Annotated in this window: 225 protein-coding genes (2 of these 225 only partly in view); 155 read left to right on the top strand and 70 right to left on the bottom strand. The window is 71.9% G+C overall.

Translation table 11 applies throughout. The features are described from left to right. From EDF21_RS11375 to EDF21_RS11365, 3 genes are all read left to right on the top strand, one after another. Positions 1-152, top strand: partial view of a zinc-binding dehydrogenase gene (locus EDF21_RS11375; protein WP_199736347.1) — the final stretch only. The gene continues 1,030 nt to the left of window position 1, outside the view; 152 of the gene's 1,182 nt are visible here — the last part of the coding sequence; the start codon falls outside the window, past its left edge; the stop codon is at positions 150-152. Continuing rightward, positions 149-1,117 carry a hypothetical protein gene (locus EDF21_RS11370; RefSeq protein WP_123571402.1) on the top strand — a complete coding sequence of 323 codons (969 nt, stop codon included), beginning with the start codon at positions 149-151 and terminating at the stop codon, positions 1,115-1,117. The genes EDF21_RS11375 and EDF21_RS11370 overlap by 4 nt, the downstream gene beginning before the upstream one ends. Before the next feature lie 288 nt (positions 1,118-1,405). After that, positions 1,406-2,329, top strand: a complete 924-nt coding sequence (locus EDF21_RS11365) for an EamA family transporter (RefSeq protein ID WP_056043961.1) — start codon at positions 1,406-1,408, stop codon at positions 2,327-2,329. A 35-nt stretch (positions 2,330-2,364) separates the two neighbouring features. Here the strand turns inward: EDF21_RS11365 and EDF21_RS11360 are convergent, their stop codons facing one another. Beyond that, positions 2,365-2,703: a hypothetical protein gene (locus tag EDF21_RS11360; protein WP_123571401.1), complete on the bottom strand. Its 339-nt coding sequence runs from the start codon at positions 2,701-2,703 to the stop codon at positions 2,365-2,367. A 226-nt stretch (positions 2,704-2,929) separates the two neighbouring features. On the opposite strand from EDF21_RS11360, the gene EDF21_RS11355 reads away from it, so the two are divergent. The 6 genes from EDF21_RS11355 to EDF21_RS11330 all read left to right on the top strand — a co-directional run bounded on the left by EDF21_RS11355 (position 2,930) and on the right by EDF21_RS11330 (position 9,799). Beyond that, positions 2,930-3,856 carry a phosphate/phosphite/phosphonate ABC transporter substrate-binding protein gene (locus EDF21_RS11355; RefSeq protein ID WP_123571400.1) on the top strand — a complete coding sequence of 309 codons (927 nt, stop codon included), beginning with the start codon at positions 2,930-2,932 and terminating at the stop codon, positions 3,854-3,856. A 109-nt stretch (positions 3,857-3,965) separates the two neighbouring features. Beyond that, positions 3,966-4,790 (top strand): phosphonate ABC transporter ATP-binding protein, encoded by an 825-nt coding sequence (gene phnC, locus EDF21_RS11350; RefSeq protein WP_123571399.1) that lies wholly within the window; start codon positions 3,966-3,968, stop codon positions 4,788-4,790. Beyond that, a complete protein-coding gene (phnE, locus tag EDF21_RS11345; protein ID WP_123571398.1) occupies positions 4,787-6,517 on the top strand; it encodes a phosphonate ABC transporter, permease protein PhnE in 1,731 nt (576 codons plus the stop codon). Before phnC ends, phnE begins: the two co-directional genes overlap by 4 nt. Further along, a complete protein-coding gene (locus EDF21_RS11340) occupies positions 6,514-7,839 on the top strand; it encodes a TIGR03364 family FAD-dependent oxidoreductase (RefSeq protein WP_123571397.1) in 1,326 nt (441 codons plus the stop codon). Before phnE ends, EDF21_RS11340 begins: the two co-directional genes overlap by 4 nt. Continuing rightward, positions 7,836-8,603, top strand: a complete 768-nt coding sequence (locus EDF21_RS11335; protein ID WP_123571396.1) for an HAD family hydrolase — start codon at positions 7,836-7,838, stop codon at positions 8,601-8,603. The genes EDF21_RS11340 and EDF21_RS11335 overlap by 4 nt, the downstream gene beginning before the upstream one ends. Beyond that, the gene (locus tag EDF21_RS11330) at positions 8,600-9,799 is read left to right on the top strand and encodes an alcohol dehydrogenase catalytic domain-containing protein (RefSeq protein ID WP_233568469.1); all 1,200 of its coding nucleotides are present in this window, start codon (positions 8,600-8,602) and stop codon (positions 9,797-9,799) included. Before EDF21_RS11335 ends, EDF21_RS11330 begins: the two co-directional genes overlap by 4 nt. Before the next feature lie 94 nt (positions 9,800-9,893). Here EDF21_RS11330 and EDF21_RS11325 read toward each other — a convergent pair whose 3' ends face one another. Further along, positions 9,894-10,643: a GntR family transcriptional regulator gene (locus EDF21_RS11325; RefSeq protein WP_123571395.1), complete on the bottom strand. Its 750-nt coding sequence runs from the start codon at positions 10,641-10,643 to the stop codon at positions 9,894-9,896. 191 nt (positions 10,644-10,834) lie between these two features. Between EDF21_RS11325 and EDF21_RS11320 the strand changes: the two genes are divergently transcribed. From EDF21_RS11320 to EDF21_RS11310, 3 genes are read left to right on the top strand one after another with little or no spacing between them, the layout of a single operon-like run. Then, positions 10,835-11,764 carry a helix-turn-helix transcriptional regulator gene (locus EDF21_RS11320; RefSeq protein WP_082460081.1) on the top strand — a complete coding sequence of 310 codons (930 nt, stop codon included), beginning with the start codon at positions 10,835-10,837 and terminating at the stop codon, positions 11,762-11,764. Further along, positions 11,761-11,991, top strand: coding sequence for a hypothetical protein (locus EDF21_RS11315; RefSeq protein ID WP_123571394.1), 231 nt, complete (start codon positions 11,761-11,763; stop codon positions 11,989-11,991). The genes EDF21_RS11320 and EDF21_RS11315 overlap by 4 nt, the downstream gene beginning before the upstream one ends. Then, complete coding sequence (locus EDF21_RS11310) at positions 11,988-12,956, top strand: aldo/keto reductase (RefSeq protein ID WP_123571393.1); 969 nt, start codon at positions 11,988-11,990, stop codon at positions 12,954-12,956. Before EDF21_RS11315 ends, EDF21_RS11310 begins: the two co-directional genes overlap by 4 nt. A 10-nt stretch (positions 12,957-12,966) precedes the next feature. Here the strand turns inward: EDF21_RS11310 and EDF21_RS11305 are convergent, their stop codons facing one another. From EDF21_RS11305 to EDF21_RS16755, 4 genes are read right to left on the bottom strand one after another with little or no spacing between them, the layout of a single operon-like run. Beyond that, positions 12,967-14,160, bottom strand: a complete 1,194-nt coding sequence (locus tag EDF21_RS11305; RefSeq protein ID WP_123571392.1) for an ABC transporter permease — start codon at positions 14,158-14,160, stop codon at positions 12,967-12,969. Beyond that, positions 14,157-14,852: an ABC transporter ATP-binding protein gene (locus EDF21_RS11300; RefSeq protein ID WP_123571391.1), complete on the bottom strand. Its 696-nt coding sequence runs from the start codon at positions 14,850-14,852 to the stop codon at positions 14,157-14,159. The genes EDF21_RS11305 and EDF21_RS11300 overlap by 4 nt, the downstream gene beginning before the upstream one ends. Next, entirely contained in the window at positions 14,849-15,913 is a 1,065-nt protein-coding gene (locus tag EDF21_RS16760) for a peptidoglycan-binding domain-containing protein (protein ID WP_158612911.1), read from the bottom strand. The genes EDF21_RS11300 and EDF21_RS16760 overlap by 4 nt, the downstream gene beginning before the upstream one ends. Continuing rightward, positions 15,910-16,419 (bottom strand): hypothetical protein, encoded by a 510-nt coding sequence (locus EDF21_RS16755; RefSeq protein WP_158612910.1) that lies wholly within the window; start codon positions 16,417-16,419, stop codon positions 15,910-15,912. The genes EDF21_RS16760 and EDF21_RS16755 overlap by 4 nt, the downstream gene beginning before the upstream one ends. Positions 16,420-16,619: 200 nt before the next feature. On the opposite strand from EDF21_RS16755, the gene EDF21_RS11290 reads away from it, so the two are divergent. The 3 genes from EDF21_RS11290 (at position 16,620) to EDF21_RS11280 (ending at position 19,650) form a co-directional block, all read left to right on the top strand. Continuing rightward, a complete protein-coding gene (locus EDF21_RS11290) occupies positions 16,620-17,333 on the top strand; it encodes a response regulator transcription factor (RefSeq protein WP_123571389.1) in 714 nt (237 codons plus the stop codon). Then, entirely contained in the window at positions 17,330-18,589 is a 1,260-nt protein-coding gene (locus EDF21_RS11285) for a HAMP domain-containing sensor histidine kinase (RefSeq protein WP_123571388.1), read from the top strand. Before EDF21_RS11290 ends, EDF21_RS11285 begins: the two co-directional genes overlap by 4 nt. Before the next feature lie 167 nt (positions 18,590-18,756). After that, positions 18,757-19,650 carry a LuxR C-terminal-related transcriptional regulator gene (locus tag EDF21_RS11280; RefSeq protein WP_123571387.1) on the top strand — a complete coding sequence of 298 codons (894 nt, stop codon included), beginning with the start codon at positions 18,757-18,759 and terminating at the stop codon, positions 19,648-19,650. Positions 19,651-19,718: 68 nt separating this feature from the next. On the opposite strand, the gene EDF21_RS11275 is transcribed toward EDF21_RS11280, so the two are convergent. From EDF21_RS11275 to EDF21_RS11265, 3 genes are all read right to left on the bottom strand, one after another. Then, entirely contained in the window at positions 19,719-20,222 is a 504-nt protein-coding gene (locus tag EDF21_RS11275; RefSeq protein ID WP_056043909.1) for a hypothetical protein, read from the bottom strand. 327 nt (positions 20,223-20,549) lie between these two features. Beyond that, positions 20,550-21,140 (bottom strand): TetR/AcrR family transcriptional regulator, encoded by a 591-nt coding sequence (locus EDF21_RS11270; RefSeq protein WP_123571386.1) that lies wholly within the window; start codon positions 21,138-21,140, stop codon positions 20,550-20,552. A gap of 40 nt (positions 21,141-21,180) precedes the next feature. Continuing rightward, positions 21,181-22,206, bottom strand: a complete 1,026-nt coding sequence (locus tag EDF21_RS11265) for an SDR family NAD(P)-dependent oxidoreductase (protein WP_123571385.1) — start codon at positions 22,204-22,206, stop codon at positions 21,181-21,183. 174 nt (positions 22,207-22,380) lie between these two features. On the opposite strand from EDF21_RS11265, the gene EDF21_RS11260 reads away from it, so the two are divergent. The 8 genes from EDF21_RS11260 to nhaA all read left to right on the top strand — a co-directional run bounded on the left by EDF21_RS11260 (position 22,381) and on the right by nhaA (position 30,945). After that, a complete protein-coding gene (locus EDF21_RS11260) occupies positions 22,381-23,256 on the top strand; it encodes an SDR family NAD(P)-dependent oxidoreductase (RefSeq protein ID WP_123571384.1) in 876 nt (291 codons plus the stop codon). A gap of 183 nt (positions 23,257-23,439) precedes the next feature. After that, positions 23,440-23,895: a chemotaxis protein CheY gene (locus tag EDF21_RS11255; protein WP_123571383.1), complete on the top strand. Its 456-nt coding sequence runs from the start codon at positions 23,440-23,442 to the stop codon at positions 23,893-23,895. Further along, positions 23,892-24,194, top strand: a complete 303-nt coding sequence (locus tag EDF21_RS11250; protein ID WP_056043893.1) for a transcriptional regulator — start codon at positions 23,892-23,894, stop codon at positions 24,192-24,194. The genes EDF21_RS11255 and EDF21_RS11250 overlap by 4 nt, the downstream gene beginning before the upstream one ends. Before the next feature lie 178 nt (positions 24,195-24,372). Further along, positions 24,373-25,125, top strand: a complete 753-nt coding sequence (locus EDF21_RS11245; protein ID WP_123571382.1) for a TetR/AcrR family transcriptional regulator — start codon at positions 24,373-24,375, stop codon at positions 25,123-25,125. Between the two features lie 111 nt (positions 25,126-25,236). Continuing rightward, entirely contained in the window at positions 25,237-27,876 is a 2,640-nt protein-coding gene (locus tag EDF21_RS11240) for an MMPL family transporter (protein WP_123571381.1), read from the top strand. A 533-nt stretch (positions 27,877-28,409) separates the two neighbouring features. Beyond that, positions 28,410-28,922 (top strand): FBP domain-containing protein, encoded by a 513-nt coding sequence (locus EDF21_RS11235; RefSeq protein WP_123571500.1) that lies wholly within the window; start codon positions 28,410-28,412, stop codon positions 28,920-28,922. A gap of 396 nt (positions 28,923-29,318) precedes the next feature. Further along, on the top strand, positions 29,319-29,492 hold the full coding sequence (locus EDF21_RS16750) for a hypothetical protein (RefSeq protein WP_157485188.1): 174 nt from the start codon (positions 29,319-29,321) through the stop codon (positions 29,490-29,492). 73 nt (positions 29,493-29,565) lie between these two features. Beyond that, entirely contained in the window at positions 29,566-30,945 is a 1,380-nt protein-coding gene (gene nhaA, locus EDF21_RS11230; protein ID WP_123571380.1) for a Na+/H+ antiporter NhaA, read from the top strand. Between the two features lie 65 nt (positions 30,946-31,010). On the opposite strand, the gene EDF21_RS16910 is transcribed toward nhaA, so the two are convergent. Then, the gene (locus tag EDF21_RS16910; protein ID WP_199736345.1) at positions 31,011-32,264 is read right to left on the bottom strand and encodes a hypothetical protein; all 1,254 of its coding nucleotides are present in this window, start codon (positions 32,262-32,264) and stop codon (positions 31,011-31,013) included. Further along, complete coding sequence (locus EDF21_RS11220) at positions 32,254-32,796, bottom strand: RNA polymerase sigma factor (RefSeq protein ID WP_123571379.1); 543 nt, start codon at positions 32,794-32,796, stop codon at positions 32,254-32,256. The genes EDF21_RS16910 and EDF21_RS11220 overlap by 11 nt, the downstream gene beginning before the upstream one ends. A 126-nt stretch (positions 32,797-32,922) precedes the next feature. Here EDF21_RS11220 and EDF21_RS11215 point away from each other — a divergent pair, with 126 nt between their 5' ends. After that, entirely contained in the window at positions 32,923-33,330 is a 408-nt protein-coding gene (locus tag EDF21_RS11215; RefSeq protein ID WP_123571378.1) for a low molecular weight phosphatase family protein, read from the top strand. Between the two features lie 135 nt (positions 33,331-33,465). Here EDF21_RS11215 and EDF21_RS11210 read toward each other — a convergent pair whose 3' ends face one another. The 6 genes from EDF21_RS11210 to EDF21_RS11185 all read right to left on the bottom strand — a co-directional run bounded on the left by EDF21_RS11210 (position 33,466) and on the right by EDF21_RS11185 (position 41,052). Then, on the bottom strand, positions 33,466-34,431 hold the full coding sequence (locus EDF21_RS11210) for a carbohydrate ABC transporter permease (protein ID WP_082460077.1): 966 nt from the start codon (positions 34,429-34,431) through the stop codon (positions 33,466-33,468). Next, complete coding sequence (locus EDF21_RS11205; RefSeq protein WP_056043881.1) at positions 34,428-35,387, bottom strand: carbohydrate ABC transporter permease; 960 nt, start codon at positions 35,385-35,387, stop codon at positions 34,428-34,430. The genes EDF21_RS11210 and EDF21_RS11205 overlap by 4 nt, the downstream gene beginning before the upstream one ends. Positions 35,388-35,445: 58 nt before the next feature. Further along, a complete protein-coding gene (locus tag EDF21_RS11200; RefSeq protein ID WP_056043877.1) occupies positions 35,446-36,801 on the bottom strand; it encodes an ABC transporter substrate-binding protein in 1,356 nt (451 codons plus the stop codon). A 157-nt stretch (positions 36,802-36,958) separates the two neighbouring features. Further along, the gene (locus tag EDF21_RS11195) at positions 36,959-39,163 is read right to left on the bottom strand and encodes a beta-galactosidase (protein WP_123571377.1); all 2,205 of its coding nucleotides are present in this window, start codon (positions 39,161-39,163) and stop codon (positions 36,959-36,961) included. Positions 39,164-39,469: 306 nt separating this feature from the next. Beyond that, the gene (locus tag EDF21_RS11190) at positions 39,470-40,468 is read right to left on the bottom strand and encodes a LacI family DNA-binding transcriptional regulator (RefSeq protein ID WP_056043874.1); all 999 of its coding nucleotides are present in this window, start codon (positions 40,466-40,468) and stop codon (positions 39,470-39,472) included. 104 nt (positions 40,469-40,572) lie between these two features. After that, the gene (locus tag EDF21_RS11185) at positions 40,573-41,052 is read right to left on the bottom strand and encodes an SRPBCC family protein (RefSeq protein ID WP_056043870.1); all 480 of its coding nucleotides are present in this window, start codon (positions 41,050-41,052) and stop codon (positions 40,573-40,575) included. 130 nt (positions 41,053-41,182) lie between these two features. Between EDF21_RS11185 and EDF21_RS11180 the strand changes: the two genes are divergently transcribed. From EDF21_RS11180 to EDF21_RS11165, 4 genes are all read left to right on the top strand, one after another. Continuing rightward, positions 41,183-42,112 (top strand): aldo/keto reductase family oxidoreductase, encoded by a 930-nt coding sequence (locus EDF21_RS11180; protein WP_123571376.1) that lies wholly within the window; start codon positions 41,183-41,185, stop codon positions 42,110-42,112. Between the two features lie 368 nt (positions 42,113-42,480). After that, positions 42,481-42,933, top strand: coding sequence for an S-ribosylhomocysteine lyase (locus EDF21_RS11175; protein ID WP_043597358.1), 453 nt, complete (start codon positions 42,481-42,483; stop codon positions 42,931-42,933). After that, on the top strand, positions 42,930-43,769 hold the full coding sequence (locus EDF21_RS11170; protein WP_123571375.1) for a 5'-methylthioadenosine/S-adenosylhomocysteine nucleosidase: 840 nt from the start codon (positions 42,930-42,932) through the stop codon (positions 43,767-43,769). The genes EDF21_RS11175 and EDF21_RS11170 overlap by 4 nt, the downstream gene beginning before the upstream one ends. A 307-nt stretch (positions 43,770-44,076) precedes the next feature. Next, on the top strand, positions 44,077-45,531 hold the full coding sequence (locus EDF21_RS11165) for a nucleobase:cation symporter-2 family protein (protein ID WP_123571374.1): 1,455 nt from the start codon (positions 44,077-44,079) through the stop codon (positions 45,529-45,531). Between the two features lie 148 nt (positions 45,532-45,679). On the opposite strand, the gene EDF21_RS11160 is transcribed toward EDF21_RS11165, so the two are convergent. Both EDF21_RS11160 and EDF21_RS11155 read right to left on the bottom strand, forming a co-directional pair. After that, positions 45,680-48,451, bottom strand: coding sequence for a molybdopterin-dependent oxidoreductase (locus EDF21_RS11160; RefSeq protein WP_123571373.1), 2,772 nt, complete (start codon positions 48,449-48,451; stop codon positions 45,680-45,682). Then, on the bottom strand, positions 48,448-49,380 hold the full coding sequence (locus tag EDF21_RS11155; RefSeq protein ID WP_123571372.1) for an FAD binding domain-containing protein: 933 nt from the start codon (positions 49,378-49,380) through the stop codon (positions 48,448-48,450). The genes EDF21_RS11160 and EDF21_RS11155 overlap by 4 nt, the downstream gene beginning before the upstream one ends. A 390-nt stretch (positions 49,381-49,770) precedes the next feature. Between EDF21_RS11155 and uraD the strand changes: the two genes are divergently transcribed. Together uraD and uraH are read left to right on the top strand one after the other, a co-directional pair. After that, positions 49,771-50,424: a 2-oxo-4-hydroxy-4-carboxy-5-ureidoimidazoline decarboxylase gene (uraD, locus tag EDF21_RS11150; protein WP_123571371.1), complete on the top strand. Its 654-nt coding sequence runs from the start codon at positions 49,771-49,773 to the stop codon at positions 50,422-50,424. Then, complete coding sequence (gene uraH, locus EDF21_RS11145; RefSeq protein ID WP_123571370.1) at positions 50,421-50,747, top strand: hydroxyisourate hydrolase; 327 nt, start codon at positions 50,421-50,423, stop codon at positions 50,745-50,747. The genes uraD and uraH overlap by 4 nt, the downstream gene beginning before the upstream one ends. 18 nt (positions 50,748-50,765) lie before the next feature. Here the strand turns inward: uraH and EDF21_RS11140 are convergent, their stop codons facing one another. Both EDF21_RS11140 and pucL read right to left on the bottom strand, forming a co-directional pair. Continuing rightward, positions 50,766-51,242: a nucleoside deaminase gene (locus EDF21_RS11140; RefSeq protein WP_233568468.1), complete on the bottom strand. Its 477-nt coding sequence runs from the start codon at positions 51,240-51,242 to the stop codon at positions 50,766-50,768. A 50-nt stretch (positions 51,243-51,292) separates the two neighbouring features. Next, positions 51,293-52,186, bottom strand: a complete 894-nt coding sequence (gene pucL / locus EDF21_RS11135) for a factor-independent urate hydroxylase (protein WP_123571369.1) — start codon at positions 52,184-52,186, stop codon at positions 51,293-51,295. Between the two features lie 113 nt (positions 52,187-52,299). Here pucL and EDF21_RS11130 point away from each other — a divergent pair, with 113 nt between their 5' ends. The 6 genes from EDF21_RS11130 (at position 52,300) to EDF21_RS11105 (ending at position 60,019) form a co-directional block, all read left to right on the top strand. Next, positions 52,300-53,445 carry an acetamidase/formamidase family protein gene (locus tag EDF21_RS11130; protein WP_123571368.1) on the top strand — a complete coding sequence of 382 codons (1,146 nt, stop codon included), beginning with the start codon at positions 52,300-52,302 and terminating at the stop codon, positions 53,443-53,445. Further along, positions 53,438-55,096 carry an AtzH-like domain-containing protein gene (locus tag EDF21_RS11125; RefSeq protein WP_233568467.1) on the top strand — a complete coding sequence of 553 codons (1,659 nt, stop codon included), beginning with the start codon at positions 53,438-53,440 and terminating at the stop codon, positions 55,094-55,096. The genes EDF21_RS11130 and EDF21_RS11125 overlap by 8 nt, the downstream gene beginning before the upstream one ends. 109 nt (positions 55,097-55,205) lie before the next feature. Next, a complete protein-coding gene (locus EDF21_RS11120) occupies positions 55,206-56,408 on the top strand; it encodes an alanine--glyoxylate aminotransferase family protein (protein ID WP_123571496.1) in 1,203 nt (400 codons plus the stop codon). After that, entirely contained in the window at positions 56,405-57,661 is a 1,257-nt protein-coding gene (locus EDF21_RS11115; protein WP_123571367.1) for an allantoate amidohydrolase, read from the top strand. The genes EDF21_RS11120 and EDF21_RS11115 overlap by 4 nt, the downstream gene beginning before the upstream one ends. Beyond that, positions 57,658-58,608 carry a MurR/RpiR family transcriptional regulator gene (locus tag EDF21_RS11110; protein WP_233568466.1) on the top strand — a complete coding sequence of 317 codons (951 nt, stop codon included), beginning with the start codon at positions 57,658-57,660 and terminating at the stop codon, positions 58,606-58,608. The genes EDF21_RS11115 and EDF21_RS11110 overlap by 4 nt, the downstream gene beginning before the upstream one ends. A 196-nt stretch (positions 58,609-58,804) precedes the next feature. Continuing rightward, positions 58,805-60,019, top strand: a complete 1,215-nt coding sequence (locus tag EDF21_RS11105) for a cell wall-binding repeat-containing protein (protein ID WP_148053693.1) — start codon at positions 58,805-58,807, stop codon at positions 60,017-60,019. Positions 60,020-60,089: 70 nt separating this feature from the next. Here the strand turns inward: EDF21_RS11105 and EDF21_RS11100 are convergent, their stop codons facing one another. From EDF21_RS11100 to EDF21_RS11085, 4 genes are all read right to left on the bottom strand, one after another. Next, positions 60,090-60,821: an MBL fold metallo-hydrolase gene (locus tag EDF21_RS11100; protein WP_123571365.1), complete on the bottom strand. Its 732-nt coding sequence runs from the start codon at positions 60,819-60,821 to the stop codon at positions 60,090-60,092. Between the two features lie 34 nt (positions 60,822-60,855). Next, positions 60,856-62,256, bottom strand: a complete 1,401-nt coding sequence (allB, locus tag EDF21_RS11095; protein ID WP_233568465.1) for an allantoinase AllB — start codon at positions 62,254-62,256, stop codon at positions 60,856-60,858. After that, positions 62,249-62,986: a DUF1275 family protein gene (locus tag EDF21_RS11090; RefSeq protein WP_233568464.1), complete on the bottom strand. Its 738-nt coding sequence runs from the start codon at positions 62,984-62,986 to the stop codon at positions 62,249-62,251. The genes allB and EDF21_RS11090 overlap by 8 nt, the downstream gene beginning before the upstream one ends. A gap of 237 nt (positions 62,987-63,223) precedes the next feature. Next, a complete protein-coding gene (locus EDF21_RS11085) occupies positions 63,224-64,630 on the bottom strand; it encodes a carboxylesterase family protein (protein ID WP_123571364.1) in 1,407 nt (468 codons plus the stop codon). Positions 64,631-64,670: 40 nt separating this feature from the next. Between EDF21_RS11085 and EDF21_RS11080 the strand changes: the two genes are divergently transcribed. The 3 genes from EDF21_RS11080 to EDF21_RS16905 all read left to right on the top strand — a co-directional run bounded on the left by EDF21_RS11080 (position 64,671) and on the right by EDF21_RS16905 (position 67,506). Continuing rightward, entirely contained in the window at positions 64,671-64,892 is a 222-nt protein-coding gene (locus tag EDF21_RS11080; protein ID WP_123571363.1) for a DUF1653 domain-containing protein, read from the top strand. 119 nt (positions 64,893-65,011) lie between these two features. Continuing rightward, positions 65,012-66,235: an AI-2E family transporter gene (locus EDF21_RS11075; RefSeq protein ID WP_233568463.1), complete on the top strand. Its 1,224-nt coding sequence runs from the start codon at positions 65,012-65,014 to the stop codon at positions 66,233-66,235. Between the two features lie 374 nt (positions 66,236-66,609). Then, positions 66,610-67,506: a phospholipase gene (locus tag EDF21_RS16905; protein ID WP_199736343.1), complete on the top strand. Its 897-nt coding sequence runs from the start codon at positions 66,610-66,612 to the stop codon at positions 67,504-67,506. Positions 67,507-67,649: 143 nt separating this feature from the next. On the opposite strand, the gene EDF21_RS11065 is transcribed toward EDF21_RS16905, so the two are convergent. Together EDF21_RS11065 and EDF21_RS11060 are read right to left on the bottom strand one after the other, a co-directional pair. Further along, on the bottom strand, positions 67,650-67,949 hold the full coding sequence (locus tag EDF21_RS11065; protein WP_123571362.1) for a hypothetical protein: 300 nt from the start codon (positions 67,947-67,949) through the stop codon (positions 67,650-67,652). A gap of 62 nt (positions 67,950-68,011) precedes the next feature. Continuing rightward, positions 68,012-68,308, bottom strand: a complete 297-nt coding sequence (locus EDF21_RS11060; RefSeq protein WP_123571361.1) for a hypothetical protein — start codon at positions 68,306-68,308, stop codon at positions 68,012-68,014. Between the two features lie 113 nt (positions 68,309-68,421). Here EDF21_RS11060 and EDF21_RS11055 point away from each other — a divergent pair, with 113 nt between their 5' ends. Beyond that, positions 68,422-69,252 carry a transglutaminase family protein gene (locus EDF21_RS11055; RefSeq protein WP_056043838.1) on the top strand — a complete coding sequence of 277 codons (831 nt, stop codon included), beginning with the start codon at positions 68,422-68,424 and terminating at the stop codon, positions 69,250-69,252. A 167-nt stretch (positions 69,253-69,419) separates the two neighbouring features. Here EDF21_RS11055 and EDF21_RS11050 read toward each other — a convergent pair whose 3' ends face one another. Next, complete coding sequence (locus tag EDF21_RS11050; RefSeq protein ID WP_123571360.1) at positions 69,420-70,868, bottom strand: glucose-6-phosphate dehydrogenase; 1,449 nt, start codon at positions 70,866-70,868, stop codon at positions 69,420-69,422. An 87-nt stretch (positions 70,869-70,955) separates the two neighbouring features. Between EDF21_RS11050 and EDF21_RS11045 the strand changes: the two genes are divergently transcribed. After that, positions 70,956-71,168 carry a hypothetical protein gene (locus EDF21_RS11045; protein WP_123571359.1) on the top strand — a complete coding sequence of 71 codons (213 nt, stop codon included), beginning with the start codon at positions 70,956-70,958 and terminating at the stop codon, positions 71,166-71,168. A gap of 212 nt (positions 71,169-71,380) precedes the next feature. On the opposite strand, the gene EDF21_RS11040 is transcribed toward EDF21_RS11045, so the two are convergent. Further along, positions 71,381-72,055: an SDR family oxidoreductase gene (locus tag EDF21_RS11040; RefSeq protein WP_123571358.1), complete on the bottom strand. Its 675-nt coding sequence runs from the start codon at positions 72,053-72,055 to the stop codon at positions 71,381-71,383. A gap of 57 nt (positions 72,056-72,112) precedes the next feature. Then, entirely contained in the window at positions 72,113-72,442 is a 330-nt protein-coding gene (locus EDF21_RS11035) for a DUF3140 domain-containing protein (RefSeq protein ID WP_056043833.1), read from the bottom strand. A 74-nt stretch (positions 72,443-72,516) separates the two neighbouring features. Here EDF21_RS11035 and EDF21_RS11030 point away from each other — a divergent pair, with 74 nt between their 5' ends. Continuing rightward, positions 72,517-73,557 (top strand): glycosyl hydrolase family 18 protein, encoded by a 1,041-nt coding sequence (locus EDF21_RS11030; RefSeq protein ID WP_123571357.1) that lies wholly within the window; start codon positions 72,517-72,519, stop codon positions 73,555-73,557. A 69-nt stretch (positions 73,558-73,626) separates the two neighbouring features. Here the strand turns inward: EDF21_RS11030 and EDF21_RS11025 are convergent, their stop codons facing one another. Then, complete coding sequence (locus tag EDF21_RS11025; RefSeq protein WP_043596785.1) at positions 73,627-74,070, bottom strand: hypothetical protein; 444 nt, start codon at positions 74,068-74,070, stop codon at positions 73,627-73,629. A 178-nt stretch (positions 74,071-74,248) separates the two neighbouring features. On the opposite strand from EDF21_RS11025, the gene EDF21_RS11020 reads away from it, so the two are divergent. From EDF21_RS11020 to EDF21_RS11000, 5 genes are all read left to right on the top strand, one after another. Beyond that, the gene (locus EDF21_RS11020; RefSeq protein WP_123571356.1) at positions 74,249-74,914 is read left to right on the top strand and encodes a hypothetical protein; all 666 of its coding nucleotides are present in this window, start codon (positions 74,249-74,251) and stop codon (positions 74,912-74,914) included. Positions 74,915-74,939: 25 nt separating this feature from the next. Further along, a complete protein-coding gene (locus tag EDF21_RS11015; RefSeq protein ID WP_123571355.1) occupies positions 74,940-75,830 on the top strand; it encodes a hypothetical protein in 891 nt (296 codons plus the stop codon). Between the two features lie 538 nt (positions 75,831-76,368). Then, positions 76,369-78,444: a glycosyltransferase gene (locus EDF21_RS11010; RefSeq protein ID WP_233568462.1), complete on the top strand. Its 2,076-nt coding sequence runs from the start codon at positions 76,369-76,371 to the stop codon at positions 78,442-78,444. Next, positions 78,441-79,172: an efflux RND transporter periplasmic adaptor subunit gene (locus tag EDF21_RS11005; RefSeq protein ID WP_123571354.1), complete on the top strand. Its 732-nt coding sequence runs from the start codon at positions 78,441-78,443 to the stop codon at positions 79,170-79,172. The genes EDF21_RS11010 and EDF21_RS11005 overlap by 4 nt, the downstream gene beginning before the upstream one ends. Positions 79,173-79,351: 179 nt before the next feature. Next, on the top strand, positions 79,352-81,373 hold the full coding sequence (locus EDF21_RS11000; protein ID WP_123571353.1) for a glycosyl hydrolase: 2,022 nt from the start codon (positions 79,352-79,354) through the stop codon (positions 81,371-81,373). Between the two features lie 64 nt (positions 81,374-81,437). Here the strand turns inward: EDF21_RS11000 and EDF21_RS10995 are convergent, their stop codons facing one another. Continuing rightward, entirely contained in the window at positions 81,438-83,096 is a 1,659-nt protein-coding gene (locus EDF21_RS10995) for a PQQ-binding-like beta-propeller repeat protein (protein WP_123571352.1), read from the bottom strand. Between the two features lie 230 nt (positions 83,097-83,326). Between EDF21_RS10995 and EDF21_RS16745 the strand changes: the two genes are divergently transcribed. Together EDF21_RS16745 and EDF21_RS10990 are read left to right on the top strand one after the other, a co-directional pair. Beyond that, a complete protein-coding gene (locus EDF21_RS16745; protein WP_156155614.1) occupies positions 83,327-83,482 on the top strand; it encodes a hypothetical protein in 156 nt (51 codons plus the stop codon). 52 nt (positions 83,483-83,534) lie between these two features. Beyond that, positions 83,535-84,071 (top strand): GNAT family N-acetyltransferase, encoded by a 537-nt coding sequence (locus EDF21_RS10990; RefSeq protein WP_148053692.1) that lies wholly within the window; start codon positions 83,535-83,537, stop codon positions 84,069-84,071. A gap of 30 nt (positions 84,072-84,101) precedes the next feature. Here the strand turns inward: EDF21_RS10990 and EDF21_RS10985 are convergent, their stop codons facing one another. Further along, positions 84,102-85,907 (bottom strand): PQQ-binding-like beta-propeller repeat protein, encoded by a 1,806-nt coding sequence (locus tag EDF21_RS10985; RefSeq protein WP_148053691.1) that lies wholly within the window; start codon positions 85,905-85,907, stop codon positions 84,102-84,104. A gap of 110 nt (positions 85,908-86,017) precedes the next feature. Here EDF21_RS10985 and EDF21_RS10980 point away from each other — a divergent pair, with 110 nt between their 5' ends. Next, a complete protein-coding gene (locus tag EDF21_RS10980) occupies positions 86,018-87,565 on the top strand; it encodes an APC family permease (RefSeq protein WP_056043796.1) in 1,548 nt (515 codons plus the stop codon). A gap of 228 nt (positions 87,566-87,793) precedes the next feature. On the opposite strand, the gene EDF21_RS10975 is transcribed toward EDF21_RS10980, so the two are convergent. Then, complete coding sequence (locus EDF21_RS10975) at positions 87,794-88,486, bottom strand: peroxiredoxin-like family protein (RefSeq protein WP_123571349.1); 693 nt, start codon at positions 88,484-88,486, stop codon at positions 87,794-87,796. Positions 88,487-88,660: 174 nt separating this feature from the next. Between EDF21_RS10975 and EDF21_RS10970 the strand changes: the two genes are divergently transcribed. Continuing rightward, a complete protein-coding gene (locus EDF21_RS10970) occupies positions 88,661-89,125 on the top strand; it encodes an MSMEG_6728 family protein (protein WP_123571491.1) in 465 nt (154 codons plus the stop codon). Positions 89,126-89,227: 102 nt separating this feature from the next. Here EDF21_RS10970 and EDF21_RS10965 read toward each other — a convergent pair whose 3' ends face one another. The 4 genes from EDF21_RS10965 to EDF21_RS10950 all read right to left on the bottom strand — a co-directional run bounded on the left by EDF21_RS10965 (position 89,228) and on the right by EDF21_RS10950 (position 97,216). Further along, complete coding sequence (locus tag EDF21_RS10965) at positions 89,228-89,944, bottom strand: peroxiredoxin-like family protein (RefSeq protein ID WP_123571348.1); 717 nt, start codon at positions 89,942-89,944, stop codon at positions 89,228-89,230. Positions 89,945-90,261: 317 nt separating this feature from the next. Further along, a complete protein-coding gene (locus EDF21_RS10960; protein WP_123571347.1) occupies positions 90,262-91,038 on the bottom strand; it encodes an Fpg/Nei family DNA glycosylase in 777 nt (258 codons plus the stop codon). 3 nt (positions 91,039-91,041) lie between these two features. Further along, a complete protein-coding gene (locus EDF21_RS10955; RefSeq protein WP_056043783.1) occupies positions 91,042-95,973 on the bottom strand; it encodes a DEAD/DEAH box helicase in 4,932 nt (1,643 codons plus the stop codon). Positions 95,974-96,016: 43 nt separating this feature from the next. Next, positions 96,017-97,216, bottom strand: coding sequence for a Fic family protein (locus EDF21_RS10950; protein WP_123571346.1), 1,200 nt, complete (start codon positions 97,214-97,216; stop codon positions 96,017-96,019). A 141-nt stretch (positions 97,217-97,357) separates the two neighbouring features. Here EDF21_RS10950 and EDF21_RS10945 point away from each other — a divergent pair, with 141 nt between their 5' ends. The 3 genes from EDF21_RS10945 to EDF21_RS10935 are packed head-to-tail and all read left to right on the top strand — an operon-like array spanning position 97,358 to position 99,278. Further along, complete coding sequence (locus tag EDF21_RS10945) at positions 97,358-98,002, top strand: FMN-dependent NADH-azoreductase (protein ID WP_123571490.1); 645 nt, start codon at positions 97,358-97,360, stop codon at positions 98,000-98,002. A 50-nt stretch (positions 98,003-98,052) separates the two neighbouring features. Next, on the top strand, positions 98,053-98,229 hold the full coding sequence (locus EDF21_RS16740; protein WP_157485182.1) for a hypothetical protein: 177 nt from the start codon (positions 98,053-98,055) through the stop codon (positions 98,227-98,229). Between the two features lie 50 nt (positions 98,230-98,279). Beyond that, entirely contained in the window at positions 98,280-99,278 is a 999-nt protein-coding gene (locus tag EDF21_RS10935) for an aldo/keto reductase (protein WP_056043777.1), read from the top strand. 27 nt (positions 99,279-99,305) lie between these two features. Here EDF21_RS10935 and EDF21_RS10930 read toward each other — a convergent pair whose 3' ends face one another. Then, positions 99,306-99,878, bottom strand: a complete 573-nt coding sequence (locus tag EDF21_RS10930; protein WP_056043774.1) for a phosphatase PAP2 family protein — start codon at positions 99,876-99,878, stop codon at positions 99,306-99,308. 134 nt (positions 99,879-100,012) lie between these two features. On the opposite strand from EDF21_RS10930, the gene EDF21_RS10925 reads away from it, so the two are divergent. Beyond that, positions 100,013-100,906, top strand: a complete 894-nt coding sequence (locus EDF21_RS10925) for an SDR family oxidoreductase (RefSeq protein WP_123571344.1) — start codon at positions 100,013-100,015, stop codon at positions 100,904-100,906. Between the two features lie 253 nt (positions 100,907-101,159). Here EDF21_RS10925 and EDF21_RS10920 read toward each other — a convergent pair whose 3' ends face one another. From EDF21_RS10920 to EDF21_RS10910, 3 genes are all read right to left on the bottom strand, one after another. After that, positions 101,160-102,017 carry an NAD-dependent epimerase/dehydratase family protein gene (locus EDF21_RS10920; RefSeq protein ID WP_123571343.1) on the bottom strand — a complete coding sequence of 286 codons (858 nt, stop codon included), beginning with the start codon at positions 102,015-102,017 and terminating at the stop codon, positions 101,160-101,162. After that, positions 102,014-103,009 carry a prolyl aminopeptidase gene (gene pip / locus EDF21_RS10915; RefSeq protein WP_123571342.1) on the bottom strand — a complete coding sequence of 332 codons (996 nt, stop codon included), beginning with the start codon at positions 103,007-103,009 and terminating at the stop codon, positions 102,014-102,016. Before pip ends, EDF21_RS10920 begins: the two co-directional genes overlap by 4 nt. Before the next feature lie 118 nt (positions 103,010-103,127). Next, positions 103,128-103,553: a DUF1810 domain-containing protein gene (locus EDF21_RS10910; protein ID WP_056043763.1), complete on the bottom strand. Its 426-nt coding sequence runs from the start codon at positions 103,551-103,553 to the stop codon at positions 103,128-103,130. Positions 103,554-103,679: 126 nt separating this feature from the next. On the opposite strand from EDF21_RS10910, the gene EDF21_RS10905 reads away from it, so the two are divergent. Continuing rightward, positions 103,680-104,837, top strand: a complete 1,158-nt coding sequence (locus EDF21_RS10905) for a GNAT family N-acetyltransferase (protein WP_158612909.1) — start codon at positions 103,680-103,682, stop codon at positions 104,835-104,837. 42 nt (positions 104,838-104,879) lie between these two features. On the opposite strand, the gene EDF21_RS10900 is transcribed toward EDF21_RS10905, so the two are convergent. Both EDF21_RS10900 and EDF21_RS10895 read right to left on the bottom strand, forming a co-directional pair. Next, on the bottom strand, positions 104,880-105,557 hold the full coding sequence (locus EDF21_RS10900) for an SIMPL domain-containing protein (protein WP_123571340.1): 678 nt from the start codon (positions 105,555-105,557) through the stop codon (positions 104,880-104,882). 52 nt (positions 105,558-105,609) lie between these two features. Further along, positions 105,610-106,323 (bottom strand): alpha/beta hydrolase, encoded by a 714-nt coding sequence (locus EDF21_RS10895; RefSeq protein ID WP_082460069.1) that lies wholly within the window; start codon positions 106,321-106,323, stop codon positions 105,610-105,612. A gap of 98 nt (positions 106,324-106,421) precedes the next feature. Here EDF21_RS10895 and EDF21_RS10890 point away from each other — a divergent pair, with 98 nt between their 5' ends. After that, positions 106,422-106,970, top strand: coding sequence for an NUDIX hydrolase family protein (locus EDF21_RS10890; RefSeq protein WP_056043756.1), 549 nt, complete (start codon positions 106,422-106,424; stop codon positions 106,968-106,970). 141 nt (positions 106,971-107,111) lie between these two features. Continuing rightward, positions 107,112-108,035 carry a hypothetical protein gene (locus tag EDF21_RS16735; RefSeq protein ID WP_123571339.1) on the top strand — a complete coding sequence of 308 codons (924 nt, stop codon included), beginning with the start codon at positions 107,112-107,114 and terminating at the stop codon, positions 108,033-108,035. A 90-nt stretch (positions 108,036-108,125) separates the two neighbouring features. Here the strand turns inward: EDF21_RS16735 and EDF21_RS10880 are convergent, their stop codons facing one another. Next, positions 108,126-110,006 (bottom strand): DEAD/DEAH box helicase, encoded by a 1,881-nt coding sequence (locus EDF21_RS10880; protein WP_199736341.1) that lies wholly within the window; start codon positions 110,004-110,006, stop codon positions 108,126-108,128. Between the two features lie 444 nt (positions 110,007-110,450). Then, complete coding sequence (locus EDF21_RS10875; RefSeq protein WP_123571337.1) at positions 110,451-110,846, bottom strand: hypothetical protein; 396 nt, start codon at positions 110,844-110,846, stop codon at positions 110,451-110,453. A gap of 146 nt (positions 110,847-110,992) precedes the next feature. Here EDF21_RS10875 and EDF21_RS10870 point away from each other — a divergent pair, with 146 nt between their 5' ends. Further along, a complete protein-coding gene (locus tag EDF21_RS10870) occupies positions 110,993-111,325 on the top strand; it encodes a hypothetical protein (protein ID WP_148053689.1) in 333 nt (110 codons plus the stop codon). Between the two features lie 85 nt (positions 111,326-111,410). On the opposite strand, the gene EDF21_RS10865 is transcribed toward EDF21_RS10870, so the two are convergent. Continuing rightward, positions 111,411-112,010, bottom strand: a complete 600-nt coding sequence (locus EDF21_RS10865) for a DUF1684 domain-containing protein (protein ID WP_370274462.1) — start codon at positions 112,008-112,010, stop codon at positions 111,411-111,413. A gap of 242 nt (positions 112,011-112,252) precedes the next feature. Here EDF21_RS10865 and EDF21_RS10860 point away from each other — a divergent pair, with 242 nt between their 5' ends. Further along, complete coding sequence (locus EDF21_RS10860; protein WP_123571334.1) at positions 112,253-112,756, top strand: nucleoside deaminase; 504 nt, start codon at positions 112,253-112,255, stop codon at positions 112,754-112,756. 109 nt (positions 112,757-112,865) lie between these two features. Here the strand turns inward: EDF21_RS10860 and EDF21_RS10855 are convergent, their stop codons facing one another. Continuing rightward, on the bottom strand, positions 112,866-113,354 hold the full coding sequence (locus EDF21_RS10855; protein ID WP_123571333.1) for a hypothetical protein: 489 nt from the start codon (positions 113,352-113,354) through the stop codon (positions 112,866-112,868). Between the two features lie 87 nt (positions 113,355-113,441). Here EDF21_RS10855 and EDF21_RS10850 point away from each other — a divergent pair, with 87 nt between their 5' ends. Next, positions 113,442-114,038 (top strand): hypothetical protein, encoded by a 597-nt coding sequence (locus EDF21_RS10850; protein ID WP_123571332.1) that lies wholly within the window; start codon positions 113,442-113,444, stop codon positions 114,036-114,038. A gap of 48 nt (positions 114,039-114,086) precedes the next feature. Further along, the gene (locus EDF21_RS10845; RefSeq protein ID WP_123571331.1) at positions 114,087-114,392 is read left to right on the top strand and encodes a DUF427 domain-containing protein; all 306 of its coding nucleotides are present in this window, start codon (positions 114,087-114,089) and stop codon (positions 114,390-114,392) included. A gap of 227 nt (positions 114,393-114,619) precedes the next feature. Here EDF21_RS10845 and EDF21_RS10840 read toward each other — a convergent pair whose 3' ends face one another. The 8 genes from EDF21_RS10840 to EDF21_RS10805 form a co-directional block, all read right to left on the bottom strand. Beyond that, a complete protein-coding gene (locus tag EDF21_RS10840; protein WP_123571330.1) occupies positions 114,620-115,264 on the bottom strand; it encodes a CGNR zinc finger domain-containing protein in 645 nt (214 codons plus the stop codon). Between the two features lie 73 nt (positions 115,265-115,337). Next, positions 115,338-115,793, bottom strand: a complete 456-nt coding sequence (locus EDF21_RS10835; protein WP_123571329.1) for a SprT-like domain-containing protein — start codon at positions 115,791-115,793, stop codon at positions 115,338-115,340. A gap of 21 nt (positions 115,794-115,814) precedes the next feature. Next, the gene (locus EDF21_RS10830; protein ID WP_123571328.1) at positions 115,815-117,065 is read right to left on the bottom strand and encodes a hypothetical protein; all 1,251 of its coding nucleotides are present in this window, start codon (positions 117,063-117,065) and stop codon (positions 115,815-115,817) included. A gap of 152 nt (positions 117,066-117,217) precedes the next feature. Continuing rightward, a complete protein-coding gene (locus tag EDF21_RS10825) occupies positions 117,218-118,426 on the bottom strand; it encodes a sorbosone dehydrogenase family protein (protein WP_123571327.1) in 1,209 nt (402 codons plus the stop codon). A gap of 198 nt (positions 118,427-118,624) precedes the next feature. Further along, positions 118,625-119,029 (bottom strand): flagellar assembly protein FliW, encoded by a 405-nt coding sequence (locus EDF21_RS10820; protein ID WP_123571326.1) that lies wholly within the window; start codon positions 119,027-119,029, stop codon positions 118,625-118,627. Further along, entirely contained in the window at positions 119,026-119,910 is an 885-nt protein-coding gene (gene flgL, locus EDF21_RS10815) for a flagellar hook-associated protein FlgL (protein ID WP_056043718.1), read from the bottom strand. The genes EDF21_RS10820 and flgL overlap by 4 nt, the downstream gene beginning before the upstream one ends. Before the next feature lie 3 nt (positions 119,911-119,913). Next, positions 119,914-121,338 (bottom strand): flagellar hook-associated protein FlgK, encoded by a 1,425-nt coding sequence (flgK, locus tag EDF21_RS10810; RefSeq protein ID WP_370274461.1) that lies wholly within the window; start codon positions 121,336-121,338, stop codon positions 119,914-119,916. A 1-nt stretch (position 121,339) separates the two neighbouring features. Then, positions 121,340-121,843, bottom strand: a complete 504-nt coding sequence (locus EDF21_RS10805; protein WP_056043714.1) for a flagellar protein FlgN — start codon at positions 121,841-121,843, stop codon at positions 121,340-121,342. A gap of 468 nt (positions 121,844-122,311) precedes the next feature. On the opposite strand from EDF21_RS10805, the gene EDF21_RS10800 reads away from it, so the two are divergent. The 5 genes from EDF21_RS10800 (at position 122,312) to EDF21_RS10780 (ending at position 126,454) form a co-directional block, all read left to right on the top strand. After that, positions 122,312-123,133: a sigma-70 family RNA polymerase sigma factor gene (locus EDF21_RS10800; RefSeq protein WP_123571325.1), complete on the top strand. Its 822-nt coding sequence runs from the start codon at positions 122,312-122,314 to the stop codon at positions 123,131-123,133. Between the two features lie 116 nt (positions 123,134-123,249). After that, positions 123,250-124,074, top strand: a complete 825-nt coding sequence (locus EDF21_RS10795; RefSeq protein WP_274598573.1) for a flagellin — start codon at positions 123,250-123,252, stop codon at positions 124,072-124,074. Positions 124,075-124,264: 190 nt separating this feature from the next. Beyond that, on the top strand, positions 124,265-125,653 hold the full coding sequence (gene fliD, locus EDF21_RS10790; protein ID WP_123571323.1) for a flagellar filament capping protein FliD: 1,389 nt from the start codon (positions 124,265-124,267) through the stop codon (positions 125,651-125,653). Continuing rightward, positions 125,653-126,129, top strand: coding sequence for a flagellar export chaperone FliS (fliS, locus tag EDF21_RS10785; RefSeq protein ID WP_123571322.1), 477 nt, complete (start codon positions 125,653-125,655; stop codon positions 126,127-126,129). Before fliD ends, fliS begins: the two co-directional genes overlap by 1 nt. After that, on the top strand, positions 126,119-126,454 hold the full coding sequence (locus EDF21_RS10780) for a hypothetical protein (RefSeq protein ID WP_148053688.1): 336 nt from the start codon (positions 126,119-126,121) through the stop codon (positions 126,452-126,454). The genes fliS and EDF21_RS10780 overlap by 11 nt, the downstream gene beginning before the upstream one ends. Positions 126,455-126,498: 44 nt before the next feature. Here EDF21_RS10780 and EDF21_RS10775 read toward each other — a convergent pair whose 3' ends face one another. Then, positions 126,499-128,028, bottom strand: a complete 1,530-nt coding sequence (locus EDF21_RS10775) for a CitMHS family transporter (RefSeq protein ID WP_123571320.1) — start codon at positions 128,026-128,028, stop codon at positions 126,499-126,501. A gap of 295 nt (positions 128,029-128,323) precedes the next feature. Between EDF21_RS10775 and EDF21_RS10770 the strand changes: the two genes are divergently transcribed. Both EDF21_RS10770 and EDF21_RS10765 read left to right on the top strand, forming a co-directional pair. After that, positions 128,324-130,315 (top strand): sensor histidine kinase, encoded by a 1,992-nt coding sequence (locus EDF21_RS10770; protein WP_233568461.1) that lies wholly within the window; start codon positions 128,324-128,326, stop codon positions 130,313-130,315. After that, positions 130,312-131,031 (top strand): response regulator, encoded by a 720-nt coding sequence (locus EDF21_RS10765; protein WP_123571319.1) that lies wholly within the window; start codon positions 130,312-130,314, stop codon positions 131,029-131,031. The genes EDF21_RS10770 and EDF21_RS10765 overlap by 4 nt, the downstream gene beginning before the upstream one ends. 169 nt (positions 131,032-131,200) lie before the next feature. On the opposite strand, the gene EDF21_RS10760 is transcribed toward EDF21_RS10765, so the two are convergent. After that, positions 131,201-132,166 (bottom strand): hypothetical protein, encoded by a 966-nt coding sequence (locus EDF21_RS10760; protein WP_123571318.1) that lies wholly within the window; start codon positions 132,164-132,166, stop codon positions 131,201-131,203. After that, on the bottom strand, positions 132,159-132,443 hold the full coding sequence (locus EDF21_RS10755; protein ID WP_123571317.1) for a hypothetical protein: 285 nt from the start codon (positions 132,441-132,443) through the stop codon (positions 132,159-132,161). Before EDF21_RS10755 ends, EDF21_RS10760 begins: the two co-directional genes overlap by 8 nt. 192 nt (positions 132,444-132,635) lie before the next feature. On the opposite strand from EDF21_RS10755, the gene EDF21_RS10750 reads away from it, so the two are divergent. The 12 genes from EDF21_RS10750 (at position 132,636) to EDF21_RS10695 (ending at position 143,587) form a co-directional block, all read left to right on the top strand. Next, positions 132,636-132,983, top strand: coding sequence for a flagellar basal body protein (locus EDF21_RS10750; RefSeq protein WP_055975153.1), 348 nt, complete (start codon positions 132,636-132,638; stop codon positions 132,981-132,983). Then, a complete protein-coding gene (locus EDF21_RS10745) occupies positions 132,980-133,375 on the top strand; it encodes a flagellar basal body rod protein FlgC (protein WP_043596823.1) in 396 nt (131 codons plus the stop codon). The genes EDF21_RS10750 and EDF21_RS10745 overlap by 4 nt, the downstream gene beginning before the upstream one ends. Then, the gene (gene fliE / locus EDF21_RS10740) at positions 133,375-133,731 is read left to right on the top strand and encodes a flagellar hook-basal body complex protein FliE (RefSeq protein ID WP_123571316.1); all 357 of its coding nucleotides are present in this window, start codon (positions 133,375-133,377) and stop codon (positions 133,729-133,731) included. Before EDF21_RS10745 ends, fliE begins: the two co-directional genes overlap by 1 nt. Beyond that, positions 133,731-135,422 (top strand): flagellar basal-body MS-ring/collar protein FliF, encoded by a 1,692-nt coding sequence (gene fliF, locus EDF21_RS10735; protein WP_123571315.1) that lies wholly within the window; start codon positions 133,731-133,733, stop codon positions 135,420-135,422. Before fliE ends, fliF begins: the two co-directional genes overlap by 1 nt. Further along, positions 135,419-136,474 carry a flagellar motor switch protein FliG gene (gene fliG, locus EDF21_RS10730; protein WP_123571314.1) on the top strand — a complete coding sequence of 352 codons (1,056 nt, stop codon included), beginning with the start codon at positions 135,419-135,421 and terminating at the stop codon, positions 136,472-136,474. Before fliF ends, fliG begins: the two co-directional genes overlap by 4 nt. A gap of 143 nt (positions 136,475-136,617) precedes the next feature. Continuing rightward, positions 136,618-137,352, top strand: a complete 735-nt coding sequence (locus EDF21_RS10725; protein WP_350224686.1) for a FliH/SctL family protein — start codon at positions 136,618-136,620, stop codon at positions 137,350-137,352. Between the two features lie 62 nt (positions 137,353-137,414). Then, entirely contained in the window at positions 137,415-138,773 is a 1,359-nt protein-coding gene (locus EDF21_RS10720) for a FliI/YscN family ATPase (protein ID WP_123571488.1), read from the top strand. Continuing rightward, positions 138,773-139,231, top strand: a complete 459-nt coding sequence (locus EDF21_RS10715; RefSeq protein WP_192122984.1) for a hypothetical protein — start codon at positions 138,773-138,775, stop codon at positions 139,229-139,231. The genes EDF21_RS10720 and EDF21_RS10715 overlap by 1 nt, the downstream gene beginning before the upstream one ends. Beyond that, positions 139,228-140,007, top strand: coding sequence for a C40 family peptidase (locus EDF21_RS10710; RefSeq protein ID WP_233568460.1), 780 nt, complete (start codon positions 139,228-139,230; stop codon positions 140,005-140,007). Before EDF21_RS10715 ends, EDF21_RS10710 begins: the two co-directional genes overlap by 4 nt. Then, on the top strand, positions 140,004-141,809 hold the full coding sequence (locus EDF21_RS10705; protein WP_123571311.1) for a flagellar hook-length control protein FliK: 1,806 nt from the start codon (positions 140,004-140,006) through the stop codon (positions 141,807-141,809). The genes EDF21_RS10710 and EDF21_RS10705 overlap by 4 nt, the downstream gene beginning before the upstream one ends. Positions 141,810-141,821: 12 nt before the next feature. After that, complete coding sequence (locus EDF21_RS10700; RefSeq protein WP_052505459.1) at positions 141,822-142,268, top strand: flagellar hook assembly protein FlgD; 447 nt, start codon at positions 141,822-141,824, stop codon at positions 142,266-142,268. Positions 142,269-142,417: 149 nt separating this feature from the next. Then, a complete protein-coding gene (locus tag EDF21_RS10695) occupies positions 142,418-143,587 on the top strand; it encodes a flagellar hook protein FlgE (protein ID WP_056043669.1) in 1,170 nt (389 codons plus the stop codon). Positions 143,588-143,741: 154 nt separating this feature from the next. Here EDF21_RS10695 and EDF21_RS10690 read toward each other — a convergent pair whose 3' ends face one another. The 8 genes from EDF21_RS10690 to EDF21_RS10650 all read right to left on the bottom strand — a co-directional run bounded on the left by EDF21_RS10690 (position 143,742) and on the right by EDF21_RS10650 (position 150,989). After that, the gene (locus EDF21_RS10690) at positions 143,742-145,112 is read right to left on the bottom strand and encodes a reverse transcriptase family protein (protein WP_199736339.1); all 1,371 of its coding nucleotides are present in this window, start codon (positions 145,110-145,112) and stop codon (positions 143,742-143,744) included. A 479-nt stretch (positions 145,113-145,591) separates the two neighbouring features. Then, a complete protein-coding gene (locus tag EDF21_RS10685; protein WP_043596065.1) occupies positions 145,592-145,861 on the bottom strand; it encodes a DUF4190 domain-containing protein in 270 nt (89 codons plus the stop codon). A gap of 113 nt (positions 145,862-145,974) precedes the next feature. Next, complete coding sequence (locus tag EDF21_RS10680) at positions 145,975-146,739, bottom strand: YitT family protein (RefSeq protein ID WP_199736357.1); 765 nt, start codon at positions 146,737-146,739, stop codon at positions 145,975-145,977. A gap of 238 nt (positions 146,740-146,977) precedes the next feature. Then, on the bottom strand, positions 146,978-147,568 hold the full coding sequence (locus EDF21_RS10675) for a hypothetical protein (protein ID WP_123571310.1): 591 nt from the start codon (positions 147,566-147,568) through the stop codon (positions 146,978-146,980). A gap of 559 nt (positions 147,569-148,127) precedes the next feature. Next, on the bottom strand, positions 148,128-148,724 hold the full coding sequence (locus EDF21_RS10665) for a hypothetical protein (protein ID WP_148053687.1): 597 nt from the start codon (positions 148,722-148,724) through the stop codon (positions 148,128-148,130). Positions 148,725-148,732: 8 nt separating this feature from the next. Further along, entirely contained in the window at positions 148,733-149,455 is a 723-nt protein-coding gene (locus EDF21_RS10660) for a hypothetical protein (RefSeq protein WP_123571308.1), read from the bottom strand. Continuing rightward, positions 149,452-150,705 (bottom strand): putative T7SS-secreted protein, encoded by a 1,254-nt coding sequence (locus EDF21_RS10655; protein WP_123571307.1) that lies wholly within the window; start codon positions 150,703-150,705, stop codon positions 149,452-149,454. Before EDF21_RS10655 ends, EDF21_RS10660 begins: the two co-directional genes overlap by 4 nt. Beyond that, the gene (locus EDF21_RS10650) at positions 150,702-150,989 is read right to left on the bottom strand and encodes a hypothetical protein (protein ID WP_056043642.1); all 288 of its coding nucleotides are present in this window, start codon (positions 150,987-150,989) and stop codon (positions 150,702-150,704) included. The genes EDF21_RS10655 and EDF21_RS10650 overlap by 4 nt, the downstream gene beginning before the upstream one ends. 241 nt (positions 150,990-151,230) lie before the next feature. Between EDF21_RS10650 and EDF21_RS17240 the strand changes: the two genes are divergently transcribed. The 13 genes from EDF21_RS17240 (at position 151,231) to csrA (ending at position 162,903) form a co-directional block, all read left to right on the top strand. Next, complete coding sequence (locus EDF21_RS17240) at positions 151,231-151,638, top strand: flagellar FlbD family protein (RefSeq protein ID WP_123571306.1); 408 nt, start codon at positions 151,231-151,233, stop codon at positions 151,636-151,638. Between the two features lie 2 nt (positions 151,639-151,640). Beyond that, positions 151,641-152,477: a motility protein A gene (locus EDF21_RS10640; protein ID WP_123571305.1), complete on the top strand. Its 837-nt coding sequence runs from the start codon at positions 151,641-151,643 to the stop codon at positions 152,475-152,477. Next, complete coding sequence (locus tag EDF21_RS10635) at positions 152,474-153,517, top strand: flagellar motor protein MotB (RefSeq protein ID WP_123571304.1); 1,044 nt, start codon at positions 152,474-152,476, stop codon at positions 153,515-153,517. The genes EDF21_RS10640 and EDF21_RS10635 overlap by 4 nt, the downstream gene beginning before the upstream one ends. A 126-nt stretch (positions 153,518-153,643) precedes the next feature. Next, positions 153,644-154,591 (top strand): flagellar motor switch protein FliM, encoded by a 948-nt coding sequence (locus tag EDF21_RS10630; RefSeq protein ID WP_056043639.1) that lies wholly within the window; start codon positions 153,644-153,646, stop codon positions 154,589-154,591. Continuing rightward, positions 154,588-155,313, top strand: coding sequence for a flagellar motor switch protein FliN (fliN, locus tag EDF21_RS10625; RefSeq protein ID WP_056043636.1), 726 nt, complete (start codon positions 154,588-154,590; stop codon positions 155,311-155,313). The genes EDF21_RS10630 and fliN overlap by 4 nt, the downstream gene beginning before the upstream one ends. 2 nt (positions 155,314-155,315) lie before the next feature. After that, positions 155,316-155,912 carry a flagellar biosynthetic protein FliO gene (locus EDF21_RS10620; RefSeq protein ID WP_158612907.1) on the top strand — a complete coding sequence of 199 codons (597 nt, stop codon included), beginning with the start codon at positions 155,316-155,318 and terminating at the stop codon, positions 155,910-155,912. Beyond that, positions 155,909-156,946 (top strand): flagellar type III secretion system pore protein FliP, encoded by a 1,038-nt coding sequence (gene fliP / locus EDF21_RS10615; RefSeq protein WP_370274460.1) that lies wholly within the window; start codon positions 155,909-155,911, stop codon positions 156,944-156,946. Before EDF21_RS10620 ends, fliP begins: the two co-directional genes overlap by 4 nt. Continuing rightward, positions 156,946-157,221: a flagellar biosynthesis protein FliQ gene (gene fliQ, locus EDF21_RS10610; protein WP_043596053.1), complete on the top strand. Its 276-nt coding sequence runs from the start codon at positions 156,946-156,948 to the stop codon at positions 157,219-157,221. Before fliP ends, fliQ begins: the two co-directional genes overlap by 1 nt. Before the next feature lie 9 nt (positions 157,222-157,230). Next, positions 157,231-157,983 (top strand): flagellar biosynthetic protein FliR, encoded by a 753-nt coding sequence (locus EDF21_RS10605; protein WP_255416442.1) that lies wholly within the window; start codon positions 157,231-157,233, stop codon positions 157,981-157,983. A gap of 1 nt (position 157,984) precedes the next feature. Next, positions 157,985-159,268: a flagellar biosynthesis protein FlhB gene (locus EDF21_RS10600; protein ID WP_123571302.1), complete on the top strand. Its 1,284-nt coding sequence runs from the start codon at positions 157,985-157,987 to the stop codon at positions 159,266-159,268. Further along, positions 159,265-161,316 (top strand): flagellar biosynthesis protein FlhA, encoded by a 2,052-nt coding sequence (locus EDF21_RS10595; protein ID WP_056043626.1) that lies wholly within the window; start codon positions 159,265-159,267, stop codon positions 161,314-161,316. Before EDF21_RS10600 ends, EDF21_RS10595 begins: the two co-directional genes overlap by 4 nt. 1 nt (position 161,317) lies before the next feature. Next, positions 161,318-162,526, top strand: coding sequence for a hypothetical protein (locus EDF21_RS10590; RefSeq protein ID WP_123571301.1), 1,209 nt, complete (start codon positions 161,318-161,320; stop codon positions 162,524-162,526). A 128-nt stretch (positions 162,527-162,654) separates the two neighbouring features. Then, positions 162,655-162,903, top strand: coding sequence for a carbon storage regulator CsrA (gene csrA / locus EDF21_RS10585; RefSeq protein WP_056043620.1), 249 nt, complete (start codon positions 162,655-162,657; stop codon positions 162,901-162,903). Positions 162,904-163,196: 293 nt separating this feature from the next. Here csrA and EDF21_RS10580 read toward each other — a convergent pair whose 3' ends face one another. Then, positions 163,197-164,054: a spermidine synthase gene (locus tag EDF21_RS10580; RefSeq protein ID WP_123571300.1), complete on the bottom strand. Its 858-nt coding sequence runs from the start codon at positions 164,052-164,054 to the stop codon at positions 163,197-163,199. 320 nt (positions 164,055-164,374) lie between these two features. Here EDF21_RS10580 and rpoB point away from each other — a divergent pair, with 320 nt between their 5' ends. From rpoB to map, 45 genes are all read left to right on the top strand, one after another. Next, complete coding sequence (gene rpoB / locus EDF21_RS10575) at positions 164,375-167,866, top strand: DNA-directed RNA polymerase subunit beta (RefSeq protein WP_056043614.1); 3,492 nt, start codon at positions 164,375-164,377, stop codon at positions 167,864-167,866. Positions 167,867-167,915: 49 nt separating this feature from the next. Then, a complete protein-coding gene (locus EDF21_RS10570; protein ID WP_056043611.1) occupies positions 167,916-171,797 on the top strand; it encodes a DNA-directed RNA polymerase subunit beta' in 3,882 nt (1,293 codons plus the stop codon). A gap of 196 nt (positions 171,798-171,993) precedes the next feature. Continuing rightward, positions 171,994-173,196: an N-acetyltransferase gene (locus tag EDF21_RS10565; RefSeq protein ID WP_123571299.1), complete on the top strand. Its 1,203-nt coding sequence runs from the start codon at positions 171,994-171,996 to the stop codon at positions 173,194-173,196. Positions 173,197-173,361: 165 nt separating this feature from the next. Then, entirely contained in the window at positions 173,362-175,023 is a 1,662-nt protein-coding gene (locus EDF21_RS10560; RefSeq protein ID WP_056043605.1) for a GspE/PulE family protein, read from the top strand. A 46-nt stretch (positions 175,024-175,069) separates the two neighbouring features. Beyond that, positions 175,070-177,094 carry a type IV pilus twitching motility protein PilT gene (locus tag EDF21_RS17190; RefSeq protein ID WP_304984896.1) on the top strand — a complete coding sequence of 675 codons (2,025 nt, stop codon included), beginning with the start codon at positions 175,070-175,072 and terminating at the stop codon, positions 177,092-177,094. Next, the gene (locus EDF21_RS10550; RefSeq protein WP_056043602.1) at positions 177,094-178,326 is read left to right on the top strand and encodes a type II secretion system F family protein; all 1,233 of its coding nucleotides are present in this window, start codon (positions 177,094-177,096) and stop codon (positions 178,324-178,326) included. Before EDF21_RS17190 ends, EDF21_RS10550 begins: the two co-directional genes overlap by 1 nt. 295 nt (positions 178,327-178,621) lie before the next feature. Further along, a complete protein-coding gene (locus EDF21_RS17235; RefSeq protein ID WP_123571298.1) occupies positions 178,622-179,053 on the top strand; it encodes a type II secretion system protein in 432 nt (143 codons plus the stop codon). Positions 179,054-179,156: 103 nt separating this feature from the next. Beyond that, the gene (locus EDF21_RS10540) at positions 179,157-180,542 is read left to right on the top strand and encodes a prepilin-type N-terminal cleavage/methylation domain-containing protein (RefSeq protein ID WP_148053686.1); all 1,386 of its coding nucleotides are present in this window, start codon (positions 179,157-179,159) and stop codon (positions 180,540-180,542) included. Next, complete coding sequence (locus tag EDF21_RS10535; RefSeq protein ID WP_123571296.1) at positions 180,542-181,222, top strand: type II secretion system protein J; 681 nt, start codon at positions 180,542-180,544, stop codon at positions 181,220-181,222. Before EDF21_RS10540 ends, EDF21_RS10535 begins: the two co-directional genes overlap by 1 nt. 8 nt (positions 181,223-181,230) lie before the next feature. Further along, on the top strand, positions 181,231-183,081 hold the full coding sequence (locus EDF21_RS10530) for a hypothetical protein (protein WP_123571295.1): 1,851 nt from the start codon (positions 181,231-181,233) through the stop codon (positions 183,079-183,081). Continuing rightward, positions 183,078-183,911, top strand: a complete 834-nt coding sequence (locus EDF21_RS10525; RefSeq protein ID WP_123571294.1) for an A24 family peptidase — start codon at positions 183,078-183,080, stop codon at positions 183,909-183,911. The genes EDF21_RS10530 and EDF21_RS10525 overlap by 4 nt, the downstream gene beginning before the upstream one ends. 28 nt (positions 183,912-183,939) lie before the next feature. Continuing rightward, positions 183,940-184,989 (top strand): type IV pilus assembly protein PilM, encoded by a 1,050-nt coding sequence (gene pilM, locus EDF21_RS10520; RefSeq protein ID WP_123571293.1) that lies wholly within the window; start codon positions 183,940-183,942, stop codon positions 184,987-184,989. Next, positions 184,986-185,648 carry a hypothetical protein gene (locus EDF21_RS10515; RefSeq protein ID WP_123571292.1) on the top strand — a complete coding sequence of 221 codons (663 nt, stop codon included), beginning with the start codon at positions 184,986-184,988 and terminating at the stop codon, positions 185,646-185,648. The genes pilM and EDF21_RS10515 overlap by 4 nt, the downstream gene beginning before the upstream one ends. A gap of 2 nt (positions 185,649-185,650) precedes the next feature. After that, positions 185,651-186,430, top strand: a complete 780-nt coding sequence (gene pilO, locus EDF21_RS10510; RefSeq protein ID WP_158612906.1) for a type 4a pilus biogenesis protein PilO — start codon at positions 185,651-185,653, stop codon at positions 186,428-186,430. A gap of 59 nt (positions 186,431-186,489) precedes the next feature. Continuing rightward, entirely contained in the window at positions 186,490-187,065 is a 576-nt protein-coding gene (locus tag EDF21_RS10505; protein ID WP_123571290.1) for a DUF6121 family protein, read from the top strand. 209 nt (positions 187,066-187,274) lie between these two features. Next, on the top strand, positions 187,275-187,649 hold the full coding sequence (gene rpsL, locus EDF21_RS10500) for a 30S ribosomal protein S12 (RefSeq protein ID WP_056043579.1): 375 nt from the start codon (positions 187,275-187,277) through the stop codon (positions 187,647-187,649). Further along, positions 187,649-188,119, top strand: coding sequence for a 30S ribosomal protein S7 (rpsG, locus tag EDF21_RS10495; RefSeq protein ID WP_043593378.1), 471 nt, complete (start codon positions 187,649-187,651; stop codon positions 188,117-188,119). Before rpsL ends, rpsG begins: the two co-directional genes overlap by 1 nt. An 87-nt stretch (positions 188,120-188,206) precedes the next feature. Further along, positions 188,207-190,321: an elongation factor G gene (gene fusA / locus EDF21_RS10490; RefSeq protein ID WP_056043577.1), complete on the top strand. Its 2,115-nt coding sequence runs from the start codon at positions 188,207-188,209 to the stop codon at positions 190,319-190,321. Positions 190,322-190,450: 129 nt separating this feature from the next. Then, positions 190,451-191,641, top strand: coding sequence for an elongation factor Tu (gene tuf, locus EDF21_RS10485; RefSeq protein ID WP_043593375.1), 1,191 nt, complete (start codon positions 190,451-190,453; stop codon positions 191,639-191,641). 125 nt (positions 191,642-191,766) lie between these two features. Then, complete coding sequence (locus EDF21_RS10480) at positions 191,767-191,979, top strand: Rv0909 family putative TA system antitoxin (RefSeq protein ID WP_056043574.1); 213 nt, start codon at positions 191,767-191,769, stop codon at positions 191,977-191,979. Positions 191,980-192,065: 86 nt separating this feature from the next. Beyond that, positions 192,066-193,058 carry a DNA topoisomerase IB gene (locus tag EDF21_RS10475; RefSeq protein WP_123571289.1) on the top strand — a complete coding sequence of 331 codons (993 nt, stop codon included), beginning with the start codon at positions 192,066-192,068 and terminating at the stop codon, positions 193,056-193,058. Positions 193,059-193,161: 103 nt separating this feature from the next. Then, positions 193,162-194,001: a DarT ssDNA thymidine ADP-ribosyltransferase family protein gene (locus EDF21_RS10470; protein ID WP_148053685.1), complete on the top strand. Its 840-nt coding sequence runs from the start codon at positions 193,162-193,164 to the stop codon at positions 193,999-194,001. A 397-nt stretch (positions 194,002-194,398) separates the two neighbouring features. Continuing rightward, positions 194,399-194,707 carry a 30S ribosomal protein S10 gene (gene rpsJ / locus EDF21_RS10465; protein WP_043593369.1) on the top strand — a complete coding sequence of 103 codons (309 nt, stop codon included), beginning with the start codon at positions 194,399-194,401 and terminating at the stop codon, positions 194,705-194,707. A gap of 16 nt (positions 194,708-194,723) precedes the next feature. Then, complete coding sequence (rplC, locus tag EDF21_RS10460; protein WP_173154863.1) at positions 194,724-195,374, top strand: 50S ribosomal protein L3; 651 nt, start codon at positions 194,724-194,726, stop codon at positions 195,372-195,374. Between the two features lie 3 nt (positions 195,375-195,377). Then, a complete protein-coding gene (rplD, locus tag EDF21_RS10455; protein ID WP_043593365.1) occupies positions 195,378-196,040 on the top strand; it encodes a 50S ribosomal protein L4 in 663 nt (220 codons plus the stop codon). Continuing rightward, positions 196,037-196,336: a 50S ribosomal protein L23 gene (rplW, locus tag EDF21_RS10450; protein ID WP_043593363.1), complete on the top strand. Its 300-nt coding sequence runs from the start codon at positions 196,037-196,039 to the stop codon at positions 196,334-196,336. The genes rplD and rplW overlap by 4 nt, the downstream gene beginning before the upstream one ends. Before the next feature lie 18 nt (positions 196,337-196,354). Next, complete coding sequence (gene rplB, locus EDF21_RS10445) at positions 196,355-197,194, top strand: 50S ribosomal protein L2 (protein ID WP_056043560.1); 840 nt, start codon at positions 196,355-196,357, stop codon at positions 197,192-197,194. Between the two features lie 12 nt (positions 197,195-197,206). Beyond that, complete coding sequence (gene rpsS, locus EDF21_RS10440; protein ID WP_043593360.1) at positions 197,207-197,488, top strand: 30S ribosomal protein S19; 282 nt, start codon at positions 197,207-197,209, stop codon at positions 197,486-197,488. Positions 197,489-197,513: 25 nt separating this feature from the next. Then, on the top strand, positions 197,514-197,906 hold the full coding sequence (gene rplV, locus EDF21_RS10435; protein ID WP_043593358.1) for a 50S ribosomal protein L22: 393 nt from the start codon (positions 197,514-197,516) through the stop codon (positions 197,904-197,906). Continuing rightward, positions 197,906-198,685 (top strand): 30S ribosomal protein S3, encoded by a 780-nt coding sequence (gene rpsC / locus EDF21_RS10430; RefSeq protein ID WP_043593357.1) that lies wholly within the window; start codon positions 197,906-197,908, stop codon positions 198,683-198,685. Before rplV ends, rpsC begins: the two co-directional genes overlap by 1 nt. Positions 198,686-198,687: 2 nt before the next feature. Continuing rightward, positions 198,688-199,107 carry a 50S ribosomal protein L16 gene (gene rplP / locus EDF21_RS10425; RefSeq protein ID WP_043593355.1) on the top strand — a complete coding sequence of 140 codons (420 nt, stop codon included), beginning with the start codon at positions 198,688-198,690 and terminating at the stop codon, positions 199,105-199,107. Then, a complete protein-coding gene (gene rpmC, locus EDF21_RS10420) occupies positions 199,107-199,430 on the top strand; it encodes a 50S ribosomal protein L29 (protein ID WP_054145424.1) in 324 nt (107 codons plus the stop codon). Before rplP ends, rpmC begins: the two co-directional genes overlap by 1 nt. Then, positions 199,430-199,726 (top strand): 30S ribosomal protein S17, encoded by a 297-nt coding sequence (rpsQ, locus tag EDF21_RS10415; RefSeq protein ID WP_056043557.1) that lies wholly within the window; start codon positions 199,430-199,432, stop codon positions 199,724-199,726. The genes rpmC and rpsQ overlap by 1 nt, the downstream gene beginning before the upstream one ends. A 34-nt stretch (positions 199,727-199,760) precedes the next feature. Next, positions 199,761-200,129 carry a 50S ribosomal protein L14 gene (gene rplN / locus EDF21_RS10410; RefSeq protein WP_043593350.1) on the top strand — a complete coding sequence of 123 codons (369 nt, stop codon included), beginning with the start codon at positions 199,761-199,763 and terminating at the stop codon, positions 200,127-200,129. Positions 200,130-200,132: 3 nt separating this feature from the next. Then, positions 200,133-200,492 carry a 50S ribosomal protein L24 gene (gene rplX / locus EDF21_RS10405; protein ID WP_043593348.1) on the top strand — a complete coding sequence of 120 codons (360 nt, stop codon included), beginning with the start codon at positions 200,133-200,135 and terminating at the stop codon, positions 200,490-200,492. Then, a complete protein-coding gene (gene rplE / locus EDF21_RS10400; protein WP_043593346.1) occupies positions 200,492-201,079 on the top strand; it encodes a 50S ribosomal protein L5 in 588 nt (195 codons plus the stop codon). The genes rplX and rplE overlap by 1 nt, the downstream gene beginning before the upstream one ends. Positions 201,080-201,220: 141 nt before the next feature. Next, positions 201,221-201,619: a 30S ribosomal protein S8 gene (gene rpsH, locus EDF21_RS10395; protein ID WP_043593344.1), complete on the top strand. Its 399-nt coding sequence runs from the start codon at positions 201,221-201,223 to the stop codon at positions 201,617-201,619. A gap of 6 nt (positions 201,620-201,625) precedes the next feature. Next, entirely contained in the window at positions 201,626-202,162 is a 537-nt protein-coding gene (rplF, locus tag EDF21_RS10390) for a 50S ribosomal protein L6 (RefSeq protein WP_043593343.1), read from the top strand. Between the two features lie 2 nt (positions 202,163-202,164). After that, a complete protein-coding gene (rplR, locus tag EDF21_RS10385) occupies positions 202,165-202,536 on the top strand; it encodes a 50S ribosomal protein L18 (protein ID WP_043593341.1) in 372 nt (123 codons plus the stop codon). Further along, positions 202,533-203,273 carry a 30S ribosomal protein S5 gene (rpsE, locus tag EDF21_RS10380; RefSeq protein WP_043593339.1) on the top strand — a complete coding sequence of 247 codons (741 nt, stop codon included), beginning with the start codon at positions 202,533-202,535 and terminating at the stop codon, positions 203,271-203,273. The genes rplR and rpsE overlap by 4 nt, the downstream gene beginning before the upstream one ends. Beyond that, positions 203,273-203,458 carry a 50S ribosomal protein L30 gene (gene rpmD, locus EDF21_RS10375; RefSeq protein ID WP_043593338.1) on the top strand — a complete coding sequence of 62 codons (186 nt, stop codon included), beginning with the start codon at positions 203,273-203,275 and terminating at the stop codon, positions 203,456-203,458. The genes rpsE and rpmD overlap by 1 nt, the downstream gene beginning before the upstream one ends. Then, positions 203,458-204,093 carry a 50S ribosomal protein L15 gene (gene rplO, locus EDF21_RS10370; protein ID WP_082460060.1) on the top strand — a complete coding sequence of 212 codons (636 nt, stop codon included), beginning with the start codon at positions 203,458-203,460 and terminating at the stop codon, positions 204,091-204,093. The genes rpmD and rplO overlap by 1 nt, the downstream gene beginning before the upstream one ends. Positions 204,094-204,165: 72 nt before the next feature. After that, positions 204,166-205,488, top strand: a complete 1,323-nt coding sequence (gene secY / locus EDF21_RS10365; RefSeq protein ID WP_043593336.1) for a preprotein translocase subunit SecY — start codon at positions 204,166-204,168, stop codon at positions 205,486-205,488. Further along, positions 205,485-206,105 (top strand): adenylate kinase, encoded by a 621-nt coding sequence (locus tag EDF21_RS10360; protein WP_123571287.1) that lies wholly within the window; start codon positions 205,485-205,487, stop codon positions 206,103-206,105. Before secY ends, EDF21_RS10360 begins: the two co-directional genes overlap by 4 nt. A 4-nt stretch (positions 206,106-206,109) precedes the next feature. After that, a complete protein-coding gene (map, locus tag EDF21_RS10355) occupies positions 206,110-206,943 on the top strand; it encodes a type I methionyl aminopeptidase (RefSeq protein ID WP_123571286.1) in 834 nt (277 codons plus the stop codon). Positions 206,944-206,992: 49 nt separating this feature from the next. Here the strand turns inward: map and EDF21_RS10350 are convergent, their stop codons facing one another. After that, a complete protein-coding gene (locus EDF21_RS10350) occupies positions 206,993-208,270 on the bottom strand; it encodes an LCP family protein (RefSeq protein ID WP_082460059.1) in 1,278 nt (425 codons plus the stop codon). Between the two features lie 218 nt (positions 208,271-208,488). On the opposite strand from EDF21_RS10350, the gene infA reads away from it, so the two are divergent. From infA to glmM, 11 genes are all read left to right on the top strand, one after another. Further along, positions 208,489-208,710 (top strand): translation initiation factor IF-1, encoded by a 222-nt coding sequence (gene infA / locus EDF21_RS10345; protein ID WP_043593329.1) that lies wholly within the window; start codon positions 208,489-208,491, stop codon positions 208,708-208,710. Positions 208,711-208,778: 68 nt separating this feature from the next. Then, positions 208,779-208,895: a 50S ribosomal protein L36 gene (gene rpmJ / locus EDF21_RS10340; RefSeq protein ID WP_043593327.1), complete on the top strand. Its 117-nt coding sequence runs from the start codon at positions 208,779-208,781 to the stop codon at positions 208,893-208,895. 190 nt (positions 208,896-209,085) lie between these two features. Continuing rightward, positions 209,086-209,460, top strand: a complete 375-nt coding sequence (gene rpsM, locus EDF21_RS10335; RefSeq protein ID WP_043593325.1) for a 30S ribosomal protein S13 — start codon at positions 209,086-209,088, stop codon at positions 209,458-209,460. 45 nt (positions 209,461-209,505) lie between these two features. Continuing rightward, positions 209,506-209,904 (top strand): 30S ribosomal protein S11, encoded by a 399-nt coding sequence (gene rpsK, locus EDF21_RS10330; RefSeq protein WP_043593323.1) that lies wholly within the window; start codon positions 209,506-209,508, stop codon positions 209,902-209,904. Between the two features lie 190 nt (positions 209,905-210,094). Continuing rightward, the gene (locus tag EDF21_RS10325) at positions 210,095-211,090 is read left to right on the top strand and encodes a DNA-directed RNA polymerase subunit alpha (RefSeq protein ID WP_043593322.1); all 996 of its coding nucleotides are present in this window, start codon (positions 210,095-210,097) and stop codon (positions 211,088-211,090) included. A 48-nt stretch (positions 211,091-211,138) separates the two neighbouring features. Next, the gene (gene rplQ, locus EDF21_RS10320; RefSeq protein ID WP_043593320.1) at positions 211,139-211,705 is read left to right on the top strand and encodes a 50S ribosomal protein L17; all 567 of its coding nucleotides are present in this window, start codon (positions 211,139-211,141) and stop codon (positions 211,703-211,705) included. 198 nt (positions 211,706-211,903) lie between these two features. Beyond that, the gene (locus EDF21_RS10315; RefSeq protein ID WP_233568459.1) at positions 211,904-214,663 is read left to right on the top strand and encodes an ExeM/NucH family extracellular endonuclease; all 2,760 of its coding nucleotides are present in this window, start codon (positions 211,904-211,906) and stop codon (positions 214,661-214,663) included. A 112-nt stretch (positions 214,664-214,775) separates the two neighbouring features. Beyond that, positions 214,776-215,675 (top strand): tRNA pseudouridine(38-40) synthase TruA, encoded by a 900-nt coding sequence (locus EDF21_RS10310; protein ID WP_233568458.1) that lies wholly within the window; start codon positions 214,776-214,778, stop codon positions 215,673-215,675. 195 nt (positions 215,676-215,870) lie between these two features. Next, complete coding sequence (gene rplM, locus EDF21_RS10305) at positions 215,871-216,317, top strand: 50S ribosomal protein L13 (RefSeq protein WP_043593314.1); 447 nt, start codon at positions 215,871-215,873, stop codon at positions 216,315-216,317. Positions 216,318-216,349: 32 nt separating this feature from the next. Beyond that, complete coding sequence (rpsI, locus tag EDF21_RS10300) at positions 216,350-216,835, top strand: 30S ribosomal protein S9 (RefSeq protein WP_082059799.1); 486 nt, start codon at positions 216,350-216,352, stop codon at positions 216,833-216,835. Between the two features lie 27 nt (positions 216,836-216,862). Further along, a complete protein-coding gene (glmM, locus tag EDF21_RS10295; RefSeq protein ID WP_123571285.1) occupies positions 216,863-218,224 on the top strand; it encodes a phosphoglucosamine mutase in 1,362 nt (453 codons plus the stop codon). Between the two features lie 109 nt (positions 218,225-218,333). On the opposite strand, the gene coaA is transcribed toward glmM, so the two are convergent. After that, entirely contained in the window at positions 218,334-219,290 is a 957-nt protein-coding gene (gene coaA / locus EDF21_RS10290; RefSeq protein ID WP_123571284.1) for a type I pantothenate kinase, read from the bottom strand. 83 nt (positions 219,291-219,373) lie between these two features. On the opposite strand from coaA, the gene glmS reads away from it, so the two are divergent. The 5 genes in view from glmS to tsaE are tightly spaced (at most 47 nt apart) and all read left to right on the top strand, a layout consistent with a single transcriptional unit that may run on beyond the window. Continuing rightward, the gene (gene glmS / locus EDF21_RS10285) at positions 219,374-221,227 is read left to right on the top strand and encodes a glutamine--fructose-6-phosphate transaminase (isomerizing) (RefSeq protein WP_123571283.1); all 1,854 of its coding nucleotides are present in this window, start codon (positions 219,374-219,376) and stop codon (positions 221,225-221,227) included. Positions 221,228-221,268: 41 nt separating this feature from the next. Continuing rightward, complete coding sequence (locus EDF21_RS10280; RefSeq protein WP_056043525.1) at positions 221,269-221,688, top strand: holo-ACP synthase; 420 nt, start codon at positions 221,269-221,271, stop codon at positions 221,686-221,688. Continuing rightward, a complete protein-coding gene (gene alr, locus EDF21_RS10275) occupies positions 221,685-222,776 on the top strand; it encodes an alanine racemase (RefSeq protein ID WP_123571282.1) in 1,092 nt (363 codons plus the stop codon). The genes EDF21_RS10280 and alr (EDF21_RS10275) overlap by 4 nt, the downstream gene beginning before the upstream one ends. Then, entirely contained in the window at positions 222,773-223,909 is a 1,137-nt protein-coding gene (gene alr / locus EDF21_RS10270; protein ID WP_056043518.1) for an alanine racemase, read from the top strand. The genes alr (EDF21_RS10275) and alr (EDF21_RS10270) overlap by 4 nt, the downstream gene beginning before the upstream one ends. Positions 223,910-223,956: 47 nt before the next feature. After that, positions 223,957-224,321: the 5' portion of a tRNA (adenosine(37)-N6)-threonylcarbamoyltransferase complex ATPase subunit type 1 TsaE gene (gene tsaE, locus EDF21_RS10265; RefSeq protein ID WP_123571480.1), read on the top strand. The gene runs 148 nt beyond the window's last position; the window shows 365 of its 513 coding nt (coding positions 1-365); the start codon lies at positions 223,957-223,959; the stop codon falls past the right edge of the window.

The raw sequence follows: 224,321 nt of genomic DNA, 5'->3' as shown, positions 1-224,321 counted from the left end.
AGATCGTCGTCTCGCACCGGCTCCCGCTGACCGACGCCGACGAGGCGTACCGGATCGCCGCGGCCGGGGCCACGGGCAAGGTCGTGCTGATCCCGGCGGGTGCGCCCGTGCGCGAGGAGGCCGGCGCGCGCGAACCGGCTCCGCGCGCGTGACGTCCCGACCGGTCGTCGTCGAGGCGGGCACGCCCGAGCTGCCGCTGCTGCGGGTGACGACGCCCGACCTCGAGCTCGTCTTCGCACCCACCCGTGGCGGTCGGTTGCTGTCGCTGGTCGCCCACGGCCGCGAGCGGCTCTGGCGCGACCCGGATCTGGTCGACGCCGACCTCGCACCGGTCGTCCCCGTGGCCGCGTGGCCGGCGGGCGACGGCGACATGTCGACCTGGGCCAACGTCGGCGGCTCGAAGACCTGGCCGGCGCCGCAGGGCTGGTCGGGCCCCGACGAGTGGGCCGGCCCGCCCGACCCCGTGCTCGACTCGGGGCCGTGGGCGGTCGGGTGGCAGCTCGACGACGGGACCGTGACCGTGGTGCTGACCAGCGCCGACGACGCCCGCTCGGGTCTCCGCGTCGAGCGCCGCTTCACGGTGCCCGCCATGGGTGCCGGGTTCCGCCAGACGGCGACCTTCACCAACGTCTCGGCCGTCCCGCGCACCTGGTCGATCTGGGAGGTCTGCCAGGTCGACACTCGAGGAGGCGCGGGTCGCCCCCTCGAGGACGCCGCGGTCGTCGTCGCCCACGCCGCGCCTCCCGTCGAGCTCGACCTCGGCGGCTGGGAGGGCGACGTCACGTCGTCGCGCCACGAGGACGACGTGCTGCTGCCGGTCGGGACCGGCGTGGCCAAGCGCGGCTACCCCGAGGCGTCGGGCTCCGCGGCCTACCGCGACCCCGACGGCACCACGCTCACGCTCGCCACCGAGCCAGCGGCCGGGGGCACCTGGCCCGACGGCGGCTCGAAGGTCGAGATCTGGCTGCAGCGCCCCACGGCGTCGCCGATAGGCGAGCTGGGCGACCTGCACCCCTCGGCGCACCTCGTCGAGCTCGAGGTGCTGGGGCCGCTCGTCACCCTCGCGCCGGGCGAGGCCACGAGCCTCGACGTCGCGTGGTCGGTGCAGCAAGGCTGAGCCGCTACCGATCCCGTTCCGGCCATCGCCCTCGCACCCGGTTCCGAACCATGCACCCCGAAGCTTCCGGGTGCGTCGTTCGAAACCGGGTGCAGCGCGGCACGGTTCACCTCCCGGACACCCGCCGCCCCTACGCTGACCGCGACAGCGCCTAGGGTTCCGGGGTCCCACGATCCGACTGGTCCGAGCGGCGCCACGGTCGGGCGCCATCGCCGGGCCGTCATCTGAACGGACAAAAGCCTGGAGGACCCGTTCGGCGCGCCCCGCGCCGAGCCGATGGGTCCTCGCATGTCCACCACCGCCCTCCTGCTCGTCCTCGCCGCCGCCGTCTGCCACGCCGGCTGGAACGTCGTCGCCCACGGGGTGAGCCGCCTCGGCACCCCCTTCCTCTGGTGGGGAGCCGTCGCCAGCACCGTGCTCTGGCTGCCGGTCGTCCCCTTCACGGGCGGTCTCGGGGCGAGCGTCGGCGGCCTCGCGGTCGGGGCGGGCGTCTCGGCCGTGCTGCACGTCGTCTACATGACGGTGCTGCAGCGCGGCTACGCGGTCGGCACCCTGTCGACCGTCTACGCGACGGCTCGCGGCAGCGGACCCGCCGTCAGCGCCGGCCTCGCCGTCCTGCTGCTCGGCGAGCAGCTCTCGGCGACGGCCGTGGTGGGCATCGCCGTGGTGGTCGCGGGGGTGGTGGCGACCGGACTGATCGACCGGCGGCCGACCGGCTCTCCGGCGCCGCGCCTCCTGCACGGGCCGTCGACCGCGTCGACGCCGGCCGCCCCCGGCCCGGCGCGCCGTCGCCTCGACCCGGGCATCGCCTGGGGCCTGCTCACCGGCCTCGCCATCGCGAGCTACACGATCTGGGACGCCCACGCCCTGCGCACCTGGGGCCTCTCGCCCGTGTCGTTCATGGTCGGCGTGACGCTCGCCGAGGTCGTCTTCTACAGCGCGTCGCTCGGCCGGCGTCGGGGCGAGCTCGTCGCCGTCGCCCGCGCCCACTGGCCGCGGGTGCTGGCCTTCGGCGTGCTGTCGCCGCTGTCGTACATCCTCGTGCTGACGGCGATCCGGACGGCTCCGGTCGCCCTCGTCGCCCCGGCCCGCGAGACGAGCGTGGTGATGGTGGCCGTGTTCGGGGCGCTCGTGCTGCGTGAGGGCTCGCTCGTGAAGCGGCTCGCGGCCTCGGGCGTCGTGCTCGGGGGCATCGCCCTGCTCGCCCTCTGACGGGCGTCGCGCAGGCCGAGGAGGCGCGGGTCGGCCTACAGGAACCCGGTCACCGCGACGGCGACCGCGGCCAGCAGTGCGACGGCGGCGAGCACCTTCGACGACCCCATGACGAGTCGGCGCCTCGGCCCACCGTCGTACGGCTCGTCGTCGGCGTCGCGCAGTTCGGGCGGGAGCTCGGCCTCACGGCGGCGGCGCTCCTGCTCGAGGCGGGCGGCCCGTTCGACCCGGGCGACGCGCTCGGCCTCGTGCCGCCGAGCCTGCTCGGCCTCGCGGTCACGGGCGACGAGCAGCTCGAGTTCGCGGTGGGCCTCGTCCGACCAGGTCGCGAGGTCGTCGCCGGGGGAGTCGGGGGTGCCGTCGTCGTGTCGCATGCGGAGGCCTTCGTCGCGGGAGCAGGGCGGGGTGGTGGTCCGAGGGTAGACCGCCGCACTTGGACCCGCCATGGCCGGGACGGCACCCCGTCCCGCCCCGCGGTCGGTTCGCCCAGGTTAGGCAGACAAGAGGTGAACTCTCGTTGAACGGGCCTAAAGATAGGTTCCTATGTCGGTCGGGCGCGTGCCACCATCGTCACGTCCTGCTCCCACCCGAAAGGCCGTCATGACCCTCCGCCGTCCCCGCGCCGCGACCGCCCTCGTCGGCGCCGCCCTGCTCGCCGTCACGCTGTCCGCCTGCTCGACCCCCGCCTCCTCGGCCACCGGCTCGTCCGACGCGGCCGGTGGCTACGCGGTCGACGACAGCACCCTCGTCTTCGGCGTCGTGCCCGACTCGGTCGACACCGAGACGAACTACCAGCCGCTGATGGACTACATCGCGAAGGAGACCGGCAAGACGGTCGAGTACCACGAGTCGACGGACTACGCGGCCCTGATCGAGGCGAGCATCGCCGGCCAGATCGACGTCGCCTCGTTCTCGGGCTTCACCTACGTCACCGCCACGAACAACGGCGCCGAGCTCACCCCGATCTCGTCGATCACCACGGCCGAGGGCCAGGAGCCCGGCTACTACTCGCAGGCCATCGTGCCGAAGGGCAGCGACATCACGTCGATCGCCGACATGAAGGGCAAGAAGATCTGCTTCGTCGACCCGTCGTCGACGTCGGGCTACCTCTTCCCGAGCTACGCGCTGCTCGAGGCCGGCATCGACCCCGAGAAGGACATCACCCCGGTCTTCGCGGGCAAGCACGACGTCAGCGTGCAGAAGGTCGGCGAGGGCACCGAGTGCGACGCCGGCTTCGCCGAGGACAGCGAGGTCGCCAAGAGCGACGCCGTCGAGATGATCGACGAGCAGATGGTGCCCGGTGCGCCCATCGTCGAGTCGGACTCTCTGCCCGACGACGTCAAGGCCCAGCTGAAGGACATCCTCTCGAACGTCACCGCCGACGACATGGTCGCCGCGGGCATCGAGGGCGCCGACAGCGAGGGCTTCCGTGCCGTGTTCTTCCAGACCACCCCGGTCGACGACGCGTACTACGACCAGATCCGCGACATCTGCGAGAAGACGAACGCATCGCAGTGCAAGGCCTGACCCGCACGACGTAGCACCTCCCCACCCCGGGAACCCGCCGGGACCCTCGCGCACGCGTGGGGGTCCCGGCGACGTCCCGGGGTCCGAGCACGACGAACCGGAGACGAACATGAACCCGCACACCGCCCCCGCCGAGACCGTCGTCCGGCTCGAGGGCATCACCAAGCGCTTCGGTGAGACCCTCGCGCTCGACGACGCCTCGGTCAGCGTCCGACGCGGCGAGGTCGTCGTGCTGCTGGGCCTCTCCGGCTCGGGCAAGTCCACCCTGCTGCGTCACGTCGACGGCCTCGAACGGCCGACCGACGGCCGCGTCACGGTGCTCGGCCGCGAGGTCACCGAGCTCACCGGGCGGGCCCTGCGGCGGCTGCGCAGCGAGGTGGGGTTCATCTTCCAGCAGTTCGAACTCGTGCCGTCGCTGACCGTGCTCGAGAACGTCCTGACCGGCTCGCTCGCCGCCGTGCGCGGGCCCCGGCTCGGGCTCTGGTCGTACGGCCGGACCGCGAAGGCCGAGGCGCTCGCCCGGCTCGAGCGCGTCGGCCTGCTCGACCGGGCCTACCAGCGCGCCGACACCCTCTCGGGCGGCCAGCAGCAGCGCGTCGCCATCGCCCGGGCCCTCATGCAGCGCCCCCAGGTGCTGCTCGCGGACGAGCCCGTCGCCTCGCTCGACCCCGAGTCGAGCGACCAGGTGATGGCGCTGATCCGCGAGATCGCGGCCGACGAGGGCCTCACCGTCATCTGCAGCCTGCACCAGGTCGACCTCGCCCTCTCGTGGGCCGACCGCATCGTCGGGCTGCGCCACGGTCGGGTCGTGCTCGACACCGGGACCGAGGGCCTGTCGAAGGCCCAGGTGATGGAGATCTACGGCCGCGTCGCCACGAGCACCGACCAGATGGCAGCCATCGAGCTCGAGCTCGCCGGGGACGCCGTCCGATGACCGCCGTCACCGAGCGCCCGCGCACGACCGGGGCGGCCCCCGCTCCCGTCACCGCGCCTCCTCGTCGCCGGGTCTCGCCCGAGCGCGTCGCGGCGGGCCTCACCCTCGTCGCCCTGCTGGTCGCGAGCCTCGTGGCCCTGCGCAGCGTCGACATCGACCCCGCGCGGATGCTGCAGAGCTGGGCCAACGCCGAGCGGTTCTTCGGCCGCGTCGGGGCGATCGAGTTCCCCCCGCTCGGTGAGCTGCTGCAGCTCACCGCCCTCACGCTCGGCCTCGTGATCTGCGGCACCCTGCTCGCCGCCGTCCTCTCGGTGCCGGTCGCCGTGCTCGCGGCCTCGAACACCACCCCCGGCCCCGCGTGGCGTGCGGCCGCCCGCTTCGTGACGGTGCTCGCCCGGGCCGTGCCCGACGTCGTGCTCGCCATGGTGTTCGTGCTGCTCTTCTCCCTCGGCACGCTGCCCGGCATCCTGGCCATCGGCCTGCACTCGGTCGGCATGATCTCGAAGCTCTTCGCCGACGCGATCGAGCAGATCGACGAGGGTCCGCGCACCGCCGTCCGTGCCGCCGGGGGCAGCCGCCTCCAGCAGTTCACCGCCGGCGTGCTGCCCCAGGTGCTGCCGTCGTGGGTGGCGACCGTGCTGCACCGCAACGACATCAACCTCCGCGGCAGCGTGATCCTCGGCTACGTCGGGGTCGTCGGCCTCGGCATGGAGATGTCGTTCGCCTTCAAGTCGCTCGACTACGGCCTCGGCCTCGGCTACGCCCTCGTCATCTTCGTTCTCTGCGTCGTGATGGAGATCGTCTCGAGCAGCGTCCGCGCCATCATGCTCGGCATCGCGCCGACCGGCCGCGGTCTCGGCGACCGCGTCGTCCGACGGGCCACCAGGAGGCGCGGCGCCGGTCACCCCTCCCCGTCGCGTCCCGTGCCCGCCACCGTCGAGTCCGCCCTCCGCCGACCGTGGGACCGCGCCCGTCGACGCACCGTCTCGTGGGGGTGGCTCGCGGTCGCCGTGGTCGTCGCGAGCGTCGCCGTCTGCGACATCGCCTGGTCCGACCTCGTCACCGTCTGGGCGAAGGTGCCCGCCGTCGCGACGCAGTTCTGGCCGCCGTCGTTCGGCAGCTACGAGGCGTCGACGATGGTCGCTGCCATGGGCGAGACGATCGCCATCGCGCTGGCCGCGACCGTGCTGACCCTCGTCGCCTCGATCGTGGTCGGGTCGCTCGCGGCCCGCAACGTCGCCCCGAGCCGAGGGGTGCGCAGCGGCATGCGCCTGCTGCTCGTCGGCATCCGCGGGGTGCCCGAGGTGATCCTCGCCATCGTGCTGATCGTCGTCACCGGGCTCGGCACGCAGGCCGGCACCCTCGCCCTGGCGCTCGGCGGCGTCGGGCTGCTCGGCAAGCTGCTCGCCGACTCGTTCGAGGAGGTCTCGCCCGGCCCCGAACGCGCCCTCTCGGCCACCGGGGCGAGTCGCGTGCAGGTCTACGCCGGGGCGACCCTGCCGCAGGGCACCCGCGCCCTGATCGGGCACACCTTCTACATGCTCGACACCAACCTGCGGGCCGCGACGCTGCTCGGCATCGTCGGTGCCGGGGGAGTCGGCTACTACCTGCTCAACGCCAGCCAGGGCTCGAACTACGGGACGGTCACGGCGATCGTGCTGATGATCCTCGTCACGGTCCTGGCCGTCGAGGGGCTCGCCATCTGGATGCGGAGGGTCTTCCGATGACCGCGACACACGACACGGCCCACGGGGCGGCCCGTCACTCCGCGGCCCCGACCGCGGCCTCGACCGCGGCGGCAGGGCACGCGGCGGCACCGCACGACGTGGTCGTCGTCGGCTCGGGCATCGTCGGCCTCGGTGCCGCCCTCGCCGCCGTCGATCGGGGGCTCTCGGTGCTGGTCGTCGACCGCTCCCCGGTAATCGGCGGCTCGACCGTGCGCAACTTCGGCCACCTCTGCCTCACCCCGCAGAGCGGCGAGGCCCGCCGACATGCCCTCGCCGCCCGCGAGCTCTGGCTGCGGCTGGCCCGCGACGCCGGCTTCTGGCTGTCCCGGCGCGGCACGCTCGTCGCCGCCCGACACGTCGACGAGCTCGACCTGCTCGACGAGCTGGCCCTCGCCCGCACCGACCGCGTGCTGGGCGACCGGCCCGAGATCGAGCGGCTCGACGCGGCCGAGCTGTCGTCCCTGGCCCCGGTTGCTCCCGGTGCGGTCGTCGGCGGCGCCCTGCTCCCGTACGACCTGCAGGTCGACCCGAGGGAGGCGGCCGACGCGATCCGCCGGCACCTCGAGTCGCGAGGGGTGCGCTTCCTGACCCGCACCTCCGTGGGGTCGGTCTCGTCGGGACGCGTCGAGACGAGCCGCGGGCCGATCGACGCCGGGACGGTCGTCGTCGCGACCAACCACGACCTCGACCAGCTGCTGCCCGACCTCGCCGACCGACACGCCCTCGAGCGCTGCGGCCTCGACATGCTGCGGGTGCGGGCCGACCTCGTCCGGCCGCTCGTCGCCCCGCTGCTGACCGGCTGGTCGCTGATCCGCTACAGCGCGTTCGCCGGCACCGGGGCGGCCGACGCGGTGCGGTCCCGACTGCACGCCGAGCGCCCGGACCTGGCCGCGATGGACCTCAACCAGATGTACACGCAGCTGCCCGACGGGTCGGTGATCGTCGGGGACAGCCACCGGAAGGGCGCCGCGATCGCGCCGTTCCAGGACGAACGGATCGCCGACGCCTTCCTCGACGAGTTCCGCGTGCTGTTCGGCGCCGAGCCGGTGGTCACCGAGCGGTGGCAGGGCGTCTACGCCTCGGGTCGCGAGGAGTTCGTCGTCGACGAGGTCGCCCCGGGCGTGCTCGTCACGGTCGTCTCGACCGGCATCGGCATGACCACCGGGCTCGGTCTCGCCGAGCACGTCGTCGGGGCGCACCTCGACGGCGGGCGCGACCGGGCGCTCGACACCCTCGCCCCGACCTCGACCGTCCACTCGCCTGTCACCTCGCCCGTCCCCTCGGCCGTCCCCTCGCCCCTCACAGAGAGCCTCACCGCATGAGCACCACGACCGCCACCACCCCCGCCTCGTCCGGCACCCCCGCCGCCGAGGCCGCGACCCCGATCGAGCTCGTCGTGCTCGACATGGCCGGCACGACCGTCGTCGACGACGGCGTGGTCGAGCAGGCCTTCGCCCGCGTCGCCGACCGGGTCGACCTCGGCCCGACGCTGAGCCGCGACGAGGCCCTGCAGTACGTCCGCGACACGATGGGCCGCTCGAAGATCGAGGTCTTCCGGCACCTCACCGGGGGCGACGAGGCGCTCGCGCAGCGCGCGAACGACGAGTTCGAGGTGGCCTACGGCGAGCTCGTCGACGAGTCGGGAGTCGAGCCGATCGAGGGCGCGGGCGACCTCGTCGACGCATTCCGCGCCTCCGGGGTCTCGGTCGTCCTGACCACGGGCTTCTCGCCCGTCACGCGCGACCGCCTGCTCGACGCGCTCGGCTGGACGGTCGACGCCGCCCTCTCGCCCGTCGACGCCGGCCGCGGCCGCCCCGCACCCGACCTCGTGCTGACCGCGCTGCTGCGCACCCGTGCCTCGTCGGTCGCCGCCGTCGCGGTCGTCGGCGACACCGTCAGCGACGTCCTCTCGGGGCGCTCCGCCGGTGCGGGCCTCGTCGTCGGCGTGACGACCGGCGCGCACACCCGCGAGCAGCTGCTCGCCGCGGGGGCCGACGTCGTGCTCGAGAGCGTCCGCGACCTCGTCGGGCTGCCGGCCTTCGCCGGGGTCGCGGCCGCCGGCGCGTCGACGACCGCGGTCGCGTGACCACCGCCCTGCCGCGGACGGGGGTGCCGCCGCGGACGACGGACCAGGAGGCGCGGGTCGCTTCCCCGGCGGACCCCGCCTCCCCGGCCGCGCTGCCCCTCGACCCGGCCCCGACCGCCATGGTGTGGCTCGAACCCGGCCGTCCGCACGAGGCCGTCGCGGTGCCCTCGGTCGTCCTCGAGCCCGGCGACGCCCTCGTCGAGGTCGAGCTGGCGACGATCTGCGGCTCGGACGTGCACACCACCCGGGGTGACCGGAGCGCGCCCGCCCCGCTCGTCCTCGGACACGAGCAGGTCGGTCGCGTGGTCGCCCTCGGGCTGGGGGCGGCCGCCGTGGACGGGACGCCGCTCGCCGTCGGGCAACGCGTCGTCTGGTCGCTGACCGTCTCGTGCGGTCGGTGCGCCACCTGCCGACGCGACCTGCCGCAGAAGTGCGAGTCGGTGCGGAAGTACGGGCACGAGCGACTCCTCACGGGCTGGGAACTGAGCGGCGGCTTCGCCACGCACGTGCACGTGCGGTCGGGCACGGCGATCGTCCCGGTCGAGGCCGACCTGCCCGCCGAGCTGCTGGCCCCCGTGTCGTGCGGCACGGCGACGGCCGTGGCGGCCCTCGACGCCGCCTCGGCGATCGTGCCCCTGGACGGTGCCGTGGTGCTCGTCACGGGGGCCGGGCTGATCGGCCTCACGGCGACCGCGCTGGCCACCGACGCCGGGGCCCGGGTGGTCGTCGTCGACCCCGAGCCCGCCCGCCGTCGACTCGCCGTCCGCTTCGGCGCGGTCGCGACGGCCGACCCGTCGGCTGCCCCCGACGCGGACGACGGCCTCAGCACCGCGTTCTCGGTCGCGGGTGGTGCCACTCTCGTCGCCGTGGAGGCCTCCGGGTCGCCGCACGCCGTGGCCTCGGCGCTCGCCGCGCTGGGCGTCGGCGGCGTGGCCGTGCTCGTCGGCAGCGTCTTCCCCGCTCCGGCCGTACCGCTCGACGCCGAGAGCGTCGTCCGACGTCTCGTGACCCTCCGCGGCGTGCACAACTACGCCCCGCGGCACCTCGTCGAGGCCGTCCGCTTCGTCGAACGGAGGCACGCGGCCTGGCCGCTCGACGCCCTCGTGGGCGAGGTCGTCGCCCTGCGCGACCTCGACGCCGGGATCGCGGCGGCCGCCGCCGGCGGGTCGGTGCGGGTGGGCGTCCGACCGGAGTGACCGGGGGCTGTGGCGGCCTGCGGGGGCTGCCCCGCGCCTCCTGCGTCCCGCCTCCTGCGTCCGCGGACGCGGGAGGGGGGCGGGCCGGCGCCGCTCAGGGGCCGATCGCGCGGATGAAGTGGTCGCCCTCGCGGGCCCGGCCCGACGCCGAGACGGTGAAGCGGACGATGTCGCTGCGGTACCGGTCGTCCGAGGCCTCGAAGGTGCGGCCGTCGGGGCCGCGCGTGATGCGGTGCAGCCGCAGGATCGGCGTGCCGGGCTCGACCCCGAGCAGCTCGGCGTCGAGCTCGTCGGCGGCGACCGCGTCGATCTCGTGGTCGATGTCGGCGTAGCCGAAGCCCCGCGAGTCGAGGTACTCGGTGATCGACACCGTGTCGAGGTCGACGTCGAACAGCACGCGGCCGACCTCCTCGATGAAGGTCAGGCGCTCGAGCATGGTCGGGCGGCCGTCGACGAGTCGCAGCCGGACGACGTCGACCACGAGGGCGCCCGGCTCGATGCCGAGCGACCGGGCCTTGTCGTCGTCGGCGCGGCGCAGCGACACCTCCTGCGTGCGGGCGCCGGGCTCGCCGCCGACGTCGCGCACCCACTTGGTGAAGGGGATCGACACGTCGACCGGATGGTGCGCCTTGCGCGCGACGACCCGTGCCGGGCGGCCGCGCCGGGTCTCGACCAGCCCCTCGGAGCGCAGGGCGGCGAGGGCGTTGCGGATCGGCCCGCGGGAGGTGCGCCACTGCTCGGCCAGCTCGCCCTCGCTCGGCACGTCGTCGCCGACCGAGAGGTCGCCGCTCAGGATGCGCCGCCGCAGGTCGTCGGCGATCTGCTCGTAGAGGGTCGAAGGCACGTGCGGATCTTACCGAGCGGTGCGGTCGGGCTCGTCATGGGCCCCGGTCGCGACGACGAACCCCGTTCGCGAAGACGAACCCCGTTTCATCGGGGTTCTCCTTCGCGAACGGGGTTCATCCCGTCGTCGCGCCGAGGGGGTCACCACCAGGGCTTCCCACCGCGACCCGCCCCTGTCGTAGCGTCGAGGGCATGGACACCGAGAGCGAGATCCGCGACTTCCTGACCAGCCGACGGGCGCGGGTGCGGCCCGAGCAGGTCGAGCTGCCGGGCGGCCCCGGACGCCGCGTGCCCGGACTGCGGCGGAGCGAGGTGGCGCTGCTCGCGGGCGTCAGCGTCGAGTACTACACGCGGCTCGAACGCGGGCGCCTCGGCGGGGTGTCCGAGGTCGTGCTCGACTCGCTCGCGACCGCCCTGCTGCTCGACGACGCCGAACGCGAGCACCTGGCCGACCTCGCCCGCGCCGCGAACGAGTCGCCCGTGCGCGCCCGGCGTCGACGCCGTCCGCCCGAGACCGTCTCGCGCAGCATGCAGCTCGTGCTCGACGCCGTGACGGCCGGGCCCGCGTTCGTCCGCAACGGCCGCATGGACGTCCTCGCCGAGAACGCGCTCTTCCGTGCGCTCTACTCCGACCTCTACGCCCTCGACGAGCGGCCGGTCAACCTCGCCCGCTTCGTCTTCCTGCACCGCGAGCAGGCCGAGGCCTTCTACCCGTCGTGGTCGGTGGCCGCCGACATCAACGTCGCGATCCTGCGCACCGAGGCCGGCCGCGACCCCCACGACCGCGCCCTGCACGACCTGATCGGCGAACTGTCCACCCGCAGCGACGAGTTCCGCGTGCGCTGGGGCGCCCACGAGGTGCGCCACCACACGTCCGGCCAGAAACGCTTCCACCACCCGGTCGTCGGTCAGCTCGACATGGTCTACGAGGCCATGGAGCCGATGGGCCGCCCGGGCCTGAACTTCCTCGTCTACAGCGCCGAGCCCGGCTCGCCGACCGAGGAGCGCCTCCGCCTCCTCGCCAGCTGGGCGGCGCCGCAGGCCGACCCGGCGGTCGTCCGCGCCGACGCCCCGGACCGACCCGACGTCGCGAGCGGACCGCGCGAGGCGGCCGGATCGTGAGCCGCCTCGCGATGTGGTGGCGCGCCTCCTGCGAGATCTCCGACCTCACGCGCGACCGAGAGCAGGAGGCGCGGGTGCTGGACGAGATGGCGGTGCGTCTCCAGCCGGGCCCCTGGGCGATCGCCGCGCTCTTCCACCGCCGCGCGCCCGGCGCGACCGACGCCGCAGAGGCCTCCGCCACCATGGAGAACCAACCACCCCCGAACGCCGAGGAGGCACGACCGTGAAGTACACCCGTCTGGGCACCACAGGGCTGAAGGTCAGCCGCATCGGCCTCGGCTGCATGAGCTACGGCGACCCCACCCGGGGCCTGCACTCGTGGACGCTCGACGAGGCGGCCTCGGCACCGTTCTTCCGCCAGGCCGTCGAGCTCGGGGTCACCTTCTGGGACACCGCGAACGTCTACCAGCAGGGCACCGGCGAGGAGTTCGTCGGCCGCGCGATGCGCGAGTACTCCCGCCGCGAGGACGTCGTGCTGGCGACGAAGGTCAGCGGTCGCATGCACGACGGTCCGGGGGGAGCGGGGCTGTCACGCGGGGCGATCCTCGAGCAGGTCGACGCGTCGCTCACGCGACTCGGCACCGACCACGTCGACCTGTACCAGATCCACCGCTTCGACCCCGAGACCCCGGTGGAGGAGACGATGGAGGCGCTCCACGACCTGGTCCGGGCAGGCAAGGTCCGGTACACGGGCGCCTCGAGCATGTTCGCCTGGCAGTTCGCGAAGATGCAGACCGCCGCCGTGGTCAACGGCTGGACGCCGTTCTCGACCATGCAGGACCAGTACAACCTGCTGAAGCGCGAGGAGGAACGCGAGATGATCCCGCTCTGCGCCGACCTCGGCGTCGGGCTCGTGCCCTACTCGCCGCAGGGCAAGGGGCGGCTGACGCGACCGCGTGGTGCGACCACCGAGCGGTCCGCCGTCGACGAGGTCGCGAAGGCCTTCGACGCCGACGAGGACGGCCCGATCATCGACGCCGTCGAGCAGGTCGCCGCCGAGCACGGGGTGTCGATGGCCCAGGTCGCCGTGGCGTGGGTGTTGCGGAACCCCGTCGTCTCGGCCCCGATCGTCGGCGCGACGAAGCCGCACCACCTCGCCGACGCCGTCGCCGCCCTGGACGTCGAGCTGACCGACGACGACGTCCGCCGCCTCGAGGAGCCCTACCGGCCGCAGTCACCGTTCTGGTGGTGAGGCGCCCCCCTCACGACTGCAGCGCCTCCGTCGGCGGGATGCGCGCCGCCCGCACGGCCGGCCAGAGCCCGGCCAGAGCCCCGATCACGAGCGTCGCGACGAGCCCGGCGACCAGCACCACGGGCGGTATCGCCGTCGGCCACCCCCGCAGCGCGGCGAACGCCGCGGTCACCGCCGCCCCGAGCAGCACCCCGGCGACCCCGCCGAGCAGCGACAGGACGAGCGCCTCGGCTAGGAACTGCCGACGGATGTGCGACCTCGTCGCCCCGAGCGCCCGCCGCAGCCCGATCTCGCGTCGACGTTCGAGCACCGAGATCACCATCGTGTTCGCCACCCCGATGCCGCCGACCAGCAACGCGACCCCGCCGAGGCCGACCAGCAACCCGGTGAACGCCTGGTCCGCGGCCTGCTGTGCGGCCAGCGCGTCGGACGGCCGCGTCACCTCGACGTCGGACGGGCTCCGCGGCTGGATGGACCGGGCGAGCAGGTCGCGCACCTCCTGCACGTGGGCGGGGTCGGCCCGGACGTGGACCGCCGTCGGGTGGACGGGCGCACCGGCCAGCGCCTCCGCGGCCCGTTCACCGATGAGCGCCGACGAGTCGATCTCGGCCGCCAACGGCACGGGTTCGAGGATGCCCGCCACCACGTACTCGGTGCTGCCGACGATCACGTGGCGCCCCGGCACGGTGATGCCCAACCGGGCCGCCGCCTCGGCCCCGAGCACGACCACGGGGTACCGCGCCATGCCGTCGGTGAGCCAGACGCCCGACGCCACGCGGGCCTCGAGCACCTCCAGCAGCGTCGGCGACGCCGACCGCACCGTGATGCCGTTCGTGTTGCCCGCGGGCACCGCGCTGCTGCGGTAGACGCCGACGTCGGCCACCGTGCCGGTCGTGGCGGCCGACCGGACCCCCTGGGTGTGCCCGGCCGACGCCCCCGCGGTGAGTGGCAGGTCGACCGCCTCGCCGAAGAAGTCCTTCCCCTGGGATGCCGAGAGAAGGTTGGTGCCGAGCTCGTCCAGGGTCGCCGCGAGCTTCGCCTGGCTCGACGTCGAGATGCCGACCACCGCGATCATGGCCGCGATGCCGATGGCGATGCCGAGCGCCGACAGCACGGCCCTGGTGGGTCGCGACGCCAGCCCGGACACCCCCAGTCGCACGACGTCCGACCCGAGGAGGCGCGAGGGCGTCTCCGAGGCGTTCATGCGGTCACCCCCGCCCGCGTCGCGCTGTCGTCCACGAGGTGCCCGTCGCGGATCGTCACCCGCCGCGGCAGCCGCCGGGCGAGCTCGACGTCGTGGGTGATGACGACGATCGAGGTGCCCTCGGAGTGCAGCTCGCCGAGGAGCGACACGATGCCCTCGCCGGCCTTCGTGTCGAGGTTGCCGGTGGGCTCGTCGGCGAGCAGCAGCGGCGGGCGGTGCACGACCGCCCGGGCGATGGCGACCCGCTGCCGTTCGCCACCCGAGAGCTGGTTCGGCCGGTGCGTCAGTCGGTGGCCCAGCCCGACGCGCTCGAGCGCCTCGCGCGCCCGCGCCCGTCGCTGCCGGATCGGCACCCCCGCGTAGAGCAGGCCGTTCGCGACGTTGTCGGTCGCGCTCACGCCCTCGCTGAGGTGGAACTGCTGGAAGACGAAGCCGATGCGGTGCGCCCGCAGGGCCGACAGCTCGCGGTCGTTCTGGTCCGCCACGTCGACGCCGTCGACGAGCACGGTGCCCGAGGTGGGCCGGTCGAGCGTGCCGAGGACGTTCAACAGCGTCGACTTGCCCGATCCCGACGGGCCGACGATCGCGACGAACTCGCCGCGCTCGACCCGGAGCGACACCGACGACAACGCGGTCGTCGGGGGTCGGCCGTACTCGCGCGTCACGTCACGCAGCTCGATCACGGCGTTCATGCGGGCACCACGACCTCGTCGCCGGCCTCGAGGGCTCCGGACACCTCGACCCGGTCGCCGGCGAACAGGCCGGCCTCCACCGGCACGGCCGTGGTCGTGCCGTCCGGCTGCAGCACCTCGACGACGAACCCGTCGCCGACGGCCGCACCCAGGGCGAGCACCGGCACGTGCAGCACGTCCTCCTCCACCTCGGAGACGAAGTCGACCTGCACGGACGCCTCGGTCAGGTCGCCGGCCGCCGCCGGGTCGTCGAGCGACACCGTGACGGGGGCCGTCGTCGTGCCCGTGGTCTCGTCGGCCACGGCCGCGCCCACGTCGGACACGCGCCCGGGAACGCTGCCGTGGCCGGGCAGGTCGACCGACACGACCCCGTCGACGGCGGCGAGCGGCGACCCGACCGGCAGGTCGACCGACACGACCGCGTCGTCGCGCGCCGTGCCGTAGAGGTCGCCTCCCGAGGCGTCGCCGACGGCCGCCGTCAGGGTGCGGACCGTGAACGACCCCGTCACGAACTGCAGGGCGCCCTGGTCGATCGACCCGGTGCGCTCCTGCCCGGTGTCCTTCTGCCAGGCCGAGACGGCGGTCGCGGTGCGCCGGTCGAACCGGTCGTCCGGCGTGCCCGTGAAGTACCCCCAGGCTCTGAGGTTCTCCTCGACCTGCCGGACGTCCGGGCCCTCGGCCATGCCCTGTCCGAAGGCCCGCCACTGCGGCAGGGCGCCCTCGAACGCGGTGACCGGTTCGTCGTCGACGCGGAAGAGCTCGCTGCGTGCCGCGAGGACGTCGCCGACCTCCGGCAGCGACGTGATCGTGCCGGGTGCGGACCCCGTGATCGTCGGGCCGTCGAGGCGGCTGAGCGTGCCCGCCCTGGTCGTCGTGCCGGTCAGCGTGCCCTGCTCGACGACGGCCGTGGTCGGCCTCGGCGTCGTGCCCCCCGCGGCCTCCGCGTCGTCGTCACCAGACGCTCCGGGGGGCCCGACCATCAACACGGCGGTGACGGCCGTCCCGACGACGGCCACGCCGGCGACGGACCACCAGGCGACGGCTCGGCGCGACGGCCTCACCGGGTCACCGTCGTGGGCATGCTGCCGAAGGCGCCGCACTCCTCGAGAACGCCCGCGGGGACGTCGTCCATCGTGGCCGTGCCGCCGGCGCCGTCGAGCTGGTCGGTCACGTCGTATCCCGCCTCGCGCACGCATTCGGCCGACTCGCGCAGCCTCGCGTCGAACTCGTCCTGGCTCTTCTTCTCGGACGCGGTCACGGGGCGCTCGCCGAGTTCGTCGGTCGTCGCCTCCGTGCACCGCTCCGACGCGGCGAGCAGGGCGTCCATGTCCACGGCGTCGCCGCGGGAGATCGACACGCCGCCGCCGTCGCCCGAGGGGTCGCCGATGTCGACGCCCTCCTCGCGGAGGCAGTTCGCGTTCGCGAGGTCCCACGCCTGGGCGTCGGCGGCGATCTGCGACTCGGACTTCGTCTCGGCGGCGGCGTCGTCGGCGGCGGTCGAGCAGCCGGCGAGGGCGCCGACGAGCAGGGGGAGGGCGGCGAAGAGGGTGCCACGGGTTCTGGGCATGAGGGGACTCCTGGTCTTCCACGGTCACGGGCCGCGACCGGCGGTCGCGGCGTCGCCCTCGTCGGGCGACGGGGTCCAGACCACCGCACGGCTCGTTGCCGGCCCGTAAACGGCGGGCTTTACGTTTCGGTGACATCCGACATGTCAACCTGGAGGAGGGCGTCCGCGTCCCGTCCGTCCCGACCCGAACAGGAGCCACCATGCGCGTACTCGTCGCCGAGGACGAGGTCTACCTCGCCGAGGCCGTCCAGAGCGTCCTCGAACGTCACGCGATGGCCGTCGACGTCGTGCACGACGGCGACGCCGCCCTCGAGGCGATCGCGCTGAACGACTACGACGTCGTGTTGCTCGACCGCGACCTGCCGGGCACGCACGGCGACGACGTCTGCGCCGCGGTGGCGGCGGCCGGCGACGGTCCGGGCATCGTGATGCTCACCGCTGCCGGGCGCACCCGTGACAAGGTCGACGGCTTCGAGCTCGGTGCCGACGACTACCTCGCCAAGCCGTTCGAGTTCCCCGAGCTGATCGCCCGGATGCGCTCGCTCGCCCGGCGCCCGCGTCGGTCGCGCCCGCCGGTCACGGTCCGCGGCGACCTGCGGTACGACGCGTTCCGCCGCGAGGTCTACCGTGACGGCCGGTACGTGAAGCTCACCCGGAAGGAGTTCGCGGTGCTCGGCGTGCTGCTCGAGGCCGACGGGGGCGTGGTCAGTGCCGAGCGCCTGCTCGAGAAGGCCTGGGACGAGAACGCCGACCCGTTCACCAACTCGGTGCGGGTCACGATCTCGAACCTCCGGCGGCGCCTCGGCGAGCCCTGGGTGATCCACACCGTCCCCGGCAGCGGCTACCGCATCGCCGCCGAGGACGCCGAGGACGCCGAGCACGCCGAGGACGCCGCCGACGGGGTCGACCGGTGACCGTCGAGACCCGGTCCTCGGCCGCACAGCCCAGGAGGCGCGGGCTGCGCCACCGGGGCAGCGCCCGTCTCCGGCTCACCGCCACCGTCAGCGCGGTGCTGACGGTCGTGGGCCTGTCGATCGTGGCGTCCGTGTTCCTGGTGATGCGCTTCGTCCCGGACTACCGGATCACCGCCCTGCACGCGCCGGGCCCCGGCGCGGGCGACTCCGCGTCGCCGACGGCGACGTGGGCGCCGGCGGGCGACGGCGGCGTCGCCACCGCCGGGCCGTCGCCCGTCGCCGAGACCGCCGAGCTGCGCGCGGCGGTCACGATCTCGGGCGAGAACGACCTCCTGCGCGTGCTGCTCACGACCTCGTCGATCGTGTTCGTCGTCGCGCTGGTCGTCGGCGTCTGGTTGAGCTGGGTCGTCGCCGGGCGCCTCCTCCGCCCGGTCGAGCACCTCGCGAGCGCGGCGCGCGAGGCCGAGCACGGCGCCGCGGGGTCGTTCCGACAGCGGCTCGCCGCGCTCGCACCCGGGCGCCCCGACGACGAGTTCGGCCGTCTCGCGACGACGTTCGACGACATGCTCGACCGGCTCGACCGCTCGTACGAGGCCCAACGTCGCTTCGCCGCCAACGCCTCGCACGAGCTCCGCACGCCCCTCGCGACGACCCAGGCGATGCTCGACGCGGCCCTCGCGGCGGGCTCGCCGCCGTCCGTGACGATCCGACGCCTGCGCGAGATGAACACCCGCAGCATCGAGACGGTCGAGGCCCTGCTGACGCTGTCCGACGCCCAGTCCGGTGACGGCGTCGCCGCCGCCGCGGTCGACCTCGTCGCCGTGGTCGACGAGGTGGTGGCCGCCTCGTCGTCCGCCGCCGCCCGGGCGCGGGTCGAGGTGCGCTGCGTCGCCCGCCCCGCGCAGGTCACGGGCGACCGTGCCCTGCTCTCGGTGCTCGTCGGCAACCTCGTCCGCAACGGCATCGGCCACAACGAACTCGGCGGCCGGCTCGACGTGACGGTCGGCACCGACGGCTCGGGGGCGCCGACCCTGATCGTGTCCAACGGCGGGGCCGTGCTCGACCCGGCCGAGGTCGGGCGACTGACCGAGCCGTTCCACCGGCCGGCGGGCCGGGTCGCCGGCTCCCACGGCCTCGGCCTGGCCCTGGTCGCGGCCGTCGCCGAGACGCACGGGGCGACGCTGACCCTCGACGCGCCTCCTTCGGGCGGTCTGGTCGTGCGCGTGGTGTTCGCCGCGCCCGCGACCGACCGGTGAACCGGCCCGACGGGCACGCCGTCGCGTCGGTCCGGCCCCTGCGGGGGACACCGCGGTCGGCCAGCCAGCCGACTGTGCGACCGGCCCGTCGCTCCTAGGCTCGGAACGTGCCCGCGAGGCGGGCCGACCGGCCAGGGGCGCCGGCGCCGCGACCGGGGGGTGGGACGTTGACCGAGCAGGGTGGCGTCCCCGCGGACCGCCCGACGACGGGCGGCGCCGTGACGGGCCGCCCGACGACGATCATGCGTCCGGGTCAGCCCCTCGGGCTGCGGCTCGACGCCCGGCACGACGAGTTCAGCGACCTGCTGCTCGACTGCTCGCTCGAGGACGTCGGGGCGACCGGCCGGTCGTGGCTGCGCGACCGGTACGCCGAGATCGTGCCGATCGTGCTCGGTCCGGCCCTCGCCGCGGTCGAGCACGGTCGTCCGGTGTCGGCCTCGTGCCTCGACGAGCTGCGTGCCGTCGCCCGCCGCAGTGCGGCCTGCCCCGACGTCGACCTCGCCGTCGTCCTGCGGGGCGCCCTGCCCGCGCTGCGCATCTTCTCGCTCGTCATGCACTCGGCGTCGGGCGGGCAGGCCGGGGCGCTCGTCCTCGCGATGGCGCGCGCCTCGCAGGTCGCCCACGAGCTCGGGACCTGCTGGGCCGAGGAGTGGGCGCGGCACCGGCCCCGTCTCGTCGCCGCCCCGCCGGGCGGGGGACCAGGAGGCGCGGGCGGCCCCCAGCCACCCCCTGCGGCCCCGGGGCCCGACGTCGTGCTCGACCTCGTGGCCGACGCCCCCGACCTCGACGACGTCGAGCGGCAGATGCTCACGCTCACCGCCTACGGCCTCTCGAACGCCGAGATCGCCCGCGAGACGGCCTACAGCCGCCAGGCCGTGGCCTGGCACCTGGCCCGTCTCATGCGGACGTGGAGTGCCCCGAACCGGACGGCGCTCGTCTCGGTCGCGTTCGTCAAGGGCGTCATCCGGTCGCGCATCGTGCGGCGGGGGCGCCGTCGGGACGGCCAGGCGGCGGTCGAGGCGCCGAACCGACCCGCGCCTCCTGCCCTGCCGCCGGCCTGACGGCGCACGCGGAACCGCCCCGGCGTCCGGTGAGGACGTCGGGGCGGTTCCGCGGTGCCGCGGCGGGGTCAGCCGCCGTTGATGCTGATGACGTTGTCGGTCTTGACGTTGTTGCCGAGCACGCCCCAGTTCAGGTAGCCGCCGTCACCGTTGTTGGTGACCTTGCCGGGGCCGTCGAACCAGTAGATGACGTAGCTTCCACCCTTGATGTCGATCGGCTGGGCGTCGGCGATCGAGCCCTCGACGGTGATGTCCTGGTTCTTGTTCACGACCGCGACCGTGAGCCGGTCGGGGTTGCCGGCGTTGTAGTAGCCGACGTCCAGGGCGGCCAGCACGGCGCCCGACCGGTCGCCCTGGTCGTTGACGGCGGCGCTGATCGCGCTGACGATCGCCAGCGGGTCGAGGGTGACGCTGCCCGTGATCGGGCTGCCGGTGCTGGACTCCGGCGAGGCGGGGGCGGTGGTCGCCGCCTGTGCGGGAGCGGCGGCGAATCCGCTCAGCCCCGTGACGGCGACGCCGCTCACGGCGACGGCGGCGATGATCGTGGCGGTCTTCGACTTCAGCTTGCTCATTGTTCGTCCTCTTTCGTTGTCGTAGGAGTTCGAGTTGCGGTGCTTCGTGTTGTCGAGTGGAACTGCCTTGCGAGAACGATCCTGTGGCCACCGGCGGCGCGATGCACGCGTTCACGGTCGACGTTGGTCGGGTGACCAACGATGGGCCCCGGTGGCGCGTCACCGGAGTACGACGCCGGCTCGTCGGGCCCGCGCGACCTGCTCAGAGGCTGCCCTCGGCCACCACCCACTGCTGCTGGAGGCGATGGAGGCGTCCCTCGACAGGCGGACGCCGTCGGGCACGCTCGGCGCCCTCTGCGGAGGAGGCGATGGACGGGCGGTGACGCGTCAGTCCGACCGCGCCGCGACGCCGTCGAACAGCAGGTCCACCGTGGCCTGGAGCGCGGCCGGCCCGGGATCGCGGCGCGTCACGACGTGCAGCAGCACGGTGCCGATCAGCGACTCGACGAGGGCCTCGAGGGGGGCGCCGTCCCGGATCTGCCGCGCGCGCCTCCCGGACTCGAGGCGGGCGAGCAGCGCCGCCCGCGTGACCGAGGTGACGCGCTCCTCGTAGTGCTCGGCGACGGCGGCGTCCTCGGCCGTCGCCGCGATCGACGCGCGGATCAGCCCACCCGCCGCGGGCGAGGCGAAGGTCGAGAAGGAGGCGCGGAGCCAGTCGAGCACGTCCCGACGGACGTCGCCCGTGTCGGCCACCTCGAGGTGGGGCAGCAGATGTCCCGTGAGCATCCCCTCGGCCACCAGTGCCGCCTTCGCCGGGTACCAGCGGTAGATCGTCGCCTTGCCGACCCCCGCCGCCGCCGCGATGCGATCGAGCGAGAGCTTGTCGTAGCCACGCTCGGCCAGCTCGTCCCGGGTCGCGTCGAGGATCGCGAGGCGGGCGGCCTCGCTGCGGGCGCGGCCGGGGCGTGCGGTGGTCACCGGTCCATCCTCCCGCACGCCCGCCGCGGACCCACCCCTCCTACTGGACCGACCAGCCGCCGTCGCTCGCCAGGATCGCGCCGTTGACGTTCACCGCGTCGTCGCTCAGCAGGAACGTGATCGACGCCGCGAGCTCCTCGGCCGTCGCGATCGTCGGGATCGCCGCCTGGAACGGACGGAGCCGCGCCGACCCCGCCTCGGACACGTTCGCCGGGAACGGGATGCCCGTCGCGACGCCGCCTGGTGCCACCGCGTTGACCCGGATGCCCTGCTTCGCGTACATGAAGGCCGCCGACTTGGTCAGGCCGACGACGCCGTGCTTCGACACCGTGTACGCGTTGCCCGACGCGTTGCCGCGCAGTCCCGCCTCCGAGGCCACGTTGACGACCGAGCCGCGCCCGGCCCCGAGCATCACGGGGATCACGGCGCGCGACAGCTTGAACCCGCCGGTGAGGTTGATGCCGATCACGCGGTCCCACATGGCGTCGCTCGTCTCGTGCAGGGGCGAGAAGTCGTCGTTGATGCCGGCGATGTTGGCCAGGGCGTCGATGCGGTCGCCGGCCGCCGCGACGATCGCGTCGATGTCGTCCTGCTTCGTGATGTCGCCGGCCACGGTGACCACGTCGGCGTCGGGCAGGGAGGCGACCAGTGCCTCCAGCTTGTCGGCGAAGAGGTCGACGGCCACGACGCGACCGCCCTCGCGTGCCACCCGCGACGCCGTCGCCCGGCCGATGCCGGATGCCGCTCCCGTGACGATCACGGTCTTGCCGGCGAAGCGGCCGGGGGTGACGGTCTCGCGCCACGGACCGTCGGCCTCGACCGCCTCGTCGGGCACGACGCCGCCGTTGACCTGCAGCACCAGGCCGTCGATAAGCTCCTGCGGCACCTGCCCCTGGCTCATCGCGACCAGCTGCTGCAGCGGCAGGCCGCGGACCGGGGCCAGCGCGCCCTCGTCGAACGCGCCTCCCTGACCGAGGGCGGCACGGAGCGCCGGCCCGCCCTCGGGGTGGTCGAGCCAGGTGCCGATGGTGCGGGAGCCGGTCAGGGGGGCGGTGGCGTCGGACATGTCGTCTCTTCTCTGAGGAGGGGCGGGTCGAGGCGCGGAGACCACGCCCTGAATCGAGACACTTCGTCTCGTAATGCGACGCTACCGCGGGCGGCGGCCCGCGCGGCTGTACGCCTGCCGAGAGAACGCCGACCGCCGACCCGGCCCCGGCGCATCCCGCCTAGCGTCCCCTGCATGACCGTCACCCTGCCTCCCGCCGCCCGCCTCGACGACCGGACCGTGGTCGTCACCGGAGCCAGCTCGGGCATCGGCCGCGCCGCCGCCCGCGAGCTCGCCCGCCTCGGAGCCACCGTCGCCGTCGTCGGCCGCAACCCCGACCGCACCCGCACCGTCGCGCACGAGATCGGCGGCACCGCCTACCTCGCCGACTTCTCCGACCTCTCGACCGTCCGCGACCTGGCCGAGCAGCTGCTCGCCGAGAACCCCCGCATCCACGTGCTCGCCAACAACGCCGGCGCCACGATCCCCGAGCGCTCGCTGACGGTCGACGGCCACGAGACGACGTTCCAGGGCAACCACCTCGCTCCGTTCCTCCTGACCGCGTTGCTGACGCCGCGCCTCCTCGAGACGGCGAAGGAGGCGCCGGCCGGGTCGGTCCGTATCGTCCAGACCTCGAGTGCCGGCAACCTCTTCGGCAGGGTCGACCTGGACGACCTCGACAACGCACGGGGTGCGTGGGCCGGAGGCTTCCGCGCCTACGGCACCTCGAAGCTGCTCAACGTGCTGTTCACCCGTGAGCTGGCCCGACGCCTGCCCCGCGCCGGCGGCGGGGTCGACGCGTTCGCGTTCCACCCCGGGTTCGTCGCCTCGGGCTTCGGTGGCGACGGCGCGTTCATGACCGCGGCCAAGCGCCTGGCCGTCTCGACCGAGGACGGAGCCGAGCCGCTGATCCGCCTCGCGGGGGCGGCGACCGTGCCGGCGCCGAGCGGCAACTACTTCGACCGCCTCAAGGCCCCCGGTCGCGTGGCCCGTCAGGCGGCCGACGCCGACCTCGCCCGGCGCCTGTGGGACGAGAGCGTCCATCTGCTCGACCTCGACGAGACGATCTAGCCCGGCCCGGTCGGCGGCGCCCGGCCGTGCGCCCCGACCTCGACGGGCCGTCGAGTGGGCAGAAGACGTCCTTCCGCCGTGGGGGACGGACATCTTCTGCCCACTCGATCGAATCGACGAGAAAGCACTTGCTTATCGAGAAAGTACTTTCTAGAGTGGGAGTCCTACGAGAGGACGACCACCATGACCGCTGACCTCACCGGCACGACCGGCACCCCCGACTCCGCCGAGGCCCGGCGCCTGCTCGACCGGGCGGACGCCGTGGGCCGCAGCGCGACGTCGGCGGCGAGTTGGCCCGCCGTCGCCTTCCTGCTCGGCCTGGGTGCCGCCGCGTCGATGGGCACCCTTGCCATGGGGCTCACGACGGGCACCGCCTACTTCGTCGCGATGGGTGGCCTGCTCGTCTGGATCGCCGTCCTGGTCGTGGCGTTCGTCCTGCTGAGGAGGTCGGCCCGCGTCGGCTTCGGTCGACGCTGGATGGCCTACCTGGCCGCGTTCTTCGCCTGCTACGTCGGGGCCATGCTCGTCGTCGGCTTCTCGCAGGGCCAGGACGTCGTCGGCAGTGCCGTCATGGCGGCGGTCCTGCTCGCGGTGTCGGTCGCCTGCGCGGCCGTCGAGGTGCGCGAGGCGCGACGATGACCGCCCGACCGCACCCGCGCCTCCGGCTGTCCGAGTTGCTGCACCAGCCCGTCCGTTTCTCGATGATGGCGGCGCTCGCCGCGGCCGAGGGTCTCGACTTCCGCGACCTGCGCGACGCCGTGCAGGTGACCGACTCGACGCTGAGCAAGCAGGTCAGCGCCCTCGAGGCCGCGGGCTACGTCGCCGTGACGAAGGGGTTCGTCGGCAAGCGGCCCCGGACGAGCCTCAAGGCGACGCCGGCCGGGCGCGAGGCCTGGGCCGCGCATCTCGCCACCCTCCGCGAGATCGCCGCCGACTAGCCGCCGGGGCAGGGGCGTCCCGTGGCCGTGCGCCGGGGGCGTCCCTCCTCGTCCGGTCGGCAGGACGAGGAGGCGCGGGGCGGCGGGGTACGGCGGCCGCGTCCCGGCCGCGCAAGTCCCAGCGACTCCCCAGCCGCTGTGGGTGCACCGAGTGCGTCGCTGCACTTAGTGTAGGCAGGTGACCGTCAAGACCCTGGTGCCCGACCGCCGTGCCGCCCTCAAGGCGAAGCACCGCCAGGCGATCCTCGACGCCGCCGACGCGCTCATCGCCGAGCGCGGGGCGCCCCGCTTCAGCGTCGACGAGCTCGCGGAGCGTGCCGACGTCTCGCGCCGCACGGTCTTCAACCACTTCTCGTCGCTCGACGAGGTCGTCATGACGGCCTGCACCCGCGTGCTCACCGGTGCCGTCGACGAGTTCCGGGCCGCGACCGCCGCGACGCCCGTCGGCGACGGCAGCCGCGCCTCCTTGTTCGCCGAGATCATCCAGGCCATGCAGGGCATCGACCTGCCGGCCGTCGTCTCGTACCTCTGGGGCGTCCTCGGCGACGACGGCGGCGACCCGCGGTCGCACAGCCTGATCCAGGACGTCTTCACCCGCGTCACCGAGCAGCTCTCGATCGAGATGGCCGAGCGCAGCCCGGCCACCGACCCGCTCGAGGCCGAGGTGCTCGTCAGCTCGCTGATGAACGGCATCGCCGTCGTCGCGCGCCACTGGATCACGCGGACCGGCGCCGTGGTCGACGCGGACAGCCGCGACGTCTGGGCCGACCTGCTCGACCGGGTGACGACGAGCATCCGCGCCGGCTACGGGCCGCCGCCGGCGGGCGCCCGGACGCCCGCGGTCGATGCGGCGCCCTCGGCCGCCGAGACCCCCGCGGCCGCCGAGACCCCCGCGGCCGGCCCGACGGGGCCCGACCCGACCACCCCCTGACCCGTCGGCCGGCACGCCCGGCCGACCCGCACCTCCTTCTCGACGACGCGACGTGAGGCCCACCCCCGCAACCCGCATCACCCCGCACCACCCCTGGAGGAACAGACACCCATGGCATCCCTGCTCTATCGACTCGGCCGGTTCTCGGCCCGGCGGGCCTGGCTCGTCATCGTGGCCTGGCTGGTCGTGCTCGGCCTCGCCGGCGGCGCCTTCGCGCTGTTCGGCGGCACGCTGACCACCGCCGTCAGCATCCCCGGCACGGCCACCCAGAAGGTCAGCGACGAACTCGCCGAGAAGTTCCCCCAGGCGAGCGGCGGCACCGGAACGGTCGTCTTCACGACCGCCGACGACGCGGCCTTCACCGACCAGCAGAAGTCCGACATCGCCGCCCTGCTGACCGACGCGAAGGACCTGGACGACGTCAAGGGCACGACCGACCCGTTCGCGACCCAGCAGCAGATCGACGACCAGGGGCAGAAGATCACCGACGGTCGGGCCCAGATCGCCGCCGGCGAGGCCCAGATCACCTCGGGCCAGGCGCAGATCGACGCCGCGAAGGCCCAGATCACCGCCGGCCAGCAGCAGCTCGACGCCGCGAAGGCCCAGGCGCAGGCCGCCGGCGGGGCCGCACTCGCCGCCGCCACGCCGCAGCTCGAGGCCCAGCAGGCGCAGCTCGACGCGGGGACGCAGCAGATCGCCACACAGCAGTCCACCCTCGACGCGGGCAAGGCCGAACTCGAGACGCAGAGCACCACGCTCGAGCAGGGTGCCTCGTTGCTCGAACTGACCGACGGCATCCGTCAGGTGTCGACCGACGGCACCACGGCCGTGGCCAGCATCCAGTTCGACAAGGCGCTCAACCTCGTCACGAGCGAGAACAAAGAGGCCGTCGTCGAGGCGATGAACGACGCCGACATCGACGGCGTCCAGGTCGAGGTGTCGAACGACATCGCGGCCAGCATCCCCGAGATCCTCGGCCCGGGCGAGGTGGCCGGCGTGGTCATCGCGGCCATCGTGCTGTTCGTCATGCTGGGCACGCTCATCGGTGCCGGCCTGCCCCTCGTCAACGCCCTGATCGGCGTCGGCGTCGGCGTGCTCGCCTCGCTGTCGCTCTCGGGCGCCGTCGAGATGCTGTCGGTCACGCCCGTGCTGGGCGTGATGCTCGGCCTCGCGGTCGGCATCGACTACTCGCTGTTCATCCTCAACCGGCACCGCACCCAGCTGAAAGAAGGGGTGCCGCTGCACGAGTCGATCGGCCTGGCCAACGGCACGTCCGGCAACGCGGTCGTCTTCGCCGGCTCGACCGTGCTGATCGCCCTGCTCGCGCTCAACCTGACCGGCATCCCCTTCCTCGGCCTGATGGGCACCGTCGGCGCCGTCTGCGTGTTCGTGGCGATCCTGATCGCCATCACGCTCACCCCGGCGCTGCTGCGCCTCGTCGGCCTGCGCATCCTCACCAAGAAGGCCCGGAAGAACGTCGGCAACACGGGCGCCGTCCGCGTGCCGACCAAGCCGATGAGCACCACCCGTGCCGTGCTGACCCTCGTGGCCGGCGTCGCCGTGCTGCTGATCGTCGCCATCCCCGCGCTCTCGATGCGCCTCGGCCTGCCCGCCGGGTCGTCCGAGCCGGTCGACTCGAGCGCCTACAAGGCCTACAAGCTGATCGACGAGAAGTTCGGCGCCGGCGTCAACGGCCCCCTGGTCGTCGTGGCCGACCTGCCGACCGCGATCTCGGACGACGACCTCGTCTCGGAGCAGGTGCGCATCGGCACGATCCTCAAGGACCAGGACGACGTCGCCGCGGTCGCCCCCATCGGCGCCTCGGACGACGACACCCTGCTGGCGTTCCAGGTCGTGCCGAAGGGCGGTCCGACCGCCGAGTCGACCGAGCAGCTCGTCCGCGACCTGCGCGGCCTCGACATCGACGACGTCTCGTCGCTCGGCGTGGCCGGCAATGCCTCGGGCAACATCGACGTCAGCGAGAAGCTGGCCGGTGCCCTGCCCCTCTACCTGCTCGTCGTGGTCGGACTGTCGTTGATCATCCTGATCTTCGTGTTCCGTTCGATCCTCGTGCCGATCACCGCCACCATCGGCTTCGTGCTGTCGCTGTTCGCCGCGTTCGGCGGCGTCACCGCGGTGTTCCAGTGGGGCTGGCTCGGCCCGGTCTTCGGCGTGCACGACCCGGGGCCGATCCTGAGCTTCCTGCCGATCCTGATGGTCGGCGTGCTGTTCGGGCTCGCGATGGACTACCAGCTGTTCCTGGTCAGCGGCATGCGCGAGGCGTACGCCCACGGCTCGCCGGCCCGCCTGGCCGTGCAGCGCGGCGTCCACGCCGGTCGCACGGTGGTCACGGCCGCGGCGCTGATCATGACGGCGGTCTTCTCGGGCTTCGTGTTCTCGAACTCGGTGATGATCCAGTCGATCGGCCTGGGCCTCGCCCTCGGCGTGCTGGTCGACGCGTTCGTCGTGCGCCTGCTGCTGATCCCGGCCGTGATGCACCTGCTCGGCGACGCCGCGTGGTGGCTGCCGAAGTGGCTCGACCGCATCCTGCCCGACGTCGACGTCGAGGGCGCCTCCCTCGAGCGGTCGCGGCCGCACGCCTCGGCCGGCGACGCGTCGGGCTCGGGCTCGGACGCGGGCTCGGGCTCGGGTTCCGGTGACGGGCACGTCTCGCACGTCGACCCGACCGCCCCCGTGGACGCCGTCCCCGACGGCAGCGACCCCGACCACCACGGGCGCCACGCGGGCTGACCCCGCACGTCGCACCACCGACTGGACGTCGCACCGCCGAACTCGGCGGTGCGACGTCCCTTTCGTGGTGCGTTGCGGCCGTGGCCGTGGCCGTGGCCGGCCTCGGGGACGCGACCCGCGCCTCCTGGTCGGGTCGCACCACCGTCGCGTGGTCGAACCGCCCTCGAGCGTGGTTCGACGACGCGGGCGTGGTGCGACCCGGCCAGGACGAGGAGGCGCGGGCGTCGTTGCCGAGGAGCGCTCACGGTCATAGGGTGGCCGGGTGATCATCCCGTCCGCACCTGCGACGCCCACCGGGCGTGAGGGGGTCGTCGGCGCCGCGTGCGCCGGCTGCAGGTAGTCGCGTCTCCGCTGCGGATCGACCGTCGAGGTCCGACCGCGCACCCGTGCCGCGTGGGCTGCAGCCCCGGCACGATCCCACGAGAACACCCGGGTCGGCCGACGCGTCGACGGCGGGCACCCGCGCGGTCGCCGATCGCGCAGGTGTGCGCGTCGACGGCACCGTGCCCCGGGCCCGACGACCGGAGAACCACATGATCCCCCTGACCGAGAAGACCGTCCGCGCCTCGTTCGTCAACGCGAGCCGCCGAGAAGCAGCCGACCTGACCCTGCCGCCCGACTTCGCCGACCTCGACTGGACCGACCTCGAGTACCTCGGTTGGCGAGACCCCAGGCTCGCCCGCCGGGCCTACGTCGTCGTGCCGACGCTCGACGCGGACGGCGAGCCGGGCCCCGCGGTCGCCGGCGTCGTGCTGCGGCAGGCCGAGGCCTCGCCCCGGCAGCGTGCGCAGTGCACCTGGTGCCAGGACGTCCGCCTGCCGGCCGACGTGTTGTTCTACGGCGCCAAGCGTGCCGGCGCGGCCGGACGCAACGGCGACACCGTGGGCACGCTCGTCTGCGGCGGGTTCGAGTGCTCGGCCAACGTGCACGTGCTGCCGCCCGAGGCCTACCTCGGGTTCGACGCCGAGGCGGCCCGACTCGAGCGCATCGCGAGCCTGCGCGTGCGGGCCGCGGGCTTCGTCGAGAACGTGCGCCGCGCCTCCTGACCGTCGCCGCGCCTCCTGACCGTCGCCGCGCCTCCTGACCGTCGCCGCGCCTCCTGACGGTCGCCGCACCTCCTGGTCCGACGAGAACCGGGTGGCACCACGCCCGCGTCGTCGAACCACCCTCGTGCGTGGTTGGACGACGCGGGCGTGGTGCGACCTCGACCGGGCGGGCGCGGAGGCGGCCCGGTCGCCTGACCGCAGGAGGGCGGGTCGCACCGCCGACTGAACGCCGCACCGCCGAAACACGCGGTGCGACGCTCAGTTGGCGGTGCGCTCCGCCCCGAGAGCGCAGGAGTCCCGCCCCGAGAGCGCAGGAGGCGCGGGCCGGCACCGTGGGACCCGCGGGTGGGCGGCGTCCCGGCCCGCTCCCCGGGGCCCGGCGGTACCCTGGTGGGCATGTCGTCACCCGCCTGCCCGTCCCGCGCCCCGCGCCGGGCGCGCACGGCGCAGCAGGCGTTCCCGAAGCGGCTCGTGCTGACGAAGCGCACCTGCGGCACGAACGGCTGGATGAGCCTGTGGGGCAGCAACGCCCACGGCGAGATCGCCGGGTGCCCGCCGCCCGTGGCGTAGCACCGCTCCTCGTCGTCGACGGGTCGAGCGGACGCCCCGCCCTGCCCGCCGACGCTCCCGAAGGACGACGACCATGACCGACCGCACGCCCCCCGACCGCACGCCCGCGGGTCCCACGCCCGCCGGCCGCGCTCCGGCCGCCCCCGCTCCCGCCACCGACCCAACCCCCGCCCCCGCCCCCGACCCGACCCCCGCCCCTCCTGCCCCCGCCCACGCGCCCCGTGCCGAGGGCCGGGGCGCACGCCTCTCGCGGTTCCTCAGCCGCGACACGACCGGCGGACTGCTGCTGCTCGCGGCGACCGTGCTCGCGCTCGTCCTGGCGAACAGCCCGGCCGGGTCGTTCTACTCGGCCGTGCGCGACGTGTCGTTCGGCCCCGAGGCCCTGCACCTGGACCTCAGCATGGGCAGTTGGGCGGCCGACGGGCTCCTCGCGATCTTCTTCTTCGTGGTCGGCCTCGAGCTGAAGCAGGAGTTCGTCGCCGGCTCGCTGCGCGACCCCCGGGTCGCCGTGCTGCCCATCGCCGCGGCGGTCGGCGGGGTCGCCCTGCCGGCGCTGCTCTTCACGTTGATCAACCTCGGAGCCGGCCCCGACGCGCTCCAGGGGTGGGCGATCCCTGCCGCGACCGACATCGCCTTCGCCGTCGCCGTGATCGCCGTCGTCGGCAAGCGGCTGCCCCCGGCCCTGCGCACCTTCCTGTTGACCCTCGCCGTGGTCGACGACCTGATCGCGATCACGATCATCGCGGTGTTCTACACGGCGGGCATCGCCTTCGTCCCCTTGCTGTTGGCGCTGCTGCCGCTCGCCGCGTTCGCCGTGCTCGTCCGGCGTGGCGTGCGGGCGTGGTGGCTGCTGATCCCGCTGGGCGTCCTCGCCTGGGCCCTCGTGCACGCCTCGGGGGTGCACGCCACGATCGCGGGCGTGCTGCTCGGCCTGCTCGTGCCCGCGGTGGCGACGGCCCGGGCCGGCGTCACGCACGTCGGACCCGACGGCCACGAGGTGCGGCACCCGCTGACCCACCACTTCGCCGAGCGCTGGAGCCCGGTCTCGTCGGGCGTGGCGGTGCCCGTCTTCGCGTTCTTCTCGGCAGGCGTGACGGTCGGCGGATTCGACGGGCTGGTCGAGTCGCTGAGCGACAGCGTCGCGATCGGCATCGTCGTGGCGCTCGTGCTCGGCAAGTCGATCGGCATCACCGGGGCGTCCCTGCTGGTGACGCGGCTGCCCGGTATCCGGCTCGATCCGAGCCTGCGCTGGGGCGACGTGCTCGGGCTGTCGTTCGTGGCCGGCATCGGGTTCACCGTGTCGCTCCTGGTCGGTGAACTCGCCTACGGCGCCGGTAGCGAGCAGGACGACGTGGTCAAGGTCGGCGTCCTGGTCGGCTCGCTCCTCTCGGCCCTGGTCGGCGGCGCGATCCTGGCCGTGCGCGGCCGGGCCCGCGGGCGCCTCGACGCCTGACGGGTCCGCCGACCCGCGCCTCCTGCGGTCGCGTGCCTCGGTCACGGCAGCGCAGGAGGCGCGGGTCAGCTCGCGGGACGCGTCGCGACGATCGCCTCCGCGGCCGCGACCAGCTGGGCTTGCAAGCCCGCCTGGTCGAAATTGCCCGCACCGACCTGCAACCACGAGTTGTCGGTGAGGACGTTGACGTAGCAGCTGCTGCCCTCGCCGTACACGCAGACGTACTCGGCCTTCTCGGCACCCGCCACGGTGACCGGTGACCGGTCGACCTGGGGGGCCATCGAGTCCACCCGGTCCACCGCCCAGCCGCTGCCCGACGACACCATCACGGTCACGCTGTTGATCGGCGGGTCGGCGTCACCGTCCGATGGCGGTGCGTACCAGTCGCACTTCACGGTCCGATCGGCGGCCTGGGTGATGGCGCCCGGGAACTCGAACTGCAGTTCTCGCGGACCCTCGAGGCCGGGGGATCCGAGGACGTCGGCCAGGGGGACGTCCGGGGCCAGGGCCGAGCAGGCGTCGACGCTGCTCCACGAGGACGTCGGCCGGGTCCAACCGCGTGCCGGTGACGCTCCGTCGAGCTGCGCGGCCATGCTCGTCAGCGCCGCGGACGCGTTCGCGGCTCGCGTCTCGATCGACACCGTCTCGTCCGTGGCGTCGACGTCCGAGGTGAAGAACTCGAGCCACCAGGTGCCCGACACGACGGTCGCCTCACACCCCTGCGCGGTGCAGGACACCGCCGAGGCCTCACCTGCCCCTCCCTGCCGGGCCCCGCTGGCGAGCATGTCGCCTACCGCTCTCAGCCCTCTCTCGCGATCGGGCGACACCGAGACGGTGCTGATCGAGTACGGCTGCTCGGTCGAGCCCCACTCGCACCTGAGCACCCCGGCCTCGACGAGGGAGGCGTCGAACGGGTGGAGCAGGTCGACCCGGCCCTGGAGCGGCGACGGGATGAACAGGTCCATCCGCACGCCGCTCGCGAGCGTCGCGCAGTCGATGGGCAGGGCGGGCACCGGTGCCACCACCGGCGCCACCGTCGGCGTCGGCCGCGGCGTCGCCGTCGGCCGGACCGTCGGCGTCGGGGTGGGCGTGCTCGCCGGCGTGGACGGTGCCGACGCCTGGAACGGCGAGGGCAGCATGCCGAGCGCCAGCGCTCCCGAGCCGCCGCCGATCGCCAGCAGGGCGGCCAGGCCCAGGCCGAGGCCGAGGTTCCGGTTGCGCTTTCGGCGCGGGGACTCCGTGGTGCGTTCGAGGACGTTCTGCTTCATCGTGACGAGCATGCGGTTCAGCTCGTCTCCGGTGGGGGGCTCAGAGTTCATCGTTCATCACCGCCTTCTTCTTCAGTCGCGATCGGGTGCGCGACACGCGTTGGGTGACGGCGCCGATGCTCAGGCCGACCTGGGCGGCGGCCTCGCCGTAGGGGCGCCCCTCGATGAGGCAGAGCTCGACGATCTGCCGGTCGACCGGGCCGAGGGCGTCGATCTCGTCGCGGACCCAGCGCAGCCGGTCGCGCGCCTCCTCGCCGTGGTCCGGGGCGACGAGGTCGTCGGGCAGTTCGTCGGTAACGGCGCGGGCCTGCTTGCGGCGCAGGTTGGCGGCGTGGTTGCGGCAGACGACCAGCAACCAGGGCAGCAGCGAGTCCTCGGGCAGGTCGATCTGGTCGACCTTCTTCCAGAGGGTCACGAACGTGTCCTGCACGATCTCCTCGACGTCCATCCGGGTGGCGGCCAGCGCCCACGCGTAGCGGGTCACCGTCGCGGCGTGCCGGTCGAACAAGGCCGACAGCGCCCGCTGGTCACCCCCGACCGTGCGTCTGACGAGCTCGTCGTCGCCTTCCGTGTCGTGATCCACGTCCACCCCCTTCACTAGAGGAGTGTCGCGGAACCGGCGAACCTGACACGGGACCCCCGACGGATCGGCGGGCGGCGCGTCCCGACGGCACGGGACCCGGCCACCCGGGGTCGGTACCGTGTCCGCATGACCCCGACCCGCGCCTCCGTCCTGTTCGTCTGCCAGAAGAACGGGGGCAAGTCGCAGATGGCCGCCGGGCTGATGCGTGACCTCGCCGGCGACGAGGTCACGGTCGTGTCGGCCGGCACGACGCCCGGCACCGACCTCAACGCGCAGTCGGTCGAGTCGCTCGCCGAGCTCGGCATCGACCTCGGCGACGAGCACCCCAAGGCCCTCACCGAGCAGATGGTGCGCGACGCCGACGTGGTCGTCGTCCTCGGTCGGGAGGCGCGGGTCGACGAGGTCCCCGGCACCCGCTTCGAGACCTGGATCACCGACGAACCGTCCGAGCGGGGCGTCGAGGGCATGGAGCGCATGCGCCTCGTCCGAGACGACATCCGCGCCCGCGTCGCCGACCTGCACGCCCGCCTCTGACGCCGGGACGAACGAACGGAGGCGGTGGTGACCTCTCAACGTCACCACCGCCTCCCGGGCCGCCGCTGCCACGGCCACGGCCCACCCGCTCCGACCTCCACCGTGAACCGGGGGCCGGGGCGGGAGTCGGACCGGCTACCCCTTGACGCCGCCGGCGCTCAGGCCGGACTGCCAGAAGCGCTGGAGGAACAGGAACGCCACGACCAGCGGCAGGATCGACACGAACGACCCGGTCAGCACGGTCGAGAACAGCACCTGGGCGCCGCCGCCGCCGGTGGCCGCCTGCTGCCACTGCGCCAGGCCGACCGTCGCCGGGAACAGCGACGGGTCGTTCAGCATGATCAATGGCAGGAAGTAGTTGTTCCAGGTCGAGACCAGGGCGAACAGCAACACCGTGACGATGCCCGGTGCGAGCAGCCGGGACGCGATCGTCAGGAAGATCCGCAGTTCGCCGGCCCCGTCGATGCGGGCCGCCTCGAGCAGGCTGTCGTCGACCGCCTCGCTCGCGTAGACGCGCATCAGGTAGACGCCGAACGGGCTGACCAGCGACGGCAGGATGATCGCCCACGGGGTGTCGACGAGGTTCGCCGCGCTGAACAGCAGGTAGGTCGGGATCGCCAGCGCCGTCAGCGGCACCATGACCGCCCCGAGGATCAGCCCGAAGACGAACGACCTGCCCTTGAAGACGTACTTGGCCAGCGAGTAGCCGCACATCGTGGCGAGCACCGCCGCACCGACCGAGCTGACCACGGCGTAGAGCACCGTGTTGCCCATCCACTGCACGAAGATGCCGTCCTGGAACGTGAACAGCTGCGCCAGGTTGTCGCCCAGCGCGAAGGTGCGGCCGAAGGCCAGGCCGAACGTCGAGAAGATGTCGCCGTTGGTCTTGGTCGCCTGGATCGCCAGCCAGACCAGCGGCAGCAGGAAGTACGCCAGCGTGATCCAGAGGATCACGGTGAGGATCGGCGTCTTGCGCTTGGACCGCTCGACGCGACGTCGCGGGCGGCGATTGCCCGCGCCTCCCGAGCCCTCGAGGCGGCGGACGGGACGGTCGACGGACGTGGCCCCGGCGGTGTCGACGGGGGCGGGTGCGATCGTCACGACAGTCGCTCCTTGCGTGAGGTGGCGAGCTGCACCACGTAGCTGATGATCATGATGAGGAACCCGAGCAGGAACGCGATGGCCGCGGCGTAGTTGACGTCCTGGTTCTTGAACGCGACGTTGTACGCGTAGAGGTTCGGGGTGAAGTCCGACCCGATCGCGTTGGGCGCGATGCTGTAGAGCAGGTTGGGCTCGTTGAAGAGCTGGAACGACCCGATCACCGAGAAGATCACGGTCAGCAGGATCGCCGAGCGGATCGCCGGGATCTTGATGCTCCACGCCACCCGCCAGGGCCCGGCGCCGTCGATCTCGGCGGCCTCGTACATCTCGGTCGGCACGCTGCGCAGGGCGGCGTACAGCACGATCATGTTGTAGCCGATGAACTCCCAGCTGACGATGTTCATCGTGCTGCCGAGCACGTTCTGCGGCGACAGCAGGTCGGGCGGCGTGAGGCCGACTCCGCTGATCACCTGGGCGATCAGGCCGGACTCGCGGCCGTAGAGGTAGCCCCACATCAGCGTCGCGACGACGCCGGGCACGGCGTACGGCACGAAGATCGCGAGGCGGACGAACTTGCTGCCGGCCACCCGGCCGGTGTCGAGGGCGAGGGCGACGAACAGGGCGATCACGAGCATGATCGGCACCTGCACGAAGAGGAACAGCGCGACCCGCCCGAGGCCGGCCCAGAAGCTCGGGTCGTTCAGTGCGCGGCTGTAGTTGGCGAGGCCCGAGAAGACCTGCCCGCCGACGAGCTGCGAGGTGAAGGTGCTCAGGTAGCCCGCGTAGCCGAGCGGCACGAGGAACATCGCCGCGAAGACGAGCAGGAACGGGATCGCCAGGGCCCAGGCCGCGACGAGCTGCGGTCGGTGCAGCGAGCTCGTGCGCCGCGGGGTGGCGGGCTGACGGGACGAGGAGGCGCGGGTCGCGTCTCGACGAGGGGTGACGGAGGTGGACATGGGGCTCCTTGCCGGGCCGAGGGGGTGCCGCCCGAGGGCGGGCGGCACCCCGTGAGCGCTACTTGACGGTGAAGCCCTGCTGCTTCGCGTAGGCGGTGACGTCGTCCTGCCACGCCGTGAGGGCGGCGGAGAGGTCGGAGTGGTCGGCGATCGCCTTGCCGAGCGTGTCGTTGAAGCTCGAGTAGACGTAGTCCATGAACGGCAGCCACTGGAAGTCGGTGCTGACCGTGTCCGAGACGCCGGCGAAGAGCTCGTTGACCTTCTGGCCGCCGTAGAAGTCCGAGGCGGTGTCGGTGAAGTCGCTGCTCGAGAGGGTGTCGGTCGTCGTCGGGAACAGGAACTGCTCGTTCGCGAAGGCGAGGGTCGACTCGGGGTCGCTGTTCAGGAACTTGCTGAACTCGGCCGCGGCGATCGGGTTCTGCGTGCCCGTGATGACGGCGTCGCTCGATCCGCCCCAGTTGCCCGAGACGTCCTCGCCGGCCTTCCACTGCGGGATCTTCGCGGCGGTCCACTTGCCGCTGGTGTTCGCGGCCGTGCCCTGCAGGAAGACGGGGCCCCAGGCGGCGGTCTGCCAGCTGGCGTACTTGCCCGACGAGAAGCCCTGGTACCAGGCGTCGTTGAAGTCGGCGTCGGTCGAGACGAGGTCCTTGTCGATCAGGTCCTGCCAGAACGTGACGACCTTCTGCGTCTCGGTCGAGTCGAGGTCGATGCCGACGGTCTTGTCGCCGTCGTACGAGAACGGCTTGGCGCCGGCCTGCCAGAACAGCCCGACGATCTGGCCGGGGTCGTTGCCGGGCAGGTTCGAGATGTACGAGTCGGTCTTGTCCTTGATCGTCTGCGCGTCGGTCGCGAAGTCGGCCCAGGTCTCGGGCGCCTCCGTCAGCCCCGCCTGCTCGTAGATGTCCGAGCGGTAGAGGTTGCCGAGGGGGCCGGAGTCCTGCGGCACCGACCAGACGCCGGTGTCGTCCGCGACCTGGTTCCAGACCCACGGGACGTACTTCGACTCGAGGTCCGCGCCTCCGTAGGGGGTCAGGTCGACGAGGCTGCCGGTCTGGCGGAAGGACGGGATGTACTGGTACTCGATCTGGGCGACGTCGGGTGCGCCCTTGCCGGCCTTCAGGGCCGTCCGCAGCTTCGGGTACTGCGCGGTGCCGGTGCCCACGTTGACGACGTCGACCTTGATCTTCGGGTACTTGGCCTCGAACAGGTCGACCTCCTTCTGGACGTCGGGCACCCAGGTCCAGAAGGTGAGGGTCGTGTCGGTGTCCATGGCCTTGTCGATGTCGGCCTGCGAGACGGGCGCGGTGTCGCCACCACCACCCGCGCCTCCGCCGGACGGGGCGCAGCCGGTCAGCACGAACGCTGACACGACGGCGAGTGACACGAGCGCCTTTGCTGTGGTCTTTCTCTTCATGGTGGTTCTTCCTCGAGGGGGTGGGGGAGTGGTGCGGGGGATCGGGTGGTGCAGGGGGACGTGGTGCGGGTCGGTGGGGTGGGGTGGTGCGGGCCGGGTGCCGCGGGGGACGTCGTGCCGGTCGGGCGGCCGGGTCGGGGCGTCCGGGTCGGGCCGCCTACGAGGCGTCGGCGTCGGCGTCGACGAGCTCGTACACGTGGGCCGCGCGCGGGGCGAGGGTCAGGGTGGTGCCGGCGGCGACGACCTCCCGGGTCTCGAGGTCACGCACCGCGGAGGGCGTGGTGACCGTTCCCTCGTGGGCCGACCAGTTCGACACGAACGCGAGCCCGGGGGCTCCGGCCCGTGAACCGGTGGTGACCGTGACCGTCTCGGTCGCCGCCCACGTGCCCGCCGCCGTGGCGGGCACGAGCCACCGGGCGATCGAGCGCGAGAGCTCGGGGTTGGGCACGGTCGCGACGTAGCTGACGCGGCCGGCTCCGGAGGCGCGGGTCGTCAGCATCGCGTCGGCCCCGATCTCGGTCGGCGCGGCCCGCAGCACGACGGTGGCGTCCTCGACGTGCAGGACGTCGGCCCAGCGGGTGCCGGCGGAGCCCGGCTCGAGGACGAAGGGTGCGTCGGCGGGGGAGGCCGGGGCGGTGACGTCCTCGGTGGCCGCGCCCGCGCCTCCTGCGGTCGTGCCGTCGGTGCGCTCGGCGGTGCCGGCGTCCGCGACGTGGACGGCGAGGGGGTGGTCGAGGTTGGTGTACTCCTCGTACCAGACCCCCGCGGGGCCCGAGAGCCGGGCGGGCGCCGGGTCGCGGCGGGCGCGGGCGAGCTCGTCGCCGTAGGCCGTGCGGATGCCGACCACCAAGTGGCCGCCCGCCTCGGCGTACGCGGTGAGCGCGGTGAGCGTGGCGTCGTCGACGACGTACAGCGCCGGCACGACGAGCACGGGGTGCGCCGCGGCCAGCTCGGCCGGGTCGGCGGCGAGGAACTGCGCCACGTGCTGGATGCGCACCTGCACGCCCGCCTCGGCGAGCCCGCGGTAGTGCGCGTCGAACAGGTGGAGGTACGACTCCGGGTCGGGGGTGCCGTCGGGCAGGGCCAGCGGCGGGTACGTCTCGAACGACCACTTGGTCTCGGTCGACCAGAGCATCAGCACGTCGGCGTCGGGCTCGAGGCCGTCGACGGCGCCGCCGACCGCCTTGAGCGTGGCGCCCAGGGCCGAGACCTCGCGGTGGATGCGACCGGGACGCTGGCTGTGCGGCAGCACGCCGCCCCAGTAGGTCTCGACGCCGAAGTGCAGCGTGTGCCAGTGCCAGTACTCGACCATGCGGGCACCGCGGGAGACGAGCGCGAGCGCGGCCTGCTTGATCTGCCCGTCGAACGGCGGGTGGTTCTGCCAGGGGCCGCCGATCGACTGCGCGTTGGTCTCGGTGACGAGGAAGGGGGCCTGCGCCGACGAGAACGCCCGGTCGCCCCACTGCTGCAGGGCCCAGACGCCGGTGTGCCACCAGCCGGCCTCGCGGGGCACCTCGACGCCGAGCGTCAGGCCGTCCTGCATCTTGTAGTACGGGTTCCCGGCGGTGACGTCGAGGCTCTCGACGAGCCGCTCGTCGGCGACCTGCGGGCGCGAGTACGAGATGCAGGTGGTGACGAACTGGTCGTCGCGGGCGTACTCGCGGACGACGTCGGCCTGCCAGGCGATCAGCTCGTCGGCCAGCTCGCCCTGGAAGCGCCGCCACTCGAGGTCGTACTGCGGCTGCACGTTGCCGTCGGGACGCCAGAGCTGCGACCACTCGGTCAGCCGGTGCGACCAGTAGACCAGGCCCCACTCCTCGTTCAGGCGCTCGACGGTGACGTACTTGCGCTGCAGCCAGGCCACGAAGCGGTCGAAGACCTGGTCATTGCGCGGGCGCTCGTTGCCGGGCTCGTTGTCGACCTGCCACCCGATCACGGCGGGGTGCTGCGCGTAGCGCTCGACGACCTTGCGGACGACGCGCTCGGCGTAGAAGCGGTAGGCGGGGTGGCTCTGGTCCATCTCCTGTCGGGCGCCCCAGCCGGCGCGGACGCCGGTCGTCCGCTCGGCGGCGATCTCGGGGTGGCGCACCTGCAGCCACGGCGGCACCGCGTAGGTCGGCGTGCCGAGCACCACCCCGATGCCGCGGGCGTGGGCGCCGTCGAGCACGGGCTGGAGCCAGTCGAGGTCGAACTCGCCCTCGCGCGGCTCCCACGTCGACCAGACCGACTCGCCCACGCGGATCACCGTGAAGCCCGCCTCGACCATCAGGTCGAGGTCGCGGTCGAGGGTGCCCGCCTGCTGGTACTCGGCGTAGTAGGCGGCTCCGAAGAGCACCCCGGAATGGCGTGGAGCAGAAGTCATCGTTGACCCGTTCGTGTGTGTCGGCTGCGGTGGCGACCGCCGACGTCGTCCCGCGCGTGCTCGGGACGTCGATCGATGTTCGGTGGATGTTGTCGATAACATCGGCGTCTGCGGAGAACGTAACCTACGAGCCGCCACCCGCGCAAGACCCCGTCGTCGACGGGTCCCCGGTGGGGGAGGCGCGGGTCGGCCCGCGCGGCTCGGCCTGCGCCGGTGGGCCTGCGCCGATGGGCCCGCGCCCGGGGGCGTCAGCCGCGCGCGGGCCCGCGCCGGTGGGCTGCGCGGCTCGGCCCGCGCTCGGGGGCGTCAGCCGCGCGCGGGTGCGGTCGAGGCGCGCGCGACGAGGGACGGCACCGGCAGGCGGCTGGCCGTGTCGGGGCTGCGTCCCTCGATGTGGGCGATCAGCGACGTCATCACGTGTGCCCCCTCGAAGCCGAAGTCGAGTGCCACGGTGGACAGCGACGGCACCATGAACCGCGCCTCGGGAGTGTCGTCGTTGCCGACCACGCTGACCTCGTGCGGCACCGAGACGCCCTCGGCGGCGAGGGCGGCGAGCAGCCCCATCGCCATGGCGTCGTTCGCGACGGCGATGGCGGTGAAGTCGTCCGTCCGGGCGGCCAGTCGCAGCCCGATGTCGTAGCCGGCCGCCGCGGACCAGTCGCCGACGTCGGTGACCGTCACCGCGCCTCCGGACCCGGTCACCGCCTGGCGGAACCCGTCGGCGCGCTCGCGGGCGGCCAGCCACTGGTCCGGCCCGGCGACGTAGGCCACACGGCGGTGGCCGAGGCCCACGAGGTGCTCGGCCGCGACCCGGCCGGCGTGCTCGTTGATCGACTCGGTGGTGCCCTCGACCATCAGCCCGAAGTCACGCGCCACGGGCACCGAGATCGCCCGGCGTTCGAGCGCCGACCGGGCGACGGCGGTCTGCGCGGTCACGACGATGCCGGCGATCTGCTGCCCGAGCATCAGGTCGAGGGCGTCGTCGACCGAGCGCTCGTCGCCGCCGTCCATCGAGACGATGTCGGTGACGTAGCCGAGCGAACGCGCGGCCTCCGTGGCCCCGGCGATCGTGCGGGCGGGCCCCGACTGGTGCATGTTGTCGGCGAGCAGCCCGATGCGGTTCGTCCGCTGCAGGCGCAGGTACCGGGCCGCCGAGTTGGGGCGGTACTCGAGCTCGGCGAGGGCCTGCTCGACCTTCTCGCGGGTGGCGGGACGGATGCCCTCGAACCCCCGCAGGAACCTGCTGACGGTCTGGTGCGAGACGCCCGCGCGCTTCGCCACGTCGTAGATCGTGGCGTCCTTCATGCCCTGAGGGTAGCGGTGCCCGGAGGCCCGTGCCCCGCCGGGGGCGAGCCCGGGACGTGGACGGACCCGGGGCGTGGACGGACCCGGGGTGTGGACGCGCGCGGCTAGGCGGTGCGCTCGATCTCGCGGGTGATGCCGACGAGCACGCGGCGCATGTACGGCGCCCAGGCGAAGCGCACGATCCCGCGCACGATCGCCCCGCGCCCCGGTCGGGCGAAGAACGAGTAGGTCCAGTCGACCCGCGTGCGCCCGCTCGGGGTCGCCCGGTAGCTCCAGTCGGCGCGGCCGCCCGTCACCAGCCGCCCGAGCAGCCCGGTGAACTCGCTGAGCTCGTAGACGAAGACCCCGTCGGGCTCCACGCGCACGAGGCTCTCGACGACGCTGCTGCCGTCCGACAGCTCGAGCCGGCGGGTGCGCCCCACGGCGTCCCACGGGCCGGTCTGGTCGTGGACGGCCACGACGGCCGGGATCACCCCCGCCCGCGGATAGAACCCGACGGGGGTCAGCGGCGTCGCGATGCTCCACGCCCGGTCGAGCGGAGCGGCGGCGACGCGCGCGGTGCTCGCGCTCGCGGTGACGGTCATGCCGGGGGGTTCGGAACGGAGGGCGCGAACGACGGGACGGGTCCTCCCCAGGCGCCCCGCGCCTCCTGACCGTCCCCCGAGGAGGCGCGGGTCGGCTCCCGGGGACGCCGGACGAGAGCAGACTGGCAGCGTGAAGACGACGACGTTACCCACCACCGACCGCCCCGCCTCGACCATCGTCCTCGGGCTCATGCGCATCTCGGGCATGACCGACGACGCGATCCGTGAACTCGTGGCCGAGGCCCGAGACCTCGGCATCGACTTCTTCGACCACGCTGATGTGTACGGCGACCACCCCCACCACTGCGAGCAGCGCTTCGGCGACGCCGTCACCATGACCTCGTCCGAGCGCGACGCGATCCAGCTGCAGAGCAAGGTCGGCATCCGTGACGGCTTCTGGGACTTCTCGACCGAGCACATCCTCGAGTCGGTCGACGCCTCGCTCGCCGCCCTGCACACCGACCGCCTCGACGTGCTGCTGCTGCACCGTCCCGACGCCCTGGTCGAGCCCGACGAGGTGGCCGCCGCCTTCGACCAGCTGCACGCCGCCGGCAAGGTGCGCCACTTCGGCGTCTCGAACCACACGCCCGCCCAGGTCGAGCTGCTCAAGCGCAGCGTGACGCAGCCGCTGATCGTCAACCAGGTGCAGCTCAGCATCACCCACGCCCCGCTGATCGCGGCGGGCGTCGCGGCCAACATGGCGGGGCTCGACCAGTCCGTCGACCGCGACAACGGCATCCTCGACTACAGCCGCCTCAACGACATGACCTTGCAGGCCTGGTCGCCGTTCCAGAAGGGGTTCTTCGACGGCGTGTTCCTCGGCGACCGCGACGGCTACCCCGAGCTCAACGACGTCATCGACGAGCTCGCCGCCAAGTACGACGTCCCACCGTCGGCGATCCCCGTGGCCTGGATCACCCGGCACCCGGCCCGGATGCAGGTCGTGCTCGGCACCACGAGCGTCGCGCATCTCCGCGACAGCGCCGCGGGGTCGGACGTGCCCCTGACCCGGCCCGAGTGGTACCGGCTCTTCACGGCCGCCGGACACACGCTGCCGTAGCGCGCTGCGCTGCGCTGCCCTGCACTGGGCTGCGCCCGCCGGTCCGCCCCCCATCCCTTTTCCCCCGCTCGCCGCCACGAAGCAAACACACCGCCATCTTTTTGCGTGGCGGGTTGTTTACTCCGTGGCGGGGTGGCGGGGTGGCGGGGTGGCGGGGTGGCGGGGTGGCGGGGTGGCGGGACGAGCGGCCGAGCGGCGGAGCGGCCGAGCGGCGGAGCGGCGGGCCGCATGCGGGGTCACACTCCGACCGGCGCGGAGGGAATGTCCTAGGGTCGACAGGGCGTTGGGACGCACAGATCGGTGCAGAGACCGAGGTGCCTCCCGCGCCCCGTCCGCACCCCGAAGGGACCATCGTGACCCAGCCCAAGATGAACGTCGAGTCGTTCAACCTCGACCACCGCACCGTCGCCGCGCCCTACGTGCGCGTCGCCGACCAGAAGACGTTGCCGCACGGCGACGTCATCACCAAGTTCGACGTCCGGTTCACCCAGCCGAACGAGGCTCACCTCGACATGGCGTCGGTCCACTCGCTCGAGCACCTCTTCGCCGAGCACTCCCGCAACCGCTCCGGCGACGTCATCGACTTCTCGCCGATGGGCTGCCAGACCGGTTTCTACCTGATCCTTCAGGGCGACCCCGCGATGGACGACGTCCTGTCGCTGATCGAGGGCACCCTCACCGACATCACCACCGCGACCGAGGTCCCCGCGGCCAACGAGGTCCAGTGCGGCTGGGGCGCCAACCACACGCTCGAGGGTGCCCAGGGCGTCGCCCGCGACTTCCTCGCGGCCCGCGACGAGTGGTCGACCGTCACCCGATGAGCGGGACGCACGCCGCGCCTCCTGCCGACGGGGTCGCGGCGGTCGCCGTCCCCCCGATCATCGTCGTCGTGGCGATGGCCGACGAGGCGGCGCCGTTCGTCTCCCGGGCGTCGCGCGTCGACGAGCCGGTCGCCGTCGGCGGGTCGCTGCAGCGGGTCGTCGAGATCGACGGGGTCGAGCTGCTGCTCGTGCAGAGCGGCATCGGGTTCGTCAACGCCGCCGGAGCGGCCACGTCGGCCATCGTGCGGGCCGGCTCGCTCGAGGGTGTCGTGCCGACCGTGATCAGCGCCGGCACCGCTGCGGGCATGGGCGCCGGCATCGAGATCGGCGACGTCGTCGCGGGCTCGGAGTACGTCAACCTCGACGCCGACGCGCGCGTGTTCGGCTACCGGCTGGGGCAGGTCCCCGGGATGCCGGCCAGCTTCCACGCCGACGAGTCCCTGATGGAGGCGGCGGTCGCGTACGACACGTCCGTCCCGTCCGACACGTCGGCTGGCTCGGGCGAGACGTCGGCCGGGTCGGACGGCACGTCGGGTGGTCCGTGGGCCGTGCGCCCGGGGTTGATCGCGTCGAGCGACGCGTTCATGACCGCCGAGCGCGTGATCGGCGTGCGCAGCGCCTTCGCCGACGTCGTCGACGTGGACGCCGTCGACATGGAGTCGATGGCGATCGCGCAGACCTGCCACGTCCACCACGTGCCGTTCGTCTCGGTGCGCGGCATCAGCGACCTCGCCGGTCCGGACGCCCACGACGTGCACGATGAGAACCTCGCCCTGACGGCGGGGCGATCGGCGGACGTCACGATGCACCTCGTGCGGGTGATCACTGCGCGCTGAGCGACGCGCTGCGCCGGCCGCGGTGCGGGGCCGGGCCGGGCCGGGCCGCGTCGCCTGGCGACGGCGCCGGTTGCCGCCGCGCTCCTCGGCCGCCAGCCCGCGCCTCCTTCTCGATGCACCCGGTGTCGAAAGATGCACCCCCGTGCTCGTGGGTGCATCGTTCGGAAGCGGGTGCATCGGCACGAGCGGCACCGAGCGCATCGACCCCGCCGACGACACGAGTCTGAAACACGCGTGCCGTCGCGACGAAACGCGCGTTTCGTACGCTGGCGGCGACCACCCGACATCCCCACGATCAGGAGTCCCGATGTCACAGTCCCCGCCCGAGTCGCCCGAGCCGTCCGCTTCGCCGGTCGCGACCGCCGGGCCGCCCGAGACGACCCACCCCGTCGACCGCGTCCCGCCGCTGCGGAGGCTCTTCCCGCTCGGCCTGCAGCACGTGCTCGCGATGTACGCCGGGGCGGTCGCCGTGCCCCTCATCGTCGGCGGAGCCCTGGTCGGCATGGGCCAGCTCGAGCCCGGCGACATCGCCTACCTGATCAGCGCCGACCTCTTCGTGGCCGGCATCGCGACGATCGTGCAGTCCGTCGGGTTCTGGCGCTTCGGTGTGCGGCTGCCCCTGATGCAGGGCTGCACCTTCGCCGCCGTCGGACCGATGATCGTCATCGGTGGCGAGTACGGCATCACGGCCATCTACGGCTCGGTCATCGCGAGCGGCGTCTTCATGATGCTGCTCGCCCCGTTCTTCTCGAAGCTGGTGCGGTTCTTCCCGCCGATCGTCACGGGCACGGTCATCCTGATCATCGGCGTCTCGCTGATGGACGTCGCCGCCGGCTGGGTCGGAGGAGGCGCGGGTTCCGACGACTTCGGACGCCCGCTCGACGTCGCCTTCGCCGCGGGCACCCTGCTGCTGATCATCCTGATCGAGCGGTTCGCGCCTCCTGCGCTCCGCCGCCTGTCGATCCTGCTGGGGCTCGTCGTCGGCACCCTCGTCGCCTGGCCGTTCGGGCTGACCGACTGGAGCGGAGTGGGCGAGAGCGCCTGGTTCGGGCTCGCCCTGCCGTTCCACTTCGGGCTGCCGACCTTCCCGGTGAGCGCGATCGTGTCGATGTGCATCGTCGGCCTGGTGATCATGACCGAGACCACCGGCGACATCATCGCGGTGGGCGAGATCGTCGACCGCCCGGTGACGCCGCGACGACTGGCCGACGGGCTGCGGGCCGACGGCCTGTCGACCGTCATCGGCGGCGTCTTCAACACGTTCCCGTACACCGCGTTCGCGCAGAACGTCGGCCTGGTCAGCATCACCGGCGTGAAGTCGCGGTACGTGGCGACGCTGGCGGGGGGCATCCTCGTGGTGCTCGGGTTGGTGCCCGCGCTCGGGGCCGTCGTCGAGGGCGTGCCCGTGGCGGTGCTCGGCGGGGCGGGCGTCGCGCTGTTCGGCATGGTCGCGGCGAGCGGCATCCGGACGCTGTCGAAGGTGCGGTTCACGAACTCGAACATCCTGATCGTGGCGGTCGCGCTGGGCGTGAGCCTGCTGCCGACGGTCAGCCCCGAGATCTACGCGCAGTTCCCGACCTGGTTCACGATCGTCTTCGACTCGGGCATCAGCGCCGGCGCGATCGTCGCCGTGCTCCTGAACCTGCTGCTCAACTCGCCGCGGATGCAGGCGCGCGACGAGGGTGCGGACCGTGACGTGTCGGCGCACGACGCCGTGCGCGGGCCCGCGGCACCGGCCGGAGCGACCGAGCGCGAGGGCTGAGCCCCGTCCCGGTCCAGCCCGCGCTCGCGTCGCACCGTCGACTGGACGTCGCGCCGCGCATGTCGGCGGTGCGACGTTCATTCGGTGGTGCGACGCGTGGTCCGGTCGCGGGCCCGGCCGGCCCCGGCTCCGCCCCGCTCTGCCCGGCTCAGCGACCGCCGGCGAGGCGCCAGAGGCGGTCGCGCGACATCGGCAGTTCGTGGGGCCGCACGCCGAGGGCGTCGCGGATCGCGTTGGCCAGGGCGGGTGCCACCGGGTTATACGGCGCCTCGCTCATCGACTTGGCGCCGAGCGGACCGAGGTCGTCGTGCGTGGTCGCGAAGTGCACCTCGGTCTGGGGCACGTCCCCGAACTTGGGCATCCGGTAGTTGCGGAACGCCGTCGTCAGCACGCGACCCTCGTCGTCGAGCATCATCTCTTCGTAGAGGGCCGTGCCGATCGCCTGCGCCGTGCCGCCCTCGACCTGCCCACGCAGCTGCTCGGGGTTCAGCACGACCCCGGCGTCCGCCGCCTGCACCGAGCGCAGCAGGCGCACCTCGCCGCTCGCCCGGTCGACGGCGACCTCGAAGCCGTGCACGTTGAACGCCACCGAGCGTGGGGTGCCGTCGTGGGAACCGTCGGCGGTGAGCGGACCGTCGGCCAGCAGCCGTTCGCCGGACACCAGGACCGTCGCGTCGACACCGGGGCCGACCCGCACCACGACGCCGCCCGCGACCACCTCGGGGGCGGTGCCGGTGTCGACGGCGTGACCCGCGCCTCCGGCGATCGCCAGCGCGCGGTCGACCATCGCCGCGCGCAGCTTGTGGGCGGCGGCGAGCAGGGCCTTGCCGGCGACGACGACGCCGGCCGACCCGTACGCGCCCGTGTCGTACCGGGCCACGTCGGTGTCGGACTGCCGGACGACGACCCGGTCGGGCGTGGTGCCGAGCGCCGAGGCGACGAGCTGGGTGTGTACCGTCGTCGTGCCGTTGCCGAACTCGGCCGTGCCGACGCCGATGTCGTAGCGGCCGTCGGGCAGCAGCTCGATCGAGGTGTCGGCGAAGTGACCACGCGGCGGGATCGTGGCGATCATGGCCAGCGCCATGCCGCGCCCGGTGACCCAGGTCGGGCCGACGGGGGCAGGAGGCGCGCCCTCGGGGGCAGGGGACTCCAGCGCCTGCTCGACCAGGTCGAGGCACTGGTCGAGACCGTAGCTGCCGATCAGCAGATCGCTCTCTTCGTCGGGGTCGGTGACCACCATCGGGTCACCGGGGACGATCACGTTGCGGCGGCGCAGCTCGAACGGGTCGATGCCGAGCTCGCGGGCCAGTTCGTCCATCGCGGACTCGACGGCGAAGACGACCTGCCCCAGCCCGTACCCGCGGAACGCCCCCGAGGGCAGGTTGTTCGTGTAGACCGACTCGGCGTCCACGCGCTTGTTCGGACAGCGGTAGACGCTCGTCGACTCGTGCACCGAGTGGTACATCACGCCGACGCCGTGGTTGCCGTAGGCGCCCGTGTCCATCAGCTGGTCGACGTGCAGCGCGGTCAGCACCCCGTCGCTCGTCGCGCCGACGCGCACGCGGACGCGCATCGGGTGGCGGGTCGGCGCGATCGTGAACTCGTCCTCGCGGGTGAACTCGTACTGCACGGGTCGACCGGTGCGCAGCACGGCGAGGGCGACGAGGTCTTCGGTGATGAGCTCTTGCTTGCCCCCGAAACCGCCGCCCACGCGGGCGGCGAAGACCCGGACCTGTTCCTGCGGCAGTCCGAAGACATGGGCCAGCTCGTCGCGCACGAGGAACGGCACCTGGCTCGCCGTGCGGACGACGAGGCGCCCGTCGTCGTCGAGCCAGCCGCGCGAGGCGTGCGTCTCGAGCGCGCCGTGCGAGACGCGCTGCGTGCGCCAGGTGCCCTCGACGACGGCGTCGGCCAGCGCCAGGCCGGCCTCGACGTCGCCCGTCTCGTCGTGCATCGCGGCCACGGTGTTGCGCTCGGGGAACGCGATGCGCGACGCCTCGACGGTCTTCTCGCCGTGCAGCAGCGGGGCCCCGGGGGAACGCGCCGTCTCGGGGTCGAACACGGCGGGCAACGGTTCGTACTCGACCACGATCGCGGCCAGGGCGTTCGTCGCCGTGCGGACGTCGTCCGCGACGACCGCGGCGACGCGCTGACCACGGAAGCGCAGCACGGGGTCGAGGACCAGGCCGTCGTCCGGGTCGTCCTCGCGGTCCTCGTGGCGACCGGTCGAGAACAACGTCGCGGGGGAGTCGCGGTGGGTCAACACCAGGTGCACGCCGGGCAGCGCCTCGGCGGCACTCGTGTCGATCGAGGTGATGCGGGCGTGGGGGTGCGGGCTGCCGAGCACGGCGAGGTGCAGCAGCTTCGTCGTGCCGCGGAAGTCGAGCGTGTACGGCTCGCTGCCGGACGCCACGCGCAGGGCCGCCGGGGCCTTCACCGACCGACCGGCCGCCTCGCCATCGGCCGGGGCCACCGTGTTCGAGACGCCGCAGATCGCGTCGCCGATCGCCCGGTACCCCGTGCACCGGCACAGGTTGCCCTTCAGGAGGCGCGGGAGGTCGTCCGCGTCGGCCTCGGTGAACGTCGAGGCCGTCACCACCATGCCGGCCGTGCAGAAGCCGCACTGGAACCCGGCCGCGTCGGCGAACGCCTGCTGCACGGGGTGGGGGTGCTCGGGGGTGCCGAGACCGGCCGCCGTCGTCACCGCCCGGCCCTCGAGCCGGTGGGCGGGATAGATGCACGAGTGCACGGGTTCGCCGTCGACCAGCACCGAGCACGCGCCGCAGTCGCCCGCGTCGCAGCCCTTCTTGACCGAGTGGACGCCGTGCTCGCGCAGCACCGTCCGCAGCACCTGGCCGGGGTCGACGTCGGCGTCGAGCGGGAGGCCGTCGACCTCGAACGTGACGTGTCTCGGGGTCATCGCGCGCCTCCGGGGGTCGTGGTGGTGGGCGGCGTCCGCCTCGCGCGGGCGGCCGCGCTGCGCGGGTCGTGGGTCGACTCGCGCACGGGTCGCACCGGTGCGTCGGTGGCGGGCCGTCCGAGCTCGACCCGCAGCTCGTCGGCGAAGCGGGCGCTCATCGCGCGGCGCCAGTCGGGGTCGCCGTGGGGGTCGGAGTACCAGCAGTCGATGCGGCCGAGAGCGTCCGCCAGGGCCCGCTCGCCGGGCACCTCGTCGAAGCGCAGCTGGACGGGACGGGTCGTCCCCGCCGTGATCGTGACCACGAACTCGCCGTCGAGGCCGAGCCGGGCCGTGACCAGCGCGCCGGAGCGGCCCAGGGGGCTCAGCGAGATGCGCCGGAACCCGGTGCGGGAGCGCAGGGACCCGAGTGGCACCTCGAGGGCGCGCAGCACCTCACCCGGCTCGAGGGTGTTCTGCACCACTCCGGTGACGAAGGTGGACACGGGCTGGCGGCGCTCGCCGCCGTCGGTCGTCCAGACGACGGCCGTGGCGTCGAGCGTGGCCATGAGCGACGTCATGGCCCCAGCAGGCAGCCCGAGGGCGACGTTGCCGCCGACCGTCGCGACGTTCCAGATCTTGAACGAGGCGAGCAGCGAGTTCGCGCACTGGTCGACGAGCGGGTGGGCGACCCAGTCGGCGTCGGCGGGCAGCCGCAGCAGCTCGGCGATGGTGCAGGTGGCGGCGACGCTGACGACGTCGCGGCCGTCGGCGGCGATGCCGCGCTCGACCGGCGTCCACCCGAGCGAGGTCAGATCGACCAGGCCGGTCAGCCCGGGCTGCCGCTCCGAGAACAGCCACGTGCCGCCGCCGAGGGGCCGCTCGCCGGGCGCGAAGACGATCTCGTCGCGGCGTGACGGGGTGCGGATCTCGCGAACGGTGGTCAGGTCCATGGGAGACCCCACTCTGCACGACCGGGGTTTCGAGCATGTGTCGGCTCGCTCGGCGTCGAACGACCGGCCCCGGCGCGGAGCCGCCGACACCGCAGCCGCGTCGGGTGGAGGGCCGGGACGAGAGCCGGAGCCGCGGCGAGGGCCGGGGACGGGGTCGCACCACCGTCGTGTGGTCGAACCACACTCGCGGGTGGTTCCACGACGCGCACGTGGTGCGAGCGGCTGCGGACTTGGTGCGAGCGGCCGCGGACGTGGTGCGAGCGGCTGCGGACGTGGTGCGAGCGGCCGCCCGGCCCGGCGCACCTGGGTGCCGCGTCGCCGGACGCCCGGGAGGCGCGGGTCGGCCAGCCGTGCCCGTCGCCTCGGGGCACCGTCGCTAGGGTGTGCGTCATGATCGAGCTCGACGACGCCACCCTGCGTTCGCACCTGCTGGCCGCCCTGAACGTCGAGCGGTGGGCCGACGACGTCGCCGCGCAGTCGCCGTTCGCCGACGCCGACGCCCTGATCACGGTCGCGGCCGCCGCGGCGACGCCGCTCAGCGCCGCCGAGATCGACGAGGCGATGGCACACCACCCGCGGATCGGCGAGAAGCCGGTCGGCGACGGGGCCGCCCAGGAGTTCAGCCGACGCGAGCAGGGTTCGGCGGCCGACGCCGACGACGAGACCCTCGCGCAGCTGCTGGTCGAGGGCAACGCGGCGTACGAGCAGCGCTTCGACCGGGTGTTCCTGATCCGTGCCGCCGGTCGGAGCCGGGCCGAGATCGTGGGCGAGCTGCACCGGCGACTCGGGCTCGACGACGACACCGAACGGCGGATCGTCGGGGCGGAGCTGCGCGACATCGCCCTGCTGCGGTTGCAGTCGACCTTCGCCGAGTCGGCACCCACCGGGTCGGCACCCGCCGGGTCGGCACCTGCCGGGTCGGCGTCCGCCGAGTCGGCACCCGCCGGATCGGCACCCGCCGGGTCGGCACCCGCCGGGTCGACGTCCGCCGAGTCGGCACCCGCCGAGCCGGTGTCCGCCGACCACGACGAGGCCCGAGCATGAGCCACGTCACGACGCACGTCCTCGACGCCGCACTGGGCCGCCCGGCCGCCGACGTCCCCGTCGCGCTCTACGACGCACGGGGCAGCGAACTCGCCACCGGCGTCACGAACGCCGACGGGCGCGTGCCCGAACTCGGCCCGGACGCCCTGCCCGCGGCCGACTACCGACTGGTCTTCGAGACCGCCGCCTACTTCGCGGCGGCCGGGCGTGACACGTTCTACCCGCGGGTGACCATCCACTTCACCCTCGCCGACGAGTCGAGCCACTACCACGTGCCCGTGCTGCTCAGCCCGTTCGCGTACTCGACCTACCGCGGCAGCTGACCCCCCTCGCACGACGACTCAGTAGTCGGTGCGGTGGTCGTGGCTCGCCCACGCCTCGAACGGCGCCGGCGCGTTCGCCGGGCGCACCTCGTCGACGGGGAGGTCCCAGGTCGACCGGTCGCGTCCGAACAGTTCGTAGAACTCGAGGTCGTCGAAACCGCCTCGCGCGGCGTCGTGCCGGTCCGCGGCGTACACGACCCGGTCGACCCTGGCCCAGAGCGACGCCGAGAGGCACAGCGGGCACGGTTCGCACGAGGTGTAGAGGGTCGTGCCGGCGAGGGAGAAGTCGCCGACCGCCCGGCACGCCGCCCGGATCGCGGTCACCTCGGCGTGTGCCGTGGGGTCGAGGTCGGCCGTCACGCGGTTCCGACCCTCGGCCACGAGTTCGTCGCCCCGCACGATGACGGCCCCGAACGGTCCGCCCCCGTCCGCGACGTTCTCGACGGCCAGTTCGATGGTGCGGGCCAGCCAGCGGGCGTCGTCGGCGTCGGTCACGGTGTCTCCTCGGGGTGGGGCGGGGGTGGGGCGGTTCGGCTCGACGAGGCTCATGCGAGACCCGCGGAGGCGCGCCACGCGTCGTGGGCCGGCGGGGCGTCGTCGCGCAGCACGGTCGCCTCGATCAGACCGTACGGGCGATCGGCGGCCCAGAAGACCTCGCCCGGGTTCTCGAGGCCGAAGGGCGACAGGTCGTAGGCGAAGTGGTGCTTGTTCGGTGCCTTCAGGCGCACCTCGACGATCGAGGGGATCGCCTCGAGGACGGCCGTGCCCATGTGCCACAGGGTCTGCTGCAGGGCGAGCGACTGCAGGGTGGCGAACTCGCGGACCATCAGGCGCTTGACCTCGGCGTACGTGGCCTCCCAGTCGACGTCGGTCGTGCCGAAGCGCCACTTCGCGTCGAGCGCCGTCGCCATGACCCGGTCGTGCGTCTCGGGCAGGGTCGTGAACTCGTCGGTCAGGAACCCGGCGAACTCGGAGCCGGTCGACTTGAGCAGGACCAGGTCTTTCAGCCCGCCCACGACGTACTCGCCGGTGCCGTCGACCGTGACGGCGGCGGTGCGCACCTCTTGACCCGAACGCAGCCAGGTGTGGTCGTGCTCGCTCCCGTCGACCACGGCCCGCTGCCAGTCGTACTGCTCGATCTCGATGCGGGCACCCGTCACGGGTTCGACGTCGTGCACGAAGTGACGGGCGAGCTCGAGCCCGAAGCGCTCGACGGCTTCGACGCCCTTCGACTTCGCGAACGCGAACGCGGTGTTCTTCTGGGTGTCGGTCGGCAGGACGGCACTCTGGTCGCCGCGGAGGTACGCCGCGTCGAAGGGGCCCCGCAACGCCGACGTGACGTTGACGTCGCGGATCTCGTGTCGGGGCCCGTCGCGGTAGAAGCGCACGAGTCGCGACTCCGCCTTGCCGTACTGGTTGTCGCCGAGGATGATCGCCATGCGGCGATGATCACACAACCGTGTGAACGACTTGTTTCACGATCGACGATTTGTGAACAACTCGTTTCAGAGGGCTTATCGGGGCGAGGCGTCGACTCGCTACTGTGCTGGGCATGGCGATCTCCGAGGCGACCCTCGCACCCCCGTCGGGCCCCGTTCCCGCGACCCCTATCCTGCAACCCCTGTCGCCCGGCGACCGTGGCGCTGCCCTCCCCTACGTGCCGGCGACCCTCGCCACGACCCTGTGGGGGCGCCTGCCCTGTGCCTCCGACGAGCCCGTGCTCACCATCGACCCGGGCACGGCCGTCCTCATCGACACCCTCAGCCACGAGGGCGTGCTCGACGACCAGGGCCGTGATCCTCAGGCCTTCTTCGCCCGCCACGGGGTGCCCCCCGAGCACGTGCTCGACGACGCGGTCGCCCTGGCCGCCGCGAGCGACGACCAGCACGGTCGCGATCCGGGTGCCGACGGCCCGCACGTCGTGACGGGCCCCATCGCGATCCGCGGCGCCCAGCCCGGCGACGTCGTCACGATGACCCTCCTCGACGCGACACCTCGCGTGCCGTACGGCGTCATCTCCAACCGCCACGGTCGCGGGGCCCTCGCCGGCGAGTTCCCGCTCGGCGCCGATCCGGTCAGCGTCTTCGCGGCCGTCGACCACGAACCCGACGGCTCCCTGGTCGGCACGTTGCCGCTCGTGCCCGGTGCCGGCCACACGGTGCGGTTCCCGCTGCACCCGTTCCTCGGCATCATGGGGGTCGCCGTCGCGGGCGACGAGCGACCGCACTCGGTGCCGCCGGGCTCGCACGGGGGCAACGTCGACATCGCCCTCCTGACCGAGGGCGCGTCCCTGCACCTGCCGGTCCAGGTGCCCGGGGCGCTCGCCTACGTGGGTGACCCGCACTTCGCCCAGGGCGACGGCGAGGTCGCACTCACCGCGATGGAGGCCAGCCTGCGCGTGACCGTCCGGTTCGACCTGGTGCCGCGCGCCGAGGCCGTGGCGCTGTTCGGCGAGATCTCCGGGCCGCTCGCCGAGACCGCCGAGTCGCTGGTGCCGACCGGCCTCGACGAAGACCTCGACGAGGCGGTCCGCGCCTGCGTCCGAGCGGCGATCGACCTGCTCGAGGCCCGCTACGGCATGGACCGCAGCCTCGCCTACGCCTACCTCTCGGCGGCGACCGACTTCGACATCTCGCAGGTCGTCGACCTCGTCAAGGGCGTCCACGCCCGCATCCGCAAGGCGGACTTCGGTGGCTGACGCGACCGGTACACCGCCGGGCCACCCCGAGGAGGCACGGGTCGGCTCGGGCACCGTCCCCACCTCGGTCGAAGGCGAGCTGCCCGACGGCCTGCTCGAGGCGTTCGACGCCTACGAGCGCGCACTCGCCGCCGACGACCAGGCCGCGCTCGCCGCGGCCTTCGAACCGACCGCCACCGTCATGCGCGCCGACGCCGGTGGGCTGCTGGTGGGGCACGACGCGATCACGGCCTTCCGGGCGAGGCGCGGGTCCGGCCCTGTGCGACGGGTGGTCGAGTGCCACGTCCAGGTCGTCACCACCGACGTGGCGATCGTCGTGTCGGTCAACGCCCCGGCCGCCGGGGGTCGTGGTGTCGTCACGCAGCTCTGGCGCCGCGATCCGGATGCCGGCCCGGGGGGTGCCCGCTCCTGGCGGATCGCCTCGGCCCAGGTACAGGCGTCGCCGCCGGCGATCGACCGCCGGGTCTGGCGGGTCGTGGGCGAGCCGCTCGTCTCGGGAAGCCGAGGGGACGACCCGACCGGCACGGCGCCTCCTGCCCTCTCGGGCGAGACGGTCGCCGTGAAGGACTTGTTCGCGGTCGCAGGCCACGCGATCGGGGCCGGCGTGCCTGCCCGGCTCGCGGGTGCGGCCCCCGAGTCCCGGCACGCGGCCGCGGTGCAGCACCTGCTCGACGCCGGGGCCGACCTGCGCGGCATCGCGCAGACCGACGAGTTCGCGTACAGCATCGCCGGACGCAACTCGGCCTACGGCACCCCTCCCAACCCGGCCGTGCCGGGTGCGATCCCCGGCGGCTCGACCAGTGGCCCGGCGGCGGCCGTGGCCCTCGGGCAGGTGAGCATCGCCCTGGGCACCGACACCGGCGGATCGCTCCGCGTGCCCGCGTCCTACCAGGGGCTCTGGGGCATCCGCACCACCCACGGGGCGGTCGATCGCGCCGGGCTGCTCCCGCTCGCGCCGAGCTTCGACACGGTCGGCTGGCTGACCCGCGAGGTCGACACCCTCCGTCGGGCGGCCCGAGCGTCGGTGTCCCTGGCCGACCAGGTGTCGGTCGAGCCGTCGTACGTCGTCGATCCGCGGGTGCTCGCGTCGGTCGAGCCCGGCGTGCGCGCCGAGTTCGTGAGGGCTCTCGACGAGGCGACCGCCGCGGGGCGGGTCGAGCGTCCCGAGGAGGTCGTGCTGGGCGACGTCGCCCACCTCTTCGAGCTGTTCCGCGTGCTGCAGGCCTTCGAGGCCTGGCAGTCCGACGGCGACTGGATCACCGAGCACCCGGGCGAGCTCGCCGCCGACGTGTCGGCCCGCTTCGCGTTCGGCGCGACGGTCTCGCCCGGGCAGGCCGAGGAGGCGCGGGTCGCCTTCGGCCACGAACGTCGTCGTCTCGAGGCCCTGCTCGACGGCCGGGTGCTGCTCCTGCCCAGCGCGTCCTCGGCCGCGCCCGCGCTCGGTGCGACCGCCGCCGAGGTGGACGCCGTGCGCTCGGCGACCCTCGGGCTGACCTGCATCGCCGGCGTGCTGGGCGCCCCCGCCGTCTCGGCGCCGGTCCTCGAGGTGCCGCTCGCCTCCGGGCGGAGAGCGCCCGTCGGGCTGTGCCTCGTGGGCCCCCGCGGGGCGGACCTGTCCCTGCTCGATCTCGCGGCGACCTGGGCGACCTGATGCCCGCCGGCCTGTGCCCGACGAGTTCACCTGGCTGAAACACGGGTTGCGTAGGGTGGGACGGGTGAAACGCGTCTTCCAGCCGATCGACCCTCCCGCCCGCCTCCTGATGGGCCCCGGCCCGATCAATGCCGATCCCCGGGTGCTCCGCGCGATGTCGGCGCAGCTCGTGGGGCAGTACGACCCGGCCATGACCGCCTACATGGACGAGACCCAGGCGCTGTACCGCGAGGTGTTCCAGACCTCGAACGAGCAGACCCTGCTCGTCGACGGCACCTCGCGCGCCGGCATCGAGGCCTCGCTCGTGTCGTTGATCGAACCGGGCGACAAGGTGCTCGTGCCCGTCTTCGGTCGCTTCGGGCACCTCCTGCGCGAGATCGCGGAGCGCTGCGGGGCCGAGGTCCACGTCATCGAGGTGCCCTGGGGCCAGGTCTTCCCGCTCGAGACCATCGTCGAGGCGATCGAGCGCGTCCAGCCGAAGCTGCTCGCTGTCGTGCACGGCGACACCTCGACGACGGTCGCCCAGCCCCTCGAGGGGCTCGGCGAGGTCTGCGCCCGTCACGGCGTGCTCTTCTACACCGACGTCACGGCGTCGATCGTCGGCAACGCCTTCCGCACCGACGAACTCGGCCTGGACGCCGTCAGCGCCGGCCTGCAGAAGTGCCTCGGCGGCCCCTCGGGCTCGTCTCCCGTCACCTACGGCGAACGGGCGGTCGAGGTCATCCGGGCCCGCACGTCGATCGAGGCGGGCATCCGCACCGACGGCGACACGACCAGCAGCCGACGCATCGCGTCGAACTACTTCGACCTCGCCATGATCTTCGACTACTGGGGTCCTCAGCGCCTCAACCACCACACCGAGGCGACCACCATGCTCTGGGGCGCCCGCGAGTGCGCCCGCCTCGTCGTCGACGAGGGCGTCGACGCCGTGGTGGCACGACACGAGCTGCACGGCCGCGCGATGCTCGCCGGGGTGCAGGGGCTCGGCCTCGAGACGTTCGGCGACCTCGCGCACAAGATGAACAACGTGGTCGCCGTGGTCATCCCCGACGGGGTCGACGGCGACCGGGTGCGCGGTGCCCTGCTCACCGACTTCGGCATCGAGATCGGCACCTCGTTCGGCCCGCTGCACGGCAAGGTCTGGCGCATCGGCACGATGGGCTACAACGCCCGTCGCGACACCGTGCTCACGACGCTCGCCGCGCTCGAGGCCGTGCTCCGCCGCGAGGGCGCACCGATCACGAGCGGGGGCGGCGTCGGGGCCGCGTACGACGTCTACCTCGACGCCGACCGGGCAGGAGGCGCGGCGTGAGCGACGAGGCCCGCCTCGTCCTCGAACGCTGCGACGCCCTGGCCGCGGTCTCGAGCAGCCCCACCGGCGTCGAGCGCGTGTACCTCTCGCCCGAGCACGCCCGGGTGAACGCGATGGCCGGCGAGTGGATGCGACGGGCCGGCATGACCACCTGGCAGGACGCGGCCGGCAACCAGCGCGGCCGCTACGAGGGCACCGAGCCCGGCCTGCCCGCCCTGCTGCTCGGCTCGCACCTCGACACGGTGCCCGACGCCGGCCGCTACGACGGCATCCTCGGCGTGCTGCTCGGCATCGCCCTCGTCGCGCGGCTCGAGGCGTCCGGCACCCGTCTGCCGTTCGCGATCGAGGTCCTCGCCTTCGGCGACGAAGAGGGCACCCGTTTCGGCACCGCCCTGCTCGGTTCCCGTGCAGTCGCCGGCACCTGGCTGCCCGAGTGGTGGTCCCTGGCCGACGCGTCCGGCACGACGCTGCACGAGGCATTCGTGGCGTTCGGCCTCGACCCGGACCGGGTCGGCGACGCCGCCTACGAACCGGCCGACGTGATCGGCTACCTCGAGACCCACATCGAGCAGGGCCCCTACCTCGAGGAGGCCGACCGGGCGCTCGCCGTCGTCTCGTCGATCGCCGGGGCACGACGTTTCGAACTGACGCTGACCGGGGTCGCCGGTCACGCGGGGGGCGTCCCGTTCCACCGTCGGCACGACGCGCTCGCCGGGGCCAGCGAGATCGTCCTCGCGGTCGAGCGACTGGCCCGAGAGGCCGACTGCATCGCCACGGTGGGTCGCCTCCAGGCGTTCCCCGGCGGCGTCAACGTCATCCCCGGTCTCGTCGAGTTCAGCCTCGACCTCCGCGGCGAACACGACGACCGACGCGACGAGGTCTGGGCCGGCATCCAGGCCGTCGCGGCCGAGGTCGGCGAGCGTCGAGGGCTGACCCTCGCGGTGGACGAGACCCACCGCGCGCCGGCCGTGGTGGCCCCACCGCGCCTCCGCGGGTTCGTCCGCGACGGCATCGCCGCCACCGGCGACACCGACCCGATGGTGCTGTTCTCGAAGGCCGGGCACGACGCCATGGCCGTCGCCGAGCTGACCGAGTGGGCCATGCTCTTCGTCCGCTGCGGCAACGGCGGCATCAGCCACCACCCCGACGAGATCGTCACGATCGACGACGTGGCCGTCGCGCTCGACGCCTTCGAGGCCGCCGTGCACGCGGTCGCCGCGGCGCACCCGGTCGCGGCGCGGGCGTCCGCGTGAGCGGCCGCCGCGGAGACGGTGCTCACGGCGACGACACGCACGGCGATGTCGCCGCTGCCACCGCTGCCGCCGGCGCGGACGCGGCCGAGGGTGAAGGAGGCGCGGGCCCGGTCGAGGGGGCGGGCATCCGTGACCGCATCGACTCGGGCTACGGCCGCCTCTCGCCGCAGGAACAGCGAGCGGCCGACTTCATCCTCGACCACCTGGACGATCTCGCCGTCTACACCGCCACCGAGATCGCCGAGCAGAGCGGCGTCTCGAAGGCGACGGTGTCGCGGCTGTTCCGGCGGCTCGGCTTCACCGACGCGCAAGAGGTGCGCGACCAGGCGAGGGCGTCGCGCAGCCGTGGCGTCCCGGTCGGGCCGACCCGCGCCTCCGGTGGGCTCGCCGAGCACGCCGAGGCCGAACGTCACAACCTCGACGTGATGCTCTCGGGGCTCTCCGACGGCCGACTCGAGCGTGCCGCGGCGTTGGTCGCCGGGGCCGAGCGGGTCGTTGTGGCCGGGTTCCGCAACAGCTACCCGGTGGCGCTCCACCTGCGGCAGCAGCTGGTCCAGGCGCGGGACGACGTGCGCGTGGCGCCGCAGCCGGGCCAGTCCATCGGCGAAGAGCTGGTCGGGCTCGGGGCGCGCGACGTCGTCGTCCTGGTGGGGTTCCGTCGTCGGCCGGCCGGGTTCGCCGGCGTGCTGTCGTCCCTGGCTGCGCGCGGCGTGCCCGTGGTGCTCGTGGCCGATCCGTCGCTGCGTGGCGTCGACGTGACGGTGAGGCTCGACTGCCCGGTCGAGACCCCTGCCCCGTTCGACAGCTACGCGAGCGCGATGAGCCTGGCCGCCCTGCTGGCCGGGGCGGTGCTGACCGAGACCGTGCGCGCCGGCCGGCCCGAGGGTGGCCGCAGCCGCGTCGCCGAGATCACCGAGCTGTACGCCGAGCTGTCCGAGCTCGAATGAGCCTGACGTCAGCTCACGGGGCTGACCTCACGACCTCGGCTCGCGTCCAGAGTGGCCTGGGCCGGGTGGGTGGCACGCCGGGCGGCCGGGCGGCGGGGCGGCCTGCTCGGTGCCTCGCGGGTTCGCCCGGGCGCTATGTTGTCGGACGGCAACACCGGTCTCGGCTCGAGCGGTGGGGGTGACGAGAGGCGACGAGATGAACGAGATCGTGACGACGCGGCGGACGATCGGGGCATTGGTGGCCACGGCGGCGCTGACCGCCGTGTTCTGCACGTCGATCCCCGTATCCGCCCGGGCTGCGGAAAGCGACGCGGTCGTCGTCCGTGTCGCCGGCGGCGACCGTTTCTCGACGGCCGTCCGCATCAGTCAGAGCGTCTTCTCGGACGACGAGACGCCCGTCGAGCCCGTCGGGCCTGCGATCGACAGGACCCGGGAGGCGCGGGTCGTCTACCTCGCCTCGGGACGCGGTTTCGCGGACGCCCTGAGTGCCGCCCCCGCGGCCGCACACCTCGGCGGGCCGTTGCTCTTGTCCGACACGACTGAGGTGCCGGCGGTCGTCCTCGCCGAGATCGCGCGGCTCGACCCCGAACGCGTCGTCGTGGTCGGTGGCGAGACGTCGCTCTCGCCCCGGGTCGTCGACCAGGTCGAGCGCGTCGTTCCCGGCGCCACCGTCGACCGTGTGTTCGGAGCGGACCGCTTCGCCACGTCGCGCGCCATCTCGATCGACGCGTTCGTGGACGACACCTGGCAGGCGCCGGCCGTCGGGAGGCCGCGAGACGTCATCTCCCTCTACGACCCCGCCGACCACACCGGCTACGACGTCAGCTTCGACGACGGAGCGCTCTTCGTCGCCACGGGTCGATCGTTCCCCGACGCCCTCGCGGCCTCGGCCGCTGCCGGCGCCCACGACATGCCACTCATCCTCGTACCCGGAGAAGCACCGTCACTCGACGAGCCGACCCGAGACCTCATCGCCGCCGTCGATCCGGGCTACCTGTATCCGGTCGGCGGTCCCGCGGTCATGAGCCAGGGCATCGTCGACGACCTGAGACGCGTCGCGCCCGTCGACGGCACGGCCCATGAAGTGGAGAGGCTGTCGGGTGGCGACCGCTACGAGACCTCGCACTGGACAGGGTCGACCGCTTTCTCGACGCACTGGGGACTGCCCTACGGCGTCGACCACTTCACCGAGACGAGCGTCTTCGTGGCGAACGGGGAGAACTTCCCCGACGCCCTGGCCGGTGCTGCCGCTGCGGGGTACCTGCGCCAACCCCTCTTCACGTCGCGCGCCGCGTGCATGCCCAGCGCGACGTACCATGCCGTGGACTTCCAGCAACCCGACGAGGTCGTGCTGCTCGGCGGTCCGTCCGCCCTCGCAGATCGGGTCGCGGACCTCAGCCGGCTCTGCTGACCGGGATCGCGCGCGTCGCCATGACCGGGGCCGGCGGCCGGCACGAGCCGGACGGCCCCGTGCTGTGTCGTCAGCGGCGCAGCACCGGCCCGTGACCCGGCAGCACCACCCGTGCCCCTCGGTCGACCAGCCGCCCGTAGGTGCGGCCCGCCTCGGCGAGGTCGGAGTGGAAGATCGGGTGCAGCATCTGCACGCCGTCGAGCCGTGAGGTCGGGTGGCCGGTGACAAGGGCGTCGCCCGTGATCAGGACGTCGTCGTCGGGTAGCGCGAAGACGGTGTGCCCGGGGGTGTGACCGACCGCGGCCGTCGGCACGACACGGTGACCGCTGAACGTGCGCGACGCCCCGAGGTCGAGCGGCACGACGTCGGTCACGGCCACGTCGCCCAGGCCTCCGGCGCGCACCGCGTGCAGCACCCAGCGGGCGAACCGCGGCTTGTACAGGTGCGGCAGGACGTCGCCGACGGTGACCTGGTGCAGCTGCTCGCGGGTCACGTTCGGCACCTCGGCGTGCGCCGCGAAGACCTCGAAGCCGTGCCGCCGACGCAGGGCCGAGACGGTGCCGATGTGGTCGCTGTGCCCGTGCGTCACGAGCACCGACGTGAGCCGGGCGTCACCGGCGCCCGTCGCCGACGCCACGGCCCGGAGCGACGACTCCACCAGCTCGAGGTCGGCCGGGTAGCCGGCGTCGACCAGCGTCAGGGTGCCGTCGCCCGCGAGGATCGTCCAGTTCGACGCGGGACCCTCGACGAAGTGCACGCCCGGTGCGACCTCGACGGGAGCCGCCGCCTTCGTCGGACTCACGCCGCGACCTCGGCGAAGGCGCTGGGGCCGCCCCTCACGAGGCGACCCCGGTGTCGGGACGGACGAGCAACCGCGCAGGAGGCGCGCTCGGCCCCGCCAGCCGGCCCCCCACCCACGTCGCCGCGACCTCGCCGAACAGGCGTGCGTCGTCGTACGCGGTCACGGGGTTGCGGTGCGAGAGGTCGTCGACGTCGATCGTCACGGGTGTCTCGGGGGCGAACGCGACGAGGTCGGCGTCGGCGCCGACGGCGATCCGCCCCTTCGTGGGCAGGCCGACGAGGGCCGCCGTGCCCCGGGACATCCAGCCGACGACGGCCTCGAGCGGGATGCCGCGCTGCCGGGCCCCGGTCCACACGGCACGGAAGCTCAACTCGAGACCCGAGATGCCGCCCCACGCCACGTCGAAGTCGCCGTGCGCGGCGTCGGGGCCACCGGCGAACTTGAGCTCGCGGGTCGAGGGGGAGTGGTCGCTCGCGACGACGTCGATCGTGCCGTCGACGAGCGCCTGCCAGAGCAGCTCTCGGTTGGCCTCGCCACGGATCGGCGGGCAGCACTTGAACTGCGTCGCGCCGTCACCGATGTGCTCGGCGTCGAAGGTGAGATAGTGCGGGCAGGTCTCGACCGTGAGCCGCAGGCCCTCGGCCTTGGCGGCGCGGATGGTGTCGAGCGCCGTCGCGGACGAGAGGTGCAGGACGTGGGCACGACCACCCGTGGCGCGGAGGGCGTCGACCACTTGTTCGATCGCCGTGCGCTCGACCACGTCGGGACGCGAGCGGACGAACGCGTCGTAGGCCGCGCCTCCTGCTGCGGGCACCTCGGTCGGGGAGGCCGCGGCGGCGTCGAGGCCGTCGGGGTCCTCGGCGTGCACGATCAGCAGACCGTCGAAGACCGCCAGTTCGGCCATCGCCTGGTGCAGCTGCTCGGTCGACAGGTGCGGGAACTCGTCGACCCCCGACGGCGAGAGGAAGGCCTTGAACCCGAAGACGCCGGCCTCGTGCAGCGCCCGCAGGTCGCCCGTGCCGAGGTTCGCCGGGATCGCCCCGCCCCAGAACCCGACGTCGACGACCGACTGGGGGCCCGCGGCGGCGCGCTTCTGCTCGAGGGCGTCGACGGTCGTCGTCGGCGGGATGCTGTTGAGGGGCATGTCGACGATCGTCGTGACGCCCCCGGCGGCGGCGGCACGGGTCGCCGTCGCGAAGCCCTCCCACTCGGTGCGTCCGGGCTCGTTGACGTGCACATGGCTGTCGACGATGCCGGGCAGCAGCACCTGGTCGTCGGGGAGGGTCACGTCGACGGTGGCGTCGACCTCGTCGGTGAGGCCGCCGATCGCGACGACGCGGCCGTCACGGATGGAGACGCTCGCCTCGCGCCAGACGCCGTCGACCCAGGCGCGACGGGCCCGGACCACCAGGTCGTGCCGCACGGCGTCAGCCACGGGTCGCCCCGGCCGCCGCCGCGGCCGCCTCGGCCTCGCGCGCCTCGAGCTCTTTCCGTCGCTCGCGCAGGAGGTGCCCGGTCAGTGCGACGAGCAGCGTCAGCCCGCCGGCGACGCCCATGCCCACGCCGATGTGCACCTGCAGCAGGAGGGCACCGACGCCCGCACCGGCGAGGATGAGCACCACGGCGAGCACGCGCCGGGGGAAGTTCTTGCCCGTGCCGCCGGCGAGCTTCGACTCGGACGCGAGCCCGACGATGGTCGACGTGACCACCACGGTCGTGACGTCGGCCACGGCGATCTTGCGCGCGGCGGCGGCCTGCAGCCCCATCGCGGCGCCCAGCAGGCCGGTGATCGTGAAGGCCCACGGCGTGTTCTCTTCGGGCACGACGAAGAAGGTCGAGATGCCGAGGCCGAGCAGCACGCCGCCGGTCACGCCGAACGAGGTCGTGCTGCGGCCCGACCACCCGGCACGGCCGCCGCGCAGCACCCGGCCGCCGATCGCCGCTCCGAGCAGGAACGCAGCCAGGGCCACGATCGGGCCCACGATCGGCAGACCGTCGGCCTGGGCGATGGCCATGCCGAGGATGACCACGTTGCCGGTCATGTTCGCGGTGAACACCCGGTCGAGGCCGAGGTAGCCGACGGCGTCGATGATGCCGGTGGTGAACGTCAGCGTCAGCATCATGACGAGGTGCATGCGCGCCTGGTTGCGGCGGAACTTCTTCACGGGGGTCCTCAGGTGCTCGGCGCCGGGGCACGGCGGGGCGGGCGACTACGGCGACGTCGGCGCATCGGTTCTGCCGTCGATCGTATTGTCGCGGCTCGCTCGCACGCGAACCCCGGGCCGTGCCCGTGGACGAGCGGCGGCTGGCCTGCGGACGAGAGGAGCCGTGCCCGGGGACGAGAGGAGCCGTTCCTGTGGACGAGAGAGAGGCGCGGGCGAGGGCACCCAGGACGGACCGGCTCAGCGGCGGTGGACGACCAGGGTGTCGGCGAGGCCGGCCGTCGCGTCGGCGGCCACCGTGCCGGTGCGGGCGAAGTCGGCCCAGACCTGGCGCACCTTGCGGCCGCGACGGTCGACGTCCTCCCAGTCGGTGGTGCCGACCAGGCGGGTGTGCGCCCAGGCCTCGCGGCCGCCGAGCAGCAGCGGCAGCTCGGTGATGTGGGCGGCGCCGAACGCCGTGCCCTCGGGCTCCCAGGTGAACTCGAACGTCGAGACGCGTCCGCCCGCGGCGCGGTGCCGCTCGGCGAAGGCCCGACCGGCCCGGTGGTAGACGGCCCTCGTCGTGGCGTCGATCATCAGGCGTCGGATCGCCCGGCCGACCACGGGCAGGCCGAACATCCGCTGCAGCAGGGGGGAGAACTCGGCGAACACCGCGGTCTCGTCGGCCGTCGCGCCGATCAGCAGGTCGATCTCGGGCGCGACCTCGCGCCACGCGGCGTCGGCGGCGGACTCGGTCGGCAGCGGTGCCCGCCCGTACTGCAGCCCGAAGGCCATGCCGCCGCGCAGGCCGAAGCGCTTCGCCGCCCGTTCGGCCACGGACTGCCCGGCGAGCAGCTCGTCGAGCGGAGCGTCCTTGCGGGGCGTGCCCACCGCCTCCGTCATCGCCTTCACCATGCGACTGCGGCCGCGCACGATGCCGAGCGGGGCGCTCTGCACGATGGCCCGGGCGAAGAGCCCCCGGGCGCCCTCGCTGATCATCAGGTGCGCGATCGCGTCACCGCCGGCGGACTGGCCGAACAGGGTGATGCGGCTCGAGTCGCCCCCGAACGCCTCGATCGTCTCGTGCACCCAGCGGACGGCGGCGAGCTGGTCGAGCAGCCCGAGGTTGGCGGGCACCTCGTCGCCGACGCCGAAGAAACCGAGCATGCCCAACCGGTAGGTCACGGTGACGACGATCACGCGCTGCTCGGCGACGAGGGCGCGCGGGTCGTAGACGCGCAGGTCGCCCGCCCCCGAGACGTACGAGCCGCCGTGTATCCACACCATGACCGGCACGCGCTCGTCGGCGAGCAGGTCGGCGGGCAGGGTGATCGAGAGACGCTGGCAGTGCTCGTCGTCGACCATGCCGACGGCGGCGCCCTCGATCAGGGCGTCGAGTCCGGGCGACGCGACCTGCGGTGAGGCGGGGGCGCGGTCGAAGGCGAGCAGCGGGGAGGGCCAGGGTGCGACCGGGCGCGGCGGCTCGAAGCGGTCGGCCTCGGCGTAGGGCACGCCGAGCACCCGCACGACCTCTCCGTCGACCCGACCCACGATGCGGCCCGTCGGGGTGTCGAACTCGCGGCGGGCGGCGCGGTCGTCGGTGTCGACGACCGGTTCGCCGGGGGCGGTCGGCGTGCTGGCGGTGGGGCGGGGGGCGTCCTGGGTCACCCGACCATGGTGCCCCTCACCGCCCGTCTAGGCTCGCGGGATGACCGCCGACACCCCTCCCGCCCCCGGGTTCTACCGCCACTTCAAGGGCGGCCGTTACGAGGTGCTCGGCACCGCCCGCCACAGCGAGACCGACGAGCCGCTCGTCGTCTACCGCGCGCTCTACGGCGAGCAGGGCCTCTGGGTGCGGCCCCTCGCGGCCTGGTCCGAGCACGTGCGACGTGACGGGCACGACGGGCCGAGGTTCGTGCCCGAGGGCTGACCGGCCCACCCGGTGGCCGGTGCGCCCACCGTGCGGCGGTCGAGGGCGAGCCGAGGAGGCGCGGGGCGGGTCAGCGAAGTCACAGCCGGTTGATAGCCCCGCGGCCGGACACTCGGCTCATGAAGTTCTCACGTCGCTCCCAGCACCCCCAGGGTGCAGCCACAGACGGGGGCGTCCCGGACGACGCGACCCGCACCGCCGACCCGGCCGAGGCCGCGCCGCCCTCGGCCGTGCCGCCCGTGGCCGTGCTGCCCCCGGCCACGCTGCCCCCGGGCATGCTGATCGCGGGTGCCTGGGCCTGGCGCCTGCTCGCGGTCGCCGCCGCGCTGGCCGTGCTCTTCTGGCTGATCGCCACGCTCGAGGAGATCGTGGTGCCGCTGCTGATCGCGATCCTCGTGTCGGCGTTCCTGGTGCCGGTCGCGGGGTTCCTGCACCGGCACCGGTGGCCGCGGTGGCTCGCCATCGTGGCCGCGTTGCTGGCCGGGGTGGTCGTCGTCGGGGGCCTCGTGCTGCTCGCCGTGACGCAGATCCGGGCCGGACTGCCGCAGATCGAGAAGCAGTCCGTGGCGCAGTACGACCAGCTGACGACCCTGCTCCAGGGGCCGCCGTTGAGCCTCACGAACGCCGACGTGACCGGCTACCTCAAGGACGCGCAGAACGCGCTGCAGACCGAGAGCAAGGCGATCCTCAGCGGCGTGCTGTCGATCGGCACCGCGGCCGGGCACCTGCTGGCCGGGGGACTGCTGACCCTGTTCGCCACGATCTTCCTGATGATCGACGGTCGCGGGGTCTGGGCCTGGACCGTCCGCCTCTTCCCGAAGGCGGCGCGCCCCGCCGTCGACGGGGCCGGCCGGGCCGGCTGGCACACGCTGACCTCGTTCGTCCGCGTGCAGATCGTCGTCGCCGCGGTCAACGCCGTCGGCATCGGCCTCATCGCGTTCTTCCTCGGGCTGCCGCTCGCCGTGCCGATCGCGATCCTCGTCTTCCTGGCGTCGTTCATCCCGGTCGTCGGGGCCATCGTGACCGGCGCGCTCGCCGTGATCGTCGCCCTCGTGTTCGCGGGGCCGGTCCAGGCCGTGGTCATGCTGGCCGGAGTGCTCGTCGTGCACCTGCTCGAGGCCCACGTGCTGCAGCCGCTGGTCATGGGTTCGGCCGTCCGCGTGCATCCGCTCGCGGTGGTCTTCGCCGTGGCGGGAGGGTCGTACGTGGCCGGCATCCCGGGCGCGCTCTTCGCCGTGCCGACGGTCGCCGTGCTCAACGTGATGGTCAAGTACGTGGCGACGGGGGCCTGGCGTCGAACTAGCGTCGCGGAGGACCTCGTGGCGGCACCCGAGGCGTCGTGATCGCGAGCCGCTGACCTGCCCGGCCCGCGCCTCCTTCGCTCGGATGAGGGAGGCGCGAGCCGATGTCATCCGCTGGGATGATGCGCCGGACTGCCCGGTTCGACAGTGCATTGTGTGGTTCTACTCAGGAAGTCTCTGCATACTCGTCACTTCGCCCGGGCGCGTGCGCCCCTCCCGACCGAGTCCCGACTCGGCAGGGCAGCTGCGGCGGACGAGTCGAGGCCCCACGGCCTCGCGAGACCGACACCGACCTGTCACGGCTTCCCCCGCCTCTGCCGCGGGGCCCCGCCGCCCCGAGCGCCCCGCGCCCGTGCGGCATCGCCGTGTGCGCCCTGCCCGACCGGAGGCGCGGGTCGGCCGAGCACGAGGACCACATGACCCCCGAGAACACCCCTGCCTCCGGCGCGGACGCCGCGACCGCCGCCGAGGCTCCCGCCACGCGCCGCTCGCTCTCCGCCGGACGCCGTCGCACCGCCCGTCGTCGCCTCTCGCTGATCGGTGGCGTCGCCGCGGTCGCCCTCGTCACGGGCACCGGCTTCGCGGTCACGTCGATGTCGGCCGCCGGTGCCGACACCATCTCGGCCGAGCAGCACGCCGCCGACGTCAAGCAGCAGAAGGTGGACATCGCCACCTCGTTGGCCCAGGCCAAGGCGCGCTCGACGATCCAGATCGCGAACCAGGTCGTGGCCTCGACCTCGAGCCGGACCGACGCCAGCGACTTGCAGACCCAGGTCGCCTCCCTGGCCGACTACGAGAAGCTCGACGCCTCGACGCTGAACGACCGCGTCGAGAAGACCGCGCTCTCGGCGCAGACCGTCCAGTCGGCCGCCGCCGAGGCCGACCGACAGGCCGCTGCCGCCGCCGCTGCCGCGCAGGCCGCCGCCGAGGCCCAGGCAGCCGCCGAGGCGAAGGCCGCCGCCGACGCCGCGGCCGCCGCCGAGGCCGCCCGCGCCGCCGCCGACAACTCGGTCGACGGGGCCAAGGCCACGGCCCAGTCCCTCGCGTCGTCCCAGTACGGCTGGGGCAGCGACCAGTTCTCGTGCCTCGTCTCGCTCTGGACGAAGGAGTCGGGCTGGAACTACAAGGCCTACAACCCCAGCGGCGCGACCGGCATCCCGCAGGCGCTGCCCGGCAGCAAGATGGCCTCGGCCGGGAGCGACTGGGCCACGAGCGCCAAGACCCAGATCACCTGGGGGCTCGGCTACATCAAGTCGGTCTACGGCACCCCGTGCGGCGCCTGGTCGCACTCGCAGTCCGTCAACTGGTACTGAGCGGGTCGGCCCGGGCTCGGCTCGCCTGCCGGACGTCGCACCGCCTCCTGAACGTCGCACCGCGGAGATCCGCGGTGCGACGTTCAGTTCGTGGTGCGATGCGACGCCACGGGGGCGCACTGCCGCGCCACGGGGCGCGACCGCTAGTTCTGCGGGGGGATCGTCTGCCGGTCGGTGGGCTTGTCGGTGGTGACCGGTGTGGGACGCGGGCTGGGGCTGGTCGGGCCCGGCGACGGCGTCACGATGCCGTCGGTGGGAGGCGCGGGTGCCGGTGTCGGGCTCTCGGGCGTCGCCGACGGGCTGACGCTCGGGCTGACGGTCACCACGGGGTCGTCGTCGCCGTCGCTGCAGGCCGTCAACAGCCCCGAGGCGAGCAGGACCGTCGCCGCGGCCACCCCCGTGCGAGCAGTGGTCGTGAGCAGCGTCCGCGTCGTCGTCCCCATGTCGGGAGCCTACGCGCGGCGGGTCCCGTGCATCGAGGGATTCCGACCCTACGTCACCCGGGTCAGACCGCGCCCACCAGCGTCCACGCCCCGCCGTCGCGGCGCGTCACGAGTCCCTGGACCACGTCGGCCAGCTCGCCCACGGTCGCCTCGACGACGGCCCCGATGCGATGCGCGGGCTCGTCGGCGGCGCATTCGTAGCGCACCACCAACCGCGGCTCACCGCGCACGAGCGTGACGTCGCTGGCCTCGACGGTCGTCAACCCGGCCGCACTCGCGGCGGCCGCGGGCAGCACCGAGTCGGGCCGCACCCCGGGTCGCAGGGTGCCGACGGTGAGCGTGACGCGGTACGAGGGCATGCGCTCATCCAACCCGCCACCACCGACATCGAGCGACGGTCCCAGCAGGGTCGCAGCCGCTTCACGGCGGACCCCGAAACACGTTCGACTCACGACCGTGCCACCCTCTGGTCATGAAGCGCACCGCGTCCGCCCGGCTCGAGTTCGACGTCGACGGCCCCGCCGAGTTCGTCCTGTCGATCGCCGCCTCCCGCGCCTACGCCGCGCCCGACGCGGTGGCGCAGGCCGGCACCGCCCGCATCACCGAGGAGGCGCTGGCCGTCACCCAGCACGGCGCACCCCTCGAGGTCCGCGAGCTGCACGACCACCACGGCACCCTCCTCCACCTGTGCGAGGTCGGGGCCGGCCGGGTCACCGTCGACTACCGGGTCGTCGTCGACGGACGACTCGACGAGCCCGCCGTCGACGACCTCGACCTCGTGCGCTACCGGCGCCCCAGCCGCTACTGCGAGTCGGACACGCTCAGCCCGACCGCCCGCGCCGAGTTCGGCGGGCTCGAGGGGCGCGAGCTGCTGGCCGCGGTCGCGACGTGGGTCGGCTCGCACCTCGCCTACGTGCCCGGGGCCAGCGCGCCGACCGACGGCGCGGTGCAGACCCTGCTCGACCGGCAGGGCGTCTGCCGCGACTACGCGCACCTCGTGATCGCCCTGCTGCGGGGGCTCGACGTTCCCGCGCGGCTCGTCAGCGTCTACGCCCCGGGCCTGTCCCCGATGGACTTCCACGCCGTGGCCGAGGCCTTCGTCGACGGTGCCTGGCACGTGGTCGACGCGACCGGGCTGGCCCCGCGTCAGACGCTCCTGCGCATCGCGACCGGACGGGACGCCTCCGACACGGCGTTCCTCTCGAGCCACGGCGGCCGCGTCACGGTCGCGGGGATGCAGGTGGGAGCCGTCGCCGACGAGCTGCCGCGCGACGACGTGAGCACCTTCGTCAGCCTCGGCTGACCGCCCGCCGGCACCGCGCCTCCTGCGCCCGCGCCGCCCCTGCCTGCCGCCCTGCCCTGGCCCCGACCCACCCCGCCACGAAGCAAACACGCCGCCACACGATCGCGTGGCGGATCGTTTACCTCGTGGCGGTGTGCGCGAGGCGGCGTGCGCCTGCCGGGTCCGGCTCAGTCCTCGCGGTGCGCCAGCTTCGCGCCCTCGCGGGCGCGGACGGCGGGCTCGTTCTGGTGCACGCCCGCGGGCCAGGACGTCGGCCCGGCCGACCCCGCCGGGTACTCGTCGATCGCGACCTCGCCGGACTTCCAGGCCTTCACGACGGGGGCGACGATGCGCCACCCCTCCTCCGCCGAGTCGCCGCGCACCGAGAGCGTCGGGTCGTCGTCGAGGATGCCCTCGAGCACCTCGCCATAGGCCGTCAGGTCGGCCGCGCCGAAGTCGGCGTGCAGGGAGGCGCGCGACAGGTCGTACGAGTCGCCCGGGCCGTTGACGTTCAGCTCGAGCGACATCTCGTCGGGTGAGATCGCGATGCGCAGGCGGTCGGGGGTGCCTCCGCCGACGAACTCCTTCGGGACGTGGGTGGGCGGGCGGAACGTGATGACGATCTCGCGGCGACGCGAGGCCAGGGCCTTGCCGGAGCGCAGCAGGATCGGCACGCCGGCCCACCGCCAGTTCGCCACCTCGACGACGACCTCGGCCAGCGTCTCGGTCTCGAGCGACGCGTCCACGCCGTCCTCGTCGACGTAGGCGGGCAGGGTGCGGCCGTCCACCTCGCCCTCGCCGTAGCGGGCACGGCGGGAGTTCGCGACGGCGTCGTCGTCCCAGACGTGGGTCGCGCGCAGCACCAACTCCTTCTCGTCGCGCAGGTCGGCCGCGCCGAGCGTGGCGGGAGCGTTCATCGTCAGCACGGCCATCACCTGCAGCAGGTGGCTCTGGATCATGTCGACCATGGCGCCGGCGTGGTCGTAGTAGCGCGCGCGGTTCTCGAGGCCGAGTTCTTCGTCGTAGACGATCTCGATGCTCTCGACGTGCTGGTTGTTGAGCATGGGCTCGATCAGGCGGTTCGCGAACCGCAGGCCGAGCAGGTTGAGCACGGTCGAGCGGCCCAGGAAGTGGTCGACACGGTGCACCTGGTCCTCGTGCACGAGCTTCAGCACCTCGCGGTTGAGCTTCTTCGCACTGGCGAGGTCGGTGCCGAACGGCTTCTCGAGGGCGAGCGCCGTGCCCTCGGGCAGGTCGACCTCGCGGAGGGCCGCACAGGCCTTCTCGGTGATGGCCGGCGGCAGCGCGAAGTAGATGGACGGAGGCGCGTCACAGGCCTCGAGGAGGCCGCGGAGGCCGTCGGCCCCGGTCACGTCGGCCGTGATGTACGTGGTCGACTCGAGCAACGCGTCGACGGCGGGGCCGCTCGCGTGGACGCTGTCGAACGACGTCTTCACGCGTGCCTTCCACTCGGCATCGGTGTACTCCTCGACGCCGGCGCCGATCAGCTGCACGCGCCGGGGAGGCTCGATCGACAACAGGCCGCCGAGGCCGGGCATCAGGAGGCGCGCGGCGAGGTCCCCGCTCGCGCCCAGGATCAACAGGGTCGCCGGCTCGGGGGCCTTCTTCTCGCTCATGCCGTGAACGGTAGTGGGCCGCGCCCGGCCGCGCCCGGGAGGGGGTGCGACGGGCCGCCTCGGAGCACCCGGCGTACCGTCCACGCCATGAGCGACCAGACCTACACCGCCCGCTTCGTCGGCCACGACGGGACCACCACCGAAGAACTCACCCTCATCGACGGGCTGCCGCAGAAGAGCGTCACGCGTCCCGGGGCCTCCGACGGCGAGGACCTGATGTGGGAGCTCGACGACGACGCCAGCGAGGGCGGCGAGTACGTCTACCGCTCCCTCGGCGTCTCGGGTCACGACTACAGCTGACCCACCCGCGGTCGGCACCACCCGCGGTCCGCACCACCCGATGGGCGTCGCACCGCGTGATGGACATCGCACCGCCGAAGTGGGCGGTGCGATGCTCAGTCGGCGGTGCGACATCCGTCCGGCCTCGCTGCTCGGCCCGCGCCTCCTGACGCAGCCGGCGCCGCCAGCGTGCCCGGCGCGGGCCGGGCCGCGGCCGCTCGGGCCCCGGCGGGTCAGGCGCGGCGGGTGGGGCGCACCGAGACGACCTCGGCGGTCGCCCCGTGCGGCAGGTCGACCACGAGCCGCACCGCGTCCGCGACGGACTGCGGTTCGAGGTAGAGCGACGTGTCGTACGTGCCGCCCTCGGCCGTGACCAACTCGTGCTGCATGTCGGTGTCGACGCGGCCCGGGTGCACCGAGCTGACCCGGACGCCGTGCGGACGTTCCTCCTCGCGCAGGGCGTCGGTCAGCGCGCGCAGGGCGAACTTGCTCGCCGCATAGGTGCTGCCGTCGGGCCCTGCCGTGAACCCCGAGCCGCTGTTGATCGACACGACCGTGCCCTGCGCCGCCCGCAGCGCCGGCAGCAGCTGCCGCGTCACCTCGGCCACGGCGAACACGTTGACCTCGAAGACGCGCCGCCAGTCGTCGCGCTCCGTGTCGGCGACGGCGCGCCCGCCGATGACGCCGGCCGCGTGCACCAGCACGTCGAGCCCGTCGAGCGGCGGCACCGTGAGGGCCGGGCCCGAGAGGTCCGCGGCCCACGCCGTCGCGGACGGGAGGTCGGCGGTGATCGCCCGCAGCGCCTCCTCGTCCCGTCCGTGGACGATCACGTGGTGGGTGCGGGCGAGGTCGCGGACGACGGCGAGGCCGATGCCCCGCGAGCCCCCGGTGACGAGTGCGGTCTTCATCGGACCAGTCTGCCGGTCCCGCGGGCCGCCGGTCGGCCCGGTCGGGCCGGTCGCCGGTCAGGCCAGCGGGTCGTGCCCCCAGTTCATGAGCGACCAGCGCCACTTCGTGTCGGTGACGTCGCCCGAGGGGCGCTGCTTCGAGTGGCGCGCGACGTAGCCGTGGACCTTCTCCATGTGCTTCCAGTCGGCGTCGGTCAGGTCGGCCTTCTTCTTCTCGAGGATGCGCACGATGTGCCGGCCGCTCTCGTGCCCGACGGACTCGCCGCCGTCCTTCTGCCCCACTTCGCGCGACTCGTCGGTGTCGAGCCACTCGCGCAGCGTCGAGGCCGTCATGTTCACGTCGTCGTGGAACTCGTCCCAGGTCTGCTGTCGTCCGTCGTCTGCCATGCGACGAGCCAAGCACGCCCCGGACGGGACCGCCCCGCACCGCACCGCTCCGCCGGATCGACGAAGATGGCACGGTGCGCACCCTGACCGCCGGCACCGCCGCCCTGCTGCTCGCCGCCTCGCTCGCGGTCACAATGTCGTCGTGCTCGGCCGACGGGAACAACCCGACGGTCGCGCCGCAGGCGAAGATCCCGGCAGGGCTCGCGGTCGAGGGCTACGCCATCGCCTCACCCGACGCGACGACGGCCGCCGTCGAGGCGCTCGACCGCAGCGGGTCGGCGATCGACACGGTCGGCGTCTCGGGCGTCGCGATCACGACCGGCGGGGCCGGGGTCGCACCGAGCGACGAGTCGGCCAACTCCCTCCGCGAGGCCGCCCAGTCGGCGGGCGGGAAGGCCGAGCTGCTCGTCGTCAACGCGGGCCAGGACGGCTTCAGCGGTGAGCTCGCGTCGCAACTGCTGTCGAGCCGGGCCAACCGCGAGTTCGTCGTGTCGGGCCTCACCGGAGAAGTCGTCAACGGCGGCTGGGACGGCGTCCAGATCGACTTCGAGTCGCTCTCGGCCGCGGACGCCCCGGGGCTGGTGGACTTCGCCGCCGAGCTCCGCGACGCCCTGCCCGACGACGCGAGCATCTCGATGGCCCTGCAGCCCAGCACCGACCCGGCGGGATACGCGGACCTCGGCTACGACCTCGCCGCCCTGTCCGACTCCGTCGACCGGTTCGTGCTCATGGCCTACGACCAGCACGGCGCCGGGTTCAGCGAACCGGGGCCCGTCGGCGGCCTGCCCTGGGTCGGTGAGGTCCTCGACGCCGCACTCGAGTCCGTCCCGGCCGACCGTCTCGACCTCGGCGTCGCGGGGTACGGCTACCGGTGGACGGGCGACGGCACCGCAGGAGGCGCGCTGTCGGTCGCCGAGGCCCGCACCGCTGCGCAGTCCACGGGTTCGTGGGACGCCGACCAGGCCGAGTACACCGCCTCGCCCGGCGACGGCTCGACCCTCTGGTGGTCGGACGGTCGCTCGATCACCGCGCGCGCCGATCTGGCCGAGTCGAAGGGGCTCCACGGCGTCGCGATCTGGCAGCTGACGACGGGCGACCCGATCCGCCGCGGCTGACGTCCGGGCGACGCGCCGCCCTGCGGCCAGGGATGCGGCTCGTGCCGGATCGCCGGGGGAGTGCGCCGCCTACGGCGTGACGACGCCGATCGGGCCGGTCAGCTGGGGGATGTCCCGGTCGCTCAGCAGCCAGTGTTCGCCGCGGCCGGTGATCAGCAGCGCGAGCGGACCCGGACGGCAGACGACGAGCGCGCCGCCTTCTTGGTGCAGCACGCCGTCGAGGGCGCCGCCGAGGTCGCGGTCGTCTTCGGAACCCGACGCCGACAGGACGGCGCAGCGGCCCTCTGCTCCCATCGCCTGCAGCAGTCGGCGCATGCCCTCGGGGTCGCTGCGGTCGGGACCGAGCGGGTGGGCGACGGCCATGTCGACCCACTCGACCGACCCGGTCAGGTCGGCGAGGGCCTGCTCTTCGGGGCCGGCAGGGTCGACGGCGAGGTCGTGCACGGATTGTTTGCGATCGGGTGCGGCGAAGGCCTCGAGTGCGGTGATGACGGAAAGGGGGAGCGACGCCACGGGTGATCTCCTGTCGAGGGGTTCCCACCATCCTCCCACCCGAGCTGCCCTCACAGGTCCGTCCACAGGCGGAAACCGGAGCGGGCGCCCAGTCGAGCCGCCGCACTACGCTGCCGGAGAGCGGCCCGACGCGCGACGACGACCCGACCTGCCCACCCACGACGACGACGGAGACACCGTGAGCGACGCCCCCGGCCAGCAGCCCTGGCAGAACCCCCAGAGCCAGCAGAACCCCCAGAGCCAGCAGGACCCCCGGAGCTCCCAGAACCAGCAGGACCCCCGGTACTCCCCGCCGTACCAGGGCCAGCACCCCCAGGCGCAGCAGCCGGGGCAGCAGCCCTACCCCGGGCCCGGTGGGTACGCCGACCCGCTCAAGGGCACCAACCCCGGCGTCAGCACCTCGACGCCGTTCGTCTGGGTGCTCGTCCTGCTGCCGCTGGTGCAACTGATCGGGCTCGCCTTCTGGGACGTCGGCGACTACCTCGAGCGCACCGCCACGATCACCCCGGGCGTCTACCAGTCGCCCTTCACGCCGGGCTACCTCGCCTACATGGGCATCGGCCTGCTCGTCTACGCACTGACGGTCGTCTTCGCCTGGCTCGACCACCGGGCGTTGACGGCCCGGGGCATCGTGAAGCCGTTCCCGTGGCCGTGGGCGTTCCTCACGGTCGTCTACGTCGTCGGTCGCTCGGTCGTCGTGAAGCGTCGCACCGGTGGCGGGCTCGCGCCGCTGTGGCTCTTCATCGCCGTGTACCTGATCACGATCGTCGTCGCGTTCTCGGTGTTCATCGTGGCCTTCGCCGAGTTCGTGCAGACGATGCCGTCCCTGCCGACCGCCCCGTAGCCGGACCTGCTGCGAGGATGGTCCCGTGACCTCCTCCAGCGCACCCCGCCTCGGCCTGCTCCTCGACGTCGACGGCCCAATCGCCAGCCCCGTGACCCGCAGCATCGCGCTGCCCGCGATCACGCGCGACCTCGTGGCGCTCGCCGCCCTCGGCGTGCCGATCGTCTTCAACACGGGGCGCTCGGACGCGTTCATCCGTGAGGAGGTCGTCGGTCCGCTGCTCGCCGCCGGCCTGCCCGAGGGGGCGCGGGTGCACGGCGTCTGCGAGAAGGGTGCCGTCTGGTTCACGATCGGCCCCGAGCACGGTGTCGACGGCATCGGCCCGATCGAGGTCGACTCGTCGCTCGCCATGCCCGCCGACTTCGGCGCCGAGATGCAGGCGTTGGTGGCGGACGAGTTCGCCGACCTGGTGTTCTACGACACGACCAAGCACGCGATGGTCTCGATCGAGCAGCTCACGAGCGTCGAGTCGTCGACCTACCTGGGCCGGCAACGCGACCTCGACGAGAAGGCGATGCAGGCGCTGGTCCGCCGGGGCTTCGGCGTGCGCCGACTCGACGACGTGCGGCCCGACGCCTCCGGGGCCGTGCAGTGGCGCGTCGACCCGACGATCATCTCGACCGACATCGAGTCGGTGCGGCTCGGCAAGGACCTCGGGGCCGAGCGGGCGCTCGAGCTGCTGGCGGCCGACGGCGAGCCCCCGCTCGCCTGGCGCACGGTCGGCGACTCGCGCAGCGACTACGCCATGGCCGACTGGCTGCACGCGCAGGGTCACGCGGTCGCGCACGTCGACGTCCGCCCGGCCGACGGCGTGCCGGCGACGCCGTACCCGGTGCTGACGAGCTCGACGGGCGCGATCCACGACGAGGCCGGGGCCGAGTTCCTGGCCGGCTGGCTGGCCGACCTCACCGTCTGACGCCCGGCCGCAACGCGTCCGGGCCCGCGACGGGCACGTCCCGCGACGGGCCCGGCCCGCGACACGCCCGGGCGTGGCCGTCCTCGAGGACGCCACCCGCGCCTCCTCGGCCCGCTCGCCGGGGTCGGTGCCACCCGCCCCGCGGCGTGCCCCCCGGACGGGTGAGACGGGTGAGCCTCGGGCCGGGACGGGTGTCACCTCCCCGCTGTCCATGCGGCCTGTGACCCCTTCGAGGGGGCGTACCCCCCGAACGGGTGTCGCGAATCGGCGGGAACGACCCTGTACTGTTTCGACACGTCCCCGGAACGGTCCCCCGAAAGGCCCACACCGGAGGCGAACCCGTCGATCGAGTGGCCCGAACCGCTCGCAGTCGACGGACCCGAAACGGGAGCCCCTGGCTCCCACCCGACCGCCGCCCACCCCGGCGCGTCACCTCGAGTCGCCGCCGTCGCCGACGCCCCTCCGGACGTCCGACGGCGGTCACCCACCGCCGCCGGCGTCCGGTCGTCTCTCAGACCCGAACCCGGAGAGAACACGCATGTCCCGAACCATGCGCGTCCGCGACAGCGACGCCGAAAACCGACCCGACACCGGTGCACCCGACACCGGCCCCGCCCTCGACGTGGCTCCTCGCTCTCGCAGCGAACTGAGGCGCCTGGCACACCACGACGAGGAGCGGGGATCGCGGGCACGCCCCACGACGCGCATCACGAGCGACCACCACGCGTCGGTCGTCTCGCGCACCGAGGGGCGTGCCCACTCACCCTTCATGGTGCTGCTCGTGCTCGCCTGCACCATGGGCATCCTGCTCTACGGGCAGTTCCTGCTGAACCCCGCCAACCGCGGTGACCTGCTGCCCTACGTCGCGGTGATCATCGCCGAGGCCGTCCTGGTGCTGCAGGCCCTCCTGGCCATGTGGACGATCCTCTCGGGCGGTCAGAACCCCCGGGACTTCGACTTCCACTCGACGCAGGACACGCTCTACGACGAGGACGCGATCGACCGGCTCGGCGTCCGCGACCAGCCGCACCTGTGGCCGATCGTCGTCGACGGGAAGACCGTCGTCGTCGACGTCTTCGTCACGGTCTACGGCGAAGAACTGTCGAAGATCGCGATGACGGTCCAGGCCGCCGTCGCGATGCAGGGCGCGCACCGCACCTGGGTGCTGGACGACGGTCGGAGCGACGAGGTCAAGGACCTCACCGCGAGGCTCGGCGCCCGGTACATCCGCCGGCTGACCAGCCACGGCGCCAAGGCGGGCAACGTCAACTACGCCCTGTCGGTGGCCAAGGGCGACTACTTCGCCATCTTCGACGCGGACTTCGTGCCCAAGCCGATGTTCCTGCACGAGACCGTGCCGTTCTTCATCGACGAGAAGGTCGCCTTCGTCCAGACCCCGCAGTCGTACGGCAACCTCGTGAGCATCGTCAGCCGCGGCGCCGGCTACATGCAGGCCGTCTTCTACCGGTACATCCAGCCCGGCCGCAACCGGTTCAACGCCGCGTTCTGCGTCGGCACCAACGTCATCTTCCGCCGTGCGGCGATCGACGAGGTCGGCGGCATCGACACCGACTCGAAGTCCGAGGACGTCTGGACGAGCCTGTTCCTGCACGAGGCCGGGTGGCGCTCGATCTACATCCCGATGACGCTCGCGATCGGCGACGCCCCCGAGACCATCGAGGCGTACAGCAAGCAGCAGCTGCGCTGGGCGACCGGCGGGTTCGAGATCCTCTTCCGGCACAACCCGCTGAGCCCCCGCCGCACCCTGACGATGGACCAGCGCTTCCAGTACACGCTGACGGCGACCCACTACCTGACGGGCATCGCCCCGCTGCTGCTGATCATGGTGCCGCCGATGGAGATCTTCTTCGACCTGCGCCCGATGAACCTGCACATCTCGGTGCTGCAGTGGCTGCTCTTCTACTCGGGCTTCTACCTGCTGCAGATCGCGCTCGCCTTCTTCACGCTCGGGTCGTTCCGCTGGGAGGTGCTGATGCTCGCGTCGGTGTCGTTCCCGATCTACGTCAAGGCGTTGTGGAACGTGCTGAGCGGCAAGGACACGGCCTGGCACGTGACCGGCGGAGGCAAGGCGTCGAGTCCGTTCAACGTGCTCGTGCCCCAGGTGCTGTTCTGGCTCTTCCTGTCGCTCACCTCGCTCGTCGCGATCTGGCGGGACTGGGACAACCGGGTGCTCACGCTCGCCACGGTCTGGAACCTGATCAACACCGCCGTGCTCTCGGCCTTCCTGCTCGCGGCCCTGCGTGAGGCCGGAGCCATCAAGCGTGCCGCCCGCTCGGGGTCGAGCGCTCGCACGACCGTCGCCGGTCCGATCACGACCGGGCCCGTGGCCACTCAGACCCTCCGCACCCAGGTCGCCCGGCCCCTGCCCCGGAGCCACGACGAGTTCCTCGAGCTGTCGTCCGAGCAGCGACTCGAGCAGCGCCGGCGCGACGACGAGCGGCGTCACCTGCTCGAGGCCCGACTGGCCGTGGCCGACGATCAGCACGCCCACGAGGCGCAGCACGGCGACGAGGCATCGCACACACCGCACGCGGGACCGGTGTCCGGACCCGACCGACACGACACGAACGACCGAGAGAAGGTGGTCTCATGACCTGGGGCAACAGGATCAAGATGACCGTCGGCATCCTGGTGGTGCTCGCCCTCGTGGCCGTCTTCACCGTCATCTTCACGCAGCGGCAGGCCCAGGTCATCAGCACCAGTGCCGCCATCGCGAGCCAGGACTTCTCCGTCGGCACCGACTACAGCGGCACGGTCACCTCGACCGACGCCGAGGTCGGCGACCGGGTGAAGAAGGGCGACGTGCTCTTCTCGCTGCAGAGCCCCTCGCTGCAGAAGGACCTCGCGGACGACGTCGTCGTCCCCGACACGGACGCCTACACGGTGGACGACGACGGCACCATCACCTTCATGGCCACCGTCGACGGCACGCTGTCGCAGCTCGACGTCCGCGAGGGCGGGTTCCTCGGTTCGGGCACGTCCGTCGCGACCATCGAGAAGGCCGGCACGCTCTTCGTGGACGCCGACTTCACGCTCACGCCCCGCGACTACGAGCGCATCCAGGACGGCGCGACCGTCGACGTGATGCTGCCCAACCAGCAGGTCGTCGAGGGCAGCGTCGACCTGGTCAGCGTGCAGACCAAGGACGGCGCGGCCGCGGCCACCGTCCGCGTGGTCAGCGACCAGCTGAGCGAAGGGGCCTACAACGGCCTCGTCGCGAGCGGCACGCCGGTCGAGGCGACCATGCACCTCCGCGACGACGGCATCCTCGCCGGGCCCGTGAACACCATGCAGGACTTCCTGCGCCAGATCGGGGTCTGACGATCCCCGGCGCACGGAGAAAGACGACGGGTCGGTCCGGCCGACGGGATCGTTCGGGATCACCGATCGGTTCCGGGCCGGCTCGTCACCCCCGGGAGGCGCGGGTCGAGATCCGACCCGCCCCGCGCCTCCCGACCCTCCGCCGGGTCCTCGCCGGCGTCGCCCTCGGCACGGCCGGCGTGCTCGTGCTGGCCGGCTGCACCGGCGGCTCGGACACGGACGCCGACACCACGGGCCGCCCCGACGCCGGAGGCGACGTGTTCCCCGCCTCGCAGGTCGACCCCCTGGTCGCCGCCCTGCCCCAGGAGTCGGTCGGCACCGTCCCGACCATGCGCCTCGCCGACGGCCTCGTCCCGCCCACCAACACCTGGTTCTCGGGGCTGGTCTTCGGTGACGAGCCGACGCCCGTGTTCCCGTTCCCGATCTCGTTCCAGCTGACGCAGGCCGGCTTCGCCGCGGGACTCCCGGTGCCGGTGGCCTCCGAGAAGGCGATCGTCTCGCCCGCCCTGCCCGACGTCACCCTCGACGTCCAGGCCTCGGCGACCGAGATCAGCGCCTACGACGACGTCTCGGTGACGGTCGCGCACCTCGACGGCGACGCGGTGCTCGGTCACACGACCGTCGCCGAGGGCTCGCCGGTCGTCTCGTACACCGCCGCGACCGCGCAGACCGACACCCTCGGGACTGCCGTCACGACCGTCGGCGACGGGCGCGGCACGTTCACCGTCGGCAGCACGACGTGGGGCGTCGCCGTGACGGACGGCAGCCTCGACGGCACGGCGGTCCGGCTCGACGAGGGCGGCTCGGTCGTCCTCGTGCCGCTGCCCGACGGGGCCACCGACGAGCAGGTGCGGACGGTGCTCGACGCGGCCGCCTCGCCGCTGACGTCGGTGACCACCGCGCACCGCGCCTCCGGGTCCGGCTCGTCGGCGGTGTCGACCACCGAGCTCGGCTACGAGACGGCGGCCGGGGGAGACACCCTGCTCGTCCCGGCCCCGCACATGGGCGACGCGGCGACGGGTGGCGGCACCGGGCTGGGCTACGACACGATCTACGGCACCGTCCCGTTGTCGATCGGCTCGACGCTGGCGTTCGACGCACCGGTCACCACGGCCTCGACCGGGCTCGACCTCTCGGGGCTGAGCGACGACCAGAGGGCGCAGCTCGAGGACCAGGTGCAGGTCGACGTCGCCCGCACGGCGGAGACGCCGGTCGACACCTACTACGGCGGCAAGGCGCTCTACCGGTCGGCGATGCTCCTGCAGCTCGCCCGGCAGCTCGGGGACGACGCGTCGGCCGAGACCCTCCGCACGTCGGTCGTCGACCGACTCGACCGGTGGACCGACCCCTCGGGCTGCGAGACGCGCGAGCAGGAGTGCTTCGTCTACGACCCCGCGGTGAAGGGCGTCGTCGGCAAGGCGGCGTCGTTCGGCTCGGACGAGTTCAACGACCACTACTTCCACTACGGCTACTTCCTCTACGCCGCCGGCGTCGTCGCGGCCGACGACCCCGAACTGGCCGAGCGCTGGCGTCCGGTCATGGACCTGCTCGCCGCCGACATCGCCTCGGGCGCCGACAACGGGTCGTTCCCCGACCGGCGCGCCTTCGACCCCTACTGGTCGCACAGCTGGGCCTCGGGCTACTCGCCGTTCGCCGACGGGAACAACCAGGAGTCGTCGTCCGAGGCGGTCAACGCGTACGCGGGCCTGTCGCTCTGGGCCGCGGCCACGGGTGACGACGCGCTCGGCGACGAGGCGTCGTGGATGCTCAGCGGCGAGGCCTCGTCGGCGCTGGCCTACTGGCTCGCCCCCGACCTGACCGGCCCGACGTCCGCCGGCTACGGACACGCGATCGTGTCGCTGACCTGGGGTGGCAAGCGCGACTACGGCACCTGGTTCTCGGCCGAGCCGTCGGCGATCGCCGGCATCCAGTTGATCCCGCTGAGCCCGACCTCGGTGTCGTACCTGACGTCGTCGGCGGGCGGAGGCGCCCGGCAGATCGCGCGCGTGGTCGACGAGGCGAGCGCCTCGGGCTTCGATCGGCCGCTCGGCGACTACGTGCTGATGTACTCGGCCCTCGAGGGGCCCGACCAGGCCGCGGCGGCCCTGACGGCACTCGCCGACCTGCCCGAGACGGGCATCGACGACGGCAACTCGCGGGCCTACGCGATGGCCTACGTGATGACCGCCGGGGCGCGGTAGGGCCGAGCGCAGGAGGCGCGGGTCGGCCAGGGCTGGCCCGGCTCAGCCGACGAGGCGCACCGGTTCAGCCGACGAGGCGCACCGGCTCGACCAGGCGCACCGGGTCGACGAGGCGTTGCACGCTGCCGTCGGGGTGGTTCGCGACGAGCGTGCCGCCCCAGAAGCCGAGCTGGTCGCGCTCGGTGTCGAGCTGCCAGAGGCGGCGGCCGTCGGACAGGTCGAAGGCCGTGACGGTCGAGGTGCGACCGCTCGAGGCGGTCGTGGCGTAGCCGGTCGTGCGGCCGACGAGCGCGATCTGGGACTCGCCCGGCACCACCGCCCGGGCCACCTCGTGGCCCGACGCAGCGTCGAGCAGGCGGACGGTGCGCTGGGCCGCCTCGTCCGACGTGAGGTCGCCGGACACCGCCGCCGCGCCTCCTGGTTCGAAGGTCTGGGCGAAGACGAGCGACCCCCGGTCGCCGGCCGGGTCGGTGGTCACCCGCGCGAGCCCGTGGCGGCGGTCGCGGGGCGGGGTCGTCCAGAGCTCGGCGCCCGTGCGGCGGTCGACGCAGACGACCCCCGGCGTGGTCGAGAAGACGAGGCAGTCGCCGGTCGCCTGCACCCCGCGGTCCTGGCGGAAGCCGTGCCGCCAGAGTTCGCGCCCGTCGAGCGAGAGCGCCACCACCGTGCCGTCCGTGTCGTCGGTCGAGGTGGGGATCGCCGGGTCGAGGCCCACCACGACGAGGTCGCCGTCGACGACGAGGGTCGTGGCGGTCGGCAGGTCGGGCCCCCAGTCGTGCGTCTCGCCGGTCCGTCCGTCGACCGCGGTGATGGTCCCGCCGTCGAGGACGAGCAGACCGTCGGGGGTCAGGGCCTCGTCCTGGCTGCCGGTGGTCTCGCCCGTCCACACGGGGGTGTCCAGGTCTTCGGCCGCGTAGAGCGAGAACTCGCCCGTGCCGGGCTCCGCGTCGTAGTAGACGCGGGAGTCCTGGTACGAGAACTGCGGGTCGCTCGAGACGAGGGCCCAGGAGGCGGTGGCGTCGGTCAGGCGCGCACGCCCGTTCGGCGAGGTGGTCACGTCGGTCAGTTCGCCGGTCCCGAGGTCGAGGCGGGCGTACGACGAGGCGAACCCGTCCCCGCCGAAGCCCAGCGTCGAGACGAGGGCGGTGTCGGTGGCGCCGTCGGCGGGCCAGACCTGGACGAAGCCGCTGCCGGCGTCGAGCTCGGTGCCGAGGTCGACCCACCAGCGGACGGTGCCGTCGACGGGGTCGACCCGTGCGAGCCTGCTGACGGCCTGCGCGGTGCTGCCGAAGCCGCCGTCGAAGCGGCAGTCGGCGCCGACGTCCGTGGCGGCGCTCGTGCCCCTGCCGTCGTCGCCCGCGGCACCGCCGGCGCTGACGAGGACGTCGCCGTCGAGCCGGTCGGGGCCCACCGCGGGCTCCGCCTGCCAGAGGAGGCACCGACCCTGGTCCGCCGGCACGCCGACGTCGGCGGGCGTCAGCGTCCACGACCCGGGGACGGGCTCGTGCCGCAGGTCGTCGCCGACGACGCCGTCGAGCGCGGCGGCCGACGAGTACCGCGGTGCCTCGACCAGGCCGGCGGTGGTCACGAGCGCCGCGGCGGCGACCACCGCGGCGGCCACGAGGGCGAGACGGCGAGGACGGGAGGCGCGGTGCCAGACGGCGGCCCCGCGGCGGCGGGCGCGCGCGAACGGCTGGTCGCTCGGTCGGGCGTCGTCCGTCACCCGGCCATGGTACGAGGCGGGCACGCGGGCGGGCCGTGAGCGGTCCCGAGGTCGCGACCCGCGCCTCCTCGGCTCCCGGGGTCGGCCGTTAGGCTGGTGCGGGCCGTCCGGTCCCGCCCGCCGGTGCACGAGCGGCGCCGCCCGTTCGCCCTCTCGTCGCCCGTCCCCGAAGGAGCCGCGCCATCGAAGCCGTCGTCATCTCGATCCTCGCCCTGGCGATCGTCGTGCTCGTGGTCATCCAGGTGATCTACCGTCGCCGCGTGCTGCAGCGCCGGGAGGCCTCCGGTCAGCGGGTCGTCGGTCGCGGCACCTACGTCGTGTTCGGCGTCATGGCGGCGTTCTTCCTCTTCGCGGTGTTCGTGTTCCCGCTGCTGGTGCGGGGGTAGTCCGTGTCGAACCGGGTCGTGTGGCACCGCACCGCGTCTCGTGCATCCCACCGTGTCTAGTCACGGTGCCGTGCACGAACTGCGGTGTGCTGTGCCGGCCGACGTCGAGGCGTGCCTGGCCGTCTGGGTCGCGGCGTGCGCCGCACGCGACGGGCAGGCGTTCGACGGGGTCGCCGAGCGGGCCCGGCCGAAGTTCGGCGCGGGCGTCGTCTGGCTGGTCGTGGACGCGCCCGTCGCGGACGGTCCCGACGTGGACGGGCCCGACGTGGACGGGCTTCGTGGCGTCGACGGTTTCGTGCTCGCGACGCGGCCCGGCAGCGGTTTGCCGGGCGACCCCGAGGACGCCCCCGTCGTCGGCCTGCTGGCTACCAGGCCCGGCGCCCAGGCGCGCGGGCTGGGGCGTGCCCTCTTGAGGGAGGCGACCCGCCAGCTCGGCGCGCTCGGCCACCACCGCGTCGCCTTGCACGCGCTCCTCGACAACGTCGCCGCGGTCGGGCTCTACGAGAGCGAGGGGTGGGTGGCCGCGGGCGACCCGTTCGAGCACTCGCTGCTGAAGCGGCCCACGCAGCGGTTCGACCGGCTGCTCTGAGCCGAGCTCGTCGGCGCCGCAGCCGTGACGTCAGCGGTCGGCCACCGCCGTCGGATCGGCCAGGCGTCGGACGACGCCGTCCTGGGTCACGACGACCAGGTGCTGCCCCCAGAACTCGTACGTCAGCACGTCGTCACGCGACGTCCGCCAGAGCTCGCGGCCGCTCGACCGGTCGAGGGCGACGATCGCCAGACGCCCGTCGACCCCGAAGGTCTGTTGGTAGACGGTCGTGCGGGCCTGGGCGAGGGGTGCCGAGTACCCCGGCAGGGTCGCCTCGAAGACCACGCGCCCGTCGTGGGCGTCGAACGTCGTGACGGTCGAGGTCTCGTCGCCGAAGTCGCTGGACGGTGAGACGGTGACCTGCACGTCGTCGAAGGCGGAGCTCGGCGAGGGGTTCCACCCCGACTGCACCGTCTGTCCGCGGGCGACCGGGACCGTGGTCGACCACACGGTCTCGCCGGTCGAGGGCGACAGGCAGGTGACCGCGCTCCGACCCACGGGTCCGTCCGCGTCGGCGGTGCCGCCCGCGTCGGTGTCGCCCGCGTCGTCGGAGCCCCTCGGCCCGGCGACCACCGGGTCGCCGCTCACGACGGGGGCCGTGACCGTGACGCACCGGTCCGACACGATCAACGAGGCGTCGCCCGACAGGTCGGCGGACCAGTCCACGGTGCCCGGCCGGTCCTGCGAGAAGGCGACGAGCTGCTGCCCGGAGGGGGTGGCGAGCGTCACGACGACGTGGTCGCCGGCCGCCTCGGGCCAGCCGTAGGTGTCGTCGTCGATCGGCAGGCGGTGCACGTCACCGGTGGCGGCGTCGATCACCCGTGATCCGTCGCCGGCCGTCGTCAGCACGTAGAACTCGTCGTCGACGAGCCTCACGGTGGCCTGCGACGGTTCGTCGGCTCGCCACGACACGGTGTCGGGGGCGTCGAGGGCACGGAGCTCGTACCCCGTCACGTCGCCCTCCTCGGTGGTCGGACCCGAGCCGTCGGGCCCGAACCTCGTCCGGGGCTGGTGCGAGACGAGGACGGTCGTCGACGAGACCTCCTCGATGCGCGTCACCTGGTCGGGATCGGACGACTCGACCGCCGACGACCAGTCGGTGACCTCGCCCGTCCGCAGGTCCAGCCGGGCCAGGGTCGAACCCGCGTCGACCTCGACGACCAGGGTGGCGGTGCGTCCGTCGGCGTCCGGCGTCACCCGGACCGACCGCACCGCCCGCCCCAGGGCCGTGGCCACGTTCGCGCTCCACACCACGTCACCGGTGTCGCCGTCGACCCGGGCCAGGCGCCCTCCGGCACCCCCGCAACGGTCGGACTGCTCGGCCGACTGGGCGGTGACGAGCGCGTCGTCGCCGACCATCCCGGCGAACGCGTAGTAGGCGCACCCCGAGGGCATGCCGGGCGTGGCCGCACCGGCCAGGTCGGTCCGCCAGACGGTCGCCGTGGGCTCGGACCGCAGGTCGTCGACGAGCATCGCGGGGCGCACCGGCTCGTCGTACCGCGGCTGCATCGCGAGGCCCGCGCCGGCGACGAGCGCGGTCACCACGGCGACGGCGCCGACCGTCAGCCCGAGGCGGCGAGCCCGGGAGGCGCGGCTCCACCCCCGGCGCAGCGCCCGACCCGTCCGGCGTCCGACCGCCTGCAGCGGGGGTCGCCCCGCGCGCCGTCCTGCTCCGGTGGCCTCCACCCCGTCGTACCCGTCGCGAGCATCGACGTCGGCTGCGTGCTCGTCGGGGTGACCGGTCGCGGAGGCGGGCGTCGCCGGGGAGCCGGCCCGCGCCTCCCGGGCTGCCGCCGGGCGCTCGGGACGCGTCGGCTGCCACGGTCGTCCGTCCACGATGCCCCCCTCGCCCGCCATGCTACGAGACGCGGCCGGTCCGCCGGTATGCTGGCGCGTCGTCCCCCGAGACGGGGCGACCCCATCGCCCGCACCACCCAGGAGGCAGCATGAGCACCGTCCCCAAGGCCCGGGGTCTCAGCACCCTGTGGCGCACGAAGTCGGTCGAGTCGTCGCTCGCCGACTCGACGGGACCCGAGAACGGGCTGAAGCGCTCGCTCGGCGTCACCGACCTGACCCTCATGGGCATCGCCGTCGCGGTCGGGGCCGGCATCTTCTCGGTGGGCGCCAACGCCGCCGCGAACTTCGCGGGCCCGGGCGTGACGCTGTCGTTCATCCTCGCGGCCGTCACCTGCGGCCTGGCGATCATGTGCTACGCCGAGTTCGCCTCGACCATCCCCGTCGCGGGCAGCGCGTACACCTTCACCTACGCCACCCTCGGCGAGTTCCTGGCCTGGATCATCGGGTGGGACCTCATCCTCGAGACCCTCACCGGGGCGGCCGTGCTGGCCAAGTACTGGGGCATCTACCTCAGCACCGTGTTCTCCGGCTTCGGTCTCGACGTGCCCGACACCCTGTCGATCGGGCCGCTCGAGCTGAGCTGGGCGCCGTTCGTCATCGTCGCGTTCTTCACCGTGCTGCTCGTCCTGGGCACGCAGCTCAGCTCGCGCGTGGGCAGCGTCTTCACCGTGATCAAGGTCGCGATCGTGCTGTTCGTCATCGTCGTCGGCTTCTTCTTCGTCAAGTCGTCGAACTACACGCCCTTCGTCCCGGCGTCGCAGCCCCGCCCGGCCGGCGAGGGAGACGTCTGGACGCAGTCCCTCTTCTCGTTCGTCTCGGGTGCCGAGCCCGCGCAGTACGGCGTCTTCGGCCTGCTCGCCGGCGCCTCGCTCGTCTTCTTCGCCTTCATCGGGTTCGACGTCGTCGCGACCAGCGCCGAAGAGGTCAAGAACCCGCAGAAGACCATGCCCCGCGGCATCTTCCTGGGCCTGGCCATCGTCACCGTGCTCTACGTCATGGTGTCCATCGTGCTCACCGGCATGGTGTCGTACCGCGACCTCGCCGCCGTCGAGGCCCCGACCCTGGCCACGGCCTTCGACCTGGTCGGCGTCGGCTGGGCCGCCCAGGTCATCGCCATCGGAGCCCTCATCGGCCTGACGACGGTCATCATGGTGCTGCTGCTCGGCCTCGCCCGCATCGTCTTCTCGATGGCACGCGACGGCCTGCTGCCCCGCTGGCTCGCGAAGACCTCGGCCGTCCGCAAGACGCCCGTGCGCGTCCAGGTCATCGCCGGTGTGCTCGTCGCCCTGATCGCCGGGTTCACCGACGTCGGCGTCCTGGAGGAGATGATCAACATCGGCACGCTGTCGGCCTTCGTGCTGGTCAGCATCGGCGTCATCGTGCTGCGGCGCACCCGGCCCGACCTCCCGCGGGCGTTCCGGGTGCCGCTGTCGCCCGTGCTGCCGATCCTGTCGGCGGTGCTCTGCGTCTGGCTGATGTTCAACCTGACCACGCTCACCTGGGCACGGTTCGCCGTCTGGCTCGTGATCGGCGTCGTCGTGTACTTCGCCTACGGGCGTCGGCACTCGCGGGTCGGTCTCGGCGAGGACGCCGCCGCCCCGGCACCCGCCGTCGACGCTGGTGGCCGTCCGAACTGAGCGGCACCGCCGACCGACGGAGGACCCCGTCCCGGACGATGCATCCCGATCCTTCGGGGGCCGTCGTCGGGGACGGGGTCCTTGCGCTGTGCCTTGGGGACTGGCCGGCGGGGCGTGACCGGCGGGGCCGGGCCGGGCGCGCCTCCTCGGCCTCAGGAGGCGCGGTGCGGCGCAAGAGGCGCGGTGCCGGTCAGGAGGCGCGGTGCGACGCAGGAGGCGCGGTGCCGGTCAGGAGGCCGGGGGCGTGTCGAGCGCGTCGACGGCGGCGACGACCTCGTCGACCTCGGTGCGGGTCGTGTAGTCGACGTGGACGTCGGCGAAGACGACCTTGCCGTCGCGGTCGACGACGAGGACGGTCGGGAACGGAACGTCGGCGGTCGCGTCGGCGTTGCTGTCGGCGACGTCGAATCCGAGGTCGGAGTGCACCGCACGGGCGGCCGCGACCGGCTCGGTCTGGATGCCCAGGGCCCGGACGAACACGTTGCCCGGGTCGGACAGCACCGGGAACTCGAGGCCGCCGTTCGCGACGGACCGTTCGCTGCCCTCGGGCGTCTGGGGGCTGATCGCGACCAGGGCGACGCCGCGCTCCCGCAGTTCGGGCAGCAGGTCGGCCTGGTAGGTCTTGAGCGTCAGGTTGCAGTAGGGGCACCAGGCGCCGCGGTAGAAGACCAGGACGGCCGGGCCCTCACCGACGGTCTCCGACAGCGAGACCTCGTCGCCGGCGGTCGTGACGAGCGTCGCGTCCACGATCGTGTCGCCCACCCGGACGGCGGCCGCGGGGACCCCCGAGTCGCGCAGTCCCGACTGCTCGTCGTCGAAGACCCTCGTGGCGTCCGCGCCGATCTCGGCGTTGAAGCCCTCGTTGAACTCGGTCACCTTGTCGGCGATGCGGGTGGGGATGGGGGAGTCGGCGTTCGACATGGGGTCCTCTCGACCGTGACGGGGTGCACCAGGTTCGGGCCGGTCACCTCGATCGAGGGTAGGCGGATGCGCGCCCGGGGGACCGCATGGCGAGGGGTGGTGTTCGCAATCGTCCGGGCCGGGCACGTCCTCGACGGCCGCCCGTCGTCCCGCACGGGCGTGTTGGCTGGTGCGGTGCAGACGTTCCTCCCCTACGCCGACTTCCGTGCCAGCGCCGAGGTGCTCGACGACAAGCGGCTCGGCAAGCAGCGGGTCGAGACGCTCCAGGTCATGCGGGCGCTCGTCGTGCCCGGCTACGGCTGGCAGAGCCATCCGGTCACCGCGATGTGGCGGGGGTACCGGCCGGCGCTGATGGCCTACCAGGTCGAGACCTGCGCGGCGTGGGTCGCTCGGGGCTTCGCCGACACCTGCCTGGACAAGACGCTGGCCACCCTCGACGAGGTCCCCGCCGACGCGGCGGCGTTCCGCGCGGACGAGTTCGAGCTGCCTCCGTGGTTCGGTCGGGAGGACGTCCACCGCTCACACCGGTCGAAGCTGCTGGCGAAGGCACCCGAGGCCTACGCCGCGGCGTTCGGCGACGAACCCGTCGACCTGGACTACGTCTGGCCCGTGCCGACCTCGGGCGACGCGTCGCGGTGACCGGGCGGGGTGACGCGTCGCGGTGACCGGACGGGGTGACCGGGCGGGGTGACCCGCGGGGTCAGGCCGCGCGGGGTGACCGGGCGGGGTGACCGGGCGGGGTCAGGCGGCGCGCGCCTCCAGCAGGTCGAGGGCGGCGACGATCTCGTCGACCTCGGTCCGCGTCGTGTAGTCGGTGTAGACGTCGGCGAAGACGACGACCCCGTCGTGGTCGATGACGAGCACGGTGGGGAAGGGGATGTCGCCCGTCGCGTCGGCGTTGCTGTCGGCGACGTCGAACCCGAGCTGGGTGTGGACGGTGCGGGCGTCGGCGCTCGGTTCGGTGCGGATGCCGAGCGCGCCGCTCAGCACGTTGCCCGGGTCGGACAGTACGGGGAACTCCAGGCTGCCGTTCGTCACCGACGCCTCGGAGCCCTCGGGGGTCTGCGGGCTGATCGCGACGAGCGCGACGCCGCGCTCCCGCAGGCGCGGCAGCAGTTCGGTCTGGTAGGTCTTCAGCGTCAGGTTGCAGTACGGGCACCAGGCACCACGGTAGAAGACGAGCACGGCGGGCCCCTCGCCGACGGTCTCGGCGAGCGAGACCTCGGTGCCCTGGGGCGTCAACAGCGTCGCCTCGACGACGGTGTCGCCGGGTCGCACGGCGTCGTCGGGCACGCCGGCCTCGCGCAGGGTGCTCTGCTCGTCGTCGAAGACCTTCGAGAAGTCGGGGCCGATCTGCGCGGTGAACCCCTCGTTGAACTCGGTCACCTGCTCGGCGATGGTGGTGGGGGCGGGGGTGCTGGCGGTGCTGCGGGTGTCGGTGGGGTTGCTGTTCGACATGGTCGTCCTCTCGCGCTGACGGGCTCGCCGGGTACGGCCGTCGGGTGTCGCTGATCGTAGGCACGTCACCTCGGACCGACGCCGATCCGCGTCACGGGGCGTCACACGCGGCCGGACGGCCGGGCGCTCGGGTTCTCGGGCGCTCGGACCCTGCCCTGCCGATCGCCCCTGCATCCCGGCGCTGCTCGGCCGCCGACCCATGCCGCCACGATGTAAACATCCCGCCACACGATTGCGTGGCGGGATGTTCACATCGTGGTGGCGTGGCGGCGTGGCGGCGTGGCGGCGTGCCGGCGTGGCGGTCGTGCACGCGACCGTCAGCTCTGGCAGTGAGGGCACCAGTACGTGTCGCGCAGCTCGAGTTCGCTCTCGCCGAGCTCGCCCCTCTTGATCTTGGTGCCGCAGCGCAGGCACGGTTTGCCCGCCCGGCCGTAGACCCAGTCGGTCGTGCCGCGGAGGTTGCCGGTCGTCGTGCGGTCGACGCGGTCTTTGTTGGCCTGGATCAGCCGGTGCGCGAGGTCGATCATCTTGGGTCGGTTCTCGACCTCGCCGACGGGACGGGTCGGGAGCACGCCCCTCAGGAAGCAGAGCTCGTTGCGGTACACGTTGCCGACACCCGCCAGCACCCGCTGGTCGAGCAGGGCGAGCCCGACCTCGCGGGACGGGTCGGCCTCGAGGTTGGCGAGGGCGCGCGCGGCGTCCCAGTCGGGGCCGAGGAGGTCGGGGCCCAGGTACGAGACCACGCTGTCGTCGTCGTCGCGGGCCACGAGCTCGACGATGCCGAGGTCGAACCCGACGGCGACCCAGTCGGCGGTCTCGAGCACGACGCGCGCCTGGTAGGCCGGACGTCTCCACTTCGTGCCGTGCCGGTAGACGTGCCACGAGCCCTCCATCTTGAGGTGCGTGTGCAGCGTCAGGTCGCCGATGTGGTGCAGCAGGTGCTTGCCGCGGGCGATCACGTCGTCGATCACCTCACCGCTGAGGTCGACGGTCGCGAACGCCGGCACCCGGAAGTCGCTGGCGGTGAGCGTCTGGCCGTGCAGGACCGCGTCGAGGTTCTTGGCGGCGCGGTAGACGGTGTCTCCTTCGGGCATCGGTCAGGCCCTCAGCCGGATGCCGCTCGGCGTCGGTGCGAATCCCGCGTCGCGCAGGGCGTCGCCGAGCGCGGTGCCCAGCACGAACTCGCCGTCGACCCGTTCGACCGCGAGCTTGCCGATGCGGTTGCGCACGGTGGCGGCCAGCGAACCCGCGGCCAGGGCGAGCTCGCGCTCGTCGGGCTCACCGAAGGTCAGCACCGTCTTGCCACCGCGCTCCACGTAGACGACGAGCCGCCCGTCGACGAGCACCACGAGTGAACCGGCCTTGCGCCCCGGGCGGTGACCGGACTTCTTCTTGCCGCCCGCGCCTCCTGGGGTGTCGCTCGTCGCCCGGTCGTCGCCCCCCGAGGAGGCGCGGGTCGAGCCGGCGGCGGAGCCCGCCTCGGCGCGCTCCCCGGCTCCGGTCGCCGTGGTCGCCGCCGCCGCGGTGGCGGCTCGTGCCGCCGCGCTCGCCACGGCCGCGGCCTCGTCGGCGGAGGCGCCGTCGAGCGTCTGCCCGGGCCAGGGCAGGGCCGCCCCGTAGGGGTTCGCCGGGTCGGTGGCGGCCAGGGTCACCACGGGCACGTCGCGCTGACGACCCGCGGCGACGAGGGTGTCGTCGTCGCGGCGGTCGCCCTCGTCGCGCACGAACGACCGCAGGCGGTCGACCGTGGGCCCGGTCGCGAACTGGGCCGCCCCGAGGCCCTCGACGAAGTAGCCCCGTCGGGCCCGCCCCGTCTCTTCGAAGCCGCTGAGCACCTTGTAGGCCGTCGAGAAGCCGCCACGGACGCCCTCGTTGACGACCGCGCCGCGGGTGACGACGCCGTGCCGTTCGAGGAGGATCTCGGCCGTCGCGGCGGCGCGCACGGTGCCATCGGGTTCGGCCAGCGGCAACAGCGACCAGCGGCCGCCGACGGTGGGCGGGCCCGCCTGTCGAGGCATGGCGACCCGGCCGCGGCTGCGGTACGACGAGCGCGACCGCGTCGGGGTGCGCGGCCTCGGCGTGCGTCCGCCGCCCACCTGGGTGCGCAGGGGCGCGAACGTGTCGTTGGTGATCTGCCCGGCCCAGACGAGCTGCCAGATGGCGGTGACCAGGGCGTCGTCGTCGGTGCTGCCCACGGCGTCCGACAACTGGCGGAAGAAGTACGCCCCGCCACCGGCCAGGGCCGCCAGCACCTCGCGTTGCAGGTCGTCGGTCTCGGCTCCGGACGGCTCGGGCAGGGTGACCTGGGCTCCGTCGGCGAGGTGCAGGCTGACCCAGCCGTCGTTGCCGGGCAGGGTGCCGGTGCCGGACCAGATGACGTCGCCGGTGGCCGTGAGCTCGTCGAGCATCGACGGGTTGTAGTCGGTCACGCGGGCCGGCAGGATCAGGGACTCCCAGGCCGAGGCAGGCAGCGAGACCCCGCTGAGCTGGTCGACGACCTGCACGACGCCGTCGAGGCCGCGCAGGCCCGACCCCTTGAGCCCGGTGGCGACGTGCTGCCAGGCGGGCAGGAAACGCCCGAGCGTCTCGGGGGCGACCGGCTCGACCTCGTGCCGGAGCGCGGCCAGCGACTTGCCGCGCAGTCGGCGCAGCACCTCGGAGTCGCACCACTCGCTGCCTTGCTGTCGGGGGCGGAACTCGCCCTCGACGACGCGACGCTGGGTGGCGAGCTTCCGCAGGGTGTCCATCACGACGGCGGTGCCGAGGCCGAGACGGTCGGCCACCATGGCGGGAGTGAAGGGGCCGTGGGTGCGGGCGAACCGGCCGATGAGGTCGCCCAGCGGGTCGTCGACCGGTTCGACGAAGGCGGTCGGCACGCCGATCGGCAGGGCGACGCCGAGGGCGTCGCGGAGGCGCGAGGCGTCCTCGATGCCGGCCCAGCGCACCGTGCCGGCGTGGGTGAAGCGCAGGACGCGGTTCGACCAGGCGAGGTCGGTCAGGGCGGTCTCGAGCGCGCGGTGGGCGTCGTCGCGGGCGGCCACGTCACCGGCGACGAGGGTCGCCGCGAGCCAGCTGCGGTCGATGATCTCGTCGGTGGTCAGCGGGCCGAGCAGACGCAACAGGTCGACGACGCCCTCGATGTCGCGGGCCCGGCGGTCGGGGGCGAGGCGCTGCAGTTCGAGCTCGTGCTGGTCGATGACGTCGGCGTCGAGCAGCTCGCGCAGCTCGGCCCGGCCGAGCAGCTCTTGCAACAGGCTCGAGTCGAGCGACAGGGCGGCCGCACGACGCTCGGCGAGCGGCGAGTCGCCTTCGTACATGAAGGCCGCGACGTAGCCGAAGAGCAGCGACCGGGCGAAGGGCGAGGGCACCTCGGTCTCGGTCTCGACGATGCGCACGGTGCGGCTGGCGAGGTCGCGGGTGAGGCTCATCAGGGCCGGCAGGTCGTACACGTCCTGCAGCACCTCGCGCACGGCCTCGAGCACGATCGGGAACTGCGGGTACTTGCGGGCGACGTCGAGCAGCTGCGACGAGCGCTGACGCTGCTGCCAGAGCGGCGACCGCTTGCCGGGGTTGTACCGGGGCAGCAGCAGGGCCCGGGCGGCGCACTCGCGGAAGCGTGACGAGAACAGGGCGGAGCCGCCGACCTCTTCGGTGACGATCTCGTCGAGGTCGTCGAGCTCGAACGAGAACAGCTCGGCCCCGGGAGGCTCGGCATCGGTGTCGGGGATGCGCACGACGATGCCGTCGTCGGCAGCCATGGCCCCGCCGTCGACCCCGAGCTGGTCGCGGATGCGGGCCGAGACCGCCAGTGCCCACGGCGCGTGCACCTGCATGCCGTAGGGGGAGTGCAGGATGAGGCGCCAGTCGCCGAGCTCGTCGCGGAAGCGCTCGACCACGAGGGTGGTGTCGGTCGGCACGTACGACGTGGCGGCCTTCTGCTCGCCGAGGAACGCGATGAGGTTGCGTGCCGCGCGCTCGTCGAGCCCACCGGCGGCGACGCGCGTGGTGGCGTCGGCCTCGCTCGAGTTCGACAGCTCGCGGACGTAGCCGCCGATGGCCTTGCCGAGCTCGGCCGGGCGGCCGATGCCGTCGCCCTTCCAGAAGGGGACGCGACCGGGCTGGCCGTAGGCGGGCGAGACGAGCACGCGGTCGTGCGTGATGTCCTCGATGCGCCAGCTCGTGGCCCCGAGGGCGAACACGTCGCCGACCCGGGACTCGTAGACCATCTCTTCGTCGAGTTCGCCGACGCGGGCGGCCTTCTCGCCGACCATGAAGACACCGAACAGACCCCGGTCGGGGATGGTGCCCCCGCTCGTCACCGCGAGGCGTTGGGCCCCGGGGCGACCGGTCAGGGTGCCGTGCACGCGGTCCCAGACGATGCGAGGTCGCAGCTCGGCGAACTCGTCGGAGGGGTACTTGCCGCTGAGCAGGTCGAGGGTGGCGTCGAAGGCGGAGCGCGGCAGGGTGGCGAACGGGGCGCTGCGACGCACGGTGTCGAACCAGGCGTCGGCGTCGAGTTCGTCGAGGGCGACGGCCGCGACGGTCTGCTGGGCCAGAACGTCGAGGGGGTTGGTCGGCACGCGCAGCTCTTCGATGAGCCCGGCGACCATGCGCTCGGCTGCGACGGCGGAGTGGATCAGGTCGGCCCGGTGCTTGGGGAACAGGACGCCGCGGGAGGTCTCGCCGACCTGGTGCCCGGCGCGGCCGACGCGTTGCAAGCCGCTGGCGACCGACGGCGGCGACTCGACCTGGATGACCAGGTCGACCGCACCCATGTCGATGCCGAGCTCGAGCGAGCTCGTGGCGACGACGCAGCGCAGTCGGCCGCTCTTGAGGTCGTCCTCGATGAGGGCGCGTTGGTCTTTCGACACCGAGCCGTGGTGGGCCCGGGCGAGCAAGGGATCGCTGCCGGCGGTCTGCCCCGAACCGCCCATGAGCTGGGCCGGCGCCCCGCCGCCGACGGCCGGGTTGCGCTGCGCGGCGGGTGCCGGGGCGAAGGGGTCGACGGCGTCGGCGGCCGCGTCGTCGCCGACCGGGCCGGCGGTGACCAGCTGGCCCCGCGCCTCCTCGGTGGCACGCTCGGCGGCTTCGAGGTCGCCGCCCTGGCGTTCGATCCAGATGTCGTTGAGGCGGGCCGTGAGGCGTTCGGCCAGGCGGCGTGAGTTCGAGAAGACGATGGTCGAGCGGTGCGCGGCGATCAGGTCGACGATGCCCTCTTCGACGTGGGGCCAGATGGAGCCCTGCGGCGCGGCGCCGGCGGCCGAGCCCTCGAGCGGGGCGGCGGTGCCGAGCTCGGTCATGTCGTCGACCGGGACGACGACCCGCAGGTCGAACTTCTTGTCGGCGCGGGGGTTGACGATGGTGACCGGTGCCGGGCCGGCGAGGAACCGCGCGACCTCTTCGGGCGGCCGGACGGTCGCGCTGAGCCCGATGCGCTGGGCGGGTTTCTCGAGCAGGGCGTCGAGGCGTTCGAGCGAGAGGGCCAGGTGGGCACCGCGCTTCGTCGAGGCGACGGCGTGGACCTCGTCGATGATGACCGTCTGCACGCCCTTGAGGGTCTCGCGCGCCTGCGACGTGAGCATGAGGTAGAGCGACTCGGGCGTCGTGATGAGGATGTCGGTCGGCGTGCGGGCGAGACGGCCGCGGTCGCTCGAGCTCGTGTCGCCGGAGCGCACGCCCACCGTGATGTCGGGAGCCTCGGTGCCCAGGCGTCTCGCGGTCTGGGTGATGCCCACGAGCGGTGAACGGAGGTTGCGTTCGACGTCGACGCCGAGCGCCTTGAGCGGCGAGATGTAGAGGACCCGGGTGCGGTGCAGCTTCTCGTCGGGCGGGGGTGACGAGGCCAACGAGTCGATCGACCAGAGGAACGACGCGAGCGTCTTGCCCGAACCGGTCGGCGCGATGACGAGGGCGTGGTCGCCCTGGCTGATGGCCGTCCAGGCGCCTTCTTGAGCCCGGGTCGGCGCGGCGAACGCCCCCCGGAACCACTCACGGGTCGCGGGGGAGAAGCGGTCGAGCACGTCGGTCATCGTTGCCATCCTGCTCTGCACCACCGACATTCCGCCGAGGGGCTCAGCTCAGCACGGTGGCCTCGCCTCGGCGTCCCGAGCGTGCCGCGAACGCGTCCAACGCCTCGAGGACATCGTCCGCGCGCCAGATGGTGCCCATCTTGTACTCGGCCTTCTCCTTCAGCACTCCCGATTCGACCAGCCGTCGGAGCAGGGGGTAGACGTTGCTCGGGGCGAGCGAGAGCCGGGAGGCGGCCGTCGTGGCGTCGAGGACGGGTTGGTGGACGAGCAGGTCGAGCAGGCGCCAGACCGACGAGTCGCTCCGCGCGGTGACGCGGGTCGACCAGGATGCCCGGACGTCGTGGAGCTCGTCGACGAGCGTCCGGGCGTTCGCGACTGCCCGGAGGGACGCCTCGGCCGTCAATCGCACGATGGGGTCGAGTTCACCTGCCCGGTACGCCGTCAAGGCTCGGTGGTAGGCATCGACGTCGGTCAGCAGGCCTGCCGAGACCGGCACCGTCACGGACCGCGTGACCCCCTTGGACCGCAGCATCGCCTGGGTGAGGGAGCGCCCCGTCCGACCGTTTCCGTCGGTGAACGGATGGATCGTCTCGAACTGGGCGTGCGTCACGGCCGCCTGGACGAGGACGGGCAGGTCGTCGCGTCGTGCGAATTCCAGGCAGTCGTCGAGGAGTCCGGGGACCCGCGCGCTGACCGGGGCGACGAACTCGGCACCGAGGGGGCTGGCACTGCTCCGACCGATCCAGACCTGCTCGTTCCGGAGGGCGCCCGGAGTGTGTCGTGGGTCCGCAGCCATCAGCGTGGCGTGCATCGTGAGGACGGACGCCCTGGTCAGTTCGTCCGCCAGGTCGATCGCGGCCGACATGGCGCGTGTGTTCGCCGCGATCAGGGTCGCGTTGCGCTTGCGTTCATCCCCGAGCTCGGCCGAGAACACGGATCGGGCGTTGGCGGTCAGGTTCTCGATGCGCGACGAGGCGAGGGCCTCGCTGCGGAGCAGGAGCGGGGCGAAGGCCGCCACTTCGCCGCCGAGGGTGGCATCGAAGCGAGTCAGTTCGAGAGAGGCGTCCTCGGCCAGAGCGCGGACCTCGGGCGACGGAGCGGGGTCGAGTGCGCCGATGAGGGGCGGCACCGCCGCGCGGAACACGGTCGACCCGAACGGCTCGGCACGAAATCCGGCCGTCGGGCGACCGGACGGCATCCATGCGACCTCTTCGTGGTCGAGCGGCGGCCAGGCGGCGGTCACGGCACCTCACAAGTCAGAATCCGGGCGCGTACTTTTATGACTTATCACCTCAAGTCATAATTCGCTGACACGAGATTATGGTGTCTCCACCCGGTGTGCAACCTCGCCGACCGTGTCGGTCGCCCCGGCTACGGTGGGCGCATGCCGAACCTGCTCCACCTCGACTCGTCCGCCGACCTCACGACGAGCCGCTCCCGTGCGATCACCGCGGCGTTCGCCGACGCCTGGCGCGACCTCGGCGCCGACCACACGGTCACCCGGCGCGACTTGCACGTCGACCCGCTGCCTCACCTGAGCGACAGCTCGTTGCACTGGCCGCCGCGGCTCCGGCAGCCGGGCGACGCCCCCGATCCCGCCCACGAGGCTCTGCAGCAGGCCCTGATCGCCGAGCTCGTCGCCGCCGACGTCGTCCTGATCGGTGCCCCGCTCTACAACTACTCGCTGCCCTCGACGCTCAAGGCCTGGGTCGACAACGTCCACCTGCCCGGCGTCACCGCGCCCTTCGACGGCGACGACCAGCAGCCGATGCTCGGACGACCCGCGGTCGTGGTGACCAGCCGCGGCGGCGCCTACGACGACGGCACGCCCACGGCCGGCTGGGACCACGCCACCCCGGTCCTCGAGATCGTCCTGGGGGCGACGCTCGGCATGCGGGTCGAGACGATCGCGACGAACCTCACGCTCAGCGACCGGCTGCCGATGCCCGAGGCCGCCCGCGAGCGAGCGACGCGCGAACTGCGAGAGGCGAAGGAGGCGGCGGTCGCCTCGGCTCGTCGCCTCGGGTGACCGTGTCGTCGCGTCGACGAGGCGGCCGTCGGGCCGGGGCCGCACGCCGCGTGAAGTCGGTCGTCGCGCGCGTGTTCGGCATGCTGGCCGCTGCTCTCGCGATCGTCGGGCTCGTCCGGCTCCTGCAGGGGCAGGCCGGGTTCGGGGCGGCGTTCCTCTTCGCGGCGTTCGTCTCGGTCGTCGTCGCCTACGCGCTGGTCCGCAGCGTGAACGCGTCGCGCCGCTGAGCCCTCGCAGTCTGGGCGGGTCGACGTGCGGCGTGGCTAGGCTCGACGGCATGCAGAGCCGCACCCTCGGAACCCGTTCACCCTTCCTCGCCGACCGTCCCGTCTCGGTCATCGGTCTCGGCACCTGGCAGCTCGGTGCCGACTGGGGCGACGTCAGCGAGAGCGACGCGCTCGACGTGCTGGGCGCCTCCGTCGAGTCCGGGGTGACCTTCTTCGACACCGCCGACGTGTACGGCGACGGGCGCAGCGAGCAGATCATCGGGCGCTTCCGTGCGTCGAACCCCGACGTGCCCCTCACTGTCGCGACGAAGATGGGCCGTCGGCTCGACCAGGTGCCGTCGAACTACGTCCGCGACAACTTCGTGGCCTGGACCGACCGTTCGCGTCGCAACCTCGGCGTCGACACGCTCGACCTGGTGCAGCTGCACTGCCCGCCCACCCCCGTCTTCGAGAGCGATGCGGTCTACGACGCCCTCGACGAGCTGGTCGAGAACGGTGCGATCCGTGCCTACGGCGTCAGCGTCGAAGAGACCGCCCAGGCCCTCACCGCCATCGCCCGACCGAACCTCGCGACCGTGCAGATCATCTTCAACGCGTTCCGTCTCAAGCCCCTCGACGAGGTGCTGCCGGCCGCACGACGGGCCGGCGTCGGCATCATCGCGCGCGTCCCCCTCGCCAGCGGACTGTTGTCGGGCAAGTACACGACCGAGACGACGTTCGCCGAGAACGACCACCGCACGTACAACCGTCACGGCGAGGCCTTCGACCAGGGCGAGACCTTCAGCGGTGTCGACTTCGAGCAGGGCGTCGCCGCCGCGCAGGAGTTCGCCGCGGCCGTCCCCGACGGCGTCACCGTGCCGCAGGCCGCCCTCGCCTGGATCGTCGAGCAGCCGGGCGTCAGCACGGTCATCCCCGGAGCGCGCAACGTCGCGCAGGCCACGGCGAACGCCGCGGCCGGCAGCGTCGGCGAGCTCGACGACGGGCTCGACAGCGAGGTCGTCCGCATCTACGACCAGTACTTCCGCGAGGCCGTCCACCCCCGCTGGTAGACCGGGTGCCGGCGGGCCGGCCCGGGGTCAGCGCCCGCGCGGTGCCGACACGAGTCGGCCCAGCAGTGCGACGCCCGACCCGATGAGCAGCCCGCCGACGACGTCGGACGTCCAGTGCGCCCCCACGTGGAGGCGCGACCACGAGACCGCACCGGCCAGCGGCAACAGGGCTGCCGCGGCTCCCGGCGACTCGATCGCGACGCCCGTCACGAACCCGGCGGCACAGGCCGCGTGGCCGGACGGGAACGACGCGGACAGCGGCTGGCTGCGCAGACGTCGCTCGATCGGGACGTCGTCGATCAGGGGCCGGTTGCCGCCGAAGATGCGCTTGCCGACGATGTTCGCCATGGCACTGGCGAAACCGAGCGACAGGGTGCCCCGCACCGCGGCACGACGCTGGCCGACGAGGGCGAGTCCTGCGGCGACCGCGGCCCACAACAGTCCGTGGTCGGCGAAGTGGCTGAGGCGGCTGAGGTTGCGGTCGACGACCGGCACTCCTCGGACCGAGTTGATGCGTTTCGCGGCCCGACGGTCGGCGCGCAGCACCCAGGCGGGCAGGACCTGACGGGGAGTCTCGGAAGGCAGTGGCAGCAGGGGCACGCGACCACCGTATCTTTCCCCGGGGGTGGTGCCGCGCCTCCTCGGTTCCTGTCGTCGCTCCGCGCCGCCGACGTCACCCCCGACCGGGGTACAAGCTGGGCCGGCACGCTCGCTCCGCCGCGTACACCGGGGGCATGGCAGACAACATGTACACCCCGCAGAACCCCGTCACCCAGTACCCCCAGCCTCCGTTCGAGCACCAGCAGCAGAGCGCTCCCGGCGACGTCCACGCCATGAAGCCCGAGCCCGACCACGGCGAGACCAGCTACGTCGGCAGCGGTCGCCTCGCCGGTCGCAAGGCCCTCGTCACCGGTGCCGACAGCGGCATCGGCCGCGCGACGGCCATCGCCTTCGCCCGCGAGGGTGCCGACGTCGCGCTGAGCTACCTCGCCGAGGAGCAGTCCCAGGCCGAGGAGGTCGCCGCACTCGTCCGCGAGGCCGGTCGCACCGCCGTGCTGTTGCCCGGCGACCTGCAGGTCGAGCAGACCAACGTCGACGTCGTCGAGAAGACGGTCGCCGAGCTCGGCGGCCTCGACATCCTGGCGATCATCGCCGGCGTCATGCCGACCGTCAGCAGCATCGACGACTTCGAGACCGAGACGCTCGACCACGTCCTCAAGGCCAACATCTACCCGCTGTTCTGGTTGACCAAGGCCGCCTCGACGCACCTGAAGCCAGGGGCCTCGATCATCACGACCTCGTCGATCCAGGGCTTCCAGCCCTCGCCCGACCTCGCCGAGTACGCCGTGTCGAAGGCCGGCATCGCCAACTGGACCCGCGCCATGGCCCAGCAGCTGGCCGAACGCGGCATCCGCGTCAACGGCGTCGCGCCCGGCCCCGTCTGGACGCCGCTGCAGCCCGCCTTCGTGCCGAACGAGAAGATCGAGAGCTTCGGCTCGGAGGCCGCCTACGGCCGCCCGGGCCAGGCCGTCGAGCTCGCCCCGTCGTTCGTCTTCCTGGCGAGCCAGGAGTCGAGCTACATCAGCGGCGAGACCATCGCCGTCACGGGTGGCACGCCGATCCACTGATCACCGTCCGCCCTCGAGGACGCCGTCGAGTGGACGGGGCCCCGCGACGCCACGCGGTGCCCCGTTCGCTAGGCGGCGTCCTCGCGCGCGAGGCGGGCGGCGCGGGCGAGGCGGGCGAGGTGACCCCCCAATTCGGACCGGCGGGCGTGGGTCCGCCCAGTCCGCACCGGCGGGTGTGGGTCTACCCGGCCCGCACCTGCGGGGCAGGTCCGACAGGCCCGCATCGCCTGGCCCGAGCCGGGCTGGGCCCGGCTCAGGGGTGCCGCACGCCCTCGCCCGCGATCACGGCCCGGTACCCCTCGCGGAAGGTCGGGTACTCGAAGGTGAATCCCGTGCCGCGTAGTCGTGCGTTCGACAACCGCTTGTCGCCGCCCGCCTGACGACCCCGAGGAGGCGCGCTCGGCGGCACGGGCGACCCCAGTTCGTCGGCCACGAACGCCAGCACGTCGTCGAGCCTCGCCGGCTCGTCGTCGACCCCCACGTACAGGACGTCGGTCGGCGCCGAGGTGGTGGTGAGGTGCACGATCGCGGCCGCCGCGTCGTCACGGTGGACGCGGTTCGTGTGGGGGGAGCTGCCGGCCGGCTCGGCCAGTCGCGCGTCACCGTCGCGCACCTGGGTGATGAGCCGCTCCCGGCCCGGGCCGTAGATGCCGCCGAGGCGCAGGACGATGCCGTCGGGACGACGCGCGTGCAGCAGGGCCTCGGCCTCGAGGATGACCTCGGCCGTGGGGGAGGCCCCGGTCGCCGGGGTGGTCTCGTCGACGACGCTGCCGTCGTCGACGTCGTACACGGCGGTCGACGAGACGAACAGCACCTGGGCGTCGACCGCCCCGGCCTCGTCGAGTGCGTCGAGGACGTTCCTCAGGCCGTCGACGTAGGACGCCCGGTAGGTGTCGACGTCGCGGGACCCGGCCGAGAGGGCGACGACGACGATCTCGGTGTCGGCGGGGAGCGTGGGGCGGGTGTTGCTCAGGTCGATCGAGACTCCCTCGATCGAGGTCGGCAGCTTGCCCGCCGAGCGACGGAGGCCGAGGACGCGCTGCCCGAGGGCGACGAACCGCAGGGCGGCCTCGGTGCCGAGGTCGCCGCAGCCGGCGAGGACGACGGTCACCGGCTCGCCTCGTCACGCGAGGGCGTCGACTCGGACGCGAAGCGATCGGTCGCCGTGATGAGCGCGTCGAGGATGCCCGGCTCGTCGAACGCGTGGCCGGCGTCGTCGACCAGGACGAACTCGGCGTCGGGCAGGGCGGCGTGCAGGTCGAAGGCCGTCGTCGCCGGTGTGCACAGGTCGTAGCGGCCCTGCACGATCACCGTCGGGATGTGCGAGACGAGGTGTGCGTCGCGGATCAGCTGGCCCTCGTCGAGGAAGCCGCGATGGACGAAGTAGTGGTTCTCGATGCGGGCGAAGGCCAGTGCGAACGCCGGGTCGGAGTACCGCTCGACCAGGTCGGGGCGGGGCAGCAGGGTGATCGCCGAGGCCTCCCACGACGACCAGGCCACGGCGGCGGGCCCGTGGACGGCAGGGTCGGGATCGGCGAGGAGTCGCGCATAGGCCTCGATCAGCCCGCCGGGGCGCCGCTCGTCGGGGGGCACCGGGGCGAGGTAACCCTGCCACCGGTCGGGCAGGACGTTCGACGCCGGGCCCTCGTAGAACCAGTCGAGCTCGCTCTGGCGCAGGGTGAAGATGCCGCGCAGCACGAGCTCGGTGACGCAGTCGGGGTGGGTCTCGGCGTAGGCGAGCGCGAGGGTCGAGCCCCACGAGCCGCCGAACACCTGCCAGCGGTCGATGCCCAGGTGCTCGCGCAGGGTCTCGAGGTCGGCCACGAGGTGGCGGGTCGTGTTCGTCGAGAGGTCGGTGCCGAACGTGCCGGCGTGGGGCGTGCTGCGACCCGCCCCGCGTTGGTCGAGCAGCACGATGCGGTACCGGTCGGGGTCGAACAGGCGGCGGTGCGCGGATGACGACCCACTGCCGGGCCCGCCGTGCAGGAAGACCACCGGCTTGCCGTCGGGGTCGCCGCATTCTTCCCACCAGACCTGCTGGCCGTCGCCGACGTCGAGCAGGCCGGAGTCGTGGGGTTCGATCTCGGGGTAGAGCTGGCGCATGCGGACGAGCGTAGCCGGGGGAGCCGACACCGGCAGGGGAGGCGCGGCGCCTGGGGGCGACGACCCGCGCCTCCTCGTCCGGGGAGGAACCGTCGCCGACGGACGGTCGCGGACGGGCTCAGAGGCGGGCGACGGTCAGGTCGTCCTCGACGCCGTCGAACCATCGATCGAGCACGGCCCGGAACTCGGGTTCGGCCGGGTCGGCCCGCGCGAACAGGGTCATCGACGAGCGCAGCTTGAGGGCGTCGATCCCGCCCATCAGCTCGCCGGCGCTCGCGGCGTCCGCCCGGGCCGCGACGCCCGCCGCCTCGCGCAGGCGCGGGCCGAGCAGGGGATGGGCGAGGTAGGCCCGCGCCTCGTCGAGCGATCGGATCGCGTAGGTGCGGTCCATGCCGCTGCGGCCGAGGCCGGCGATCTGCGGGAAGACGAACCACATCCAGTGCGAGGTCTTCCGCCCGCGGCGCAGCTCGGCCAGGGCCTGGTCGTGGGTGCCGCCGGCGTCCTGCGCGTCGACGTACCGTCCGAGGTCGAAGGGATCGCTCATCGCCCCGTTCTACGCGCCGCGGGTCGAGCCGTCTCCCCCCTGGCGCGGAGGCCGAGGACGGCGCTACCCTGGTCGGCTGCCCTGCCGGGCGGCGGACCACGTCCCCGCCTCGACCCCGGAGCCCCCGTGACCGACATCGTGATCGACGAGATCGTCGTGCCCGACACCCTCGAGCCCCGTTCCGACGCCGGAGCCGACGCCGATGCCGGCCACGACGCCGATGCCCACCGCGCCGACCGCGCTGACCACGCCGCACGCGTCGCCGCCTACGTCGAGGCCATCGGCCTCGAGAACGCCGTCCAGGCCGAGGTGCTCGGCTTCGGCGACCTCGACTTCGGCCCGGCCGAACAGCTGCCGCAGTGGCACGACCGGTTCACGCCGCGGCGGCTGTTCGTGGTGCGGTCCGGTGGTCGCATCGTCGGCCAGGCCACCTACGAGACGCTCGCCGACCCGACCGTCACGACCTGCTGGCTCTGGGTCGCCGTCGCCCCCGAGCACCGCCGCCGGGGGCTCGGCACGGCCCTGCTCGACCACGTCGAGGCCGTCGCCCGCGCGGCGGGCAGGACCGACGCGATCTCCTTCGTCGCGTCCGGCCAGGGCTCGCGCCCCGCCCCGGGCGACCGCCTCGAGGCCTCGACCGGTCACGGATGGGTGCCCCGCGCCTCCTCGGAGGTCCGGTTCGCGCTCTCGCGCGGCTATGCGCTCGGCCAGGTCGAGCGCATCAGCCGCCTGCCCCTGCCGGTCGACGAGGAGGCGCTGGCCGCGATCCGCTCCGAGGCGCTCGCCGCGGCGGGGGACGAGTACCGCGTCCACACCTGGTCCGGCCCCACGCCTCCGCGCTGGCGGTCCGACGTCGCGGCGATGGCGACCGCGTTGAGCACCGACGCACCGATGGGTGACGTGCCGGAGCCCGAGGACGTCTGGACCGTCGACCGCCTGGTCGAGGCCGAGCAGCGACGCGCCGCGAGCGGGCGGGCCTCGCTGACCGCGGCGGCCGAGCACGTGCCGACCGGCCGACTCGTCGCGTGCTCCGACCTCGCGGTTCCCGACGACGCGTCGCGGCCCGCGATGCAGCAGATGACCCTCGTGCGGCGTGAGCACCGCGGGCACCGGCTGGGCTGGCTCGTCAAGGTCGCCAACCTCGACCGACTGATCGCGGAGAAGCCGGGACGCCCGTCCGTGCTGACCTTCAACGCCGAGGAGAACCGGCCCATGCTCGCGGTCAACGAGGCCGTCGGGTTCGTGCCGATCGGCGTCGAGGGGGTGTGGCACCGGCTGCTGTGAGGCGGGAGGCGGGCCTGCCGGTCGGTCGGGCCCGGAGACGGGTCAGGCGACGAAGTCGGCGCTGACCTCGGCGGTGACCTCGATGTCGTCCGGGTGCAGGTCGAACGCCACGGGGCCGCCCGACGAGAACGTCGCGACGGCACGGGCCAGGCCGAACGGGCTGCCTCCACCGGGAGCGCCGGGCCGCAACCCCGGCTCGAAGACCGACTGCAGCGTCGGCCGACCGAGCCCGAGCGCCTCGGCGTAGTCGCCGGCCCGGGTGACCGCGTCGGCGATCGCGGCGACCCGCACGGCCTTCTCGACCTCGGGCCGGCGGTCGTGGCTGAGCGACCACTCGATCCACTCGACGGTGACGCCCGGTTCGACGGCGACGTCGCCCACCCACGACGCCAACGCGTCGAAGTCGCTGAACCGCACGTCGACGGCGGCCCGGGTGCGGAACCGCACCACCGAGGAGGCGCGGGTCGCGTCGGCCCCGTCGCCCCGGTCGGTCGTCGCCTCGGTCTCGACCGCGACCGTGACGCTCTGTGCGCTCCACCAGGTGGCGGCCTCCTGGCGGCGCCAGGCAGTGGCCTGTTCGGTGAGGCGGGAGTGCACCGCGGCGGTGTCGCGGACGACCTCCTCGCGGTCGTCGCCGTCGAAGCCCACGGCGAGGTGGACGACGCCGCGCTCGGCACGGTGGCGGTGGGTGGCGGAACCGGACACCGAGAGCGTCGCCATCGCGCGCCTCCTTCGTTCGTCGGGTGGTGCGGGGCCGGGTGGGGCCCGGTGGTCAGTCGGCGGAGGCGGCCTCGCCGGCCACCACGGAGGCACCGCCGTCGACCACCGGCGCGGCGGTGACGCGACCGATGAACGCGTTGAGGTCGTCGAGTTCTTCTTGCGAGATGCCGTGGGCCAGCCCGGGGTAGACGGTCTGCTCGGCGTCGGCGTGCGTCTCGAGCCAGGCGGACGTGCGCTCGACGGCGTCGGCGGGGATGACCTGGTCGACGTCGCCGCGACCGTAGAAGACGGCGGGGCGGGCGGCCGTGACGGCGTCGTCGCGTGCGGCCGCGCGCTCGAGCGTGGCGTCGTCGCCCGCGGCGGGGACCACGAACCCGGCGAGCACGGCCGCGAACGCGAACCGCTCGGGCGCGTGACGGAGCAGCTGCAGCGAGAGCGACCCGCCCTGCGAGAACCCGAGCAGGCTGACGGACGGATGGTGCGCCCCGAGCGAGTCGAGCCAGGCGAGCACGGCCTCGGCCGCGTCGTCGACGGCGCCCGGGTCGGGCGCACCGGGAGTCGACAGCGGGTACCACGAGAACCCGTCGCCGTGGGGCAGTGGTGCCCGCAGCGACGCGACCACGAACTGCTGCGGCAGGTAGGGGGCGAGCGCGATCAGGTCGCCCTCGTGCGAGCCCACGCCGTGCAGCAACACGAGCAGGGGACGCCCGTCACGCTCGGCCTCGACGGCGGACCACTGGACGAGGGACGGGTCGATCTGCACCATGGGCCGAGCCTAGCGACGGGCGCCGACATCGGGGCCGGTGCTGTTCGCCCGTAGCGTCACGTCACGCGATCGGGCCCCCGAGCCGGTAAGAATGGCCCATGAGCTCCGTGCGGACACCCGACCCCGACCCCAATCCCGGCTGGCTCTCGGAGGACGAGCTCTTCCAGGCGCGTCAGCACCTGCCGATCCTCTACGTCGAGGCCGTGCCCGTGCGGACCGACGGCCTGGGGGTCGTGACCGAGGTCGGGGTGCTGCTCCGCGCCTCCGACGAGGGGTCGATCTCGCGCATGCTCGTGTCGGGCCGGGTGATGTACGGCGAGAGCCTGCGCACCGCGCTGTTCCGCCACCTCGAGAAAGACCTCGGGCCGATGGCCTTCCCCCAGCTGCCACCGTCTCCGGTGCCGTTCCAGGTCGCCGAGTACTTCCCGCTGCCCGGTTCGTCGGTCTACACCGACCCTCGTCAGCACGCGGTGTCGCTCGCGTACGTGGTGCCCGTCACGGGCACGTGCGACCCGCGGCAGGACGCCCTCGAGCTCACCTGGCTGACGCCGCACCAGGCCGCCTCCGACGAGGTCGCCGCCGAGATGGAGGGCGGGCGCGGCACCCTGCTGCGCAGCGCCCTCGCCTCCGTCGGCGCCCTGCACTAGCGCCGCTCGCAACACCCCCGATGCGGCGTGACACCCTCGGATCTCGGGGTGTCTCGCCGGTTCGGGGGTGTCGCCTGGCGCCTCTCCACAGGCGAGGAGGCGCGGGCCCCGTCCCTGACGGCGCTCGGCCACGCTGGACCGATGCGCGACACGTCAGGCCTGCTCATCCGTCGTTCCCGGCTCGTCGACGACGGCGTGGATGCCTCCTTCATCGAGCGGGACGCGCGACGTGGCCTCGCGGTGAGGCTCGCCGCCGGCGTGTACGTCCGGACGGACGACTGGCGGTCGCTCGGCCCGGCGTCGCAGCACACCGCCCGCGTGCACGCGGTGCTGCCCCGGCTCGGACCGGACGCCGTCGTCTCCCACGAGTCCGCCCTCGCCGTTCGGGGGTTTCCGCTGCTGGGCGAGTGGCCTCGAAGGGTGCACGTCGTGGCACGTCAGCGCGCTCGTGACAAGGTGACCGGGTCCGTCCACCAGCACGCGGCGCCCCTCGGCGACGGCGAGATCGACACGGTCGACGGGCTGCCCGTGGTGGGTGCCGCCCGAGCGGCCGTCGACAGCGTGCGCCGGCGCGACCTGCGCGGGGCGACCGTCGTGCTCGACCACGGGCTGCACGCGGGCGCGTACGACCGGTCCGCGCTCGAGGCCGCCCTGGCCGCACGGCCCGGGGTGCCCGGGCGTCGACGGGCGGCGGTCGCCGTCGCCTTCGCCGATGGGCGGTCCGAGTCGCCGGGTGAGTCGTTGAGCCGGGCGGGCATGAGGGCCGCCGGGCTCACGGGGCCCGTGTTGCAGGCCCGGTTCCCGGTGACGGGCCCCCTGATCGGCTTCGTGGACTTCTGGTGGCCGCAGTTCGGCATCATCGGCGAGTTCGACGGCGAGGTGAAGTACCGCGACGAACGGATGCGGGCCGGGCGCAGCCCCGAGCAGGTCGTGATCGACGAGAAGCGGCGCGAGGACGATCTGCGAGCGCTGCCCGGCGTGCGCACGGTCGTCCGATGGACCTGGGGCGACGCCCTGCGCGCCGAGCCCATGGTGCGGGCCCTCGCGCGCGCCGGGGTGCGCTGAGGGGGCTGGCAGCGCAACACCCCCGAACCGGCGTGACACCCTCGGATCAGAGGGTGTCACGCCGGTTCGGGGGTGTGGCAGCGGGTCGAGTCAGCGACCGCTGCGCTGGCCGCCGCCGGTGCGGGCCTTGCCGCCGACGAGGCCGCCGACCTTGAGCGAGCCGGGACGGCCGCCCTCGGACGAGGCGCGTCGTCCGCCGCTGCGCTGGCCGCCGTCACGCTGGCCGCCCTCGCGCGAGCCGCCGAGCGACGCGGCGAACTCGGCCTGGTCGTTGCGGACGGCGTTGGTGCGGCTCTGGCCGCCGTCGCTCTGGGTGCCGCTGCTCTGGACGCGGCGACCGGTCTGGCGGGTGCCACGGGTCTCGTCGCGAGCACCGTCGCGGGTGCCACGGGCGTCGTCGCGGACGGGCGTGGACGAACCGCGGCCCGACTCGGTCGAGTAGAAGGTCGAGGCGCCACCGCGGGGAGCGGCGTCGCGGCGGGCGCCGTCGCGGCCACCCTGGCGGCCGCCGTCACGCGAGCCACCCGAACGACCGGCACCGGCACCGGCGCGACCGGCGTCGGAACCGCGACCCGCGCCTCCTTGGCTGGGGCGACCCGAACGGTCCTGGCGGGCGATGGGGTTGCCCTGCGAGTCCTGACGGGCGGCGCGCTTGCGCTGGGCGTTCGCGCCCTGTGAGCGTCCGCCGCCACCTTGCTGCTGCTGGACGGCAGCCTTGGGCGAGGGCTTGACGTAGGCGGCGACCTGGCCGACGAGGGCGTCGACCTCGGGCGAGTTCGGCGTCACGGCGGTGATGGTCGGGCGGATGTCCGCCTTCTTCATCAGCTGGGCGACGTCGCGCTTCTGGCTGGGGATGACGAGGGTGACGACGTCGCCCTCGGCTCCGGCGCGGGCGGTGCGGCCCGAGCGGTGCAGGTACGCCTTGTGCTCGGTCGGCGGGTCGACGTGGATGACCAGCTCGATGTCGTCGACGTGCACGCCACGGGCGGCGACGTCGGTGGCGACGAGCACGCGGGCCGAACCGTCCTGGAAGGCGGCGAGGTTGCGGTCGCGCTGCGGCTGCGACAGGTTGCCGTGCAGGTCGACCGAGGGGATGCCCGACTCGGTGAGCTTCTTGGCGAGCTTCTTCGCGTGGTGCTTGGTGCGCATGAAGAGGATGCGACGGCCCTGGCCGCTCGCGAGCTTCTGGATGAGCGCGTTCTTGCTGTCGACGTCGGGCGTCTCGAAGACGTGGTGGGTCATCTTGGCGACGGGCGAGTTGGCCTCGTCGACCGAGTGCAGCACCTCGTTGTGGAGGAACTGCTTGACCAGCTTGTCCACGCCGTTGTCGAGGGTGGCGCTGAAGAGGAGGCGCTGGCCGTCGTTCGGGGTGGCCTTGAGGATGCGCGTGACGCCGGGCAGGAAGCCCAGGTCGGCCATGTGGTCGGCCTCGTCGAGCACGGTGATCTCGATGGCGTCGAGCTTGACGAATCCCTGCTTCATGAGGTCTTCGAGGCGGCCGGGGCAGGCGATGATGATGTCGACGCCGGCCTTGAGGGCCTGCACCTGGCGGTTCTGCGAGACGCCGCCGAAGATCGTGGTGGTGCGCATGCCGTAGGCCTCGGCGAGCGGGGCGAGGACGGCGTCGATCTGCGTGGCGAGCTCGCGGGTGGGGGCGAGGACGAGGCCGAGGGGGCGTCCGGCGCGACGGTTGCCGCCGGCCAGCTTGCCGCCGAGGCGGGCGGCCATGGGGATCGAGAAGGCGAGGGTCTTGCCCGAGCCGGTCTTGCCGCGGCCGAGGACGTCGCGACCGCCGAGCGTGTCGGGCAGCGTGTCGACCTGGATCGGGAACGCGGTGGTCTTGCCCTCCGCGGCGAGGGACTTCACGATCGGGGCGGGCACGCCCAGCGAGCTGAAGGTGACGGCATCGGCCGTCTCGTCGACGCTCGTGGCGCCGGTGGTGTTCTCGGTGTCGAGGGTGTTCGTTGACATGTGGTGCACCTTTCGGGGCATCGGTGTCGAGCCGGGCCGAGGCTGCCTGGCCGCCTGCTGGTGAGGAGGCACGTCGGGGACGTGCTCGCACGAGGGCGGGGCAGTGCCGGGAGGACGGCTGTCGTAGCCGGGCTCGAGGTGTGGCGACGGTGCAGGTGTGCACGATCGTTTCGCCGCAGAGTGAGCTTCGCGCGCCTGCTGGTCTGCCTGGGTGTGTGCCAGGACGGAGAGGCGGTGAGGGGCGTGCTACGACGCAGGGAGCCGATCGGGCCGGCTCGCAAGTGACCCCAGCCTAGCGGCTGGCGCCGGAAAACGCGACGGGTGTGGTGTGCACGGCCGTGCGGGGCGCCGCGTGGCGGCGCCGGGGACGAGCCGAGGAGGCGCGGGTCGGCCCCTCGGGACGCCTCGCCCCCACCGCGCCTCCTGACCTCCGACGACCGTCCGCTACGAGAACAGGCGCCGGATGGCCTTGCCCAGCGCCGTGCGTCGGCGGTGCCAGCCGTGGGCTTCGAGGGTGCGCTTGACCGGGCCGACGACCTTCGCCGAGTTGAACGTGTACGAGCCGCTGACCGAGCCGCGCTGCCGCTCGACGCCGATCTCGGACCTCTTGTACTCGGAGGTCTCCGGGATGAGCGTGATGCGCAGCCGGTACGACTGCTCCCGGCTGCCGAACGGCCCGGACGCCTTGTCGTAGACCCAGGTGAAGACGATGCGTCCGCCCTCGATGCTCGTGGTGAAGGGATGCTCGGGTCGCGAGCCGAGGTCGAGCAGCGCCTGCGTCACGACCTCAGGGCTCGAGGGGCTCGACGGGGTGGTGGGCGGCGTCGTCGTCGGGGTCATGATCCGACGCTAGTCGACGTGCGCACGAGGATCGACCTGTCGTTCTACCGACCGGACGACGTGGTTGGCTACACGTCGGGGGCGCGAGGGCCGCGGCTCCGGGGGCACGCACCGCGGTCCCCTCCTCGTCCGGAAGGTCTGCCCCCATGCGCACATCGACAGTCGTCTCGAGCGTGATCACCGCCTCCGTCCTGGCGGCGGCCCTGGCAGGCTGCACCACCTCGGCCTCGATCGACCGGACCGTGTCGTCCAGCACCTTCGCCACCACGGTCGCCGACGCCCTCGAGAAGGAGGTCGGCACCCGCCCCGACGTCGACTGCGGCGACGACGCGGTCTCCGTCGTCGACCAGGCGGAGGTGCACTGCGACGTCAGGACCCCGGGCTCCGACGTCGTCTACGACTCGGTCTCGGTGATCAGCACGGACGGCGGTGACGGCTACGGCGTCGCGGTGGAGGTCGACTCCGAGCCGAAGGGCTAGGCGCAGACCAGCCCGCGGGGTTCGAGCGGTGCGCGCGTCCGCTCGCGGGGCTGGAGCGGTGCGCGCGTCCGCCTGCGGGCCCCGATCAGTGCGCGCGCCCGTACCGTTCGCCGACGGGGATCTCGACCGCGACCGTGTTGCCGGGCTGGGCGAGCGGGCAGGCCCAGGCGGGGTCGTAGGCGCAGCTGGGGTTGTACGCGAAGTTGAAGTCGAGCACGATGGTGCCGGGTTCGCCGCCGGCGCCGAGGTCGGCACCCTTGACCGAGTCGATCAGGTAGCGCCCGCCGCCGTAGGTGCCGCCGGGCTTTCCCGCCAGCGCGTCCTTGACGGGGATGAACAGGCCGCCGGCGTACTGCGTCAGCTTCCACACGTCGAGGCTGCCGACGCCGGGCACGTCGGCCACGCCGACGAGGTCGAAGAGCACGTCGCCGTCGGTGCCGGTCTCGACCACCATGCGTCGCGGTTCGGCCGGCTCGACCGACACCTCGAAGCGCCAGGCCGGGTCGTACGGCTTCGTCGGCAGGCCGGTGAAGTCGGGGCGGTCCTCGGGCAGCAGCGGGGTCGAGGGGTGCGTCGAGAACAGCTCGTCGCGGGTGCGTCGCCACAGGTCGTGCGCCGCCGCCAGGTCGGTCGCCTCGCGCACGTCGCGGTAGAGCCCGTGGATCGTCCGCCGCCACGAGGCGATGTCGAGCGCTCCCTGGGCGGGCGTCGGGGCGGTGCTGTCGGCGGCGGCCCCGGCAGAGGCGTCGACGCCGGTGTCGGCGGTGGTCTCACCGGTGGACGAGGAGGCGCGGGTCGGGTCGGTCACCTCTGCCACCGTACGCAGGCGGTCGCCCCGCCGCCCGTGGCTCCCTCACAGGTGGGTCGCCCGTCCACAGCTCGCCGTCCAGGCCGCGGCGGACGGTGCTCCCTGGCTACGCTCGCCCCATGACGACCGACACCACGACTCCCGACCCCACCGTCACCCCGGCCGACCTGGCGCGGTTGCACCGCGCGATCGAGGTCGCGCAGCAGGCTCGCGACCACGGCAACCATCCCTTCGGTTCCCTGGTGCTCACGGCCGACGGAGACGTGGTCGAGGCCGAGAACACGGTCGTCACCGAGGGCGACCCGACGGGCCACGCCGAGACGAACCTCGTCCGGCTCGTCGCGCAGCGGTTCGACAAGTCGACGCTCAAGGCCGCGACCCTCTACACGAGCACCGAACCGTGCGCGATGTGTGCCGGAGCGATCCACTGGGCCGGCATCGGCCGGGTCGTCTACGCGCTCGCCGAGCAGCAGCTGCTCGGCATGGTCACCGAGCAGGAGGGCGAGTCGACGCTCGACCTGCCCTGCCGCGAGGTCTTCGCGCGTGGGGGAGGCGCGGTGTCGGTGTCGGGGCCGGCCCTGTTCGACGAGGCCTCGGCCGTGCACGCCGGCTTCTGGGGCTGACACGGAGCGGCCGCCCCGACACGGCTGACCCGCGACGGCCAGCCCGGCACGGTCGACCTGCGACGGCCGACCCGCCACGGCTGAGTGCTGCTGCGGACGGCGGCCCGGGTCAGACGTGCTTCGGGTGGGTCGACGCCCCGCGCCAGGTCGGGGCGAGGGCCTTCATCCGCAGGGCGCGCCACTGCCAGGTCGCCCAGAGCCCGGGCCAGAGCACGAGGCCCAGCGCCCCGGCGTGGAACTCGAGCCGGTCGCGCAGCAGCGTGTGGCCCGGACCGTCCGGCACGACGGCCATCCGGTGGTTGATGCGCATCCGGGCGAACTGGCCGCTCGTGCCCCGTCCGGTGTCTCGCTGGATCCACGCACCGTCGCGTTCGTGCCAGTCGAGGTCGACGTGCGTGCTGCCGAGCGGCAGGACGCCGAGGATGCTCGCCGACACCGGGTGCGCCTCCTCGGTCCAGCGGTCGGGGAAGCCCGACGGTGACTCGGACCGGTAGACGACCAGCGGCTTCGTCACGGCGACCATGACCCGAGGGTCGCGCAGGGCGTCGGTCGCGACATCGACGGGGCAGGCGAGGTGGAGCTTGAGCTGCACGTGCATGCTCCGATCCAACTCCCGCCGCCTGATCGCACGTCACGTCGCGTCACGCACGGGCGACGTCCGAGCGCGGCTGCCTACGCTGGTCGGATGAGTCCGCACGGCCAGCAGAAGTACCAGGTGAGGTTCGACCACGGCGTGGCCGGAGCCGCCCGCATCGTCCCGGGCGCGCACGTCGTCGTCGTCGTCGACGTGATCGACGGGCACGGCACGCTGACGCGGGACGAGATCGTGCGCGTCGTCGCCGGTCTGCCCGAGGTCGCGAGCGGGGCCGACGTCCTGGTCGTCACCGGCGCCGGGGCGGCGCCCGAGGTGGCCCGGCACGTGGTCGAGCGTCAGGCCCGACGGGGCGACCGTGCCCTCGTGGCGATCGTCGCCGCGGGGGCGGTCGACGCGGACGGGTTCCGGCCCGCCGTCGAGGACCAGCTCGCCGCCGGAGCGGTGGTCGACGCGCTCGCCGCGGTCGGCATCGACTTCTCGTCGCCCGAGGCCGCCGTCGCCTGCGCCGCCTCCGGGGCGCTCGCCCGGGCCTCGTCGCACCTGCTGACGGCCTCGGCCTCGGCGGCCGAGCTGGTCGCCACCGACCGGGGCGACGTGGTCGACGCGGCCCGCGCCTCCTCGTCCTCCGCCGCCCTCGCCGTCGTGGCCCCGTCGGGCTCCCGAGGGGAATTCACCCCCTCGGCGTAGCGTTGCGGCCAGAGCGACCCGAACGTCGCCCCGACCGCAGGAGGAACCATGAAGGCAGTGCTCACCGACGGAACCGTCGTCGCCGAGGCCCCGAGGGACGAGCTGATCTCGATCGAGGGCAACTGGTACTTCCCGCCCTCGAGCGTGAACTCCGACCTGCTGACCGAGAGCCCCACCCAGTACCACTGCCCGTGGAAGGGCGACACGCAGTACTTCAGCGTCACGTCGGGCGACGACCTGCTGCAGGACCGTGCCTGGAGCTACCCGACCCCGATCCCGACCTCGTTCGACCGCGTCGGCAAGGACTACTCGGGATACGTCGCCTTCTGGAAGGACGTCTCGGTCGTCGACTGACCGACCGTCGCCTCCGTGTTCGGTGCGGCCCCCGGCGGGGCCGCAACGCTCACGCCGCCACGTACTCGACAACCCGCCACCGAATCGCGTGGCGGGTTGTTCCGTTCGTGGCGGGGAGAGGGGCAGGGAGCGATCGTGGGCGGCAGGTCGGGGCGGCAAGCCGAAGCGGTGGCCGAGCGGGGCGGCCCGGCGACCGGAGCGCACGAAAGGCCTGCGCGGCTCCCTGCTCAGGCGCGGGCGGCCCGGGCCCGGTGCGCCCGCACCTTGGCCCGGTTGCCGCACCGCTGCATCGAGCACCAGCGGCGGCTGCCCGCGCGCGACTCGTCGAAGAAGACGAGCCCGCACGCCTCGTTCGTGCACCGACGGAGGCGCGAGTCCGGTCCGCCGACGAAGCCGACGGCCGTGAAGAGGGTCACCGCGTCGCGTGCGACCGACGCCATCGCCTGCCCGAGCCGCAGGCGCCCGGCCCCGGCCTGGCGTCGTCCGCCCTCGAGCGACGGTGGGACGTCGGGCAGGGCCGCGAACAGGTTGAGGGTGTCGACGTCGTCGGGGTCGGTCGAGGTGCCGTCGGCCGCGGCGACCGCGAGCCGGGCGACCGCGTCGCGCAGGCCCCGGGCGTCGGCGAGCTCGCGGTCGCCGGCCGAGCCCGCGATGCCGTCGAAGCGCTCGCCGATCCAGTCGTCGAGGTCGGCGGGCAGCAGGAGGCCGTCCCAGGGGGTCGACCCGTCGGCGGGCAGGTCGAGGCCCGACTCCGGGCCGAACCGCGACCCGGCACGGAACCCGCCGAGGTACGCGAAGTCGAGGCTGAGCGCGCCCGAGTCGAAGAACCACCGGGTGTCGGTGTCGGATCTGAGCCACTGTCCGGTCTGCACCTGACCACCCTAACCGGTTACGCGCCTCCAGACGGCCCTCGTTCCGCCCGGACCCGCCCCGGGAGGCGCGGTGTCAGACCGCGCGCTTCGTCCAGGTGATGAGGTGGGCCGGGTCGTACCGCCGCGAGCACTTCCCGCAGGCGAGGGGTCGCGCCGGTTGGCGGTAGCGGAAGTGCTCGTGCCCCGCCGGACAGACCCCGACCCACGGGGCGAGCTCGCTGGCGATGGCTCCGTCGTGCAGGCGCGAGCCGACGTAGCCCAGGTCGGTGGCGACGGCCTTCCACCGGGGACCGTGACCGGCGCGGGAGCCGGCGAGGGCGTGGGCGACCTCGTGGAGCAGCACCTGGTGGATCTCGTCGTCGTCGTAGCGGCCGGCGAGGTGCCGCGAGACCGTGATGCGCTTGGTCGTGTAGTTGCACAGGCCCGCGCGCGTCTTGGCGTTGTCGAAGCCGAAGGTCCACACGGCGGGGTCGAGGTGCAGGTCGATGAGCGCGGCGGCCCAGCGCCGCACCCGGTCGAGGTCGGCCACGTCGAGGTCAGGAGGCGCGGGTCAGCGCCGCGGGAACGGCCAGGTGGTGGGCTCGTCGTCGCGCGGGAGGCCGTCCACCACGCCGGTCACGCCGGTGCCGCCCGTGCGGGGTCGCTCCCCGGTACGGCCCTCGTCGGCGCCGCGACGCTCGGCGTCGCCCCGCCGCTCGGCGTCGAACTCGTCGGAGTCGCGGTCGCGGTGACCCGCGGCACGCTCGGCGAGGTGGCTGATCTTGCCCCAGAGCCCACCGTCGCGTGGTGCGGCCGGAGCCGTCGCGGCGACCTTCTCGGCGCGGGCGGCGGCGGCCTCGGCCACCGGCGACGCGGCGGCCTCGTCGGGCATGGACTCGGGGTCGAAGCTGATCGCGGCGGTGCGCGCGGCGTCCATGGGCTGGCGGGCGGGGACGACGTCGGCCCCTGCGTTCTCGCCGGAGGCCGCGGACGCGGTGCCCGCGGGCACCTCCGGAGCAGAAGCCGGGACGGGAGCGGACGCCGGCGCACCACCGTAGAGCGCGGCGATGCCGTCGAAGCGGGGCACCTGGGTGCGGCCCTGGGGTCGGGCCGGGGCCGGGGCCGGGGCCGACGCCGGCGACACGGTCAGGGGCTGGAGCGGCACCGGGTTCGTGTCACCCACGGCCGGGGCCTCGAGTCGTGGCTGGGGGCCGGTGTCGCTGAGGTAGGCGCGCATGACGCCCTCGATCGCGACGCGCAGGCCGTTCGTGCGGTCGCGCGGGGCACCGGACGCCTCGTACGCCTCGAGCGCCTTGGCCAGGGTCTCGCGCGCTTCTTCGTTGCGGCCCAGGTCGTAGAGCGTGTAGCCCTCGAGCTCGGCGGCGGCGGCCTCGAGCTCGCGCCATTCTTCGGTGGCGGCCGTGATGCGGCTGGTGTGCAGGTCGTTCAGCGCACGGTCGAGCTTGCCCTGCTCGCGGAAGATGTGGGCCCGTCGGATGCGGGCCGCCGTCGAGTCGGCCCGGTCGCCGGTGAAGTGCGCCAGACGGAACGCCTCTTCGGCGATGGCCAGGGCTTCGTCGAGGCGGCCGAGCAGGCGCAGCAGGTCGGCGCGCTCGCCGAGGGCGGCGGTGCTGCGGCTCTGGCCCAGGGCGGCGAGGCGGGCTTCGGCGACGGGCACGTCGACGGCCGTGCGCAGGCTGACGGGGTCGAAGCCGCCGGCGCCTCCGGTCCCGCGCACGACGGGCGCGGCGAACCCCGGCGGCACGGTCTGGGGGCGGGCGCTGCCGGGTGCTGTCGTGTCGGGTCGGTCGTGCTGGCTCATCGAGTACGAGGGTAACCGCCCGGCCCCCGAACGGGCCGCGCGGCGCGCAGCGTGTGAGCGAGTGTCGGGGCCGGTGTGCGGAACCCGACCCGCGCCTCCTGGGGCCGGTGTGCGGAACCCGACCCGCGCCTCCTCCGGTGGCGCCGGCCGGGTCAGGGGGCCGGGGTGAGGGGGACGCTGACGATGCGGTCGTCGCCGGCGCTCGGCGTGCCGCGCCCGTCCGTGTTGTTCGTCACGAGCCAGAGGGTGCCGTCGGGACCGGGCAGGACGTCGCGGATGCGGCCGAGCGACCGGTCGCCGGCGAAGAGTTCGGTCGGCACGGCCTCGGAGCCGGGAGCCACCTGGATCTCGAACAGCTTCTCGCCGCCGAGCCCGGCCAGGTAGAGCGTCGTGCCGACCGCCGTGAGGCCGCTCGGGCTGGCGTCGTCGGTCGACCACTGCAGCACCGGGTCCGTGAAGCCCGCGACGTCGCCGCGCCCCTCGACATCCGGCCAGCCGTAGTTCGCCCCGGGCTCGAGGGCGTTGAGCTCGTCGTAGGTGTTCTGCCCGAACTCGGCCGCCCAGGCGGCGCCGGTGGCGTCCCAGGCGATGCCCTGCGGGTTGCGGTGGCCGAGCGAGTAGACGAGCGACCCGGGTTCGGGGTTGTCGTCGGGCACGCCGCCGATCGCGGTCGCGCGCAGCACCTTTCCGCCGAGCGAGCCGGGGTCCTGGGCGTTCGGCCGCTGGTTCGCGTCGCCCGTCGTCACGTACAGGGCCCCGTCCGGGCCGAACGCGATGCGGCCGCCGTCGTGGTTGCTCGCCCTGGGGATGCCCGTGATCACCGTCTCCTGCTCGCCCAGGCCGTACGAGCCGACCTCGCCCGTGATCGGCGCGCGCACCACGCGGTTGTCGTCGGCGGTGGTGGCGTAGGCGTAGAGGTACGACGGCGATCCCGCGAGCACGGCCAGGCCGAGCAACCCGCCCTCGCCCTCGTGCACGACCCCGCCGATGGTGCCGGCCTCGCGCGTGCTGCCGTCGGCGAGCAGTTCGAGCACGGTGCCGGTGTCGCGCAGGCTGACGAACGACGACCCGGTGTCGAGTCGCACGACCGACCAGGGGGCGGCCAGGTCCGTGGCGACGTCGGTCGTCACGGCGTCGGCCGCGACGGTGACGGCCGTCGCGTCGGTGGTCGGCGCGACCGGGCCGGGTCCGGCGGCGGCCGTCGGGTCGGTCGGGGTCTCGGACGCCGGACGCGTGGCGGCCGGACCGCCCGAGCCCGGGGCGTCGTCCCCGGTGGAGCAGCCGACGAGCAGGACGGCGGTGACCGCCGCCATCGTGCCGACGGCGAACCGGTGCCGTGTGGTGCGGGGTGTCGTGATCATGATCGCGCCTCCTGCGTCCCAGGCAAGCCGATGGGCGCGACGGCCGCATCGGTCGTCACCACACCGTGACCGCCTTCGCAGCCCGTGCCCAGCCGAGGGGCGAACCCGTGCCCAGCCGAGGGGCGAGCCGGTGCCCAGCCGAGGGGCGAACCCGTACCCAGCCGACGGGCGACCCGGTGCCCGACCGCCGGCAGGTGGCTACGCGCGGGGGCTCAGCTCGGCGCGCAGCGGCCAGTCCTGGCCTTCGAGGATCAACTGGGCGCCCGCTCCGGTGCGCACGTTGACCACGATCGGCGCGAGCAGGTTGACCGTCATGCCGGTCGACGCGGGGGTCGCGACCACGAGCAGCAGGGCGTCGGCGGCGTCCTGCAGGTCGAGGGTGGCGGACTGGTCGTCCGACACGACGGGCGAGTAGTCGGGCAGGTGCACCGACGCGTCGAGCACGAACAGTCGCACCTCGGACCCGCTCGCCCGCAGGGCGAAGAGCCCGTGGGCGCCGTCGATGCGCTCGAGCGAGAAGTCGGTGAGCGGCTCGAGACCGAACGGAGGCGCGACGAACGTCACGACGGAGCCCGCGACCTCGCGGGCGGCGTTCGCGCTCATCGGAGGAAGTCCATCAGCGTGGGCTGCAGCACCTTGGCGGTGACCGCGAGGGCCGCCTGGTACGAGGTGTTCTGCATCTGCAGGTCGAGCACGGCCTCGCCGAGATCGAGGTCCATGATGCCGGCGCGCTGCGCCTCCAGTGTGGTCTTGGTGTCCAAGAGGGTGTCCTCGGCTCTCAGGATCTGGGACTGTCGTGCCCCGATGTCGGACTGTACGCCGCGCACGGCCGTCAACCGGGCGTCGACCTCGGTGAGCCGCGTGCCGACGTTGACGCCGGCCCGCAGGTCGGTGGCGATGCGGTCGAGCATGCTGAAGACCGAGTCGGCGCCGGTGCCGAAGGCGGCGGCTCCGTCGGCGTCGACGCGCACGTCGGTCTCGACGCCGATCTGGCGGGTGACCGACGAGCCCGGGGTGCCCGTGTAGCTGAAGTCGGGGCGGAAGGCGACGCCCGCGTCCGACGTGCCGGCGAAGACGCTGCGGCCGTTGTACGAGGTGTTCGCCACGGCGAGCAGGTCGGCCTTGAGGCCGTCGATCTCGGTCGCGATGGCGTCGAGAGCGGGTTGCGACAACGCACCGGTGTTGGCGCCCTGCACCGTGAGGTCGCGCACCTTCTTGAGCACGTCGTCGGTGGACGACAGCGCCGAGTCGGCCAGCGAGAGCCACCCGTTGCCGTCGCCGACGTTGCGGGAGAACTGCACGTTGGCCGCCTGCTCGGCCTTGACCCGCAGGGCGTCCGCCGTGCCGGCCGGATCGTCCGACGGCTTCGAGATGCGGTCGAGGCTCGCGGCCCGCTGCTGGGCCTGGTCGACCCGGTACGAGCTGGTCTGCAGGTTGCGCTGCGCGGTGAGCATCGCCATCTGGTTCGTGGTGCGGGTGATCATCGGTTACCTCCCGACCCGTCCCATGCCGTTGATCAACGTGTCGAGCATCTCGTCGATCGCGGTCATGACGCGGGCCGCGCCCTGGTAGGCGTGCTGATAGGTGAGCAGGTTGACGTTCTCCTCGTCGAGGCTGACCCCGGCGGTCGAGAGCTGGCGCCCCTTGGCGGACGTCGCCGCGAGGTTGGTGAGGGTCGAGCGGTCGGCCTCGGTGCGCGCCGTGGCCCCGATCGTGCTGACGATCGAGCCCCAGGCGCGGTCGGGCGATCCGGTCGAGAGTCCGATCCGGCCGACGGCGCGGGCGATCGACCCGTCGAGGGCGCCTCCCGTGCCGTTGCCCGACGCGATGGTCGAGGCGCCGGTCGGCAGCACGGTGAGGCCGCGCGCGGCGGGCACCCCGGCGGTGAGGGCGAAGAAGTCGTGGCCCGTGGTGCCGTCGGCGGTCGTGCCGGTCGCGTGCACGGCGTTCACCTGGGTGGCGAGCTGGGTCGCGAGGGCGTCGTAGCTCGCGGCGGCCTCGGCCAGCACCCCGCCGGTGCCGCCGGGCGCGGCCGGGGCGAGCACCGACAGCGAACCGGCGATGCTGCCGCCGTCGAGCGAGATCGGGTCGCCGGCGCGGTGGGTCCACTCGAGCGAGACCCCCGAGGAGGCGGTGGCCAGCGTGTAGTCGCCGGTCACCTTCACCTGGCGGGCCGAGTCGCCCGACACCAGGGCGTTGCCGCCGACCAGGACGTCGACCGTGCCGTCCGCGTTGTCGCGCACCGTACCTCCGGCGAGCGTCGCGATCTTCTCGGTCAGTGCCGAACGGGCGTCCACCAGTTCGTTGGTGCTGACGCCCTGCTGGGTCGCGGTGCGGATGCGCACGTTGAGGTCGGCCACCTGGGTCGCGGCCGAGTTGAGCTGCGAGGCGAGGCCGTCGAGCTGCTGGCGCTGCGAGGTCCACTGGTCGTCGACGGCCTTGTAGCCGGTCGAGAGGGTCTGGGCGATCGTGTTCGCCTGGCCGAGCAGGACGGCCGCGGGGGCCGCCGCCGAGGGGTCGTTCGACACGTCCTGCCAGGCGGACCAGAACTTCGTCAGCTGCGAGGCGATGCCGGTCGTGCTGGGCTCGTTCAGGGACGACTCCAGGGCGGCCGTGACCGACGCCCGCACGCCCTGGTAGCCGGCTGCCCCGGCGGCGCCGCGGACCTGGGCGTCGGCGAACCGGTCGCCGATGCGGGCGATGCCGTCGACCGACACGCCCTGTCCGGGCTGGACGCCGTTCGAGAACACGCCCACGCGGGCGGCCGCCTCGATCGAGGACTGCGTGACCCGTTGCCGCGTGTAGCCCTCGGTGTTGACGTTGGCGATGTTCTGGCCGACCACGTCGAGCCCGGTACGGGCCGCGGTCAGCCCGCGGTAGGCGGTGGCCAGGCTGCCGAAGGTGCTCACCACGTCAGAGCCGCCCGTCGAAGAGGTGACCGCCGGAGGCGCTGGCCGAGCTCGCGTGACCGGTCTGGCCCGTCGCGTCGTACGTCGCGGTCGCGGGGCCCGTGGACGCGGTGGCCAGGGTCTCCTGCGTGGCGCGGGCGGCGGCCCGCAGGAAGCGTTCGTTCTCGTCGCGCAGCTGGGCGATGCGCCCGGTCAGCTCGGTCATGGCGCGGAGGTGGGCGGTGAAGATCTCGCCCCACGGGCCGGACGGTGCCGCGGAGATGATCTCGCGCAGGGGGGCCTCCTCGTCGGTGCCCCACTCGCGGGCGACGGCCGACACCTCGACGCTGCGCTCGAGCCCCGCGGAACGGAGGCGACCGAGCACCTGCTCGACCTCGCGCGTGGCGTGGTCGACCCAGCGGCTGCGGCCCGCGGTGAGCAGCAGTTGCTCCTCCTCGAGCTTGAAGGTCAGCAGCTCGAGCAGCTCGCGCTCTCGCCAGAGCAGCGCGGAGAGTTCGTTCGCGCCCATGGGGGCCTCCTCGGTCGGTCGCATCGGGGTGTCGGGTTCGTCGTCCGTCGGCGAGGAGTGCCCGGCGTCCTCTGCACCGGTGACTATCGGCGGAGGCGCGGGGCCCGTTAGTCATCGGCCCGAACCCTGCGCCTAGCCTTAAAGCACCGCTCGGAGGAAGGGGCGTTCCGACCCAGTACGGGGGTGAGGGCACGAGGTGTGTCCCCCGAAGAGATGACGGTCGTTCCCCCGCACTGGGGGCAGTCCCGGCCTGCCGCCGCCCCCCTCCGGCTCGGTAGCGTTGCAGAGCAGCGACGGGCCCCCGACGGGTCGGTCGCCACGCATCATCTGCGGTCCGGACGACGTCTCGTCCGGTGCACCGCGCCTCCTCGGCGAACCCTGTCGACGTGCCCTGATCAGAGGGCCGTTCGTCGCGCCCGGAGTCACGATCACCGGACCACGAGGTCCCCTATCGCACTGGGAGTCGCGATGAACCGCACCGAACGGAACGCCATGGTGGTGGAGAACCTGCCACTGGTCGGCTACCTCGTCTCGGAGGTGTGCGCCCGCGCCACCCACCTGTCGCGTGACGACCTCGCCTCGGTCGGGGCCGTCGCCCTCGTCCAGGCCGCGGACGCCTTCGACCCCACGCTCGGCATCCCGTTCGGCGCCTACGCCCGCACCCGCATCGTCGGCGCGTTCGCCGACGACATGCGCTCGGGGGACTGGGCCAGCCGCGGCACCCGCAAGCGCATCAAGGAGACGCTGGCCGTCCAGGAGGCGCTCACCGCGACCCTGGGACGCGCCCCGAGCGTCGACGAGATCGCCGGAGCCCTCGGCGTCGACCGCCAGACGGCGGCCGGTGCCCTGACCGACGCGGCCCGCACGGTCTCGGCCCTCGACGACACCGTCGCGGACCACCTCGCGGCCGACCTGCCGCTGCCCGAGGAGAACCTGCTCGTCTCGGAGCGCAGCCGCTACGTCGCCGCCGCGGTCGAGGCCCTGCCCGAGCGCATGCGCCTGATCGTCGAGGGCGTCTACTTCGGCGACCGCACGGTCACCGAGATCGCCGACGAGCTCGGCATCACCCACAGCGCCGTCTCGCAGCAGCGCACCGAGGCGGTCCGCCTGCTGCGCGACGCCCTCGAGTCGCACTACGCCGACGACCCCGACGCCGAGTTCACGCCGGTCTCGAAGACCGCGCCGGCCCGCCGCAGCGCGTACCTGTCGCGCGTCGCGACGAACGCCGCCGTCGGCATCGCCCGCGCCATGCGCGAGCCCGACGCCGTCGCCATCAGCACGGCGGTCTGAGATCGCCCGAAAAAACTTCTGCGGCTGACTTACAGCCGCGGTCGACCGGCCGACAGTAGCCGGTGTCAGCCCACGGATGGGCCGACGAACACCACCCAGTCACGGAGGAGAACACCATGGGTATGCAGATCAACACCAACCTCGCGGCCAACAACACCTACCGCAACCTCAACAGCACGCAGAACGACCTGTCGAAGAGCCTCGAGAAGCTCTCCAGCGGTCTTCGCATCAACCGTGCCGCTGACGACGCGGCGGGTCTCGCGATCTCCGAGGGCCTGCGCTCGCAGGTCGGCGGACTCACGGTGGCCGCACGTAACGCCCAGGACGGCATCTCGGTCGTCCAGACCGCGGAAGGCGGACTGACGGAGGTCCACTCGATCCTCCAGCGTGTCCGCGACCTCGCTGTCCAGTCGGGCAACGACTCGAACAACGCCGACGCTCGTACGGCGATCCAGACCGAGGTCACGGCCCTCGGCGACGAACTGACCCGCATCGGCAACTCGACCAACTTCAACGGAATCGACCTGCTCAACAGTGCCGGCTCGCTGACGTTCCAGGTCGGAGCTGGCTCGACGGCTGCGAACGACCAGATCTCGGTGAACCTCACCGACATCACGGCCGTCGCGACCGCCGTCAAGGCGCTCACGTTCGACTCGTCGGCCAACGCCCTCACCTCGATCGCCGCCATCGACACGCAGATCAAGGACGTGTCGTCGGCTCGTTCGGAGCTCGGTGCCGTGCAGAACCGCTTCGAGCACTCCATCGCGTCGACCAACGTCGCGAAGGAGAACCTCACGGCGGCTCAGTCGCGCATCCGCGACGTGGACATGGCCGAAGAGATGGTCAAGTACACCCGCTCGAACGTGCTCAGCCAGGCCGGCACCGCGATGCTGGCCCAGGCGAACCAGAGCAGCCAGGGCGTGCTGTCGCTCCTCCGCTAGTCGTAGCCGAGGAGGGTCCCGTGCTCCCAGCCCGGGCCTGACCCACCACCTCACCGCGGTTCGAGACCGGGTGGCCTCGACGGTGCAGCTGATCCTGCACCGTCGGGCCACCCGGTCTCAGCGCTCCCCCCCCCCACTTCGATCTGCCCCACGGTCCGACCCGGACACCCCACCTCGACAGGAGCACCTGATGGCCTCGCTCGGCATCGACGGCCTCGTCAGCGGGCTCGACACGACCACGCTCATCAACACGTTGATGCAGTCCGAGGCCGTGCCCCAGACGATCCTGAAGAACAAGGCCACCGTCGGCCAGACGCTCGTCACGGCCCTGCAGGGGCTCAACACGAAGATCGCCGACCTGGCGACCCTCGCGACCTCGACCGCCAAGGCGGGCTCGCTCTCCCTCTTCACCCCGACCAGCAGTTCGACGGCGGTGACGGCCACCACCGCTCCCGGTGCCGTCTCCGGCTCGGTCGACCTCGTGGTCGGGGCCACCGCGTCGTCCAAGACCGCGGTGACCGCGGCGATGACGGCGTGGCCCGACTCGCCCGCGACGCTCACCTTCGTCTCGGCCGCGGGCACGAGGACCGAGGTGACCGCCGCCTCCTCGTCGCTCGACGACGTCGTGACGGCGATCAACGCCTCCGCCGCCGGCATCTCGGCCGTCAAGGTCGCCTCGGGCAAGGACGCCTCGGGTGCCGTCCAGTACCGTCTCCAGCTGTCGAGCCAGAAGAGCGGAGCCGAGGGTGGCTTCGACGTCTTCCGCGGCACCACCGCCGACGTGGCCGCCGGCACCGCCCCCGACCTCATCGCCCAGCCCGGCGCCGCCGTGATCTCGCAGGCGCGCGACGCCTCGATCACCCTCTGGGCGGGCACGGCGGCCGAACAGGTCGTCACGAGCAGCAGCAACACCTTCACCGACGTCCTGCCCGGCGTCTCGGTCACGGTCTCGGCCACGACGACCGAGCCGGTGCACCTCGCGATCGCCCGGGACGCGACCGCCGCCACCAAGGTCGCCACCGACCTGGTCGCCGGCGTCAATGCCGCGTTGAGCCTGATCAGCACCAGGAGCGCGGCCACCACCACGACCAACGCGTCCGGCGTGACCACGGTCACCGCGGGCGTCTTCGGTGGCAACTCCACCACCCGTGGCATCACACAACGCTTGACCGACTCCGTGCTCAGCCCCGTCGACGGGCAGTCGCCGAGCGTCATCGGCATCTCGATCGACGCCAAGACCGGCCAGTTCGCCGTCGACGCCACGAAGTTCGCCGCCGCCCTCGCCGCCGACCCGGCCAAGGTGCAGGCGACGATGAGCGCCATCGCGGCCCGGGTCGCCTCGACGGCCACGGCCGTCTCGGACAAGTTCGACGGTTCGCTGACGAAGACCATCACGGGGCAGCAGTCGGTCGTGAAGGACCTCAACAACCGCGTCAGCGACTGGGACGACCGTCTCTCCGCTCGCCGCGCGAGCCTCCAGAAGACCTACTCGGCCCTCGAGACCTCGCTCAGCGCCCTGACCGCGCAGCAGAAGTACATCTCAAGCCAGCTCGCCAGCCTCTCGACGAGCAGCAGCTGATGGACGCCACCTCGTTCGCCGCCTTCGCCGCGGCCTCGGCCGGCCCCTCGGCCGTCGTGCAGAAGCAGCGCGCCCAGTACACGAGCGACGCCGTGCTGTCGGCGACGCCCGTCCAGCTCGTCACGATGCTCTACGACCGCCTCATGCTCGACCTGTCACGTGCCGAGGCCGCACAGGTCGCCGCGAACTGGGCCGCCGCCTCCGAGCAGTTGCTGCACGCCCAGGCGATCATCGCCGAGCTGTCGTCGTCGCTCAAGATCGACGTCTGGGACGGCGGCGAGGGCCTGCTCGCCTTGTACACCTACACGTCGACCGCCCTGGTCAACGCCAACGTGCACCGTGACGTCGCGCAGACCCGCGAGGTCGCCGGGCTGCTCGAGCCCCTGCGCCAGGCGTGGCACGAGGCCGCGGCCTCGCTGCAGGCCGGCGCCGCCTCGTCGGTCCCCGGCCTGGCCGGAGGCGTCGGTGTCGCCTAGGACGGAACGGACGCACGCCGCCTGGCGCGCGGCCCTCGACGAGTTGGAGGCGCTGGTCACCGAGGCGGACGCCTCGCTCCCCACGGGTGACGGCGACCCCACCGCGCTGCCGACTCCGGCCCGCCGCTGGACGCCGCCCGTGGGGCTGGGTCCGCTTCCTCAGGAGTTGGCGACCCGCGCCTCCTCGCTGGCCGAGCGCCAGCGCGACGTCCTCGGCCGCCTCGAGGCCGCCCGGGTCGCCGTGCTGCAGCACCTCGGAGCCGTCCGCACCGTCGAGGCGTCGCACGAGCCCTCGCGCCCGGTCTACCTCGACGCCACCGGCTGATCCCGCGCGGCTGACCTCGCCCGGCTGACCCCGCCCGGGTGGCCTCAGCCGAAGGGGATGACCCCGACGACGACGGCGACCACGAGCATGACGACCGAGACGACGGCCGCCCGCCAGAGCACCTTCTTGTGGTGGTCGCCGAGGTTGACGTTCGCCAGGCTGACCAGCAGCAGGATCGCCGGCACGAGCGGGCTCTGCAGGTGCACGGGCTGGCCGATCACCGAGGCGCGGGCCATCTCGACCGGTTCGATGCCGAACGCCGCGGCGCTCTGGGCGAGCACGGGCAGGATGCCGAAGTAGAAGGCGTCGTTGCTCATGAAGAAGGTGAGCGGCAGGCTGAGCAGTCCCGTGATGACGGCCAGGTACGGGCCCAGCTCGTTCGGGATCACCTGCACGAGCCACTGCGCCATCGCGTCGACCATGCCCGTGCCGTTGAGCACGCCGATCAGCACGCCCGCGGCGAAGACCATCGAGACGACGCCGACGATGCTCGGCGCGTGGGCGACGATCTCGGCCGACTGCTGCTTGACCTTCGGGAAGTTGATCAGCAGCGCGACCGCGACGCCGACCATGAACACGTAGGCCAGGGGGAAGAGGTCGAGCACGAGCAGCACCATCACCACGACGGTCAGCGCGAAGTTGAACCAGATCAGCCCGGGGCGCAGGGTCTCGCGGGTGGGGTCGAGCATCGTGTCGGCCATCGTGCCGGTCAGGGGCGTGCCGTTCTCGCTGGCGCCGCTGCCGCCGGGGTTGTCGACCGCGCGCTCCCCGGGGGCGTCCGCGCGGCTGCCGTCGGCGCGACCGCCGCGCAGGCCCAGGGCGACCGTGGGGCTGGTGAACATCGAGACCCCGACGCCGGCCTTGCCCGGTCCGCCCCCACGGGCGGCCGTGGCCAGCTCGCGCGACAGGGGGGACATCTTCTCGGCCGCGGCGGCGAGCACCGAGCCGCCGAGCTCGACGGTGCCGAGGCGGCGGCGCTCGCGCAGGCCCATCAGCCAGGCGAAGGCGAACACGATGACCAGGCCGACGATCAGCGACGGCACGAGGGGCACGAAGATGTCGGACGGTGCGACGTTGAGTGCGGCGGCGGCCCGCACCGTCGGCCCGCCCCACGGGACGATGTTGAGCGTGCCGTTGGCGAGGCCGGCCACGCAGGTCAGCACGACCGGGCTCATGCCGAGCTTGAGGTAGATCGGCAGCATGGCGGCGGTCGTCACGATGAAGGTCGTCGACCCGTCGCCGTCGAGAGAGACGGCCCCGGCCAGCAGGGCCGTGCCGAGCACGATCTTCGCGGGGTCGTTGCCGGTGACGCGGAGGATGAAGCGCACGAGCGGGTCGAACAGCCCGACGTCGATCATCAGCCCGAAGTACATGATCGCGAACATCAGCAACGCCGCGGTCGGGGCCAGGTCGCCGATCGCCTCGATCACCATGTCGCCGATGCCGAGGCCGGCCCCCGCGAACAGGCCGAAGATGGTCGGCACCATGATCAGGGCGAGCATCGGCGAGAGCCGCTTGGTCATGATCAGCACCATGAAGGTGGCGATCATCAGATAACCGAGGATGACGAGCATCAGGACTCCTTCGTCCGGTTCGTGTGTCCGGGCACGCTAGCCGCGCCTCCCGAGCCGCGTCGCGCTTGTGCGCATTGGCCGACTATCGCGCGTTGGCACCGTTCTGCGCGTTCTGCTCACGCCCGGCCTGCCCCCCCCGACCCCTATCCGCCCCGGCTTGGCGCCGCGTCTCGTGCACCGCACCGTGCCTAGACGAGGTGCGATGCACGGGACGCGGTGCGGCGCGTGCGCGAGGGCTGGGCGGGGCCGCGAGGAGGCGCGGGTCGCGTCGGCCGCGCCGGGTACCCTGGCGGGCGTGACCGACGACAGCTCACCACGGGGACGCCGCACGCCGGCGAGCCGTCGGGCGGGTGCGCGAGGCGGGTCGGGGCAGGGGGCGACGCCGCGCCTCCGGAAGCGGCGTTTCGCCACCGAGGTGCTGCTGCTCCAGCTCGCCGTCGTCACCGCCATCGTGCTGCTGACCAGTGCCGTCTTCGCGACGATCGCCGTCCAGCGCCTGGCGCGCGAGGCCGAGTCGACCGCGCTCGCCGTGGCCCAGAGCGTCGCCAGCGACACCGACGTCCGGGAGCAGGTCGCCCTGCTGAGCGTCGACGGCACCGAGATCGACCAGGAGGCGCTGGCCCGGGGAGCCCTGCAGCGCACCGCGGTCGCGGCCCAGCAGCGCACCGGGGCGCTCTTCGTCGTCGTGACCGACGATCGCGGGGTGCGGCTGGCGCACCCGGACCCCTCCCGCATCGGCGAGCGGGTGAGCACCAGCCCCGACGCCGCCCTGCGAGGGGAGGAGGTCGTCGCCTGGGAGCGCGGCACGCTCGGCGACTCGGCCCGCGCGAAGGTGCCGATCTACGCTCGGGGCGTCTCGGTCGGCGCGGCGTCGGTGGCCTCCGGCTCGGCGGCGGACGTCGTCGGCGAGGTCAGCGTCGGGTACGCGCCGACCCGGGTCTACGACACCCTCGTGCAGGACGCCCTGCCCGTCGTCGGGGTGGCCGTGCTCGCCCTCGCGCTCGGCGTCGTCGCGTCGGTGCTGATCCGTCGGCGGCTCGACCGCGCCACCCTCGGGCTGCAGCCCGAGGAGCTGTCGAGCCTCGTCCAGAACCAGCAGGCCGTGCTCGGCGGGGTCGGCGAGGGGGTGCTGGCGGTGTCCGGCGACGGCGTCGTGACGGTGTGCAACGACCAGGCCGCGCGACTGCTGGCGGTCGACGCATCGACCGCCGTGGGGAGGCCGCTCGCCGGGCTCGGCCTGCCCGAGGGGCTCGTCGCGCTGCTCGGTCCGAGTGAGCCGCGCAGGCCGCGCGACGCCGTCGACGAGGCGTCGGCCGGCACCTCGGCGGGCACCCCGGCCGACACCACGCTCGTGGTCGGCCACCACGTGCTGCTCGTCGACGTGCGTCCGGTGTCGCGCGACGGGGTCGACCTGGGCCGGGTCGCGGTGGTGCGCGACCGCACGGCCGTCGAGGCCCTGACCCGCCGGCTCGACGCCGTCGGCGCGATGACCACGGCCCTCCGCGCGCAGCGACACGAGTTCGCCAACCGGCTGCACGCCCTGTCGGGGATGCTCGAGCTCGGTCGCGCCGAGCAGGCCCGCGCCTACCTCGCCGACGTCCTCGACCACGGGCCGTTGCGCTACCCGGTCGCCCACGCCGACCGGCTGACCGAGCCGTACCTGCAGGCGTTCCTCGGGGCGAAGGGCGTCGAGGCTGCCGAGCGGGGCGTCCTGCTGAAGCTCGGGCCCGAGACGCTCGTGACGGGGTCGGTCGTCGAGCCCGGCGACGTGACGACCGTCCTCGGCAACCTGGTCGACAACGCGGTCCGGGCGGCCGTCGCCGGACGGGTCACGCCCGCCTGGATCGAGGTCGAGGTGCTCGACGACGGCACCGACCTGCACCTGTCGGTGATGGACTCGGGCGACGGCGTCGCCGACGTGGACCAGCTGTTCGATCGTGGGCCGCACCGTGCCGACGACGAGCCCGACCCCGCACGCGTGCACGGTCTGGGGTTCGGGCTGCCGCTCTCCCGGGACATCGCCCGACGCCGCGGCGGCGACGTCTGGCTCGGCTCGCCGGGCGGCGACGGGCACGGCGCCGTGTTCTGCGCGAGGCTCGTGGGCGCGGTCTCGCGCGAGGCGGTGGCGACGGGCGAGGCGGTGGTGACGGGCGCGTCCGGGCCGGCCCGCGCCTCCTCGTCCCATGGCGGCGACGACCCGCGACCGCCCGGCGTCGGCACGTCCGCCGGCAGCGCCCCCGCCCCCGGACCGCCCGCCCCCGACACCCCCGAGAGGACCACCCCGTGACGACCGAACTCACCGTGCTCGTGGTCGACGACGACTTCTACGTCGCCGACCTGCACCGCCGCCAGGTCGAGCAGCTGCCCGGCCTGCGGGCGTTGCCGGCCGTCGGCACGGTCGCCGAGGTGCGCCGCGTCCTCGCCGAACGGCACGTCGACCTGCTGCTGCTCGACGTCCACCTGCCCGACGGCAGCGGGCTCGACCTGCTGCGCGAGGTCGACGTCGACGCGTTCGTGCTCAGCGCCGCGTCGGACGCCACGACCGTGCGGCGGGCCCTGCGGCGCGGGGCGCTGGGCTACCTGATCAAACCGTTCGCGTCGGGCACGCTGGTCGACCGGCTGCGCGCCTACCAGCGGTACCGCAACGTGCTCGACGAGCGGACGGCCGTCGACCAGGAGGCGCTCGAACGGGCCCTGCGCATCCTCCATTCCGGCGACGCGGCGAAGGCGGCCTCGCCGTCGCGGTCGGCGACGGAGCAGGCGGTGCTCGAGCAGTTCGGAGCCGAGGCGGATGCGGACGCCGCCGACACCGAGGTCGGGGCCGGGGCCGGGGCCGGCGTCGGGCCGCTCGAACTGTCGGCGGCCGACGTCGCCGCCCGGGTCGGGGTCTCGCGGGCCACGGCGCAGCGGTACCTCGCGGCGCTCGCCGCCGACGGTCTCGTCACGATGAAGCTCAGCTACGGCACCACCGGCCGCCCCGAGCACCGCTACTCGCGCCCCTGACCCGACCCGCGCCTCCTGCCCGTCGCCCGCTCGCTCGTCCGCCTGCTCGCCACCGCGTCGCACCGCCCACTGAACGTCGCACCGCCCACGTCGGCGGTGCGACGTCCAGTCGGCGGTGCGAAGCCCCCCCCGCTCGTCGGGGCGGGCCGCCGAGGAGGCGCGGGCCGGCTCAGTCCGCCGGTGCGGTCTCGACGACCGGACCGTTCACCTGCACGTCGATGAGGCGGCTGAGGGAACTGTCGGGTCCGCCCTGGAGGGTCACGGTGTAGGGCTCGTCGGCACCCTCACCGGGTCCGGTCACGATCCGCCGTGAGCCGCTCGGCGTGGTGTCGTCCTCGAAGACGGTGAAGCCGTCGGCGACGAGGGCGTCGACCAGCGCTGCCGTCGTCGCGTCCCGTGAGGCACCCGGGACGAGCACGACGGAATGCGCGACGGTCCACTGTCGGATGCTGCTGTCCGGGTCGTTCGGCGTGCCGGCCACACCGGCGTCGCCGTCCTCGAACACCTCGACGCTCTCGACGACGGCCGGGTCGACGAGCGCGACCACCCGGTCGACGAGGTCGTCGGCACGTCGGCCGGTCTCTTCGATGGAGGGGGTCGACTTCCCCGTGGGGGTCTCGTCGACGGTCGGTCCGACCACGCCGAGGAGGACGTAGTTCTGCCCGGGCGACGCCCCGTTGTCACCGGCCTGCACGGTCAGCTCGAAGCCGTCGTAGCGGTCCTCGTCCGAAGTCAACGTGACCCAGCGACCTCCCGCGTTCGACGTCTCCCGGTCGAGACCCACCGTCCAGCCGTCCGCGACGCGGGCATCGATCACGGACTCGGCGACGTCGAGCTGGGGTGCGTCCGGCACGAGGTTCACGTACCGCAGCACCCGCCACTCCTGGATGCTGCCGTCGGCGTCGTCCGCGGAGCCGCCGATCGACGCCGCGCCGTCCTCCTGGGCCTCGACGCTCGCCACGAGCGTCGGGTCGACCTGGGCCTGGAGGCCGTCGATCAGTTCCGTGGCGATCGTGCCGGTCTCCTCGAGGGTCCTTCCGTCGTCCACATCGCGAGGGCCCGTCGTGCCGGTGCTGCACGCGGTGAGGAGGGCGATGCCCAGCGCCGCGAGGCAGAGCGCTCGTCGATCACCCATGGAGACCCACGAACCACCAGAGCGACGCAATCTCGGCGGGCTGCCGCTGGAGGCCGATCCACAGACCGACCGGCCACAGGAGCAGGGGCAGCACGACCCCGACCGCGACCACTGCGACCACGAGGCCGAGGAACACGAGTCCGACCGCGGCACCGACCGACCGGCGACCCAGAGCGGCGTCCGCGGCCGCCTCGTCGTCGTCCACGACGATCTCCTCGTCCGGGTCGGCAGCGTGCTCGTCCCCGAGGCCCAGCAGACGTCGACCGTCCTCGTCCATGCGCGCGCCTCCGTCCCCCCGGTCCTGGGCGCGACGCTAGCAGCAGGGGCCGCCCGCCCCCAGTACGGGGCAGCCGCCTGCGCACCGCTTACGTCGCCCCGCGCCCCGCCGATAGAGCGCCGTGAGCACGGATCGCTCGTACACCGGCCACGGATCGGCCCCTCGCACTCCATCGACCCCACCGGGACAGGCATGCCACTCGAATCCGTGACGCAAGCGGCGCTGCAGAGCGCCCTCGACGGTCTCTCGCTGCGTCAGAAGACGATCGCCGCGAACATCGCGAACGTCAACACCCCGAACTACACCGCCAAGCGGGTGCAGTTCGAGGAGGCGCTGGGCCGGTCGGTCGCGTCCGGCAGCGGAGCGGTCCAGGCGTCCACGTCGCGCAGCCTCGAGCCGACGCGTCTCGACGGCAACAACGTGAACCTCGACACCGAGACCCTGTCGAACGTCGACACCGTGCTGCGGTACCAGTTCGCCACGCAGGCCATGAACTCCGAGCTGACGGCCGTGCGCGCCGCGTTCCGGACGAACTCGTGACCGCCTTCGACGCGATCGGCATCGCGAGCACCGGCCTGACCGTGCACCGCAAGTGGCTCGACGCCGTGTCGGACAACATCGCCAACGTCAACACCGTCAAGTCGATGGACGACACCGCCTTCCAGGCCCGCTACGTCGAGGTGCAGGAGGGCGCCGGCACGTCCGGCGTCTTCGTCAAGGCCGACCGCTACGGCAGCGAGGCCGGCCGCGTCACGTACCTCCCCGACCACCCGCTGGCCGACGCCGAGGGGTACGTGCGCATGCCCGACATCGACCTCGGCGCCCAGATGGGCGACCTGATCATGGCGCAGCGTGGCTACCAGGCCAACGCCGCCGTGGTCGACCGTGCCAAGACGGCCTACGAGGCCGCACTCCAGATCGGACGTGGCTGATGCCCATCGCAGGAATCCAGGCCCTCGGGGCCGTGCAACAGACCGGCTTCGCCGACGTGGGCTCGCTCATGGGGGCCGGCGGTGCGTCCGACGTGACGGGCGTGGCCGGCGCGACCGGCGCCTCCTCGGCCTCGGGCGCGACCTTCGGCGCGACCATGACCGGAGCCGTCGAGGGGCTGCAGCAGCTGCAGTCCGAGGCGAAGACCCTCGCGGTCAAGGCCGTCACCGGTGACCTGACCGACATCCACGACGCGACCATCGCGGCGACGCGTGCCCAGGTCACGCTCGAGCTGGTCAGCGCCGTCCGCAACAAGGGCGTCGACGCCTTCAACGAGATCATGAGGATGCAGGCCTGATGCCGAACGCCGTCAAGGGCCAGCTCGCCAAGCTCGGTGCCGCCCTCCAGAGCTTCACGGTCGCGCAGCGCACGATCGCCGTCATCCTGGTCGCCGCCCTCGTGCTCGGCGTCGTCGCGCTCGTCAGCTGGCTGGGCAAGCCCACCTACACGCCTCTGTTCAGCGGCATCGACCCGACCGACGCGAGCGCCATCGTCGAACTGCTGCAGACCGACGGCGTGCCGTACGAGCTGACCGCGGGCGGCGGCACGATCCTCGTGCCCGAGAACGTCGTCTACGACGAGCGCCTCAAGGCCGCGGCCGCGGGGCTGCCCGCCGCGAGCTCGGGCGGCGGCTACTCGCTGCTCGACACCATGGGCGTCACCTCGTCCGAGTTCCAGCAGAACGTCACCTACAAGCGTGCGATCGAGGGCGAGCTCGCAAACACGATCAAGGCGATGGACGGCGTCAAGAACGCCAGCGTGCAGCTCGCGATCCCCGAGGAGTCGGTGTTCGTCGCCGAGCAGCGCGACCCGACCGCCTCGGTGTTCGTCGAGACCCAGGCCGGTGCGACGCTGGACTCCAAGCAGGTGCAGGCCATCGTCAACCTGACCAGCGCCTCCGTCGACGGCATGAAGGCGACCGACGTCGCCGTCACCGACGCCTCGGGCACGGTGCTCTCGGCCGTCGGCAGCGGAGCGGTCGGAGGCGCGGACGGCGACGCGAGCGACTACGAGTCCAAGGTCCAGGCCTCGGTCCAGGCCATGCTCGACAAGATGGTCGGCCCCGGCAACTCGTCCGTCGTGGTGGCCGCCGACCTCGACCAGAGCTCGGGCACCAAGGTGACCGAGTCGTTCTCGCAGCCGACCTCGGGGCCGATCGCCCTGAACGAGTCGGGCACCACCGAGCAGTACGGCTCCGGGGCGAACGGGGCGAACGGCACCGGTGCGACCGGCGTGCTCGGCCCCGACAACATCGCGGTGCCCAACGGCACGGCGGCCGACGGCACGACCACCGCGGGCACCGGCGCCGACGGGGGCTACACCAACGAGTCGACCACCAAGAACAACGCCGTCGACAAGGTCACCGAGAGCCTCAACGTCCCGGCTGGCGAGGTCAGCCGCCAGACGGTGTCGGTCGCGCTGAACTCGGCCGCGGCCAACGGGGTCAACATGCAGAGCGTCCGCGACCTCGTCGGTGCCGCCGCCGGCATCGACGCCGCCCGCGGCGACACCGTCCAGGTCGCGCAGGTCGACTTCGACACCTCGGCCGCGGACGCCGCCGCCGAGGCGCTCAAGGCCGCCGACGCGGCGAGTGCCAGCGAGGCGATGTGGGGCACCATCCGCACGGTCGGCATCGTCGCGGCCATCGCGATCGCCGCCATCGTGGGGCTCATCGTCTTCGCCCGTCGCAGCCGCCGCCAGGACCGCGAGGACGTCGACCTCGGCGAGCTCTCCCCGCAGAACGGCGCCCAGACCTGGGACGCCACGATGCCGCTGTCGCTGGACGACGCCGTCGCCACCTCGCGCCTGACCCTGCCCGGCATGGGCGAGCCGAAGACCGAGCTGCTCGAGGTCGACGCCCCGACGCCGTCGCCCGAGTTCGTCTCGGCCGAGCGCCGCCGGGCCGAGATCGACGCGATGGCCGAGCGCGACCCGGGCAAGACCGCCGAGCTGCTCCGCGGCCTGATGGACGACCGGCAGCCCGCATGAGCCTCGTCCCCACCACCTTCGGCGCCCCCGCGGTCCCCGGGGTCGGCAAGCCGTTGACCGGCGCCCAGAAGGTCGCGGTCATCCTGATGCAGATGGACCAGTCCCGCGCGGCCGCGGTCATGAAGGAGTTCAGCGAGGTCGAGGCCGAGGAGATCGCGGCCGAGATCGTCCGCCTGCGTCGCGTCGACCCCGCGCTCGCCGAGGCCACCGTGGCCGAGTTCCACGACCTCAGCGTGAGCGGCCGCTACCAGCGCCGCGGCGGCCACGACGTCGCCGTCGGTCTGCTCGAGGCGTCGTTCGGTTCCGAGCGTGCCGCCGGCGTCATGGAGCGCATGGCCTCCAACATGGCCGGCAAGTCGTTCGAGTTCCTCGACGAGGCCGAGGCCGGTCAGGTCGTCGCGCTCCTCGACGGCGAGCTGCCGCAGACCATCGCCCTGGTGCTCGCGCACCTCAGGCCACAGCAGGGTTCCGCCGTGATGTCGGGCCTCGACGTCGAGCTGCGCGCCGACGTGGCCCAGGCCATCGCGACGATGGGCACGGCCACCCCCGAGTCGGTCGGCATCGTCGCGGCCACCCTCAAGGTCCGGGCCGGCGCCGTCGTCGCCCCGCGGGACCAGGTCGAGGTCGTCGGGGGCATCCAGCCGCTGATCGAGATCCTCAACCGCAGCGACGTGGCGACCGAGAAGGCGCTGCTCGAGGGCCTCGACGAACGTGACCCCGAGCTGGCCGAGGAGGTGCGCTCGCGCATGCTCACCTTCGAGGACATCGTCAAGCTCGAGTCGCGCGACATCCAGCAGGTGCTGCGCGGCATCGACGCGGCGATCCTCGCCACGGCGATGAAGGGCGCGCCGGCGGCCGTCACCGAGGTCATCCGCGGCAACGTCTCCGAGCGCAACCGCGAACTGCTGGACGACGAGCTGCAGTCGATGGGTCCGGTCCGCAAGTCGCAGATCGAGGAGGCGCGGGCGTCGGTCGTGCGCGCCATCCGCGAACTCGAGGCGATGGGCGCGATCACCATGCACCGCTCGGACGACGACGCCCTCGTCGAGTAGCCCGGCCCCCCTTCGGGGCAAGGGCTAACGCCGTCCCGGCCGAGGTCGAGAGTCGCCGGTGAGCACGGATCGCTCACCCACCCCAGGCCACGGATCGGCCGTCACCCCCAACGCCGAACGGCCCTGTGATGCTCGATTCCGTGATGACCCCCGAGGGCGCCGCCCCGGCCTTCGCGCGCGTCAGCTATCCGTCCGTCACGCGGCCGGGGTCCGACGCCGCCACCACGCGACAGGCGCACGACGCCCGCGCCGAGGCCCGGGGGCACGCCGCCGGGTACGCCGCCGGCCTCCGCGCGGCCGAGCTCGAACTCGCCGCCCGCCGGGCCGTCCTCGAGGCCGAGCACTCCGACCTGCTGCACCGCCTCCAGGCCGCCACCGTCTCGGCCGTCGAGGCCCTCGCCTCGTCGGCCCGCGCGCTCGACGCCCGCGTCGCGCCCGTCCTGGACGACGCCGAGGAGGCGCTGGTCGCGACCGCCTTCGAGCTCGCCGAGGCGGTCCTCGGCTACGAACTGCGCGCCTCCGAGTCCGTCGACGGCGGCCCGTACGGGGCCGACGCCACCGCCCGGGGCGCCGCCGACACGGTCGACCCCCGCGAAGGACGGACCGCCCGTGCGGCGGTCGCCCGCGCCCTCGCCGTGACCGATCCCGGCGACGTCGTGACGGTCCGCCTCCACCCCGCCGACCTCGCCCAGCTCGACGCGGCGACCCGCGACTCCGTGGCCGCCGAGGTGGCCTTCGTCGCCGACGCGACCCTGGCCCGCGGCGACGCCGAGGCCGAGCGTCGCATCGGCCAGGTCGACGCCCGCCTCGGCACCGCGCTCGACCGGGCGCGGACGGCCCTGCTCGGCGACCCGGCGTCGGACGGGGGCGCCTCGTGACCCTCACCGCGCCTCCTGCCGTCGTAGCGACGGGTGCCGTCGTCGACGGCGGGCGTCCGCGCGTGCCGGCCGTCCTCGCTCCCCGTCTCGCCGCCGCCCGCGTCGCGGCCCGTCCACAGCGCGTGGGCCGGGTCAGCTCGGCCGTGGGCCTCGGCCTCACCGTGCAGGGCCTCGACGCGGCCGTCGGCGAGATCGTCGCCGTGGGCGACGCGACCGCGACGTCCGGGGGCACCACCGCCGGTTCGGACCTCGCCGAAGTGGTCGCGACCACGCCCGACGGCGTGCGCTGCATGCCGCTCGGCCGTCTGACCGGCATCACGACCGGCACGCCCGTCCGGTCGACCGGCCGTCCGCTGCTCGTCCCCACCGGCACGGGCCTGTTCGGGCGCGTGCTCGACGGCCTCGGCCGACCGATCGACGGCAAGGGGCCGCTCGTCGGTGCCGACGGGGGTCGCGTCGACCTCGTGCCGCTCGACCACGAGACCCCGTCCGCCATGCACCGCGCGCGCATCGACACGCCCCTGCAGCTCGGCGTGCGCGTGCTCGACACCCTGACCACGGTCGGCAAGGGGCAGCGCGTCGGCCTGTTCGCCGGCTCGGGCGTCGGCAAGTCGTCGCTGCTGTCGATGATCGCCCGCGGCTCGGACGCCCAGGTCAGCGTGATCGCCCTGGTCGGCGAGCGCGGCCGCGAGGTGCGGGAGTTCCTCGAGGACGACCTCGGGCCCGAGGGCCTCGCCCGCTCGATCGTCGTCGTCTCGACCAGCGACGAGCCCGCCCTGATGCGCCTCCGGGCCGCCTTCGTCGCGACCCGCATCGCCGAGTCGTTCCGCGACCAGGGCGCCGACGTCGTGCTGATGATGGACTCGCTCACCCGCGTGGCGATGGCCCAGCGCGAGATCGGCCTGTCGGTCGGCGAACCGCCCGCGACCCGCGGCTACCCGCCGTCGACGTTCTCGGTGCTGGCCGGTCTGCTCGAACGAGCGGGGACCGACCGCATCGGCTCGGTCACCGGGCTCTACACGGTGCTGGTCGACGGCGACGACCACAACGAGCCCATCGCCGACGCGGCCCGCAGCATCCTCGACGGGCACGTCGTGCTCGACCGCAAGCTCGCCGTGACCGGGCACTTCCCGTCGGTCGACGCGCTCGGCTCGGTCTCGCGCGTCGCCTCGAAGGTGACCAGCCCGCCCCAGCGCGCCGCCGCGACGACGCTGCGCAAGGTCATGGCCGCGCGCCGGGCCGCGCAGGACCTGCTCGACGTCGGTGCGTACCAGCGCGGCACGAACCCGCTCGTCGACGCGGCGGTCGACCACCAGGGCGCCATCGACGCGTTCCTGCAGCAGGGCATGGACGACCGGGCGGCCTCGGCCGACTCGTGGAACGCCCTGGCCTCGCTCACCTCGCGGTTCGGAGCGATCTGATGGCGCGCCCGTTCTCGCTGCTCGGCCTGCTGCGGCTGCGTCACGCCCAGCAGGACCAGGCCGGTGCCGTCCTCGCCGAGGCCAACGACCGTCTGCGCGAAGCTGCCGACGAGCGCGTGCGTGCCAAGCGCACCCTGGCCGACGAGCCGTCCGAGGTCACCGACGCGGCCATGCTGAGCGCGCTGGCGGCCTCGCGGGCCTCGTCGCGCGGCATGCTCGCCGAGCTCGACGCCGTCACCCAGCGCCGTCAGGCCGACGCCGACGCCGCCCAGGCCGCCTTCAACGAGGCCCGTCGCGCGGCGATCGGCCTCGAGAAGCTCGAGCACAAGCACGCGGTGGCCGAGGCGGCCGCCGACCTGCGCGACGAGCAGATCGCCCTCGACGAGATCGCCTCGCGCCCCCGCGCCGACGGCTCGCCGTCCGGCACCGACCCCGAGAACCCAGGAGGCGCGGCGTGAGTCCCGTGACCGAGGTCCTGTCCCGCATCCAGGACATCCAGGCGACCATCGCCCAGCTGCGCGCCGGCACCACCGGTGCGACGTCCGCGACGGCCACCGCCGCGTCCGCGACGTCGGCCACGGCCTTCGCCGACGCGCTCGCCGGCACGTCCGGGACGGGGGCGACGGCGACCAGCGCCTCCGTGGACGCCGTGGCCGGGTCGGTCGCGAGCGGCAGCGGAGCCGACGGCTCGGACGTGGTCGAGGCCGCGAAGAAGTACCTCGGCGTGCCGTACGTGTTCGGCGGCGAGGACCGGACCGGCATGGACTGCTCGGGCCTCGTGCAGACCGTGTTCGGGGACCTCGGCGTCAGCATGCCGCGGGTCGTGCCCGACCAGGCGAAGATGGGCGCCGAGGTGCCCTCGCTCGCCGAGGCGAAGCCCGGCGACCTGCTCGTGCCGAAGGGCGAGGGCCACATCGTGATCTACCTCGGCGACGGCAAGGTGCTGCACGCACCCCGCCCGGGCAAGGACGTCCAGATCGTCGACAACTGGTACAAGGACTCCGACCTCAGCACGATCCGGCGCATCGTCCCGGCCGAGGGCGCGACGGGTGCCGCCCCGGCGTCGTCCGCCTCGTCCGCCTCGTCCGCGTTGTCGAGCCTGTCCGGCCTCTCGGGCCTGTCGGGCTTGTCGGGTCTCTCCGGTGCCGCCGGTGCGTCGGGCGCGTCCTCGTCGGGGACCGACCTGATGACCGCGGCCCTGCAGAAGCTGATGAGCGCGGGGGTGGCCTCGTGACCCTGTCCCGCACCCTGCCGTTCGCGCCTCCTGCCCTGTCCGATGCGTCGTCGCTCCGCCCTTCCGCGGGGTCGCGGGGCCCGGGGGCCGGCACCGCCCGTGACGCCGACCGCGCGGCCACCGGCTTCGGTGCCGCCATGCGCGACGAGGGCTCCTCGACGCGAGACGCCGACCGAAACGCCTCCGTCGCGTCTCCTCCTGCCCCCACCCCGGCTCCGGCGTCCGCCTCGGCCGTGACCGGGTCGTCGTCGCTCGACGCCCCGTCCGTCGCCCCGTGGCGCTGGCCCCTCGCCGAGGCGACCTCGGCACCGACCGCCCCGGTCGACGAGCCCGGCACCGCGTCCACCACGACCGAGGCCGCCTCGACGACCGACGGCACCCCCGTCGTGCCGGGCGCCGTGCCGAGCGACGCGTCCGTCGACGCGTCCGTCGACGCGTCGGTGGCCGGGGGCTCCGTACCGGTCGAGGTCGCGACGTCGGCCGCCCCGGCCGAGACGGTCGCCGCCGCCCTCGCCGCTCTGCTGCGGCCCTCCGCCCTCACCGCTCCGGTGCGCGTCACGTCGCCGACCACCGATGGCGCCGGGGCCGAGCCGCTCGACCCCGCGCGCGACGGATCGGCGACCGATCCGTCCGCCGCCTCCGCCGCTCTTGCTCGGACGGCAGCGGCTGTCCTGGCGGCACCGGCGGTGCAGGCATCCGCAGCCGCAGCTCCCGCCGCGGCCCTCGCCGCGACCGCCGTCTCGACCGTGCAGCCCGCGACCGCTCCGGCCCCGGGTCCCGCCGGCACGTCCGCCACCGCGGCGAGCCCCGCGGCCGCCGGCGCGGGTGTGCCCGTCGCGCCCGGCGAGCCGACGCCGTCCGCTCCCGGTGGTGCGGCCCGCGCCGAGTCGGCCGCCGGTCCCGACACGGCCGCCGTCGTCGGCGACTCGGCCCGGAACGGTTCGCCGATGCGGGCGCCCGCTCCCACCCCCGTCCCGGCAGCGGTCGACCGCCCCCTCGCGCCGGCCGCCCTCGTGCTGCCCGGCACGCCCGGTCCGTCGAGCGCGACGACCGGCGCACCGTCCGCGCCGTCCGGTCCGTCCGCGACGCTTTCCGCTGCGCCTCCGGCCGGAGCCTCCGCCCCCGCGGCCTCCACGGCGACGCCCGCGGCGTCCACCTCCGCACCCACCCCGGCACCCGCGACCACCGACCCGATCGTGTTCGCCGCCCCCGCGGTCGGCGCGACGTTCCCCGTCGCCGCGACCGCCGCCTCCTCGTCCGCGACCCCGTCGCCGGTCGCCACCCCGCCGGCGCCGTTGACCTCGCAGCTCTCCCGGCCCCTGTTCACGCTCGCCGCGGCGGGCCCCGGGGTGCACGTCGTCACGGTCGACGTCGCCCCCGAGGCGCTCGGACCGGTCACCGTCCGGGCCCACGTCTCGGCACACGGCACGCACGTCGAGATGTTCGCCGCGTCGGACGCCGGCCGTGACGCCGTGCGGGCGATCCTCGGCGACCTCCGCCGCGACCTCGCGACGGCCGCCTCCACGACCGCGGGAGGCGCGGGTCACCAGACCAGCGTCGACCTCTCGTCCCAGGACCAGCCGTCCGACGGCCGGGGTGACCGCTCCGGTCAGCTCGGCTCGACCGGGGCGCAGGCCGGTGCCGACGGAGGCGCCGGGCGACAGGCCCGTGACGCCGCCGAGGCGCGCGGCGCCACCGGCCGCGCGCCGCGCGACGGAACCGACCCCCTCGACGCGACGGGCGCGGTCGACCGTGCCCGCGCCTCCTCGTCCCTCTCGACGTCCCTCGACGTCCTGGCCTGAACCGGAGACCCCATGCCCTCGATCGACCAGATATCGGGAACCGTCGACGTCGCGACCCAGATCGCCGCCGCCAACGCCGCGAAGAGCGGCTCGAGCCGTGCGACGGCGAACACGATGGACAGCGAGATGTTCATGAAGCTGCTCGTCACGCAGCTGAAGAACCAGGACCCGTCGACCCCGATGGACACCAACGCCATGATGTCGCAGACCACCCAGCTGGCGATGATGGAGCAGGTCACCGCGCAGACGACGACGGCCAACGAGAACTTCTCGCTGCAGATGCGCATCGCCGCGTCGAACCTGGTCGGCCGCGAGGTCAGCTACACGGGACCCGACGGCGTCGAGGTGAAGGGCACCGCGACGAGCGTGTCGTTCGCCGAGGCCGTCCCCAAGGTCTCGGTCGGCGGGAAGGAGGTCGCGTTGGATCTCATCTCGGGCATCGCCACCACGAAGGCGTGACACGCGTCCCCGACGCGCACCCCGCAGCACCACCGGCACCACCCGCACGACCCGCACCACCCCTCGAACCACACCGGGAGCAGGACGCGACCGGCACCACCCGCGCAGGACGCGCCTCCAGATCTCTCCCCAGCTGAAAGGCAGCACCCATGCTCCGCTCCCTCTACTCCGGCATCTCGGGCCTCCGCTCGCACCAGACGATGCTCGACGTCACCGGCAACAACATCGCCAACGTCAACACCGCCGGCTTCAAGTCGTCGACCACCCAGTTCCAGGACACGCTGTCGCAGATCACGCAGGGCGCCGGCGGCCCGCAGACCGGCATCGGCGGCACGAACCCCGCCCAGATCGGCCTCGGCGTGCAGGTCGCCGGCATCTCGACGAACTTCGCCCAGGGGTCGGCGCAGGCCACGGGCAAGGCGACCGACCTGATGATCTCGGGCGACGGCTTCTTCGTCACCCGCCTCGGCAACGACACCGTCTACACCCGCTCGGGCGCCTTCGACTTCGACGCCGACGGCCGTCTCGTGTCGTCCGACGGCAAGATCGTGCAGGGCTACTCGGCCACGAACGGCGTCATCAACGACGGAGGCGCGCTCGGCGACATCACGCTGCCCCTGAACGCGGCGGCCCCCGCGACGGCGACCTCGAGCGCCACGGTCGGCGGCAACCTGCCGAGCGAGTCGGCGGTCGGCGACAAGATCGTCCGCGACACCAAGGTGTTCGACGCCAACGGCCTCGAGCGCACCCTGACGCTCACCTTCACGCGCACGACGGCCGGCTGGGACGCCTCCGCGACCGACGGCAACGGGGGCGCCACGGCCTCGCTGGCCTTCGCCGACGGCAAGCAGGCGGGCGCGGCGTCGCTGCGACTCAACGGCGTCACCGTCGACCTGTCGGGCATCACCGGGTTCGCGGCGCTCAACACGACGTCGATCACCGAGCAGAACGGCCGTGCGGCCGGCACGCTGCAGGGCTTCTCGCTGTCGAAGGACGGCACCCTGATGGGCCAGTTCAGCAACGGTTCGACGGTCGGACTCGGCCGCGTCGTCCTCGCGACCTTCACGAACCCCGGCGGCCTCGAGAAGGAGGGCAACTCGGGCTACCGCGCCACCGCCAACTCGGGTGCCGCGACCGTCGGAGCCCCCGGCTCGCCCGGCATCGGCTCGCTGTCCAGCGGCTCGCTCGAGATGTCGAACGTCGACCTGTCGCAGGAGTTCACCAACCTGATCGTCGCCCAGCGCGGCTTCCAGGCCAACGCCCGCATCATCACCACCTCGGACGAGGTGCTGCAGGAGCTCACCAACCTCAAGCGCTAGTCGGCCGGCGGCAGCCCGCCGCTGGCCGCTGGTCGCCAGCGGCCGGCGGCAGCCCGCCGCACCCTCCGCACCGCGTTCCGTGCACCACACCCGATCTCGTCGCGGTGCGGTGCACGGAACGCGGTGCGTTCGTAGTCCGGAGGCGCGGCGCCGGTCACCGGGGGACGCGCGCGAAGGCGGCGCGCAGCCGGGCGCCGCGCCCGGGGTTCCGCTGCTCGACCCAGCCGATGCGCCCCCAGAGCTGAGCGGCGAAGTCCGGGTGCCCGGCCCGGTTCTGCGCCTCGAGCCCGGTGGTGGCGGCGTTGTGCAGCACGGCCCGCAGCCGGTCGTACTCGGAGCGCATCGTGTTCGTGCCCGCGTTGACCACCACGCCGGTGACGACCTGTCGCGTGGCCGCTCCGCGCACCCGGGTCTTAGTCGGGTTCAGCAGGTGTCCCTCGTCGCCGACGATGCGTCCGACGCCCCGCACGAACGCGTCGGCCCGCCCCGCCAGCGTGCCGTCGCGGCTGAACGCCAGGTCGTCGGCGTACCGCGTGTAGGTCGCTCCCGCGGCCCGGGCGTAGCCGGCGAGCCGCGAGTCGAGCCTCCGCACCGCCACGTTCGCGAGGGTCGGCGAGGTCGGCGCCCCCTGGGCGAGGTGGGCGGCCGAGAGCGCGTGACGCAGGGCGAACCGCTGCTCGGGGCTGCCGCCCGGCGGCATGCGCGACAGCACGCCCGGCGGCACGGAGGTCGTGCAGAGCCCGGTGAGCACGTGGGCGACGGCGTCCGGCAGGCCCTCGCGGCGCAGCGCGCCGAACACCTGCCCGGCGGTGACCCGGGCGAAGAACGAGGTCAGGTCGAGGGCGATGACGACCTCTCGGCCGACGTGCCGTCGCGCGCCGGTGACGGCGCTGCGCCCCGGGACGAAGCCGTGCGCCGCGTCGTGCAGCGGCACCGCCGCCAGCACCTCGTCGAGCACGACGCGGTGCAGGTCGCGCAGGCGGAACCCGGGCACCTCGAGCAGCCGCGGCGTGCGTCCGGGCCGTGCCCGCCACTCGTACCGGTGGTGCTGCAGCGGACCTCGCTCGATCCGGCGGTTCCACCGGCCGGGGTCGGCGAACCAGTCGAGCTCGCCCACGGTCAGGTGCAGCAGTCGGGCGACGTCGGCCACGGTGCCCAGACGCAGGAGGCGCGGGTCGGCCGAGCGCGCCTCCTGCGTCACGGGCACGTGGTGGACGATGCGCAGGGGCCGGCCGCGCTTCCTGGCCTCGGTCATCGCCTCGGTGAAGGCCGGATCGCGGCGGATGTGGGCGGTGAGCGTGCGGGGGTCGTCGTGCGGTGCCCGGGGCAGGGCGCGGACGAGGTCGCGGGCGAGCGGACGCCAGAACCTGGCCGGCCCGTCGACGGCCTCGCCTGCGGCGGCGGCCAGTGCGCCCACGGTCCACTCGGCCGTGAGCAGGGCGTCGGCGAGGGCGGTCGCGACGGCATCGGGGCCCGGGTCGGGCTCGTGTGCGCCCGCGGCGGACGCGGGGGAGTGGACGCTCACGCGGTGCCCGCCCGACCGATGGGCGTCCAGCCGGTGGGCGTCCGACCGATGGGCGTCCGACCGTCGGTCGGGCACCTCGCGGTCGTGTCCGCGCGAGCCGGGCGGGCCGGGCGTGACGTGGGCGTCGGCACGGCGAAGGCGGGCGAGTGGGTGCGGCGGTGCCTCGGCGACTCGTGCATCGGTGCGGGCCGCGAGCCGCGCGGAGCGCGGTCACCGGCCTGCGGAGCGGTGCCGTGGTCGATCTGCGTGCCCCGGGGTGGCCCCGGAGAGGACGGCACAGCGCGTGTGCCCTCCACCTCGCCGAGACACCGTCGCATGCCCACACGCTAACGGCGACCCCCGACGACCGCGATCCCCCGCAGGGCTGAGCCCCTCGGCGCGATGAGGGCTACGGGCCCGCGACGCGAAGGAGGCGCGGTGCCTGCTCTACAGACACCGCGCCTCCTGTGCTCCCCGGCTCGTGCGCCGGGCCGATCGATCTAGTAGGTCTGGACCGATGCCATGCCGGCGCTGAACGCGGCGATGCTGACGATGATGCCCACGACGAGGAAGACGGCGCTGAGGATCACGCCGGCCAGGGCGAGGCCGTGGCCGCGCTCGCCGGTCTTCTTGATCTGCGACAGGGCGATCAGGCTGACGATGAGGCCGGCGAGGCTGAAGACGAAGGCCAGGATGAACCCGACGATCGCGAGGACGTTGTAGCCCGCGGCGGTGCCGGCGGACTGGGGCATGGCGGTGTTGTTGGACATGGGACTCCTAGGTGGTGTGACGTCCGGAGACGTGCAAGAAGAAAGTGACCGCTTCGAGACGAGAATGCCTCAAACAGACCGGTCGTGCACGGAAGTCTGGCAGAAAGGTGTGATCACGTGTGGCCGACGTACCGGCCGGCCTTGTGGTTCATCGCCAGCACGAGGTTCAACACGACGGCGCCGAGGGCCGAGAGCAGCACGATCCACGGTGAGACGACGGTCAGCGAGGTCAGCACGATGACCACGTCGAAGCCCATCTGGACGTAGCCGGCGCGCAGCCCGGCGCGTTCCTGCAGCACCAGGGCGAGGATGTTGATCCCGCCGAGGCTGGCCCCGTGCCGGAACAGGATGAGCAGGCCGACGCCGACGAGCAGGTTGCCGGCGAGGGTGCCGTAGATCGGGTTGATCCCGTCGATGTCGAACATCAGCGGGTGCAGGTACGAGAAGGCGGACAGCATGACGACGGTCAGGATCGTCCGCAGGGTGAAGGGCCAGCCCTTCTTCCACACGGCGAGCGCGAAGAACGGCACGTTGACGAGGACGAACAGCACGCCGAAGGTCCAGCCCGTGGCGTAGCTCGTCAGCAGGGCGAGACCGGCCGTGCCGCCCGACACGGCCCCGCTGGTCTTGAGCAGGAAGAGTCCGAACGAGGCGAGGAAGACACCGGTCACGACGCCCATCACGTTCTCGGCGAGCGTGTGTTTGTTGACGTCGACGGTCTCGACCGAGCCGGTCAGGGCGGGGTCGTCGATGCCGTGCCGGGCGGGGGCTGCGGCGTCCGGGGTCGCGGCGTCCGGCAGGCCCGCGGGGGAGGACTCGGGGGCGGGCCCGTCGTCGCTGCCGACGGCGTTCCGCTCGGAGCTCGCGGCGCGGGACATGCTCGCGGTCGGGGTGGGGGAGGAGGTGCGGGTGACGTCGTCGGCGCGGGCGGCGGGGGTGGTGCCGGGGCGCGACTCGTCGAGGGGTTCGTGGGTCACCGGCACATCCTGCCAGCCCCCTGTTTCGTGCACGTGACGCGCCGCGCGCCCGCTTGTCAGCCTGCCGCACCGTCGAGTGGACGTGACGCCGCCGCATGCCGCGGTGTCTCGTCCACACGGCGGTGTCCTTCCGGAGCCATCAGGCCGCGCCGCTCATCACCATGGCGATCGGCACGACGACGGCGATCAGACCGGTGACCGCCACGAGGGCGCAGAGCACCGGACGGCGGGTCGTCAGCGGGATGACCCCGGGCACGATGGCGGCGGCGTTCTTGCCCGAGAAGACCTCATCGGCCGGCATGATCGTGAGTCGTCCGTGCTGGGCGATCTCGAGCAGCTGTTCTCCGGGCCAGTTGGCCTCGGTGAGGACGAGCCGGCGGCCCTTGCCGTCCCGGACAGCTAGGTAGGCGAGGCTCTGCACACCCAGGTTCAGCGTGCAGAGGATGCCGCGTTGTGAGCCGTCGAGTTCGACGGTCGTCGTGCGTCCGCACCCACGTCTGGTCACCGCGGTGTCGGACACGGTGATGCTCGTCGTCCGGAGGTAGATCCACAGACCGGCCGCCAGAATGACCAACAGGACGACAAGGTACGGGACGACGGTCATTCCCATGCGATTCCAGCCGATCAGGAAGGCGAGGGGTATCAGGACGAGTCGGCCTTTGGCCTTCGCCCAGAAGTGCGGCCACGTCGGTCGGTAGGTGATGGCGGGCGGGAGGGGGCTACTGGTCATGGTTCTTCTTCCTCTGGGGTGGTGTCTGACGGAGGGTCGTTCGTGAGATGCCACGAAAGACCTTCCGCGAGCTCGTCCATGAGGCGGACGACCTCGGAGAATGGGTGGGGAAAGGGAGCTTCCGCGATCAAGATGACGCGGGTCGACGTGCCCTCCTGCAACCACGTCCAGGTCACCTGGCCCATGGCGGCGGGGCGCGAGAGTCCCTGCAGAGGCACAAGGCGGATGGCCTGGATTCGGTGGGCGCTTCCGAGGTGCGTTCCGAGGGTTGCGACGGATGGTGGCGCCAGGCATGTCGAGCTCGCGATGAGGGACTCCCTCAGCAGGCCTTCTCTCATCGGATGGTCGTCTTCGGCGACGTAGAGGGCGGCCCAGGCGACCGGGCCCGAGTCCTGACGCCCGGAGGCCACGAACGCGGCTATCGCGCCTTGTTCCTCCAAGGTCGTCCGCAGTCCGGCAAGCGGATGCGAGTCATCGGGAGGCCCCTGGCCCGCCACGCCGAAGAGTGGTCGCCAGAAGGATGAGTGATGGATGGTCAATTCCAGGTCTCGGTCGGGTCTCATGCACTCGCCGCCGCGACGACAGGGGGAGCCCAGAGCGACCAGATGATGATGCCAAGAAGGACCGCGGCGATCATGGTCAGGGAAACGGCGATGACGAGGGTCGCCCAAGGGTGTCGTTGTGGGGGCGACAGCATGCCTGGTGCGAGGGCGTCTGCTTCTGCTGGGCTCAGCAGGCCATTGCCGTTGGAGTACCTGAGGGGAAAGTGGCGCGCGATCCGTTCCAGGTCAGGGGTGGCCCAGTAGGCACCCGTCAGCCGCACGATTGGCTGCTTGCCCCGTCCCAGGATGAGACGAAGAACGGGTCGAGGACCATCCACAGTGGCGAAGATTCCGGCCGTCGGACGAGTCCTGGGGACATGTCGAGTCAAGAAGAAGCGCGAGTAGCTCAACCCGTCGTCGTGCAAGACGACGCGGGTGGTCACCATGTAGAGGCAGATGCCGCCGAGAACGAACACCAGGACGACTGCGGCAAGAGCCCAGCCCACCGCCGAGTCCCGGACGGTGAACGGGATGAGGCTCGTCGACCCGCCCGAGATAACGGCGTTTCGTGCGTAGTGGCGCCATCGTGGCCGTAGGACGAATGGCGTCGACATCGCCCGGCTCACGAGCCGGCCTTACTTTCAGCTGAGGTCGACGAAGGTCGGGTTCTGGCCGGCATCGTCCAGCGGAAAGCACGCACGATGTCATCGGCGTGGGCGAGTTGCGGCGAGAGAAAGACTCCACCCGTCGCGATGAAGGTCATGAGGAGGACACAGGCGCGCCGCTCGGGAACGTCAACGATGTAATGAACTCGTGCCGTTTCGAGGGGCTCCTCGAGCGCTTGGCGTTGCTCGGATGAAAGGTCTGTCGTGCTGGCGATTCCCCGGCGTGCAAGCGCGAGTTCAGCCGTCCTGGCCCACTGTGCGGCGCTTTCCGTCCATCGATCCAGGACTCGTGCGACGTCGCCCTGGCTGGTGCTCATGGTGCTGACCAGGCTCGTTGGCCCGGCGAGGGAACGAGCGACCTCGACATTCAGCGAGACGCCTGAGCGAGCTTCGTTTGTCACCACGGGCACGACGGACAAGCACATGGGGCCCATCGATGGCCCGGCGGTCGACGAGAAGACGAAGAGGTCGAGGACGCCGTCCTGCTTTGCCTGCGAACAAATCGCCAGATAGGTGTTCTTTGCACGCCGACGGGCCAGAACCGTGTTTCGCGCGTCTCGTTGGCGACTCAGCGATGTCACCCCGTCGAGGAATCGCTCGATCTCGCTGTCGAGATCGATTGCGAGGTTCAGGCGACCCCACCCGTGCGGAAACGTGAAGGCATACCCCGCGGACGTCACAGCGACCCCACATGGATTTTCGTCTTCTCGGTCCAGAAGGTGCCCGCCGCCATGTCGGCTGCGTCCTGCCCGGCCGACACCAGCGACTTGACGTTTTGACCTGCACCCAGCAAACCGTTCGTGAGGGCTGAAACGACGCCGGGAGCAAAAAGTTCGCGTGCCTTCGGCCCACCCGCGGCCAGGCGGCGCATCGCGAACATCTCGGCGGCCCCACCCAGGAGCAGATTGTCGAGGCTGGTGACGAGGGGGTTCCTCGCCACCGCGTCGAGTCGCTCGGCAACGGCTTGCCGCTCAGCGAGCCGGGCCTGTTTTGCGGCCTTGGTGGGAACCCCGGCAAGTGCGCGAGCGCTGACCGAGTCGATGATCGATCGTCGCATCCCCGATGTGGCCACCAGCGCTCCCTTGGCAGCCCCCAAGCCGACGATCGAGAGGCCGACGCCGAGGAGTTCGGTCCCGACGTCCGCAGGGGTTGCGTCGCCCGCACTGGCCTGAGCAAGGGTGATGACGAGGAGGAGCACGGCGGCTGCGATTCCGATGCCCAGAGCGAAGGGGCCGATTATCGGTACGAAGCTCAGGACGGCCAGCACCGGCCCGAGCGCGTTCAGGACGTCCTTGATGGCCCCCAGCACCCCGCGGGCGTCGTGCACCACCTGCTTCACCCCGTCCCACCACGTGTCGCGCAGCTCGTCGTCACCCGCCAGGCGGATGGCCGCGATCGCTTGGTCGTTGAGGGCGCCGTACTCGCCGTCCGTGTCGCCCCCGGTGCCGACCAGGCGGGTGATGACCGCCTTCGCGTCGGCGAGGTCGGTGTCGGCGAGGTCGACGGCCCGCGTCCGGGCGGCCTCTTGCCGGTCGATCTCGAACGGGTCGGTCTCGCCGGGGACGACGTACTTGTCGGCCGTGCGCCGCGCCTCCTTCGCCTCGTCGGCGTCGAGGCGCGCGGCGTCCGCCTGGCGCTGGAGCTCTTCGAGGCCGTCCGCGTAGGTGTCCAGCGCCGTGGCGAGGTCGAGGTAGCGCTGCTTCGCCTTATCGATCGCGTCGGCGAGCGGTTCCGCCGACGTCGTGAAGGTGCGGCCCGACTCGGAGTCCCACCCCTCGGCCTTCGCCAATCGACGCAGCCGCCTCGACTGGGTCTCGATCGAGGTGCCCGTGGCCCGCGCCGAGGTGGCCGACGACCGGATCTCGGTCGGATCACCGGGCACGGGGTCGGACGCCAGGTCGAGCGGGCTCCAGTCCCACGGGCGGCTCATGCCGCACCCGCCGTGTCGGTCGGGGTCAGCGCCGCAGCCAGCTCGTCCTCGGCCTGCGTGAAGGTCTTCGCCGCGCCCTCGGCCATGGCGCCGACCGCCGCGATCGACTCGAGCATCCGCCCGCGCGCGATCGCCCAGTCGTCGGCGAACGCCGTGACGGCCTGTTGCAGGCGTGGCGAGCCGACGCCGTCACCGGAGGCGCCGGCGCTGCCCGACGACAGGTCGGTGTGCAGGGTCTGGAGGTCGCGCGCCAACGTGGCCAGCGCCTCCAGATCGATGTCCATGTACTGCGCCACGGCGGTTTCCCCTCGTCGATATGAGCAATGTCACACACCATACCGACTGTTCGGCCCACCGCGACCTGCCTGTGGAGAACCCTGTGCCCCCTGAGATGGGCGGATCGGCCCGCGACCCGCACCTAACGCCCCGCCACCCCCGGCCGATAGTCACCCGTAGCCGCTCAGGACGAGCAGCGACACCTGCCCCCACGGACGGAGGCAGGAGACACAGACCTAGGACGGGCCGATGATCGTCGTCACGCGACTCAACGACAGCAGATTCGCTGTCAACCCAGACCTCATCGAGCGCATCCACGAGACGCCCGACACGGTCCTGATCATGGTCGACGGCGCCAAGTACGTCGTGACCGAGCCGATGGCCGAGGTCATCGAGATGATCGCCCGTTACCGGGCCCGCATCGTCTCGCTCGCCTACGACGAGCCGTCCGCCACCGCGCCGACGCCCCAGGCGCTCGGCAACCGCACCTCCACCGGTCCGCAGCTCGGCATCGTCCGAGGCTCGTCGGGTGCAGGAGGCGCGGGTCGCGTCACCGAGTTCCGTCCCGCCGTGCAGGCTCCCGCCGTCCACGCGCCGTCCGTGCCGTTCGTGCCGGCTGCGCCGGCCGCATCGGCCGACACCACGCAGGGACGCTGACCGTGGATCCCGCAACGATCATCGGCATCGTCCTCGCCCTGGGTGCCCTCTTCGGCATGATCCAGCTCGAGGGCGTCAGCATCGCCGGGCTGCTGTTGCCCGCCCCGATCATCCTCGTCTTCGGCGCCACCATCGGCGTCGGCATCGCCGGCACGACGATCAAGGACGCGATCCTCAGCTTCAAGAAGATCTCCCGCGCCTTCACCGGCAAGGTCGTCCCTCCGCAGTCGGTCATCGACGGCGTCGTGTCGCTCGCCGAGAAGGCCCGCAGCGAGGGCCTGCTCTCGCTCGAGCAGGAGGCCGAGAAGCTCGACGACCCGTTCATGAAGGGCGCCCTGCAGAACATCGCCGACGGCACCGACGGCGAGGAGCTGCGCATCCTGCTCGAGGACGAGATGGAGTCCCGCCTCGCCGCCGACCGCACGGCCAGCAAGTTCTTCATGAGCCTCGGCGGGTACGCCCCGACGGTCGGCATCGTGGGCACGGTCGTCAGCCTCACCCACGTGCTCGAGAACCTCGCCGAGCCCGACGAGCTCGGCCACATGATCGCCGCGGCGTTCGTCGCGACCCTGTGGGGCCTGCTGACGGCGAACTTCCTCTGGCTCCCGCTCGGCGCGCGCCTCAAGAAGCTGGCCGACCTCGACGAGCTGCGCATGACGCTGCTGATGGAGGGGGTGCTGGCGGTCCAGGCCGGAAGCCAGCCGCGCCTCCTCGGCGAACGCCTCAAGGCCATGGTGCCGACGCACGCGCTCGACGGTGGCGACGGCAAGGGCGGCAAGGGCGCCAAGGCCAAGGCCGGCGCGAAGACCGGTGGCGACGACCAGGGGCTGGCCGCATGAGCGGGGCACGCGGCGGTCGCAAGAAGAAGGGGCACGCCGAGGACGAGCACCCCGACGAGCGCTGGATGGCCTCGTACATGGACATGATCACCGTGTTGATGTGCATGTTCATCGTGTTGTTCGCCATGTCGAACGTCGACCAGGACAAGTACATCGCCCTGCGCAACTCGCTCGCGACCGGCTTCGGCCAGACCGACGTGGGCAAGGTCGACACGGCCTCGGGCACCGTCGTGAACGCCGCCGACGTGACGAAAGAGGGCAAGGGCTACTCGTCGGGCGACGAGACCGACCTGAGCAAGGCCGCCGCCTCGGGGGAGGCCCAGACCGCCGAGCAGGCCGCCGCCGCCACGGTCGCGGCCCAGGGCGAACTGGACGACCTCACCGCCATCAAGGCCGCGATCGCCGCGAACCTCGAGGGCTCGGGGCTCAGTGCCGACGTCGAGTTCGCCGTCGACGCCCGGGGCCTGACCGTCCGCCTGATCGGCTCCGAGACCTTCTTCGGCACGAACAGCGCCGACCTCAGCGGCACGGCCGTGAACGTCATGAACGCCATCGGGCCGGTGCTGAAGACCTCGGGTCACGACGTCTCGGTCGAGGGCCATGCCGACCAGCGCAGCTCGACCGCGCCCTTCGCGACCAACTGGGAGCTCTCCTCCGCCCGCGCCACCCAGGTGCTGCGCGACCTCGTCGAGCGGGGCGGCGTGGGTGCGGACCACATCCAGTCGGTCGGCTTCGGCTCGTCGCGTCCGCTCAGCACCGGCACGACCGACGCCGACCTCGCGTCGAACCGCCGGGTCGACATCGTCGTCCTGTCGAACCAGTCCGACACGGTGAGCGCGCTGCTGCCGCAGCTCGAGCAGGCCGCCGCCGCAGGAGGCGCGGTGACCGACGGTCGCAACCCCACCGTCCAGCAGGCGGCCGACACCTCGACCACGGCCGAGTCGGGTGACACGTCGACGGCGGACGCCGCGGTCGAGACGAAGACCGAGACGAAGACCGAGAAGAAGACGGAGAAGAAGGAGGAGTCCTCGGGCCACTGACCCCCGACGGGCCCCTCCGGCCCGGGAGCGCGACCCCGCGCCGCAGCACGACGACGGCAACCCAGTCCGGGGGGTACGACCGATCCTGGGCTAACGCCCAGGTGGGGCGGGCCGATAGCTCCGTCCGTGACACTCCTCGACGCCCCGACGGGCAGCAGCGCACCGACCTCGACGGTCGGCTCGTCGACGCGCCCGCAGAAGACCGTCGAGGTCTACGACTTCCGCCGTCCGACGACCCTCGCCCGTGAGCACTCGCGCGTCCTCGAGCTCGCCTTCGACACCTTCGCGCGGCAGTGGGGCACCCAGCTCACCGCCAAGGTCCGGGTGCTCTCGCAGGTGACCTGCGACCAGGTGCAGATGCTCACCTACGACGAGTACGCCTCGTCCCTGCCGCCGACCACCGCCATGGTGCTCTGCACCCTCGAGGGCGTCTCGGCGAAGGCCGTCATCCAGTTCCCGTCGTCGGCCGCGCTCACCTGGGTCAGCCACATGCTCGGCGCCGTCAAGCCCGCCACGCTGCCCGAGCGCACCTTCACGCCCATCGAGCAGGCCCTCGTGCGCCGCCTGATGGACGACGCCCTCGACGACCTGCGCTACTCGTTCGGCACCATGCTCGCCGACCCGATCAGCGTCGGCGGGTTCCAGTACAACTCGCAGTTCGCCCAGGCCGCCCAGAAGTCCGACCTGATGATCGTGGCCTCGTTCGAGATCCGCGTCGGCGAGCGCGTCGCGCCCGGCACGGTCGCGATCCCCGCCGACGTCCTGCTGTCGCAGCTGGGCGAGTCCAACCCGACGATCGACGCCGCCGACGCCCGCGACCTGCTCGGCGCCCAGCTGGCCTCGGTGCCGGTCGGCGTCTCGCTGACCTTCGCCCCCGCCGCGGTGCTGCCGAGCGTCGTGCTCGGGCTGGCCGTCGGCGACCTGCTGCCGCTTCCCCACCCGCAGCACCGCCCGCTCGAGATCAGCGTCGACGGCCAGCCCGTCGGCCGTGCCGCCGTCGGAGCCGCCGGCTCCCGCCTGGCCGGCATCGTCGTCTCCACCTCCCTGACCGGCACCGAAGAAGGAACCTCATGACCGGCACGACCATCACCCTGCACACCGCGGCGGTCGAGGCGCTGGTCGCCCAGCTGCCGACGCCCACGCCCCTGCGTGCCGTGGCCGTCGACCCGGCCTCCGCGCACGGCCTCCGCCTCGCGGGCCCGTCCGTCGTGGTCACGTCGTTCGTCGGGTCGGTCTCGGCCGACACCGCGGTCCTGCTGGCCGACATGGACCAGCTCGCCGCCGCGGCGGGCACCGACAACCCGATGGTCTCGGTCTCGGACGTCCTGCGTCCCGCGCTCGAGGCCGCGACGGGCGTGCTCGGCACCGGCGTGCTCGGCGAGAGCCGTCGCGAGTCGGCCGACGCGCTCCTGACCGACCCCGAGACGGTCGTCTTCGAGCTGACGGCCGCGGGTCAGCCCGCCGGCTGGTTCGCCCTGCGCCTCCGCGAGACCGGCACGATCGGCGGCTCGTCGCCCGTGGCGCCGACCGTGGGCGCGGTGTCGACCGGCAACCTCGGTCGCATCAACAACGTCGAGATGGCCCTGACGGTCGAGATCGGCCGCACCCGCATGTCGGTCCGCGACGTCCTGGGCCTCGAGCCCGGTGCCGTCATCGAACTCGACCGCTCGGCCGGCGCCCCCGCGGACGTGCTGCTCAACGGTCGCCTGATCGCGCACGGCGAGGTCGTCGTGGTCGACCAGGACTACGCCGTCCGCATCACCAAGATCCTCGACGTCGCCGACGGCATCGCCTGATCGTGGACACCGTCGTCGTCGGCCTGCGGGTCGTCCTCTCGTTGGGCGTCGTCCTCGCCCTGCTCTGGGTGCTGCAGAAGCGCCTGGTGAAGGGCGGTCGTGCGGGCTCCCGCGCCACGTCGCAGGTCTCGGTCGTCGCCCGTCAGGGCGTCGGCGCGAAGGCCAGCGTCGTGGTGGTCGACGTCGAGGGCGAGCGTCTCGTGCTCGGCGTGACCGAGTCGTCCGTGACCGTCCTCGCGGCCGCCGACCGTCCCGTCGACGCCGGCGCCCTGACGCTGGTCCCCGAGCCCAAGGAGTCCGCGACCGAGTCCGTCACGCAGGAGGCGCGGGTCACGTCGATCGCCCCCGTCGCGTTCGCGTCCGTCCTCTCCGCCGAGGGCGCCGCGGCCCGCGACGAGCTGCCCGCCCGCCCGGCCGACGCGACCCCCGTCGAGTTGCTGCGCCCCCGCGGCGCCGCCCGCCGTGCCGCCGTCTCGCGTCCTCGTGACCTCGACGCCCGTCGTCGCGGTCGCACCGCCAAGTCGATCGAGGGCTCGATCCTCGCACCCGACACCTGGCGTCAGGCGGCCGCGGCCCTGCGCAGCGGACGAGCCGGATGACCGGCCGCCGGTCGTCCGCGTCCCCGACCCGCCCCTCCTTCGCGTCCGCCCTGCGTCGCCTCGCCCGCCCGACGCTGCGGGACGGCCTGCACGGGGCCCCCCTCGGCCGCTCCCTGGTGGCCGCACCCGTGCGCTTCGCGGACACGCGCTTCGCCCGGGCCGTCGTCGTCACGCTGCTCGCGCTCGTCGTGGCGTCCGCCCTCGTCATGCTGATCGGTCAGCAGGCGAACGCGGCCCCCGTCTCGCCGACGGCCCCCACCGCTCCCACCGCCCCGGCCACGGACGGCACCGACACCACCACCGGCACGACCCCCACCGACTTCACCGACACCGACCAGACCACGTCGGACGGCACCGGCTCGGGTGGTCTGAACATCGACATCAACGGCCCCGACGGTGCGCCCAGCCAGGCCGTCGTCACCCTGATCGGCATCACGCTGCTGAGCGTGGCTCCCGCGCTGCTGCTGATGATGACGTCGTTCACGAAGATCTTCGTGGTGCTCGCGATGACGCGGAACGCGCTCGCGCTGCCGTCGATCCCGCCGAACCAGGTGCTCGCGGGGCTCGCCCTGTTCCTGAGCCTGTTCATCATGGCTCCGATCCTGACCCACATCAACACGGACGCCGTGCAGCCCTACCTCGACGGCCGCCTCGACCTGCAGGGCGCGATCGACGCCGGCATCGCGCCGTTGCGGGAGTTCATGCTCGCCCACACCCGCGAAGAGGACCTCGCGCTGATGACCCGGTCGGCGAACCAGCCGAACCCCGACAGCCAGGCCGACGTGCCCATGCTGACGCTCATCCCGTCCTTCATGATCAGCGAGCTGCGCGCCGCGTTCATCATCGGCTTCGTGATCTTCATCCCCTTCCTCGTCATCGACCTCGTCGTCAGCGCCGCGCTCATGTCGATGGGCATGATGATGCTGCCGCCGGTGATGATCTCGCTGCCGTTCAAGATCCTGCTGTTCGTCCTCGTCGACGGCTGGGGCCTCATCATCAAGAGCCTCATCGAGAGTTACCAGGTGGGTGCCTGATGGATTCCAACGCCGTCCTCGACCTCTCGATGCAGGCCCTGATCATCACGGGCAAGCTCGCCGCGCCCGTGCTGATCACCTCGCTCGTCGTCGGTTTCGCGATCTCGCTGCTGCAGTCGATCACGCAGATCCAGGAGGTCACCCTCTCGTTCGTGCCGAAGGCCGTCGCCGTCGGCATCGCGCTCATCGTCACCGGCCACTGGATGATCAGCGAGATGGTGTCGTTCACGACCATGGTGTTCGACCGCATCCCCCAGCTGCTCAGCGGCGGGTAGGGACGCGCCGTGTCGTTCGACCTCAGCTGGCTCGAGGCCACCCTCCTCGCCGCCGTGCGCATGACCGCGTTCCTCGTGATCGCGCCTCCGTTCTCGTACCGGGCCTTCCCGGCGAGGGTGAAGGCCATGCTCGGCATCGGGCTCGAGCTCGCCGTCGCGCCCCGCGTCGCCCCCGGCTACGTGTCCCTCGAGACGGGACCGTTCGTCATGGCCCTCGTGCTCGAGCTCGTCGTCGGCGCCGTGCTGGGCTTCCTGGTGTTCGTCGCCTTCGCCGCGGTGCAGGCGGCCGGCAGCCTGATCGACCTCTTCGGCGGCTTCACGCTCGCCCAGGCGTTCGACCCGCAGTCGATGGTCAACGGCGCGCAGTTCACCCGGTTGTTCCAGATGACCGCGCTCGCCCTGATGTTCGCGACCGGGGGGTACCAACTGATCATCGGCGGCCTCACGCGATCGTTCGACGCCGTGCCGCTCGGCCTCGGCATGGACCTCTCCCGTCCGGTCGAGCTGCTGACGACCGGCGTCAGCCAGCTCTTCCTCTCGACCATCCAGATCGCCGGGCCGCTCTGCGTCGTGCTGTTCCTCGCCGACGTCGGCCTCGGACTGCTCTCCCGCGTCGCGCCGGCCCTCAACGCCTACGCGATGGGCTTCCCGCTCAAGATCCTCATGACGGTCATGCTGGCCGGCGGCGTCTTCCTCGCCCTGCCCGGCGTCGTGGCCTCGTTGACCGGCGACGCCGCCGACATGCTGCTGGGGGTGGGCTGACATGGCGGACGACTCCGGCGAGCGCTCCGAGGCCGCGACCGAGAAGCGGATGAAAGAGGTCCACTCGAAGGGCCAGCTGTCCCGGTCGCAGGACCTCAGCGCCTGGGTGGGCGTCGGCGCCGCCGCCGTGATGATCCCCTCGACCATCGAGCGCGCCTCCTCGGCGGGCGTCGACCAGATGTTCTCGATCCGCCAGGCCATCACGCACCCCGACTCGGCGACCGTGGTCACCGAGCTGATGCAGGGCGCGGGTTCGATGGGGGCCACGATCGGGCCCATGCTGGCCGTCGTCGGCGTGGCCGTCCTCGCGACCGCGATCGTGCAGGGCGGCGTGCACATCAAGCGCATGACCGGCAACTACGAGCAGTTCAACCTGCTCAACGGCCTCAAGAACACCTTCGGCACGCAGGCGCTCTGGAACGGCGCGAAGGCGTTGATCAAGACGACCGTCGTCGGCCTCGTGCTGTGGTTCGCGATCCAGGGTCTGATGCCCGTGCTCATGAGCGGCGGCGGCCTCAGCGTCTCGGCCGTGCTCGAGGAGGCCAAGGCCGGCACCGGCATCCTGATCAGGGCCGCGATCGCGGCCGGCCTGCTCCTCGCCTTCGCCGACGTGTTCGTCGTCATGCGCCGCAACCGCAAGAAGACCCGCATGACCAAGAAAGAGGTCAAGGACGAGAACAAGTCGAGCGACGGCGACCCCCTGGTCAAGTCGCAGCGGCGTTCCCGTCAGCTCGCGATGAGCCGCAACCGCATGATCGGGGCCATCGCCGACGCCGACGTCGTCATGGTGAACCCGACCGACTACGCCGTGGCGGTCAAGTACGAACCCGGCAAGTCGGCTCCCCGCGTCGTCGCGAAGGGCGCCGGCACGGTCGCCGCCCGCATCCGCGAGCAGGCCACCGCCGACGGCGTCCCGCTCGTCGTCGACGTCCCGCTGACCCGAGCGCTCCACGCCGCCTGCGGCCTGGGCGAGGAGATCCCCGTCGACCTCTACACGCCGGTCGCCCGGGTGCTCACCTTCGTCATGGCGCTCAAGGCCCGCGGCACGCTGACGGGCACGCACACGCCGCCCCGCGTCACCACGGCCGACGAGGTGGCCGGCGTCCTGGCTCCCGAGTCGCTCGAGGCCGACGCCGTGCCCCGCCGCCTCCGCATCGCCCGCGAGGCCGCGACCGGCGCGACCGGCGCGACGGGCACGACCGGCGCGACCTCCGCACCGTCCCGCACCGCGCCTCCTGCGCTCTCCCGCTCCGTCCGCCCCGCCACCCCTGGAGGCACCCGATGAAGTCCACCCTGCCCAAGCTCGCCGTCCCGGTCGGCATCGTCGGCATCGTGCTGCTGCTCGTCGTGCCGGTGCCCGCGCCGATGCTCGACGTGCTGATCATCCTCAACATCCTGTTGGCGCTGGTGATCCTGCTGACGACGCTGTTCGTCAAGAAGCCGCTCGACTTCTCGGTCTTCCCGTCGCTGCTGCTCGTGGCGACGCTGTTCCGCCTCGGGCTCAACGTGGCCTCGACGCGCCTCGTGCTCGGCGACGGCTTCGCCGGCGACGTCATCGCGGCGTTCGGGCACGTCGCCGTGAGCGGCTCGATCATCATCGGCTCGGTGATCTTCCTGATCCTCGTCGTGATCCAGTTCGTGGTCGTGACCAAGGGTGCCGAGCGCGTCGCCGAGGTGGGCGCCCGGTTCACCCTCGACGCCATGCCGGGCAAGCAGATGGCCATCGACGCCGACCTCAACGCGGGCCTCATCACCGACGAGGTCGCCAAGCAGCGTCGCGCCGACGTCAGCGCCGAGGCCGACTTCTACGGCGCCATGGACGGTGCGTCGAAGTTCGTCAAGGGTGACGCGATCGCCGGCATCATCATCATCATCATCAACCTGGTGGGCGGCATCGCGATCGGCGCGCTGCAGAACGGCATGGCCATCGGCGACGCCCTCTCGCACTACGGACTGCTCACCATCGGCGACGGCCTGACCACGCAGATCCCCGCCCTGCTGATGGCCGTCTCGACCGGCATGATCGTCACCCGCTCGGGCGCCGACACCGAGATGGGCGCGCAGGCCGCGTCGCAACTCGGCCAGTCGCGCATCGCGCTCGCCGTGGCCGGGACCGCCGCCATCGGCATGGGCTTCATCCCCGGCATGCCGATCGTCGCGTTCCTGCTGATCGGTGGGGCGCTGCTGCTCGTCGCCTACCGACTCGGCGTGGCCGCCAAGGCCGAGGAGGCGCGCGCGGCCCTCGCGGAGCAGCAGGCGGCGGTCGTCGCCCCCACCGACACGACCGACGACCTGCTCGAGCAGATGCGGGTGCACGCGCTCGAGATCCTGCTCGCGCCCGACCTCGTCGACATGGTCGGGGGAGCGTCGGACGACCTGCTCGGCCGGGTCAAGGCCCTGCGTCGCAAGATCGCGGTCGACCTCGGCATCGTCGTGCCGCCCGTCCGCACACGGGACAGCGTCGACCTGCCGCCGGCCACCTACTCGATCCGCATCGCGGGCGTCGAGGCCGGTCGCGGACAGGCACCGGCCCGCTCCGTGCTGGCCCTCGGCGACGCGCTCGACGGCCTGCCCGGCACCGCCACGGTCGAGCCGGTCTTCGGCCTCGCCGGCAAGTGGGTGCCCGCCGAGATGCGCCACAGCGCCGAGATGACCGGCGCCACGGTGATCGACCGCGTCTCGGTGCTCGTGACGCACCTGTCGTCGATCATCGCCGACAACGCCGCCCGACTGCTCACCCGCGAGGACGTCCGCGTGCTGACCGAGGGCGTCAAGCAGGTCAACGCCCCGGCCGTCGACGACCTCGTGCCGAACATGCTGTCGCTCGCCGAGCTACAGCGCGTCCTCCAGGGCCTGCTGTCGGAGCGCATCCCGATCAACGACCTCGCGCGCATCTGCGAGGGGCTGACGCTGCGGGCGAAGGTGTCGACCGACCCGGAGGGACTCGTCGAGGCGGCCCGCGCCTCCCTGGGCCCCGCGCTCACGGCGCAGTACCTCGACGGCCGCGTGCTGCGGGTCATCATGATCGACCCGACCCTCGAGCAGTCGATGCTCGAGGGGCTGCGACCGAGCGACCAGGGGACGCAGATCCTGCTCGACGGGCACCGGGTCGAGCAGGTGCTCGGGTCGCTGCGCGAGGCCGTGCAGTCGGTCGAGGCGCAGGGTCTCAGCGCGGTGCTGGTCTGCGCCCCGGCGTTGCGACCGGCCATCCACCGACTCGTGTCGGCGCAGCAGAACGGCCTGCCGGTGCTGTCGTACCAGGAGGCCACCGCCGCCGGCTCGACCATCGAGACCGTCGGCGTCGTCCGCGCGACCGACTCGATCGTGGCCTGAGATGCCGACCACGATCGTCATGACCGGCGAGACGCTCGACGGGCTGCGCCGCGAGGTGCGGGCGACCCACGGTGCCTCGGCGCGCATCGTCGCGGCACAGAAGGTGACCGTCGGGGGAGTCGGCGGCTTCTTCGCCCGCAAGCACTACGAGGTCACCGTCGAGGTGCCCGACCCCGCGATCGACCTGCCCGTCGCCCGGGTGCGCATCACGACGCCGGTGCCGGCCGAGCGTGCGGGCATCGCGGCGTTGCTGGCGTCGGCCGACGAGGCCGAGGACGCCCTGCAGGCGGGGGCTCCGGCAGCCCGGGCCGCGTGGTCGGCATCGCTGGCCGCGGGGGACGCCGCCGCCACGGCGGCGACGCCCGCGCGCGACGGCTTCGACGACGTGCTGACCGGTTCGGCCGTGCCCGTGAGCCCGCGTCGGGCCGCTCGTGCCGCGGCGGCCGCCGCGACGGGTCCCGGCGGGGCCTCGGCCTCGCCGTCGAGCGCAGGAGGCGCGGTGCCGGTCGCGTCCCCGGCCGACGTCTCGACGCGCACCGACGCGTTCGCCTCGATCATGGACGACCTCACCTTCAACGGCATCGCTCCCGCCGCCGGTGCCGCCGCCGGCCTCGGAGCCGGTGTCGTGGCGACGGGCCCGGGCCCCACCGCCTTCGCCGACGGTGACGCCGCCGACCCCGACGCGCCGCACGGGGCCGCTCCCCGTCGGACGGCGGCGTCGCTCGCGGCCGCTGCCGACGCCCTCGCCGCGCAGGCCCGGGCCGTGGCCTCCCCGGGCGTGCCGCCCGCCCCCGACGTGTCGCGCGGGGCAGGCGACCTCGTCGTGGTCGTCGGCCGCCCCGGCGACGCCTTCCGCGTGGCCGCCCAGATGGCCTCGACGTTCGGGCTGCGCTCCGTGGACGTGTCGGATCGCCGGAGCGGCATCCTGGCCCGGGCCACCGGCGTGCACGAGAACTCGGCCGTCGTGACGGCCCTCGCCTGGGACGCGGCCGCTCCCGCCGCCCTCGAGGCGATCGCCGCCGACCAGGTCTGGGTCGCGGTCGACGTCGGGCGAAAGCACGACGACACCGCCCGCTGGGTCGAGGCCGTCCGGGCGGTCGCGCCCGTGGTCGCGGCCGCCGTGGTCGGCGAGGACGACACGGCGACCCCGGGCACGGTGCACCTGCTCGGCGTGCCGGTGGGCTGGCGCGAAGGAGGCGCGGGCCGCTGAGTCGCGCCTCCTCCGGCGGTCGTCCTCCCGCGGTCGCGCCTCGGGGCCGATGCCGTCCTGTGATCGCCGACCCGCGCCTCCTGCCTGTCGTCGTGGCCGGTGCGCCCCGCGCTCGGTAAGCTGGTCCGATGCTGGTGCTGACACGCAAGGTCGGAGAACGCATCGTGATCGGCGACGACATCGTCATCACGGTGCTCGACTCCCGTGGCGACGGCGTGCGCATCGGGATCGACGCACCGCGCGGGGTCAAGATCCAGCGCGAAGAGGTCATCAAGGCCGTGACCGAGGCCAACGTCGAGGCGTCGAAGGCCCCCGACGACGCCGAGGCCCGCCTGCGTGCCGCCCTCGGCGCCCCCGCCCCCCGCGCCGACCAGTAGTCCCGCCGCCCGGCCCCCTCCGCAACTGGCCCGGGCCGCTCTGGCCTCGTGCCGCGGCGCGCTCGTGCCGCCCCGCCGCCGTGCCCTCACGCCGCCACGAGATGGACACAGCGCCACCTTTTCGCCTGGCGTCGTGTCCACATCGTGGCGGGTTGCCGGAGAGAACCGCAGCCTCTGACGGTTCTGAGTAGTCGCGGCACTGTGGCTCGTGTTCTTCTCACCTGTCGCGCCCCTCGCCTCGGCCGCCGTCGTGGGCGCCACGGGGGCGGCCCACTGGCTCGACCGGGGCGTCGTCAGCGCGCCCCGAACACGCTCCGTGACGGCTCGGGCGAGGGCACGGCCGTCGCGTCGGTGACGACGGGCGCCCCGGCGACGAAGTCGCGCAGCTCACGGCCGTGGACGACCTTGGCCGGCAGCGGGTCCGACGAGTAGAGCCGGGGCATGCGGTCGGTCGGCAGCGGCGACGGCGAACCGATCAGCACGACGTTGCCGAAGCGACGGCCCTTGAGCGTCGCGGGGTCGGCCACGGCGACGACGTGCTCGAACACGGTCGCGAGGGTCGACGCCTGGCCGCGGGCGAAGGCCAGCCCCGCGCCGTCGGCCGAGTTGACGATCAGCATGCCGGTCGGCGACAGGAACTCGGCCGCCGCCGTGTAGAACTCGAGCGACGTGACGTGGGCGGGGATCTGCGAACCGCCGAAGACGTCGACGATCAGCAGGTCGACCGTGCCGCGCAGTCCGGCGGGCAGCTTCACCATGACCTCTCGGGCGTCGCCGTAGCGCACCCGGATCGAGGCCCCCCGCGGCAGCGGCAGGGTCTCTCGCACCAGGGCCACGAGGTCGGCCTCGAGCTCGATCACCTGCTGGCGCGAACCCGGTCGGGTGGCCTCGACGTAGCGCGGCAGGGTCAGGGCGCCGGCGCCGAGGTGCAGTGCGGTGACCGGGCCCTCGGGCAGCAGGTCGACGGCGTGCCCGATCCGACGGACGTACTCGAAGGCCAGGTGCGTCGGGTCGTCGAGGTCGACGTGCGACTGGGGCGTGCCGTCGACGACGAGGGTGTACGAACCGGGGCGGTGCCGGTCCTCGTCCACGCGGGCGAGACCTGCCCCGATCGAGATCTCGACGGGCGGGTCGTCGTGCTGTGCGGCCATGCCCCAAGCCTCCCATCCCGGGGACGAGGAGGCGCGCGCGGCCCTCGATCCCGTGGAATGCCTGTGCATGCGCCCGGGTTATACCGAAGCTCGGGCGAAAGGTCAACGACAGGGCTTGCCAGGCGTGTCCGGGGCGACCTAGTATGGACCTTTGCGCTCCCCGTGCGTCCTGTCGTCATATTGCGGTCGACAACGTCTCGAGACACCCACCCCCGAATATGACGGCGGGGTGGATGGTGTCCGCCGGGTAGGGCCGTTCACTCACTCACCACATACTGTCCGACAGTGATGACCCGACGGGGTCCACGGAGGTTACTTCCTTGGCTGCTGCGAACAACGCATCCACCAACTCACCCAAGAACGGTCGCAACGCATCGCGGCTCTCGTTCGCCAAGATCACCGACACGCTGACGGTCCCCGACCTGCTGGCGCTCCAGACCGAGAGCTTCGACTGGCTCGTCGGCAACGACATCTGGAAGGACCGCCTCGCCGAGGCGACCGAGCAGGGTCGCACCGACCTGGCCCTCCACTCGGGCCTGGAAGAGATCTTCGAAGAGATCTCGCCGATCGAAGACCTCGGCGAGACCATGCAGCTCTCGTTCACGGCCCCCGAGCTCGAAGAGCCCAAGTACACGATCGACGAGTGCAAAGAGCGTGGCAAGACCTACGCCGCGCCGCTCTACGTGAACGCCGAGTTCATGAACCACCTCACCGGTGAGATCAAGACCCAGACGGTCTTCATGGGCGACTTCCCGCTCATGACCGAGCGTGGCACGTTCATCATCAACGGCACCGAGCGTGTCGTCGTCTCGCAGCTCGTCCGCAGCCCGGGCGTCTACTTCGAGCGCGCCTCCGACAAGACCAGCGACAAGGACATCTACTCGGCTCGCGTCATCCCGAGCCGTGGTGCCTGGCTCGAGTTCGAGATCGACAAGCGCGACCAGGTCGGCGTGCGCATCGACCGCAAGCGCAAGCAGAGCGTGACCGTCTTCCTCAAGGCCCTCGGCCTCACGAGCGAAGAGATCATGGAGGAGTTCAAGGGCTTCGCCTCGATCGAGGCCACCCTCGAGAAGGACGCCATCCTCACCAAGGAAGAGGCGCTCAAGGACATCTACCGCAAGCTCCGTCCGGGCGAGCAGGTCGCTGCCGAGGCCGCGCGTGCGCTCCTCGACAACTTCTACTTCAACCACAAGCGCTACGACCTGGCCAAGGTGGGTCGCTACAAGATCAACCGCAAGCTCGGCATCGACGCGCCCCTGGGCGACTCGGTCCTGACCGTCGACGACATCGTCGCGACGATCAAGTACCTCGTGTCGCTGCACGCCGAAGAGAAGTCGATGAACGGCACGCGCGACGGCGAGCCCGTCCAGCTGCGCCTCGACGTCGACGACATCGACCACTTCGGCAACCGTCGCATCCGCGCGGTCGGCGAGCTGATCCAGAACCAGGTCCGCACCGGTCTGTCGCGCATGGAGCGCGTCGTCCGTGAGCGCATGACCACGCAGGACATCGAGGCGATCACGCCGCAGACCCTGATCAACGTGCGCCCCGTCGTCGCCGCGATCAAGGAGTTCTTCGGCACCTCGCAGCTCTCGCAGTTCATGGACCAGAACAACCCGCTCTCGGGGCTGACGCACAAGCGTCGTCTGAGCGCGCTCGGCCCCGGCGGTCTGTCGCGTGAGCGCGCCGGCGTCGAGGTCCGTGACGTCCACCCCTCGCACTACGGCCGCATGTGCCCGATCGAGACCCCTGAAGGCCCGAACATCGGCCTGATCGGTTCGCTCGCGTCCTTCGCGCGCATCAACTCGTTCGGCTTCATCGAGACGCCCTACCGTCGCGTGGAGAAGGGCAACGTCACCACGACGATCGACTACCTCACCGCCTCCGAAGAAGACGACTACGTCGTCGCCCAGGCGAACGCGCCCCTCGACGACAAGTTTGACTTCGTCGACGACAAGGTGCTCGTCCGCAAGAAGGGCGGCGAGGTCGAGCTCGTCGACAAGGCCGAGGTCGACTACATGGACGTCTCGCCGCGCCAGATGGTGTCGGTGGCCACGTCGCTCATCCCGTTCCTCGAGCACGACGACGCGAACCGCGCCCTCATGGGTGCGAACATGCAGCGTCAGGCCGTCCCGCTCGTCCGCAGCGAGAGCCCCCTCGTCGGCACCGGCATGGAGGGCTACACCGCGATCGACGCCGGTGACGTCGTCACCGCCGACGCCGCGGGCGTGGTCTCCGAGGTGTCGGCCGACGTCGTCACCGTCCAGCTCGACGACGGCGGCACGCAGGACTACTACCTGCGCAAGTTCGACCGCTCGAACCAGGGCGCCAGCTACAACCACCGCGTGATCGTCGACGCCGGCCAGCGCGTCGAGGTCGGCGAGGTCATCGCCGACGGTCCCGCGACCGAGAACGGCGAGCTCGCGCTCGGCAAGAACCTGCTTGTCGCGTTCATGCCCTGGGAGGGCTACAACTACGAGGACGCGATGATCCTGTCGCAGAACCTCATCAAGGACGACACGCTCTCGTCGATCCACATCGAAGAGTACGAAGTCGACGCCCGCGACACGAAGCTCGGCAAGGAGGAGATCACCCGTGATCTCCCCAACGTCAGCCCCGACCTGCTGGCCGACCTCGACGAGCGCGGCATCATCCGCATCGGTGCCGAGGTGCGCCCCGGCGACATCCTCGTCGGCAAGGTCACGCCCAAGGGCGAGACCGAGCTCAGCGCCGAAGAGCGCCTGCTGCGCGCGATCTTCAACGAGAAGAGCCGTGAGGTCCGCGACACGTCCCTGAAGGTGCCCCACGGCGAGCAGGGAACGGTCATCGGCGTCAAGGTCTTCGACTCGCAGGACGGCGACGACGAGCTCGGCTCGGGCGTCAACCAGCGCGTCGTCGTCTTCATCGCCCAGAAGCGCAAGATCACGGCGGGCGACAAGCTCGCCGGTCGTCACGGCAACAAGGGCGTCATCTCGACGATCCTGCCGGTCGAGGACATGCCGTTCCTCGCGGACGGCACGCCGGTCGACATCATCCTCAACCCGCTGGGCGTCCCCGGTCGGATGAACTTCGGCCAGGTGCTCGAGATCCACCTCGGGTGGATCGCGGCGCAGGGCTGGAACGTCGAGGGCGTCCAGGAGTGGGCGAAGAACCTGCCCGAAGAGGCGCTCAGCGCCGCTCCCGGCACGAAGGTCGCCACCCCGGTGTTCGACGGTGCCGCCGAGCGCGAGATCGAGGGTCTGCTCGACTCGACCCTGCCGACCCGCGACGGTGAGCGTCTGATCGGTTCGTCCGGCAAGGCGCGCCTGTTCGACGGTCGCTCGGGTGAGCCGTTCCCGAACCCGATCTCGGTCGGTTACATGTACATCCTGAAGCTGCACCACCTCGTCGACGACAAGATCCACGCGCGTTCGACGGGCCCGTACTCGATGATCACGCAGCAGCCGCTGGGTGGTAAGGCACAGTTCGGTGGCCAGCGCTTCGGTGAGATGGAGGTCTGGGCCCTCGAGGCCTACGGCGCGGCGTACGCGCTGCAAGAGCTCCTGACCATCAAGTCGGACGACATCCTCGGCCGCGTGAAGGTGTACGAAGCCATCGTCAAGGGCGAGAACATCCAGGAGCCCGGCATCCCCGAGAGCTTCAAGGTCCTCATCAAAGAGATGCAGTCGCTCTGCCTGAACGTCGAGGTCCTCTCGGCCGACGGACAGACGGTCAGCCTGCGCGACACGGACGACGAGGTCTTCCGTGCCGCCGAAGAGCTCGGCATCAACATCTCCTCCCGCTTCGAATCGTCGAACGTCGACGAGATCTAAGCCCCCTTCCCACAACGACACGTCGATACATCTGACAAGGGATTAAATTTTGATCGAAGCAACAACTTTCGATGAGCTGCGGATCGGCCTCGCCACTGCCGAGAACATCCGCGCCTGGTCGCACGGTGAGGTCAAGAAGCCGGAGACCATCAACTACCGCACGCTGAAGCCCGAGAAGGACGGCCTCTTCGGAGAGCAGATCTTCGGGCCGTCGCGTGACTGGGAATGCGCGTGCGGCAAGTACAAGCGCGTCCGCTTCAAGGGCATCGTCTGCGAGCGCTGCGGCGTCGAGGTCACGAAGTCGTCCGTGCGTCGTGAGCGCATGGGCCACATCGAGCTCGCCGCTCCCGTCACGCACATCTGGTACTTCAAGGGCGTCCCCTCGCGCTTGGGCTACCTGCTCGACATGGCCCCGAAGGACCTCGAGAAGGTCATCTACTTCGCGGCCTACATGGTCATCTCGATCGACGAAGAGGGCCGTCACGCCGACATGCCCGGGCTCGAGAACGAGCTCCGCCTCGAGATCAAGCAGCTCGAGTCGCAGCGCGACACGCGCATCGCCGACCGCCTCCAGAAGCTCGAGGACGACCTGGCCGTCCTCGAGGAAGAAGGCGCGAAGAGCGACCAGAAGCGTCGTGCGAAGGACGGCGCCGAGAAAGAGATGTCGCAGACGCGCAAGTCGTTCGACGAGGACATCAACCGCCTCGAGCGCGTCTGGGAGGACTTCCGCAACCTCAAGGTCGGCGACCTCAAGCCCGAGGACGCCGTCTTCCACGAGCTGCAGGACCGCTTCGGCATCTACTTCGAGGCCCACATGGGCGCCGAGGCGATCAAGAAGCGCCTCGAGGGCTTCGACCTCACCACCGAGGCCGAGAACCTCCACCTGCAGATCTCCGAGGGCAAGGGTCAGAAGAAGATCCGCGCCATCAAGCGCCTGCGCGTCGTGAGCTCGTTCCTGGCCACCGGCAACTCGCCGGCCGCCATGGTCCTCGACGTCGTCCCGGTCATCCCGCCCGAGCTGCGCCCGATGGTGCAGCTGGACGGTGGCCGTTTCGCGACCAGCGACCTGAACGACCTCTACCGTCGCGTGATCAACCGCAACAACCGCCTCCGTCGCCTGCTCGACCTCGGTGCTCCCGAGATCATCGTGAACAACGAGAAGCGCATGCTGCAAGAGGCCGTCGACGCCCTGTTCGACAACGGTCGTCGCGGTCGTCCCGTCACGGGTACCGGCAACCGCGCCCTGAAGTCCCTGAGCGACATGCTCAAGGGAAAGCAGGGTCGCTTCCGCCAGAACCTGCTCGGCAAGCGCGTCGACTACTCGGGTCGTTCGGTCATCATCGTCGGCCCGACGCTGAAGCTGCACCAGTGCGGTCTGCCCAAGCAGATGGCCCTCGAGCTGTTCAAGCCGTTCGTCATCAAGCGCCTGATCGACCTGAGCCACGCTCAGAACATCAAGTCGGCCAAGCGCATGGTCGAGCGTTCGCGCCCGCAGGTCTGGGACGTCCTCGAAGAGATCATCCGCGAGCGCCCCGTGCTGCTGAACCGTGCGCCCACGCTGCACCGTCTCGGCATCCAGGCGTTCGAGCCCCAGCTGGTCGAGGGCAAGGCCATCCAGCTGCACCCGCTCGTCTGCGCGGCGTTCAACGCCGACTTCGACGGTGACCAGATGGCCGTGCACCTGCCGCTGTCCGTCGAGGCCCAGGCCGAGGCGCGCATCCTGATGCTCGCGTCGAACAACATCCTGAAGCCGTCCGACGGCCGTCCGGTGACCCTGCCCGCACAGGACATGATCATCGGTCTGCACTACCTCACGACGGTCACCGAGGGTGCCGAGGGTGAAGGCCGTGCCTTCTCGTCGGTCGCCGAGGCGATCCTCGCGAAGGACCAGGGCACGCTCGACCTCAACGCGATGGTCAAGATCCGCATGAACGGCGTGCACTTCGCCGAGGGCGAGGCTCCCGAGGGCTACGAGGTCGGGCAGGACATCCTGCTCGAGACGACCCTCGGTCGCGCGCTCTTCAACGAGAACCTGCCGGCGGACTACCCGTTCGTCCAGCAGGTGACCGACAAGGGCATGCTCTCGACGATCGTCAACGACCTCGCCGAGCGCTACCCGAAGGTCGCCGTCGCGGCGGCACTCGACAACATCAAGGACGCGGGCTTCTACTGGGCCTCGCGTTCGGGTGTCACCGTCGCGCTGTCCGACGTGCTCACGCCTCCGCGCAAGCCCGAGATCGTCGCGGGTTACGAGAAGCAGGCCGCCGCCGTGCAGTCCGAGTTCGACAAGGGCTTGATCTCGGACGCCGAGCGTCGCGCCGACCTGATCAAGATCTGGACGGAGGCCACGAACGAGGTCGCCGCCGAGATGCGCGCGAACTTCCCGATCGACAACACCATCAACCGCATGGTGACGTCGGGTGCTCGTGGTAACTGGCTGCAGGTGCGCAACATCGCCGGCATGCGAGGCCTGGTGAACAACCCGAAGGGTGACATCATCCCGCGCCCGATCATCTCCTCGTACCGCGAGGGTCTGTCGGTGGCCGAGTACTTCATCGCGACGCACGGTGCCCGCAAGGGTCTGGCCGACACGGCCCTCCGTACGGCCGACTCGGGGTACCTGACCCGTCGTCTCGTCGACGTGTCGCAGGACGTCATCATCCGTGAGGACGACTGCGGCACCTCGCGTGGCCTCGAGATGCCGATCGCCGCACCCGACGCCAACGGCGTCATGGTGCGCGACGCGACCGTCGAGAACACCGTGTTCGCACGGTCGCTCGCGGCTGCCGCGGTGGACGCGAAGGGCACGGTGCTGGCCGAGGCCGGCGCCGACGTCGGAGACGTCCTGATCGACGAGCTCGTGGCGGCCGGTGTCGAGACCATCAAGGTCCGCTCCGTCCTCACCTGTGAGGCCGCCGTCGGTGTCTGCGCCCAGTGCTACGGCCGCTCGCTGGCCACCGGCAACCTGGTCGACATCGGTGAGGCCGTCGGCATCATCGCGGCCCAGTCGATCGGTGAGCCCGGCACGCAGCTGACGATGCGTACCTTCCACACCGGTGGTTCGGCCTCGGCCGACGACATCACGCAGGGTCTGCCCCGCGTGACCGAGCTGTTCGAGGCGCGTACCCCCAAGGGTGCGTCCCCGATCGCCGACTCGGCCGGTCGCATCACGATCGAGGACACCGACAAGGCTCGCCGCGTCATCCTGCAGCCCGACAACGGCGACGAAGAAGTGATCTACCCCGTGCTCAAGCGTTCGACCCTCCTCGTCGAGGACGGTCAGCACGTCGAGCTCGGCGAGCAGATCATCGCCGGTGCGGTGGACCCGAAAGAGGTCCTGCGCGTCAAGGGCGTCCGTGCGGTGCAGCAGCACCTCGTGGGTGGCGTCCAGGACGTCTACCGCTCGCAGGGTGTGCCGATCCACGACAAGCACATCGAGGTCATCGTCCGTCAGATGCTCCGCAAGGTCACCGTCGTCGACCACGCCGACACCGACCTGCTGCCCGGTGAGCTCGTCGACCGGTCGAAGTACAACGAGATCAACCGTGCGGCACTGACCGAGGGCAAGCGGACCGCGTCCGCTCGTCAAGAGGTCATGGGCATCACGAAGGCCTCGCTGGCGACCGAGTCGTGGCTGTCCGCCGCGTCCTTCCAGGAGACGACCCGCGTCCTGACGCAGGCCGCCATGGAAGGCAAGAGCGACCCGCTGGTCGGTCTGAAGGAGAACGTCATCATCGGAAAGCTCATCCCCGCGGGCACCGGCCTGTCGCGTTACCGCGACGTGTCGGTCGAGGCGACGGAAGAAGCGAAGGCGGAGCGGTACCCCAACCGCGTCTTCACCGACGACGCGTCGTTCAACGAAGCCGACCTGAGCTTCGTGGACTTCGACTCCTTCTCGTCGGACGACTTCACCCCCGGCACCTACAACTGAGAACCCCGTCAGGAGGCGCGGTGAGGGTCTGACCCCCACCGCGCCTCCTGAGGGCCTCACCTCGAAGGGCCCCGGCTCGCACTCCGTGCGGACCGGGGCCCTTCGTCGTCCCCTCCCGGTCGGGGCGGTGACGCGAGCGGGAGGTTCCCCCGCCGGGCTGAGGCGACGTCGGGAGCCGACCCGGCAGGATGGAGGGATGCCTGACGACCAGCCCGCCGAGACCGCCACCCTGACGACCGGCGTCGCCGCCACTGCTGCCGCCGCCACGGCCGCCACCGCCGTCGGAGCACCGGCCACGGCGCCCCCGGTCGTCGTCGCCCGAGGCGAGGCCGCCGAGGGGGTCCGCATCGGCACGGCCGACCGCCCCGTCCGCGAGCGGGTGACGGCACCCGACGTCGTGGCGTCACCGGAGCCCGTCGCCGGTGTCACCTGGCGACCGCTCACCCTCGACGACCTCGTGCCCCTGCACGCGCTCTGTGCCCGCATCGGGTCGGTCGACCACCCCGACCGCGGCCATGCGCTCGAGGTCGTGCGCGACGACCTCACGTCGCCCGGCATCGACCTCGTGCGGGACAGCATCGTCGGGGTGGACGCCGACGGCCGCTTCGTCGCCTGGGGCCTCAGCCACCTCGGCCCGACGCGGGTCAGCCTCGTGCGGGTGGGGGTCCCCGGCGGCGTCGACCCCGGCCGACGCGGCGAGGGTCTCGGTCGCCGCCTCCTGGACTGGCAACGGGTCCGGGGCGAGCAGCACCTGGCCACCTGTGACGAGGTGCTGCCGGCCGGTCTCGTGACCGACGTCGAGGAGGACGCCCTCGCCACGCGGGCGGCGTTCCGTCGGGCGGGGTTCGACGAGTCGCGGTGGTGGACCGAGCTGCGGCGCGACCTGACGGAACCGATCGAGCGCGTCGCGCTCGACCCGGCCGTCCGCCTGGTCACGATGACCGACGAGTGGGTCGAGGCGACGCGCCAGGCCCGCAACGACGCTTTCCGTGACCACTGGGGCAGCCAGCCGACGAGCGAGGAGCGGTGGGGTCGGATGGTCGGTGCCGGCACGTTCCGGCAGGACCTCTCGCTGCTGGCCGTCGCCCGTCCCCTCGACGACCCCGAGGCCGCCGAGCAGGTCGTCGCGTTCGTGCTGAGCGACGTCGATCCCGAGGACTGGGCGGCCCTGGGGCGGCGGTGCGCCTACGTCGAGTACGTCGGCGTCCGGCGCTCCTGGCGGGGACGACACCTCGCGCAGTCCTTGCTCGCGTCGACGCTGGAGGCGCACGTCGCCGAGGGGCTCGAGGTCACCGTGCTCGACGTCGACTCCGTGAGCCCGACGGGTGCCCTGGGGCTCTACGACCGGGCCGGGTTCGTCGCCGCGAGGCGCTCCGCCACGGTGGTCCGCGCCTACTGAGTCAGACCGGGGGGCGACCGGCGCACCCCTTCGAGGGGCACCCGCTCTGGGACGTGCCGCCGACGGCGTCGCCGCCGTAGCGTGAGGCAAGCTCGGACCCGACCCCGAGCGTCGAACGGCCTCGTCGTCCTACCCCCGAGGCCCTGTACTTCCGAGGAGGTACGCGTGGCTTCCATGACCGAGATCCTGATCTTGCACGGGCTGTTGCCGATCGAGCAGCTCGACGTGATCCCGCGCGGCCCTGCCGAGGAAGAGGCGTCCATCCGCGACCTCCTCTCGCGAGGCGTCGTCACCGAGATGCAGGTGGCGAGGGCCCGGGCCACCGCCGCCGACCTCGACTTCGTCGAGCTTATCGACTACCCGGTCGACCGCTCGGCCGTGACGATGGTGCCCGCGGCCGTGTGCCGACGGCACAAGGTCCTGCCGATCGGCGTGCGCGACGGTGCGTTGATCCTCGCCATGGAGGACCCGGGCGACGTCTTCGCGATCGACGACGTCCGTGCCGGCCTGCGCATGGGCGTCGACCCCGTCGTCGCCGAGAAGAACGACCTGCGCGCCGCCATCGACCGGTACCTGCGTGCCGACGACGAGCTGAACGACCTGACGTCGACCCTCGAAGAGGAGAGGGCACACGAGACGGCGGCCGACATCACGGACGGCCCCGACGACGACGTGCCGATCGTCCGGTTCGTCAACCTGCTCGTCAGCCAGGCGATCACCGACCACGCCTCCGACATCCACATCGAGCCGTCCGAGACCGACGTGCGCATCCGGTACCGCATCGACGGCGTGCTGCACGAGATGCAGCCGGCGCCCAAGGCGATCCAGAACGGCGTGATCTCGCGCCTCAAGATCATGAGCGAGATCGACATCGCCGAGCGCCGCAAGCCGCAGGACGGCCGCATGTCGGTCCGCCACGGCGGCCGGCAGATCGACCTGCGGGTGGCGACCCTGCCGACCGTCTGGGGCGAGAAGGTCGTGATGCGCATCCTCGACAACTCGAACACCTCGATGAGCCTGCGCGACCTCAACCTGCTCGAGCGCAACTTCGACGTCTACGCCGAGTCGTACTCGAAGCCCTACGGCATGATCCTCGTCACCGGCCCCACGGGTTCCGGCAAGTCGACGACGCTGTACACGACGCTGAACGCCGTCGCCCGTCCCGAGATCAACGTCATCACGGTCGAGGACCCGGTCGAGTACCGGATGAAGGGCATCAACCAGGTGCAGGTCAACCCCAAGGCGGGCCTGACCTTCGCGAGTGCGCTCCGCAGCATCCTGCGGTCCGACCCCGACGTCGTCCTGCTCGGCGAGATCCGTGACCACGAGACGGCGCAGATCGCGATCGAGGCGTCGCTGACCGGCCACCTCGTGTTGAGCACGTTGCACACGAACGACGCCCCGAGCGCGATCACCCGACTCACCGAGATGGGCATCGAGCCCTTCCTCGTCGGGTCGGCCATCGACTGCGTCGTCGCCCAGCGCCTCGCGCGCCGGCTCTGCGACAGGTGCAAGACGCCCACGGCCTACTCCCCGTTGCAGCTGGCGCACCTGAAGTTCCGGGTCGAGCCCGACGAGAACCCCACGGTGTACCAGCCGGTGGGCTGCCAGCAGTGCTCGAACACGGGCTACCGCGGCCGCATCGCGCTGCACGAGGTGATGAGCGTCTCCGAGGACATCGAGCGGCTCGCGGTGAGCCGCGCGTCCAGCGCCGAGATCGGCCGGGTCGCCCGCGAGCAGGGCATGTTGAGCCTGCGTCAGGACGGATGGGAGAAGGCCAAGCTCGGCCTCACCAGCGTCGAAGAGATCCTGCGGGTCGTCGCGTGACGCCCGCCTCCGGCCGAGCCCGGACCGACCACGAGGAGCCCCTCTCATGAGCGCTTCGATCTACGACATCCCCGACGACGCAGCCGCCGAGGACGCCGCCCTCGCGGGGTGGACGCCGGGCCGTCCGGGCAACGAGGTCCGGTCCGCCACCGCCACCGCGACCGCGACCGGCTCCGCGACCGCGTCGTCGACGGCTCCGGCCGACGCGTCGCCGTTCCCGTCCGCTCCCGCGTCGCCCGGTGGTGCCGCGACGGGCCCCGTCTACAGCCTCGACGGAGGCCAGGACCCGGTCATGGGCTGGACGCCCACGCGTGCCCCCTCGAGCCGTCGCGCCGCGCGGCTGGCCGAGGCGCTGGTCGACAAGGCCGCGCTGGCCGACCAGGAGGCCCTGCTCGTCCCCGACACCGGCCCCTCGCCCGTCCTGCCCCGATCGGCCGTGGCCCCGTCGTCGGTCTCCGCGCCCTCCTCCGTGGTCACGTCGCCCGCGGCAGCCGCCCCGGCACCGCTCAGCCCGCCCCCCGCCGGCCACGTGCTCCCGTCGACGCCGCGACCCGGCTGGGTCGACCCGCGCTTCGAGGAGCCGATCCGCGCCTCCCGGGCTCAGGCGTCCCCCCTGCAGGAGGCGCGGGCCGGTTCCGCGACGGACCTCTCCGCCCCCGCCCCCGCCGTCGCGAACCCGGCCGCGGTCGGAGCCCCGGCCGGCACGACGGCCACGTCGGCGTCGCTCGCGTCGTCCTCGCCGTTCGCCGCCGAGGGCGTCGTCCTGCCGAGCCCTGCCGGCGCCTCGGCCGGCCCGACCGCGACGGCCCCCTGGGACGCGCCGGCTCCGCAGCACGTCGCCGCCGACGCGCCGACCGCCGTCCTCGCGACGGCCGAGGACGCGGCCGACTTCCACGGCATCGAGTTGCACCGCCACCCGCGCGACCACGCGCACGCCGGGCTCGTCTCGGCGCTGATCCAGGTCGTGCTGCAGAACGCCTCCGACCTGCACGTCACCACCGACGCCATGCCCACGATCCGCGTCGACGGCGACCTCCGACCCGCCCTCTCCGGAGGCACCGTCTGGGACGCGGCCATCGTCCGCACGGCGCTGGAGAGCCTGCTCACGCCCGAGCAGCAGCAGCGCTTCGACGAGGAGCTCGAGCTCGACTTCGCCTACTCGCTCTCGGACGAGTCGCGTTTCCGCGTGAACTTCTACCAGCAGCGCGGCTCGTTGGGGGCGGCCTTCCGGTTGATCCCCACCGAGATCAAGCAGCTCGGCGACCTGGGCGTGCCCGAGTCGGTGTCGACCTTCGCCAAGCTCCCGCGCGGTCTCGTGCTCGTCACGGGCCCCACGGGTTCGGGCAAGTCGACGACCCTCGCGGCGCTGATCGACCTCGTCAACCGCACGCGGGCCGACCACATCGTGACGGTCGAGGACCCGATCGAGTTCATGCACCAGCACAAGAAGTCGCTCGTGAACCAGCGAGAGGTCGGGCACGACACCCACAGCTTCGCGGCGGCGCTCAAGCACGTGCTGCGGCAGGACCCCGACGTCATCCTCATCGGCGAGCTCCGCGACCTCGAGACCATCTCGGTCGCGCTGACCGCCGCCGAGACCGGCCACCTCGTCTTCGCGACGCTGCACACGCAGAGCGCGGCGCAGACCATCGACCGCGTCATCGACGTGTTCCCGCCGTACCAGCAGGACCAGGTGCGCACCCAGCTCGCCTCGACGCTGCAGGGCGTCGTCTGCCAGACGCTGCTGCCCAAGGCCAGCGGCCGCGGCCGGGTCGTGGCGACCGAGATCATGATGATGACCCCGGCCATCGGCAACCTCGTGCGCGAGGGCAAGACGTACCAGATCGCGTCGTCGATGCAGGCGGGCCGCGACCTCGGCATGCACACGATGGACCAGAAGCTCGCCGACCTGGTGAACACCGGCGTCGTGACGCACAAGGCCGCGATGGAGAAGGTGCACGACCGTGAAGGGTTCGACCGCCTCGTGACGCGAGTGATCAACAAGTCCGAGAGCCAGGGGCTCGACAGTGGCATCGACTTCGGCGACTCGTTCTCGGGCGGGGCCGCCTGATGGCCGGGGCAGTCGCCTACGCCTACAAGGGGCGTGACGGGGCCGGCAAGGTCGTCAAGGGCAAGGTCGACGCGTCGAGCGAGGGCGCGGTCATCACCCGCCTCCGCACGATGGGCGTGCAGCCGATCTCGATCAGCGAGGCGGGTGCCGGCACCGGCCTGCAGCGCGAGGTGTCGATCCCCGGGCTCGGCGACCGTGCGGTCAAGATGAAGGACATCGCGGTCATGTCGCGCCAGATGGCGACCATGATCGGTTCGGGGCTGTCGCTGCTGCGCACCCTGACGATCCTCGCCGACCAGGTCGACAACAAGCGGCTGGCCAAGATCATGGCCGAGGTGCGCGACGACGTCGAGACCGGCGTCTCGTTCTCCGACGCGGTCGGCAAGCACGACAAGGACTTCCCTCCGCTGATGATCAACATGATCAAGGCGGGCGAGACCGGCGGGTTCCTCGACAAGGCGCTCGAGTCGACGGCCGAGAACTTCGAGAAGGAGGTGGCGCTGCGGTCGACGATCAAGTCGGCCATGACCTACCCCGTCGTCGTGCTCGTCATGTCGCTCGTCGCGGTCGTCATCATGCTGCTGTTCATCGTCCCGATCTTCCAGGACATGTTCACCAACCTCGGCGGTCAGCTGCCGTTGCCGACGATGATGCTCGTCTACGCGTCGCGGGCGATGCCGTACGTCGTGCCGGCCGGCATCGTCGTGGGGATCGCGTTCTCGATCTGGTGGCGGACGAACAAGAACTCGGTCAAGGTGCGGGCGTTCCTCGACCCGCTGAAGCTGAAGCTGCCCGTCTTCGGTGCACTGTTCCGGAAGATCGCGATCGCGCGGTTCAGCCGCAACTTCTCGAACATGATCGGCGCCGGCGTGCCCATCCTCACGGCTCTGCGCATCGTGGGCGAGGTGTCGGGCAACTACGTGCTCGAGGAGGCGCTGGTCAAGGTGGCCGAGTCGGTGCGGCAGGGCGAGTCCATCGCCGGCCCGCTGACCGAGTCGGGCGTCTTCCCGTCGATGGTCACGCAGATGATCTCGGTCGGCGAGGACTCGGGTTCGCTGCAGACGATGCTCGAGAAGGTCGCGGACTTCTACGACCAAGAGGTGAAGTCGACGACCGAGTCGCTGACGGCCCTGATCGAGCCCCTCCTGATCGCCTTCCTCGGCGTCGTCGTCGGCGGCATGATCGTGGCGCTGTACCTGCCCATCTTCCAGATCACCTCGCTGATCAAGTAACGCACCAGGCACCCCCGCAGGAGGCGCGGGCCGGCTCACGAGGCCGGCTCGCGCCTCCTTCTCGTCCCGGACGTCCGGCGACCGTGCGGTCTACCCCGCAAACGGGTGCTGACCAGCGATTTCCGGCCTTTTGGGGGATACCCGAACTGGGGCCGTGTCGCAGGCCAAAACCCCCCTTCCAAGGGATTCTGGGGCACTTTCCCAGGTGGCACCATCGATCTCGGCGGGAGCTCAGTGACCGCCTCACCCCCTCACCGGGCATCACTCCCGCACCCGATCGAACAGGACCAGCGACATGTACTTCACCCTCATGGGCAAGCTCAGCGCCCGCCGCCAGAACCTCACCGAAGACAAGGACAAGGGCTTCACCCTGATCGAGCTCCTCGTCGTCGTCATCATCATCGGCATCCTCGCCGCGATCGCCATCCCGGTGTACCTCGGCGTGCAGAACAACGCCAAGGACTCGTCGGTCAAGAACGACCTCACGAACGCGAAGACCGCGATCATCAGCATTCAGACGAACAACGGAACACTCCCCGCCACCGCGGACGTGAACTTTACGGCCGACGCCTACAGCGCGGCGGGCGCCACCGTCGGGACGGGAAACACCCTCTCTTACAAGAAGATCACCGACACGACCTTCTGCATCCAGGGCAACCGCACGGGTGGCGACAACTTCCGGGTCACTGCCTCGACCGGTGTCGAAAAGGGCAGCTGCCCCGCTTGATAGTCGATGGGTGGTGGGCACTTCCGCCCGCCACCCATCCCCCTCCATCCATGACAGGCCCGGCCTGTTGCTCCGCCCCTGACCCGACCGGGAGGTGACCACCATGTTCCAGAAGCTCAGCCAGCGCCTCCGTCCGTCCGACGACGTCGACCGCGACGCGGGCCTGACCCTCGTCGAGGTGATGGTCGCCATGATGGTCTTCGCGATCATCTCGGTCGGGGTCGCCTACTCGATCACCAACGCGCTCGTCCTGACCCGCGAGTCGCGGGCGCGGGCGATCGCCACCAACCTCGCCGCGCAGCAGATCGACCTGGTGCGGGCCACCCAGAACGTCTTCACCGTCGACGACAAGCAGATCGACAACACGGTCTCGGGCATCGACTTCCGTCTGTCGCAGAGGGTGCGCTGGGTCGACTCGACCTCGACCGTCACCGACTGCGGCACCGGTACCGGAACCCTGCAGTACAAAGCCGTCAGCATCAGCGTCAGCTACTCCGGCCAACGGTCGATCACCGCACCCGTGACGACCGAGACCGTGCTCGCCCCGAGCGATCGCATCAACGACCCGGCCCTCGGCACGATCGTCGTCAAGGTCACCGGCGCCGGCGGCACCGGCAACCCGGGCGTCGCCGTCGCCATCGCACCGGCGGCCGTGCCGAACGGCGCCTCGGCGCCCACGACCCCGGCCGTCACGAACGCCCAGGGCTGCACGTACGCGCTCAAGGTGAAGCCGGGCAACTACTCCGTCGGCGTCGTCGAGTCGGGCAACCTCGACATCAAGCAGGTCGCCGCCCCGAAGACCACGCCCGTCGTCGTCAAGGCCGGCACCTCGTCGTCGGTCAGCTTCACCTACGACACGGCCGCCACGTACACGCTCAAGTACGCTTCGAACTACAGCAGCAGCGTCCTGCTGCCGACCGACCTCGAGACCACGTTCGTCAGCACCCTCGGCGGGGTCCAGACGGTCAAGTCCGCCGCGAACCCCGCGACCCTCTTCCCCGTGGCCTACACCGTCATGGCCGGGGGCTACGTCGCCCCGATCAAGGACGACAAGGGTGTCGTCACGAACACGCCGTGCGTCGACGTCGACCCGTCTGCCTGGGCCGCGACCCCCGGAAACGGTGCCGGCCAGCCGCTCACCGCAGTCGCCGCGCCACCCGGTGGCACCGCCACGGTCGACGTCCCGATGGGAGTCGTGCGCCTGCCGAAGATGAACGGCACGGCCACGGTCGTCGCCACCTCGGTCGGCACCAAGGCCAACGGTGACCCGGGCTGCAACACGAACAAGGCCTACACCTTCACCGTCAGTGGCCAGAAAGACGTGGCGCTGCCGTTCGGCACCTGGAAGTTCTCCGTCGTCGTGCTCGACCTCCTCGGCCTCGTGACGGCGCAGAGCCCGGTCACCCTCGACGCCGACGCGATCCGCACCCGCGGCACGATCGACAAGTCGACCGGTGCGGCCACCCTCGACCCCCGACCGGCCGGCTGATGACCATCGCCCTCGCCCGCCGCCTGCGCCGGCTCGTCGACCAGCCCGAACGGGGCATCTCGCTCGCCGAGATGCTCGTCGCCATGGCGCTCTTCGCCGTCCTGATCGCCCTCACCGGGGGCTTCGCGGTCAGTGCCTACCGCGCCTCGGCCTCGAGCCGCACGATCGACGCCGCCACCCGTACGGCCACGGTCGGCATGACCGAGATCACCCGCACCGTCCGGGCCGCGACGAACAACCCGGTCTCGACCTCGAACATCGCCGACGCCGCGTTCGTCACGGCGACCGACCAGAGCCTCAAGATCTACGCCTACGTCAACCTCGCATCGTCCGAGGAGAAGCCCGTGACCGTCGAGTTCAAGGTCGTCGACGGCAAGCTCGTCGAGACCACCTGGGCGTCGTACGACCTCGGCGGCGGCTACTGGGGGTTCCAGACCACCCCGAGCTCGGTCCGTACGATCGCCTCGCCCGTCGTGGGCACGGCGCAGGGTGCACCCGCGCTGTTCCGCTACGTCGACTCGGGGGGCTCGACGATCCCGCTGACCGCGGGAGCCGTGCCGATCGGCCTGGTCCGGGGCATCTCGGCCGTGCAGGTCTCGCTGCAGGTCGGCTCCTCCGCCGATCTGTCGAAGTCCACCGTCCTGACCAACACGGTCGGCCTGCCCAACCTGACGTCGTAGGAGTCGAGATGATCACGCTGCTGCACGCCCGGCTCGGTCGCCGCTGGGCCCGCGCTCGCCAGGACGGCGAGCGAGGCGTCGCACTCATCACGGTGATTGGGCTGGGGGCCGTCCTTCTAATCCTCAGCGCAACCATGGTGTCCGTCGCGGTCAGCGGCACCCGTGCCTCACGTACGGACTCCGACTTCAACGCCGCGATCGCCGCCGCCTACGCCGGCGTCGAGGACTACCAGAGCAAACTCGCCAACGACAACACGTACCCGCAGTACGGCGTCAAGGGAACCGAGTTCAGCAAGACGAGCACCTTCACGGGCGCGGCCGGCAACCCGGCCTTCGGCGTGGGTGCGGCGGGCACCTGGATGCCCGTGGCGGGCAGCCCCACGTCGTCGTACCGGTACGAGGTCGACAACTCGGCCTACTCGAAGTCCGGCATCCTGCGCCTCCGCGCCACGGGCAAGGTGGGCACGACGACGCGTACCGTCGTGGCCGGCCTGAAGCAGAAGGGCTTCATCGACTTCCTGTACTTCACCGACTACGAGCTGTTCGACCCTCAGCTGTCGAACACCTCGTGCACCCCGGCCTACGAGTGGGCGGTCACCGACCGTCCCGCCTGCACGACCCTGCAGTTCGGTTCGGCCGACGTCATCGACGGCCCCCTCCACAGCAACGACACCCTGCTGATCTGCGGCGCCACCTTCAACGGAGCGGTGACGAGCGCCAATCCCGACAGTCCCCGGTACAGCACCCCGTCGGGCTGTGGCACACCCAAGTTCGTCAACCCGAACTACCCTCTCTTCGCCAAGCGCGTCGACATGCCCGCGACCAACCAGAGCCTGCGCCAAGAAGTGCGGTCCGACCTCACGAGCTCGACCGTGCCCCGCCCGGGCTGCCTCTTCACCGGTCCGACGACCATCACGTTCAACTCGGGCGGAACGATGAGCGTCTACTCGCCGTACACCGTGGCGACCAACGTCAGCGGCGAGCCCGCCACGGGTGGTTCCGTCGCGTCCGGCTGCGGCACGCCGGGCTTCAGCAGCTCAGGAGGCACGCTCGGCAGCCCGGGCGGCCAGACCATGCCCGTGATCGCCAACAACCTGATCTTCGTCCAGGACGTCCCCTCGTTGACTTCCGACCCGAACTTCCCGAAGAAGGCACCCACGAGCTTCTCGTGCACCGGTGCCGATGGGACGACCCCGGGCAACGGCGTCGGATTCCCGGTCGTCGGCGAGACGCCTCCGGTGACCTCGGGCGACACGATCTCGTACGGCTGCACCAAGGGTGACGTCTTCGTCAAGGGTGCGCTCAAGGGCAACGTCACGGTCGCCGCGGCGAACTACGTGTACATCACGGGCAACCTCACCTACGTCGACCAGGCAGCAGACATGCTCGGTCTCGTCGGGCAGAACGCCGTCTTCGTGCACAACCCGGTCAAGACGACGACCACGACCGAGACCTACAACGCCACCTGCCGCAACGGCTTCTTCGTCTACACCTGCACCCAGACCCGCGACGTGACGACCTCCACCCTGCTCGACCGCAGCAAGACCGACCGCACCGTCAGCGCTGCCATCCTGTCGGTCGCGCACACCTTCACCGTGCAGAACTACAACCTCGACAACGGTTACCCCAAGGGCAAGTTGATCATCAACGGGGCCATCGCCCAGAAGTTCCGCGGGCCGGTCGCGACGACGTCGGGCGGTGCCATCGTCACGGGCTACACGAAGGCCTACAAGTACGACACCCGCATGGAGTTCATGGCCCCGCCGAAGTTCCTGTCGCCGGTGTCGACCAGCTACGGCATCAGCCAGCTCGTCGAGAGCAAGACCGCCTTCACCGCCGCGGGGGTCGAGATCAAGTGATCGCCCTCGTCTTCCCCCTGTCGCTCACCGCGGCGCTCGGCCTCGCCATCGGATCGTTCCTCAACGTCGTCGTGTACCGCGTACCCGCGGGCATCTCGGTCGCGCGACCCGCGAGCGCCTGCCCGGGCTGCAGCACGCCGATCCGTCGACGCGACAACGTCCCCGTGGTCAGCTGGCTCGCCCTCGGCGGGAAGTGCCGTGACTGCCGCACGTCCATCTCGGCCCGGTACCCGATCGTCGAGCTGGCCACCGGCCTGTTCTTCGTGCTCGTCGCCGCCCGCCTGTGGCCGCTCGTCGGCGTGCCGACCGAGGCGCTGCCGCTCGTGGCGCGCCTCCTGTCCCTCGTCGCCTTCCTCTGGCTGGCCGGCGTCAGCGTCGCGCTCGCCGTCATCGACCTCGAACACCACCGGCTACCGGACGCGATCGTCCTGCCGTCCTACACGGTCGGGGGCGTCCTCCTCGCGGCGTCGAGCATCCTCGTGGGGGACTGGCCGGCGCTCGTCCGCGCCGCCATCGGCCTGGCCTCCCTCTTCGCCTTCTACCTGATCGCCGCCCTGTCGTACCCGGGTGGCATGGGCTTCGGCGACGTCAAGCTCGCCGGCGTGCTCGGCCTGTACCTCGCCTGGCTCGGCTGGGGCGAGTTCGCCGTGGGCGCCTTCGCGGCGTTCCTGCTCGGCGGCCTGTTCGCCGTCGTCCTCCTGGTCACCCGACGCGTCGAACGCACCGGTGGCATCCCCTTCGGCCCCTGGATGCTCGCGGGCGCCTGGGTCGGCGTCTTCGCCGGCGGCACCGTCGCCACGGCGTACCTCACCCTCCTCGGCCTGGCATGACCGGGCGAGCTGACAGAGAGCAGAACTGATGGGCAAGAACATCGTGGGCGTCGACATCGGCAGCCGCTTCGTGCGGGCGGTCGAGGTCGCCGACGTCGACAAGGCCAAGCCGACCATCGTCCGGTTCAGCGAGGTGTCCCTGCCCGACGGTGCGGCGAGCCGCGGAGAGGTGATCGAGTCGCAGACCATGGCCGGCACGCTCAAGCAGCTGTGGTCGGCCGGGGGCTTCAAGAGCAAGCGCGTCGTGCTGGGCATGGGCAACCAGCGGGTGCTCGCGCGCGACATGACCGTGCCCAAGGCGTCTCACAAGCGCATCCGCGAGATGCTGCCGTTCCAGGTGCAGGACATGCTGCCCGTCCCGGTCGCCGACGCCCTGCTCGACTTCTACCCGTACGCCGAGGGGCTCGGCGAGAACGGTCCCGTCGTCCACGGGCTGCTGATCGCGGCGGTCAAGGACGCCGTCCTCGGCAACGTCCAGGCGAGCAAGCTCGCCGGCCTGACCACGCTGGGGGTCGACCTGATCCCGTTCTCGAACACGCGCCTCCTCGTCACCCGCCCGCGCATCGCGGGCACGGTCGCACTCGTCGAGATCGGTCACAGCACGACCTCGGTGATCATGATCGCCGACGGGGTCCCGCAGTTCGTCCGCATCATCCCCTCGGGAGGCGACGACGTCACGCAGGCCGTCGCGACGAAGCTCGAGGTCTCGACCCAGGTCGCCGAGGGCATCAAGTTCGGCCGTGGCCTCGCCACCACCGTCACGACGCCCGACGAGCAGGCCGCGTCGTCCGCCATCTTCGAGTCCGTCAACGAGCTGCTCGGCAGCCTGCGCAACACGATCCAGTACTACGTCAACACCCGCCCGACCGAGACCGTCGCGGGCATCATGATCGCCGGCGGGGGAGCGGCCCTGCCGGGCCTGCCCGAGGCGCTCAGCGAGGTCACCCGCCTGCCGGTTGCCCTCGCCGACCCGTTCGCGACGGTGGGCTTCGCGAAGAACCTCGACGAGGCCGCCCTGCGGTCGCGGTCGACCGACCTGACCGTGGCCCTCGGCCTGGCCCTGGGGAGCGCAGCATGAGAACCCGTGGCAAAGACACCGGCATCACCGTGGGAGGCGCGCCCCGCGTCGACCTGCTGCCTCCCGAGGTCCGCGCGGAGCGTCGCGCCGCCGCCCTGACCCGTCGGGTCTGGGCCGGCGTCGTCGTGGTCGCCGTCGTGGTCGGGATCGGATCGGGTGCGGCGTTCCTCGAGCGGATGAACGCCGAGGACGACCTCATGGTCGCCCAGGGTGAGACGCAGACCCTGCTGATGGAACAGGGCGCCTTCGCCGACGTCCGCTCGACGCAGGCGCAGGTGAGCCTGGCCGCCGCGGCCCAGACCGTCGGCGGAAGCACGGACATCGATTGGCCGGCCTACCTCGAGAAGGTGCAGGCCACCCTGCCCGTGGGCGTCACCATCGTCGGCGTCTCGCTCGACCAGGCCTCGCCGCTCGTGCAGTACGCCCAGCCGACGGCTCCGCTCCAGGGGTCCCGCGTCGCCACCCTCACCTTCCAGGCGACCAGCCCGACGCTGCCGTCGGTGCCCGACTGGCTCAACGGCCTCGCCACCCTGCCGGGCTTCGCCGACGCCCAACCCGGTTCGGTCACCCTCGAAGAAGGCACCTACAAAGCCGACGTCACCATGCACATCACCGCCGACGCGTTCTCGGGACGCTTCGCCGCTTCGAAGGACGAATGACCATGGACCGCAACCGCTTGAAGATGATCATCGCCGTCCTGACCGGCGTGGTCGTCCTGGCCCTGGGGTTCGTGCTCGGGGTCCAGCCGCAGCTCACCGCCGCCTCCACGGCGTCCCAGCAGACCGCCTCGGTCGACGAGCAGAACGCCACCCTCCGTGCCGGTCTCGCCACCCTGAAGGCCGACAACGAGAAGCTGCCCGCGTTGGAGTCCGAGCTCGGCGCACTGCAGACCTCGGTGCCGTCCCAGGCGACCCTCCCGGCGTTCCTCACCGAGATCAGCCAGCTGGCCTCTGAGACCGGGACGACCGTGACAGCCTTCACGACGTCCGACGCCGTGGCGTACGCTCCGGCGGCGCCCGCCGCGGACGCCACCGCCACCGACGCGGCGGCCACGGACTCGACGGCCGCCGACGGTGCCACGGCCGAGGCCACGGCTCCGGTCGCCGCAGCGCCCGAGCTCGTCACCGATCCGCAGATCACCGCGGCGAACTTCTCGTCCATCCCGATCACGGTGACCGTCAAGGGCAGCTACCAGCAGGCCCGCGACTTCCTCGGCCGACTGCAGCAGGGTTCGCGGCTGTTCCTCGTGACGAACTTCGCCAGCTCGGGTTCGTCCGAGGGTGGTTCGACGAACGCCGTCCCCGACCAGTGGACCGTCGGCGGCCTCGTCTACGTCCTCCAGGACGCCGCCGCCACCCAGGCCGACCAGGCCGCCGAGACCCCAGCCACCACGGCCGAGGGCACCGACGACGCGAGCTCGGACACGGCCGCGGGCGAGTAGCCGCGCGCCCCCCGCACCCGCGGGCCCCCGGCACGCCCGCGGGCGCGTAGCCTCGGAGGATGTCCCGAGCCGTCTACGCCGTCATGGGCACCGTCCTCTTCGGTGCGCTCGTCATCATGGTGGCGGGCTTCGAGGCGCTGCTCCTCGACCGCGACCCGATCGACGAACCCGACGCCGGCACCCTGCTCGGCCCGTTGATGGTCGCCGCCGCCGTGCTCGTCGTGCTGCTGTCGCTGCTGCGGTCGGCGGCGCTCTCCGACGCCCGCGACGACAGGGCTCCGGAGGTGCGGGGCACGTTCCCTGCCCAGCCCGTCGTGTTCGCCCGCCCGGCCGGCGCGGGTGGGTCCCGCTCCGTCACCGGTGACGAGGTGGCCGGCCCTCGCGGGCCCGCACCGCACCTCCTCGTCGCCGCGCTCCTCACGGCCGCGCTCGTCTACGTGTCGATGCTCACCGTCGGGGGAGTCGTCTACGGCCTCGTGCGAGAAGAGCTCGTCTGGGTGCTGCTGTTCGCCGCCCGGTACGCCGTGTCGCCGTTCGTGATCGGTTCGGCTGTCTGCGCCGGGCTCGTGGTCGGGGGCACGCTGGCGGTGTCGCGCATCGACCCGGGGCGTTCCGACCCTCGACCATTTGATTAAGGCCCTACCTCAAGATAAGCTCTTTCGGGTGTGCGCCTGACCGCGCGCCCGAATAAAAGCCCCCTCGACCTCGCGGCCGAGACGGGCAGACCGTCTCGATCACCGAGACGAGGATGCCGGCTGATCAGCCGGACAGAGCAGAGCGATGCGAGAGCAGCGCGACTCGGCGTGTTCGCAAGGGCAGCGTCGAGATCCGATGAGGAGAACCAGTGCCAACTATTCAGCAGCTGGTCCGCAAGGGACGCACGCCGAAGGTCGTCAAGACCAAGGCCCCCGCCCTGAAGGCCAACCCCCAGCAGCGTGGCGTGTGCACCCGTGTGTACACCACCACCCCCAAAAAGCCGAACTCGGCGCTCCGCAAGGTCGCCCGCGTCAAGCTCTCCAACGGCACCGAGGTCACCGCCTACATCCCCGGCGAGGGCCACAACCTGCAGGAGCACTCGATGGTGCTCGTCCGCGGCGGTCGTGTGAAAGACCTCCCCGGCGTGCGCTACAAGATCGTCCGTGGCGCGCTCGACACCCAGGCCGTCAAGAACCGCAAGCAGGCCCGCAGCCGCTACGGAGCGAAAGCAGAGAAGAAGTAATGCCTCGTAAAGGACCCGCTCCCAAGCGCCCTGTCGTCGCCGACCCGGTCTACGGTGCGCCGATCGTCAGCCAGCTCGTCAACAAGATCCTCCTCGACGGCAAGAAGGGCCTCGCCGAGCGCATCGTCTACGGTGCTCTCGCCGGCGTCACCGCCAAGAACGACCAAGATGCAGTGGCCACGCTGAAGAAGGCGCTCGACAACGTGCGCCCCACGCTCGAGGTCCGCTCGCGTCGCGTCGGCGGTTCGACCTACCAGGTCCCCGTCGAGGTCAAGCCCCACCGCGCCAACACCCTGGCCCTCCGCTGGCTCACCAGCTACGCCAAGGCCCGTCGCGAGAAGACGATGACGGAGCGTCTCATGAACGAGATCCTCGACGCGTCGAACGGTCTGGGCGCCGCTGTGAAGCGTCGCGAAGACACTCACAAGATGGCCGAGTCGAACAAGGCCTTCGCGCACTACCGCTGGTAACCGGCACGAGGAGGCGCGGTGTGCGCACGACGCGCACCGCACCTCCTCGTCCCCCCAACTTCCCCACCTACCCCTTCGGAGGAACCTGTGGCACAGGACGTGCTCACCGACCTGAACAAGGTCCGCAACATCGGCATCATGGCGCACATCGATGCTGGCAAGACGACGACCACCGAGCGCATCCTGTACTACACGGGCATCACCCACAAGATCGGTGAGGTGCACGACGGTGCGGCCACTATGGACTGGATGGCGCAAGAGCAAGAGCGTGGCATCACGATCACCTCGGCGGCGACGACCTGCTTCTGGAACAAGAACCAGATCAACATCATCGACACCCCGGGTCACGTCGACTTCACGGTCGAGGTCGAGCGTTCGCTCCGCGTGCTCGACGGTGCCGTCGCCGTCTTCGACGGAAAAGAGGGCGTCGAGCCCCAGTCCGAGACCGTGTGGCGTCAGGCCGACAAGTACGACGTGCCGCGCATCTGCTTCGTCAACAAGATGGACAAGCTCGGTGCCGACTTCTACTTCACGGTCGACACGATCATCAACCGCCTCGGCGCCAAGCCGCTGGTGATGCAGCTCCCGATCGGTGCCGAGAGCTCCTTCGAGGGCGTCGTCGACCTGGTCGAGATGCGTGCCCTCACGTGGCGCGGTGACGCCAAGGGTGACGTCGAGCTGGGTGCGAAGTACGAGATCGAAGAGATCCCCGAAGACCTCAAGGAGAAGGCGGCAGAGTACCGCGCCAAGCTCCTCGAGACCGTCGCCGAGTCCGACGACGTGCTGCTCGAGAAGTACTTCGGTGGCGAAGAGCTCACGATCGCCGAGATCAAGGGCGCCGTCCGCAAGATGACGGTCAACTCCGAGCTCTACCCGATCTTCTGTGGTTCGGCCTTCAAGAACCGCGGCGTGCAGCCCATGCTCGACGCGGTCATCGACTACCTGCCCTCGCCGCTCGACGTGCCTCCCATGGAGGGCCACGACGTCCGCGACGCCGAGAAGATCATCATCCGCAAGCCCGAGTCGACCGAGCCCTTCTCGGCTCTCGCCTTCAAGGTCGCGGTGCACCCCTTCTTCGGTCGTCTCACCTACGTCCGCGTCTACTCGGGCTCCATCGAGTCCGGCGCCCAGGTCATCAACTCGACCAAGGACAAGAAAGAGCGCATCGGCAAGATCTTCCAGATGCACTCGAACAAGGAGAACCCCGTCGACAGCGTGACCGCCGGTCACATCTACGCCGTCATCGGGCTCAAGTTCACCACCACGGGTGACACCCTCTGCGACCCGTCCGAGCAGATCGTCCTCGAGTCGATGACGTTCCCCGAGCCCGTCATCGAGGTCGCGATCGAGCCGAAGACCAAGGCCGACCAAGAGAAGCTGTCGCTGGCCATCCAGAAGCTCGCCGAAGAAGACCCGACGTTCCGCGTCGAGCTCAACGCCGAGACGGGCCAGACGGTCATCAAGGGCATGGGCGAGCTCCACCTCGACATCCTGGTCGACCGCATGAAGCGCGAGTTCAACGTCGAGGCCAACGTGGGCAAGCCCCAGGTCGCGTACCGCGAGACCCTCAAGAAGGGCATCGAGCGCTACGACTACACCCACAAGAAGCAGACCGGTGGTTCGGGTCAGTTCGCCAAGGTGCAGATCGCTCTCGAGCCCTTCGAGGTCACGGCCGAGTCGACCTACGAGTTCGTCAACAAGGTCACCGGTGGCCGCATCCCCCGCGAGTACATCCCCTCGGTCGATGCCGGCATCCAGGACGCCATGCAGGTCGGCGTGCTCGCCGGCTACCCGACGGTGGGCGTGCGCGCGCTGCTGCTCGACGGTGCGGCGCACGACGTCGACTCGTCCGAGATGGCGTTCAAGATCGCTGGGTCGATCGCCTACAAAGAGGCGGCTCGCAAGGCCCAGCCCGTTCTCCTCGAGCCGCTCATGGCGGTCGAGGTCCGTACGCCCGAGGAATACATGGGCGACGTCATCGGCGACCTCAGCTCGCGACGCGGGCAGATCTCGTCGATGGAAGACGCCAGTGGTGTGAAGGTCGTTCGGGCCAGCGTGCCGCTGTCGGAGATGTTCGGTTACGTCGGAGACCTGCGGTCGAAGACCTCGGGCCGGGCCGTCTACTCGATGACGTTCGAGTCGTACCAAGAGGTGCCCTCGGCCGTCGCCGAAGAGATCATCCAGAAGAACAAGGGCGAATAGTCCTGAACCGCGTGGTCGTCCGACGACCGCGTAACATGTACACACACCAATCCGCAGGGCGACCGGTAGGCCGGGTCATCGACCCGGCCCCCGGGCCGCACTGCAACCGAGTCCTGAGGAGGACCCACAGTGGCTAAGGCCAAGTTCGAGCGGACCAAGCCGCACGTCAACATCGGAACCATCGGTCACGTCGACCACGGCAAGACCACGCTCACCGCGGCGATCACCAAGGTCCTGCACGACAAGTACCCCACCCTCAACACGGCGTCGGCGTTCGACCAGATCGACAACTCGCCTGAAGAGAAGCAGCGCGGCATCACGATCAACATCTCGCACGTCGAGTACCAGACCGAGAAGCGCCACTACGCTCACGTCGACGCTCCCGGCCACGCCGACTACGTCAAGAACATGATCACCGGTGCAGCTCAGATGGACGGCGCGATCCTCGTCGTCGCCGCCACCGACGGTCCCATGCCCCAGACGCGTGAGCACGTCCTGCTCGCCCGCCAGGTCGGCGTGCCCTACATCGTCGTCGCGCTGAACAAGGCCGACATGGTCGATGACGAAGAGATCATGGAGCTCGTCGAGCTCGAGGTCCGCGAGCTCCTCTCGAGCCAGGAGTTCGACGGCGACAACGCCCCGATCGTCCAGGTCTCCGCTCTCAAGGCCCTCGAGGGTGACGAGAAGTGGGCCGAGACGGTCGCCGAGCTGATGAACGCCGTCGACGAGAACGTGCCCGAGCCCGTTCGCGCCACCGACCAGCCCTTCCTCATGCCCATCGAGGACGTCTTCACGATCACCGGTCGTGGCACCGTCGTCACCGGTCGTGTCGAGCGCGGTCAGCTCAACGTCAACGAAGAGGTCGAGATCGTCGGCATCCGCCCGACCGTCAAGACCACCGTCACCGGCATCGAGATGTTCCGCAAGCTGCTCGACTCGGCTCAGGCCGGCGACAACACCGGTCTCCTCCTCCGCGGCACCAAGCGCGAGGACGTCGAGCGCGGCCAGGTCGTCGTCAAGCCCGGTTCGGTCACGCCGCACACCGAGTTCGAGGCGAACGTCTACATCCTGTCGAAGGACGAGGGTGGGCGTCACAACCCGTTCTACGCGAACTACCGTCCGCAGTTCTACTTCCGCACCACCGACGTCACGGGTGTCATCACGCTGCCCGAGGGCACCGAGATGGTCATGCCCGGCGACACGACCGAGATCAGCGTCCAGCTGATCCAGCCGATCGCCATGGAAGCCGGTCTGCGCTTCGCCATCCGTGAGGGTGGTCGCACGGTCGGTGCCGGTACGGTCACCAAGATCAACAAGTAAGTCCTGTTCACACAGAACTGCTGATCTGACGAGAGAGGTCAGGCCCTTCGGGGCCTGGCCTCTTTCGCGTCAGCAGGGCACGATGGGGGAGACGTCGGACGGACCGGCGCCGACGGGAGGACGTCATGGCAGGTTTCGACGACATCACCAAGAAGGCCCAGGCCTTCCTCAAGGACGGAAAGGTCCAGGAGGCGCTCAAGAGCGAGAAGGCCGAGGGTGTCAGCGACAACATCCTCGACGCGGTCGCCTCCGCGGCCGACAAGGCCACCGGCGGCAAGCACGCCGACAAGATCCAGCAGGCCAAGGAGCAGGCCGACAAGAAGCTGGGCAACCAGTAAGGCACGAGCGATGCCCCCGCCGTCGAGCGGGGGCTTCGCTGTACCCCGCCCAGGCCCCTCGACGACGCGCGGTGTTCACTCGACCGATGCCGCGCCTCCGGAGGACCGATTCGAGCCGACCCGGGCTGACGCGGGTCCGGGCAGGACGAGGGTTCTCGTACCGGACGGCCGACGGGACCGCCGTCGCCGACGCCGAGTTGCGGGCCCGCATCGAGCACCTCGCCATCCCACCGGCCTGGACCGACGTCTGGATCTCCCCTTACGAGAACGGCCACATCCAGGCCACGGGAGTGGACGCTGCAGGTCGGCGTCAGTACATCTACCACCCGACGTGGCGTGAGCAGAAGGACCGCATCAAGTTCGACCGGGCACTCGCCCTCGCCGAGTCGCTGCCGACCGCCCGTCGATTCGTGACGCACGACCTGCGCGTCCAGGGGGCCGGCCGTGAGCGGGTCCTGGCCGCTGCCTTCCGCATGCTCGACACGGGCTCCCTCCGGGTGGGCTCCGAGCGCTACGCGCAGGAGCACGGCAGCCACGGGTTGTCGACCCTGCTCTGCGCGCACGCGACCGTCTCCGGCGACACGGTGTCGCTGGCGTTCCCCGGCAAGAGCGGCCAGGACTGGGACTCCAAGATCCACGACGCCGACCTCGCGGCCGTCGTCCGCAGCCTCAAGCGGCGGGGCGGGCGGGCCCGGTTGCTCGCCTGGAAGGCCGACGGCGGGGGAGCGGGGGAGGCGCGCGCGGCCTGGCACCCGCTACGAGCGACCGAGATCAACGACTACGTCAAGGAGAGGGCCGGCGACGAGTTCACCGCCAAGGACTTCCGCACCCTGCACGGCACCGTCGCCGCCGCCGTCAGCCTGGCCCGCTCCGGGCCGCAGGCGTCGGCCTCCCGGCAGTCGAAGTCCCTCGCCCAGGCGATGCGGGACGCCGCCGCGGTGCTCGGCAACACCCCGGCCATCGCGAAGTCGTCGTACGTCGATCCCCGACTGGTCGATGCCTACCGGCACGGGGAGACCATCGATCCGGCCCGCCTGCACGCGGCCGAATCCGAGGTCCGGGCATTGCTGTTCCGCTGAGCCGTCGCACACCCGAGGTGGTCCGCGGTCTGCGAACGGTGCGCGTCGTGACGTAACCTAGAGGGTCGCGTCCCGTTCGGGGCGCCCGAGAGGAACAACTGCAGTGACTGACGAGTGCATCCACGGATTCGAGCGAGAGTTGTGCGACATCTGCGCTCCCCGCAAGCGCGAGGGCGTCGCCGACGGCATGCCCTCGACCGCCGCACGGTCGGTCACCACCCGCCGCCGCCCCTCCAACCGCAAGCCCGAGTCGCTGCGCAGCACGCCCGCACTCGCCCGTGACTCGGCCGCCGTCGCCGTGGCCGCGCAGGCGGCCGCCACCCCCGTCCCCGAGTTCTCGACCCAGCGTGCCTACCACTGGACGCACGTGTCCAACCTGCCCGGCATCCTCGAGGCCGGCGCGCTGCAGGCCGGCGCTACTCCCGTGCTCGACGTCAGCTCCGAGGCGACGCGGGCCCTCCGCGCCTCCGTCACGACCGCGTCGGGTCAGCCCGTCGCTGCGCACGTGCCGTTCTCGTTGTCGCCTCATGCGACCGCCTGGGACGCCGTCCGTACCGGAGCCGAGGGCTACGAGTGGTCGGATGCGGCACGTGAGGCCCGTGCCATCGACTTCGTCATGCTCGTGGTTCCCGTCGCCTCGCTCGGCGACGACTTCGTCGTGACCGAGGGCGACGCGGCCGTCGAGGGCGTCCGTGCGGCCGCAGGACTCGACGACGCATCGTCGATGGTCCGCCGGTTCAGCCTCAAGGACCCCGACCTGCTCGGGCCGGAAGTGCTCGTGCCCGGTTCCGTGCCCTTTTCCTCGGTGACGCTCGTCGGCGTCCCGAACGACAAGGTCCGCGACGCCGTGAAGGAGACGCTCGCCGAGCTGGGAGCCGAGGCGCCGCGCGTCGCCGTCTACCCGCCGTGGTTCCGGCCCGCACCGGTCGTCGAAGCCGTCTGACATCCGCGACACGCCCGGGTTGCAGCAAATGCAGGCGTGTGGCAAAATCGTCTAGTTCAACATTTCGAGCCTGGCCTCTGCGCCGGGTGTCGGATCACTGCCAGGCAGTGCACAGACGCAAGGCGTCTGGGCCGCGGGTAGCAGGACGCATCTCACAACGAAACCACCGCCGTGACCTCAGGTCGCGGTGTGCCGGGGCGAAGCCCCGGGTGCGGGTGGCGGTGGCGAAGATGGCCCTCCCCGGGTCCTTCCTCGCGGGCACCGGCCGGTTTCGGCAGATGGATTGACACAAGAACAGCGGTACGCGAGAGACACGTAGTGCCAACAGATGTTCGCCCAGCGAACAGCGTCAGGCGGCCCCCGAGGTGCGCGACGTCCGAACGAGAGAGAGTCACACATGGCGGGACAGAAGATCCGCATCCGACTTAAGTCGTACGACCACGAGGTCATCGACACTTCCGCGCGCAAGATCGTCGACACGGTCACCCGCGCGGGCGCTACGGTCGTCGGCCCCGTGCCGCTCCCGACCGAGAAGAACGTGGTCGTCGTGATCCGTTCGCCCCACAAGTACAAGGACTCGCGCGAGCACTTCGAGAAGCGCACGCACAAGCGCCTCATCGACATCGTCGACCCGACGCCGAAGGCCGTCGACTCGCTCATGCGTCTCGACCTGCCTGCCGACGTCAACATCGAGATCAAGCTGTAGGGGGGCGACCATGACCATCAGCACCACCAAGAACGTCAAGGGCCTGCTCGGCAAGAAGCTCGGCATGACCCAGGTCTGGGACGAGAACAACAAGCTCGTCCCCGTCACCGTCGTCGAGATCGCCCCGAACGTCGTGACCCAGGTCCGCTCGCTCGAGAAGGACGGCTACACCGCCGTCCAGATCGCGGCCGGCCAGATCGACCCCCGCAAGTCGAACAAGCCCTCCACGGGTCACTTCGACGCCGCGGGCGTCACCCCCCGTCGCCACCTCACCGAGGTCCGCACCGCCGACGCCGCCGAGTACGCACTCGGCCAGGAGCTCACGGTCGACACCTTCGAAGCCGGCCAGAAGGTCGACGTCGTCGGAACGTCCAAGGGCAAGGGCTTCGCCGGTGTCATGAAGCGTCACAACTTCAAGGGCGTCAGCGCCTCGCACGGTGCGCACCGCAACCACCGCAAGCCCGGTTCGATCGGTGCCTCCTCGACCCCCAGCCGTGTCTTCAAGGGCATGCGCATGGCCGGTCGCATGGGTGGCGAGCGCGTCACCATCCTCAACCTCACGGTGCACGCCGTCGACGCCGAGAAGGGTCTGCTGCTCGTCAAGGGCGCCGTCCCCGGTGCTCGTGGCCGCATCGTTTTCGTCCGCACCGCCGTGAAGGGGAAGTAGCTCATGGCCACCACTACCGCATCGGCCGCTTCGGTCGACGTCGTCGACGCCAAGGGCCAGAAGACCAGCACGGTCGAGCTCCCCGTCGAGCTCTTCGACGTCGTCACGAACGTCCCGCTCATCCACCAGGTCGTCGTCGCCCAGCAGGCCGCCGCACGTCAGGGCACGCACAAGACCAAGCGTCGCGGCGAGGTCTCCGGCGCCGGCCGCAAGCCGTTCAAGCAGAAGGGCACCGGCCGCGCCCGTCAGGGTTCGATCCGCGCTCCTCAGATGACCGGCGGTGGCATCGTCCACGGTCCGCAGCCCCGCGACTACGCCCAGCGCACCCCCAAGAAGATGATCGCCGCAGCCCTGCTCGGTGCTTTGTCCGACCGCGCTCGTGGCGCCCGCGTCCACGTCGTCGAGAGCTTCGTCGCCGACTCGATCTCGACCAAGGTCGCTCTCGAGCTGCTCGCGTCGATCGCCTCGAGCAAGCACGTCCTGATCGTCACCGACCGCGACGACACGCTGACCCTCAAGAGCGTCCGCAACGTGCCCACGGTCCACGTGATCACGTTCGACCAGCTGAACGCCTATGACGTCCTCGTCAGCGACGACATCGTCTTCACGAAGAGCGCCTTCGACGGCTTCGTCGCCTCGAAGACCAAGAAGGAGGCCACCGCATGAGCGGCTACGGAAAAGACCCCCGCGACGTCATCATCGCGCCCGTCGTCTCCGAGAAGAGCTACTCCCTGATCGACCAGGGCAAGTACACCTTCCTCGTGGACCCGCGTTCGAACAAGACCGAGATCAAGCTCGCCATCGAGAAGATCTTCGACGTCAAGGTCGACAGCATCAACACGCTCAACCGAACGGGCAAGACCCGTCGCACCCGCTTCGGCACCGGCAAGCGCAAGGACACCAAGCGCGCCATCGTCACGCTGAAGTCCGGTTCCATCGACATCTTCACGGCTGTCGGCTAGGGAGCAGAGGCATAAATCATGGCAATTCGTAACTACAAGCCCACGACCCCGGGTCGCCGCGGTTCGTCGGTCGCCGACTTCGCGGAGATCACGCGTTCGACGCCCGAGAAGTCGCTGCTGCGCCCGCTCTCGAAGTCCGGTGGCCGTAATAACGCCGGCCGCATCACGACCCGTCACATCGGTGGTGGCCACAAGCGCCAGTACCGCGTCATCGACTTCCGTCGCAACGACAAGGACGGCGTCAACGCCAAGGTCGCTCACATCGAGTACGACCCCAACCGCACGGCTCGCATCGCGCTCCTGCACTTCGTGGACGGCACCAAGCGGTACATCATCGCGCCGAACAAGCTGAAGCAGGGCGACGTCGTCGAGTCGGGTGCCGGCGCCGACATCAAGCCCGGAAACAACCTGCCGCTCAAGAACATCCCGGTCGGTACCGTCATCCACGCCATCGAGCTCAAGCCCGGTGGAGGCGCGAAGATGGCCCGCTCGGCCGGTGCCTCGGTGCGTCTCGTCGCCAAGGACGGCCCCTACGCGCAGCTCCGTCTGCCGTCGGGCGAGGTCCGCAACGTCGACGCCCGCTGCCGCGCCACGATCGGCGAGGTCGGCAACGCCGAGCAGTCGAACATCAACTGGGGCAAGGCCGGCCGCATGCGCTGGAAGGGCGTCCGCCCGACCGTGCGTGGTGTCGCCATGAACCCCGTCGACCACCCGCACGGTGGTGGTGAGGGCAAGACCTCCGGTGGACGCCACCCGGTCAGCCCGTGGGGCCAGAAAGAGGGCCGCACGCGTCACCCCAACAAAGAGAGCGACAAGCTCATCGTCCGTCGTCGTAACGCTGGCAAGAAGCGTAAGTAGGAGTTGTAGAAGATGCCACGCAGTCTTAAGAAGGGCCCCTTCGTTGACGACCACCTGCTTCGCAAGGTCGTCTCGCAGAATGAGGCCAGCACCAAGAACGTCATCAAGACCTGGTCGCGCCGTTCGATGATCGTCCCCAACATGCTTGGGCACACCATCGCCGTGCACGACGGACGCAAGCACATCCCCGTGTTCGTCACCGAGAGCATGATCGGCCACAAGCTCGGTGAGTTCGCGCCCACCCGCACCTTCCGTGGTCACGTGAAGGACGACAAGAAGGGTCGTCGCCGCTAACGCGGCGACGTGAAGGAGGAGAGAAATGGTGGAGTCGATCGCACGCGTGCGTCACATCCGCGTCACCCCCATGAAGGCCCGTCGTGTCGTCAACCTGATCCGCGGCAAGCAGGCCGCCGAGGCTCTGGCGATCCTGAAGTTCGCACCTCAGGGCGCCAGCGAGCCCGTCTACAAGCTCGTCGCGTCGGCCATGGCCAACGCCCGGGTGAAGGCGGACGCCTCGAACAGCTACCTCGACGAGCAGGACCTGTACATCAGTCGTGCATTCGTCGACCAGGGCGCCACCCTCAAGCGGTTCCAGCCGCGTGCACAGGGCCGCGCCTTCAAGATCCTGAAGCGCACCAGCCACATCACGATCGTCCTCTCGACGCCTGATGAGGTCGAGGCTGCCGACGCTACGAAGAAGGCGAGCAAGTAATGGGCCAGAAAGTCAACCCGTACGGCTTCCGTCTGGGCATCACCACCGACCACGTGTCGCGGTGGTTCACCGACAGCACGAAGCCGGGACAGCGTTACAGCGACTACGTCGCCGAGGACGTCAAGATCCGCACCCTGCTGAAGACCTCGCTCGACCGCGCCGGCGTGGCGAAGATCGAGATCGAGCGCACCCGTGACCGCGTCCGCGTCGACATCCACACGGCCCGTCCGGGCATCGTGATCGGTCGTCGTGGCGCCGAGGCCGAGCGCATCCGCGGCGACCTCGAGAAGCTCACGAGCAAGCAGATCCAGCTCAACATCCTCGAGGTGAAGAACCCCGAGGCCGAGGCCCAGCTCGTCGCCCAGGGCATCGCCGAGCAGCTCGCTGCTCGCGTGGCGTTCCGTCGTGCGATGCGCAAGGGGCTCCAGGGCGCCCAGCGTGCCGGTGCCAAGGGTGTCCGCATCCAGGTGTCGGGCCGTCTCGGCGGCGCCGAGATGAGCCGCTCGGAGTTCTACCGCGAGGGCCGCGTCCCCCTGCACACGCTCCGCGCCAACATCGACTACGGCTTCTACGAGGCCAAGACCACCTTCGGTCGCATCGGTGTCAAGGTCTGGATCTACAAGGGCGACATCACCAACAAGGAGCTCGCGCGCGAGCAGGCGAACCAGAAGTCGTCTCGCCCCGAGCGCCGCAACGACCGTGACGGCGCCCGCCGCGGCGGGGGCGACCGCGCTCCCCGCGAGCAGAAGGCACCCGCCACCACAGGAGCTGAGGCGTAACCATGCTTATCCCCCGTCGTGTCAAGCACCGCAAGCAGCACCACCCCGGCCGTAGCGGCCAGGCCACTGGTGGCACCAAGGTCAGCTTCGGTGAGTACGGCATCCAGGCCCTCACGCCCGCTTACGTGACCAACCGTCAGATCGAGTCCGCTCGTATCGCCATGACGCGTCACATCAAGCGTGGCGGAAAGGTGTGGATCAACATCTACCCCGACCGTCCCCTCACGAAGAAGCCCGCCGAGACCCGCATGGGTTCCGGTAAGGGCTCGCCCGAGTGGTGGGTCGCGAACGTCAAGCCGGGTCGCGTGCTCTTCGAGCTCAGCGGCGTGAGCGAGGAGATCGCCAAAGAGGCACTCACTCGCGCAATCCACAAGCTGCCCCTCAAGGCACGCATCATCAAGCGCGAGGAGGGCGACGCATAATGGCGATCGGTTCCAAGGAGCTCCGTCCTGTCGAGCTCGACACATTCGAAGACGAGCGTCTCGTCGATGAGCTGAAGAAGGCGAAGGAAGAACTCTTCAACCTCCGCTTCCAGTCGGCCACCGGCCAGCTCGAGAGCCACGGCCGCCTGCGTGCCGTGAAGCGCGACATCGCTCGCATCTACACGGTCCTGCGTGAGCGCGAGCTCGGCATCCGTGCCACCCCCGCCCCGGTCGAGGCGGCCCCCAAGGCCGCCAAGAAGTCGACCAAGAAGGCTGACAAGCCGGCCGAGACGGCTGACGAGACCGCCGAGGAGAGCAAGTAATGGCCACCGAGAACAAGACCGAGGTCGACTCGGCTGCCGTCGAGGTCCGCGGCTACCGCAAGACGCGTCGCGGCTACGTGACCAGCGACAAGATGGAGAAGACCATCGTCGTCGAGGTCGAGGACCGCGTGAAGCACCCCCTGTACGGCAAGGTCATCCGCCGCACGTCCAAGGTCAAGGTCCACGACGAGGCCAACTCGGCCGGCGTCGGCGACCTCGTCGTGATCAGCGAGACCCGTCCGCTCAGCGCCTCCAAGCGCTGGCGCCTGGTCGAGATCCTCGAGAAGGCGAAGTAGGCCTCGCGGCCTGCTTGCGTAGAAGGAGACACAAGTGATTCAGCAAGAATCCCGCCTCAAGATCGCCGACAACACCGGGGCAAAAGAGATCCTCACCATCCGCGTGCTCGGTGGCTCCGGCCGTCGTTACGCCGGCCTGGGTGACGTCATCGTCGCCACGGTGAAGGACGCCATCCCCGGTGGCAACGTGAAGAAGGGTGACGTCGTCAAGGCCGTCATCGTCCGCACCAAGAAAGAGGTCCGTCGTCCGGACGGCTCTTACATCAAGTTCGACGAGAACGCCGCAGTGATCCTGAAGGCCGACGGAGACCCCCGCGGAACCCGCATCTTCGGACCGGTCGGTCGCGAACTCCGCGACAAGAAGTTCATGAAGATCATCTCGCTGGCGCCGGAGGTTATCTAAGTCATGGCAAACATCAAGAAGGGTGACCTCGTGCAGGTCATCACCGGTGCCTCGCAGGCCCGCGGCGGAGACCGCGGCAAGCAGGGCAAGGTCCTCGAGGTGCTCGTCGAGCGCAACCGCGTGGTCGTCGAAGGCGTCAACTTCGTGACCAAGCACGTGCGCGTCGGCCAGACCCAGCGTGGTTCCAAGACCGGTGGCATCGAGACGCACGAGGCTCCGATCCACGTGTCCAACGTCGCCGTCGTCGACCCCAAGACCAAGAAGCCCACCCGCGTCGGCTTCCGCGAAGAGACGGTCACCAAGGACGGCGTGTCCAAGACCGTTCGCGTCCGTTACGCCAAGAAGTCTGGTGAGAACCTCTGATGACCGACACCACCACGCAGGCCGCCACGGCCCTCCCGCGGCTGAAGGCCAAGTACCGCGCCGAGATCATCGAGCAGCTGAAGTCCGACTTCGGTTTCACGAACGTGCACCAGGTGCCCGGGCTCGTGAAGATCGTCGTCAACACCGGTGTCGGTGAGGCCGCACGCGACAGCAAGATCATCGACGGTGCCATCAAGGACCTGACGGCCATCACGGGCCAGAAGCCCCAGGTCACCAAGGCACGCAAGTCCATCGCGCAGTTCAAGCTGCGCGAGGGTCAGCCGATCGGTGCCCACGTCACGCTCCGCGGTGACCGCGCCTGGGAGTTCCTCGACCGACTGCTGTCGCTGGCGCTGCCCCGCATCCGTGACTTCCGCGGTCTGAGCGACCGCCAGTTCGACGGAAACGGCAACTACACCTTCGGTCTCAACGAGCAGAGCATGTTCCACGAGATCGACCAGGACCGCATCGACCGCGTCCGTGGCTTCGACATCACCGTCGTCACGACCGCCAAGAACGACGACGAGGGTCGCGCGCTGCTCAAGGCGCTCGGGTTCCCGTTCCGTTCGGCCGACTCGGCCAACTAAGATCGTCCGGTCGGCAACTCTCTCGTAGAGTTGCCGGCCGTTCCCCTGAGGTCGACGAGAACCGCTTGTCGACCAATCGATCGCCCAGGTCGGCACCCGGTGTACCGGATGTCGAAACCGGACGAGAAAGTGACAAACCGCATGACGATGACAGATCCGGTCGCAGACCTGCTGACCAGACTGCGCAACGCGAACTCGGCTTTCCACGAGACCGTGTCGCTCCCGAGCAGCAAGCTCAAGTCCCACATCGCCGAGATCCTCAAGCGCGAGGGTTTCATCGAGTCGTGGAAGGTCGAAGACGCCCGCGTCGGCCAGACCCTCACGATCGACCTCAAGTATGGCCCCGCCCGTGAGCGCTCCATCAAGGGCATCAAGCGCGTGTCGAAGCCCGGCCTCCGCGTCTACGCCAAGTCGACCGAGATCCCCCAGGTGCTCGGTGGCCTCGGTGTCGCCATCCTGTCGACTTCCTCCGGTCTGTTGACCGACCGTGAGGCCCAGAAGAAGGGCGTAGGCGGAGAAGTCCTCGCCTACGTGTGGTAACTCGTCATGTCTCGAATCGGAAGACTCCCCATCTCGATCCCTGCCGGGGTCGACGTGAAGATCGACGGCCAGGCCGTCAGCGTCAAGGGCCCCAAGGGTGAGCTGTCGCTCGTCGTCAAGAGCCCCATCGAAGCCAAGATCGAAGAAGGCACGGTCGTCGTGACCCGTCCGGACGACGAGCGCGAGTCGCGTTCGCTCCACGGCCTCACGCGCACCCTGATCGCCAACCAGATCATCGGCGTCACCGAGGGCTACACCAAGGGCCTCGAAGTCGTCGGAACCGGTTACCGCGTCCAGGCCAAGGGCTCGAACGTCGAGTTTGCCCTGGGCTACTCGCACCCCATCACCGTCGAGCCGCCCGCGGGCATCAGCTTCACGGTCGAGGGCAACAACAAGCTCACCGTCGTCGGGATCGACAAGCAGGCCGTCGGCGAGATGGCTGCCAACATCCGCAAGCTGCGCAAGCCCGAGCCCTACAAGGGCAAGGGTGTCCGCTACGCCGGCGAGGTCGTCCGCCGCAAGGCCGGAAAGTCAGGTAAGTAATCATGGGTCTCGGTACACGAGGAAAAAGCAAGTCGGCTGCCACCAAGCGCCGTCACACCCGCCTGCGCAAGAAGGTCGTGGGCACCGAAGAGCGCCCCCGTCTCGTCGTCACCCGTTCGGCCCGGCACGTGTTCGTGCAGGTCGTCGACGACAGCAAGGGCTTCACCGTCGCCAGCGCATCGACCCTCGAGGCCGACCTGCGTACGTTCGACGGTGACAAGACCGCGAAGTCCCGCAAGGTCGGCGAGCTCGTCGCCGAGCGTGCGAAGGCTGCGGGCATCGAGGCCGTCGTGTTCGATCGCGGCGGCAACAAGTACGCCGGACGCGTCGCGGCCATCGCCGAAGGCGCCCGAGAGGCTGGTTTGAACCTGTGAGCGACGCTACGAACACCACTCCCCCCGCAGAGACCGAGGCGACCAAGGCACCGGCTGAGGCCGTCGTCGAGCGTCCCGTCGAGACCGCTGCCGGCTCGGAGTCGAACAACCGCGAGGGTGGTCGCACCGACCGCCGTGGCGGCCAGGGTCGCGGTGACCGCAACCAGGGTGGCCGCGGACGCGGCGACCGTGACGACAAGAGCCAGTTCCTGGAGCGCGTCGTCACGATCAACCGCGTGTCGAAGGTCGTCAAGGGCGGTCGTCGCTTCAGCTTCACCGCACTCGTCGTCGTCGGTGACGGCAACGGACTGGTCGGTGTCGGCTACGGCAAGGCCCGAGAGGTCCCCACGGCTATCAGCAAGGGCGTCGAAGAGGCAAAGAAGAACTTCTTCCGCGTCCCGCGCATCGGCAACACGATCCCGCACCCCGTGCAGGGTGAAGCCGCTGCAGGCGTCGTCATGCTGCGTCCGGCCTCGGCCGGTACCGGTGTCATCGCCGGTGGTCCCGTCCGCGCCGTGCTCGAGTGCGCCGGCGTGCACGACGTCCTGAGCAAGTCGCTCGGTTCGTCGAACACGATCAACATCGTCCACGCCACGGTCGAGGCGTTGCAGCAGCTCGAAGAGCCGCGTGCCGTCGCCGCCCGTCGTGGACTCGACATCGACGCTGTCATGCCGGCCTTCATGGTCCGTGCCGAGCAGGCAGCTCGTACCGCCGCGACCGAGAAGGCAGGTGCCTGATGGCCGCCAACCTCAAGGTGACCCAGATCAAGTCCGTAATCAGCGAGAAGCAGAACCAGCGTGACACGCTGCGGAGCCTGGGCCTCAAGCGCATCGGCCAGTCGGTCGTTCGCGAGGACACCAAGCAGAACCGCGGCTACGTCAACACGGTCGCCCACCTCGTGAAGGTCGAGGAGATTGACTAATGGCTGACGAGAAGAACGAGGCCGCCGCGAAGGCCGCCCCGAAGAAGGCCGCCGCTCCCAAGGCGACGACCACCAAGGCAGCAGCTCCCAAGGCTGCCGCCAAGAAGCCCGCAGCCGACAAGGCCGCTGCTTCGACGGGTTCGACCACCAAGGCCGCTCCCGCCTCGACGACGTCATCCGACGACGTCGCGCGTCCCCAGGTGCTCAAGGTGCACCACCTTCGTCCGGCTCCCGGTGCCAAGAAGGCGAAGACGCGCGTCGGCCGTGGTGAGGGTTCGAAGGGTAAGACGGCCGGTCGTGGCACCAAGGGTCAGAAGGCCCGGTACCAGGTCAAGGTCGGATTCGAGGGTGGCCAGATGCCGCTCCACATGCGTACTCCGAAGCTGCGCGGGTTCAAGAACCCGTTCCGCGTCGAGTACCAGGTGGTCAACCTCGAGAAGCTGAACGAGCTCTACCCGCAGGGTGGTGACGTCACCGTCGGTGACCTCGTCGCCAAGGGTGCCGTTCGGAAGAACGAGAAGGTCAAGGTCCTCGGACAGGGCGACCTGAGCGTCAAGCTCACCGTCGCGGTCGACAAGGTCTCCGGCTCCGCCGAGGACAAGATCGTCGCCGCCGGCGGGTCCGTCAGCAAGTAAAAATCACCTGAGGGGGTGGTCCGCCAGGGCCACCCCCATCAGTCGTCTATCCTTCATACCGGGAGGCCCCACGTGTTCAGAGCTGTCGCGCGCATCATGCGCACCCCCGACCTGCGTCGCAAGATCGGGTTCACGCTCGGCATCATCGCGCTCTTCCGGTTGGGGAGCTTCATCCCCGCGCCGTTCGTCGACTACCAGAACGTGCAGGCGTGTCTCGCGGGCAACCAGGGCACCTCGGGTCTCTACGAGCTCGTCAACCTGTTCAGCGGCGGCGCTCTGCTGCAGCTGTCCGTGTTCGCGTTGGGCATCATGCCCTACATCACCTCGTCGATCATCGTGCAGTTGCTGCGCGTGGTCATCCCTCACTTCGACACCCTCTACAAAGAGGGCCAGTCCGGGCAGGCGAAGCTCACGCAGTACACGCGGTACCTCACCATCGCTCTCGGTGTCCTCCAGTCGACGACGCTCATCACCGTGGCCCGCTCGGGTGCCCTGTTCGGTTCGTCCGGCATCGCGGAGTGCAGCCAGCTGATCACGAACGACGCCTGGTACGCCGTCATGCTCATGGTCGTCACGATGACCGCCGGTACCGGCCTCATCATGTGGATGGGCGAACTCATCACCGAGCGCGGCATCGGCAACGGCATGTCGCTGCTGATCTTCACCTCGATCGCCGCCCGCTTCCCGACGGCCCTCTGGAGCATCGCGCAGTCGCGCAGCTTCGAGATCTTCCTGCTCGTCATCGCGGTCGGACTGATCATCATGGCGCTCGTGGTCTTCGTCGAGCAGTCCCAACGGCGGATCCCCGTCCAGTACGCCAAACGCATGGTCGGTCGGCGCACGTACGGTGGCAACAACACGTACATCCCGATCAAGGTCAACATGGCCGGCGTCGTGCCGGTCATCTTCGCCTCGTCGCTGCTTTACCTCCCGGCCCTCGTCGCCCAGTTCAACCAACCCTCCGACGGAACGGCTCCGCCCGCCTGGGTCAGCTGGGTGCAGGCCAACCTCACCTCGGGCGACAACCCGCTCTACATGGTGCTGTACTTCGCCCTCATCGTCGGGTTCACCTACTTCTACGTCGCGATCACCTTCAACCCCGAAGAGGTCGCCGACAACATGAAGAAGTACGGCGGGTTCATCCCGGGCATCCGGGCCGGTCGCCCCACGGCCGAGTACCTCGACTACGTGCTGACGCGTGTGACGCTGCCCGGTGCCCTGTACCTCGGCATCATCGCGCTCATCCCGCTGATCGCGTTGGCCACGGTCGGTGCGAACCAGAACTTCCCCTTCGGAGGCGCCAGCATCCTGATCATCGTGGGCGTCGGCCTCGAGACGGTCAAGCAGATCGACTCGCAGCTGCAGCAGCGTCACTACGAGGGCCTGCTCCGATGAGCGCCGCTGAGACCCGACTCAGCCCGCGCCTCCTCATCGTCGGTCCCCCCGGGGCCGGCAAGGGCACCCAGGCGGTCGCGATCGCCGAGTCGTTGGGCATCCCCGCGATCTCGACCGGCGACATCTTCCGCGCCAACGTCAAGAACGAGACCGAGCTCGGTCTCAAGGTCAAGGCGATCCTCGACGCGGGCGACTACGTACCGGACAGCCTCACCAACGAGCTCATCTCCGACCGGCTGTCGCAGGCCGATGCGAGCGAGGGCTTCCTCCTCGACGGGTACCCACGCACGTTGCAGCAGGTCGAATTCCTCGACGAGCACCTCGCCGCGCAGGGGCAGTCGTTGACCACCGTCGTCCAGCTGGTCGCCGAGCGGGACGAGATCGTCGAGCGACTGCGCCGGCGTGCCGTCGACCAGGGTCGTTCCGACGACACCGAGGACGCCATCCGCCACCGCCAGGACGTCTACCTCCGCGAGACCGCACCCCTGATCGACACGTACCGAGATCGAGGCATCCTCGTCGAGGTCGACGGTCTGGGCAGCATCGACGAGGTCGCCGGGCGCATCGAGTCGGCCTTGACCGCTCGCGGCTTCACGTCCGTCGCCTCGGCCTCCTGACCTCGTGGCGTTCCGCCGCTCCGGCATCTACAAGACGGCCGACGAACTCAGACGTCTGGTCGCGCCGGGGCTGTTGACGGCCGCGTCGCTCGACGCCGTCCAGTCCGCCGTTCGTCCCGGCGTGTCCACGCTCGAACTCGACGCCGTCGCCGAAGCCGTCATCCGAGACGGTGGGGGAGAACCCAACTTCATGTTGGTGCCCGGCTACCGTCACACGGTGTGTGCGTCGGTCGGTGACGAGGTCGTGCACGGCATCCCCGGTTCGCGCGTACTGGCGGCGGGGGACCTCGTCTCCGTCGACAGCGGAGCGCAACTCGACGGCTGGAACGGCGACAGCGCACGGAGTTTCGTCCTGGACGATGCCGACCGCCCTGACGTGGTGGCCGAGCGTCGTCGGTTGAACGAGGTCACCGAGCAGTCCCTCTGGCACGGCATCGCCGCGCTGGCGTCAGCCTCGCACCTCAACGAGGTGGGGGGCGCCATCGAGGACTACATCGACGGGCAGGGCGACTTCGGCATCATCGAGGACTACACCGGCCACGGCATCGGTCGTTCGATGCACGAGGACCCGCCGGTGTTCAACTACCGCGTCCGCGGACGTGGCCCCGCCGTCCGGCCCGGCCTCGTGATCGCCATCGAGCCCATGGTCACGTCGGGCGGAATCGACACCGTGACCCACGACGACGGGTGGACCGTCAGCACGCGCGACGGCTCGATGGCCGCGCACTGGGAGCACTCGATCGCGGTGCACGACGGCGGCATCTGGGTGCTCACGGCACAGGACGGCGGCGCTGCGGGTCTGTCTCCGCTGGGAGTGACACCCGTCCCGATCGCCTGACCCGCGCCTCCTCGGCTCACGCCGACGACGCGAGGAGGCGCGGTGCGGCTCAGCGGGACGAGCCGACGCTGCAGGTGGCCTCGGCCGCCGACTGGCCCGTGATGGTCGAGGGCAGCGTGGTCGTCGGCGCCTCCGTCGCAGCCGGGGCGGCCGGCACGGAGGACTCCGACGTCGTGTCGGACGGCGTCGACGTCTCGCTCGGTGCGGCGGGGGGCGTGGTCGCGACCGGGGCCGTTCCGTCCGAGACGGAGCCACGTCCGGCGCTGTCGTCACCGAGGGTGAACTTCTGGTCGGCGTTCAGGGCGGCGTTCAGGGCCGCGGCGTCGGTCGTGGACTGCACCACCCTGTTCGGGTCCCGCGGATCGTCGACGACCGGGTACTGGACGAAGACGATCCCCGCGGGCTGGATGTCCTTGAGCGCGAGGGCCAGGCGCACGAGCGTGTCGGGGGAGTCGAGGGTGGACGACAACGTCATGTTGCTCAGGGCGGCCGAGGCGAGTTTGTAGAGCGTCGTCACGTCGCCGAGGGTGCCGCCCGAGATGATCTTGCGCATCATCGACGACAGGAAGACCTGCTGCGAGCTGATGCGCGCGATGTCGCTCCCGTCGCCGACGCCGTGTCGGGTCCGCAGGAAGGCGAGGGCCTCGGCACCCTGCAGGGTGTGGGTGCCCGCGGTCAGGTCGATGCCCGAGTCGGTGTCCCGGATCGTCCGCGTGACGCAGACGTCGACCCCACCGATGGCGTTCGACATCTCGATGACGCCGTCGAAGGTGATCTTGCCGGCGTAGGGGATCGCCAGTCCGGTCATGCCCTCGACCGTCTTGACGGTGCACGAGAGGCCACCGCGTCCGAGGGTCGTGTTGAACTGCACGTAGTCCTCGGCCGGGTACACCTGGCCGTCGTCGCCGACGCATTCGGGCACGTCGATCATCAGGTCGCGGGGGAAGCTCACGGCCGTCAGCTGGGTGTGGTCCGCCGAGAGGTGGGCCAGGATCGTCACGTCGTTGCGGATGCCGTCGACCTCGCCGGCGTCGACCTGGCTGCCGTCGTCGCGTTCGTCGCTGCCCACCAGCAGGATGTTGGCGCCGCCCTGGATGGCCGAGATGTCGACCCCGGCGACCTCGTCCTCGTTGCCGAGAGAGACCGTCTGCACGCCCGAGGTCGCGGAGCGGACCGCGATGGCCGCGACGGACACGCCGCTCACGAGCACGACGGCCATCGTCCCGGCGACGAGCCCCAGGAGCATGCGGACGGGGCCGCGGCGGCGGAGTCGGCCGTGACGAGCGACCCCCCGAGGGGAGGAGGGGGTGGTCGAGCGGTCAGGCATGGTGCTCCCGGCAGTCGTGACGCGTACCCGACGAGACGACGGCCGAGGTGGGCGGCAGAGGTCGGCGGGTGCTCCGGCGTGTCGGGTTGACCAGCCGGGTTGCTGAACTATACCGGCATCACCTAGGATCGACCTTTGGTGTTCCGTGTGCGTTTCTGCGCGCCTGGGCATCGCATCCCCGCACGACCAACACCCCTATTCTTAGCGACAGTGAGGCTATGGCCAAAAAAGACGGTGTCATCGAAATCGAAGGCGCAGTGATCGAAGCTCTGCCCAACGCGATGTTCCGCGTTGAGTTGACCAACGGACACAGGGTCCTCGCGCACATCTCCGGCAAGATGCGGCAGCACTACATCCGCATCCTGCCCGAAGACCGTGTGATCGTGGAGCTCAGCCCCTACGACCTGACCCGCGGCCGGATCGTCTACCGCTACAAGTAGGGCGTGCTGGAAAGGAACGGCCCCACGCACCCGTGGGGCACGAAGCCAGCGAGATCAAGGAATCAGCAATGAAGGTCAACCCCAGCGTCAAGCCCATCTGCGAGCACTGCAAGGTCATCCGCCGCAAGGGCAACGTCATGGTCATCTGCAAGAGCAACCCGCGCCACAAGCAGCGTCAGGGCTGACTCGTCCGTCGCTCCGGCGACGTGCCGATGCCGACCCGGCCGAGCCGGGTCACACAGCAACACCCTCCCAGCAGCACCAGAACTCGTCACGGAAGCCCGACAGGGTGGACGGAGGCGGGGGACACCCCGGGTCGGAGGCCCGGGCACCGGTGCTGTGACAGACCTCCACCATCTCTGAAAAGAGGCCATCATGGCACGTCTAGCAGGCGTTGACATCCCGCGCGACAAGCGCGTCGAAGTCGCACTGACCTACATCTACGGAGTCGGCCGCACCAGCGCGCTCAAGACTCTCGCCGAGACCGAGATCGACGGCAACATCCGCGTCAAGGACCTCACGGACGACCAGCTCGTCCTGCTCCGCGACTACATCGAGGGCAACTACAAGGTCGAGGGTGACCTCCGCCGCGAGGTGGCCGCCGACATCCGCCGCAAGGTCGAGATCGGTAGCTACGAGGGCATCCGCCACCGCCGCGGCCTCCCCGTCCGCGGCCAGCGCACCAAGACGAACGCTCGTACCCGCAAGGGCCCGAAGCGCACCGTCGCCGGCAAGAAGAAGGCTCGATAGGCCTCGGCTCCCGCCGTACGCCCCTCAAGGTTGTAGGAGAAAAAATTGGCAGCACCGAAGACGGCCGCGCGTAAGCCCCGCCGCAAAGAGAAGAAGAACGTCGCCGTGGGCCAGGCCCACATCAAGAGCACGTTCAACAACACGATCGTCTCGATCACCGACCCCTCGGGCGCCGTCCTGAGCTGGGCCTCGTCCGGCGCCGTCGGCTTCAAGGGCTCGCGCAAGTCGACCCCATTCGCCGCGCAGCTCGCCGCCGAGTCCGCCGCCCGCCAGGCGCAGGAGCACGGTGTCAAGAAGGTCGACGTCTTCGTCAAGGGCCCGGGTTCGGGTCGCGAGACGGCGATCCGCTCGCTCCAGGCCGCAGGCCTCGAGGTCGGTTCGATCAACGACGTCACCCCCCAGGCGCACAACGGCTGCCGCCCGCCGAAGCGTCGTCGCGTCTAACTGAGTTACCGCCCGCCGTGCCCGACGGGCCCCGTCACCGGGGTCCGTCGGGTACGGCGGGCTCCCCCGCGTCAGCACCGCCTCCCGCGTGTTCGCCCGAGGTGCCCACAACTCAACAGACCCGACGGGCCAGCCACCTGTCGTACCGCCAAGAGTCATATAGCGGACTCTTCGCCGAAAGGATTAAACAGTGCTCATTGCACAGCGCCCCACCCTCACCGAGGAGAACATCTCGGAGTTCCGCTCCCGCTTCGTGATCGAGCCCCTCGAGCCAGGCTTCGGTTACACCCTCGGCAACTCGCTGCGCCGCACGCTTCTCTCGTCGATCCCCGGCGCTGCTGTCACCAGCATCCGCATCGACGGTGTGCTGCACGAGTTCACGACCGTCCCCGGAGTGAAAGAGGACGTCACCGAGGTCATCCTCAACATCAAGCAGCTGGTCGTCGCCAGCGAGCACGACGAGCCCATCACGGCCTACCTGCGCAAGCAGGGTGCGGGTCAGGTCACGGCCGCCGACATCTCGGCTCCGGCCGGCGTCGAGATCCACAACCCCGAGCTCGTCATCGCCACGCTGAACGACAAGGCGAAGTTCGAGCTCGAGCTCACGATCGAGCGTGGCCGTGGTTACGTGTCGGCCGTGCAGAACCGCAGCGAGTTCAGCGAAGCCGGTCAGATCCCGATCGACTCGATCTACTCGCCCGTGCTCAAGGTCACCTACCGCGTCGAGGCGACGCGTGCCGGTGAGCGCACCGACTTCGACCGCCTGGTCGTCGACGTCGAGTCGAAGCCGTCGATCTCGCCCCGTGACGCCATCGCCTCGGCCGGTCGCACGCTGACCGAGCTGTTCGGCCTCGCCCGCGAGCTGAACACCGCCGCCGAGGGCATCGAGATCGGCCCCGCGCCGGTCGACGCCGTCCTGTCGAGCGAGCTGCAGACCCCGATCGAGGACCTCGACCTGTCGGTCCGCAGCTACAACTGCCTGAAGCGCGAGGGCATCAACACGGTGTCCGAGCTGGTCGCCCTGTCCGAGACCCAGTTGATGAACATCCGCAACTTCGGTCAGAAGTCGGTCGACGAGGTGAAGGACAAGCTCGTCGAGCTCGGCCTCTCGCTCAAGGACACGGTCCCCGGGTTCGACGGAGCCCACTTCTACAGCGGTTACGACGAAGAAGAGACCACCAACTAGGTCTCTCCGCCCGACGCCCTCCACTCTCGACTCACTTAGGAACAGACAATGCCCAAGCCCACCAAGGGACCCCGCCTCGGAGGCGGCCCGGCGCACGAGCGCCTCATGCTGGCCAACCTGGCCGCCTCGCTCTTCGAGCACAAGACGATCAAGACGACCGAGACCAAGGCCAAGCGCCTCCGTCCCGTCGCCGAGCGTCTCGTGACCTTCGCGAAGCGTGGCGACCTGCACTCGCGTCGTCGCGCCATGCAGACCCTGCGCAACAACAAAGAGGCCGCCCACATCCTCTTCACCGAGATCGCCCCGCTGGTCGAGAACCGTGACGGCGGCTACACCCGCATCACGAAGCTCGGCTTCCGCAAGGGTGACAACGCGTCGATGGTGTCGATCGAGCTCGTCCTCGAGCCCGTGAGCCCCAAGGTCAAGAACTCGAAGACCACCGCCGCGGCGGCTCCGGTCGCCGAGCCCGTCGCCGAGGAGCCCACCGAGGCTCCCGTCGACGAGACCGAGACCGTCGAGGAGTCGGCTCCCGTCGAGACCGAGACCGAGACGGCTGCCGCCGACGAGGTCGAGGCCGACGCCGCTGCGAAGTCGGACGACGAAGCAGCCAAGTAGACCCACCAGCACCACCCGGAGGGCCCGTCACCGCGAGGTGACGGGCCCTTCGTCGTGCAGGGAGCAGGAGGGGGTCCGCACAAGAGAGGACTGGCCCCCCGGGCGGGGGTCGTTTACCTTGGCGATTGTTCTGCGACACCTGTGGTGCACCTGTGCCGCCTACGGTGACCGGAGCCCGACCCGATCACGAAGGACGTCATGTCGCCACGCCCCCGCCCACTCAAGGCCCTCGCCCTCACGACGGGCATGGCCCTCGCGCTCGGGCTCGCCCCTCTCGCGACCGCCGCGCCCGCCCTCGCCGCGCCCGACGGTTCGTCGGTGGTCATCAACGAGGCCTACCTCAAGGGAGGCAGCGCCAACGCTCCCTTCAACCGCAAGTTCGTCGAGCTGTACAACCCCACGACGGCGTCGGTGTCGCTGGCCGGCTGGTCCCTGCAGTACCGCTCGGCGACGGGCGCCGGGCAGTTCTCCGCCGCCGAACTCGCCGGCACCATCGCGGCCGGTGGCTACTTCCTCGTGGCGATCCCGGGCAACGGCACCACGGGCGCCGACCTGCCCGCCCCCGACGCGAGTGCCTCGCTCAACCCGAGCGGCACCACGGGAACGGTCCTGTTGTCGAACGGCGCCGTTCCGTTGACGCTCGCACCCGGTTCGGTCCCCGCCGGGACGCCGGGCGTGGTCGACCTGCTCGGCTACGGCGCCTCGAACACCTTCGAGACGACCGTCGCTCCCGTGACGGGAACGAACCCGACGCCCAATTCGTTGGCCCGCACCGCTGGTGTCGACACCGACGTCAACGCGGCCGACTTCTCGACGCAGACCACCGTCACCCCGCAGAACTCCGGCGGCACGGGCACCGAGCCCGGTCCGGAGCCCGAGCCGCAGCCCGAGCCGACCCCCGAGGCCGACGTGACGGTCGCCCAGATCCAGGGTGCGACCGGCACGAGCCCTCTCGTCGGTCGCACGGTGACCACGCGGGGCGTCGTCACGGCCACCTACCCCACGGGCGGCCTCGACGGCTACGTCATCCAGACCCCGGGCACCGGAGGCGCACTCGACCTGGCGACGCACGTCGCGTCGGACGCGCTGTTCGTGTACTCCGCGAGCACCGCCTCCTCGGTCGCCGTCGGCGACTACGTCGAGATCGACGGGACCGTCACCGAGTTCTTCGGCCTGACGCAGATCACCGTCACCGGTGCGGCGTCGCTCCGGGCGCTCGACGCCTCGACCGTCGCGGCACCCCAGGCGGCGACCGTCGGCCTGCCCGCCACCGACGCCCAGCGCGAGACGCTCGAGAGCATGCTCGTGCTGCCTCAGGGCGAGTTCACCGTCGCGGACACCTACACGACGAACCAGTACGGCGAGGTCGAGCTCGCCTCGGGTGACCGGCCGCTGATCCAGCCCACCGAGGTCGCCCGACCGGGCTCCCCGGGCTACGCGGCGGTGGTCGCCGACAACGCGGCCCGTGCCGTGACCCTCGACGACGGTGCCACGACGAACTTCTTCACCGCGGCCAACCAGTCGATCCCGCTGCCCTACCTCTCGAACGAGAACCCCGTCACGGTGGGCGCCTCGGTCGCCTTCACGAAGCCGGTCGTGTTCGACTTCCGCAACTCGGCCTGGAAGTACCAGCCGACTGCCCGTCTCACCGGAGACACCGCCTACGGCGACCTGCCGGTCACGTTCGAGGACATCCGCACCGACGCCCCGCGCGAGGTGGGAGGCGACCTGAAGCTCGCCAGCTTCAACGTGCTCAACTACTTCACGACGACGGGCGACCAGCTGCGCGGCTGCACGTTCTACACGGACCGCGCGGGTGCGCCGGTGACGGTGAACAGCGGCTGCGACGCTCGTGGTGCCGCGAACGCCGAGAACCTCGCCCGCCAGCAGGTGAAGATCGTCACGGCGATCACCGCCCTGGGCGCCGACGTCGTGTCGCTCGAGGAGATCGAGAACTCGGCCCGCTTCGGCGAGGACCGCGACTCCGCACTCGCGACCCTGGTCGGGGCGCTCAACGCCGCGGCCGGCAGCGAGGTCTGGGACTACGCGCGCTCACCGGAGTCGGTGCCCGCCAACGAGGACGTCATCCGTCTGGCCTTCATCTACAAGAAGGCCGTCGCCGAGCCCGTCGGAGGGTCGACGATCCTGACCGGATCGGCCGCGTTCAGCAACGCCCGGCAGCCGCTCGCGCAGGCCTTCCGGCCCGTCGGCGGTGACGCCGGGTCGACCTTCGTCGCGATCGCGAACCACTTCAAGTCGAAGGGCAGTGGTTCGGGCCCGGACGCCGACCAGGGGGACGGTCAGGGCGGTTCGAACGGCTCGCGCGTCAACCAGGCGAACGCCCTGGTCGCCTTCGCCGCCGAGCGTGAGGCCGCTGCGGGGACCGACAAGGTGTTCCTGCTCGGCGACTTCAACGCCTACAGCCAGGAGGACCCGATCGAGGTGCTCCGCCAGGCCGGCTACGTCGACCTCGGCTCGACCGGGACCGACGAGTACAGCTACGTCTTCAGCGGTCTCAGCGGGTCCCTCGACCACGTGCTCGCCTCGCCCGCCGCGGCCGAGGCCGTCACGGGCGTGGACATCTGGAACATCAACTCGGGTGAGGGCATCGGCCTCGAGTACAGCCGCTTCAACTACAACGCCGAGCAGCTGTACCAGCCCGACCAGTTCCGCTCGAGCGACCACGACCCGGTCGTCGTCGGGGTGTCGCTGCTCGCCGCTCCCGTCGACCCCGCGCCGCCGGTGACCGACCCGGGCGCGACGCCCGGAGCCGGTCCGACCGTGCCGGGTGCCGGTCCCGGGGCGGTCACCCCGGGCACGACCGCACCGACCGCGGACGGCTCGCTCGCCTTCACGGGCTCCGCGCCCCTGGCCGGGTGGCTGGCGCTCGCCCTGGTGCTGATGGCGATGGGTGGCACGGTCCTCGTGGTCCGGCACCGCGCCTCCCGCATGGGCTAGGCGGAGGCGCCCGACGGCGGTCGTGACCCGGGTGACCGGGTCGCGGCCGCCGTCGTCGTCCGCCCACCCGACAGGCCGAGGAGGCGCGGTGTCGGCCCCGTAGGATCGTCGGGTGACGATCGACGCCCCGGCCCTGACGCGCCTCCGCCTCGGGGTGGCGTACGACGGCACCGGCTTCTCGGGCTGGAGCGAACAACCCGGCCGCCGCACGGTGCAGGGCGAGATCGAGGCCGCTCTGCAGACGCTCTTCCGTCGGCTGGGAGACGTGCCGACCGTGACCGTGGCGGGTCGCACCGACGCCGGCGTGCACGCGCGCGGGCAGGTGGTGCACCTCGACCTCACCGACGCCCAGATCGCCCAGCTGCAGAAGCCGCACCGCGGCATGCGCGACCAGTCCCCGCTCGACGCCCCGACCGTGCTGGCACGGCGGCTGAACGGGCTCGCGGGCGCGTCCGACGAGATCGTGATCTCGGGTGCCCGGGTCGCGCCTCCGGGTTTCCACGCCCGCTTCGGCGCCCTCTGGCGCCGGTACGAGTACCGCATCGCCGACCGGGGGGCCGAGCGCGACCCCACGAGGCGCAGCCACACCCTCTGGTACGACCAACGCCTCGACCTCGAGCTCATGAACGCGACGGCGTCCGGCCTGCTCGGCCTGCACGACTGGGCCGCGTACTGCCGACACCGCGACTACGCGACCACCATCCGCGAGCTGCAGGAGTTCTCGTGGAGGCGCGAGTCCGACGGCGTGCTCGTCGCCTCGGTGCAGGCGGACGCGTTCTGCCACAACCTCGTGCGCAACCTCGTGGGCGCCTGCGTGGCCGTCGGCGAGGGGGCGATGGAGGCGCATCGTGCGGTGGGCGTGCGGCGCGAGGCCCAGCGCAACGGCGAGTTCCGGGTCGTGCCCGCGCACGGTCTCACGATGGTCGAGGTCGGCTACCCGCCCGACGCCGAGATGGCCGCCCGGGTGGCCCTGACGCAGGTGAAGCGTTCGCACGACCAGCTGGGGGAGTGACTCCCCGGGGCGAGGCGGGCGATGGTTGACCGTCCGGCCCGTGTCGGGTAACGTGAACCCTTGGTGTCTGCGCAACTGCGCGCTTTCGCCCGAAGTTGAGCCCTCCACCTGACTCGTTCTCATCGCCTCTGCGGTGACAACGGCAACGGAGCGGGATTCACGAACCTCTCACCTCGACCAGAAAGCAGCACTACTGTGACGCGCACTTTCTCCCCCAAGCCGGCTGACGTTCAGCCGAACTGGCTGATCATCGACGCCAACGACGTCGTGCTCGGCCGCCTCGCGAGCCACGTGGCAGCCCTGCTGCGCGGCAAGCACAAGCCGACCTTCGCCCCCCACATGGACATGGGCGACTTCGTCATCGTCATCAACGCCGACAAGGTGGCCCTCACCGGCTCCAAGCTGGCCGAGAAGCTCTACTACCGTCACTCGGGTTACCCGGGCGGCATCACGGCCACCACGTACTCCGAGATGGTCGAGAAGCACCCCACCCGCGCGGTCGAGAAGGCCATCCGTGGCATGCTGCCGAAGAACTCGCTGGGCCGTGCCCAGATCAAGAAGCTGAAGGTGTACGCGGGTGCCGAGCACCCCCACGCTGCTCAGCAGCCCACGGTTTACACCCTCGACCAGGTCGCCCAGTAGCGTCCGCCTTCAGACTTAAGGACCCCCACACAGTGGCTCAGATCGCAGATTCCATCGACCAGGCTCCCGAGAGCTTCACCACCGAGAGCTCGGCCCCCGAGGCCGCCGCGACGCCCCGCCCCGTGCTGAGCGTCGGCGGTTCCGCCGTCGGTCGCCGCAAGGAGGCCATCGCTCGTGCGCGCCTCACGCCCGGCTCCGGCACGATCGTCGTGAACGGTCGCACCCTCGAGGACTACTTCCCCAACAAGCTGCACCAGCAGCTGATCAACGACCCGTTCAAGGTCCTCGACCTGCTCGGCTCGTACGACGTGGCCGTCAAGGTCACCGGTGGTGGCCCCTCGGGCCAGGCCGGTGCCCTCCGTCTCGCCATCGCCCGTGCGCTGAACGAGATCGACCGCGAGAACAACCGCGCCACGCTCAAGAAGGCCGGCTTCCTCACCCGTGACGCCCGCGTCATCGAGCGCAAGAAGGCCGGTCTCAAGAAGGCCCGCAAGGCCTCGCAGTTCTCGAAGCGCTAACCAGCACCACACAAGGCAGGTCTCGCGATGTCGCGTTTGTTCGGTACCGACGGTGTCAGAGGCCTCGCCAACCGTGAGCTGACCGCCGCGCTCGCCCTGGGGCTCTCCCAGGCGAGCGCGGTGGTGCTCACGAAGGGGCATCACGCCGATGCCCGTCGCGCCGAGGGGCGACGACCCGTCGCCGTCGTCGCGCGCGACCCCCGCATCTCCGGTGAGTTCCTCACCGCGGCCGTCTGTGCCGGGCTCGCCAGCTCGGGCGTCGACGTGCTCGACGCCGGAGTCATCCCGACCCCCGCCGCGGCCTTCCTGGTCGACGACATCGGCGCCGACTTCGGCGTGATGATCAGCGCCTCGCACAACGCCGCGCCCGACAACGGCATCAAGTTCTTCGCCTTCGGCGGCACCAAGCTCCCCGACGAGGTCGAAGACCGCATCGAGGCCGCCATGGCCGATCCGCAGTTGATGCCGATCGGTGGCGACGTGGGCCGCATCCGTCGGTTCGCCGACGCCGAGGACCGCTACGTGCTGCACCTGCTCGGCGCCCTGCCCAACCGACTCGACGGCATCCACGTCGTCCTCGACTGTGCCCACGGGGCCGCCTCGGCCGTCTCGCCCGAGGTGTTCACCGACGCCGGCGCGACGGTCACCCTGATCGGCGCCGATCCCGACGGCGTGAACATCAACGACGGCGTGGGGTCGACCCACCTCGACAACCTCGCGAGGGCCGTCCTCGAGCACGGGGCCGACGTCGGCATCGCGCACGACGGCGACGCCGACCGCTGCCTGGCCGTCGACGCCACCGGCGCCGTGGTCGACGGCGACCAGATCATGGCCATCATCGCCCTGGCGCAGAAAGAACGTGGCGCCCTCGTCGACGACACGCTCGTCGCGACGGTGATGAGCAACCTCGGCCTCATCCGTGCCATGGCCGAGCACGGCATCACGGTCCGCCAGACCAAGGTCGGCGACCGCTACGTGCTCGAGGACATGAACGAGCACGGCTTCACCCTCGGCGGCGAACAGTCCGGCCACATCGTCTTCGCCGACTACGCCACCACCGGTGACGGCATCCTCACCGGTCTCTCGCTCGTGGCCCGCATGGCCGCGACCGGCAAGAGCCTGGCCGAGCTCGCCTCGGTCATGACGGTCTTCCCGCAGATCATGATCAACGTGCGCGACGTCGACCGCTCGCGAGCCGCGTCCGACGAGGGCGTGGCCGAGGCCGTCCGCCGGTTCGAGGCCGAGCTCGGCGACACCGGCCGCGTGCTGCTCCGCCCCTCGGGCACCGAGCCCGTGGTGCGCGTGATGGTCGAGGCCGCCGACCAACCGACCGCCGACCGCGTCGCCCACTCGCTGGCCGACGTCGTGCGCGAGCGACTCGCCCTCTGACCTGGGCGGCGGACGGGGCACGACGTCCCGGTGACGTCACCCGCGCCTCCTGACCGGACGCGGTGCGAGACCGGCCGCGGCGCCTGAGCCGGCCCGGCGTCGCCGCGGGTCAGATCTTGCGCAGCAGGACCGAACTGACCTTGTGGTCGGCCGCCTTCCGCAGGACGAGCGTCGCCCGTGACCGGGTCGGCAGCACGTTCTCGATCAGGTTGGGCTCGTTGACCGACTTCCAGATGCCCGAGGCGAACGACCGCGCCTCGGGTTCGCTCATGTCGGCGAAACGGTGGAAGAACGAGCGCTCCTGGGTGAACGCGCCCTTCTGCAGCGCGAGGAACCGTTCGACGAACCAGTTCTCGATGTCGCCGGTGCGGGCGTCGACGTAGACCGTGAAGTCGAACAGGTCGCTCAGGGCGAGCCGGCCGGCGACGGCGGGCTGCAGCACGTTCAAACCCTCGACGATCAGGATGTCGGGCCGCCGCACGACGACCTCGGCGCTCGGCATGATGTCGTAGCTGGTGTGCGAGTAGAACGGCGCACGCACCTCTTCGGCGCCGCTCTTGACCTGCGAGACGAACCGCAGCAGGTGGCGGCGGTCGTACGACTCGGGGAACCCCTTGCGGCTCATGATGCCGCGGCGTTCGAGTTCGGCGTTCGGGTAGAGGAACCCGTCGGTGGTCACCAACTCGACGCGGGGGGTGTCGTCCCAGCGGCTGAGCAGCTCCCGCAGGAGGCGCGCGACGGTCGACTTGCCGACGGCCACCGACCCGGCGACGCCGATCACGAAGGGCGTGCGCTGGGCCCGTTCGCCGAGGAAGTCGCTCGTGGCCCGGTGCAGGTTGCGGGCGCCGGCGGCGTAGAGGTTGAGGAGGCGGCTGAGCGGGACGTAGACGTCCTGCACCTCGCGCATGTCGAGGCGGTCGCCGAGGCCGCGCAGCTGGACGATCTCGGTCTCGGTCAGCGGCAGGCGCGTCGTCGGGGCCAGGTCGGCCCAGGCATCGCGCCCGATCTCGACGAAGGGGCTCGCGTGCACGGCGGAGGGCGCGGTCGTCGGGTTGGCTTCGGCCATGCGCACGAGGCTACCGGTCCGGGGTCGACGCGAGTCGGCACGGCCCGCCGGGCTCTCGGACGGGAACCTCTAGGATCGACCCCATGTGTGGAATCGTGGGATACGTCGGAACGGGTGACAAGAGCATCGAGGTGCTGCTGGGCGGCCTCAAGCGACTCGAGTACCGCGGGTACGACTCGGCGGGAGTCGCCGTGATCGACGCCGCGGGCGACCTCGGCACCCGCAAGAAGGCCGGCAAGCTGCAGATGCTCGTCGACGACCTCGAGGCGACGCCGCTCACCGACGGCACGACCGGCATCGGCCACACCCGGTGGGCGACCCACGGTGGCCCGACCGACGCGAACGCGCACCCCCACCTCGCGGACGACGGCAAGCTCGCCCTCATCCACAACGGCATCATCGAGAACTTCTCCGAGCTCAAGGCCGAGCTGCTCGCCGAGGGCGTCGAGTTCCTCAGCGAGACCGACTCCGAGGTCGCCGCGCACCTGGTGGCCCGGGCCTACCGTTCCTCCGGTGACCTGACCGAGGCCCTGCGCACGGTCGTCAACACCCTCGACGGCGCCTTCACGCTGCTCGTCGTGCACGCCGACCAGCCGGGCGTCGTCGTCGGCGCCCGCCGCAACTCGCCCCTCGTCATCGGCCTGGGCGAGGGCGAGAACTTCCTCGGCAGCGACGTCGCGGCCTTCGTCGCCCACACCCGTCGGGCCATGTCGATCGGGCAGGACCAGCTCGTGACGATCCGTCCCGACTCGGTCGAGGTCGTCGACTTCTCCGGGGCGCCCGTCGAGACGACCGAGTTCGAGGTCGACTGGGACGCCTCGGCCGCCGAGAAGGGCGGCTGGTCCAGCTTCATGGCGAAAGAGATCAGCGAGGAGCCCGAGGCCGTCGCCAAGACGCTGCTCGGCCGCATCACCGCCGAGGGCGCCGTGACCCTGACCGAGCTCGACGGCGTGCGCGAGCGCCTCCTGACCGTCGACCGCGTCATCGTCATCGCCTGTGGCACCGCCGCCTACGCCGGCATCCTCGGCAAGTACGCCATCGAGCAGTGGGCCCGCATCCCCGTCGAGGTCGAGCTGGCGCACGAGTTCCGCTACCGCGACCCGGTCCTCGACGAGAAGACCCTCGTGGTGTCGATCAGCCAGTCGGGCGAGACGATGGACACCCTGATGGCCGTCAAGTACGCCCGAGAGCAGGGCGCCCAGGTGCTGTCGATCTGCAACACGCAGGGCTCGACGATCCCGCGCGAGTCCGACGCCGTGCTCTACACGCACGCGGGCCCCGAGGTCGCCGTCGCGTCGACCAAGGCGTTCGTCGCCCAGGGCACCGCGCTCTTCCTGCTGGGCCTGCACCTGGCGACCCTGCGCGGCACGCTCAGCGCCGAGGCCATCGCCGAGCAGGTCACCGACCTGCACGAGATCCCCGGCAAGATCGAGCAGGTGCTCGAGTCGTCCGAGCGCATCAAGACCCTCGCCGGCTGGATGGCCGACACCCGGTCGGTGCTGTTCCTCGGGCGTCACGTGGGCTACCCCATCGCCCTCGAGGGTGCGCTCAAGCTGAAAGAACTCGCCTACATCCACGCCGAGGGCTTCGCCGCCGGCGAGCTCAAGCACGGCCCGATCGCCCTGATCGAGCCCGGTCAGATCGTCTTCGTCGTCGTCCCCAGCCCGCGCGACCCGCGGTCGTTGCACCCCAAGGTCGTCTCGAACATCCAAGAGATCCGCGCGCGCGGCGCCCGCGTCATCGCGATCGCCGAAGAGGGCGACGCCGCGGTGCTGCCCTTCGCCGACGAGGTGCTGCACATCCCGCTGGCGGCCCCGCTCTTCGAGCCCCTGCTGTCGGTCGTGCCGCTGCACATCTTCGGCATGGAGCTCGCCGCCGCCAAGGGCCTCGACGTCGACCAGCCGCGCAACCTGGCCAAGTCGGTCACCGTCGAGTAGCGGGTCGTGCAGCCGGGGCAGGGCGTCAGGCGGGTGAGGACGTGATCGTGGGCATCGGCGTCGACGTCGTCGACCTCGGACGCTTCGACCGCTCGATCGAGCGCACGCCGGCGCTCGCCACGCGTCTGTTCCGAGCCGACGAGCTCGTCCTCCGGGACGGCAGCCCCCGCGGGCGCCCGTCGCTCGCGGCCCGCTTCGCCGCCAAGGAGGCGCTGATCAAGTCCCTGGGCGGCTCCACCGGGGTGCGCTGGCACGACGTCGTGGTCGTCTCCGACGACCAGGGAGCCCCGTCGCTCGTGCTCAGCGGGGGAGCGCGGTCGCTCGCCGACTCGCGAGGCGTCTCGCGCCTCCATCTGTCGCTCAGCCACGACGGCGGGGTGGCGGTCGCGTACGTCGTCGCCGAGGGCGACGGCCGGGCCCCCGTCGACCACGACGCACACCACGAAGGGGCGGACCGATGACCCACGACGTCACCATCACCGTCGACACGGCCGCGTTGCGCCACAACGTCGAGGTCCTCCGGGCCGCCGTCGCGCCGTCGGCCGTCATGGCCGTGGTCAAGGCGAACGCCTACGGCCACGGTGCCGTCGAGTGCGCCCGGGCCTTCGTCGAGGCCGGCGTCGACTGGCTCGGGGTGGCCGACCTGACCGAGGCCGTGGCCCTGCGTCGAGCCGGTGTCGAGGCGCCGGTGCTCGCGTGGCTGCACGCTCCCGACGAGGACTTCGTCGAGGCCGCGGCGCTCGGCATCACCCCCGCGGTGTCGAGCGTCGACCAGCTCGAGGCGGCCGTGGCGGCCGGCGTCCGCGCGGTCCACCTGGCGATCGACACGGGTCTGAGCCGCAACGGGGCCGTCGAGTCCGAGTGGCCCGAGCTGTTCGACCGCGCGGCCGACCACGACGCCGTCGTGCCGGTCGAGGGCCTCATGACCCACGTGTCGAACGCGTCGTCCGAGGACGACGGCCTGCAGACGGCCCGCTTCGCCCGGGCGTCCGCGATGCTCGACGAGCGGGGGGTGCGGCCGCCCCTGCTGCACGTGGCCGCCTCGGCGGCGGCGCTCGACTACGTGGGGACACGAGCCACGATGGTGCGCTTCGGCCTCGCGAGCTACGGGCTGAGCCCGTACGCCGACCGCACGTCCGCCGAGCTCGGCCTGCGCCCGGCCATGACCGTCACGGCGCCGGTGACCACCGTCAAGCGCATCCCGGCGGGCGAGGGCGTGTCGTACGGCTACCTCTTCCGTCCCGAGCGCGACACGTCGATCGCCATCGTGCCGGTCGGGTACGCGGACGGCATCGACCGGGCCGCGAGCGAGCGCGCCTCCGTCACGATCGGTCGGCGCACCTACCGCGTCCGGGGGCGCATCGCCATGAACGCCCTCGTGATCGACGTGGGTGACGACCCCGTCGAGATCGGCGACGAGGTCGTGCTCTTCGGCGACCCGGCGCTGGGTCGGCAGTCCGCCGCCGACTGGGCCGAGGCGATGGGCGGCATCACCTACGAGGTCGTCGCCTGCCTGGCCGCCGGCCTCACCCGGAGGCACACCGCATGAGCGCCGCGACGTCCCTGCGACGGGCCACGGTCGACCTGGCCGCGTACCGGGCGAACCTCGAGTCGTTGATCGCCCGTCTCGACCCGGTCGAGATCCTGGCGATCGTCAAGGCCGACGCCTACTCCCACGGCGCCCCCGTGCTCGTGCCCGAGGCCGTGGCGGCGGGCATCCGCTGGTTCGGCACGGTCGAACTCGCGCCGGCCCTCGAGATGCGACGGCTGGGCATCGGCGGCGACGCCTCGTTCTTCGCCTGGCAGCTCAGCCCGTCCGACGACCTCGAGGCGGCCGTCGACCTGCGGGTCGACCTGGGGGTGTCGACCTTCGACCAGCTCGACGCCGTCGCGGCGGTCGCACGGGCCCGCGGCGGTGTCGCCCTCGTCCACCTGACGATCGACACGGGCCTGCACCGCGAGGGGTGCCTGCCCTCGGACTGGCCGGCCTTCGTCGCCCGTGCCGTCGAGTTGCGCGACGAGGGGGTGGTCCGCCTGCGCGGCATCTTCTCGCACGTCAGCGAGACGAGCGAGGCCGACGACCAGGCCGCGGCCCGCGTGTTCGAGCAGGCCGTGGCCGAGGCCGAGGCGCTCGGGGCCACCGTCGAGAAGCGGCACATGTCGTCGAGCTCGGCCGCACTCGAACACCCCGAACGACGCTTCGACATGGTGCGCATGGGGTCGAACGGCCTGGGCATCCCCGTGACCGAGGGCGTCACCGCCGCCGACCGGGGACTGCGGCAGGTGCTCACGCTGAGCGCGTCCGTGGTCAAGGTCAAGCGCGTCGCCGCGGGCACCGGCGTCTCGTACGACTACACGTTCCGTGCTCCGTCCGACACGACGCTCGCGCTCGTGCCCCTGGGGTACGCCGACGGCGTCAGCCGGCGGGCACAGGGCACCGTGCACGTCGTCGTGAACGGCGCGCCCCGCCCGATCGTGGGCCGGGTCGCGATGGACCAGTTCCTGGTCGACATGGGCGACGACCCCGTCGCGGTCGGTGACGAGGTCGTGTTGTTCGGGCCGGGCGACCAGGGCGAGATGACCATCGGCGAGTGGGCCGACGCCACCGACACGATCCCCGAAGAGGTCGCCTGCCGCGTCGGAGCCCGGGTGCCCCGCGTCTACGTCGGCGGACGGCCGTGACCGTCCAGGGCGACCCCGTCGAGTTGACCGTCGCCGACGCCGACGCCATGGAGGCGCTGGGGCGTCGGATGGCCGGGTCGCTGCGGGCGGGTGACCTGCTGGTGTTGACCGGACCGCTCGGCGCCGGCAAGACGACCTTCACGCGCGGCCTCGGCGAGGGGCTCCAGGTGCGCGGCCAGGTGGCGAGCCCGACGTTCGTCCTGGCGCGCACGCACCCGACCGCGTCGGGCACGCCCCTGGTGCACGTGGACGCGTACCGGCTGTCGGGCGAGGCCGAGCTCGACGACCTGGACCTCGACTTCGAGGGCTCGATCGTCGTGGTCGAGTGGGGAGCCGGGCTGCTGGACGGCGTCGCCGAGTCGTGGCTCGACATCGTCATCGAGCGTCCGACCGGGGCGGCCGAGGCGCCGGT

This window comes from Frigoribacterium sp. PhB118, from assembly GCF_003751725.1.
GTDB lineage: Bacteria > Actinomycetota > Actinomycetes > Actinomycetales > Microbacteriaceae > Frigoribacterium.
The sequence above is the reverse complement of the archived record's forward strand: the minus strand, read 5'-3'. Positions and strand labels throughout refer to the sequence as shown.

What these genes read in the sequence shown, in the direction of transcription:
- EDF21_RS10515 (WP_123571292.1), top strand. Translation starts at nt 184,986, where the DNA reads ATGAGAACCCGTGGCAAAGACACCGGCATCACCGTGGGAGGCGCGCCC.
- flgL (WP_056043718.1), bottom strand. Translation starts at nt 119,910, where the DNA reads ATGATCACCCGCACCACGAACCAGATGGCGATGCTCACCGCGCAGCGC.
- EDF21_RS11200 (WP_056043877.1), bottom strand. Translation starts at nt 36,801, where the DNA reads ATGAAGAGAAAGACCACAGCAAAGGCGCTCGTGTCACTCGCCGTCGTG.
- phnE (WP_123571398.1), top strand. Translation starts at nt 4,787, where the DNA reads ATGACCGCCGTCACCGAGCGCCCGCGCACGACCGGGGCGGCCCCCGCT.
- EDF21_RS10550 (WP_056043602.1), top strand. Translation starts at nt 177,094, where the DNA reads ATGGCCGGGGCAGTCGCCTACGCCTACAAGGGGCGTGACGGGGCCGGC.
- EDF21_RS11290 (WP_123571389.1), top strand. Translation starts at nt 16,620, where the DNA reads ATGCGCGTACTCGTCGCCGAGGACGAGGTCTACCTCGCCGAGGCCGTC.
- EDF21_RS10820 (WP_123571326.1), bottom strand. Translation starts at nt 119,029, where the DNA reads ATGAGCGCGAACGCCGCCCGCGAGGTCGCGGGCTCCGTCGTGACGTTC.
- pilM (WP_123571293.1), top strand. Translation starts at nt 183,940, where the DNA reads ATGGGCAAGAACATCGTGGGCGTCGACATCGGCAGCCGCTTCGTGCGG.
- EDF21_RS10800 (WP_123571325.1), top strand. Translation starts at nt 122,312, where the DNA reads ATGAACCGCACCGAACGGAACGCCATGGTGGTGGAGAACCTGCCACTG.
- EDF21_RS10955 (WP_056043783.1), bottom strand. Translation starts at nt 95,973, where the DNA reads ATGACCGACGTGCTCGACCGCTTCTCCCCCGCGACCCGTGAGTGGTTC.
- EDF21_RS16755 (WP_158612910.1), bottom strand. Translation starts at nt 16,419, where the DNA reads ATGCCCAGAACCCGTGGCACCCTCTTCGCCGCCCTCCCCCTGCTCGTC.
- EDF21_RS10960 (WP_123571347.1), bottom strand. Translation starts at nt 91,038, where the DNA reads ATGCCCGAAGGAGACACCGTCTACCGCGCCGCCAAGAACCTCGACGCG.
- EDF21_RS10680 (WP_199736357.1), bottom strand. Translation starts at nt 146,739, where the DNA reads ATGTCCCGCGCCGCGAGCTCCGAGCGGAACGCCGTCGGCAGCGACGAC.
- EDF21_RS11185 (WP_056043870.1), bottom strand. Translation starts at nt 41,052, where the DNA reads ATGACCGTCACCGCGAGCGCGAGCACCGCGCGCGTCGCCGCCGCTCCG.
- EDF21_RS10975 (WP_123571349.1), bottom strand. Translation starts at nt 88,486, where the DNA reads ATGTCGAACGCCGACTCCCCCATCCCCACCCGCATCGCCGACAAGGTG.
- pip (WP_123571342.1), bottom strand. Translation starts at nt 103,009, where the DNA reads ATGCGCCAGCTCTACCCCGAGATCGAACCCCACGACTCCGGCCTGCTC.
- EDF21_RS10595 (WP_056043626.1), top strand. Translation starts at nt 159,265, where the DNA reads ATGAAGTCCACCCTGCCCAAGCTCGCCGTCCCGGTCGGCATCGTCGGC.
- uraH (WP_123571370.1), top strand. Translation starts at nt 50,421, where the DNA reads ATGAGCCACGTCACGACGCACGTCCTCGACGCCGCACTGGGCCGCCCG.
- pilO (WP_158612906.1), top strand. Translation starts at nt 185,651, where the DNA reads ATGGACCGCAACCGCTTGAAGATGATCATCGCCGTCCTGACCGGCGTG.
- EDF21_RS10855 (WP_123571333.1), bottom strand. Translation starts at nt 113,354, where the DNA reads ATGCACGTGCAGCTCAAGCTCCACCTCGCCTGCCCCGTCGATGTCGCG.
- rpsM (WP_043593325.1), top strand. Translation starts at nt 209,086, where the DNA reads ATGGCACGTCTAGCAGGCGTTGACATCCCGCGCGACAAGCGCGTCGAA.
- EDF21_RS11260 (WP_123571384.1), top strand. Translation starts at nt 22,381, where the DNA reads ATGACCGTCACCCTGCCTCCCGCCGCCCGCCTCGACGACCGGACCGTG.
- EDF21_RS11035 (WP_056043833.1), bottom strand. Translation starts at nt 72,442, where the DNA reads ATGGCAGACGACGGACGACAGCAGACCTGGGACGAGTTCCACGACGAC.
- fliF (WP_123571315.1), top strand. Translation starts at nt 133,731, where the DNA reads ATGCCGAACGCCGTCAAGGGCCAGCTCGCCAAGCTCGGTGCCGCCCTC.
- EDF21_RS11360 (WP_123571401.1), bottom strand. Translation starts at nt 2,703, where the DNA reads ATGCGACACGACGACGGCACCCCCGACTCCCCCGGCGACGACCTCGCG.
- EDF21_RS11075 (WP_233568463.1), top strand. Translation starts at nt 65,012, where the DNA reads ATGAAGTTCTCACGTCGCTCCCAGCACCCCCAGGGTGCAGCCACAGAC.
- EDF21_RS10665 (WP_148053687.1), bottom strand. Translation starts at nt 148,724, where the DNA reads ATGTCGACGCCATTCGTCCTACGGCCACGATGGCGCCACTACGCACGA.
- rplR (WP_043593341.1), top strand. Translation starts at nt 202,165, where the DNA reads ATGGGTCTCGGTACACGAGGAAAAAGCAAGTCGGCTGCCACCAAGCGC.
- EDF21_RS11040 (WP_123571358.1), bottom strand. Translation starts at nt 72,055, where the DNA reads ATGAAGACCGCACTCGTCACCGGGGGCTCGCGGGGCATCGGCCTCGCC.
- EDF21_RS11105 (WP_148053693.1), top strand. Translation starts at nt 58,805, where the DNA reads ATGAACGAGATCGTGACGACGCGGCGGACGATCGGGGCATTGGTGGCC.
- EDF21_RS11255 (WP_123571383.1), top strand. Translation starts at nt 23,440, where the DNA reads ATGACCGCTGACCTCACCGGCACGACCGGCACCCCCGACTCCGCCGAG.
- EDF21_RS10475 (WP_123571289.1), top strand. Translation starts at nt 192,066, where the DNA reads ATGCCGCGCCTCCGGAGGACCGATTCGAGCCGACCCGGGCTGACGCGG.
- fliP (WP_370274460.1), top strand. Translation starts at nt 155,909, where the DNA reads ATGACCGGCCGCCGGTCGTCCGCGTCCCCGACCCGCCCCTCCTTCGCG.
- alr (WP_056043518.1), top strand. Translation starts at nt 222,773, where the DNA reads ATGAGCGCCGCGACGTCCCTGCGACGGGCCACGGTCGACCTGGCCGCG.
- EDF21_RS11010 (WP_233568462.1), top strand. Translation starts at nt 76,369, where the DNA reads ATGTCCCGAACCATGCGCGTCCGCGACAGCGACGCCGAAAACCGACCC.
- EDF21_RS10925 (WP_123571344.1), top strand. Translation starts at nt 100,013, where the DNA reads ATGGCAGACAACATGTACACCCCGCAGAACCCCGTCACCCAGTACCCC.
- rplX (WP_043593348.1), top strand. Translation starts at nt 200,133, where the DNA reads ATGGCAAACATCAAGAAGGGTGACCTCGTGCAGGTCATCACCGGTGCC.
- EDF21_RS11080 (WP_123571363.1), top strand. Translation starts at nt 64,671, where the DNA reads ATGACCGCCGACACCCCTCCCGCCCCCGGGTTCTACCGCCACTTCAAG.
- rplQ (WP_043593320.1), top strand. Translation starts at nt 211,139, where the DNA reads ATGCCCAAGCCCACCAAGGGACCCCGCCTCGGAGGCGGCCCGGCGCAC.
- rpsJ (WP_043593369.1), top strand. Translation starts at nt 194,399, where the DNA reads ATGGCGGGACAGAAGATCCGCATCCGACTTAAGTCGTACGACCACGAG.
- EDF21_RS11120 (WP_123571496.1), top strand. Translation starts at nt 55,206, where the DNA reads ATGGGCCCCGGCCCGATCAATGCCGATCCCCGGGTGCTCCGCGCGATG.
- rpsH (WP_043593344.1), top strand. Translation starts at nt 201,221, where the DNA reads ATGACGATGACAGATCCGGTCGCAGACCTGCTGACCAGACTGCGCAAC.
- EDF21_RS10590 (WP_123571301.1), top strand. Translation starts at nt 161,318, where the DNA reads ATGCCGACCACGATCGTCATGACCGGCGAGACGCTCGACGGGCTGCGC.
- EDF21_RS16750 (WP_157485188.1), top strand. Translation starts at nt 29,319, where the DNA reads ATGTCGTCACCCGCCTGCCCGTCCCGCGCCCCGCGCCGGGCGCGCACG.
- EDF21_RS10795 (WP_274598573.1), top strand. Translation starts at nt 123,250, where the DNA reads ATGGGTATGCAGATCAACACCAACCTCGCGGCCAACAACACCTACCGC.
- EDF21_RS10675 (WP_123571310.1), bottom strand. Translation starts at nt 147,568, where the DNA reads ATGACCAGTAGCCCCCTCCCGCCCGCCATCACCTACCGACCGACGTGG.
- EDF21_RS10880 (WP_199736341.1), bottom strand. Translation starts at nt 110,006, where the DNA reads ATGTCAACGAACACCCTCGACACCGAGAACACCACCGGCGCCACGAGC.
- EDF21_RS10830 (WP_123571328.1), bottom strand. Translation starts at nt 117,065, where the DNA reads ATGAGCCAGCACGACCGACCCGACACGACAGCACCCGGCAGCGCCCGC.
- EDF21_RS10350 (WP_082460059.1), bottom strand. Translation starts at nt 208,270, where the DNA reads ATGCCTGACCGCTCGACCACCCCCTCCTCCCCTCGGGGGGTCGCTCGT.
- EDF21_RS10530 (WP_123571295.1), top strand. Translation starts at nt 181,231, where the DNA reads ATGATCACGCTGCTGCACGCCCGGCTCGGTCGCCGCTGGGCCCGCGCT.
- EDF21_RS10870 (WP_148053689.1), top strand. Translation starts at nt 110,993, where the DNA reads ATGCGCACATCGACAGTCGTCTCGAGCGTGATCACCGCCTCCGTCCTG.
- EDF21_RS10775 (WP_123571320.1), bottom strand. Translation starts at nt 128,028, where the DNA reads ATGCTCGTCATCCTCGGTTATCTGATGATCGCCACCTTCATGGTGCTG.
- pucL (WP_123571369.1), bottom strand. Translation starts at nt 52,186, where the DNA reads ATGGCGATCATCCTCGGCGACAACCAGTACGGCAAGGCGGAGTCGCGA.
- rpsQ (WP_056043557.1), top strand. Translation starts at nt 199,430, where the DNA reads ATGGCCACCGAGAACAAGACCGAGGTCGACTCGGCTGCCGTCGAGGTC.
- rpsS (WP_043593360.1), top strand. Translation starts at nt 197,207, where the DNA reads ATGCCACGCAGTCTTAAGAAGGGCCCCTTCGTTGACGACCACCTGCTT.
- EDF21_RS16910 (WP_199736345.1), bottom strand. Translation starts at nt 32,264, where the DNA reads ATGAACTCTGAGCCCCCCACCGGAGACGAGCTGAACCGCATGCTCGTC.
- EDF21_RS10755 (WP_123571317.1), bottom strand. Translation starts at nt 132,443, where the DNA reads ATGGACGAGGACGGTCGACGTCTGCTGGGCCTCGGGGACGAGCACGCT.
- EDF21_RS10900 (WP_123571340.1), bottom strand. Translation starts at nt 105,557, where the DNA reads ATGGCGACGCTCTCGGTGTCCGGTTCCGCCACCCACCGCCACCGTGCC.
- EDF21_RS10695 (WP_056043669.1), top strand. Translation starts at nt 142,418, where the DNA reads ATGCTCCGCTCCCTCTACTCCGGCATCTCGGGCCTCCGCTCGCACCAG.
- fliD (WP_123571323.1), top strand. Translation starts at nt 124,265, where the DNA reads ATGGCCTCGCTCGGCATCGACGGCCTCGTCAGCGGGCTCGACACGACC.
- EDF21_RS10845 (WP_123571331.1), top strand. Translation starts at nt 114,087, where the DNA reads ATGAAGGCAGTGCTCACCGACGGAACCGTCGTCGCCGAGGCCCCGAGG.
- EDF21_RS10480 (WP_056043574.1), top strand. Translation starts at nt 191,767, where the DNA reads ATGGCAGGTTTCGACGACATCACCAAGAAGGCCCAGGCCTTCCTCAAG.
- EDF21_RS11265 (WP_123571385.1), bottom strand. Translation starts at nt 22,206, where the DNA reads ATGTCCGACGCCACCGCCCCCCTGACCGGCTCCCGCACCATCGGCACC.
- EDF21_RS11170 (WP_123571375.1), top strand. Translation starts at nt 42,930, where the DNA reads ATGAGCGGGACGCACGCCGCGCCTCCTGCCGACGGGGTCGCGGCGGTC.
- EDF21_RS10600 (WP_123571302.1), top strand. Translation starts at nt 157,985, where the DNA reads ATGGCGGACGACTCCGGCGAGCGCTCCGAGGCCGCGACCGAGAAGCGG.
- EDF21_RS10315 (WP_233568459.1), top strand. Translation starts at nt 211,904, where the DNA reads ATGTCGCCACGCCCCCGCCCACTCAAGGCCCTCGCCCTCACGACGGGC.
- EDF21_RS11050 (WP_123571360.1), bottom strand. Translation starts at nt 70,868, where the DNA reads ATGAGCGAGAAGAAGGCCCCCGAGCCGGCGACCCTGTTGATCCTGGGC.
- EDF21_RS16905 (WP_199736343.1), top strand. Translation starts at nt 66,610, where the DNA reads ATGACCCCCGAGAACACCCCTGCCTCCGGCGCGGACGCCGCGACCGCC.
- rpmD (WP_043593338.1), top strand. Translation starts at nt 203,273, where the DNA reads ATGGCCGCCAACCTCAAGGTGACCCAGATCAAGTCCGTAATCAGCGAG.
- rplV (WP_043593358.1), top strand. Translation starts at nt 197,514, where the DNA reads ATGGTGGAGTCGATCGCACGCGTGCGTCACATCCGCGTCACCCCCATG.
- rplB (WP_056043560.1), top strand. Translation starts at nt 196,355, where the DNA reads ATGGCAATTCGTAACTACAAGCCCACGACCCCGGGTCGCCGCGGTTCG.
- EDF21_RS10935 (WP_056043777.1), top strand. Translation starts at nt 98,280, where the DNA reads ATGCAGAGCCGCACCCTCGGAACCCGTTCACCCTTCCTCGCCGACCGT.
- EDF21_RS10965 (WP_123571348.1), bottom strand. Translation starts at nt 89,944, where the DNA reads ATGTCGAACAGCAACCCCACCGACACCCGCAGCACCGCCAGCACCCCC.
- EDF21_RS10540 (WP_148053686.1), top strand. Translation starts at nt 179,157, where the DNA reads ATGTTCCAGAAGCTCAGCCAGCGCCTCCGTCCGTCCGACGACGTCGAC.
- rplW (WP_043593363.1), top strand. Translation starts at nt 196,037, where the DNA reads ATGAGCGGCTACGGAAAAGACCCCCGCGACGTCATCATCGCGCCCGTC.
- EDF21_RS10875 (WP_123571337.1), bottom strand. Translation starts at nt 110,846, where the DNA reads ATGACCCCGACGACGACGCCGCCCACCACCCCGTCGAGCCCCTCGAGC.
- rplO (WP_082460060.1), top strand. Translation starts at nt 203,458, where the DNA reads ATGGCTGACGAGAAGAACGAGGCCGCCGCGAAGGCCGCCCCGAAGAAG.
- EDF21_RS10805 (WP_056043714.1), bottom strand. Translation starts at nt 121,843, where the DNA reads ATGGGCGCGAACGAACTCTCCGCGCTGCTCTGGCGAGAGCGCGAGCTG.
- EDF21_RS10565 (WP_123571299.1), top strand. Translation starts at nt 171,994, where the DNA reads ATGCCTGACGACCAGCCCGCCGAGACCGCCACCCTGACGACCGGCGTC.
- EDF21_RS10890 (WP_056043756.1), top strand. Translation starts at nt 106,422, where the DNA reads ATGAGCTCCGTGCGGACACCCGACCCCGACCCCAATCCCGGCTGGCTC.
- EDF21_RS11060 (WP_123571361.1), bottom strand. Translation starts at nt 68,308, where the DNA reads ATGCCCTCGTACCGCGTCACGCTCACCGTCGGCACCCTGCGACCCGGG.
- EDF21_RS11175 (WP_043597358.1), top strand. Translation starts at nt 42,481, where the DNA reads ATGAACGTCGAGTCGTTCAACCTCGACCACCGCACCGTCGCCGCGCCC.
- phnC (WP_123571399.1), top strand. Translation starts at nt 3,966, where the DNA reads ATGAACCCGCACACCGCCCCCGCCGAGACCGTCGTCCGGCTCGAGGGC.
- rplE (WP_043593346.1), top strand. Translation starts at nt 200,492, where the DNA reads ATGACCGACACCACCACGCAGGCCGCCACGGCCCTCCCGCGGCTGAAG.
- EDF21_RS10685 (WP_043596065.1), bottom strand. Translation starts at nt 145,861, where the DNA reads ATGTCCAACAACACCGCCATGCCCCAGTCCGCCGGCACCGCCGCGGGC.
- rpsG (WP_043593378.1), top strand. Translation starts at nt 187,649, where the DNA reads ATGCCTCGTAAAGGACCCGCTCCCAAGCGCCCTGTCGTCGCCGACCCG.
- fliN (WP_056043636.1), top strand. Translation starts at nt 154,588, where the DNA reads ATGACCGGCACGACCATCACCCTGCACACCGCGGCGGTCGAGGCGCTG.
- glmS (WP_123571283.1), top strand. Translation starts at nt 219,374, where the DNA reads ATGTGTGGAATCGTGGGATACGTCGGAACGGGTGACAAGAGCATCGAG.
- EDF21_RS11130 (WP_123571368.1), top strand. Translation starts at nt 52,300, where the DNA reads ATGGCGATCTCCGAGGCGACCCTCGCACCCCCGTCGGGCCCCGTTCCC.
- EDF21_RS10895 (WP_082460069.1), bottom strand. Translation starts at nt 106,323, where the DNA reads ATGGTGCAGATCGACCCGTCCCTCGTCCAGTGGTCCGCCGTCGAGGCC.
- EDF21_RS10715 (WP_192122984.1), top strand. Translation starts at nt 138,773, where the DNA reads ATGGCGCGCCCGTTCTCGCTGCTCGGCCTGCTGCGGCTGCGTCACGCC.
- rplP (WP_043593355.1), top strand. Translation starts at nt 198,688, where the DNA reads ATGCTTATCCCCCGTCGTGTCAAGCACCGCAAGCAGCACCACCCCGGC.
- rplF (WP_043593343.1), top strand. Translation starts at nt 201,626, where the DNA reads ATGTCTCGAATCGGAAGACTCCCCATCTCGATCCCTGCCGGGGTCGAC.
- EDF21_RS10360 (WP_123571287.1), top strand. Translation starts at nt 205,485, where the DNA reads ATGAGCGCCGCTGAGACCCGACTCAGCCCGCGCCTCCTCATCGTCGGT.
- EDF21_RS11190 (WP_056043874.1), bottom strand. Translation starts at nt 40,468, where the DNA reads ATGAAGGACGCCACGATCTACGACGTGGCGAAGCGCGCGGGCGTCTCG.
- EDF21_RS11005 (WP_123571354.1), top strand. Translation starts at nt 78,441, where the DNA reads ATGACCTGGGGCAACAGGATCAAGATGACCGTCGGCATCCTGGTGGTG.
- fliQ (WP_043596053.1), top strand. Translation starts at nt 156,946, where the DNA reads ATGGATTCCAACGCCGTCCTCGACCTCTCGATGCAGGCCCTGATCATC.
- EDF21_RS11300 (WP_123571391.1), bottom strand. Translation starts at nt 14,852, where the DNA reads ATGAACGCCGTGATCGAGCTGCGTGACGTGACGCGCGAGTACGGCCGA.
- EDF21_RS10650 (WP_056043642.1), bottom strand. Translation starts at nt 150,989, where the DNA reads ATGGACATCGATCTGGAGGCGCTGGCCACGTTGGCGCGCGACCTCCAG.
- EDF21_RS11250 (WP_056043893.1), top strand. Translation starts at nt 23,892, where the DNA reads ATGACCGCCCGACCGCACCCGCGCCTCCGGCTGTCCGAGTTGCTGCAC.
- EDF21_RS11160 (WP_123571373.1), bottom strand. Translation starts at nt 48,451, where the DNA reads ATGACCCCGAGACACGTCACGTTCGAGGTCGACGGCCTCCCGCTCGAC.
- EDF21_RS11165 (WP_123571374.1), top strand. Translation starts at nt 44,077, where the DNA reads ATGTCACAGTCCCCGCCCGAGTCGCCCGAGCCGTCCGCTTCGCCGGTC.
- EDF21_RS10980 (WP_056043796.1), top strand. Translation starts at nt 86,018, where the DNA reads ATGAGCACCGTCCCCAAGGCCCGGGGTCTCAGCACCCTGTGGCGCACG.
- EDF21_RS10910 (WP_056043763.1), bottom strand. Translation starts at nt 103,553, where the DNA reads ATGAGCGATCCCTTCGACCTCGGACGGTACGTCGACGCGCAGGACGCC.
- EDF21_RS10655 (WP_123571307.1), bottom strand. Translation starts at nt 150,705, where the DNA reads ATGAGCCGCCCGTGGGACTGGAGCCCGCTCGACCTGGCGTCCGACCCC.
- EDF21_RS11305 (WP_123571392.1), bottom strand. Translation starts at nt 14,160, where the DNA reads ATGAACGCCTCGGAGACGCCCTCGCGCCTCCTCGGGTCGGACGTCGTG.
- EDF21_RS11320 (WP_082460081.1), top strand. Translation starts at nt 10,835, where the DNA reads ATGGACACCGAGAGCGAGATCCGCGACTTCCTGACCAGCCGACGGGCG.
- EDF21_RS10760 (WP_123571318.1), bottom strand. Translation starts at nt 132,166, where the DNA reads ATGGGTGATCGACGAGCGCTCTGCCTCGCGGCGCTGGGCATCGCCCTC.
- EDF21_RS11045 (WP_123571359.1), top strand. Translation starts at nt 70,956, where the DNA reads ATGAGCGACCAGACCTACACCGCCCGCTTCGTCGGCCACGACGGGACC.
- EDF21_RS10725 (WP_350224686.1), top strand. Translation starts at nt 136,618, where the DNA reads ATGACCCCCGAGGGCGCCGCCCCGGCCTTCGCGCGCGTCAGCTATCCG.
- alr (WP_123571282.1), top strand. Translation starts at nt 221,685, where the DNA reads ATGACCCACGACGTCACCATCACCGTCGACACGGCCGCGTTGCGCCAC.
- coaA (WP_123571284.1), bottom strand. Translation starts at nt 219,290, where the DNA reads ATGGCCGAAGCCAACCCGACGACCGCGCCCTCCGCCGTGCACGCGAGC.
- EDF21_RS11275 (WP_056043909.1), bottom strand. Translation starts at nt 20,222, where the DNA reads ATGAGCAAGCTGAAGTCGAAGACCGCCACGATCATCGCCGCCGTCGCC.
- csrA (WP_056043620.1), top strand. Translation starts at nt 162,655, where the DNA reads ATGCTGGTGCTGACACGCAAGGTCGGAGAACGCATCGTGATCGGCGAC.
- rpsC (WP_043593357.1), top strand. Translation starts at nt 197,906, where the DNA reads ATGGGCCAGAAAGTCAACCCGTACGGCTTCCGTCTGGGCATCACCACC.
- EDF21_RS10635 (WP_123571304.1), top strand. Translation starts at nt 152,474, where the DNA reads ATGAGCGGGGCACGCGGCGGTCGCAAGAAGAAGGGGCACGCCGAGGAC.
- EDF21_RS11240 (WP_123571381.1), top strand. Translation starts at nt 25,237, where the DNA reads ATGGCATCCCTGCTCTATCGACTCGGCCGGTTCTCGGCCCGGCGGGCC.
- EDF21_RS10505 (WP_123571290.1), top strand. Translation starts at nt 186,490, where the DNA reads ATGTCCCGAGCCGTCTACGCCGTCATGGGCACCGTCCTCTTCGGTGCG.
- glmM (WP_123571285.1), top strand. Translation starts at nt 216,863, where the DNA reads ATGTCGCGTTTGTTCGGTACCGACGGTGTCAGAGGCCTCGCCAACCGT.
- uraD (WP_123571371.1), top strand. Translation starts at nt 49,771, where the DNA reads ATGATCGAGCTCGACGACGCCACCCTGCGTTCGCACCTGCTGGCCGCC.
- EDF21_RS11235 (WP_123571500.1), top strand. Translation starts at nt 28,410, where the DNA reads ATGATCCCCCTGACCGAGAAGACCGTCCGCGCCTCGTTCGTCAACGCG.
- EDF21_RS10860 (WP_123571334.1), top strand. Translation starts at nt 112,253, where the DNA reads ATGACGACCGACACCACGACTCCCGACCCCACCGTCACCCCGGCCGAC.
- EDF21_RS11205 (WP_056043881.1), bottom strand. Translation starts at nt 35,387, where the DNA reads ATGTCCACCTCCGTCACCCCTCGTCGAGACGCGACCCGCGCCTCCTCG.
- rpmC (WP_054145424.1), top strand. Translation starts at nt 199,107, where the DNA reads ATGGCGATCGGTTCCAAGGAGCTCCGTCCTGTCGAGCTCGACACATTC.
- infA (WP_043593329.1), top strand. Translation starts at nt 208,489, where the DNA reads ATGGCCAAAAAAGACGGTGTCATCGAAATCGAAGGCGCAGTGATCGAA.
- EDF21_RS10580 (WP_123571300.1), bottom strand. Translation starts at nt 164,054, where the DNA reads ATGGCCGCACAGCACGACGACCCGCCCGTCGAGATCTCGATCGGGGCA.
- rplD (WP_043593365.1), top strand. Translation starts at nt 195,378, where the DNA reads ATGGCCACCACTACCGCATCGGCCGCTTCGGTCGACGTCGTCGACGCC.
- EDF21_RS16735 (WP_123571339.1), top strand. Translation starts at nt 107,112, where the DNA reads ATGCGCGACACGTCAGGCCTGCTCATCCGTCGTTCCCGGCTCGTCGAC.
- EDF21_RS11335 (WP_123571396.1), top strand. Translation starts at nt 7,836, where the DNA reads ATGAGCACCACGACCGCCACCACCCCCGCCTCGTCCGGCACCCCCGCC.
- EDF21_RS11340 (WP_123571397.1), top strand. Translation starts at nt 6,514, where the DNA reads ATGACCGCGACACACGACACGGCCCACGGGGCGGCCCGTCACTCCGCG.
- EDF21_RS11355 (WP_123571400.1), top strand. Translation starts at nt 2,930, where the DNA reads ATGACCCTCCGCCGTCCCCGCGCCGCGACCGCCCTCGTCGGCGCCGCC.
- EDF21_RS11215 (WP_123571378.1), top strand. Translation starts at nt 32,923, where the DNA reads ATGACCCCGACCCGCGCCTCCGTCCTGTTCGTCTGCCAGAAGAACGGG.
- fliS (WP_123571322.1), top strand. Translation starts at nt 125,653, where the DNA reads ATGGACGCCACCTCGTTCGCCGCCTTCGCCGCGGCCTCGGCCGGCCCC.
- EDF21_RS17240 (WP_123571306.1), top strand. Translation starts at nt 151,231, where the DNA reads ATGATCGTCGTCACGCGACTCAACGACAGCAGATTCGCTGTCAACCCA.
- EDF21_RS10535 (WP_123571296.1), top strand. Translation starts at nt 180,542, where the DNA reads ATGACCATCGCCCTCGCCCGCCGCCTGCGCCGGCTCGTCGACCAGCCC.
- nhaA (WP_123571380.1), top strand. Translation starts at nt 29,566, where the DNA reads ATGACCGACCGCACGCCCCCCGACCGCACGCCCGCGGGTCCCACGCCC.
- rpmJ (WP_043593327.1), top strand. Translation starts at nt 208,779, where the DNA reads ATGAAGGTCAACCCCAGCGTCAAGCCCATCTGCGAGCACTGCAAGGTC.
- EDF21_RS10700 (WP_052505459.1), top strand. Translation starts at nt 141,822, where the DNA reads ATGCCCTCGATCGACCAGATATCGGGAACCGTCGACGTCGCGACCCAG.
- EDF21_RS17235 (WP_123571298.1), top strand. Translation starts at nt 178,622, where the DNA reads ATGTACTTCACCCTCATGGGCAAGCTCAGCGCCCGCCGCCAGAACCTC.
- EDF21_RS11155 (WP_123571372.1), bottom strand. Translation starts at nt 49,380, where the DNA reads ATGGACCTGACCACCGTTCGCGAGATCCGCACCCCGTCACGCCGCGAC.
- EDF21_RS17190 (WP_304984896.1), top strand. Translation starts at nt 175,070, where the DNA reads ATGAGCGCTTCGATCTACGACATCCCCGACGACGCAGCCGCCGAGGAC.
- EDF21_RS10945 (WP_123571490.1), top strand. Translation starts at nt 97,358, where the DNA reads ATGCCGAACCTGCTCCACCTCGACTCGTCCGCCGACCTCACGACGAGC.
- EDF21_RS10825 (WP_123571327.1), bottom strand. Translation starts at nt 118,426, where the DNA reads ATGATCACGACACCCCGCACCACACGGCACCGGTTCGCCGTCGGCACG.
- fliG (WP_123571314.1), top strand. Translation starts at nt 135,419, where the DNA reads ATGAGCCTCGTCCCCACCACCTTCGGCGCCCCCGCGGTCCCCGGGGTC.
- EDF21_RS11065 (WP_123571362.1), bottom strand. Translation starts at nt 67,949, where the DNA reads ATGGGGACGACGACGCGGACGCTGCTCACGACCACTGCTCGCACGGGG.
- EDF21_RS11055 (WP_056043838.1), top strand. Translation starts at nt 68,422, where the DNA reads ATGAAGCGCACCGCGTCCGCCCGGCTCGAGTTCGACGTCGACGGCCCC.
- EDF21_RS10850 (WP_123571332.1), top strand. Translation starts at nt 113,442, where the DNA reads ATGAGTCCGCACGGCCAGCAGAAGTACCAGGTGAGGTTCGACCACGGC.
- EDF21_RS11365 (WP_056043961.1), top strand. Translation starts at nt 1,406, where the DNA reads ATGTCCACCACCGCCCTCCTGCTCGTCCTCGCCGCCGCCGTCTGCCAC.
- fliE (WP_123571316.1), top strand. Translation starts at nt 133,375, where the DNA reads ATGCCCATCGCAGGAATCCAGGCCCTCGGGGCCGTGCAACAGACCGGC.
- EDF21_RS10750 (WP_055975153.1), top strand. Translation starts at nt 132,636, where the DNA reads ATGCCACTCGAATCCGTGACGCAAGCGGCGCTGCAGAGCGCCCTCGAC.
- EDF21_RS11195 (WP_123571377.1), bottom strand. Translation starts at nt 39,163, where the DNA reads ATGACTTCTGCTCCACGCCATTCCGGGGTGCTCTTCGGAGCCGCCTAC.